Source organism: Sphingomonas sp. GV3 (genome assembly GCF_031082075.1).
In the GTDB taxonomy this organism is placed as follows: Bacteria; Pseudomonadota; Alphaproteobacteria; order Sphingomonadales; family Sphingomonadaceae; genus Sphingomonas; species Sphingomonas beigongshangi.
On sequence record NZ_JARWLE010000001.1, the window covers coordinates 2,535,722 to 2,765,505 of the forward strand.

191 protein-coding genes, 2 tRNA genes, 2 pseudogenes and 1 riboswitch (2 of these 196 running past the window's edge) are annotated in these 229,784 nt (G+C 68.4%); of the genes and pseudogenes, 98 read left to right on the forward strand and 97 right to left on the reverse strand.

The annotated features are described in order from the left end of the window. Both RF701_RS12215 and RF701_RS12220 read left to right on the forward strand, forming a co-directional pair. Positions 1 to 196 carry the end of a CPBP family intramembrane glutamic endopeptidase gene (locus RF701_RS12215; RefSeq protein ID WP_308815100.1) on the forward strand. The gene continues 617 nt to the left of window position 1, outside the view, so the window shows 196 of its 813 coding nt (coding positions 618-813); the start codon falls outside the window, past its left edge; it ends in the stop codon at positions 194 to 196. Next, on the forward strand, positions 193 to 1,278 hold the full coding sequence (locus RF701_RS12220) for a DUF1176 domain-containing protein (RefSeq protein ID WP_308815101.1): 1,086 nt from the start codon (positions 193 to 195) through the stop codon (positions 1,276 to 1,278). Before RF701_RS12215 ends, RF701_RS12220 begins: the two co-directional genes overlap by 4 nt. Before the next feature lie 30 nt (positions 1,279 to 1,308). Here the strand turns inward: RF701_RS12220 and egtD are convergent, their stop codons facing one another. From egtD to gluQRS, 5 genes are all read right to left on the reverse strand, one after another. Then, the gene (egtD, locus tag RF701_RS12225) at positions 1,309 to 2,286 is read right to left on the reverse strand and encodes an L-histidine N(alpha)-methyltransferase (RefSeq protein WP_210357362.1); all 978 of its coding nucleotides are present in this window, start codon (positions 2,284 to 2,286) and stop codon (positions 1,309 to 1,311) included. Further along, complete coding sequence (egtB, locus tag RF701_RS12230; protein WP_308815102.1) at positions 2,286 to 3,536, reverse strand: ergothioneine biosynthesis protein EgtB; 1,251 nt, start codon at positions 3,534 to 3,536, stop codon at positions 2,286 to 2,288. The genes egtD and egtB overlap by 1 nt, the downstream gene beginning before the upstream one ends. Positions 3,537 to 3,670: 134 nt before the next feature. Continuing rightward, positions 3,671 to 4,216, reverse strand: coding sequence for a cob(I)yrinic acid a,c-diamide adenosyltransferase (locus RF701_RS12235; RefSeq protein WP_308815103.1), 546 nt, complete (start codon positions 4,214 to 4,216; stop codon positions 3,671 to 3,673). Positions 4,217 to 4,233: 17 nt separating this feature from the next. Continuing rightward, the gene (locus RF701_RS12240; RefSeq protein WP_210357359.1) at positions 4,234 to 4,464 is read right to left on the reverse strand and encodes a twin transmembrane helix small protein; all 231 of its coding nucleotides are present in this window, start codon (positions 4,462 to 4,464) and stop codon (positions 4,234 to 4,236) included. A gap of 10 nt (positions 4,465 to 4,474) precedes the next feature. Then, positions 4,475 to 5,350: a tRNA glutamyl-Q(34) synthetase GluQRS gene (gluQRS, locus tag RF701_RS12245; RefSeq protein ID WP_308815104.1), complete on the reverse strand. Its 876-nt coding sequence runs from the start codon at positions 5,348 to 5,350 to the stop codon at positions 4,475 to 4,477. A gap of 119 nt (positions 5,351 to 5,469) precedes the next feature. On the opposite strand from gluQRS, the gene RF701_RS12250 reads away from it, so the two are divergent. From RF701_RS12250 to ppc, 3 genes are all read left to right on the forward strand, one after another. Next, complete coding sequence (locus RF701_RS12250) at positions 5,470 to 6,036, forward strand: HNH endonuclease (protein WP_203308941.1); 567 nt, start codon at positions 5,470 to 5,472, stop codon at positions 6,034 to 6,036. Positions 6,037 to 6,047: 11 nt separating this feature from the next. Continuing rightward, positions 6,048 to 6,521 carry a hypothetical protein gene (locus tag RF701_RS12255; protein ID WP_238940786.1) on the forward strand — a complete coding sequence of 158 codons (474 nt, stop codon included), beginning with the start codon at positions 6,048 to 6,050 and terminating at the stop codon, positions 6,519 to 6,521. 100 nt (positions 6,522 to 6,621) lie between these two features. Next, positions 6,622 to 9,312 (forward strand): phosphoenolpyruvate carboxylase, encoded by a 2,691-nt coding sequence (gene ppc / locus RF701_RS12260; protein ID WP_308815105.1) that lies wholly within the window; start codon positions 6,622 to 6,624, stop codon positions 9,310 to 9,312. Positions 9,313 to 9,343: 31 nt separating this feature from the next. Here the strand turns inward: ppc and RF701_RS12265 are convergent, their stop codons facing one another. The 5 genes from RF701_RS12265 to RF701_RS12285 are packed head-to-tail and all read right to left on the reverse strand — an operon-like array spanning position 9,344 to position 13,758. After that, positions 9,344 to 10,192 carry an aspartyl protease family protein gene (locus tag RF701_RS12265; RefSeq protein ID WP_308815106.1) on the reverse strand — a complete coding sequence of 283 codons (849 nt, stop codon included), beginning with the start codon at positions 10,190 to 10,192 and terminating at the stop codon, positions 9,344 to 9,346. A gap of 48 nt (positions 10,193 to 10,240) precedes the next feature. Further along, positions 10,241 to 10,720 (reverse strand): hypothetical protein, encoded by a 480-nt coding sequence (locus tag RF701_RS12270; RefSeq protein ID WP_308815107.1) that lies wholly within the window; start codon positions 10,718 to 10,720, stop codon positions 10,241 to 10,243. Continuing rightward, positions 10,717 to 11,121 carry a thioesterase family protein gene (locus tag RF701_RS12275; protein ID WP_210357353.1) on the reverse strand — a complete coding sequence of 135 codons (405 nt, stop codon included), beginning with the start codon at positions 11,119 to 11,121 and terminating at the stop codon, positions 10,717 to 10,719. The genes RF701_RS12270 and RF701_RS12275 overlap by 4 nt, the downstream gene beginning before the upstream one ends. After that, complete coding sequence (locus RF701_RS12280) at positions 11,118 to 11,681, reverse strand: DedA family protein (RefSeq protein WP_210357352.1); 564 nt, start codon at positions 11,679 to 11,681, stop codon at positions 11,118 to 11,120. Before RF701_RS12280 ends, RF701_RS12275 begins: the two co-directional genes overlap by 4 nt. Positions 11,682 to 11,688: 7 nt before the next feature. Beyond that, complete coding sequence (locus RF701_RS12285) at positions 11,689 to 13,758, reverse strand: S9 family peptidase (RefSeq protein WP_210357351.1); 2,070 nt, start codon at positions 13,756 to 13,758, stop codon at positions 11,689 to 11,691. 233 nt (positions 13,759 to 13,991) lie between these two features. Between RF701_RS12285 and RF701_RS12290 the strand changes: the two are divergent. From RF701_RS12290 to RF701_RS12300, 3 genes and pseudogenes are all read left to right on the forward strand, one after another. Beyond that, positions 13,992 to 14,057, forward strand: a pseudogene (locus tag RF701_RS12290) (hypothetical protein); the annotation flags it as partial. Positions 14,058 to 14,079: 22 nt separating this feature from the next. Then, a complete protein-coding gene (locus RF701_RS12295) occupies positions 14,080 to 14,466 on the forward strand; it encodes a DUF2238 domain-containing protein (RefSeq protein ID WP_308815108.1) in 387 nt (128 codons plus the stop codon). A 122-nt stretch (positions 14,467 to 14,588) separates the two neighbouring features. Further along, positions 14,589 to 15,530, forward strand: a complete 942-nt coding sequence (locus RF701_RS12300) for a DUF808 domain-containing protein (RefSeq protein ID WP_308815109.1) — start codon at positions 14,589 to 14,591, stop codon at positions 15,528 to 15,530. A gap of 139 nt (positions 15,531 to 15,669) precedes the next feature. Here RF701_RS12300 and RF701_RS12305 read toward each other — a convergent pair whose 3' ends face one another. Beyond that, the gene (locus tag RF701_RS12305) at positions 15,670 to 17,604 is read right to left on the reverse strand and encodes a methyl-accepting chemotaxis protein (protein WP_308815110.1); all 1,935 of its coding nucleotides are present in this window, start codon (positions 17,602 to 17,604) and stop codon (positions 15,670 to 15,672) included. Between the two features lie 259 nt (positions 17,605 to 17,863). On the opposite strand from RF701_RS12305, the gene RF701_RS12310 reads away from it, so the two are divergent. From RF701_RS12310 to RF701_RS12325, 4 genes are all read left to right on the forward strand, one after another. Further along, positions 17,864 to 19,687, forward strand: coding sequence for an aminopeptidase P family protein (locus RF701_RS12310; protein WP_308815664.1), 1,824 nt, complete (start codon positions 17,864 to 17,866; stop codon positions 19,685 to 19,687). Then, positions 19,654 to 19,791, forward strand: a complete 138-nt coding sequence (locus tag RF701_RS12315; protein ID WP_203308930.1) for a hypothetical protein — start codon at positions 19,654 to 19,656, stop codon at positions 19,789 to 19,791. The genes RF701_RS12310 and RF701_RS12315 overlap by 34 nt, the downstream gene beginning before the upstream one ends. 196 nt (positions 19,792 to 19,987) lie before the next feature. Beyond that, positions 19,988 to 20,062, forward strand: a tRNA-Thr gene (locus tag RF701_RS12320). Positions 20,063 to 20,509: 447 nt separating this feature from the next. Beyond that, positions 20,510 to 20,884, forward strand: a complete 375-nt coding sequence (locus tag RF701_RS12325; protein WP_308815111.1) for a DUF5818 domain-containing protein — start codon at positions 20,510 to 20,512, stop codon at positions 20,882 to 20,884. On the opposite strand, the gene RF701_RS12330 is transcribed toward RF701_RS12325, so the two are convergent. Further along, entirely contained in the window at positions 20,832 to 21,191 is a 360-nt protein-coding gene (locus RF701_RS12330) for a hypothetical protein (protein ID WP_308815112.1), read from the reverse strand. The two genes, RF701_RS12325 and RF701_RS12330, sit on opposite strands and share 53 nt — an antisense overlap. Before the next feature lie 108 nt (positions 21,192 to 21,299). On the opposite strand from RF701_RS12330, the gene RF701_RS12335 reads away from it, so the two are divergent. Next, positions 21,300 to 21,635, forward strand: coding sequence for a hypothetical protein (locus tag RF701_RS12335; RefSeq protein WP_210357251.1), 336 nt, complete (start codon positions 21,300 to 21,302; stop codon positions 21,633 to 21,635). Positions 21,636 to 21,707: 72 nt separating this feature from the next. Here RF701_RS12335 and RF701_RS12340 read toward each other — a convergent pair whose 3' ends face one another. Further along, complete coding sequence (locus RF701_RS12340) at positions 21,708 to 22,625, reverse strand: LysR family transcriptional regulator (protein ID WP_308815113.1); 918 nt, start codon at positions 22,623 to 22,625, stop codon at positions 21,708 to 21,710. Positions 22,626 to 22,789: 164 nt separating this feature from the next. Here RF701_RS12340 and RF701_RS12345 point away from each other — a divergent pair, with 164 nt between their 5' ends. The 4 genes from RF701_RS12345 to RF701_RS12360 all read left to right on the forward strand — a co-directional run bounded on the left by RF701_RS12345 (position 22,790) and on the right by RF701_RS12360 (position 29,444). Next, positions 22,790 to 23,962: an MFS transporter gene (locus RF701_RS12345; protein WP_308815114.1), complete on the forward strand. Its 1,173-nt coding sequence runs from the start codon at positions 22,790 to 22,792 to the stop codon at positions 23,960 to 23,962. A gap of 159 nt (positions 23,963 to 24,121) precedes the next feature. Beyond that, positions 24,122 to 25,015 (forward strand): Gfo/Idh/MocA family oxidoreductase, encoded by an 894-nt coding sequence (locus RF701_RS12350; RefSeq protein WP_308815115.1) that lies wholly within the window; start codon positions 24,122 to 24,124, stop codon positions 25,013 to 25,015. A 297-nt stretch (positions 25,016 to 25,312) separates the two neighbouring features. Beyond that, positions 25,313 to 27,799 (forward strand): PAS domain-containing protein, encoded by a 2,487-nt coding sequence (locus RF701_RS12355; RefSeq protein WP_308815116.1) that lies wholly within the window; start codon positions 25,313 to 25,315, stop codon positions 27,797 to 27,799. A 214-nt stretch (positions 27,800 to 28,013) separates the two neighbouring features. Next, on the forward strand, positions 28,014 to 29,444 hold the full coding sequence (locus RF701_RS12360; RefSeq protein ID WP_203308921.1) for a GH1 family beta-glucosidase: 1,431 nt from the start codon (positions 28,014 to 28,016) through the stop codon (positions 29,442 to 29,444). A gap of 51 nt (positions 29,445 to 29,495) precedes the next feature. On the opposite strand, the gene RF701_RS12365 is transcribed toward RF701_RS12360, so the two are convergent. Then, positions 29,496 to 31,574: a GDSL-type esterase/lipase family protein gene (locus RF701_RS12365; protein WP_308815117.1), complete on the reverse strand. Its 2,079-nt coding sequence runs from the start codon at positions 31,572 to 31,574 to the stop codon at positions 29,496 to 29,498. A 101-nt stretch (positions 31,575 to 31,675) separates the two neighbouring features. Between RF701_RS12365 and RF701_RS12370 the strand changes: the two genes are divergently transcribed. Beyond that, positions 31,676 to 34,135: a glycosyl hydrolase 115 family protein gene (locus RF701_RS12370; protein WP_308815118.1), complete on the forward strand. Its 2,460-nt coding sequence runs from the start codon at positions 31,676 to 31,678 to the stop codon at positions 34,133 to 34,135. Between the two features lies 1 nt (position 34,136). On the opposite strand, the gene RF701_RS12375 is transcribed toward RF701_RS12370, so the two are convergent. Genes RF701_RS12375 through RF701_RS12390 form a run of 4 tightly spaced genes read right to left on the reverse strand, consistent with a single transcriptional unit; the run spans position 34,137 to position 40,472 of the window. Continuing rightward, positions 34,137 to 35,918 (reverse strand): glycoside hydrolase family 9 protein, encoded by a 1,782-nt coding sequence (locus RF701_RS12375; protein ID WP_308815119.1) that lies wholly within the window; start codon positions 35,916 to 35,918, stop codon positions 34,137 to 34,139. After that, positions 35,915 to 37,510, reverse strand: a complete 1,596-nt coding sequence (locus RF701_RS12380; protein WP_308815120.1) for a tryptophan 7-halogenase — start codon at positions 37,508 to 37,510, stop codon at positions 35,915 to 35,917. The genes RF701_RS12375 and RF701_RS12380 overlap by 4 nt, the downstream gene beginning before the upstream one ends. After that, on the reverse strand, positions 37,507 to 38,958 hold the full coding sequence (locus tag RF701_RS12385; protein WP_308815121.1) for a tryptophan 7-halogenase: 1,452 nt from the start codon (positions 38,956 to 38,958) through the stop codon (positions 37,507 to 37,509). The genes RF701_RS12380 and RF701_RS12385 overlap by 4 nt, the downstream gene beginning before the upstream one ends. Continuing rightward, complete coding sequence (locus tag RF701_RS12390; RefSeq protein ID WP_308815122.1) at positions 38,955 to 40,472, reverse strand: tryptophan 7-halogenase; 1,518 nt, start codon at positions 40,470 to 40,472, stop codon at positions 38,955 to 38,957. Before RF701_RS12390 ends, RF701_RS12385 begins: the two co-directional genes overlap by 4 nt. Before the next feature lie 260 nt (positions 40,473 to 40,732). Here RF701_RS12390 and RF701_RS12395 point away from each other — a divergent pair, with 260 nt between their 5' ends. Further along, positions 40,733 to 44,161 carry a TonB-dependent receptor gene (locus RF701_RS12395; RefSeq protein ID WP_210357239.1) on the forward strand — a complete coding sequence of 1,143 codons (3,429 nt, stop codon included), beginning with the start codon at positions 40,733 to 40,735 and terminating at the stop codon, positions 44,159 to 44,161. Between the two features lie 107 nt (positions 44,162 to 44,268). On the opposite strand, the gene RF701_RS12400 is transcribed toward RF701_RS12395, so the two are convergent. From RF701_RS12400 to RF701_RS12480, 17 genes are all read right to left on the reverse strand, one after another. Then, positions 44,269 to 44,850 (reverse strand): hypothetical protein, encoded by a 582-nt coding sequence (locus RF701_RS12400; RefSeq protein ID WP_308815123.1) that lies wholly within the window; start codon positions 44,848 to 44,850, stop codon positions 44,269 to 44,271. A gap of 30 nt (positions 44,851 to 44,880) precedes the next feature. Then, the gene (locus RF701_RS12405; protein ID WP_374758623.1) at positions 44,881 to 46,038 is read right to left on the reverse strand and encodes an endo-1,4-beta-xylanase; all 1,158 of its coding nucleotides are present in this window, start codon (positions 46,036 to 46,038) and stop codon (positions 44,881 to 44,883) included. 2 nt (positions 46,039 to 46,040) lie between these two features. Then, entirely contained in the window at positions 46,041 to 47,666 is a 1,626-nt protein-coding gene (locus RF701_RS12410) for a DUF5597 domain-containing protein (protein WP_308815124.1), read from the reverse strand. Further along, positions 47,663 to 49,963, reverse strand: a complete 2,301-nt coding sequence (locus RF701_RS12415) for a TIM-barrel domain-containing protein (protein WP_374758653.1) — start codon at positions 49,961 to 49,963, stop codon at positions 47,663 to 47,665. The genes RF701_RS12410 and RF701_RS12415 overlap by 4 nt, the downstream gene beginning before the upstream one ends. Positions 49,964 to 49,974: 11 nt before the next feature. After that, positions 49,975 to 50,760, reverse strand: a complete 786-nt coding sequence (locus RF701_RS12420; RefSeq protein ID WP_246847997.1) for an SGNH/GDSL hydrolase family protein — start codon at positions 50,758 to 50,760, stop codon at positions 49,975 to 49,977. A 10-nt stretch (positions 50,761 to 50,770) separates the two neighbouring features. After that, on the reverse strand, positions 50,771 to 52,039 hold the full coding sequence (locus RF701_RS12425; protein WP_246847996.1) for a glycoside hydrolase family 27 protein: 1,269 nt from the start codon (positions 52,037 to 52,039) through the stop codon (positions 50,771 to 50,773). A gap of 109 nt (positions 52,040 to 52,148) precedes the next feature. Further along, the gene (locus tag RF701_RS12430) at positions 52,149 to 54,089 is read right to left on the reverse strand and encodes a sialate O-acetylesterase (RefSeq protein ID WP_308815126.1); all 1,941 of its coding nucleotides are present in this window, start codon (positions 54,087 to 54,089) and stop codon (positions 52,149 to 52,151) included. Between the two features lie 100 nt (positions 54,090 to 54,189). Continuing rightward, the gene (locus tag RF701_RS12435; protein ID WP_308815127.1) at positions 54,190 to 56,367 is read right to left on the reverse strand and encodes a sodium-translocating pyrophosphatase; all 2,178 of its coding nucleotides are present in this window, start codon (positions 56,365 to 56,367) and stop codon (positions 54,190 to 54,192) included. Between the two features lie 97 nt (positions 56,368 to 56,464). Beyond that, complete coding sequence (gene thiL / locus RF701_RS12440) at positions 56,465 to 57,373, reverse strand: thiamine-phosphate kinase (protein WP_203309333.1); 909 nt, start codon at positions 57,371 to 57,373, stop codon at positions 56,465 to 56,467. Further along, positions 57,370 to 57,837 (reverse strand): transcription antitermination factor NusB, encoded by a 468-nt coding sequence (gene nusB, locus RF701_RS12445; RefSeq protein ID WP_203308911.1) that lies wholly within the window; start codon positions 57,835 to 57,837, stop codon positions 57,370 to 57,372. Before nusB ends, thiL begins: the two co-directional genes overlap by 4 nt. A 34-nt stretch (positions 57,838 to 57,871) precedes the next feature. Further along, on the reverse strand, positions 57,872 to 59,170 hold the full coding sequence (gene hisD / locus RF701_RS12450; RefSeq protein ID WP_210357232.1) for a histidinol dehydrogenase: 1,299 nt from the start codon (positions 59,168 to 59,170) through the stop codon (positions 57,872 to 57,874). After that, a complete protein-coding gene (hisG, locus tag RF701_RS12455) occupies positions 59,167 to 59,835 on the reverse strand; it encodes an ATP phosphoribosyltransferase (RefSeq protein ID WP_308815128.1) in 669 nt (222 codons plus the stop codon). The genes hisD and hisG overlap by 4 nt, the downstream gene beginning before the upstream one ends. Before the next feature lie 70 nt (positions 59,836 to 59,905). Further along, positions 59,906 to 60,784, reverse strand: coding sequence for an alpha/beta hydrolase (locus RF701_RS12460; RefSeq protein WP_308815129.1), 879 nt, complete (start codon positions 60,782 to 60,784; stop codon positions 59,906 to 59,908). A gap of 31 nt (positions 60,785 to 60,815) precedes the next feature. Next, positions 60,816 to 61,715: a pirin family protein gene (locus tag RF701_RS12465; protein WP_210357229.1), complete on the reverse strand. Its 900-nt coding sequence runs from the start codon at positions 61,713 to 61,715 to the stop codon at positions 60,816 to 60,818. After that, positions 61,685 to 62,167, reverse strand: coding sequence for an NUDIX domain-containing protein (locus tag RF701_RS12470; RefSeq protein ID WP_308815130.1), 483 nt, complete (start codon positions 62,165 to 62,167; stop codon positions 61,685 to 61,687). Before RF701_RS12470 ends, RF701_RS12465 begins: the two co-directional genes overlap by 31 nt. Beyond that, positions 62,157 to 62,864 carry a glutathione S-transferase gene (locus RF701_RS12475; RefSeq protein ID WP_210357227.1) on the reverse strand — a complete coding sequence of 236 codons (708 nt, stop codon included), beginning with the start codon at positions 62,862 to 62,864 and terminating at the stop codon, positions 62,157 to 62,159. Before RF701_RS12475 ends, RF701_RS12470 begins: the two co-directional genes overlap by 11 nt. 3 nt (positions 62,865 to 62,867) lie before the next feature. After that, positions 62,868 to 63,155 (reverse strand): BolA family transcriptional regulator, encoded by a 288-nt coding sequence (locus RF701_RS12480; RefSeq protein ID WP_210357226.1) that lies wholly within the window; start codon positions 63,153 to 63,155, stop codon positions 62,868 to 62,870. 113 nt (positions 63,156 to 63,268) lie between these two features. Here RF701_RS12480 and RF701_RS12485 point away from each other — a divergent pair, with 113 nt between their 5' ends. After that, complete coding sequence (locus RF701_RS12485) at positions 63,269 to 63,805, forward strand: J domain-containing protein (RefSeq protein WP_374758654.1); 537 nt, start codon at positions 63,269 to 63,271, stop codon at positions 63,803 to 63,805. A 31-nt stretch (positions 63,806 to 63,836) separates the two neighbouring features. Here RF701_RS12485 and RF701_RS12490 read toward each other — a convergent pair whose 3' ends face one another. Genes RF701_RS12490 through RF701_RS12505 form a run of 4 tightly spaced genes read right to left on the reverse strand, consistent with a single transcriptional unit; the run spans position 63,837 to position 66,061 of the window. Then, complete coding sequence (locus RF701_RS12490) at positions 63,837 to 64,289, reverse strand: SRPBCC family protein (RefSeq protein ID WP_308815131.1); 453 nt, start codon at positions 64,287 to 64,289, stop codon at positions 63,837 to 63,839. Continuing rightward, positions 64,286 to 64,777 carry a VOC family protein gene (locus RF701_RS12495; protein WP_210357224.1) on the reverse strand — a complete coding sequence of 164 codons (492 nt, stop codon included), beginning with the start codon at positions 64,775 to 64,777 and terminating at the stop codon, positions 64,286 to 64,288. Before RF701_RS12495 ends, RF701_RS12490 begins: the two co-directional genes overlap by 4 nt. After that, on the reverse strand, positions 64,774 to 65,571 hold the full coding sequence (locus RF701_RS12500) for a VOC family protein (RefSeq protein WP_308815132.1): 798 nt from the start codon (positions 65,569 to 65,571) through the stop codon (positions 64,774 to 64,776). The genes RF701_RS12495 and RF701_RS12500 overlap by 4 nt, the downstream gene beginning before the upstream one ends. A 49-nt stretch (positions 65,572 to 65,620) precedes the next feature. Further along, positions 65,621 to 66,061 carry a VOC family protein gene (locus RF701_RS12505; RefSeq protein WP_308815133.1) on the reverse strand — a complete coding sequence of 147 codons (441 nt, stop codon included), beginning with the start codon at positions 66,059 to 66,061 and terminating at the stop codon, positions 65,621 to 65,623. Positions 66,062 to 66,126: 65 nt separating this feature from the next. Between RF701_RS12505 and RF701_RS12510 the strand changes: the two genes are divergently transcribed. From RF701_RS12510 to cobT, 5 genes are all read left to right on the forward strand, one after another. Continuing rightward, complete coding sequence (locus RF701_RS12510; RefSeq protein ID WP_308815134.1) at positions 66,127 to 66,825, forward strand: winged helix-turn-helix transcriptional regulator; 699 nt, start codon at positions 66,127 to 66,129, stop codon at positions 66,823 to 66,825. Positions 66,826 to 66,945: 120 nt separating this feature from the next. Beyond that, a complete protein-coding gene (gene cobS / locus RF701_RS12515) occupies positions 66,946 to 67,950 on the forward strand; it encodes a cobaltochelatase subunit CobS (protein ID WP_203308898.1) in 1,005 nt (334 codons plus the stop codon). A gap of 47 nt (positions 67,951 to 67,997) precedes the next feature. Then, a complete protein-coding gene (locus RF701_RS12520) occupies positions 67,998 to 68,279 on the forward strand; it encodes a type II toxin-antitoxin system Phd/YefM family antitoxin (protein WP_210357220.1) in 282 nt (93 codons plus the stop codon). Next, positions 68,276 to 68,665 carry a type II toxin-antitoxin system VapC family toxin gene (locus RF701_RS12525; protein ID WP_308815135.1) on the forward strand — a complete coding sequence of 130 codons (390 nt, stop codon included), beginning with the start codon at positions 68,276 to 68,278 and terminating at the stop codon, positions 68,663 to 68,665. Before RF701_RS12520 ends, RF701_RS12525 begins: the two co-directional genes overlap by 4 nt. Further along, positions 68,665 to 70,491 (forward strand): cobaltochelatase subunit CobT, encoded by a 1,827-nt coding sequence (gene cobT / locus RF701_RS12530; protein WP_308815136.1) that lies wholly within the window; start codon positions 68,665 to 68,667, stop codon positions 70,489 to 70,491. The genes RF701_RS12525 and cobT overlap by 1 nt, the downstream gene beginning before the upstream one ends. Positions 70,492 to 70,534: 43 nt before the next feature. Here the strand turns inward: cobT and RF701_RS12535 are convergent, their stop codons facing one another. Then, on the reverse strand, positions 70,535 to 71,341 hold the full coding sequence (locus RF701_RS12535) for a transporter (protein ID WP_210357217.1): 807 nt from the start codon (positions 71,339 to 71,341) through the stop codon (positions 70,535 to 70,537). 102 nt (positions 71,342 to 71,443) lie between these two features. Next, entirely contained in the window at positions 71,444 to 72,475 is a 1,032-nt protein-coding gene (locus RF701_RS12540; protein WP_210357840.1) for an AI-2E family transporter, read from the reverse strand. Positions 72,476 to 72,674: 199 nt separating this feature from the next. On the opposite strand from RF701_RS12540, the gene RF701_RS12545 reads away from it, so the two are divergent. The 4 genes from RF701_RS12545 (at position 72,675) to RF701_RS12560 (ending at position 77,346) form a co-directional block, all read left to right on the forward strand. Beyond that, complete coding sequence (locus RF701_RS12545) at positions 72,675 to 72,932, forward strand: ribbon-helix-helix domain-containing protein (RefSeq protein ID WP_308815666.1); 258 nt, start codon at positions 72,675 to 72,677, stop codon at positions 72,930 to 72,932. 77 nt (positions 72,933 to 73,009) lie between these two features. Then, positions 73,010 to 75,427, forward strand: a complete 2,418-nt coding sequence (locus RF701_RS12550; RefSeq protein WP_308815137.1) for a TonB-dependent receptor domain-containing protein — start codon at positions 73,010 to 73,012, stop codon at positions 75,425 to 75,427. A 67-nt stretch (positions 75,428 to 75,494) separates the two neighbouring features. Next, positions 75,495 to 76,178, forward strand: a complete 684-nt coding sequence (locus RF701_RS12555; RefSeq protein ID WP_210357215.1) for a Fe2+-dependent dioxygenase — start codon at positions 75,495 to 75,497, stop codon at positions 76,176 to 76,178. Between the two features lie 55 nt (positions 76,179 to 76,233). Beyond that, positions 76,234 to 77,346, forward strand: a complete 1,113-nt coding sequence (locus RF701_RS12560) for a PepSY-associated TM helix domain-containing protein (RefSeq protein ID WP_308815138.1) — start codon at positions 76,234 to 76,236, stop codon at positions 77,344 to 77,346. 150 nt (positions 77,347 to 77,496) lie between these two features. On the opposite strand, the gene RF701_RS12565 is transcribed toward RF701_RS12560, so the two are convergent. After that, the gene (locus tag RF701_RS12565; protein ID WP_308815139.1) at positions 77,497 to 82,089 is read right to left on the reverse strand and encodes an NAD-glutamate dehydrogenase domain-containing protein; all 4,593 of its coding nucleotides are present in this window, start codon (positions 82,087 to 82,089) and stop codon (positions 77,497 to 77,499) included. Between the two features lie 115 nt (positions 82,090 to 82,204). Continuing rightward, entirely contained in the window at positions 82,205 to 83,587 is a 1,383-nt protein-coding gene (locus tag RF701_RS12570; RefSeq protein ID WP_308815140.1) for a hypothetical protein, read from the reverse strand. 202 nt (positions 83,588 to 83,789) lie between these two features. Between RF701_RS12570 and RF701_RS12575 the strand changes: the two genes are divergently transcribed. After that, positions 83,790 to 83,865: transfer RNA gene (locus tag RF701_RS12575), tRNA-Thr, on the forward strand. Positions 83,866 to 84,178: 313 nt separating this feature from the next. On the opposite strand, the gene RF701_RS12580 is transcribed toward RF701_RS12575, so the two are convergent. The 3 genes and pseudogenes from RF701_RS12580 to RF701_RS17665 all read right to left on the reverse strand — a co-directional run. Beyond that, positions 84,179 to 84,895: a Crp/Fnr family transcriptional regulator gene (locus RF701_RS12580; RefSeq protein WP_308815141.1), complete on the reverse strand. Its 717-nt coding sequence runs from the start codon at positions 84,893 to 84,895 to the stop codon at positions 84,179 to 84,181. Between the two features lie 112 nt (positions 84,896 to 85,007). Then, positions 85,008 to 86,075: a LuxR C-terminal-related transcriptional regulator gene (locus tag RF701_RS12585; protein ID WP_308815142.1), complete on the reverse strand. Its 1,068-nt coding sequence runs from the start codon at positions 86,073 to 86,075 to the stop codon at positions 85,008 to 85,010. Positions 86,076 to 86,200: 125 nt separating this feature from the next. Then, a pseudogene (locus RF701_RS17665) lies at positions 86,201 to 87,190 on the reverse strand (PAS domain-containing protein); the annotation flags it as partial. A gap of 219 nt (positions 87,191 to 87,409) precedes the next feature. Here RF701_RS17665 and RF701_RS12595 point away from each other — a divergent pair. From RF701_RS12595 to RF701_RS12620, 6 genes are all read left to right on the forward strand, one after another. Next, positions 87,410 to 88,585, forward strand: coding sequence for a zinc-dependent alcohol dehydrogenase (locus tag RF701_RS12595; RefSeq protein ID WP_308815144.1), 1,176 nt, complete (start codon positions 87,410 to 87,412; stop codon positions 88,583 to 88,585). A gap of 88 nt (positions 88,586 to 88,673) precedes the next feature. Then, positions 88,674 to 89,186 (forward strand): hypothetical protein, encoded by a 513-nt coding sequence (locus RF701_RS12600; RefSeq protein WP_308815145.1) that lies wholly within the window; start codon positions 88,674 to 88,676, stop codon positions 89,184 to 89,186. A 416-nt stretch (positions 89,187 to 89,602) separates the two neighbouring features. Continuing rightward, on the forward strand, positions 89,603 to 90,700 hold the full coding sequence (locus RF701_RS12605; protein WP_308815146.1) for a potassium channel family protein: 1,098 nt from the start codon (positions 89,603 to 89,605) through the stop codon (positions 90,698 to 90,700). A 154-nt stretch (positions 90,701 to 90,854) separates the two neighbouring features. Next, the gene (locus RF701_RS12610) at positions 90,855 to 91,421 is read left to right on the forward strand and encodes a hypothetical protein (RefSeq protein WP_308815147.1); all 567 of its coding nucleotides are present in this window, start codon (positions 90,855 to 90,857) and stop codon (positions 91,419 to 91,421) included. 135 nt (positions 91,422 to 91,556) lie between these two features. Next, complete coding sequence (locus tag RF701_RS12615) at positions 91,557 to 91,763, forward strand: hypothetical protein (RefSeq protein WP_308815148.1); 207 nt, start codon at positions 91,557 to 91,559, stop codon at positions 91,761 to 91,763. A 1-nt stretch (position 91,764) separates the two neighbouring features. Continuing rightward, positions 91,765 to 92,094: a hypothetical protein gene (locus RF701_RS12620; RefSeq protein ID WP_210357204.1), complete on the forward strand. Its 330-nt coding sequence runs from the start codon at positions 91,765 to 91,767 to the stop codon at positions 92,092 to 92,094. A gap of 4 nt (positions 92,095 to 92,098) precedes the next feature. Here RF701_RS12620 and RF701_RS12625 read toward each other — a convergent pair whose 3' ends face one another. Further along, positions 92,099 to 92,365 (reverse strand): hypothetical protein, encoded by a 267-nt coding sequence (locus tag RF701_RS12625; protein WP_308815149.1) that lies wholly within the window; start codon positions 92,363 to 92,365, stop codon positions 92,099 to 92,101. A 102-nt stretch (positions 92,366 to 92,467) separates the two neighbouring features. Then, on the reverse strand, positions 92,468 to 92,806 hold the full coding sequence (locus tag RF701_RS12630) for a GFA family protein (RefSeq protein ID WP_308815150.1): 339 nt from the start codon (positions 92,804 to 92,806) through the stop codon (positions 92,468 to 92,470). 305 nt (positions 92,807 to 93,111) lie between these two features. Here RF701_RS12630 and RF701_RS12635 point away from each other — a divergent pair, with 305 nt between their 5' ends. The 3 genes from RF701_RS12635 to RF701_RS12645 all read left to right on the forward strand — a co-directional run bounded on the left by RF701_RS12635 (position 93,112) and on the right by RF701_RS12645 (position 95,761). Continuing rightward, complete coding sequence (locus RF701_RS12635) at positions 93,112 to 94,110, forward strand: glycoside hydrolase family 43 protein (RefSeq protein ID WP_308815151.1); 999 nt, start codon at positions 93,112 to 93,114, stop codon at positions 94,108 to 94,110. Between the two features lie 2 nt (positions 94,111 to 94,112). After that, positions 94,113 to 95,039: an alpha/beta hydrolase gene (locus RF701_RS12640; RefSeq protein ID WP_308815152.1), complete on the forward strand. Its 927-nt coding sequence runs from the start codon at positions 94,113 to 94,115 to the stop codon at positions 95,037 to 95,039. Positions 95,040 to 95,119: 80 nt separating this feature from the next. Beyond that, positions 95,120 to 95,761 (forward strand): SOS response-associated peptidase family protein, encoded by a 642-nt coding sequence (locus RF701_RS12645; protein WP_308815153.1) that lies wholly within the window; start codon positions 95,120 to 95,122, stop codon positions 95,759 to 95,761. An 83-nt stretch (positions 95,762 to 95,844) separates the two neighbouring features. Here RF701_RS12645 and RF701_RS12650 read toward each other — a convergent pair whose 3' ends face one another. Continuing rightward, positions 95,845 to 96,744 carry a DMT family transporter gene (locus RF701_RS12650; RefSeq protein WP_308815154.1) on the reverse strand — a complete coding sequence of 300 codons (900 nt, stop codon included), beginning with the start codon at positions 96,742 to 96,744 and terminating at the stop codon, positions 95,845 to 95,847. Between the two features lie 309 nt (positions 96,745 to 97,053). Here RF701_RS12650 and RF701_RS12655 point away from each other — a divergent pair, with 309 nt between their 5' ends. Then, a complete protein-coding gene (locus tag RF701_RS12655) occupies positions 97,054 to 98,319 on the forward strand; it encodes a dicarboxylate/amino acid:cation symporter (protein ID WP_308815155.1) in 1,266 nt (421 codons plus the stop codon). 27 nt (positions 98,320 to 98,346) lie between these two features. On the opposite strand, the gene RF701_RS12660 is transcribed toward RF701_RS12655, so the two are convergent. After that, a complete protein-coding gene (locus tag RF701_RS12660; protein WP_203308806.1) occupies positions 98,347 to 98,925 on the reverse strand; it encodes an NADPH-dependent FMN reductase in 579 nt (192 codons plus the stop codon). Positions 98,926 to 99,061: 136 nt separating this feature from the next. On the opposite strand from RF701_RS12660, the gene RF701_RS12665 reads away from it, so the two are divergent. The 6 genes from RF701_RS12665 to RF701_RS12690 all read left to right on the forward strand — a co-directional run bounded on the left by RF701_RS12665 (position 99,062) and on the right by RF701_RS12690 (position 105,823). Continuing rightward, positions 99,062 to 101,224, forward strand: coding sequence for a PBP1A family penicillin-binding protein (locus RF701_RS12665; protein WP_308815156.1), 2,163 nt, complete (start codon positions 99,062 to 99,064; stop codon positions 101,222 to 101,224). A 59-nt stretch (positions 101,225 to 101,283) separates the two neighbouring features. Next, positions 101,284 to 101,667 carry a hypothetical protein gene (locus RF701_RS12670; RefSeq protein WP_308815157.1) on the forward strand — a complete coding sequence of 128 codons (384 nt, stop codon included), beginning with the start codon at positions 101,284 to 101,286 and terminating at the stop codon, positions 101,665 to 101,667. Beyond that, on the forward strand, positions 101,664 to 102,812 hold the full coding sequence (locus RF701_RS12675) for a glutathionylspermidine synthase family protein (RefSeq protein WP_308815158.1): 1,149 nt from the start codon (positions 101,664 to 101,666) through the stop codon (positions 102,810 to 102,812). The genes RF701_RS12670 and RF701_RS12675 overlap by 4 nt, the downstream gene beginning before the upstream one ends. Before the next feature lie 216 nt (positions 102,813 to 103,028). After that, the gene (locus RF701_RS12680; protein ID WP_308815159.1) at positions 103,029 to 103,775 is read left to right on the forward strand and encodes a TorF family putative porin; all 747 of its coding nucleotides are present in this window, start codon (positions 103,029 to 103,031) and stop codon (positions 103,773 to 103,775) included. A gap of 132 nt (positions 103,776 to 103,907) precedes the next feature. Beyond that, on the forward strand, positions 103,908 to 104,909 hold the full coding sequence (locus RF701_RS12685; protein WP_308815160.1) for a beta-eliminating lyase-related protein: 1,002 nt from the start codon (positions 103,908 to 103,910) through the stop codon (positions 104,907 to 104,909). After that, entirely contained in the window at positions 104,906 to 105,823 is a 918-nt protein-coding gene (locus tag RF701_RS12690; protein WP_308815161.1) for an EamA family transporter, read from the forward strand. The genes RF701_RS12685 and RF701_RS12690 overlap by 4 nt, the downstream gene beginning before the upstream one ends. Here RF701_RS12690 and RF701_RS12695 read toward each other — a convergent pair. Together RF701_RS12695 and RF701_RS12700 are read right to left on the reverse strand one after the other, a co-directional pair. After that, positions 105,733 to 106,566, reverse strand: coding sequence for an NAD(P)-dependent oxidoreductase (locus tag RF701_RS12695; RefSeq protein WP_308815162.1), 834 nt, complete (start codon positions 106,564 to 106,566; stop codon positions 105,733 to 105,735). The two genes, RF701_RS12690 and RF701_RS12695, sit on opposite strands and share 91 nt — an antisense overlap. A 1-nt stretch (position 106,567) precedes the next feature. Beyond that, a complete protein-coding gene (locus RF701_RS12700) occupies positions 106,568 to 108,274 on the reverse strand; it encodes a M28 family metallopeptidase (RefSeq protein ID WP_308815163.1) in 1,707 nt (568 codons plus the stop codon). A 154-nt stretch (positions 108,275 to 108,428) separates the two neighbouring features. Here RF701_RS12700 and pepN point away from each other — a divergent pair, with 154 nt between their 5' ends. Next, a complete protein-coding gene (gene pepN / locus RF701_RS12705; RefSeq protein WP_308815164.1) occupies positions 108,429 to 111,026 on the forward strand; it encodes an aminopeptidase N in 2,598 nt (865 codons plus the stop codon). Between the two features lie 120 nt (positions 111,027 to 111,146). On the opposite strand, the gene RF701_RS12710 is transcribed toward pepN, so the two are convergent. After that, on the reverse strand, positions 111,147 to 112,997 hold the full coding sequence (locus RF701_RS12710; protein ID WP_308815165.1) for an AcrB/AcrD/AcrF family protein: 1,851 nt from the start codon (positions 112,995 to 112,997) through the stop codon (positions 111,147 to 111,149). Between the two features lie 60 nt (positions 112,998 to 113,057). On the opposite strand from RF701_RS12710, the gene RF701_RS12715 reads away from it, so the two are divergent. Then, on the forward strand, positions 113,058 to 113,489 hold the full coding sequence (locus RF701_RS12715) for a GtrA family protein (protein ID WP_203308796.1): 432 nt from the start codon (positions 113,058 to 113,060) through the stop codon (positions 113,487 to 113,489). Further along, positions 113,489 to 114,217, forward strand: coding sequence for a class I SAM-dependent methyltransferase (locus RF701_RS12720; protein ID WP_308815166.1), 729 nt, complete (start codon positions 113,489 to 113,491; stop codon positions 114,215 to 114,217). Before RF701_RS12715 ends, RF701_RS12720 begins: the two co-directional genes overlap by 1 nt. A gap of 19 nt (positions 114,218 to 114,236) precedes the next feature. Here the strand turns inward: RF701_RS12720 and RF701_RS12725 are convergent, their stop codons facing one another. After that, entirely contained in the window at positions 114,237 to 115,256 is a 1,020-nt protein-coding gene (locus RF701_RS12725; protein ID WP_203308794.1) for a glycosyltransferase family 2 protein, read from the reverse strand. Between the two features lie 237 nt (positions 115,257 to 115,493). Here RF701_RS12725 and RF701_RS12730 point away from each other — a divergent pair, with 237 nt between their 5' ends. After that, entirely contained in the window at positions 115,494 to 116,471 is a 978-nt protein-coding gene (locus RF701_RS12730; protein WP_308815667.1) for a phosphatase PAP2 family protein, read from the forward strand. Between the two features lie 22 nt (positions 116,472 to 116,493). On the opposite strand, the gene RF701_RS12735 is transcribed toward RF701_RS12730, so the two are convergent. Continuing rightward, entirely contained in the window at positions 116,494 to 118,596 is a 2,103-nt protein-coding gene (locus RF701_RS12735; RefSeq protein ID WP_308815167.1) for a bifunctional (p)ppGpp synthetase/guanosine-3',5'-bis(diphosphate) 3'-pyrophosphohydrolase, read from the reverse strand. Positions 118,597 to 118,719: 123 nt separating this feature from the next. Between RF701_RS12735 and RF701_RS12740 the strand changes: the two genes are divergently transcribed. Next, positions 118,720 to 119,172 (forward strand): helix-turn-helix domain-containing protein, encoded by a 453-nt coding sequence (locus RF701_RS12740; protein ID WP_203308792.1) that lies wholly within the window; start codon positions 118,720 to 118,722, stop codon positions 119,170 to 119,172. Between the two features lie 4 nt (positions 119,173 to 119,176). Here the strand turns inward: RF701_RS12740 and RF701_RS12745 are convergent, their stop codons facing one another. From RF701_RS12745 to RF701_RS12755, 3 genes are all read right to left on the reverse strand, one after another. Next, positions 119,177 to 119,953 (reverse strand): sulfite exporter TauE/SafE family protein, encoded by a 777-nt coding sequence (locus RF701_RS12745; protein ID WP_308815168.1) that lies wholly within the window; start codon positions 119,951 to 119,953, stop codon positions 119,177 to 119,179. Positions 119,954 to 120,056: 103 nt separating this feature from the next. Next, positions 120,057 to 121,265, reverse strand: coding sequence for an LL-diaminopimelate aminotransferase (locus RF701_RS12750; RefSeq protein WP_308815169.1), 1,209 nt, complete (start codon positions 121,263 to 121,265; stop codon positions 120,057 to 120,059). 183 nt (positions 121,266 to 121,448) lie between these two features. After that, the gene (locus RF701_RS12755) at positions 121,449 to 123,260 is read right to left on the reverse strand and encodes a DUF885 family protein (RefSeq protein WP_374758624.1); all 1,812 of its coding nucleotides are present in this window, start codon (positions 123,258 to 123,260) and stop codon (positions 121,449 to 121,451) included. Positions 123,261 to 123,399: 139 nt separating this feature from the next. Here RF701_RS12755 and RF701_RS12760 point away from each other — a divergent pair, with 139 nt between their 5' ends. The 3 genes from RF701_RS12760 to clpS all read left to right on the forward strand — a co-directional run bounded on the left by RF701_RS12760 (position 123,400) and on the right by clpS (position 126,416). Next, positions 123,400 to 125,139: an alpha/beta fold hydrolase gene (locus tag RF701_RS12760; protein ID WP_308815170.1), complete on the forward strand. Its 1,740-nt coding sequence runs from the start codon at positions 123,400 to 123,402 to the stop codon at positions 125,137 to 125,139. Positions 125,140 to 125,244: 105 nt separating this feature from the next. After that, positions 125,245 to 125,913 carry a phasin family protein gene (locus RF701_RS12765; protein ID WP_308815171.1) on the forward strand — a complete coding sequence of 223 codons (669 nt, stop codon included), beginning with the start codon at positions 125,245 to 125,247 and terminating at the stop codon, positions 125,911 to 125,913. A 173-nt stretch (positions 125,914 to 126,086) separates the two neighbouring features. Further along, on the forward strand, positions 126,087 to 126,416 hold the full coding sequence (gene clpS, locus RF701_RS12770) for an ATP-dependent Clp protease adapter ClpS (protein ID WP_203308881.1): 330 nt from the start codon (positions 126,087 to 126,089) through the stop codon (positions 126,414 to 126,416). Between the two features lie 120 nt (positions 126,417 to 126,536). On the opposite strand, the gene RF701_RS12775 is transcribed toward clpS, so the two are convergent. Then, entirely contained in the window at positions 126,537 to 127,268 is a 732-nt protein-coding gene (locus tag RF701_RS12775; RefSeq protein ID WP_203308787.1) for a Crp/Fnr family transcriptional regulator, read from the reverse strand. A gap of 132 nt (positions 127,269 to 127,400) precedes the next feature. On the opposite strand from RF701_RS12775, the gene murA reads away from it, so the two are divergent. After that, complete coding sequence (murA, locus tag RF701_RS12780; RefSeq protein ID WP_210357186.1) at positions 127,401 to 128,684, forward strand: UDP-N-acetylglucosamine 1-carboxyvinyltransferase; 1,284 nt, start codon at positions 127,401 to 127,403, stop codon at positions 128,682 to 128,684. Between the two features lie 33 nt (positions 128,685 to 128,717). Here the strand turns inward: murA and RF701_RS12785 are convergent, their stop codons facing one another. From RF701_RS12785 to lgt, 6 genes are all read right to left on the reverse strand, one after another. Next, complete coding sequence (locus tag RF701_RS12785; protein ID WP_308815172.1) at positions 128,718 to 129,236, reverse strand: phosphoribosyltransferase family protein; 519 nt, start codon at positions 129,234 to 129,236, stop codon at positions 128,718 to 128,720. 7 nt (positions 129,237 to 129,243) lie between these two features. Then, positions 129,244 to 130,557: a cystathionine gamma-synthase family protein gene (locus RF701_RS12790; protein WP_203308785.1), complete on the reverse strand. Its 1,314-nt coding sequence runs from the start codon at positions 130,555 to 130,557 to the stop codon at positions 129,244 to 129,246. A 105-nt stretch (positions 130,558 to 130,662) separates the two neighbouring features. Next, entirely contained in the window at positions 130,663 to 131,439 is a 777-nt protein-coding gene (pgeF, locus tag RF701_RS12795) for a peptidoglycan editing factor PgeF (protein ID WP_308815173.1), read from the reverse strand. Continuing rightward, the gene (locus tag RF701_RS12800; protein ID WP_308815174.1) at positions 131,436 to 131,945 is read right to left on the reverse strand and encodes a GNAT family N-acetyltransferase; all 510 of its coding nucleotides are present in this window, start codon (positions 131,943 to 131,945) and stop codon (positions 131,436 to 131,438) included. The genes pgeF and RF701_RS12800 overlap by 4 nt, the downstream gene beginning before the upstream one ends. Then, positions 131,942 to 132,928, reverse strand: a complete 987-nt coding sequence (locus RF701_RS12805; protein ID WP_246848108.1) for a class I SAM-dependent methyltransferase — start codon at positions 132,926 to 132,928, stop codon at positions 131,942 to 131,944. The genes RF701_RS12800 and RF701_RS12805 overlap by 4 nt, the downstream gene beginning before the upstream one ends. A gap of 206 nt (positions 132,929 to 133,134) precedes the next feature. Beyond that, on the reverse strand, positions 133,135 to 134,028 hold the full coding sequence (lgt, locus tag RF701_RS12810; RefSeq protein ID WP_308815175.1) for a prolipoprotein diacylglyceryl transferase: 894 nt from the start codon (positions 134,026 to 134,028) through the stop codon (positions 133,135 to 133,137). Positions 134,029 to 134,094: 66 nt separating this feature from the next. Between lgt and RF701_RS12815 the strand changes: the two genes are divergently transcribed. Beyond that, the gene (locus tag RF701_RS12815; RefSeq protein ID WP_308815176.1) at positions 134,095 to 135,792 is read left to right on the forward strand and encodes a class I adenylate-forming enzyme family protein; all 1,698 of its coding nucleotides are present in this window, start codon (positions 134,095 to 134,097) and stop codon (positions 135,790 to 135,792) included. A gap of 17 nt (positions 135,793 to 135,809) precedes the next feature. On the opposite strand, the gene RF701_RS12820 is transcribed toward RF701_RS12815, so the two are convergent. Further along, the gene (locus RF701_RS12820) at positions 135,810 to 136,001 is read right to left on the reverse strand and encodes a hypothetical protein (RefSeq protein ID WP_210357179.1); all 192 of its coding nucleotides are present in this window, start codon (positions 135,999 to 136,001) and stop codon (positions 135,810 to 135,812) included. Between the two features lie 260 nt (positions 136,002 to 136,261). On the opposite strand from RF701_RS12820, the gene RF701_RS12825 reads away from it, so the two are divergent. The 3 genes from RF701_RS12825 to phbB all read left to right on the forward strand — a co-directional run bounded on the left by RF701_RS12825 (position 136,262) and on the right by phbB (position 140,342). Next, positions 136,262 to 138,466 carry a molybdopterin cofactor-binding domain-containing protein gene (locus tag RF701_RS12825; protein WP_308815177.1) on the forward strand — a complete coding sequence of 735 codons (2,205 nt, stop codon included), beginning with the start codon at positions 136,262 to 136,264 and terminating at the stop codon, positions 138,464 to 138,466. A gap of 42 nt (positions 138,467 to 138,508) precedes the next feature. Continuing rightward, positions 138,509 to 139,507 (forward strand): ferrochelatase, encoded by a 999-nt coding sequence (hemH, locus tag RF701_RS12830; RefSeq protein WP_308815178.1) that lies wholly within the window; start codon positions 138,509 to 138,511, stop codon positions 139,505 to 139,507. A gap of 112 nt (positions 139,508 to 139,619) precedes the next feature. Beyond that, positions 139,620 to 140,342 (forward strand): acetoacetyl-CoA reductase, encoded by a 723-nt coding sequence (gene phbB, locus RF701_RS12835; protein ID WP_308815669.1) that lies wholly within the window; start codon positions 139,620 to 139,622, stop codon positions 140,340 to 140,342. A gap of 150 nt (positions 140,343 to 140,492) precedes the next feature. Here the strand turns inward: phbB and RF701_RS12840 are convergent, their stop codons facing one another. Beyond that, positions 140,493 to 140,855, reverse strand: coding sequence for a glycine zipper 2TM domain-containing protein (locus RF701_RS12840; protein WP_203308776.1), 363 nt, complete (start codon positions 140,853 to 140,855; stop codon positions 140,493 to 140,495). Between the two features lie 167 nt (positions 140,856 to 141,022). Here RF701_RS12840 and RF701_RS12845 point away from each other — a divergent pair, with 167 nt between their 5' ends. Then, the gene (locus RF701_RS12845; RefSeq protein ID WP_308815179.1) at positions 141,023 to 142,048 is read left to right on the forward strand and encodes an esterase-like activity of phytase family protein; all 1,026 of its coding nucleotides are present in this window, start codon (positions 141,023 to 141,025) and stop codon (positions 142,046 to 142,048) included. 127 nt (positions 142,049 to 142,175) lie between these two features. Here the strand turns inward: RF701_RS12845 and rpmB are convergent, their stop codons facing one another. Continuing rightward, positions 142,176 to 142,475 (reverse strand): 50S ribosomal protein L28, encoded by a 300-nt coding sequence (gene rpmB, locus RF701_RS12850; protein ID WP_203308775.1) that lies wholly within the window; start codon positions 142,473 to 142,475, stop codon positions 142,176 to 142,178. A gap of 170 nt (positions 142,476 to 142,645) precedes the next feature. On the opposite strand from rpmB, the gene RF701_RS12855 reads away from it, so the two are divergent. Both RF701_RS12855 and RF701_RS12860 read left to right on the forward strand, forming a co-directional pair. Then, positions 142,646 to 142,855 carry a hypothetical protein gene (locus RF701_RS12855; RefSeq protein WP_203308774.1) on the forward strand — a complete coding sequence of 70 codons (210 nt, stop codon included), beginning with the start codon at positions 142,646 to 142,648 and terminating at the stop codon, positions 142,853 to 142,855. A gap of 76 nt (positions 142,856 to 142,931) precedes the next feature. Next, positions 142,932 to 143,360, forward strand: coding sequence for a nucleoside deaminase (locus RF701_RS12860; RefSeq protein ID WP_308815670.1), 429 nt, complete (start codon positions 142,932 to 142,934; stop codon positions 143,358 to 143,360). Positions 143,361 to 143,395: 35 nt separating this feature from the next. Here the strand turns inward: RF701_RS12860 and RF701_RS12865 are convergent, their stop codons facing one another. Then, complete coding sequence (locus RF701_RS12865) at positions 143,396 to 144,070, reverse strand: OmpA family protein (RefSeq protein ID WP_308815180.1); 675 nt, start codon at positions 144,068 to 144,070, stop codon at positions 143,396 to 143,398. A 156-nt stretch (positions 144,071 to 144,226) separates the two neighbouring features. Here RF701_RS12865 and RF701_RS12870 point away from each other — a divergent pair, with 156 nt between their 5' ends. Continuing rightward, positions 144,227 to 145,528: a hemolysin family protein gene (locus RF701_RS12870; RefSeq protein WP_308815181.1), complete on the forward strand. Its 1,302-nt coding sequence runs from the start codon at positions 144,227 to 144,229 to the stop codon at positions 145,526 to 145,528. Positions 145,529 to 145,552: 24 nt separating this feature from the next. Here RF701_RS12870 and map read toward each other — a convergent pair whose 3' ends face one another. From map to purD, 3 genes are read right to left on the reverse strand one after another with little or no spacing between them, the layout of a single operon-like run. Then, entirely contained in the window at positions 145,553 to 146,323 is a 771-nt protein-coding gene (gene map, locus RF701_RS12875) for a type I methionyl aminopeptidase (protein WP_308815182.1), read from the reverse strand. A gap of 20 nt (positions 146,324 to 146,343) precedes the next feature. Continuing rightward, a complete protein-coding gene (locus RF701_RS12880) occupies positions 146,344 to 147,063 on the reverse strand; it encodes a hypothetical protein (protein WP_308815183.1) in 720 nt (239 codons plus the stop codon). 59 nt (positions 147,064 to 147,122) lie between these two features. Next, on the reverse strand, positions 147,123 to 148,382 hold the full coding sequence (purD, locus tag RF701_RS12885; RefSeq protein ID WP_308815184.1) for a phosphoribosylamine--glycine ligase: 1,260 nt from the start codon (positions 148,380 to 148,382) through the stop codon (positions 147,123 to 147,125). Here purD and xseA point away from each other — a divergent pair. From xseA to RF701_RS12905, 4 genes are all read left to right on the forward strand, one after another. Next, positions 148,381 to 149,802: an exodeoxyribonuclease VII large subunit gene (gene xseA, locus RF701_RS12890; protein ID WP_210357171.1), complete on the forward strand. Its 1,422-nt coding sequence runs from the start codon at positions 148,381 to 148,383 to the stop codon at positions 149,800 to 149,802. The genes purD and xseA overlap by 2 nt on opposite strands. 13 nt (positions 149,803 to 149,815) lie before the next feature. Then, positions 149,816 to 150,016, forward strand: a complete 201-nt coding sequence (locus RF701_RS12895; RefSeq protein WP_210357170.1) for a DUF2093 domain-containing protein — start codon at positions 149,816 to 149,818, stop codon at positions 150,014 to 150,016. A 20-nt stretch (positions 150,017 to 150,036) separates the two neighbouring features. Further along, positions 150,037 to 150,879, forward strand: coding sequence for a M23 family metallopeptidase (locus RF701_RS12900; protein ID WP_308815185.1), 843 nt, complete (start codon positions 150,037 to 150,039; stop codon positions 150,877 to 150,879). Between the two features lie 281 nt (positions 150,880 to 151,160). After that, the gene (locus RF701_RS12905) at positions 151,161 to 154,334 is read left to right on the forward strand and encodes a carboxypeptidase regulatory-like domain-containing protein (RefSeq protein WP_308815186.1); all 3,174 of its coding nucleotides are present in this window, start codon (positions 151,161 to 151,163) and stop codon (positions 154,332 to 154,334) included. 78 nt (positions 154,335 to 154,412) lie between these two features. Here RF701_RS12905 and clpB read toward each other — a convergent pair whose 3' ends face one another. Next, positions 154,413 to 156,992, reverse strand: a complete 2,580-nt coding sequence (gene clpB / locus RF701_RS12910) for an ATP-dependent chaperone ClpB (protein ID WP_308815187.1) — start codon at positions 156,990 to 156,992, stop codon at positions 154,413 to 154,415. Positions 156,993 to 157,157: 165 nt separating this feature from the next. Between clpB and RF701_RS12915 the strand changes: the two genes are divergently transcribed. From RF701_RS12915 to RF701_RS12930, 4 genes are all read left to right on the forward strand, one after another. After that, positions 157,158 to 160,004 (forward strand): insulinase family protein, encoded by a 2,847-nt coding sequence (locus tag RF701_RS12915; protein ID WP_308815188.1) that lies wholly within the window; start codon positions 157,158 to 157,160, stop codon positions 160,002 to 160,004. 11 nt (positions 160,005 to 160,015) lie between these two features. Continuing rightward, positions 160,016 to 160,315 (forward strand): hypothetical protein, encoded by a 300-nt coding sequence (locus tag RF701_RS12920; protein WP_203308762.1) that lies wholly within the window; start codon positions 160,016 to 160,018, stop codon positions 160,313 to 160,315. A gap of 103 nt (positions 160,316 to 160,418) precedes the next feature. Beyond that, on the forward strand, positions 160,419 to 162,356 hold the full coding sequence (locus tag RF701_RS12925; RefSeq protein ID WP_308815189.1) for a CocE/NonD family hydrolase: 1,938 nt from the start codon (positions 160,419 to 160,421) through the stop codon (positions 162,354 to 162,356). 67 nt (positions 162,357 to 162,423) lie between these two features. Then, positions 162,424 to 163,146 (forward strand): hypothetical protein, encoded by a 723-nt coding sequence (locus RF701_RS12930; RefSeq protein ID WP_308815190.1) that lies wholly within the window; start codon positions 162,424 to 162,426, stop codon positions 163,144 to 163,146. Between the two features lie 117 nt (positions 163,147 to 163,263). Here RF701_RS12930 and RF701_RS12935 read toward each other — a convergent pair whose 3' ends face one another. From RF701_RS12935 to RF701_RS12960, 6 genes are all read right to left on the reverse strand, one after another. Next, on the reverse strand, positions 163,264 to 164,319 hold the full coding sequence (locus RF701_RS12935; protein ID WP_308815191.1) for a 5-(carboxyamino)imidazole ribonucleotide synthase: 1,056 nt from the start codon (positions 164,317 to 164,319) through the stop codon (positions 163,264 to 163,266). Further along, positions 164,316 to 164,771 carry a 5-(carboxyamino)imidazole ribonucleotide mutase gene (gene purE / locus RF701_RS12940; RefSeq protein ID WP_210357829.1) on the reverse strand — a complete coding sequence of 152 codons (456 nt, stop codon included), beginning with the start codon at positions 164,769 to 164,771 and terminating at the stop codon, positions 164,316 to 164,318. The genes RF701_RS12935 and purE overlap by 4 nt, the downstream gene beginning before the upstream one ends. 310 nt (positions 164,772 to 165,081) lie before the next feature. Beyond that, positions 165,082 to 165,768, reverse strand: coding sequence for a 2,3-diphosphoglycerate-dependent phosphoglycerate mutase (gene gpmA / locus RF701_RS12945; protein ID WP_287979466.1), 687 nt, complete (start codon positions 165,766 to 165,768; stop codon positions 165,082 to 165,084). Then, the gene (locus tag RF701_RS12950; RefSeq protein ID WP_308815671.1) at positions 165,750 to 166,232 is read right to left on the reverse strand and encodes a GNAT family N-acetyltransferase; all 483 of its coding nucleotides are present in this window, start codon (positions 166,230 to 166,232) and stop codon (positions 165,750 to 165,752) included. Before RF701_RS12950 ends, gpmA begins: the two co-directional genes overlap by 19 nt. Then, positions 166,232 to 167,341, reverse strand: a complete 1,110-nt coding sequence (locus RF701_RS12955) for a M14-type cytosolic carboxypeptidase (protein ID WP_308815192.1) — start codon at positions 167,339 to 167,341, stop codon at positions 166,232 to 166,234. The genes RF701_RS12950 and RF701_RS12955 overlap by 1 nt, the downstream gene beginning before the upstream one ends. After that, entirely contained in the window at positions 167,338 to 167,940 is a 603-nt protein-coding gene (locus RF701_RS12960; RefSeq protein ID WP_308815193.1) for a DUF4136 domain-containing protein, read from the reverse strand. The genes RF701_RS12955 and RF701_RS12960 overlap by 4 nt, the downstream gene beginning before the upstream one ends. A 133-nt stretch (positions 167,941 to 168,073) precedes the next feature. Between RF701_RS12960 and ykgO the strand changes: the two genes are divergently transcribed. Beyond that, positions 168,074 to 168,199 (forward strand): type B 50S ribosomal protein L36, encoded by a 126-nt coding sequence (gene ykgO, locus RF701_RS12965; protein ID WP_003046794.1) that lies wholly within the window; start codon positions 168,074 to 168,076, stop codon positions 168,197 to 168,199. A 6-nt stretch (positions 168,200 to 168,205) separates the two neighbouring features. Then, the gene (locus tag RF701_RS12970; RefSeq protein WP_287979462.1) at positions 168,206 to 168,817 is read left to right on the forward strand and encodes an HAD family phosphatase; all 612 of its coding nucleotides are present in this window, start codon (positions 168,206 to 168,208) and stop codon (positions 168,815 to 168,817) included. Between the two features lie 12 nt (positions 168,818 to 168,829). On the opposite strand, the gene RF701_RS12975 is transcribed toward RF701_RS12970, so the two are convergent. Together RF701_RS12975 and pyk are read right to left on the reverse strand one after the other, a co-directional pair. Next, entirely contained in the window at positions 168,830 to 169,369 is a 540-nt protein-coding gene (locus tag RF701_RS12975; RefSeq protein WP_287979461.1) for a DUF4337 domain-containing protein, read from the reverse strand. A gap of 92 nt (positions 169,370 to 169,461) precedes the next feature. After that, positions 169,462 to 170,916 carry a pyruvate kinase gene (pyk, locus tag RF701_RS12980; RefSeq protein WP_210357158.1) on the reverse strand — a complete coding sequence of 485 codons (1,455 nt, stop codon included), beginning with the start codon at positions 170,914 to 170,916 and terminating at the stop codon, positions 169,462 to 169,464. 81 nt (positions 170,917 to 170,997) lie between these two features. On the opposite strand from pyk, the gene RF701_RS12985 reads away from it, so the two are divergent. The 3 genes from RF701_RS12985 (at position 170,998) to RF701_RS12995 (ending at position 172,274) form a co-directional block, all read left to right on the forward strand. Continuing rightward, positions 170,998 to 171,297 (forward strand): DUF1244 domain-containing protein, encoded by a 300-nt coding sequence (locus RF701_RS12985; RefSeq protein ID WP_210357157.1) that lies wholly within the window; start codon positions 170,998 to 171,000, stop codon positions 171,295 to 171,297. 132 nt (positions 171,298 to 171,429) lie between these two features. Then, entirely contained in the window at positions 171,430 to 171,696 is a 267-nt protein-coding gene (locus RF701_RS12990; protein WP_374758625.1) for a DUF2312 domain-containing protein, read from the forward strand. Positions 171,697 to 171,845: 149 nt separating this feature from the next. Continuing rightward, a complete protein-coding gene (locus RF701_RS12995; protein WP_210357156.1) occupies positions 171,846 to 172,274 on the forward strand; it encodes a DUF4440 domain-containing protein in 429 nt (142 codons plus the stop codon). Positions 172,275 to 172,287: 13 nt separating this feature from the next. Here the strand turns inward: RF701_RS12995 and RF701_RS13000 are convergent, their stop codons facing one another. Beyond that, on the reverse strand, positions 172,288 to 173,754 hold the full coding sequence (locus RF701_RS13000; protein WP_210357155.1) for an ATP-binding protein: 1,467 nt from the start codon (positions 173,752 to 173,754) through the stop codon (positions 172,288 to 172,290). Positions 173,755 to 173,866: 112 nt separating this feature from the next. Here RF701_RS13000 and RF701_RS13005 point away from each other — a divergent pair, with 112 nt between their 5' ends. The 4 genes from RF701_RS13005 to ruvA all read left to right on the forward strand — a co-directional run bounded on the left by RF701_RS13005 (position 173,867) and on the right by ruvA (position 176,397). Further along, positions 173,867 to 174,409 (forward strand): DUF1003 domain-containing protein, encoded by a 543-nt coding sequence (locus tag RF701_RS13005; protein WP_308815194.1) that lies wholly within the window; start codon positions 173,867 to 173,869, stop codon positions 174,407 to 174,409. 29 nt (positions 174,410 to 174,438) lie between these two features. Beyond that, the gene (locus RF701_RS13010) at positions 174,439 to 175,182 is read left to right on the forward strand and encodes a YebC/PmpR family DNA-binding transcriptional regulator (protein ID WP_203308748.1); all 744 of its coding nucleotides are present in this window, start codon (positions 174,439 to 174,441) and stop codon (positions 175,180 to 175,182) included. A 109-nt stretch (positions 175,183 to 175,291) separates the two neighbouring features. After that, a complete protein-coding gene (ruvC, locus tag RF701_RS13015; protein ID WP_308815672.1) occupies positions 175,292 to 175,798 on the forward strand; it encodes a crossover junction endodeoxyribonuclease RuvC in 507 nt (168 codons plus the stop codon). Next, a complete protein-coding gene (gene ruvA, locus RF701_RS13020) occupies positions 175,795 to 176,397 on the forward strand; it encodes a Holliday junction branch migration protein RuvA (RefSeq protein ID WP_308815195.1) in 603 nt (200 codons plus the stop codon). Before ruvC ends, ruvA begins: the two co-directional genes overlap by 4 nt. A 222-nt stretch (positions 176,398 to 176,619) precedes the next feature. Here ruvA and metE read toward each other — a convergent pair whose 3' ends face one another. Further along, positions 176,620 to 178,911 carry a 5-methyltetrahydropteroyltriglutamate--homocysteine S-methyltransferase gene (gene metE, locus RF701_RS13025; protein ID WP_308815196.1) on the reverse strand — a complete coding sequence of 764 codons (2,292 nt, stop codon included), beginning with the start codon at positions 178,909 to 178,911 and terminating at the stop codon, positions 176,620 to 176,622. Between the two features lie 136 nt (positions 178,912 to 179,047). Next, a riboswitch (cobalamin riboswitch) is annotated at positions 179,048 to 179,264 on the reverse strand. A gap of 181 nt (positions 179,265 to 179,445) precedes the next feature. Then, positions 179,446 to 180,747, reverse strand: a complete 1,302-nt coding sequence (locus RF701_RS13030) for a sugar MFS transporter (protein WP_210357151.1) — start codon at positions 180,745 to 180,747, stop codon at positions 179,446 to 179,448. A gap of 148 nt (positions 180,748 to 180,895) precedes the next feature. Here RF701_RS13030 and RF701_RS13035 point away from each other — a divergent pair, with 148 nt between their 5' ends. The 3 genes from RF701_RS13035 to RF701_RS13045 all read left to right on the forward strand — a co-directional run bounded on the left by RF701_RS13035 (position 180,896) and on the right by RF701_RS13045 (position 187,246). Next, positions 180,896 to 182,038: an aldose epimerase family protein gene (locus RF701_RS13035; protein ID WP_203308744.1), complete on the forward strand. Its 1,143-nt coding sequence runs from the start codon at positions 180,896 to 180,898 to the stop codon at positions 182,036 to 182,038. 31 nt (positions 182,039 to 182,069) lie between these two features. After that, positions 182,070 to 183,863: an IlvD/Edd family dehydratase gene (locus RF701_RS13040; RefSeq protein ID WP_203308873.1), complete on the forward strand. Its 1,794-nt coding sequence runs from the start codon at positions 182,070 to 182,072 to the stop codon at positions 183,861 to 183,863. 155 nt (positions 183,864 to 184,018) lie between these two features. Next, positions 184,019 to 187,246 carry a glycoside hydrolase family 2 TIM barrel-domain containing protein gene (locus RF701_RS13045; RefSeq protein ID WP_308815197.1) on the forward strand — a complete coding sequence of 1,076 codons (3,228 nt, stop codon included), beginning with the start codon at positions 184,019 to 184,021 and terminating at the stop codon, positions 187,244 to 187,246. A 103-nt stretch (positions 187,247 to 187,349) separates the two neighbouring features. Here the strand turns inward: RF701_RS13045 and RF701_RS13050 are convergent, their stop codons facing one another. The 5 genes from RF701_RS13050 to RF701_RS13070 form a co-directional block, all read right to left on the reverse strand. Next, positions 187,350 to 188,291 (reverse strand): Gfo/Idh/MocA family oxidoreductase, encoded by a 942-nt coding sequence (locus RF701_RS13050; RefSeq protein ID WP_308815198.1) that lies wholly within the window; start codon positions 188,289 to 188,291, stop codon positions 187,350 to 187,352. Beyond that, complete coding sequence (gene araD1, locus RF701_RS13055) at positions 188,288 to 189,283, reverse strand: AraD1 family protein (RefSeq protein ID WP_308815199.1); 996 nt, start codon at positions 189,281 to 189,283, stop codon at positions 188,288 to 188,290. The genes RF701_RS13050 and araD1 overlap by 4 nt, the downstream gene beginning before the upstream one ends. Next, complete coding sequence (locus RF701_RS13060; RefSeq protein ID WP_210357827.1) at positions 189,280 to 189,918, reverse strand: 2-dehydro-3-deoxy-6-phosphogalactonate aldolase; 639 nt, start codon at positions 189,916 to 189,918, stop codon at positions 189,280 to 189,282. Before RF701_RS13060 ends, araD1 begins: the two co-directional genes overlap by 4 nt. Beyond that, entirely contained in the window at positions 189,918 to 190,787 is an 870-nt protein-coding gene (locus tag RF701_RS13065) for a 2-dehydro-3-deoxygalactonokinase (RefSeq protein WP_308815200.1), read from the reverse strand. Before RF701_RS13065 ends, RF701_RS13060 begins: the two co-directional genes overlap by 1 nt. A 102-nt stretch (positions 190,788 to 190,889) precedes the next feature. Then, on the reverse strand, positions 190,890 to 192,425 hold the full coding sequence (locus RF701_RS13070) for an aldehyde dehydrogenase (NADP(+)) (protein ID WP_308815201.1): 1,536 nt from the start codon (positions 192,423 to 192,425) through the stop codon (positions 190,890 to 190,892). Between the two features lie 104 nt (positions 192,426 to 192,529). Here RF701_RS13070 and RF701_RS13075 point away from each other — a divergent pair, with 104 nt between their 5' ends. Next, positions 192,530 to 193,399: an SMP-30/gluconolactonase/LRE family protein gene (locus RF701_RS13075; RefSeq protein WP_308815202.1), complete on the forward strand. Its 870-nt coding sequence runs from the start codon at positions 192,530 to 192,532 to the stop codon at positions 193,397 to 193,399. A 41-nt stretch (positions 193,400 to 193,440) separates the two neighbouring features. On the opposite strand, the gene RF701_RS13080 is transcribed toward RF701_RS13075, so the two are convergent. From RF701_RS13080 to RF701_RS13105, 6 genes are all read right to left on the reverse strand, one after another. After that, positions 193,441 to 194,691: an arsenic transporter gene (locus tag RF701_RS13080; RefSeq protein WP_210357143.1), complete on the reverse strand. Its 1,251-nt coding sequence runs from the start codon at positions 194,689 to 194,691 to the stop codon at positions 193,441 to 193,443. Further along, complete coding sequence (locus RF701_RS13085; RefSeq protein ID WP_308815203.1) at positions 194,688 to 195,809, reverse strand: metallophosphoesterase; 1,122 nt, start codon at positions 195,807 to 195,809, stop codon at positions 194,688 to 194,690. Before RF701_RS13085 ends, RF701_RS13080 begins: the two co-directional genes overlap by 4 nt. Further along, positions 195,806 to 197,101, reverse strand: coding sequence for an MFS transporter (locus tag RF701_RS13090; RefSeq protein WP_246847987.1), 1,296 nt, complete (start codon positions 197,099 to 197,101; stop codon positions 195,806 to 195,808). The genes RF701_RS13085 and RF701_RS13090 overlap by 4 nt, the downstream gene beginning before the upstream one ends. A gap of 121 nt (positions 197,102 to 197,222) precedes the next feature. Beyond that, complete coding sequence (locus RF701_RS13095; RefSeq protein ID WP_308815204.1) at positions 197,223 to 198,434, reverse strand: histidine-type phosphatase; 1,212 nt, start codon at positions 198,432 to 198,434, stop codon at positions 197,223 to 197,225. A 90-nt stretch (positions 198,435 to 198,524) separates the two neighbouring features. Continuing rightward, entirely contained in the window at positions 198,525 to 201,347 is a 2,823-nt protein-coding gene (locus RF701_RS13100) for a TonB-dependent receptor (protein WP_308815205.1), read from the reverse strand. Positions 201,348 to 201,511: 164 nt separating this feature from the next. Then, on the reverse strand, positions 201,512 to 202,030 hold the full coding sequence (locus RF701_RS13105; RefSeq protein ID WP_308815206.1) for a septal ring lytic transglycosylase RlpA family protein: 519 nt from the start codon (positions 202,028 to 202,030) through the stop codon (positions 201,512 to 201,514). Between the two features lie 189 nt (positions 202,031 to 202,219). On the opposite strand from RF701_RS13105, the gene RF701_RS13110 reads away from it, so the two are divergent. Continuing rightward, positions 202,220 to 203,554: an MFS transporter gene (locus RF701_RS13110; RefSeq protein ID WP_308815207.1), complete on the forward strand. Its 1,335-nt coding sequence runs from the start codon at positions 202,220 to 202,222 to the stop codon at positions 203,552 to 203,554. A gap of 117 nt (positions 203,555 to 203,671) precedes the next feature. Here the strand turns inward: RF701_RS13110 and RF701_RS13115 are convergent, their stop codons facing one another. After that, positions 203,672 to 205,948 (reverse strand): glycoside hydrolase family 3 N-terminal domain-containing protein, encoded by a 2,277-nt coding sequence (locus RF701_RS13115; RefSeq protein WP_308815208.1) that lies wholly within the window; start codon positions 205,946 to 205,948, stop codon positions 203,672 to 203,674. 174 nt (positions 205,949 to 206,122) lie between these two features. Here RF701_RS13115 and RF701_RS13120 point away from each other — a divergent pair, with 174 nt between their 5' ends. The 9 genes from RF701_RS13120 to RF701_RS13160 all read left to right on the forward strand — a co-directional run bounded on the left by RF701_RS13120 (position 206,123) and on the right by RF701_RS13160 (position 221,451). Continuing rightward, positions 206,123 to 207,130: a LacI family DNA-binding transcriptional regulator gene (locus RF701_RS13120; RefSeq protein ID WP_210357136.1), complete on the forward strand. Its 1,008-nt coding sequence runs from the start codon at positions 206,123 to 206,125 to the stop codon at positions 207,128 to 207,130. Beyond that, on the forward strand, positions 207,127 to 208,554 hold the full coding sequence (locus RF701_RS13125; protein WP_308815209.1) for a glucoamylase family protein: 1,428 nt from the start codon (positions 207,127 to 207,129) through the stop codon (positions 208,552 to 208,554). Before RF701_RS13120 ends, RF701_RS13125 begins: the two co-directional genes overlap by 4 nt. A gap of 46 nt (positions 208,555 to 208,600) precedes the next feature. Next, positions 208,601 to 210,133 carry a tryptophan 7-halogenase gene (locus tag RF701_RS13130; protein ID WP_308815210.1) on the forward strand — a complete coding sequence of 511 codons (1,533 nt, stop codon included), beginning with the start codon at positions 208,601 to 208,603 and terminating at the stop codon, positions 210,131 to 210,133. Positions 210,134 to 210,323: 190 nt separating this feature from the next. Next, positions 210,324 to 213,350 (forward strand): TonB-dependent receptor domain-containing protein, encoded by a 3,027-nt coding sequence (locus RF701_RS13135; RefSeq protein WP_308815211.1) that lies wholly within the window; start codon positions 210,324 to 210,326, stop codon positions 213,348 to 213,350. A gap of 109 nt (positions 213,351 to 213,459) precedes the next feature. Next, positions 213,460 to 214,140 carry a DUF6445 family protein gene (locus tag RF701_RS13140; RefSeq protein ID WP_210357133.1) on the forward strand — a complete coding sequence of 227 codons (681 nt, stop codon included), beginning with the start codon at positions 213,460 to 213,462 and terminating at the stop codon, positions 214,138 to 214,140. After that, on the forward strand, positions 214,137 to 215,933 hold the full coding sequence (locus RF701_RS13145; RefSeq protein WP_308815212.1) for a family 43 glycosylhydrolase: 1,797 nt from the start codon (positions 214,137 to 214,139) through the stop codon (positions 215,931 to 215,933). The genes RF701_RS13140 and RF701_RS13145 overlap by 4 nt, the downstream gene beginning before the upstream one ends. Before the next feature lie 70 nt (positions 215,934 to 216,003). Continuing rightward, a complete protein-coding gene (locus tag RF701_RS13150) occupies positions 216,004 to 216,681 on the forward strand; it encodes a DUF6445 family protein (protein WP_210357131.1) in 678 nt (225 codons plus the stop codon). A 169-nt stretch (positions 216,682 to 216,850) separates the two neighbouring features. Then, positions 216,851 to 219,769 carry a TonB-dependent receptor gene (locus tag RF701_RS13155; RefSeq protein WP_308815213.1) on the forward strand — a complete coding sequence of 973 codons (2,919 nt, stop codon included), beginning with the start codon at positions 216,851 to 216,853 and terminating at the stop codon, positions 219,767 to 219,769. 188 nt (positions 219,770 to 219,957) lie between these two features. Further along, complete coding sequence (locus tag RF701_RS13160; protein WP_308815214.1) at positions 219,958 to 221,451, forward strand: tryptophan 7-halogenase; 1,494 nt, start codon at positions 219,958 to 219,960, stop codon at positions 221,449 to 221,451. A 152-nt stretch (positions 221,452 to 221,603) separates the two neighbouring features. On the opposite strand, the gene RF701_RS13165 is transcribed toward RF701_RS13160, so the two are convergent. Then, positions 221,604 to 222,647 (reverse strand): LacI family DNA-binding transcriptional regulator, encoded by a 1,044-nt coding sequence (locus RF701_RS13165; protein ID WP_203308723.1) that lies wholly within the window; start codon positions 222,645 to 222,647, stop codon positions 221,604 to 221,606. Between the two features lie 159 nt (positions 222,648 to 222,806). Between RF701_RS13165 and RF701_RS13170 the strand changes: the two genes are divergently transcribed. The 4 genes from RF701_RS13170 to RF701_RS13185 all read left to right on the forward strand — a co-directional run. Beyond that, complete coding sequence (locus tag RF701_RS13170; protein WP_308815215.1) at positions 222,807 to 224,654, forward strand: alpha-amylase family glycosyl hydrolase; 1,848 nt, start codon at positions 222,807 to 222,809, stop codon at positions 224,652 to 224,654. 5 nt (positions 224,655 to 224,659) lie between these two features. After that, complete coding sequence (locus RF701_RS13175; protein ID WP_308815673.1) at positions 224,660 to 226,270, forward strand: alpha glucosidase; 1,611 nt, start codon at positions 224,660 to 224,662, stop codon at positions 226,268 to 226,270. After that, positions 226,267 to 228,357, forward strand: coding sequence for a glycoside hydrolase family 97 protein (locus RF701_RS13180; RefSeq protein ID WP_308815216.1), 2,091 nt, complete (start codon positions 226,267 to 226,269; stop codon positions 228,355 to 228,357). The genes RF701_RS13175 and RF701_RS13180 overlap by 4 nt, the downstream gene beginning before the upstream one ends. A gap of 575 nt (positions 228,358 to 228,932) precedes the next feature. Further along, a protein-coding gene (locus RF701_RS13185) for a tryptophan halogenase family protein (RefSeq protein WP_288936380.1) crosses the window boundary here: on the forward strand, positions 228,933 to 229,784 show its 5' portion. 621 nt of this gene lie beyond the right edge of the window; the window shows 852 of its 1,473 coding nt (coding positions 1-852); it begins with the start codon at positions 228,933 to 228,935; its stop codon lies beyond the right edge, outside the window.

Genomic DNA, 229,784 nt, shown 5'->3' on the forward strand with positions numbered 1-229,784 from the left:
CGCGGACACGGGCAGCCTCTTCGTCAGTGCCCCCGTCGCGGGCAGTCCGGACTGGCTGAGCGGCGGCGCCTTCGGACCGGAGGCGTCGCTGCCGGCGATGATCGTCGGCTTTTGCGTCTTCCTGCTGGTCATGGCAGTCGCGTTGCGACGAGCGCGGGGCGCGCATGCCCGAGGGACTGGAGGCCATCGATCATGACCCGTGCCGCATTGCTCGCCGCGCCTGCGCTGCTGCTCGTCGCCTGCTCGGGCCAGCGACCTGGCGACCGTAACTCGGCACCCGCGCCGATGCCAACGTCGGTCGCGACGCCCGGCGGTGTCGCGGCGGCGGCTGCGCCGGTGCCGGTCGACCGCACCGCCGCACCCAGGCCGGGCACGCTGAAGACGTTCGGCGACTGGAGCGTCGGGTGCGACAACGGACTGTCCTGCACCATGGCGTCACTGCTCCCCGCGGATGGCGTGGGTGAGGGCGTCACGCTCAACCTGACGCGCGATCCGGGGCCGGCGGGTCGCTTCCACGCCGATCTCGGCGAGGGGGCGACCGATGCGAAGGGGCGCACCCTCCCGACGCGATTCACGGTGGACGGCCTGGGCGTGGGAAGCGATGCGGACAGGCTCGCGAGCGCCATGGCGAACGGACAGGTCCTGCAGGTCCCGGGCGGCACCGTGTCGCTGAAGGGCGCGTCCGCCGCATTGCGCTATATCGATGCGATGCAGCACCGTGTGGGCACCGCAACCGCGACGGTGGTGCGCGGCACCGCCCCGGCGACCAGCGTGCCGCCGCCCCCCGCGCTGCCGGCGGTCGGCGCGCAACGCCTGTCGCCCCACGGTGCGGCATTGCCCGCGACGGTCGTCGCGGCGATGAACAGGATCGCCCGATGCGATCTGATGGAGGGGATGGACGGTACGCCTGCCGTCGCGGAACTGCCCGACAAGCGGCTGCTCGCCGTGCTGCCCTGCTCCGCCGGCGCCTACAACGTCATCGGGGCGCTGTTCGTCGTCGACGGCAGCAAGGTCACCCCCGCGGATGTCGACGCACCGTCCGGCTTCGAGGAAACGGGCGCCGATCCGCAGACGCCGGTGCACAGCGTCGTCAACGGCGATTTCGACGGCGACGCGCTGACCAGCTACGCCAAGGGACGCGGGATAGGCGATTGCGGATCCTCGCAGCGCTTCGCCTGGGACGGCCGGCGGTATCGCCTGATCGAACAGAGCGACATGGGCGAATGCCGCAGCAATCCCAATTTCATCACGACTTGGCGCGCGTCCGTGCGGCGGTGACCGGCCCTTTCGGCGGTCACGCACACCCGTTCACGGAGCCGGCCGTTCAGCCTGCGCTTCGGCCAGGTACAGGCCGAACTTGCCCTCCGGATCGGTCCATTCGCCGATCGGCGTCCAGCCACCGCTCCGCAGCAGGATGCGGGCATCGCGCGGCCCGTATTTGTGACTGTTCTCGGTGTGGATCGTCTCCCCCGCCTGGATCGCGAAGGCGCGACCGTCGACGGTGAAGGCCGTGTCGCGGGTCGCCTCCAGATGCATCTCGATCCGGGCGCGATCGTCGTTCCACCGCGCGACGTGGCGGAACGCGCCGAGAGGGATCGTCCCGGCAAGCTCGCGGTTGATCCGGTCGAGCAGGTTCATGTTGAAGGCCGCCGTGACGCCGGCGGCATCGTCATAGGCGCTGACCAGCGTCGCCTCGTCCTTGATCCGGTCCATGCCGATCAGCAGCATCGCGCCCAGGCCCAGCGACATGCGCATCGCGCGCAACAGGTCGACCGCCATCAACGGGATCATGTTGCCGATCGTCGAACCCGGAAAAAAGCCCAGCTTCGGCATGTCCGCGACCGCGGCGGGCAAGGTCAGCGGGCGCATGAAATCCGCCTCGAACGGCAGGACGGTCAGGTCGGGAAAGCCCTGCGACAGCGCGCGCGCCGAGTCGCGCAGGAAGTCGCCGGAGATGTCGATCGGCACATAGGCGGCCGGCTCCACGCAGCGCAGCAGCAACGGCGTCTTGGTCGACGATCCCGATCCGAACTCGACGACCGCGCGTCCCGCGCCGACGATCCTCGCGACGTCCGGACAATGGTTGCGCAGGATCTGCGTTTCCGTGCGGGTCGGGTAATATTCGGGAAGGTCGGTGATCGCCTCGAACAGCTCCGAACCGCGGCGGTCGTAGAACCAGCGCGCCGGGATCGCGCGCGGCCGCCGCTCCAGCCCGGCGAGGACATCGGCACGGAATTGCGGATCGGCGAGACTTGCCTGACCGTCCTCGATCTCTGGCTTCAGCATCACATGTCCTTTGCGAGACGGACGCCGGTGAACTGCCAGCGCTGATGGGGATAGAAGAAGTTGCGGTAGCTGGCGCGCGCATGGCCGCGCGGGGTGGCGCAGCTGCCGCCCCGCAGCACGAACTGGCCGCTCATGAACTTGCCGTTGTATTCGCCGACCGCCCCTTCGCAGGCGGCGAATCCCGGGTAGGGGCGGTATGCGCTTCCCGTCCATTCCCAGACGTCGCCGAAGAACGCGGGGCCCTTTGCGGCGGGGCGTGGCTCGACGGGGCCGGCCTCGTCCATCTGGTTGCCGCCCGTCGGATCGTGCGACGCGGCGGCGGCTTCCCATTCGAATTCTGTCGGCAGCCGTGCGCCGGCCCAACTCGCATAGGCATCCGCTTCATAGAAGCTGACATGCGTTACGGGGGCGGCGGGATCGATGGCGCGGCGACCATCCAGCCCGAAGCGCGTCCAGGTGCCGTCGCGCTCCTCCCAGTAGAGCGGCGCGGTCACACCCTCCGCCTTCACCCAGGCCCAACCGTCCGACAACCAGTGGCGCGCATCGCGATAGCCGCCGTCCGCGATGAATGCGGCCCATTCGCCGTTGGTCACGGTGCGGTCGGCGATCGCATGCGGTTGCAGCAGCGCGCGGTGGCGCGGCCCTTCGCAGTCGAACGCGAAGCCGGCGCCGGCGTGACCCACCTCGACGATGCCACCGTCATGCGCGATCCATTCGATCGCACCGGGCATTCCCACCGGTACCTTCGCTGCCGCCGGCCATAGCGCCGGTTCGAGCGGATTCTCGCCGAAGAGATGGAGAATGTCGGTAACGAGCAACTCCTGGTGCTGCTCTTCGTGGTGGCAGCCGAGCGCGACGAGGTCCAGCACATCGGATGCAAGCATGGGCAGCGCCGCGAGCAGCGCGTCGTCGACATGCGCGCGATAGGCGCGAACGTCGTCCAGCGTCGGGCGCGTGACCATGCCGCGGCGGTGGCGGGCGTGACGGCGGCCCTCCGCCTCGTAGTAACTGTTGAACAGGAACGGCCAGCGTTCGTCGTGCAGCCGATAGCCGGGGACGTGATCGCGCAGCACGAAGGTTTCGAAGAACCAGGTGGTGTGCGCCAGATGCCACTTCGTCGGCGAGGCGTCGGGCATCGACTGAACCGTCGCATCCGCATCGGACAGCGGCGCCGCGAGCGCGAGGCTGAGCGCACGGACGGACGCGTAACGCCGTGCCAGCGGGCTCGGCGAACGGGCGGCGTTCAACATGGCGGTGCCCCTCCTCAACCGGCCGGCGGATCGATCCATATCATAAACCGCCCGAACCACAGGTTGGTTGCAATGTGATCGGCGGCGGGCCGGTATCGTACCGTTCGCCACCTTGTCCTATCGGCAGGGCGCGATCAGCGGCTCGCGCCGGGACGCCACAATATGTCGTCCGCGCCACGGCCGTTCACCCAGCGGGCGGCGACGAAGAGGAAATCCGACAGCCGGTTCAGATAGGCGAGCACCTGGCTGCCGGCCTCAGCGGCGACGGCGCTGCGTTCGGCACGGCGCGTCACCGCACGCGCCAGATGCAGCGCGGCTGCCGCCGGATGGCCGCCGGGCAGGACGAAGCTGGTCAGCGGCGCCAGGTCCGCGTTGAGCGCATCGATCGCCGCTTCCAGCCGCGCGACCTGCCCGGGTATGACACGCAGCGCGCCGTCGATGCCCTCCGGCGTCGCGAGGTCGGCGCCGAGATCGAACAGGTCGTTCTGGATCGCCAGCAGCGTATCGGCCGGACTTACGCCGGCCAGGGCCGCGACGGCGATGCCGATCGCGCTGTTCGCCTCGTCGACGTCGCCGATCGCGGCCATCCGCGGGTCGGCTTTCGACACGCGCGATCCGTCGACCAGCCCGGTCGTGCCGGCGTCCCCGGTGCGCGTGTAGATGCGGTTCAGGCGGACCACGAAGGCGGCAGGACCGATCAGGTGCGGCCGGCGAGGAACAGGATCAGCACGACGATGGTGATCGCCAGCGCCTGGAAGAAGATACGCATCTGCATCATCTTGTTCGACTTCAGCGACGCGGCGCTCGGCCCTTCGCCGTTCTTCACCTGATCGGTCGATTCCTGCAGGAACGCGATGATCCCCCGCACCAGCGCGACGACGGTGGCGATCATCGCCGCAACCAGCAGGATGGCGAGAAAGGTGTTCATGCCTGCCAATCTACGCCTTTGCGGCGGCAAATCCAGTAGGAAGCGCACCCCGGCGCAGCAGGTTCGCGAGCGCGCGTCCGTCCTCGCCCGCGTCGCGCAGGGCCGCCAGCGTCGGCGCGCGATCGCGCTTGGCGAGGCGTTTGCCGTCCGGACCCGTCAGCAGCCGATGGTGGCGGTAGTCGGGGGTGGAAAGCGCGAGCAATGCCTGCAGCAGGCGGTGGATGTCGGTAGCGCGCAGCAGGTCTGCTCCCCGCACGACCTCCGTCACGCCCTGCGCGGCATCGTCGATCGTCACCGCGAGATGGTAGCTCGCCGGGGCGTCCTTGCGCGCGAGAACGATATCGCCGAACGCCGCGGGATCCGCCTCCTGCGGACCCGCAAAGGCGTCCGTCCAGCGCAACGGGCCGGCCACGGCCACCGCCGCGTCCATCGTCAGGCGCCAGGCATGCGGCATGCCGGCCGCGATCCGCGCGGCGCCTTCCGCGACCGAGAGGCGCCGGCAGGTGCCGGGGTAGCAGGTGCCGTCGGGTCCGTGATGCGGTGCGCTGACGCTCTGGGCGATCTCGCGCGCGATGTCGGCGCGCGTGCAGAAGCACGGATAGAGAAGGTTTCGCGCACGCAGCCGCGCAAGCGCGTCTTCATAGAGCGCGAGCCGGTCGGACTGGCGCACCACCGCGCCGTCCCAGCTCAGCCCGAGCCAGCCAAGGTCGTCGATGATGCCTTGGACATGCTCCTCGCGGCTGCGCGTGCCATCGATATCCTCGATCCGCAGCAGGAAGCGTCCACCCGCGTCGCGTGCGCGATCGTGCGCCTGGATCGCGGAAAACGCATGGCCGAGATGGAGCACACCCGTCGGCGACGGTGCGAAGCGCGTGACGAGGGTCATGGCGTGGCACCATACGGGGCGAAGCGAAACGCTTGACCACGAATCGCCCGTCGTGCTGTCATACCGGCGTCATCCTCGTGGACGACACGGTCCGCGGGCAAGACCCCGAGGGAGGAGCCGTGTTTCATCCCGATCTTATCCGCCACCCGGACAGTTGCCCGGCGCTGGTGCTGAATGCGGATTATACGCCGCTGTCCTATTATCCGTTGAGCGTCTGGCCGTGGCAGACGGCGATCAAGGCCGTGTTCCTCGATCGGGTGGATATCGTCGCGCATTACGAGCGAGAGGTGCGTTCCCCGAACGCGGCGATCAAGCTGCCATCGGTCATCGCGCTCAAACAATATGTCCGTCCGTCGCAATTTCCTGCCTTTACAAGGTTCAACCTGTTCCTGCGCGACCGCTTTGCCTGCCAATATTGCGGCATTGGTCGGGACCTGACGTTCGACCATGTCGTGCCGCGCGCGCAGGGCGGTCGGACGACATGGGAGAATGTCGTCACCGCCTGTGCGCCGTGCAACCTCAAGAAAGGAGGGCGCACACCCAAGCAGGCGGCCATGCCGTTGTATGTCGAGCCGATCCGCCCGACCAATTGGCAGCTACAGGAACATGGCCGCGCATTTCCGCCCAACTATCTCCACGACACGTGGCACGACTGGCTCTATTGGGACGTTGAGCTGGAAGCCTGACGGGAGGAACGATGCGCGCGGCTTTGGTGACGATGGCGGCAGTGGCCGCGCTGCTGGCCGGCTGCGGCAAGCGTGAGGAGCGGCTCGCGGAGGCGGACGCCAATGCCAGCGCGGCGGGGTTCGTGCCGCCCGCGGTGACCAGCCGCATCGATTTCGCCAGCGCGATGGAGCGCCGCTTCCGCACGCTCGACCGCAACGCGGACGACCGGGTGACGCCCGACGAGCTGCCGCGCAAGGGAAGCCGGATCATGGATCTCGACCGCAACAAGGATGGCGCGGTCAGCCAGATCGAATGGAGCGAGGGGACGCTCAAGCGGTTCGACCAGATGGATCTCAACCACGACGGGACGGTGACGTCGGAGGAGGAGGCCGAATGGCGCGCCGCACGGGACAAGGAACGCGGCGCGAGAACCACGCCAGCGGACTCCGTGATCGGCGATACCGTGGCGAACGTGTCGGGCAACGCCGCCGCGCCCGGGCGCTAGGACGGACACGCGAACCTGCCGCGGTGGACAAGCTGCGCTTGCCCCCGCCCCATCGTCTCGACGGTTGACCTCGCTTCCGCCGCAGCGCAGCATCTTCGGCATGGCCAGTTCCTCCCCAAACCTGCCGCCCATCGCCAACAACCCCGACGTCCGGTTTCTGGGCGCCAAGCTGGGTGAGGTGATCCGCGGGTACGGAGGCGAGGCGCTGTTCCAGGCGACGGAGGCGATACGCCGCGCCTCGGTGGAACGGCATCGCGACGGCGGCGACGGCGATGCGATCCAGGCGCTGCTGACCGGCCTGTCGCTCGACGAGACGCTCGATTTCGTCCGCGGGTTCATGCTCTTCTCGATGCTCGCCAACCTCGCCGAGGATCGGCAGGGGATCGCCGCGGACAAGGACGCCGACGTCGCCGCCGCGCTCGCGCGGCTGGACGGGGAGGGGATCGACCGCGCGGCGGTGCTGCGCCTGCTCGGCCATGCGCTCGTCGCCCCCGTGCTCACCGCGCACCCGACCGAGGTGCGCCGCAAGAGCATGATCGACCATCGCAACCGCATAGCCGAGCTGATGCGGCTGAAGGACGGCGGCGCGAAGGAAACGCCCGACGGCGACCGCGTCGACGACGCGATCGCACGGCAGATCGCCCTGCTGTGGCAGACACGCGTGCTGCGGCGCGAGCGATTGTACGTCACCGACGAGGTAGAGACCGCGCTCAGCTATCTGCGCGACGTGTTCCTCCCCGCGATTCCCGCCCTCTACCAACGCTGGGACCGTGCGTTCGGCGAGCGCGTGCCGAGTTTCCTGCGCCCCGGCAGCTGGATCGGCGGCGACCGCGACGGCAATCCCTTCGTCACCGCCGACAGCCTGCGCACGGCGCTGCGTCGTGCGTGCGAGACCGTGCTCGTCTTTTACATGGATGCCGTCCACGCTTTGGGGGCGGAACTGTCGATCTCGACCGAACATGCCGAGGTCGAGCCTGCGGTCGCCGCACTGGCCGACGCGAGCGGCGACGCGGCGGCCAGCCGCAGCGACGAGCCCTATCGGCGGGCGTTGTCGGGCATCTACGCGCGCCTGGCGGCAACGCATCAGGCGCTGGTCGGCAAGCCGGCGCCGCGGCCAGGGCGCCTGACCGGAGAGGCCTATGCCGATCCGCAGGCGTTCCGTGCCGATCTTGCTGCGCTCGCGCACGGCCTGTCGCAGGGCAGCACGCTCAAGTCGAGCGGCGCGCTCGGCCGGCTGATCCGCGCGGTCGAGACCTTCGGATTCCACCTGGCGACGCTCGACCTGCGCCAGAATTCCGCGGTGCACGAACGCGTCGTCGCAGAGCTGCTCAAGGTCGCCGGCGTCGAGGAGGATTACGGCGCGCTCGATGAGGCGGCGCGCGTGGCGCTGCTGCGTCGCGAGCTGGCGAACGCGAGACCGCTGTCGAGCCGCTATGCCGATTATTCGGAGGAGACGCGGTCCGAGCTCGCCATCGTCGCGGCGGCGGCGGAGGCGCACGATCGCTACGGCGCGGCGTGCATCACCAATTACATCGTCTCGATGGCACAGTCGGTGTCCGACCTGCTCGAGATCAACCTGCTGCTGAAGGAGGTCGGGCTCTATCGCCCGGCCGCGGACGGCGCCGCGCCGACGGCCGCGATCATGGCGGTGCCGCTGTTCGAGACGGTCGGCGATCTCGAAGCCGCACCCGGCATCATGACGGACTGGTTCGCGCTGCCCGAGGTCGCGGCGATCGCCGGGGCCAGGGGTCATCAGGAGGTGATGATCGGCTATTCGGATTCGAACAAGGACGGCGGCTATCTGACCTCGACCTGGCAATTGTCGAAGGCGTCGACGGCGTTGCGGCCGGTCTTCGAGGCGGCGGGAGTCGGCATGCAATTGTTCCACGGCCGCGGCGGCGCGGTCGGGCGGGGCGGCGGCTCGTCCTTCGCGGCGATCCGGGCGCAGCCGCCCGGGACGGTACAGGGACGCATCCGCATCACCGAACAGGGCGAAGTGATCGCGGCCAAGTACGGCACGCGCGAAAGCGCGATGACCAATCTGGAGGCGATGGCTTCCGCGACGCTGCTCGCCAGCCTGGAGCCGGCGCGCCTGTCCAACGCGGAGAATGCGGAGTTCGGCGCGGCGATGGATCGCCTGTCCGACAAAGCGTTCCACGCCTATCGCGACCTCGTCTACGGTACCGAAGGATTCCGCACCTTCTTCCGCCAGATGACGCCGATCGGCGAGATCGCGGGCCTGAAGATCGGCAGCCGTCCGGCAAGCCGCAAGAAATCCGACGCGATCGAGGATCTGCGCGCCATTCCCTGGGTATTCAGCTGGGCCCAGGCGCGGGTCATGCTGCCGGGCTGGTACGGCGTCGGCCAGGCGCTGGATGCGTTCGCCGACAAGGGCCTCTTGCGTGAAATGGCGCAGGGCTGGCCGCTATTCGCCTCCACCCTCGCCAACATGGAGATGGTCCTGGCGAAGTCGGACATCGACATCGCCGCGCATTATGCGGACCTGGTCGAGGATGCGGACCTGCGCAATCATGTCTTCGGCCGCATCCGCGACGGCTGGCATCGCACGGTCGACGGCCTGCTGGACGCGACCGGACAGACCCGCCTGCTGGAGAAGCATCCGGCGCTCGACGCGTCGATCCGCCTGCGCCTGCCCTATATCGAACCGCTCAACCTGTTGCAGATCGAGCTGATGAAGCGGCATCGCGCAGGGGAAGACGATCCGCGGATCGGCGAGGGTATCCTGCTATCGATCAACGCGGTGGCGACCGCGCTGCGCAACAGCGGGTGAGGGCCGGCGCCGCCTCGATCCAGCCTCGCAGCTAGGACCGGACGGCCGGCTGAACCCAGCCGCGCCCGCTCTTCAGGTCAAGGGTCAGGTCCCATTCGCCCAGGAACTGCATGCCGATGTTGCCATCGATGATCATGCCCGGAAAGACCCGCGCCTTGCCGGCATGGACGACTCCGGGTGCGATCTCGGCGCGGGTCGGCTGCGCGTCCTTGGTATCCGCCCGGAGTCCGAAGTCGGCGGCATAAGCGGGCGCGACGAAGATGGTCGGGCCGGCGTTGGCGGAATCGAGCTCCATCCAGGCCATGCCTCGCGCCGTCCTTACCCCGATGTTGACGTCGATGCCGCCCTCGTTGAAGCGCGCGAGCCGGATCGGCACCTCGCGGCCGTCCCGGATCCGCGCGGCGCGGCCGGCGGCATCCTCCACGACGATGCGGCGGCTGGCGAAGTGCAAGGTGACCGTTTTCCCGTCGAACAGGTCGAGACCGACCGCGCCCGCCAGATGCCCTCCGTCCTGCGCGATCTCTTCGAGGTCGTAGACGATGGTCGAGGAGGCGCGGTACGCCCGGCCTGCCATGGAGAAGGCGACATCGTCGCAGCGCGGCGTGTCCAGCCGCTCGCCGAGCATGCGAAACGCGACCACATTGCCCCAGGGACGACAGCCGATGTCGCGGGCGACGTCGGGACCGATCATCGTCGTGCCCTCGCCCGTGTCGAACAGGAAGGTCCGGCGTTTCCCGCCGACCTCCGCCTCCACGGTGAACTGCTTGCCGCCGAGCAGCGCCATCGGGATCACCGATCGTGCGGCCGGCGCATCGGCAGCGAGCATCGCGGGTGCGGACGCCATGGCGAATAGCGACGAAATCAGGCGAGCGATGGTCATGCGGCGGATATCCTCCCGCCACCAGGTGTAGATCGTTTACAGTTGTAGTCAATGCGCGGTTGCGCTGCTTCGGCCTTTCAGCATCCGATCGCGAAGCGCGACCATATGCGCGAACTGACGGTCGCCGCCTGCAAAATGTTCGGCCTGTTCGCGACGGCGTTCCTCCGCCTCGATCGCGGCATCGGATTGCGTCCGGACCTGCCCGGGCGGGGGTGGCGGCGGGGGCGGGCGCATGCATTCGTAGCGCATATGCTGGTCGCGCCGCGCATTGTCCGCGATCGCATGCCTGTAGTCGGCGGCAAGCGGCGTGTGGAGAAGCGAGCGGACGAACGCGTCGTCGCGCACCCGACGCGCGGTGACATAGGCCTCGACCGTGCCGGGATCGCAATGCGGTACGACGAAGACCTGATAGCGGTCGACCGCCTCGCGAAACTCGGTCCTGGCCCGCGAGTCGATATGCCGCGCCACGATCGCGCACGGCGTCAGCGCCAGGACGACGAGGGTGCAAAGTCGCCATGCCCGGTTCATCGCGGCGCATCCTCCAAAAAGGGTGCGGCCATCTCCGGTCGTACGCGCAGCAGCCGCCCCGTCGCGCGGTCGATGAGCGCCCAGGTCGTCACCGCCTCCACCTTCACGCGGCCGTCGGCGCCAGTGAAGCGGACGTGTCGATCGAAGCGCGCGCCCTTGGGCGGTTCGGGTACCCAGGTTTCCCCGCGCACCGTCTCGCCGGCCGCGACATTGCCGCGATAGTCGATCTCGTGCCGCGTCACGACCCAGACATAGGCGTCCTGCTGGTCCGGCGGGGCCACCGCGGCCCAATGCGCGACGGCGATATCCTGTATCCAGCGCACCCAGACGGCATTGTTGACATGGCCGAGTTCGTCGATGTCCTCGGGCCGTGCGGTGATGGTGAGCGTGAAGCGGCTCATGCCGGCTGCGCGCGATTGCGCCACCAATGGATGGCGGCACCGACGACGGCGATCAGCACCAGCCCGCCGATCAGCCAGGGGAGATGGGCCGACACCTTGCCGATCATCCGTTCGAACGCCTTGCCGAACAGATAGCCGATGCCGGTGAACAGGATGCCCCAGACGATTGCCGACAGGCCATTGACCAGGACGAAGGTCTTTGCCGGCACCTTGGTCGTGCCGATGGCGATCGGGCTGACGGTGCGGAAACCGTAGATGAAGCGGAAGGCGAAGATGAAGCCGATCGGCCAGCGCTCCAGCCACTCGGTCGCCTTGGCGAAGGCGGGCTTCTCCCTCGCACGCTTGACGAGCCGATGGTCGCGGAAGCGGCGCCCGAGCGCAAACCAGGCCTGATCGGCGGCGAACGAGCCGGTCGCGGTGGCGATCATCGCGCCGACCAGCGGCAGCAGCCCCTGGTGCGCGGCGACACCGCCGGCGACGACCACCGTCTCGCCCTCCACCGCCGCGCCGACGAACAGCGCCGGCAGGCCGTAATGCGCGATAAGCTGGGCGAGCGTCACGCTGCGGTCATTCCTCTATGCCCAGCTGCCAAAGGACGAAGGCATGTTCCTCCGCCGCCTCGCGCAGCGATTCGAACCGACCGGACTTGCCGCCATGGCCCGCGCCCATGTTGGTCTTGAGCAGCAGGATGTTGTCGTCGGTCTTGGTGGCGCGCAGCTTCGCCGCCCATTTCGCCGGTTCCCAATAAGTGACGCGCGGGTCGTTGAGTCCGCCGGAGATGAACAGCGGCGGGTAATCCTGCGCGACCACATTGTCATACGGACTGTAGCTGCGGATCAGGTCGAATGCCGCCTTGTCCTCGATCGGATTGCCCCATTCCGGCCACTCGCCGGGGGTCAGCGGCAGGTCGGCATCCATCATCGTGTTGAGCACGTCGACGAAGGGCACGTCGGCGATCACCGCGCCCCACAAGCCCGGGTCGGAATTGACGATCGCGCCCATCAGTTCGCCGCCGGCGGAGCGACCGGCGGTGGCGATGCGACCGGCGCTGGTCCAGCCCCGTTCGATCAATCCCTTCGCCACGTCGACGAAGTCGTTGAACGTGTTGGTCCGCTTGTCCAGCTTGCCGTCGTGATACCATTGCTGGCCCAGGTCGTCGCCGCCGCGGATATGCGCGATGGCATAGGCAAAGCCGCGGTCGAGCAGGCTCAGGCGCCCGGTCGAGAAGCCCGGCGGGATGGCATAGCCGTAGGCGCCATAGGCGTAGAGGAAGAGCGGCCGCGACCCGTCGCGGGCGAAGTCCTTCGGATAGACGATCGACACGGGCACCTCGGTGCCGTCGCGGACGGTGATCTTGAGCCGCTCGGTGCGATATCCCTCGCCGTCATAGCCGGAAGGGATCTCCTGCACCTTCAACGTCGTCAGCCTACCGGCCGCTGTGTCATAGTCGTAGACGGTGCCCGGCGTGACCATGGACTCATAGCCCAGCCGGATCACCGTCATGTCATATTCGGGATTGTCGCCGAGCCCCGCGGTATAGCTCGCCTCCGGAAAGGCGATCCGCTCCGCGACGGTCGGCGCGTCATAGCGGTGTATGGCGATCCGATCGAGGCCGTCCTCGCGCCCCTCGACCACGAAGAAGTCGCGGAAGCATTCGACGCCGGTCATGTAGAAATGCGGGTCGGGGGCGATCAGCTCGGTCCAGTCGCCGGGGCTCACGATCGGTGCGGTGACCAGGCGCCACATCGGATCGATGTCGTTGGTATGGATGAACAGCGTGTCGCCGTGCGTATCCACGTCATATTCGCGCCCCTCCTGCCGGGGAGCGACCAGGATCGGCGGCGCGAACGGGTCGTGCGCGGGGAGCAGCCGCACCTCGCTGGTGACATGATCGCCGGTGCCGATGATGATCCACTTGCGGTCGCTCGTCTCCGCGACCGCGACGCGATAACCCTCGTCCGCCTCGTGGAACAGTTCGACGTCGTCCTCGACCGGCGTGCCGAGCCGGTGGAAGCGCGCATTGTCGGTGCGCCATTGGGCATTGGCGAGGCCGTACAGGAATCCGGAATCGTCCGCGGTCCAGACGATGTCGGACAGCATGCCCTCGATCACCTCGGGAAGGTGCTCGCCCGTCGCCAGGTCCTTGATCCGGACGGTGAACCGCTCCGATCCGTTGTCGTCGATCGCATAGGCGAGCTTGCCGCCGTCGTTCGACACAGCGAAGGCGCCGAGCCGGAAATAGCCCTTGCCCTCCGCCAGGGCGGGTTCGTCGAGCAGCAGCTCGTCGTCGCCGCCCGCGACGGGCCGCCGCCACCATTTGCGATACTGGCCGCCCGTCTCGAACGCGGTCCAGTACAGCCAGTCGCCGTCCTTCTGCGGCACGGAGGATTCATCCTCCTTCATCCGCCCCTTCATCTCCTCGTACAGGCGGTCGACCAGCAACTGGTGCGGCGCCATCGCCGCCTCGAAATAAGCGTTCTCCGCGGCGAGATAGGCGAGCACGTCGGGGTCGCCGACATCCGGATAGTCGGGATCCTTCAGCCATGCATAGGGATCCTCGATCGTCACGCCATGCGCGGTGAAGCTGTGCGGACGACGGTCGGCGACGGGGGGCTTGGGCAGGGTCGGATCGGTCATGCGGCCTTCATAACGCGGTGTCCCGCCAAGTCGACGCACGCCGGGAATCGACATTCCGCATGCCGACGGCAAGATCATCCGTGATGGATGTCTCCGCTTACACCCGCCGCCTCGTCTGGCTCGGCCTCGTTTGGCTGGTCGGCCTCGGCGTGTCCTTCGCCATCGCGGCTGACCGCGCGACCTGGGCGCTGGAGGTCATGCCGGCGCCGATCGTCTTCGCCGCCCTCGTCGCGATGCGACATCGCTGGCAGGCAAGCGACCTCGCGCTGGCCCTGATCGGCGTACACGGCCTCGTTCTGATGACGGGCGGCGCCTATACCTATGCGAAGGTGCCGATCGGCGTCGTCCTGTGCGACTGGCTGGCATCTGGCTCGCAATCCGTTCGATCGGATCGGGCATTTCTGCCAGGGCTTCGTCCCGGCGATCGTGCTGCGCGAACTGGTGATCGGCCTTGGCCTGATCCGTCGCGGCACGTTTCTCGCCCTTGCCGTCCTCGCATTCTGCCTGGCGATCAGCGCCGCCTATGAACTGATCGAGTTCGCGGCCGCCCAGGCGCTGGGGCAGGGGGCCGATGCGTTCCTAGGTGCCCAGGGCGATCCCTGGGACACGCAGTGGGACATGCTGACCTGCCTCGTCGGTGCGGCGATCGCGCTGGCCACGCTGTCGCGGATCGACGACCGGCTGATCGCTCAGGACCGCGATGGATAAACTTTGATCCACGTGCGTGGAAGCGGTACCGCGCCGATCCAGCCTTGCCGGATCGCACCGCAGTTGTCCTCCACGCCGCCGGCGGGCATGAGCGAGCCAAAGACAAAGGGAAGGCCAAGCACATGCCGGGCGGATTGGTGGCGCTGCTAGACGATATCGCGGCGATGGCGAAGCTGTCGGCGGCGAGCCTGGACGATGTCGCGGGTGCGGCCGGTCGCGCGGGTGCAAAGGCGGCGGGCGTGGTGATCGACGATACCGCGGTCACCCCGACCTATGTCACCGGCCTGTCGCCTGCCCGGGAATTGCCGATCATCTGGAAGATCGCCAAGGGCTCGCTGCGCAACAAATTGCTGTTCCTGTTGCCCGCCGCGCTGGTGCTCAGCGCGCTCGCGCCCTGGGCGATCACGCCGATCCTGATGTGCGGCGGCGCCTTCCTGTGCTTCGAGGGGGCGGAGAAGATCCTGGCCGCGCTGACCGGCGGCCACCATGGCGAGGAGAGCGCGGCGATCACCGATGCCAAGGCGCTCGAGGACCGGCAAGTCGCCGGCGCGGTCCGCACCGACCTGATCCTGTCGGGAGAGATCATGGCGATCGCGCTCGGCGAATTGACGGGGGAGACGCTGCTCAACCAGGCGATCGCCCTCGCGCTGGTCGCGGTGGCGATCACGGCGGGCGTTTATGGCCTGGTCGCGTTGATCGTGAAGATGGACGACATCGGCCTGCACCTTGCGCGTAAGCCCGCGACGCGGACGATCGGGCGCGGTCTGGTGGCGGCGATGCCGCGGGTCCTGTCGGCGCTGTCCGTGATCGGCACCGCGGCGATGCTTTGGGTGGGCGGCGGCATCATCGTGCACGGCCTGGAAAGTTTCGGGGTCGCGGCGATCCCGCACGCCATCCATGCCGTGGCGGAAGGCGCGGCGGCGCCGCTCGGCGCGATGGCGGGTGTCGCGCGGTGGCTGATCGGCGCGATCGGCTCCGCGTTGATGGGGATCGTGGTCGGCGGCGTGATCGCGGGCCTGCTGCATCTGCTGCCCCGCCCGTCCGAGGGCCATCCGGCCGGCTAGGGCCTGATCCACGTGCGGGGAAGCGGTGCCTGCCCTCACCCCCGCCCCGATCAAGCCTTGCAGAATCGAAAAAGAGCGCCGGAAACGTCTGCGCCGGCCATGTACCTTCGGCACCCGGCCTTGCCGCGCGTCCGCGTCGTCAGGCTGCGTTGCTTCGCAGCATCGCGACGATGCGGTCGCATTCCAGCTGCAATGCCTCCGTCCGCTCGCGCATGGTGCTGCTGATGGTGCGGGTGCGCAGCGCGACCGAGGATGTCTGCACGAACGTCTCGCGAAGCGATTGAAACGTGTCCCGCGCCGTTACGGTACTCCGTTCGATCGCCGCGATCATGCCCCGGATCTCCGCATTCATCCGGTTTTGCGTCGATGTCGTCTCCACCGTCTGCACCGCGGACGCCGCCAGTCGATCGAGCGCGACACGCAACGCGTCGCTGACGCCGACGGCGGACGTGGTCGCCTGGCTGATCTCCTCGATGCGCGTGGCGATCTCCTGCGTCGTGCCGGCGGTCGCCTGGGAGAAGTTTCGCACCTCCTGCGCGACCACCGCGAAGCCGCGGCCCATGTCTCCCGCGCGTGCCGCCTCCATCGCGGCGTTGAGCGCGAGCAGGTTCGTCGCCTGGCTCAGCGCGGCGATGCGCTGGGACGAGCGTTCGATCGACGCCACCGATCGGATCAGCGTCGCGTTCGCGGCCTGCGCGGTTTCCGAATGGCTCGCCGCCTCGATCGTCGTCTCCGCGGACCGGCGCGCCTCGCCGGCGATCACATCGAGGTTCCCCGCCAAGGCGCGCAGGTTTTCGAGCAATGTCGATGTCGTCTCGCTCGCCTGGGACGAAAGGCTATGCGCGACTTCCGCCTGACCCTGCTGGTCGACGATGGTCGCGAGCGTCGAGTCCGCACTGGCATCGAGGTCGTTGGCGGCGCTGCGCAAATTGGCGATCAGCGCGCCGACTGTCTGCTGCAGCCGATCGGCGATCCCTGCCGCTGCGGCGGTCATCTCCCTGCGATGGCGCGCGGCATCGGCAATCCGGCGTTGCGCCTGATCCTCGCCGTCGCGACGGGCTTGTTCCGCCTCGCGCAACGCGGCCTCCGCCGCGCGACGCGCCTCGTCCGCGGCGACGCGGGCCTCCTCCGCCGCGACGCGGACCAGTTGCTCCTGCGCGGCGGCGGCGGCGGCGAGGCGCGATTTGGTCGCCAGATTTCTGCTCAGTCGGCGCACGCGCTGGATGAGCGCGCCGGCGACGAACAGGAACGCGGTCAGGAACGCCAGCGTCAGCGGCGCGATTTCCAGCAGCGTCTGCCACGCGGGCGTCAGCCGTCGCCACGCGATCCTGCCGAGCGGGCGACCGCGCCAGTCGCGGATCATCGTTGCGGCATCCCCGCCCGGGCCGGCGTTCGCGGGCATCCAGCGCAGGTTCGCGAAGCCGAAGCCGCGTTCCCATTCCGCGAGTATCGACGCGTCGATCACGCGAATGTCGACGAAGATGCGGTACGTGTCCCGGCGCCACCGGACGGGTCCCTTTTCCGCCACGATCGGCGAGAAGGCGATCAGCGCCGGCTTGCCGCCGAAACGTCCGATGAGCACCGTCGCGTCGTGGCGCGATCGGACCGCGGCATCGTCCGACGGCAGGCGGTCGAGCAGCGCACGGAGCAGCGAGGGCGCGATCATCCGGTCGAGCGGCGGCGCGGCGCGGTCGGGGATATGCCCGTATAGCGTGCGCCCCGCGGCGTCGATCACATAGCTCCGCCCGATCGGCGTTCCCCATTGCGAGCGCACCCAGCGCATATCCATGGTGCCATAGGCATGGGCGACCGCATCGTCCCAGGCGGCGTTGATATACGTCTCGTTACTGATCCGCGACCGCTCGCGATCGAGCGCACCGGCGATCGTCCCGGCCGCCGTCTGATTGGCCTCGCGATCGGCGCAGAAGACGAGCACGGCGATGATGACCGCAGAGGCAAGCAGCGCGAGCGCCACGAGGCTCAGCAGCAGGCGCGTTATCGCGCTGCTTTCTTCATCGTGTTTCTTGCGCAGCCGGCTGCGGAACAACCGATGCTGACGTGCCGCCCCCTTCATCCGGCAAGTCATAATCAATTTCTTCTAAAAGCCGGTTAACCCTGGGAAAAGAGCTGCGCCACACATCAGGTGACCTAGCCTTTTCATTGCTCAAAATGGCGACATCTCCATGTCGATCGCTCCGATATTCCAGAAAAAGGCGCGCAAAGGGGTAAATTCATGATGCTATCGGACATGAAGACTGTCCTTTAGCCGCGTCTACAGCGCCCCCTACGCGCTGTTGCCATTGCCGGGTGGCCGGTCGATAGACGCAGCCGTGATGACCCAGCCTAATTCGCGCGCCGCGCTTCATGCCGCCCGCCTTGCCGCGCTGCGCGGCCGCCTGTCCGCCGCCGCGCTCGACGGCTTCGTCCTGCCGCTGACTGACGAGCATATGAGCGAATATGTCGGTGACTATGCGCAGCGGCTGGCGTGGCTGACCGGCTTCGAGGGGTCGGCCGGCAGCGCCGCGGTCCTGGCCGACCGCGCGGCGATCTTCACCGATGGACGCTATACGCTGCAGGTCCGCGAGCAGGTTTCGCCGTCGGACTGGGACTATGTCGACGTGCCGCAGGACAGCCTGGCCGCCTGGCTGGGGCGCGCGGCGGAGGCGGGGCAGCGGATCGGCTATGATCCCTGGCTGCACACGCGCGATCAGGTCGAGGCAATGCGCGCCGCGCTCGCCGAACGCGGCGCGGCGCTGGTTGCCGTTGCGGACAATCCGATCGACGCGATCTGGACCGATCGGCCCGCGCCTTCGCCCGCGAAGATGGTCCGCTATGACGAGGACCTGGCCGGCCGGTCGTCCGCCGCCAAGCGGGCCGACATCGCGGACTGGCTCGGCGAACGTCGCGCGGATGCGGTGGTGCTGACCGCGCTCGATTCGATCGCCTGGGCGCTCAACGTGCGCGGCGCGGACGTCGCGCATACGCCGGTTGCGCTCTCCTATGCCATCGTCGACGCGGACGGCACGACCGACCTGTTCGTCGCGCCCGAGAAGGTCGACGACGCGTTGCGCCAGCATCTGGGCAATGCGGTGCGCATCCACGATCGTACCGCGTTCGCCGCCGCGCTCGGCGGCTATGCCGGGCGCCGCATCGCCGCCGATCCCGAACGCGCGGTCGCGGCGATCTTCGACGCGCTCGAGGCGGGCGGCGCGACCGTGCTGGCGCTGCGCGATCCGGTCGTGCTGGCCAAGGCGCTGAAGAACCCGGTGGAGGTGGCGGGGCATCGCGCCGCGTCCGTCCGCGACGGCGCGGCGCTGACGCGCTTCCTGCGCTGGGTCGAGACCGAATGCCCCAAAGGCGGCGAAACCGAATTGTCCGCCGCCGCCCGGCTGCTCGCCTTTCGCGAAGAGACGGGACTGCTGCGCGACACCAGCTTCGACACGATCTCCGCCACGGGGGCCCATGGTGCGAGCCCGCACTATCGCGTCGACGACGAATCGAACGCGCGCATCGTGCCGGGTCAGCTGTACCTCGTCGATTCGGGCGGGCAATATGCGGATGGCACGACTGACGTGACGCGGGTCGTGCCGATCGGTGCGCCCAGCGCGGAGATGCGCGACCGGTTCACCCGTGTGCTCAAGGCGCATATCGCGGTCGCCACCGCGATCTTCCCGGACGGCACGACCGGCGCGCAGATCGACGCCTTCGCACGGCGGCCGCTGTGGGAGGCGGGGCTGGATTTCGCCCATGGCACCGGTCACGGCATCGGCAGCTACCTGTCGGTTCACGAGGGACCGCAGCGGATCGCGATGCCGACCTATGCCGGTGGCGGAACGCTGGAGCCGTTGCGGGCGGGCATGATGCTGTCGAACGAGCCGGGCTATTACAAGGCGGGCGAATACGGCATCCGCATCGAGAATCTGCTGCTCGTCGTGCCGCGCGCGATCGAGGGGGGCGATCCCGACCGGCGGATGCTGGCGTTCGAGACGCTGACCTTCGCCCCCATCGAACGCGACCTGATCGACCCGGCCCTATTGACGGCGCCCGAGCTTTCGTGGCTCAATGCCTATCACGCCGAGGTCGTCGCAAGGATCGGTCCGGTGCTCGATGGAGAGGACAGGGCATGGCTCGCGTCAAAATGCTCACCGGTCACCTGATCGTCGCCGGGACGATGATCGGCCTATTCACCGCCGGGTCCGGCGTCGCCTATGTCGCGGCGAGCGGGCTCGTTTCCGTCGGGTCGCTCGTCACGCACCGCTGACGCGGATCCGCGCAGGTCGCGCGCCTGCGCCTTGCGCCGATGCAGGTTGGCGCGCAGGTTCGCCGCCAGACGGGCAGCACGGGTATCGGCTTCGCTCATCCACCGCCTTATCCCGAAAACGCGGCGGCCTCGCAACCAATCGCTTGACAAGCCGCCCGCCCTCCGCTCTAGGCGCGCTTCCGTCCGACGGACGAGTGCTGCCGTAGCTCAGTGGTAGAGCGCATCCTTGGTAAGGCTGAGGTCGTGAGTTCAATCCTCACCGGCAGCACCATTTTCTCATTGACTTAACCGCCCCTCCGGGGATCGCGATTGGCCCGAAGCCCAAAAAAGGGGTCTTTTTCGCATGGCTGTGCGGCCCTTCCGCATGATCTGAGACTGATCGCAGTTGCGCGAACGACGCTGCGCGAATCGAGCAATTTTGTTGCCTCGCCATCGTCGCTGGCCGATAGTCCCCGGCGAGGCCACCACGCACGGCCTCCGGGGCGTAGTAACCCTGAGCAAGCGGTTGGGCTGCCCGACGTGGCCCAAACATCCTTGACCCTTATGGTCGGGGAGCCTGCGACGTATGTCCAGGGCTTCCCAGCCTAAAGGTCGTAGGGACCGGCTTGCTCGGTTTACTAACTCCCCGATCACCAAGGCTCTTGGGTGAAGTCGAGCGCGGGGGCGTACCGCCATCGACTTTGTTGGGAGAAGCGGAATGCCACGCGGCACCCGCCACATGCTGACCGGCACGCTCCACTGGGACGAGAGCAACCGCAGCTACGTCCTGCACGCGAAGGACGGCGGCTGTTGGTTCGTCGATATGCCCTGGCGATCGCGCCGCCTGCTCGGCCGCGAGGTCACGGTCGAGGGCGTGCGGTCAGGCTTCAACCTGCTCGATGCGGTCCGCATCCGCGACGGGGCGGCGAAGCGGCCGCGGTCGAGGCACCGATCCGCCCTTGCGGCCTCATGGCCCGACAGCGGCGCCTGGCTCGCATCATCGGTCGCCTTCGCCACCTCGGCCGCTCGTGCCGGTTACCGCGGGGGCGAGGCCGCCGACTTCACTGATGACGCAGCGTCTTCTCGAACCCTTCGTTGGCCTTCGTCATCTTGACGAGCCCGCGCAGATAGGTGCGGACGTGCCGCTCGAAGCGGATATCGTCATGGAGCCCGGTCGCGGGATATTCCTCCTGCGCGACCAGTTGCTTCAGCCAAGCGGCGAACGCGGCCTGGTCGTTCACGCAGTCGGCCGTCGCGAGCGCGCGGCAGACCCATTCCTCGGCGGCAGCCTTGTCGAAGTCGTCGCGCGCCTCGTAGCCGCGTCTGTCTGCGGCCGCTTGATCCAGCCGTGATGCCGCGTGGCGGCGTTCCAGCCACCTGCGGACCAAGGCCGCGTCCCAGGGCTTCGACCCATCCGTCATCGCTGATCCCCTTCGGTCCGCTGCGACGGAGCCCTGTTGCGGCCCGCTATAGGATGCGAGGGATCGCTCGGCTACAGGACAGGACCACCAAGGCGGCCGGATCGGACAATGGCAAGACGTTCAAAACAGGATCCCTATGATCATCTTCCGCAGGAAGACGATTCACCCGCGGCGCCGGTCGCCTGCTGGCTCTGCGGCAGGCCGACGGGCAAGACCATCGTCTGGCACCATCCCGTGCCCAAGAGCCGCGGCGGTCGCGACGTCGTCCCGATGCATCCGATCTGCCAGCAGACCCTGACTGCGAATTTCACCAATTCGGAGCTGCAGCGGCACGGCATGAACGTCTCGGGCCTGCTGGATCACCCCAATGTGCGCAAGTTCGTGGATTGGGTCGCCAAGAAGGATCCAGACTTCACGGCCACAATCACCAAGAAGCAGCGCTGACGGCCGCGATCCGGCCGAAGAGGAAGCACGCTTCGAGGCGGACCGGGAGGCGCGTACCGTCCGCCTGCCGGGTCACTGCAGGTTCGAGGCGAGGAAGTCGACGAACACCCGCACGCGCGCCGGCGTGTTCATGCCGCCGACGAAGACGGCGTGAATCTGCTCGACGTCGCCGGGATTGAATGCCTCGAGGATGGGGATCAACCGGCCGGCGGCGATCGCCTGCGCGACGCTGAAGGCCCCCACCCGGGCGATGCCGATGCCTTCCTCGGCGAGCTGGCCCAGCGTCTCCCCGTTATTGGCCTCGATGCTGCCGCGTACCGACAAGGTGAAATCCCGGCCGTGCGCGCGAAACGGCCAGACGGGTTCCGCCCGGCGGAAGTTGAAGTTCAGGCAGGTGTGGCGATGAAGGTCGTCGGGCACCTGCGGCGTGCCGTTTCGCTGCAGATAAGCGGGAGAGGCGACGATCACGCGCCGCGTCTCGCCCAGCTTACGTGCGGTCAGCGTGCTGTCCGGCAGGGGGCCGAAGCGCACCGCTACGTCCGCCTGACCCGCGGCGACGTCGACCAGCGTGTCGGTCAGCGCGATATCGACGAGGATATCCGGGTAGAGCGCGACGAACCTGCCTAGCAGCGGCACCACGCACAGCCGCCCATGGGATAGCGCGGCGCTCACGCGCAGCCTTCCGCGCGGGTTGCCCTGATCGGCGATCTGCTGTTCGGCGTCGTTCAGATCGGCAAGGATGCGGCGCGCGGCCTGGAGGTAGCTCCGGCCCTCCGCGGTCAGCGACAGCGCGCGGGTGGAGCGCAGCAGCAGCCGGACGCCGAGACGTGCCTCGATCCGGTCGATCGATCGCGCCACCGCTGACGGGCTCATGTCGAGCATGCGGCCGGCGGCCGAGAAACTGCCTTGCTCTACGACGGCCGCGAACAGCGCCAGAGCGCGAGCGCGATCCAGCCCCCGGTCAAGTCCCTGCTCCAGCTTTGCATCCATTGCAAAGATCCTCCGCGTTCACGGCGTCTACCAGCCGATGCGGCGGGGGTCCATCTGTGCATCAAGTGATGAATGAGGAGTGTTATGGACTTTCGGCATCTTGAACGGTCCGCCTTGGGCGAACCGGCGCGCCGCTCGGGCGCGGGCAGCACAGGGGACGGACGATGAAGCTCAACCCCGGCCTGCTGGCCCTATCGGTCGGCGCATTCGGCATCGGCGTTACCGAGTTCGCGCCCATGGGACTGCTGCCCGTGATCGCGGGCGACCTTCACGTCTCGATCGCCGCCGCCGGGCTGCTGATCAGCGCTTATGCGCTGGGCGTCGTGATCGGGGCCCCCCTTATGACGCTGTCGACGGGGCGCGTGCCGCGCAGGACGCTGCTGATCGGACTCGCCGGTATCTTCACGGCCGGCAATCTGCTGGCGGCGGTGTCGGATAGCTATGCCATGCTGCTTGCCGCACGCATCCTCACCGCCTTCAATCATGGTGCCTTCTTCGGCGTGGGCTCCGTCGTCGCTGCCGGTCTGGTCGCGCCGGAGCGGCGCGCGAGCGCGGTGGCGGCGATGTTCATGGGGTTAACGATCGCCAATGTCGTCGGCGTTCCGCTGGCGACCTGGGCGGGCGAGCATCTCGGTTGGCGCGCCTCGTTCTGGGGCATTGCCGGACTGGGTGTCGCGACCATGGCGGCATTGCGGCTGACGCTGCCGCCGCTCCCCGCGCCCGATGGTGGTGACGCGATCGCCGAACTGCGCGTGCTGAAGCGCCCGGTGGTGCTGGCCGCGCTCGCGTTGACCGTGGTGGGCTCGAGCGCGATGTTTACCGTCTTCACCTACATCGCACCGATCCTGCGCGAGGCGACACACGCCTCGCTCGGCTTCGTCACCGCGATGCTGGTCGTCTATGGCCTGGGGCTGACGGTCGGCAACTGGCTGGGCGGCCGCTTCGCCGATCGGTCGGTCGACCGCACGCTGATCGTCACGCTGGCCGCGCTGTCGGCCATCCTCGTCGCGTTCGCCGCGCTGATGACGCATGCCGGCCCGAGCGCCATACTCATCTTCCTGTGGGGCGTGGCGAGCTTCGCGCTGGTGCCGCCGCTACAGGTGCGCGTGATGACTGCGGCCGCCGACGCGCCGAACCTCGCCGCTGCGGTCAACATCGGGGCATTCAACCTCGGCAACGCCGCTGGCGCGGCCCTGGGTGGCGGCGTGATCGCCGCCGGGCTCGGCTTTCCCGCGGTCGCGCTCGCCGGGGCGGCGACCTCGTCGATCGGGCTGGCGGCGCTTGTGCTGGCCGGACGTCGATCCGCTGTCCCGGCGCAAACGCCGTGCTACGACTGAGCCGACCCGACGGCGGATGGCCCGGTCTCCGGCCGCATCGCGCGATCCGCGCGGGCAGTCGGAGACCGGCCACGCGCTACATTCTGTTGCGGGAAGAACGCTCGCCGACGTATCGCCCCTGGCGGGCACGGCAAGCGTGCCGCACGGGATTTCCAGACCATGCGCGTGCTCCTGATCGGATTGGGTGACATCGCCCGCAAGGCGTATCTTCCCCTGCTGTTCAGGCGAGCCGACCTCGAAATCCACCTGGCCACGCGCGATCCGGTCGCGCTCGACGACGTCGGCGGGTCCTTCCGCCTCCCGCACCGCTACGCCAGCGCTGGCGAGGCGCTTCGCCGCGCGACGTTCGACGCTGCGTTCGTCCATGCCGCCACCGACGCGCATGCGGAGATCGTCAGGCTCCTGGTCGAGCATGGCATACCCACCTTCGTCGACAAGCCGCTGGCGGACAATCTCGGGGAAGTCGAGGCGCTCGTCGCCCTCGCCCGGCGGCGCGCCACGCCGCTCGTGATCGGCTTCAACCGGCGGTTCGCTCCGGATTATGTCGCCCTCCGCGGTACCGGGGCGAACCTCCTGATGATGGAGAAGCATCGTCACGGGCAACCCGACCTGCCGCGTCGCGTCGTGTTCGACGACTTCATCCATGTCGTCGATACGCTGCTGTTCCTCGCGCCGTCACTGGTCCGCCGCCGCACTATCGAAACCCAGGTGATCGACGGCATGCTGCATGCGGTCGTTCTGACGTTGGCGGGCGACGGGTTCACGGCCGTCGGATCTATGCATCGGGCTAGCGGGATCGATGAGGAACGACTGGATGTCATCGGCGGTAATGTACGCCGATCCGTGCTGAACCTTGCGGATCGCCTCGACGCGAGCGGGACGCAGAGCCTGCACAGGCGGCCGGATTGGGTCCCGGTCGGACGCCAGCGCGGTTTCGAGGCGATGTGCGACGACTTCCTCCGCGCCGCCCGCGAGCGGCGGCCCGTGGACGAGGCTGCAATCCTGGCGACGCACGAACTCTGCGAAGCCATCGTCCGCCACGCGAGAGGGTGAAGCCTGGAGTGGATTGCGACACCTCCCAATCCGTGTCGGGCATCGCAAATAGCCGCTGCGCGGGGTAAATGCCGGATAGTCTCGGGCAGGTCGGGCGCGACGGGCCGGCAAGGCACGGCCGCGGCGTGGGCCCGCGGGACCGGCACCGCAACGGCTCGCCTCCCGCGCCGCGGGGGATGCCTTCCATTCAACGAAAAAACCTGCAACGCATTCGAACTGAAGGCATTTTACCGAACCGTCGCGCGGTGCGATGGCGGCAGGGGCTGATAAAATCACGTTTTCCCTGTGCGGGAGGACATGGTGCGGGAGGATGAGGGAAGGGTTGTGACAGGGGCCGAGGAACAGGCAAGGCAGCTTGCGGCAATGTACGACGCATCGCCGATCGGTCTGGCGGTGATCGATACGGAGCTGCGCTACGTCCGCATCAACGAGCATCTCGCACGCCTGAACGGCATTCCGGTGGCCGACCATATCGGCCGTACGGTGATGGAGATCATACCCGACCTTTCCGCTCAGGCGCGCGCGGCGTTCGATCGCGTTCTCGCGGGCGAGGAAATCAAGGGGGTCGAAATCGTCGGCCCCACGCCGGCGCGGCCGGACCGGACCAGTGTATGGCGGCAGAATTGGGTCCCGATGCGCGATGAGACCGGCGCGGTGATCGGTGTCGCCGTCTCCTGCGAGGACATCAGCGAGGAAAGCCGCGCGCGCAAGGCGGTCAAGGCGCTGAACGCGATCAACACCGCGCTTGCCGCCGAGCATGATCTCGAGCGTCTCGTGCAGATGGTCACCGATGCCGGCGTCGAGCTGACTGGCGCGACGGTAGGCGCCTTCTTCCACAACGTGCTCGACGAAAGTGGCGAGCGGCTACACCTGTTCACCCTGACCGGCGCCGATCGCGAGCAATTCACCAAGCTTGGACGGCCGCGCGGGACCAAGGTGCTGGAGCCCCTGTTCCGCAACGAGCTGATCCGCGCCGACGACATCACGCGCGATCCCCGCTATGGCGCGAACGCGCCCTATGAGGGCATGCCGCCCGGGCATCCCGTGGTCACCAGCTATCTTGCCGTGCCGGTCGTGTCGGGCGGAGGCAAGGTGCTGGGCGGGCTGCTGTTCGGTCATCCGGAGCCGGGATGCTTCTCGCAGCGGCACGAGGAACTGATCGCCGGCCTGGCCGCGCAGGCGGCGGTCGCCATCGAGAACGCCCGCCTGCTGTCTGCGGTACAGGCGACCAACGAGGCTCTCGAGCAGAGGGTCGCGGAGCGGACCGCGGAACGCGACCGCGCGTGGCGCCTGTCGCGCGACCTACTGATCACGGTGGACCCGGCCGGTATCTTCCGCTCGGTCAGCCCCGCATGGACGACAATCCTCGGCCACCATCCCTCGGAAGTGGTCGGCCGCAGCTATCGCGATTTCATCCATCCGGACGATATCCCGCGGACCGAGGCAGCGCTGAGCGCGGCATCCGCCGGCGAGGACGTGCCGGTGTTCGAAAACCGCTATCGTACGCGTGACGGTGCGATCCGGCACATCTCGTGGCTGACTTCGGTCGCGGGCGGCCGGATCTATGGATCGGGGCGCGACGTGACGGACGCGCGTGCGAAGGACGAGGCGCTGCGCGCGACCGAGGCGGCCCTGCGGCAAAGTCAGAAGATGGAGGCGATGGGCCAGCTGACCGGCGGCGTCGCGCACGACTTCAACAATCTGCTGACGCCGATCCTCGGCAGCCTCGATCTCATCCGCCGCAAGGTGCCCGACGACGCGCGCAGCATGCGCCTGCTCGATGGCGCCATCCAATCCGCGGAGCGTGCCCGGACGCTGGTCCAGCGACTGCTCGCCTTCGCCCGGCGCCAGCCGTTGCAGGCGGATGCCATCGACGTGGCCACGATGGTGCGCGACATTGCCGCCCTGCTGTCGACGACGGTGGGTCCGCAGGTCCAGCTGATCATCGAGACTAAGGAATGTCTTCCCCCCGCACTCGCGGACCGCAATCAGCTGGAAATGGCATTGCTGAACCTCGCGGTGAACGCGCGCGATGCGATGCCCGGCGGGGGGACGCTGCGCATCGACGTCGGCGACCGGCAGATCGAGGACGGCGATCCACGTCTGCCGCCCGGCGCCTATATCCACCTCAGCGTGATCGATTCGGGTTTGGGCATGGACGCGGAAACGCTGGACCGTGCGATCGAACCCTTCTTCTCGACCAAGGGACTAGGGCGGGGAAGCGGGCTCGGCCTGTCGATGGTACATGGCCTTGCAAGCCAGCTGGGCGGCGCGTTCCAGCTGACGAGCAGCCCGGGGGCCGGCACCGTCGCGGAGCTGTGGCTACCGGTCAGCACGGTGGAGATCGTTCCGACCGTCACCGCATCGCTCGACCCGGCGCCAGCCTGCAGCGTCGGACTCATCCTTCTGGTCGACGACGAGGATGCGGTGCGCGCGGCGGCCGCGCAGATGCTGGGCGATCTGGGCTATGCGGTCGTCGAGGCGGATGGCGCCGACGCCGCCCTGCGGCTGGTAGCCGAGGGGCTGCGGCCGGACCTGCTCGTTTCCGATCACCTGATGCCGGGGATGACGGGGACCGAGCTGGCGCGGCACCTGCGCGCGCGGCGTCCGGATCTCGGCGTGCTGATCGTGTCGGGCTATGCGGATGTCGAGACGCTGTCGCCCGAGCTTGCCCATCTGTCCAAGCCGTTCCGCCAGGCGGACCTGCAACGGGCGCTGTCCATGCCCAAAGTCTATCCACCGTCGAAAGCACCCACGTCGCACGCGCCCATGCCGTCCGGCTGACCGAGCGATGCGATCTGGCCTTCGGTAGGCGATCCAGTGAGGCTGGATCAGCGCGGCAGCGGCCCTCACCGCCTATCCAGAATATGCTCCGTGGGCGGCCGGGTGGGGGTGAGGGCCGGGACCGCTCCCCCGCACGTGGATCGCCCAGCTAAGCGCTTCCCTTGCCTCGCAACTTCTGGCACGCTGATAGCGATAACGGAACGAGGGGATGGCAATGGATCGGCGCAGCTTCATTGGGGCGGGCATCGTCGCCGGCGGCATGGCGGCAGGAGGTATGCCGCGCGTCGCGGGAGCGGCGGCCGCCCCGGATCTGGGCTTCCCGAAGGATTTCGTCTGGGGCTGCGCGACCGCCTCCTACCAGATCGAGGGCGCGGTCAAGGCGGACGGGCGGGGACCGACGATATGGGATACGTTCTCGCACACGCCCGGCAAGACCGCGAACGGCGACACCGGCGACGTCGCCTGCGACAGCTACCATCGCTACGCCGAGGACATCGGGCTGCTCAAGAACCTCGGCGTCAAGGCGTATCGCATGTCGATCGCATGGTCGCGCATCTTCCCGGAAGGCCGCGGCCAGCCGAATCAGAAGGGCATCGATTACTATAATCGCGTGATCGACGGCCTGCTCGCGGCGGGCATCGCGCCCTATGTCACGATGTTCCACTGGGACCTGCCGCAGGCGCTGCCGGGCGAGTGGCGCAATCGCGACACGGCCAAGGCGTTCGCCGACTATGCCGGCTTCATGGCGGGAAAATTGTCCGATCGTGTCCATCGCTTCATGACGGTGAACGAACTGCGCTGCTTCACCGACCTTGGGCATATGCAGGGCATCCACGCACCGGGCTTGCAACTCCCCGCGGCGGAGGTGAACCAGGTTCGCCACCATGGCGTGCTGGCGCACGGGCTGGGCGTGCAGGCGATCCGCGCGCATGCCAGGGCCGGGACCGAGGTGGGCATCGCGGACAATACGTCGATCTTCGTCCCCGCGATCGAGACGCCGGGGCATATCGCCGCCGCCAAGAAGGCGATGCGCGATGAGAACGCCATGTTCCTGACCGCGATCATGGAAGGCGCCTATCCGCCGGAATATCTCGCCGCCGCCGGCGCGGCCGCGCCCAAGGTGCAGGCGGGCGACATGGCGGCGATCGGAAGCCCGCTCGATTTCGTCGCGCTCAACATCTATACCCCGACCTTCGTCAAGGCCGACCCGTCGGCGCCCCGCGGCTACACGCCGCTGCCGCATCTGCCGCAATCGCCACGCATGGCCTCGCCATGGCTCTATGTCGGGCCGGAGGCTGCCTATTGGGGCGTGCGCGCGGTCAGCGAATTGTGGAAGCCCAAGTCGCTGTTCATTTCGGAGAACGGCACGTCGGCGGACGACGTGCTCAACGCGGCCGGCCTGGACGACGACGCGGATCGCATCATGTACCTGCGCAACTATCTGGGCCAGTTCCGGCGGGCGACCGCGGAAGGCTTCCCGCTGCACGGCTATTTCCTGTGGAGCCTGATGGACAATTTCGAATGGGCGGACGGCTATACCAAGCGGTTCGGCATTCACTACGTCGACTTCGCGACGCAGAAGCGAACGCCGAAGCTGAGCGCCCAATGGTATAAGGAACTGATCCGCCGAAACGCCCTGGTCTGAGGGCCGCCGCAGCGACGATCCACCTCTCGTCAGGAGGTGGATCGCGCCGCGTCACGCACAGATGTGGGCATCGGGCAGCGGCGCGTTCGCCGGCACGGCGACGCCCTTTGCCGCGGCGGCCGCTTCCAGTGTCGGGCTGGGACCCGGACGCGAAAGGTCGGTCGCGGCGGCGTAGAAGGGATCCGCCTCCGCCCGCGCCAGCGTCGTGAAGGTGAAGCCAAGGCTGCGGTAGAGATCGAGCAGGCGCGGCAGCATATGCGCATCGAACGCGCCCAGATGCATCAGCAGGACATAGGGGATGTCGCGGCCCAGAGCGGCCTGCGACAGCATGCGCGACCGCAGCGCCTGGACGCGCGCGGCCGCGAGAAAGCTGCTTTCGAGCCCGGCGATCGCGCCCTGATCCCGCTTCGCGACGCAACGGGCATAGGCGTCGTTCCAGCCATAGTCGCCAAAGCTCATCGTCACGGCGGCGATGCGGTAGCCGCGTGCGCGAAGGCCGGCACGGACCGCATCGCGATCCGCCGCATTCCTTCCCTCGCTGAGGAACGGATAGCGGAACCAGTGCCAGTCGCTGCCGCGCGACGCGGCGACGAGGGGTGGCTCGTCGCGCGAGACGTCGGCAAGGAAGGCGTCGGGACCCATCGTGGCAAGATCGCCATGCGTCCAACTGTGATTGCCGATCGGGAAACCGGCCGCTCGCCAGGCGCCGACGACCTGCGGCGCGGTGGCGTCGGTTGCGAAGCCCCCATTGTAGAAGCCGAAGGCGGGCGCGTGCGCCGCCTTGAGCGCGGCGATGATCCGTCGGGCGATCGCCAGACGATCGTCGCCCACCGGCAGGGGCCCGTGCGCGGGCATGTCATCGAAGGTCAGCGCGATCTGCGGCGGCTGCGCGGGGGGCGCAGCCGCCGTCGCCGTATCGAACAGCGCCAGCGGTACGGCATCCGCCATCGCGCGATAGCCGCCGGGCCCCGGATGCAGATGGTCGCCCGAATCATAGGCCGGCAGCAGGCGGTCCGGGTGCGCCGGGTCACGCAATGCGGCATCGAAATCGATGACCCCGTCGAACGCGCCGGATGTGCGGATGAAAGCGTTGATCGCCTGCCGATCCGCCTCCGTCGCGGCATCGGGGTGGTAATAGTCGTTGCCGGCGAAGGGCGTGATCGTCCCGCCGATCAGGCGGATGCCATGCGCATGTGCGCGCCCGGCAAGCTGACCGTAGGCGCCGGTGATCGCCCGGACGAGCGCCGCATGTTCCGCATCACCGATCCGATGATCGCGGGTCGCGGTGCCGAGGTCATTGACCCCTTCCAGCAGGATCACGTCGGCAACGCCGGGGTTTCCGAGAACGTCGCGGTCGAAGCGAGCGACCAGACTTGGCCCGATGCCGTCGAGCAGCACGCGGTTGCCGCCGATGCCCATGTTGACCACGGCATGGGGGGGCGTCGTGCGTCCGACGGCCAGGCGCGCGGCGAGCAGGTCCGGCCAGCGCTGGTTGCTGTCGTCGACGATACCTTTGCCGTCGGTGATCGAATCGCCGATTGCGAGGATCGCCGACGTGGGGCCGTTCGTCACTTCGACGTCAGACAGGGACCACCAGCCCCCGATCCTCGCGGCATCCTTCAGCGACGCGGCCGCACTCTGGTCGCCAGGCGCGAGGAACGTCGTGGCGCGCGCGCCCGGATGGCCGGTGCGCGAAGCGATCGTATCGGGAAGGAACAGGCTGATCGCCAGGTCCTGGCCGGGATGCGTCGCGAGCGGCAGCGGATCGGTGTAGGCCTGCCCTCCCGCGGGAATGGTGACGCCCATCCTGCCCCCGAACGTCAGCGGGACGATGCCGCCGACGGTCGGCTGCCCGGGCTTCGCCTCGGCTGCGATCCGCGCCGCACCGACGACGAGCGGTCGGTCGCCTGCGACGTTCGACAGCCGGACGCGCACGCGCGTACCGCCGGCGGAAAGATGCACGATCTGGCGGATCGTCGCGGGGCCTGCCGCGGCGACGCGATCGGCATCGGCCCCCGTCATCCGCATCTGCGCCGACGCCCAGACCGGCACCCATTGGCGCGCCGAAACCCCGCCCGCAACCGTGCCGAGCAGCATCGCCACCATCCCGTATCGCGCGACCGCCGCCATGCCCTGTATCCTCACCTGCCGCCACGGCTTGTCCGTGCGCGTGATAGCGATATCATCGGGGAGGACGCGCCGCCAGCCGTGTCAGGGAGAGAGGGATGCGCGTGAATCGCCTGCTTTTGACGCTGTTGCTGATGCTGTCGGTGTTCGTCGCGCCGGCCGGGGCACGGGCGCAAGCGTGCGACGGCCCGGTCGCTGCCTGCACGCATCCGACGCGGGGCGGCCTGGCTCTGATCCTGCCGGGGCGTGCGACGGTGGTCGTGGTCGACGCGGCGGACGATCCCGGCGTCAGACGCGCAGCCTCGGATGTCGTCGCGGATCTTCGAGCCGTCGGCGGCGGCACGGTGCGCGGCGCCGACCGGGTGGACGGCGCCACGGTGATCGCGGGCACCCTGGGGCGAAGTCCGATCGTCGATGCCCTGGTGCGCACTGGAAAGGTCGATGTCGGGGGGCTGGCGGGACGATGGGAGGGCTATGTCGCGCAGGTGGTCGATCGACCGGCACCAGGTGTCGCACGCGCGCTCGTCATCGTCGGCGCGGACCGGCGCGGTACGATCTTTGGCCTGTACGACCTCAGCGCCAAGGCGGGCGTGAGTCCGTGGTCCTGGTGGGCCGACGTGCCGCCCCTGCGCCATCCGACCCTCTTTCTGACCGCCGGACGCGTCGCCGACCATCCGGTCGTCAAATATCGCGGCATATTCATCAACGACGAGGAGCCCGCGTTCGGCGGCTGGGCACGCGCCCGCTTCGGCGGGGTCAATCACCTCGCCTATGAACGCGTCTTCGCGCTGCTGCTCCGGTCCAAGGCGAATTTCCTGTGGCCGGCGATGTGGGGCAAGTCGCTGTGGCAGGACGATCCCGCCACCGCGCCGCTGGCCGACCGGATGGGCATCATCCTCGGAACCTCGCATCACGAGCCGATGGGACGGTCGCAGGTCGAATGGCAGCGGCAGGGCGGCGGGCCCTGGGATTATACGCGTAACGCGGCCGCGCTGCGCGCGTTCTGGCGGGCCGGAATCGAACGACGTGGCCATGCGGAAGACCTCGTCACGATCGGCATGCGGGGCGATGGCGACGAACCGATGACGCAGGGGACCGCGATCGACCTGCTCCAGCGCATCGTCGCGGACCAGCGCGGGATCATCGCCGACGTGACGGGCAAGCCCGCCGACCGGACGCCGCAGGTCTGGGCGCTCTACAAGGAGGTCCAGGATTATTACGACCGGGGGATGCGCGTTCCCGATGACGTGACGTTGCTGTTCTCGGACGACAATTGGGGCAACATCCGCCGCCTGCCGCCGCCCGGCATGGCGCGGCGGGGGGGCGCGGGCGTCTATTATCATTTCGATTATGTGGGCGATCCGCGCAACTACAAATGGCTCGACACCAACGCGATCCCGCGTGTCTGGCAGCAGATGCGGATGGCACGCCAGTTCGGCGCGGATCGGTTATGGATCGTCAACGTCGGCGACCTGAAGCCGATGGAATATGCGACGAGTTTCTTCCTCGCGATGGCGTGGAACCCCGATGCGATGACGTTGGCGGCGATGCAGGCCTTTCCCGCACGATGGGCGACGCACCAGTTCGGCGATGCGCAGGGGCGGGCGATCGGCGCGCTGCTCGGCCGCTACGGCCAGCTCGCCAGCCGGCGTAAGCCCGAACTTATCGACGCCGATACCTATACGTCCACGCCGGGTGGCTGGGCACGGGTGCTCGCCGAATGGGAGGCGCTTGCAAGGGTTGCGCATCGTGTCGGCGCTTCCGTGCCGATGGACCGGCGCGACGCCTATGACGAGCTGGTGCTGCACCGGATCGACGCGATGACCAACCTCCACCGCCTTTATGCCGCCGTGGCGTCCAATCATCGGGCGGCGTCGGCGGGCGTTGGCGGGGAAGCGGAACGGCAGGCCGCGGCCGCTCGCGGTTTCTTTGCACAGGATGCCGCGTTGCGTCGACGCTATGAGGCGCTCGCGGGCGGCAAATGGCCCGTAATGATGGCACAGACGCATATCGGCTATACCGGCTGGCAGCAGCCGGAGGTGGACAGGATACCGCCGCTCTGGACCGTCGCATCGGCCGGGCCAAGGCCCGCGCCCGTACCGGCACCGCCGATCGCGATCATCGCCGCCGATGCGGGACGCCCGATCGACGGCGGGACCATCCGTTGGCAACGGATCGCCGGCTTTACCGCGGACGGCGCGGCAATGGTCGCGACTCCGGCGACTGTGTCCCCTATCGAGAAGCCCGGGGGGGCAGGGCCGCAGATCGCCTATCGCGTCAACCTTCCGGCGGCGGGCGCTTTCCGCTTCGACGTGGTCGCGGCGCCGGGGCTGGACGTCCGCGGCAGCGGCCACCATCGCGTGGCGCTGTCGATCGACGGCGGCGCGCCGATGATCGTCGACCTGCTCGCGCACGAGGACGAGGCGCGCTGGCGTCGGGCGGTCGCGGACAATGCGCGTGTCGTTGGCGCTTCGCTATCGGTCACCCGCGCCGGCCGCCACACATTGCACCTGTGGCTGGTCGATCCCGAAGTCGTGGTCGAGCGTATCGAGCTGCGGCGCTGAATCAGCGTGCCGCCAGGTCGCTCGCCACCCAGACCAGCGGCGCGTTCCAGTTGATCGCGACTTCGTTCAGCGCGAAAGCCCGCGCATCGTCCCGCCAGCATCGCTGCGGCGCGCAGCCCTTCAGCGTCGCGGCGACCGGGTCCGCGAGGGCTGTGTTGTTGGCGCCGCCGCCCAGAACGCCCGGCGGCGGACCCGGCTGTCGCTTGTCCAGCTGGTGCGTCCAGAACCGGTGGTGCGGGTTCTGCATCGGATTCCATCCGAAGCCCGACACGTAGCTGCGATCGAGAGGATTGCGCCCCAGCACGTAATCCGCGGTGTCGACCTCCGCATCCCGATAAGCCGCCTTGCCGGTGAAGCGCGCGGCCAGGCCGAGCACGATCCCGCGATTGAGGATCGTGCCGTTCGATCCCCAGGGATACCGCAGTGTGTCGAAGGGGATGTGATAGCCGGTACGCGCATCTTCCCCCAGGAAGCGGTCGGCAAGCGCGACGATCTTGGCACGGGCTGCGTCCCGTTCCGCATCAGGCAGCCCCGCTGCGGTGGCGAGCGTGATCGTGCCCAGCGCTGCGGTAGCGCCCCAGCTCGCCTCGTTGCCGAGCGGTGCGGCATGGAGCGGATTGCGGTGCAAGGCGTCTGCCAGCTCCGGCATCCGCGTTGCGGCGTAGAGTTCGGCCGTCGCCCAGTAGAATTCGTCGGCGAGGTCGCCGTCGCCATAGCCGCCGCTGCCGGTAAAGGCCTGGGCGGCGTAGATGTCGGGATTGCGCAACGCCGCCCGATAGGCGCTGGCGGCGGCGGTGAGGCAGCGGTGCGCGAAGGCTGGATCCGCCGTCTTCCACACGCGCGCGCATTGCGCAGCGGTCGCCGCGAGGTTGAGCGTCGCCGCGGTACTGGGCGGGTAGAGTAGCCGATCCTCGCGGTCGTTCGCCGGCGCGGTGGGCAGGGGCGTCCAGTTGCGGTCCGCGACCTTGTGATGTGCCATGCCACCCGCATCCACGTCCGTCAGGCGCAGCGGTCCGCGTCCCTGTCGCCCGACGGGAAGGGCGAGGTGCGTGCCGTCCGGCACCTGCATCGCGAGCAGGAAGCGCATTTCCACCCGCGCTTCGTCGAGGAGGTCGTCGGTGCCGTTGCCGGCCTCCGGCAGGGCGGCGCTGCCGTCCGGAAAGGGTGGGGATCCGGCATTTACCTCGTAGAGGTTCTGGAGCGTCCAAAGCGCGATGCCGCCGTTGACGACATATTTGCCCTGGTCGCCCGCATCGTACCAGCCGCCGGTCACGTCGAGGGTATAGGGACAGCCGGGCCAGACCGTGCCGCCGAGGTCTGGACCCTTGAAACAGGCCGCGACCTCATGCGCATGGCCGGCCGGACGTGCCCATGCCTTGCCGGCAAAAGCCGCGTCGATCGGCACGCCCGCGCGTGTCTGATAGAAATAGTTCAACGCGGCGCGGGCGAGCGGCCGGTAGAGGTCCGTCGCGATGACGAAGGGATGCGACGAGGTATTGGCGACCTCGAGCCGATAGGTGCCCGGCGTGCGCACGGCACCCAGGTCGAGCTGATGCACCCGATCGCCCGACGCTGGATCCTCGCCGAACGGCTGCGTCATCCCGTTGGCGACCGGCCTGCCCTGCGCATCGACGACGCGCCATGCGAGCGGAGCCGTTGTGGCATCCGCCACGATCGCGCGCTTCGCGGTGTCCGGGCGGAAGCCAAGCTGATTGAGATGCACCGTGTCCGGCGCGTTGCCGAGCGCGGTCAGCGCCAGCAGGACGCGAAGGTGCCGCCTCATGCCACGCCGCTCCAGTCGTCGCTTGGTCGCGACGGCGTCGGCACCGCCGTCGGGGCGAGCGGCGACGGTGCCGCGGCGCGAAGGAAGTCGCCATGGGTCGGCAGCCGCATCGCGGTATCGAGATAGCCGCGCCGGATCTGCTCCAGCGCGCCTGCGACCTTGTCTTCGTCCAGCGCGTCGACGGCGGGTTCCCACCCCTCCGGCGCCAGTCCCTGTCCCAGGCACACCGCGACCCAGCTGGGATTGGTGAAAAGCTCATAGCCTTCCCGGAACAAGCGCCCCTTGCCGCGCCACAGGTCGAGCTTGCGCGCGAGACTGTCGGGCACGCTCATCTCGCGCACACGATCCCAGAAAGGCGTGTCGTCGCGGCGGGTCACCTTGTAATGGAGGATGATGAAATCGCGGATGTCCTCGTAGAGATCCCGCATCTGGCGGTTGAACTCGGTGCGTTCGGCGGGGTCGAAGCGACGGTCGGGAAACAGGGCGACGAGGCGCTGGATCGCAGACTGGACGAGGTGGATGCTGGTTGATTCCAGCGGCTCGATGAAACCGCTCGCGAGGCCCAAAGCGACGACGTTGCGGTTCCAGCACTGCCGGCGGCGTCCCGCCTCGAAGCGGATGCGCCGCGGTGCGGCGAGCGCTTCACCCTCGAGGCTGGCGAGCAACTGCGCCTCCGCATCCTCGTCGGACAGATAGTCGCTGCAATAGACGAGGCCGTTGCCCATCCGGTGCTGGAGCGGGATGCGCCATTGCCAGCCCGCGTCACGCGCGGTGGCGCGGGTGAAGGGCGACGGCTCGCGCGCGTCGGGCAACGCGCAGGGCACCGCGACGGCGCGATCGCACGGCAGCCACTGGGCATAGCTGTCATAGCCGGTTTCCAGCGCGTCCTCGATCAGCAGGCCGCGAAAGCCGGAGCAGTCGATGAACAAATCGCCCTCGATCCGTCGGCCGTCGGCCATCGTGACGGACTCGACGAAACCGTCCCCGCTCCGCAGGTCGACAGTGGCGATCCGCCCCTCGATGCGGGTCACGCCGCGCGGTTCGGCATAGTCGCGCAGATAGCGGGCGTAGAGCGACGCGTCGAAGTGGAAGGCGTAGAACAACTCCCGCACCGGCGACTGGGCGTCGTCGCGCGCGCGCCCGAACTTGCCGTTGGCCGCGGCGACCGCGCTCATCGACCAGGCCTCGACCGACGGGATCGGCCGCCGACTGCGTTCGCGCAGCCACAATTGGTGGAAATGCACGCCCTGCAGGTCGTGGCCATGATTGCCGAACGGATGGAAATAGGTCTCGCCCAGCGCGCCCCAGTCGCGGAACTCGATACCGAGCTTGAACGTGCCCGACGTCGCGGCGACGAAGCCGTTCTCGTCCAGACCGAGCATGCGGTTGAAGTTGAGCAGCGGCGGGATCGTCGCCTCGCCGACGCCGACGGTGCCGATCTCCTCCGACTCGACCAACGTGATCTGCGTATAGCCGTTGTTGAGCAGGCGCGCGAAGGCGGCGGCGGCCATCCAGCCGGCGGTACCCCCGCCGACGATGACGACGCGGCGGATCGCATGGGGGTTAGCCGGGGGATTTGCGGAATCGATCATCGGGACAGGCGGCTCGCTTGCGCCGCCAGCCAGGCGGCATGGGTTGGGGTGCGCGGCACGGCGGCGGCGATATCGGCTTTGTGGCGGGCCATCGCCGCGGCGGCGGCGTCGGCGGGAACGGCCTCGACCAGCGGGTCGACACGGCGCGGCAGGACGCCCTGGCCGATCAGCACCGCCGCCCATTCGTCCCGGCTGAAGGTTTCTTCCTCGTAAAAGGGCAGGCGGCCTCGCTCGGCGAACTGGGTGAGCGTATGGGCGAGGCTGTCCGGCGGCGGCGTCGCGGCGCAGGCGCGCCACATCGGCTCCGGCCGGCGCGCGGCGACGTAGTGGAGCGCCACGAAATCGCGGACGCGCTCGGCTTCCGCGACGCACTGACGGTTGAAGTCCGCCGCTTCCACCGGTGCCATGGCCGCATCGGGCAGCATAGTCACCAGCCGGTCGATCGCGCTGAGGGCGAGGTGCAGGTTGCACCATTCGAGTGGCTCGACCTGAGTCGCCGAGTCGCCGATCGCGACGCAATTGCCCCGCCACGGCGCGCGGCGCATGCCGGGCCGGATCGCAATGCGATCGCCGTCGGGCATCAGTGCCGCCAGTGCCGCCTCGTCGGCATGCGCCGTGGCATAGGCGATGCCGGTCTGTGCGCCGCTGGTCCAGCGCCAGCCGGCGGCATGCGCGATGACCGGCGTAAGTACTGGCGGCTCGATCGGCGCGCCGACGTGGATCAGCAGGCGGTCGCAGGGCAGCCAGTCGGACCAGTCGTCGACCGCCTGGTCGATCGCGCCGCGCAAGCGTGCCGCAGGCCCTGTCGCGTCGACGACGAGATCGGCGGCCAGCGATCCACCGCCGACCAGCGTCAGTCGTGCGACAAAGCCGCGGTCGTCGATCGCCACGTCGGCGATCTCGCCCGCGAGGATGCGAACCCCGACGTGATCGGCAAAGGCGCGCACCATGCGTTCCTGGCGCGGCAGGTCGAGCATCAGGCCGTAATCATGGTCCGCGAAGGGCGTGCCTGGCGTCGGCGGTACGAACCGCCCGGCGCGTGCCAACACGGCGGCTGGCGCGTAGGCGTCGAATGCGTCGGCCCTGCCTGCGCGACGCGCACGCAGCCAGTGCAGGTGAAAGCTCGTCGGTCCGAAGCGCTGACCATAGCGATCGTAGACGTGCGCATAATCGGGAAGGTCGTCGGCCCAGCCGCTGAACAGCGTGCCGAGGCGGCAGGCTGCACCGGTTCGCAGCACGGCGTCCTCCTCGCCGATGCCCAGATCGGCATGGAAGCCGCGGATCGAGGGCAGCGTACAGGCGATGCGGTCGGCCAGCGCGTCCGGTGCCGCCCGGGTCGCCAGCATCGTCACGTCGAGGAAGGGCGCGCGCCGCTTGATCGCCGCGGCGGCATACCATCCGGTTATCCCGCCCCCAGCGACGAGGACGGTGCGCAGCGGTTCGGTCATGCCGCGTCCGTCATCGGGCAATAGCGATCCAGGAAGCCGCGATGATCGGGTCGGGCTGCGACGTCGGCGGCGATCTCCTGCCGCAACGCGGCGATGCCGCGATGCACGGCGACGGGATCGGATGCGTCCGCGCGCGGATCCCAGCCCTCCGGCACGATGCCCTGACCCAGATAGACCGCCACCCAGCTCGCATCGAGGAAGACCCCCTCGCGATATTTGACGACGCGACCGCGGCGGCGCCACAGGTCCAGTTTCTCCGCCAGGCTGTCCGGGATCGTCATCGTGCGCACATAATCCCAGAACGGCGAGTCGGACCGCGTCGTCGCGTGATAGTGCAGGATAAGGAAATCGCGGATGCGGTCATATTCCAGGTCGATGACGCGATTGAACTCGTCCCGGTCCGGCGGGCTCGGCGCGCCGTCGGGGAAGAGCTCGACCAATGCGGTGATCGCCTGCTGCACGAGATAGATGCTGGTCGACTCAAGCGGTTCGAGAAAACCGCTCGCGAGGCCGATCGCGACGCAATTGCCCACCCAGCTGCGCCGCCGACGCCCGGCGCGGAAGCGCAGCAGGCGCGGTTCGGCGAGGGGTTTCCCCTCCACCGCCGCGACCAGTGCGTCACGTGCCTCGGCATCGCCGACGAAGGCGCTCGCGTAGACATAGCCATTGCCGGTGCGGTGCTGCAGCGGGATGCGCCAGCGCCAGCCGGCGGGCATGGCGATCGCGCTGGTATAGGGCGTCACCGCCGTCTCCGTCCTGCACGGCATGGCGACGGCGCGGTCGGCGGGCAGCCAATGCGCCCAATCCTCAAACGGCTCCTCCATCGCGCCGCCGACGAGCAGGGAACGGAAGCCTGAACAGTCGACGAACAGATCGCCCTCGATCCGGGTCCCATCGGCGAGCGTGATCGCGCGGATGTCGCCGGTGTCGCCGTTGCGCTCGACCGCAGTCACGATCCCGTCCGTCCGCACCACGCCCGCCCGCTCGGCCAGGCCGCGCAGATATGGCGCGAACAGCTGCGCGTCGAATTGATAGGCATAGCCGAACGTCCCCGCCAGCTGACCCGGGTCGGCCTGCGGATGCGCGAAGCGGCCCTGCCGCGCGAGCGTGCAGGCATAGGACAGGTCGTCGAGCGGCGGCAGCGGCGCGCCGGCGCGGGACAGCCGGCTCCAATAATGATGGAAGTCGATCGCACCCTTGCCGCTACCGAAGGTGCCGAAGGGATGGATATAGCTGTCGCCGATCCGACCCCAGTCGCGAAATTCGATCCCCAGCTTGAAGGTGGCGCGGGTGAGCGCCATGAACTCCGCCTCCGGGATGCCGAGCCGCTCGTTGAAGAAGCGGATGTGGGGCAGCGTCGCCTCGCCGACGCCGACGATGCCGATCGCTTCCGATTCGACGAGATGCACGCTCGCACGATGCGGCAACAGCCGTGCGATCGCCGCCGCCGTCATCCAGCCGGCGGTGCCCCCGCCGACGATCACCACCCGCACTGCCTTGCCCGGCGTGGTCAAGAGTCCGCTCCCCAGTTAAGGCGCCTTTGTTCGCGCTCCCATCTCCTTCTGGGTCGTTCATCGTCGCGCGTTCGTCAACACCGCTTCCACAACTGGCGCCGTACGTTGCAGGAACGTCACACCCCGGCGTCAAAAAACGGCCCCCAACAGAAAAATGTTACCGCGACCATTGCTCGATTGTGAATGGTCTGCCTACAAAGAGGCCGTATCGGACGGGCGCCGCGAGCAGTGCCGCGATCGTATTTAGGGGAGGACCAAAGATGCGCCCTGTCGCGCCGTCCACTGTCACTGCACGTTCCATCGTCCGCCTGTTGCGCGGTGCTTCCGTCACGGCGCTGTGCATCGCCACCCCATTTGGCGTCGCGCAGGCGCGCCCGCTGTCGGGCCAGGACACCAGCCAGTCGCCGACCGGCGCGAAAGCGGGCGAGGGCACCGTCGGTGTCGCCACCGCCACCGGCGCGGCAACCAGCCCCGCCGACGTCCAGGCTGAAACGCAATCGACCGGCGGCGCGAGTCCCGACGATATCGTCGTTACCGGCATCCGTCAGAGCCTGGCCAACGCGCAGAACATCAAGCGTAACGCGGACACCATCGTCGACGCGATCACCGCGTCCGATATCGGCGCGCTGCCCGACCGCTCCGTCACCGAGGCGCTGCAGCGTGTGCCGGGTGTCGCGATCAGCCGCTTCGCCGGGTCGAACGACCCCGACCACTTCTCGGTCGAGGGTTCGGGCGTTAACGTGCGCGGCCTGAATTTCGTCCGCTCCGAATTCAACGGCCGCGACACCTTCTCGGCCGGTATCGGCGGTCAGGCGATCAACTTTTCCGACGTGCCCGCCGAGTTGCTCGGCTCGGTAGAGGTCTACAAGAACGCGACTGCCGAGACGATCGAGGGCGGTCTGGCCGGTACCGTCAACCTCAACACGCGCAAGCCGTTCGACAACAAGGGGCTGCACATCGGCGTCGACGCCGAGGCGAATTACGGCGATTTCGAGAAGAAGTGGTCGCCGACCGGCTCGATCCTGGTGAGCGATACCTGGCAGACCAACATTGGTACCTTCGGCCTGCTCGGCGACGTATCCTATTCGCGTATCCGCAGCCGCGCGGACGGCATCCAGGTCACCAATTTCCAGACCCGTGACAACCAGAACGCGATCGCGGCGAACTCCACCACGACGCTCGTCTGCCGCAACGCGCTGCCTGGCACCACCGACACCACGACGCTGCCCGCCGCGGGTTCGGCCTGCGGCGCGGCGAACACGCCCGGGGCGGATGGCTTCCTCGACCCGGCGGGTGTGCGCTATGCCCCGATCGGCGGCCAATTCCGCAGTCAGGACTATGACCGCAAGCGCGATGGCGTCGCGCTAGCGGCGCAGTGGCAGAGCAACGACGAGAAGACGGTACTGACCGCGCAGTTCCTGCGTACGCACACGACCAACGAATGGGGTGAGCATACGTTCGAAACGGCGCCGGATCTGTCGGAATACAGCACCTATCCGTTCGGGTGTCTCGGCAATACCGACGGTGCGCCGTCGAACGGCAACAACACGACCCGCGCCGAATGCCCGGTCGGCTCGACCAAGAACTACGTCTACGACGCGAACGGCTTGTTCCAGAGCGGCTATATCACCTACCCGGGCAACGTCGCCTATCGCGGCAATGGCCCCAACACCTCCACCAGCTTCGTACCGGCCGGCGGCACGCAACAATCGCTGTCACGTCGACAGGTTTTCGATGAAAATACGGTCAAGGACTTCGGCCTCAACCTGAAGACGCAGCTCAGCGACCGCCTGTCGGTCAATCTGGACGGCGACTATACCAAGGCCGAGCACTACAATCTCGACTTCAGCACTTTCGGTTCGACGTTCGCCGATTCCGAACTTAACATCACCGGCAATCTGCCCGTGGTCGTGCCGCACAAGCCCAACCAGCTGAACTATACCTGGTCGGGCGCGGCCCCCAATCCGGTGGTCGTTGGCGAGACCGACAAGCAGTATTTCTCCGACCCGCGCGTACAGTTCTGGCGCGCGGCCATGGACCATATCGAACAGTCCGAAGGCCGCGAATATGCGTTCAAGGGTGACTTCGACTATAAGTTCGGCGAGGGCGGATTCGTCAAGGACATCAAATTCGGTGCCCGTTACGCCGACCGCTCGATGGACGTGCGATACAGCACGTACAATTGGGGCGTGCTGAGCGAGACGTGGTCGGGCAATTCGCCTGTGTCTATCGCGCAGTCCCCGGCCAACACGGCGTTCTACAGCTTCCCCGATTTCTTTCGTGGCGCGACGCCGGGGCCGGTCGGCGGGTTCTATTACACCGGCGATCTGATCAACAACTATAACGGCTCGGCGACACGCCTGCAGCAGGTCGAGGCGGCTTGGGCAGCGAACGGTGCGACCGCGACCGGCTGGTCACCGCTGGCCCAGCGCGCCGGCGTCGTTGCCGGCACGCCGTTCCTGCCGTCCGAAATCCAGAAGGTGACGCAGCAGGACAAGAACGTCTATGCGCAGCTGAACTTCGCATCGCCGGGGCCGGTGTTCGGCGACGTGCGGCTCAGCGGCAACGTCGGCGTGCGCTACGTCGTTACCGACGTGACCTCGGCAGGCTCGATCGGTGCACCGACGCGCACGCAAACCGGTACCGTCGACCCGTATCTGACGCGGTGCCAGCCAACCGTACAGAACGGGGTGCAGGTTACGCCCGGCGGTGTCTGCCAGCTCGGGGCGCAGGGTTATGCCGCTCTCCAGCAGTTCTCCACCGGTATCACAACGGCGGAAGTCGCGCGGAACAACTATGCCTATTGGCTGCCCAGCGCGAACCTCAAGTTCGGGCTGAGCCGGGACCTGATCCTGCGTCTGGCGGCATCGAAGGTGCTGACGCGCCCCGATCTCGCCAACATCCGCAACTTCCTGACCGTCGGATTCGACACCGGCAGCGGGACACTGACCGCGACCGCAGGCAATCCCTATCTGAAGCCGGCCACCGCCTGGCAGTTCGACGCGACGCTCGAATGGTATTTCGGCCGTGTCGGGCAGTTGTCGGTCGATGCCTTCTACAAGTCGGTGCACAACTTCTTCTATCAGGCGGTCACGAACCGTACGATTCAAAGTGCGGGTATCTCGCAGAATGTGCTCGTTCGCGGGCCGGCGAACTTCGACGGCTATGGCAAGATCAAGGGCGTCGAGGTTTCCTACCAGCAGACGTTCGATTTTCTGCCCTCTTTCCTGAGCGGTCTAGGGACAAGCCTGAACTATTCCTATATTGAGAGCTCGGGTCTGCCCAATTCCTTCCTGAATGGTGGCTCGCCTTCCGGTGCGTCGAACATCACGCCCGGCAATTTGCCGCTGGAAGGTCTGTCGAAGCACAATGCCAATGCGACCGTCTTCTACGAGAAGGGGCCGATCTCGCTGCGCGCGGCGTACAACTGGCGTTCCAAATATCTGCTCACCGCGGCGGACGTCATCTTCCCGTACACGTCGATCTATCAGTCGGCGGGCGGCCAGCTCGATGCGTCGGCCTTCATCAACATCAACAAGTACATCAAGATCGGCGTCCAGGGCGTGAACCTCGCCAATCAGGTCGTGAAGACGGAGCAGGCATATATCAGCGGCTCGAACGCGACGGCGCCGCGATCCTATTTCGTCAACGATCGCCGCTATTCGTTCATCCTGCGCGGCAATTTCTGACCTTGCGGGCGGTCGGCCTCGGCCGGCCGCCCGGTTTTCCCCAACTGGAAAGGGCGCGCTCCGATCGGAACGCGCCCTTCTTTTTTGCCGGCTTCGGCGACGACGGCTCAGTTGTGGGGTAGTTTGGCCGGATCGACGCCCGGCCCGAGATCGAGCAGGAAGGCCGGACCGACCTCGACGACCTGCTTGGCGCCGGCCAGTTGCAGCGAGATGTTGGCCTTGCCCGCGGCAAAGGCCTGTGACGCGACGCCACTGGCGAAATATCGCTTCCAGCCTGGGCCGACCGATGCGGTCGCCGTCGCGATCTGCGGATAGGGGGCCTCCGAACCGGTGGCACCCAGCGGAATGGTCAGCGGCGCGTCCTCCTTCGCATCCGGCGCGCGCAGATAGACCATGACCAGCACCGTATCGCCCGCCGCGATCGGCTTCACCGTGGGATAGGACGCGCCCGTATCCCATGGATGCGCGCCGGCGCGCGTGACCTGTACGCGCACCGCGGCGCCACCCGGCACGTCGGTGGCCGGTACCTGTTTGGCGCTTTGGTTCGGACCGTAGAGCGCCCAGCCGATCCCCGGCTGGTTGACCGCCTTGTCGAAGATGCTTGGCTGCGCGGACGGCGCGGGGGCCGTCTGCGCGATCGCGACGGTCGCAGTTAGTGTCGCCAGCGATAGGGCAACAAATGTCTTCATCATCCTTCTCCCTGTTATGCGGCCGGCGGGTCAGCCGGTCCGGATCGGCGCCGTGGCAAGCGCGGCGGCGACGGCGGCGCGCATCGGCTTGGGCTGAAGCGCGGTGTCGTAGAGGGCCGGGCGCCGCGGCGCGCGATCGCGCCGAGGTTCGAAGCCCTCGATCCAGCTATGGCGATCCGCAAGTCCCCAGCACAGCACGTCGGTCAGCTGCGGATAGGCGAGCGTCACGTCGAGATAGGCCTGCGTGAAATCCGCGACGCCTCGGTCGCGAACCGCGATGTCGGCGGGCAGCATGTTGTCGCGCACGTCGAGCTCGGTGACGACGAGCCGATAGCCCATGCCCGTCACCGCATCGAGGAATGCGCGCCACGGCCCCTCGAGGGCCGCGACATGGCTGGCGGTCGGCAGCCCCTGCGTGATCAGATGGGACTGCACGCCCAGCGCGTCGACGGGCGTGTTTCGGCGACGGAACCCCTCCAGCAGTCGCAGCACGCCCGCGCGATGCGCGTCGTTGCCGGGCTCCCAGCTCATATAGTCGTTGTAGACCAATTGCGCATGCGGCGCCGCGGCACGGGCGGTGTGGAAGGCGAGGTCCAGCGTCGGCTCGGCGCCGCCGAACGCCTTGGACAGGCTCGTCTCGTACAGCGTGCCGTCCTTGGGATTCACCGCCTCGTTGACGACGTCGTAGCTCTTGATGCGCGTACCGTAGCGGCGCGTCACCGTATCGATATGCGTCGTCAGCAGGCGCTCCGCCTCGCGATGCGGCGCGCTGCCGAAATCATACGCGTTGAGCCAGGCGGGAAGCCACTTCGGCTGATGCCACAGCAGATTGTGGCCGCGCACCGCCATGCCGTGCGCCTCGCCCCAGCCGAGGATGGCATCGAACCGATCGAACGCGAACGCGGTCGGTGTCGGACGCAGCCATTGCCACTTCATCTCGTTTTCGGCGACGAGCAGGTCGCATTGCCGGGCGACCAGCGCGGCATAGGCAGGATCGCGGGTCAGCGCGCCATAGCTGAGCGCGGTACCGAAACGGAACCGTCTGCGCGCTGCAACGTCCTTGAGCGCGGCAGCTTTGGATCCCGCCGCATCGGGCATCACGGCGGCAAGGGCCGGTGCGAGCGGTGCGCTGGCGATCAGACCGGCGGCGCCAACGATCAGGTCGCGGCGATCGAGCACTGTAGGCATGACTAGTTCTTTCCGGTCCAGAGCGTGACGCGCAGCAGTGTAGGATGGGTGAGATTGAGGCCGTAATCGATCTGATCGCCGTTCCAGATGCGGCTCGTGCGCCAGGTTCCGTCCGGCGCCAACGTGCCCTCCTCGACGCGCAGCAGCTCGCTTTCCCGACCGTCCACGCGGCCGAAACGAACGCGGACGTCGGATCCCGCGATCATGAAGCGGTTCGGGTCCAGCTGGATCGCGGCCACGCCGCCGACCGGGCGGCCGACGCCGGGGGCGGGATCGGCGGAAAGGTGCGTCCATTCGGGTTCGCCGAACGACCACAACCCATAATGCGCGGTGATCTTCCAGGCACCCAGCGTGCCGCTCTGCGCCGTATCGTCATGCCCCTTCGCCGTGCCCCAGGTGGGATGCATGCCGGCGAGACGCGCCCAGGCGCCCGCGATCGGCGCCATCAGCCTATAGGGCTCGGCGAAGGCGGCGAGCGTCGCCTCGTCCAGCACCTTGGCGCCGAGCGGATAATTGACATAGCCCGTCTCATCCATGCCGAACGGCGCGAAGCCGATCGCCCCCTTGCCAAGCGCCGCCCACAGGAAGCGCGCATAGTCGGCGGCATTGCCGATCTCCGGCACGAGCAAGGCATTGTCGGGCCGGGCGTAGCGATCGAGTACCGCGAGCACGGTGGTGCCGTTGCGATTGTAGATGTCGGGTGCGAGCAGCGCGATGTGCGGGGCCGCCGTCTTCCATATGTCGATCACCTGCATGTCGGGACCGCCGCTCGCGCCGCCGCCGGTACCGGGCGCGGCGAAGGGATCGCCGATCGCGGCGTTGACATACATCGGCAGCGCGAGCTCCGCCTGGCCGGCCGCCGCGACGCGATCGACGTAGCACGCCGTCGCCCAGGCGTTGAAGGCCGTGTCGGCGAGCGGGCCGAAGACCTGCGCCCAGCTTCCGCTCCTGCCGACGCGCCGGGCGAGCGGCGCCGGCACCGCGCCCTGGAACGCCTTGTCGGCGGCAGCCGAAAGGTCGCGCTTCTGGTTGTAGACGCCGGTTTCGTTCTCGACCTGCACCATGATGACGCGATGGTCGGGATCGGCGGTCTTGAGGTGGCGCATCAGCGCGGCGAAGGCGCGCGAGTCGGCCGCCAGTGTCGTTTCGGCGTGCGGCGACAGCGTGACGCTGGTCTTGCCATCGGGCCGTGCCATGCGCGGAAAGCGGGCGTGATCGGTGCGCACCCAAGCGGGCGCATAGCTGGCGCCCGTGTTCTTCCAGGTCCCGAACCAGAGCAGGACCAGCCGTTTGCCGTGCGTGCGCGCACCGTCCAGCAACGTATCGACCCAGCCGAAGTCGAACCGGCCTTCCTCGGGTTCGATCTGCTCCCACGCCACGGGCATTTCCAGCGTATTCGCGTGAAGCCGGTCGAGCGTCGGCCACACCTGCGGCAATACGGCCGGATAGTTGCTGGAATTGTTGGCTTGCGCGCCGAGTATCAGGAACGGAGCACCGTCGACGAAGAGCGTGTGCCGCCCGTCATGCGTCTCGATCCGGGGGAGCGGGGTCTGGGCGCCGGCGGGGACGATCGAGGCGAACGCGAGAAGGGGGGCAAGCAGCGCGGCGACGGGGCGGCGCACGGTCATCGCGCCACGACGCTGACCAGGGGCGCAAGCGCCTGACCCGTGGGCAGCGCGCCGCTTGCGGTCAGGCGACCGGCGGCGTCGTCCCAGCGCAATATCGCGCTGCGGCCACCACCCTTGCGCCAGGCGTTGGTCGTGCCGTCGTCGTCGTAGAGCGTGAAGCTGGCGTCGTGACCGGGATAGACGCGGATGCGCTCCAAGGCCTGTGCGGCCGCGGTACTCGGCACCTGCACGCCCATGGGCACGATCGACCCGGCGCGGACGAACAGGGGAATGCGGTCGATCGGCGCGGCCGCGTCGATCCACTGGCCCCCCGCAAGCCGCTTGTCGGTCCACCAATCGTACCATTCGGTCCCGGCGGGCAGCCAGACGCGCCGCGATGTCGCGCCCTGCTCCGTCACCGGCGCGACGAGGAACGCCGGGCCGAACATATATTCGTCGCCCAGCGACTTCGCGGTGGCATCGTCCGGAAAGTCCATGAACAGCGCCCGCATGAAGGGCGCGCCGGTCTGGCTCGTCCGTCGTCCAAGCGCATAGACATAGGGCATGAGGGCGTAACGCAGCCGCAGGCTGGCGGCGAGCAGCGGCTCGGCCGCCGTGCCATATTGCCAGAGCGCGGTGCCAGGCCGCTGGCCATGGATACGCAGGGTCGGCGTGAAGGCGTTATACTGGAACCAGCGGACGAAGAGCTCGGGATAATCGCGGTACGACGGCGCCATGGCGGTCGCGCCGGCGGGATCGACGAGCACCGGATGCTGCGCGGACGGGCCGTTCGGCCATTGCCAGCCGCCCGTGTCGCTGGACCAATAGGCGATGCCGCTCGCCGTCATGCCGAGGCCGGCGGGCACCTGGCGGCGCAGCGCCTCCCAGGTCGACTGGACGTCGGACGACCAGAACAGACATCCGTTCGCCTGCGCGCCGAGATAGGCGGCACGGCACAGGATCAGGTTGCGCAGCTCGGGGCGGTCTCTCGCCGATCCTTCCGCGACCGCGCCCGTGTGCAGCAGCGGGAAGACGTTGTGATAGCGGTCGCCCGACCCGATGCTGTAGAAATAGCCGTCGGGCACCAGGTCCGGCTCCGTCTCGTCGAGCCAGGCGAAATCGAAACCCTGGCTGAAGATGTCGTCGCGGATCTTGTCCCAATACCAGGCGCGCGCATCCGGATTGGTCGAGTCGATCAGCGCGCCGGCGCGATCGGACCGGATGGGCAGGCCGTCGACCGGCTTGCCCTCCTTGTCGTGCAGCAGCCAGCCCTTCGCGGCGAGCGTGTCGAACCAGCGGCTCTCGCGTTCGAACCGCGGCCAGATGCTGACGATGCTGCGCATGCCCATCGACTTGAGGTGCGCGTTCATGGCGGCTGGATCGGGGAAGGCGTAGCGGTCGATCTCGAGCTGCCCCATCCGCGTCCAGTAGAACCAGTCGAGCACCATGATGTCGAGCGGCAGGCCGCGCCGGCGATAGCCGTCGGCGATCTCGGTCAGTTCCGCCTGCGTCTCGTAGCGCGCCTTGCTCTGGATGAGGCCGAAGGCGGCCTTGGGCGGCAGCGGCGTCGCGCCGGTCAGGCGGGCATAGCCGGCATAGAGATCATCCGTCGTCTTCCCGGCGATGACGAAGAAGGACACGCGTTCGCCGACGTTCGACTGGAAATGCGTCGCGTTGAGCAATCCGGGCGAGACCGTGGTCGCAGAGGGATTGTCCCACAGGATGCCATAGCCCTGGTCGGTAACCATGAAGGGCACGCACACCGCCTCGCCGGAGGGACGGTCATAGTCGTGGCGGCAGTCGATCGTGCGGCCGCGCAGGTCGAGGACGCCATCCTGATACTGGCCGAGGCCGTAATAATGCGTCGCCGGCGTATCGGCGAAGGTCGCACCGACCCGGAACGTATGCTCGCCCGCGACGTCATGCGGCGCCTTTTCCCAGCCATTCATGGCGGTCAGCGCGCTGCCGTCGGCGCGCGCGAAGCTGATCGACACGGCGGGCAGCGAGGGCGCGAAATAGCGCTCCATCTGGCTGGGCGGCTTGGGCCAGGGTTGCGAGGCGACGGTGACGCGCAGGTCCGCGGAGGCGAAGGTGTCGCCGCTCGCGTCGCTGCTGTGGCGCCAGCCCGCCGCGTCGCTCTTGCCGGTGATGCCGTAGCCCGGCGCACCCTCCGCCTCGTCCCGGCTGGTCGCGATCGTCACGCGCACGATGCCGTGCGCATAGGGTTCGATCGACACCCGCGCGCCGTTGCGATCGAGCGTCGCCATCCGCTGCGCCGCGGCCGGCGCGGTGCCGGCGAGCAGCAGGGCGAGCATCATGACGAAGCGGTTCATCGACCGAGCGCCTTTTCGATTGCCGCCTCGGCTAGGGGGCGCATCGCCGCATAGCCTGCCGCGGTCGGATGGACGCCATCGCTGGCCAGCCCGGGTTTCATCGCGCCGTCCGGTGTAGCGAGCACGGGATGATAGTCGACATAGGTGAAGCCGTTGCTTTTCGCATAGGCGGCGATCCAGCGGTTGAGCGCGGCGATCTGCGGTACGGGCTGCTTCTCCTTGGCCCAGGGAAAGGCTCCGGCGGGCGGAACGGAGGCCAGGATCACCCGGATGCCATGCGCACGGGCGAGGTCCGCCATGCTCGCGATATTGCCTTCCACCGTCTCCATCGCCGCGGCACCGGTGTTCCCGGCGACGTCGTTGGTGCCGATCATGATGTGGACCGCGCGCGGGTGCAGGTCGATCACGTCCTGACGGAAGCGGACGAGCAGCTGCGGTGTCGTCTGTCCGCTGATGCCGCGATCGACGAGTCCATGGGTGAAGAACGAAGGGTCGAGGTTGATCCAGTTGTCGGTGATCGAATCGCCCGCGAAGACGACGCGCGGCCGCTCGGTCAGCGCGGCATTGGCGGCGCGGTACCGGCACAGCTGGCCGAAATCGCGTGCCTGATCATGGGCGTGCTGCACCGCCCAATCGACCTTGCCATGCGAAGGACAGGGATCGGCGACGATGCCGGTCGGATCACCGGCAAAGGGATCCGCCGGGGCCGCGACCTGCGCCGCGGCTGGCACGGCGCACAGCGCGGCAGAGAAGAGCGCAAGCGCGGGCAGGAACCGGGTCAATGGATGTCCTTCACGGAGAGACGGTAAGCATGACGACGCCGTGCGCGGGCACGTCGGCCGCGATCGTGCCGGCGGCGGTGGGCAGGTCGCGATGCGCCCACAGGTCGCGGACCCGGGCCCGCAGCGACGGGGGATAGCCGAGCTGATCCCAGGTCGCCGAGACGCGCGCCGGCGCCTCGCCACGGTTGAACAGCAGCACCGCGCGTCGGCCGCCGGACAGAGGACGTACCCATGTCTCGCGCGTCCCGTCGCGTGCGACGCGGCGGCCCGGCTGGCCGAGCGGATCCTGGTCGATCGCGATCACCTCGCGGTTGGTGAGGATCGCGCGGGTCGGCGCGTCCATCGCCGCGATGTCGTTGCCCGCGATCAGCGGCGCGGCCATCATCGCCCAAAGCGAGAAGTGGCTGCGATATTCGGTGTCGCTCATCCCGCCGTTGCCGACCTCGAGCATGTCGGGGTCGTTCCAATGGCCCGGGCCGGCGAATGGCCAGAGGGGCTCGTTCAGATCAGCGATGGCGACGACGCCGAGCGAATAGCCGTGCTTGCCGTCCCATTTGTCGGTGATGTCACCGGTCGTGCGCCACATCTGACCGACCTGGGGCGACCAGAGCCATGGCTTGGCCGTGCCCCATTCGCACAGGGAAAACAGGATGGTGCGGCCGCTCGCCGCGAGCGCCGCCGCCATGGTGCGATAGGCTTCCTCCGCGTTGCGCGTGCCCGTCTCGCACCAGTCGTACTTGAGATAGTCGACGCCCCAGCGCGCATAGGTCAGCGCATCCTGATATTCATGGCCCTGGCTGCCCGGGCGACCGCCGCAGGTCTTCGCGCCCGCGTCGGAATAGATGCCGAACTTGAGCCCGCGCGCATGGACGTAGTCGGCGAGTGCCTTGATCCCGTCCGGGAAGCGTGCGGTGTCCGCGGTGATGAAGCCGTTGGGGTCGCGCGGTCCGTGCCAGCAATCGTCGATGACGACATACACATAGCCTGCGTCGCGCATGCCGGATGCGACCATCGCATCGGCGACGCGGCGGACCTTGGCGGCATCGACGGTGCAGGCGAACTTGTTCCAGCTGTTCCACCCCATCGGCGGCGTCGCGGCGAGGACCGGTGACGTCGCCGATGATGGCGGCGGAGGCGCTGCGGGCGTGGCCGCGGGTATCTGCGCCAGCGCGGGCATCGCGATTGCGGTCGTTAGCGCCACCACCGCTCGCACCACGGCATGCGCGGCCCGCCACAAGTGCCCCGGCATCATCGCCTCCCCCTCCTTGCCTTCTGGCATGTGACCGCTACCGTATCCTGTAGCCTGACAATACGGAAGGGGCAAAGCGGTCGCGCGGCCGGGGCCTATTTCCGCTGCTGCCACGCTCGCACGCGCCGTCAGCGTCGGATCACGGGGTCACGGGCCATTCGAACGGCACCGCAGGCAGATCGTCGGTATTGTACAGATTGACATAGGGTGCGTCCGCCCAGGCATAGCGGACGCGCGTCACGTCCGGCCCGTTGGCACCCGCCAGCACGATCCGGTCGCCCGCAACCGTGCCGAGCACATATCGGCAGGCCGTGGCGGTGCAGGTCTCGAAGCCGATCGCCTGAGCGGCGCCGTAGGTTCGCAGCCCGGCCGAGACGTTGCGGAACGTCACGGCGAGGTCCGCCCCATTGCGCGCCACCGACGTAACCTCCGGCCCGCCGGGGATAGCCGATCGCCCGTACGCCACCGCGCGCGCGGCGCGGGCGAGCCGTTCACCGACGATCATCTTCTGCGTCGGATGGATGTCGTAGCGATCGCCGAGGTCGAACGTCACCGCCAGGCCCGCATGCGGATCGGCGCGTACGGCCTTCGCCTGTACGTCCCGCATGTCCGCCCAGCCGGATTCACCCGGCGCCGTCGCTGGCGTGCCGAGCGTCGCGAGCTGGGCGACGAGGAACGGCAGTGCCGGATCGTTCGTCTGCCGGCGCCAGTCGTGCATCAGCAGCGGCAGGAGCGCCGCATAGCCCTTCGCGTCGCCGACGTTCGATTCGCCCTGGTACCAGGCGGCAAGGCGGAAGCCGTAGCGCGCGATCGGGGCGATCATCCCGTTGTTCAGCGTCGCAAGGCTGGCGGGAACTTCCCAGGGGGCGCTGGGCGGCTTGCCTTTCAGCGCGGCGCCGAGCTGGTACGACCAGGGTCCGGCGAGCGATATGGCGGTGCCGTCGTTCAGCTTGATCTGGCGGTTGTCGGGCTGGCCCGTCGGTCCGCCGCCGCCGAGCACGCGGATGGCGATGACGTTGCGTCCCGCGTGGAAGGCGCCCTGCGGTACCGCATAGTCGCGCCAGAACCAGTTGACGCCGTTACTCCCTGTCCAGCGGCCGTTGATCCAAACGGTGTCGTGCGCATCGATCGGGCCGAGCAGCAGCCGGTCCGCCGCCGCAGCCTGCTCCGCGCTGAGGTCCACCGTCTTGCGCAGCCAGACGACGCCGTCGAACGCCGCCAGCGCCGGAATGCCGGCATCGCGCCACGAGCCGGCGAGGGCCAGGGTCGGCCAGGCGGCATCGTCGAACGCCGGGTCCGACCAGCGCCGCGTCGCTGCCCAGCGCGGGTCGTTGCGTCGCCACCAGGCTTCGCCACGCCGCGCTTCGGCCGCGCGGGCCGCGGCGGGATCCTTTGCGAGCAAGGCGAGACTGGCCGCGCCATCGGCATAGTCCGGCAGGGTCGCCAGCGACGGCGCGGTGATCCAGCTCTGGATCGTCGTACCGCCCCAGTCGGAATCGACGAAGCCGACGGGTATCTTCAGATCGTGCTGGAGCGAGCGCGCCATGTAGAAGCAGACGGCCGAGGCATCCCCGACGCTCGACGAATCGACGATACGCCAGGGCGCCGGCTTGGAGAGATCGTCGCGGGGAGCGGCGGCGCTGTCATGTTCGACATGGGCGAAGCGCAGCATCGGCTCGGGCTTGGGGGCAAGACCGCCCCAGGCGCCGGTCGACTGACGGGCCGGAAACTCCATGTTGGACTGGCCGCCGCACAGATAGACGTCGCCGACCAGCACGTCCGACACCTGCTGCGTCACGGCGCCGGCCTGTGCGGACAGGACATAGGGGCCACCGGCGGGGAGCGGCGGAAGCTGCGCCTGCCATGCGCCGCGCGTGTCGGCGCGGGCGCTGACCCGTGCGCCGTTCAACGCGACCGAGACGGTTTCCCCGGGATTTGCATGGCCCCAGACGGTGATCGGGCGGTCGCGCTGCAGGACCGCGTGGTCATTGAACAGACGCGCGAGCAGCGGCGAGTCCTGCGCCGCGGCGGCGGCCGGCAAGCTCACCGTGGCGACGGCCACCAGCCAACGTGCGATCACCCGACCCTCTCCTCTTGTCTGACGATTGCCAGACTAGGAAGGGTCGGGTGGCTCGGTCAATCCATCACGTCATCCGCAAAGTGCGGAAAAGCCGCGGCTGTCAGCCACCGCCAGCGGCCAGTGCCGCGAGCAGCAACAGGGCGACGATATTGGTGATCTTGATCATCGGATTGATCGCCGGGCCGGCGGTATCCTTGTACGGATCGCCGACCGTGTCGCCGGTGACCGCGGCCTTGTGGGCCTCCGATCCCTTGCCACCGTAATTGCCGTCCTCGATGTACTTCTTGGCATTGTCCCAGGCGCCGCCGCCCGAGGTCATCGACAGCGCGACGAAGAGGCCGGAGACGATGACGCCAAGCAGCATCGCGCCGAGCGCGGCGAAGCCGTTCGCCTGGCCCGCGACCGCGCGGACGATGAAGTAGACCGCGATCGGCGACAGCACCGGAAGCAGGCTGGGCACGATCATCTCGCGGATCGCGGCCCGGGTGACGAGGTCGACGGTCCGGCCGTAATTGGGACGGCTGGTTCCTTCCATGATCCCGGGATTGTCGCGGAACTGGCCGCGCACTTCATCGACCACGGCGCCGGCCGCCCGGCCGACCGCGGTCATGCCGAACGCGGCGAAGAGATAGGGCAGCAATGCGCCGAGCAGCAAGCCGACGATGACATAGGGGTTCGACAGGCTGAAATCGACGGTGATGTCGGGAAAGTAGGTGTCGAGATCGGTGGTATAGGCACCGAACAGCACCAGCGCGGCGAGGCCGGCGGAACCGATCGCATAGCCCTTGGTCACCGCCTTGGTCGTGTTGCCGACCGCGTCCAGCGCGTCGGTCTTGTGCCGTACTTCATCGGGCAGGCCCGCCATTTCGGCGATGCCGCCGGCATTGTCGGTGACCGGGCCATAGGCATCGAGCGCCACCACCATGCCGGCGAGCGCGAGCATGCTGGTCGCGGCGAAGGCGATGCCGATGATGCCGGCGAGCTGGTAGGTGGCGACCACGGCAACGACGATGACCAGCGTCGGCAGCGCCGTCGCTTCCAGGCTGATCGCCAGGCCCTGGATCACGTTGGTGCCGTGGCCGGTCTGGCTTGCCTTGGCGATCGACTTGACGGGCCGATACGCGGTGCCGGTGTAATATTCGGTGATCCAGACGATCAGTCCGGTCACCGCCAGGCCGATCACCATGCACCAGAACAGGTCCATGCCCGTGAAGCTGGCGCCGACCTGGGTTGCCGTCGCCGCCGCGGGGCCGTCGGCGCCGTTGCTCAGATCGTCGGTCACCGCGTCGAGGAAGCCCGCGCCGCCGAGCGTGCGGTTGAGATCGCTGAGCACGTAGCGGCAGGCGAGATAGATCGCCGGGATCGACAGCAATGCGCTGGTCCAGAACCCCTTGTAGAGCGCACCCATGATCGATCCGCCCTTGCCGAGCCGGACCATGTAGGTGCCGATGATCGAGGTGATGATGCATACGCCGCCGACGAGCAGCGGCAGGCTCATCAATCGCATCAGCTCCACCGTATCGGCTTTGACGAGCAGGGCGATCGACACCATCGTCACGCCCAGCGTCACGACATAGGTTTCGAACAGGTCGGCGGCCATGCCGGCGCAGTCGCCCACATTGTCGCCGACATTGTCGGCGATGACGGCCGGATTGCGGGGATCGTCCTCTGGAATGCCCGCCTCGACCTTGCCGACCAGGTCGGCGCCGACGTCGGCGGCCTTGGTGAAGATGCCGCCGCCCAGTCGCGCGAAGATGGAGATGAGCGAGGCGCCGAAGGCGAGCGCGGTCAGTGCCTCGACGATGACGCGGTCACCCGGCGCATGGCCTCCCGGGCCGGTGAGATACCAGAAAAAGGTCGCGATCGCGAGCAGCCCCAGTCCCGCGACGAGCATGCCCGTCACCGCGCCCGAGCGGAACGCCATCGTCAGGCCGCCCTGCAGGCTGCCCCGCGCCGCCTCCGCGGTCCGCACGTTGGCCCGGACGGAGATGGTCATGCCGACGAAGCCGGCCACGCCGGACAGCACAGCGCCGACGACGAAACCGACGGTCGACAGCGCTCCCAGCGTCGCGAACAGGATCACGGCGACGACGACGCCCACGATGGCGATGGTGGTGTACTGGCGGCCGAGATAGGCCTTGGCGCCTTCCTGAATGGCGGCGGCGATGTCCTGCATTCGGGCGTCGCCCGGCGAGGCGCGCAGCACCTGTTGGCTGGTGACGAAGCCATAGACCACGGCGACGAGGCCGCAGAGGATGGCGAGGGTGACCGTGGTCATTCGCAGCGATCCTTCTCCTGTTGGCGCGCGGCCGATGTGATCCCGGTCTCGCGCGGAACGGGGAGGCTATGGCGCGGTGGCGCGGAGCGCAAGCACCTCAGGCAAAGCCGTGCTCGAAGCCGAGCGACGACGGCAGGGGGACCGGGACGCCCGCCTCGTGCAGGTACAGGCCCGGCGCGCGGCGAAACCGGCCAAGCAGCGTCGCGGCGACGGCGGGCACAGTGTTGGCGGGCATCGCGAACAGCAGTTCGTAATCGTCCCCCGCCGTGGCGGCGGCGAGGCGGGCGGACCGGTCCGCGCCGCGACAGGCGCGATAGTCGGCGGACAGCGGCACCGCGGCGAGGTCGATCTCGACCCCCAGGCGGCTGGCGGCGCCCATGCGCGCGGCATCGATCAGCAGTCCGTCCGACACGTCCATCATCGCATGCGCGACGCGCGACAGCACGCGCCCCTCGCCAAGGCGCGGCTGCGGACGGCGATAGCGTGTCGCGAGCGCGGCGGGGCCGGGCTCGCCGCGCGCGATGGCGAGGCCCGCGCCAGCGTCGCCGATCGTACCCGTTACCCAAAGGGCATCGTTCTCTCCCGCACCCCCGCGCGGCGGCGCGGGCGTGTCCCCGCCAAAGGCGGTGGCGGTGAGGATGCGGGGTGCGCCGCGCGGCAGGGTCACCGTGTCGCCGCCAAGCAGGCCGGTGCCGCAGGCCGCCAGCACCTCCGCCAGGCCGGCGAGGAATGCGCGGTCCCAGGCGTCGTCGGACAGCGGATAGTTGAGCAATATGCCTTCTGGCCGCGCGCCCTTGCCGGCGATGTCGGACAGGTTGGTCGCGACCAGCTTCCACGCCACGTCCGCCGGCGTGTCGCCGGGTAGGAAATGCACGCCCTCGACCAACGTGTCGGTCGTCACGACGAGCGGTGCCTGGGTCAGCCGCGCCGCATCGTCGCGCAGGTCGCGTGCCGACGGGTGGATCGGCAGCATGCGCAGCGCTTCGAGGAATTCGGCCTCGGTCAGCCGCGCGCCTCCCCGCGGACGTCCTTGGCGATGCCGTCGAGCAGGCCGTTGACGAAGCCGGTCTCGCGCCGCTCGTAAAAGGCGTGCGCGACATCGATATATTCGCTGATCGTCGCGCCGACGGGCACGTCCTTGCGCGCCATCAGCTCATAGGTGCCGGCGCGCAGCAGCGCCTTCATCGGCTTGTCGAGCCGCGCCAGCGACCATCCAGAGGCCAGCTTCCTCTCGATCGCCAGGTCGATCTCGCCCGCGCGGGCGTGCGCGCCGGTGACAATATCGTCGAAGAAATCGACGTCGGCATCGGCATATTCGACGTCCTCGATCGTCGCGCCGATGCGATGCTGATGAAATTCGTGGAGCAGCGCGGGGATCGGCGTGCCCTCCATCTCATGCTGGTACAGCGCCTGGACGGCGGCGAGACGCGCGGCGGCGCGCGCGCGGGAACGATCGGTGGTACGGGACATAGGTTGGGGCATGTAGGCGCGCCGATCTCCGCTGTCAGCCCCGGTTCGTCCGCAGCCGCAGTGCCACCGATCGCGCATGCGCTGGCAGCCCCTCCGCTTCCGCCAGCGCGATCGTCGCCGGACCCAGTTCCGCCAGCGCGGTCTCGTCGAGGCCGAGGAAACTGGTGCGCTTCATGAAATCGAGCACCGACAGGCCCGAGGAGAAGCGCGCGCGGCGACCGGTCGGCAGCACATGGTTCGGCCCGGCGACATAGTCGCCGATCGCTTCGGGCGTGTGGCGTCCCAGGAACACGCTGCCCGCGTGACGGATGCGATCGAACAGGCTCTGCGGATCGTCGACGGAAAGCTGGAGATGCTCGGGGGCGAGGCGATCGACCAGCGGGCAGGCGGCCTCCAGCGTGTCGACGACGACGATCGCGCCATTGGCGTCCCAGGCGGCGCGGGCGACGGCGCGGGTCGCGAGCTGGCCCAGTTCGTCGTCCACCATCGCCGCCACCGCGTCGGCGAAGCCGGCATCGTCGGTGAACAGGATCGACTGCGTCACCGTGTCGTGCTCGGCCTGGCTGAGCAGGTCGGCGGCGGTGACGCGGGGATCGTTGCGGCTGTCGGCGACGACGACGATCTCGCTGGGGCCGGCGACCATGTCGATGCCGACGACGCCATAGACCTGCCGCTTCGCTTCCGCGACCCAGGCGTTGCCGGGGCCGGTGACGACATCGACGGGCGCGATCCGGCCCGCGCCATAGGCGAGCGCGGCGATCGCCTGCGCGCCGCCGACACGCCACACTTCGTCGACCCCGGAAAGGTGCGCGGCGGCGAGGACGAGCGGATTGACCTGCCCGTCGGGCGTCGGCGTCACCATCACGATGCGCCCGACGCCCGCGACCTTGGCGGGGATCGCGTTCATCAGCAGCGACGACGGATAGGCCGCACGGCCGCCGGGGACGTAGAGGCCGGCGGCATCGACCGGGCGCCAGCGCGCGCCAAGCCGCACGCCGGCGTCGTCGCGCCAGTCGCTGTCCGCCGGCCGCTGCTTCTCGTGATAGGTGCGGATACGGTGCGCCGCGAGATCGAGCGCGGCGCGCAGCTCCGGCTCGAGCGCCTCATAGGCAGCGGCGCAGGCGGCGGGTTCGATCCGCCAGCCGGTTTCCGCAAGATCGTGGCGGTCCAGTTTGCGCGTGAAGGCGGCGACGGCGGCCTCGCCCTCGTCGCGGACGGCGCGGATGATCGTCGCGACGTCGCGGGCAACATCGGTCGCCGTCTCGCGACGCGCGTCGACCAGCTCGGCGAAGGATGCGGCGAAGCCGGCGTCGCGTGTGTCGAGTCGGATCATGCGGCGATCCTCGCCTTGGCGGCCACGGCACGGCGGAACGCCTCGACCAGCGGCACGACTTCCGCGCGGGTCTTCATCGCGGCGCGGTTGACGACGAGCCGGCTGGTCACCTGTGCGATCACCTCCACCTCGACCAGGCCGTTCTCCTTGAGCGTGCGCCCCGAGCTGACGAGGTCGACGATACGCGGCGCAAGGCCGAGCATCGGCGCGAGCTCCATCGCGCCATTCAGCTTGACGCATTCCGCCTGTACGCCGCGGCGGGCGAAATGCGCGGCGGTGATGTGCGGATATTTGGTCGCGACGCGGACATGGCTCCAGCCGCGCGGATCGTCGCCGGCCGCCATGTCGGCGGGTTCGGCGACCGAGATGCGGCAATGGCCAATGCCGAGGTCGACGGGCGCATACAATTCCGAATAGCCGAATTCGGCGATGACGTCGGACCCGACGATGCCAAGCTGCGCGGCGCCATGCGCGACGAAGGTGGCGACGTCGAAGGCACGGACGCGGATCAGCTCGATGCCCGGCGTGTCGGTCGCGAAGCGGAGCGCGCGGCTGTCCTCGTCGGAAAAGGCGGCTTCGGGCACGATCCCGGCGGCGGCGAGGAGCGGCACCGCTTCGGTGAGAATGCGCCCCTTGGGAACGGCGATGATGATCGGGTTTGTCACGGGCTGCGCTTTACGGCGGCGCGCGGGGCGGAGCAACGGGGGTGCTGGGCCCGCCCACTAGCCGAATGCCTTAGATTCCCCAGCGACGCATCGCCGCGACGACGGCGTCGGGCTTTTCCCACGTCACGAAGTGGCCCGCGTCGATCTTCTCGACGGAGAGCTTCGGGACATAGGGGCCTAGGTCGTCGACCAATACCGGCAGCAGCGCGGTGTCGCGCGTGCCCCAGATCACCAGCGTATCCTGCGTCACCGGCGGGAAGGGCCGGTCGAGGAAGGCGGGGCGGGGCGCGTCCTCGTCCGGCGCGGGCACGACGACGGTGGATGCGCGATACCAGTTGAGCATCGCGGTCATCGCGCCGGGCTGCGCCCATTCGTCGAGATAGGCCGCCTTGTCCGCGCCCGCGATCGCGCTGGCGGCATGCTGGACGAAGGTGGAGCCGAAGAAGCGCTCCAGCCCTTCCCCGACCAGGCCGCGATCGATGCTGGTGTCGCGGAAGCGGGTGATATACTGGCTGGCGCGGCGCTGTGCCGGATCGTCGAACAGCGCGCGCTGGAAGAGATAGGGGTGCGGCGCGTTGACGATGACGAGCCTCGCGACGCGATCGGTCCGGGTCAGCGCCGCCATCCACGCGACCGCGCCGCCCCAGTCGTGGCCGACGAGCGTGAAACGGTCGATGTCCAGCGCGTCGGCGAGCGCGACGAGGTCGGCGACGATCTTGTCCGCGCTGTAGCTGTCGACGCCCTCCGGCTTGGACGATCGGGCATAGCCGCGCTGGTCGGGGGCGATCACATAATGGTCGCGGGCGAGGTCGGGGACGATGCCGCGCCAGGTGCGGTGCGATTCGGGAAAGCCGTGGAGGAGGATCACCGGCGGCGCGGCCGGATCGCCCGCGATCTGGACGTCGAGCTCGACGCCGGTGGACAGCGACAGGCGGCGGGTGTCGGTCATGGCTCCATCCTCTCTCGTCCGAATGTCTCGATCATGGATAGCTCACCGTCTTCGGCACTTCCGGGATCGGGATCCATTCCTTGTCATCGCCTGGCACCTTGGGGAAGTCGCCCGCCTTCCACGCGCGTTTCGCCTCGTTTATCCGGTCGCGGCGGGAAGAGACGAAATTCCACCAGACGTGGCGGGGCGTCGCGAAGGCGTCGCCGCCGCACAGCATCGCACGGCCGCCGCCGTCGGAACGCAGCGTCGCGGGCATGCCCGGCTTCAGGATGTACAGCTGCATCGGTTCGAGCGGCACGCCCTCAAGGCTCGCTTCGCCGAAGGCGAGGTACAGGGCGCGCTCCTCCGCCGCGGCGTCGATCGGCACGCTGGCGCCGGGATCGAGCGCGATATCGGCGTAGATCGTGCCGGCATAGGTCGTCGTCGGCGCGCGCTGCCCCCACAGTTCGCCCATGATGATCCGCGCGCGGGCGCCGTGTGCGTCGAGCGTCGGCAATTGCGCGCGGGCGACATGTTCGAACGCCGGGTCCATCTCCTCGTCCGCCTCGGGCAAGGCGAGCCAGGTCTGGATGCCCGACAGGGCGGGGCCGTGCGCGCGCTCGTCGCCCGGCGACCGTTCCGAATGGACGATCCCGTGGCCGGCGGTCATCAGATTGACCGCGCCGGGCTCGATCCGGGCGCAGGTGCCGAGCGAATCGCGATGGTCGATCGCGCCTTCGAACAGATAGGTGACGGTGGCGAGGTTGATGTGCGGATGCGGGCGCACGTCGATGCCGCCGCCCGTCGGCAGGTGCGCCGGCCCCATCTGGTCAAAGAACAGGAAGGGGCCGACCATCGTCCGCTCCTTCGCCGGCAGGGTGCGATGAACCTTGAACCCGCCCAGGTCGTGCGTGACCGGGGTCAGCGTGCGTTCGACGAAGTCATCGAGCATGAGGCGCCTTTCGTCTGGCGGAGCAGATCGGCCAGATCCTCCGGGTAGATGGTTTCCGGCCAGTCGGCCAGTTCGTGCGGCTCGAACCAGCGCCAACCGGCGAGCACGCGCTGTTCGAGCGGCGTGAGCGCGCCGGCGTTCACCTCGCAGGTGTCGACCTCGACGCGGAAATAGCGCTCGTCGGCATCGACGGCGACGCCTTCGAACGTGACGAAGTCGACGACGCGGCGCGCGACCTCCGGCCCGCAATCGCGATCGAGCCCCACCTCTTCCCACAATTCGCGCCGTGCGGCGGCGGCATAGCTTTCGCCCGGATCGACCGCGCCCCCCGGCGTGCACCACAGCGGCGGGCGATCGCCCGGCGTGAACCGCATCAGCAGCACCCGGTCCTGCGCGTCGACGAGCAGGATGCGCGCCGCCGGGCGCGGCACGCGCGGCGCCTTATTCGGCATCGAGTTCGGGATAATGGCGGAAGATGCCGTCGGTGTTGAACGCGATGCGGCGGTCGCTGGCGAGATAGGCGGCGATCCCCGGCAGCGCGGCGACGGCGTCGTGCAGCCGGACGAGGCCGGGATATTCGCCTTCCAGCGTCGCCATCCGTCGGGGGAACATGTAGCGCAGGCCGGCGACGACCTGGAACAGCGACGTATCTGCATAGGTCCAGTCGGCGCCGGCCACGAACGGCCCGCCCGCGCTGGTCGCCGCATCCTCGAAATGGTCGAGGAACTTGGGCATGCGCTCGTCGCGGAACTGGCGTGCGGCGCGCGCGGCCTCCGGCTTCTGATCCTCGTAATAGTCGCCGGTGCCGACCGGATGATGGACGTCGTGCACCTCGGCGACGCAATCGGCAATCGTGAGTTGGAGCTGATGCAGCCACAGGCGGTCGGCGGCGGGGGCGAGGTCGTGGCGCTCGCCGAGGTAGAGCAGGATGTTGGCGACCTGTGCGATCGTTCCGTCCGGCGTGTCGAGATAGGGCGGGGCGAACGGGCCGCGTCCGCTTTCGCTGCGCCGGTCGAGATCGTCGAGCAGCGCCTCTGCCCCCCGCAGCCGCGCGCAGTCGCGATAGTCGAGGCCGGCGCCTTCCAGCGCGAGGCGGACGAACTCGCCGCGCCCCTGGATCGAGGGCCAGTACCAGAGATGGTAGGTCATGCGTCAGGCGTTCCCCGGCGCGCTCGCCCGGATGGCGAGCGCATGAATGCGGCTGCTCAACAGATCGGCGAGCGCCTGGTTCACCAGCCGCTGCTGCTGGACGCGGTTGAGGCCGACGAAGCGTGCGCTCTCCACGACCACCGTAAAATGCGTCTCGCCTGTGCCGTCGTCGCCCATGTGGCCGGCGTGAAGATGGCTGTCGTTGGTCACTTCCAGCCGGGTAGGGGCGAGCGCGTCGCGAAGGCGGGCGGCGATGATGTCGGCGAGCGGAGCGGTGGCGAGGTCGGTCATCGCGCCTATATAGCGGTATTGCGCTGACTAAGGGAGCATTCGTGGCGCAGACGAAGGACAGGAAGGACCGGCCGAACACGCGTTTCCACGGCCGGATGGAAGCCAATGGCAGGATGTGCGCGGAACTCGGCTGCGATGAGCCGGGCGAGTTCCGCGCGCCGCCGCTGGAGGGCGCACGCGACGGCGACGGGCCGGGCCCGTTCCGCTGGCTGTGCCTGGAGCATGTGCGCGCGTTCAACAGCCGCTACAATTACTTCGACGGGATGACCGCCGACGAGATCCATCATGCGCAGCGCCCGCTGGCGGGATGGGAGCGCGAGACCCGCGCCTTTGCGCGCGCGGGCAGCGGCGACCAGGGTCCGCGCTGGGCGGATTTCAGCGACCCGCTCGACGCGATCGCCGCGCGCTTCCGACGCGAGGTCGCGCCCGAGCGCAGCGACGGCAAGCCGCTGAGCGGCCAGGATCGCGCCAGCCTGAAGGTGCTGGGCCTCGCGGCCGACGCGGACCGCATGGCGCTGCGCAGGCGCTATTCGGAGCTCGTGCGGCGCTATCACCCCGATCGCAACGGCGGCGACCGCAGTCAGGAGGTGATGCTGCAAAAGGTGATCGCGGCCTATCAGCAATTGCGTCAGGCACCGGCGTTCGCGTGATCCTGCCCGCCCGCCCCGCGCGAGCGGGGCGTCAGGCCAGCCGCTTCGCGATCGCCTCCAACTGGTCGGTCGCGGCGTTCCAGCCCGCCTCGAAGCCCATCGCCGCGTGGCTGACGCGCGCCTCCTGCGTCCAGTGGCGCGCGGTCGCGGTATAGCGGGTGCCGTCGCCCTCCGGCACGAAGTCGTCGATGCGGACCATGAAGGGGCCGGCGGGCATCCATCCGGCGGTGAAGGCGTCGGTGGATACGATACGGCGTTCGGGCACCACCTCGAGGTAGACGCCCTCCAGCCGGTTCTCCTCGCCGTTCGGCCCCCGCATGACGATGGTCGACCGGCCGCCGGCGACGAGGTCCTGGTCCAGGAACTCCGCCTTCCAGGGCGCGGGACAGAACCAGGCGCCGGTATCCTCGGTCCACGCCCGCCACACCGCCGCTGGCGGCGCGTCGATCAGCCGCGTGATCGACAGGTCGTAGGGTGCGCTCATGCCGTCTCTCCCTTCATCGCCGCCTCGATCCGCGCGATGTCGATTTTGCGCATCGTCATCATCGCGGCGAACGCGCGCTGGCCCGCCGCGCCGCCCGCGGACAGCGCGGCCATCAGCACGCGCGGCGTGATCTGCCACGCATAGCCCCAGCGGTCGGTGCACCAGCCGCATGCCTTCTCGCTGCCGCCATTGCCGACGATGGCGTCCCAATAACGGTCCGTCGTCGCTTGGTCGTCGGTATAGACCTGGAAGCTGACCGCCTGGCTGGGCGTCACGTCCGGGCCGCCGTTCAGCCCGAAGAACGGCTGGCCGAGCAGGGTGAAGGTGACCGTCAGCTCCGCACCAGCCGCCGTGCCGGGCAGGTCGATCGGGGCGCCCGTCACATCCTCGACGAACGTGTCGGGAAAGACGCCGGCGTAGAAGTCCGCCGCCTTGCGCGCCTCGCCATGGTCGAACCACAGGCAGGTTCGCATCCGCACGCCGGTCATGCCGCCACCCCGCTCCGGCGCGCGCCGACCAGTCCCAGCTGGATGCCATGCGGATCGAGGATATTGGCGGAATAGTCGCCGCCCGGGATCGGATCGGGACCCTGGATCAGGGTGCCGCCCCTGGCCGTGGCGGTCGCGACCGCCGCATCGATGTCCGCGACATGCACATACCAGTTCCATCGTGGCGGCGCGCCGGTTGCCGTGCTCGACATCACCGCGCCCGGCCGGAAATCGCCGGCACCGCCGATGAAGGCGTAATCGCCCATCTCGCCCATCGGCATCGCGCCCGCTTTCTCCCAGCCGAACAGCGCGCCGTAAAAGGCGAAGGCGCCGTCGGGATCGGGCGTCGCCAGCTCGATCCACACGCCGCGCCCGATCGTGTCGCCGCGCGCCTGCGCGAAGGCGCGCGAATTGGCGGCGCCTGGCCCGGACAGCAGATTGAAGGCGATGCCCTGCGGATCGGCGACGAGGGCAAAGCGACCGACATGCGGGATATCCATCGGGCCGAACCGGCAGCTGCCGCCGAGCGATACCACGCGGTCCACCGCGTGATCGACATCGGCGGTGGCGAGGTTCAGCATCCAGCGATGGGCCGGCGGCGCCCCCGGCGGCGGTGCCATGAGTCCCGCGACACCGTTCGCGAGATCGGGGCCGGCGAGCAGATAGCCGCCATGTTCCGTGACCGGCGAGGGCGCGACCTGCCAGCCCGCCACGGCGGCAAGGAAATTGGCCGCCCCCTGCGGATCGGGCGTCGTCAGTTCGAACCAGACGGGTGTTCCTTCGACCTGGGTCATATTCTGTCCTCCCTTTCGCGCCGCGGCGGGCGCGCTGCCGATCGTCCGCTCAGCCTTCTGCGTGCTGGGCGTCCCCCTGCGCCATCGCCTCGGCATGCGCGGCGACGTCCATCGAGAAGGGGCCCCAGCCATGGCCGTCGAGGTCCTCGAAGGCGCGGCTGTACATGAAGCCGTGATCCTCTGGCTCGTGCAGCTCGCGTCCACCGGCCGCCACCGCCGCCTGGGTGATCGCGTCCACCGCCGCGCGGTCGTCGAGCCCGAGTGCGAGCAGCGACGTGGTCTGCGTGAAGGGATCGGCGATCGCCTTCTGCGTGAAGCTGGAGAACAGCGGCCGGGCGAGCAGCATGACGTTGATCGTGTCGGTCCATTGCATCGCCGAGCCCTGCGAATTGGAGAATTGCTCGTTCTTCTCGAAACCCAGCGCCTGATAGAAAGCGGTGGCGCGCGCGACGTCCGCGACGGGCAGGTTGACGAAGATCATCTTGGCCATGGCTCTTTCTCCTCTCCCGACTCGGGACTGGCCATGGATGCCGCAGATAGTTATATAAAGCAACGATGAAGTCAGAAAAAGTAACTGGCACGCGGCCGCGCTGGTACGAGGATGCCTGCGGTACCGCGCTGGCGCTGGAATTCCTGGGCGAGCGCTGGTCGCTGCTGATCCTGCGCGAACTGATGTTCGGCCCGCGGCGGTTCGGCGAGCTCCGCGCGCATCTGGCCGGACTGAGCGCCAACGTGCTGACGCAGCGGCTCGGCGGGCTCGAGGCGGCGGGCCTGGTGGTGCGCCGCAAGCTGCCGCCGCCCGCCTCGGTGCAGGTCTACGACCTGACACCCTGGGGCAGGGAGGTCGAGCCGGTCATGCAGGCGATGGGCCGCTGGGCGACGCGGTCGCCGGATCATGATCCGACCCTGCCCTTTTCGCCAGCCTCCGCGATGCTGTCGCTGCGCACGATGCTCGACGCGGACAAGGCGGGGGACCTCGCGATGACGCTGGGCTTTCGCCTGGGCGACGACGCCTTCCGCGCGACGCTGGCGCAGGGCCGGCTGGATATCGTGCGGGCGGAACCGGGCGAGGTCGACGTGCTGGTCGAGACCGATCCGACCACGCTCGCCCTATGGATCTACGTCAAGCGGCCGATCGCCGTGGCGGAGGCGGAAGGGACGATGCGCCTGTCCGGCGACCGCGCCCTGGCGGAACGGTTCGCCGACCTGTTCGCGCTGCCGCCGAAGGTCGTCCCCGTCCAAGCCGCGGATTGATGCCTCGGGTTGACGCCTCGTGTTGACGGGACGACGATAGCTTCCCACTGCAAGGCGATGTGCCTTTCCCCCGTATCGTGCGTTGGGAAGGGCCTTGCCCGAGACGATGCGCCCAGGATCATGACCGACATACCTAATACCCAGCCAGACAGCCGAGAGACGACGATCCTCGACGCCCCCGACAAGATGGCGTCGGTGCGCGACGTGTTCGGCATCGACAGCGACATGCAGGTCCCCGCCTTTTCCGAGGCGGACGAGCGCGTCCCGGACCTCGATCCGGCCTATGTCTTCGACCCCGATACGACGATGGCGGTGCTGGCGGGCTTCGCGCATAACCGGCGCGTGATGGTGCAGGGCTATCACGGCACCGGCAAGTCCAGCCATATCGAGCAGGTCGCGGCGCGGCTCAACTGGCCGTGCATCCGCATCAACCTCGACGCGCACATCAGCCGCATCGACCTGATCGGCCGCGACGCGATCGTGCTGAAGGACGGCCAGCAGGTGACGGAGTTCCGCGAGGGCCTGCTGCCCTGGGCGCTGCAGACGCCGACCGCGCTCGTCTTCGACGAATATGACGCCGGTCGCCCCGACGTGATGTTCGTGATCCAGCGCGTGCTGGAGACGGAGGGCAAGCTGACGCTGCTCGACCAGAACCGCGTGATCCGGCCGAACCCCTGGTTCCGCCTGTTCGCGACCGCCAACACGGTGGGCCTGGGTGATACGAGCGGGCTGTACCACGGCACGCAGCAGATCAACCAGGGCCAGATGGACCGGTGGAACATCGTCGTCACGCTCAACTACCTGCCGGCGGCGACCGAGGCGCAGATCGTGCTCGCCAAGTCGGGCGAATATGACAAGCCGGAGGGCAAGAAGCAGGTGGAGGCGATGGTCCGCGTCGCCGACCTGACGCGCAAGGGCTTCGTCAACGGCGACATTTCGACCGTGATGAGCCCGCGCACCGTTATCACCTGGGCGCAGAACACGCTGATCTTCGGCGACGTCGGCTTCGCCTTCCGCCTATCGTTCCTCAACAAGTGCGACGAGAACGAGCGGCCGCTCGTGGCGGAATATTACCAGCGCGTGTTCGGCAAGGACCTGCCCGAAAGCGTGGTGGGGCGGGCTTGAAGGCGGGAGTGGACTAAGGTAGTTAGTCCATTCGTTCGGAGATGATGATGGCCGAGGCCGATCCGCAGAAGACCTTCAACGTCCACGAGGCGAAGACGCAGTTTTCCAAGCTGGTCGATCGCGCGCATGCGGGCGAGGAGATCATCGTTGCCAAGGCCGGCGTGCCCTATGCCAAGCTGGTCCCGATTGAGCCGGTGGCTAAGCGCAAGCGCGTGCCGGGGGGATGGCCGGAACTGGCGTCGATTTCCTCGTCCGTGTGGTTCGATCCGCTGCCGGATGACGAGTTGGCGCTGTGGGAAGGCAAGCGACTCGAGAAATACGGATTGTGACCCGGCTATTGCTCGACACCCATGCGGCGTTATTCTGGTGGGCCAACTCCTCCGAACTTGGCTTGGCGGCGCGGGACGCGATCGCTGACGACGCAAGCACCATCTTTCTGAGCGCCGCAACGGCTTGGGAGATCGCCACCAAGGTCAGAATCGGCAAGCTGGCATTTACCGGCAATGCCGAACTGCGGATGCCGTCGCTGATGATGCGCGATGGTTTCGAGCCGCTGCCGATCACGCCGCACCATGCGCTTCGTGCCGGTTCGCTGGACGGAAGCCATCGCGATCCGTTCGATCGTCTGATCGCCGCGCAGGCCATGATCGAAGACTTGATTGTCGTGACGCGCGATCCTGAAATCGGCGCCTTTGGTTGCGAGACGCTCTGGTAATGGCTAACGAAACCCCCCTCGACCGGTTCAAGGCGGTGCTCACCGGCACGGCGCGCGCGATCGCGGAGGAGCCGGAGGTCGACCTCGCCTTCACCGCCGACGCGCCGGCGCAGTCGGGCAAGCATATCAAGGTGCCGATGCCGGCGCGCGCGCTGCCGCCCGAGCAGGTGGCGGAGGCGCGCGGCTTCGCCGACGGCTTCGCGCTGCGCCTCAGGCATCATGACCTGGCCCTTCATCAGCGCGGCGCGCCGAGCGAGGCGGTCGCGCGCGCGGTGTTCGACGCGGTCGAGACCGCGCGGATCGAGGCGCTGGGCAGCCGCGGCTATGCCGGCATCGCCGACAATCTGGGCCACGCACTCGACGTGCGCTTGCGCAGCGATCCGATCGCGCGCGCACGGAATCGCGACGAGGTTCCGCTGTCGACCGCGCTCGGGCTGCTGGTGCGCGAGGCGCTGACCGGGCGGGCGGCGCCCGATGCCGCGGAGCCTGGGCTCGCTCTGGTCCGTGACTGGATCGCCGAGCGCACCGATCTCAGCGCGATGGCGCTCGCGCTCGACGACCAGCGCGCCTTTCAGGGCCTGGCGATGAAGATGCTCGAGGATCTCGAGCTGGTCGAGGGCGAGGTGACGCCCGACGAGGCCGACGAGGGCGGCAACGAGGACGAAGGGACCGAGAACGACCAAGACGAGCAGGGGGACGAGGGCGAGGACGAACAGTCCGGCCAGGGCGAGGGCGAGGTCGAGGCGCGGGGCGAACAGCGCGAGGCGGACAGCGACGAGGGCGACGGCGAGGAGTTTGGCGAGGACAGCCCCGCCGACCTCGACGGCGAACCCGGCGACGAGGGCGACGACGGTGCGCAGCCGTCGCGGCCCAATCGTCCGTCCAACGACTTCGCGCCGCAATTCGACTACAAGGCCTGGACGACGCAGTTCGACGAGGTGATCGCTGCCGGCGACCTGTGCGACGCGGAGGAGCTGGCTCGTTTACGCGGCTATCTCGACCAACAGCTGGCGCATCTGCAGTCGGCGGTGTCGAAGCTCGCCAACCGTCTGCAGCGTCGGCTGATGGCGCAGCAGTCGCGCTCCTGGGATTTCGACCAGGAGGAAGGGTTGCTCGACGCGGCGCGGCTGGCGCGCGTCGTCGTCAATCCCATGCAGTCGTTGAGCTACAAGATCGAGCGCGACACCGATTTCCGCGACACGGTGGTGACGCTGCTGATCGACAATTCGGGGTCGATGCGCGGCCGGCCGATCGGCATCGCGGCGATCAGCGCCGACATCTTCGCGCGCACGCTGGAGCGGTGCGGCGTGAAGACCGAGATCCTTGGCTTCACGACGCGCGCATGGAAGGGCGGCCAGGCACGTGAGACGTGGCTCGCCGCGGGGCGGCCGCCGCAGCCGGGGCGGCTCAACGACCTGCGGCACATCGTCTACAAGCAGGCGGACGAGCCGTGGCGCCGGGCGCGCGCCAACCTCGGCCTGATGATGCGCGAGGGGCTGCTCAAGGAGAATATCGACGGCGAGGCGCTGCTCTGGGCGCATGCGCGGCTGATCGCACGGCCGGAGGAACGCCGCATCCTGATGGTGATCAGCGACGGCGCGCCGGTCGACGATTCGACGCTGTCGGTCAATTCGGGCAGCTATCTGGAACGCCACCTGCGCCAGGTCATCGGCTGGATCGAGACGAAGAGCCCGGTCGAACTGATCGCGATCGGCATCGGCCACGACGTGACGCGCTATTATGCGCGCGCGGTGACGATCATGGACGCGGAGCAGCTGGGCGGCACGATCATCGAACAGCTTGCCGCGCTGTTCGATACGGATTGAGGGGGAGGGCGGGCTCCGCTTCCACGCACGCGGGCCCAAAACTCTAGAACAGGATCGCGCCGCCGGTGACGAGGCGCACGTCCGGCGCGGCGCGGTTGAGGCCGGCGACGGCGAGGATGTCGAGCTGCAGCACCTTCGTCGGGCGCCACGCCGCCGATAGCGCGGCCGAGGCCATCGTTTCGTGCCCTGCGGGGTCGTCGTCGCGTTCGAGGGCGAGTTCCGCCGTGGCGGTGACGCTTTCCGTGAACTTGTAGCGCAGGCCGGTGATCTCGCTGTACGCGAGGTGGCGGCCGTCGCCCGACTGGTTGGCGGCGGCGTCCGCCTCGCCGGTCACCGCAACCGCGACCTTTTCCGTCAGGTCGTACTGGAGCGGGATGATCACGCCCGTCGACCAGGTCCCCGCGCCGATCGGATAACGGCCGGTGGGCGCGGTGACGTACAGCTGGACGCCGGCGGAAAAGGGCTTTCCCTTCTCCCCCGCCAGATGCTCGCGGACCGCGAAGGTCAGGTCGCCCGTGCCGGTGACGGTGTCGACCGTCCCCGCGGCCTTGTCGCGCGTCCGGTCGCGGCCATAGCCGACCCATTCGAGCTGAAGCTCGGTATCCTTGCCGACGCCGAGCCGCGCCAGCAGGTCGGCCGTCACGATACGGTCCTCGCGCTGGTCGGGCTGGTCGTCGCGCTGCCAGTCCAGCGTCGAGACCTCGATATGGAGGCGGCCCGGCTCGGTGGTGCAGCTCGAACCGCCGAGGCTCGGCCGCGTCGGGCAGAAACGCGGATCGTCCTGCGCGAAGGCGGGCGTCGCGGCCGCCAGCATTGCCGCCGCCAAGGTCAGACCGAACGCCTTCGTCATCTGCTACCCCCGTTCCGCCAGCCCTGAGCGGCCATGCTTGCGCCGACAGCGTGCGGCTTGGCAAATGCTTTGATCAGAACGCCTTGGCGGGATCGTGCCATGCTATTGCGCCTCCGCCGCGCCCGCGGGTTCGCCGAGCCGCTGTTCGGTGAGCACCGCCCAGCCGGTAAGGAACAACGCGCCGACCAGCGGGCCGATGACGATGCCGCTCAGCCCCAGCGCGTCGATCCCGCCCAGCGTCGTCACGAGCACCAGCCAGTCCGGCAGCCCGGTATCGCGCCCGACCAGGATCGGCCTGAGGATATTGTCGGCGAGTCCGATGACCAGCACGCCCGACAGCACCACGACCACCGCCTGCCAGATCGCGCCGGTGGCGAGCAGGTAGATCGCCACGGGTCCCCAGATGATCGCCGGCCCGACGGCGGGCAGCAGCGCTGCGATCGCCATCAGCACGCCCCAGAGCAATGCTGCGGGCAGGCCGACGATCCAGAAGGTGATCGCGCCCAGCGCGCCCTGCACCAGCGCGACGACGCCCGACCCCTTGATCGTGGCGCGGGTCACCGCGACGAACTTGTCGGCGACGCGCCGGGCGACGGATGGCTCCAGCGGCAGCGCGCGCACCACCGCGGGGCCGATATGCTCGCCGTCGCGGAGCAGGAAGAAGGTGACGTAGAGGCCGACGCCGAAGGCGAGAAGGAACGCCGCCGCATTGGCGCCGAGCGAGAAGGCGCGACGCGCGAGCTGGCTCGCGCTGCTGCCGATCGCCTGCGACAGGCGAGCCTGCGCGCGTTCGAGGCTGCCATAACCCGCGTGATCGAGGGCATCACGCAGCCGTATCGGCAAGGCGTCGTGGACCTGCTGGAAATAGGCGGCGAAATTGATCTGGCCGCTGCGCATCTGCGTATAGACCCCCGCCGCCTGTTCGACGACGAGGCTGGCGAGAACCAGTGCGGGGATGACGACCGCGACGGTGATGATCAGCAGCGTTACCGTCGCGGCGATGTTGCGGCGTGTCGGCCAGCGCCGCAGCAGCCGCTGGAACAAGGGCTGGAACAGCAGGGCCGCGAGCGCCGCCCATAGCAATGCGCCCGCAAATCCCGACACGATCAGGATCAGGCCGGCGGTGATCAGCATCAGGAACAGGATGAGGCCGCCGTTTTCGACGTGCCGGCGTTCGATCGTCACTTGGGGTCCCTTTCGCGCGTCGACCGCGCCCGTATTCGTTGCGGCAGTGTAACGCATGGCTGCGGTGATCGCTCCCGTCGAGGGCCGTCGCGGACGGTTCGTTCGCCGGGGCATGGGCGATGCCGGCCATAGTCGCTACACGGTGCCCATGTCTCTTTCCCCCCCGCCCGGCGGCTTCCAGGGCCCGGTCAAACGGTCGATCACGATCGCAGGCCACCAGACCTCGATCAGCCTGGAGCCCATCTTCTGGCGCGCGCTCGAGCGGGCGGCGGCCAGCCGCACGCTGCCACTGAGCGCGCTCGTCGCGGAGATCGACGTCCTGCGCATCGCCGATCGCGCGCCCGCGAACCTGGCGAGCGCGCTGCGCAGCTGGCTGTTCGCGAACGAAAGCAACCCGAAAATGTGAGAATAAATCGCAATAGCATTGACTCTGCGAATTCGTCGCAATAGCAGCGCGCTCGATCACTGCGATTGGGGGATTTCATGTCGCGCTTCACTGCTTCGTTCCTTGCCCTGTCCTGCGTCGGCTTCATCGCCTCGGCGCCGGCCAGCGCGGCGGACAAGGATCAGGACGGGCGACGCCGCATCGACCGCGACGACATCGTGGTCACCGGCACGGCGGAAAAGGCACCCAACAGCGTCGAAAGTCCGAAGGCGACGGCGTCGATCCTGGATACGCCGCAGACGATCACCGTCATCTCGGACCAGGTGCTGCGCAAGCAGAACCTGCAGACACTTCGCGACGCGCTGCAGACGATCCCCGGCATCACCTTCGGCGCGGGCGAGGGCGGCGGCGGCTATGGCGACAGCATCAATCTGCGCGGCTATTCGGCCAACACCGACATCACGGTCGACGGCATCCGCGACAGCGCGCAATACAGCCGTACCGATCCGTTCAACCTGCAGCAGATCGAAGTCTACAATGGCGCCAATTCCGTGTTCAACGGGTCGGGCAGCGTCGGCGGCACGATCAACCTGGTCAGCAAGGAGCCGCGTCCGGAGGATCTGACGATCGCACAGGCCGCGGTCGGCACCGACAATTACTATCGCGCCGCGCTCGATTCGAACCTGCGCATCCGCGACGGGATCGCGGCGCGACTCGACGCGGTCTACCACCACAACGACGTGCCCGGCCGCGATGTCGAGAAGTACGAGCGCTGGGGCGTCGCGCCCGCGGTTACGATCGGCATCGGCGGCCCGACCAGCCTGACGTTGGCCTATGTCCACCAGGAGGACCGCAACACGCCCCTGTATGGCGTGCCCTATGTCCACAATGCGATCGTCGACGGCCTCGTGCCGGGGACGACCCGCAGTGGCTATTACGGCTACAGCAACCTCGACACGCAGCGGATCACCGTCGACCGGTTCACCGCGACGCTGCGCCACCAGGTCGACGACCATGTGTCGGTGCGCAACCTGACGCGGTGGCAGCGCGTCGGCCAGTATAGCGTTACCAGCGCGCCGCAGGGCACATTCTGCCTCGCGGGCACCGGGTTGCAGCCGATCACGACCAGCCCGACGAGCACGACCGGCCTCGCCTGCACGACGACCGTGGCCGGAAGGCCGCTGACCATCCCCGCCGGCCAGTGGCTGCCCTCCGGCCCGCGCGGTCTGGTCCGCGACCAGGAGAACCAGCTGTTCGCCGACCAGGTCGACATCCGGCTGGACCATGGCATGCGCGGCGGCATCCGCAACGTCGCCGACATCGGCGCGATCGCGATGGTCGAAGATTATCGCATCACCACTGGGTCGCTGCTGCGCAACCCAGACGGGTCGGCGCTCGCGTCGCTGCCATTGCTGTCGATCGCGGCCCCCGACAGCATGTGGCGTGGCGGCACCAACTACGTCACCACGGCGCAGTCGCGATCGACTATGCAGAATGTCGCCGTCTACGCCTTCGACACGCTGGAGCTCGGCCGCTATTTCGAGATCAACGGCGGCGTGCGCTGGGAATATCAGAAGGCGGAATTCCGCAGCCTGCCGATCCCCAATGCCGCCCCCGGCGTGACGCAGCCGCTGCCCGCGCAGCTGGCGCCGCAGGTCAATCGCGAACGGCTGTTCTCGTGGCGTGCGGGCGCGGTGTTCCACCCGGTGAAGGACGTCAGCCTGTATGCGGGCTATGGGATCGCGAAGACGCCGTCCTCGGCGACGGTGCGGCTGGGCTGCGTCAGCGTGTCGAACGCCATCGTCACCGACAGCTGTGCCGTCGCCCCGGAGACGGCGCGCAATTACGAGGTCGGCGTGAAGGCGGGCCTGTTGCACCGTCGGCTGGAGCTGACCGCGGCGCTGTTCCGCAACGAGCGGACCAATTATCGCGTGCCGTCCAATGACCCGGCCCTGCCCACGTTGCAGGTGCTCGACGGACGCAGCCGCGTCGACGGCGTAGCGCTCGGCGTGTCGGGCAACGTCACGCGGGACTGGACGATCTTCGCTAATTACACCTATCTCGACGGCAAGGTGCTGCAGTCGGTGTCCGACCTGTGCCTGGCACGGCCCGGCACGGCGGGGTGCGGCAACAGCGCGGCGGTGCCCGATCCGCAGGCGGGCGCGCCGCTGATCCAGACACCGAAACATGCGGGCAGCCTGTTCACCACCTACAAACTGCCGTTCGGGCTCGAGGTCGGTTATGGGCTGACCTATCAGGGCTCTTTCACCACCTATGCGCCGGTCCTGGCAAACGGCAGCGTGCTGCGCGCGCCCGACTATCTGATCCACCGCGCCTATCTGGCCTATACGTTCGGTGGCGGCCTCACCGCGCAGCTTAACATCCAGAATCTCACCGACGAAAAGTATTTAACCAATGTGCGCAACAATTTGAACGCAAATGGTGTGGTAACGGGCGGCTGGGCGATGCCGGGCGACCGGCGGCAGGCGGTGCTCAGCCTGTTCTACAGTTTCTGATCTCAAGCGAACTCTTGCCCGCGCCTTCGATTTCTCGGAAGGGCGCGGGCAGGAGACCGAGGGACCCATGCTGATCGCCATCCCCGACGTGCTGACCCGTGACGAGATCGTTGCCCTGCGCGCCGTGATCGACGCCGCCGACTGGATTGACGGCAACGCGACCTCGGGCCCGCAGGCGGCGCTCGCCAAGCGCAACGCGCAATTGCCGGAAGACGGTGCCGCCGCGCGCCAGGCCGGTGCCATGGTCCTCGACGCGCTCGGCCGGTCGCCGCTGTTCGTCGCCGCGGCGCTGCCGCGCAAGGTCTTTCCGCCGCTGTTCAACCGCTATGCGGGCGGTCAGGACTTCGGCCTCCACGTCGACAATGCGATCCGGATGAAGCGCGGCACCGATTTCCGCATCCGATCCGATCTCTCGGCGACGCTCTTCCTTGAGGATCCGGACGCCTATGACGGCGGCGAACTGGTGATCGAGGACCAGTTCGGGCCACAGTCGGTCAAGCTGCCCTCTGGCCATATGGTGCTTTATCCTGCGTCGAGCCTGCACCGCGTCACGCCGGTGACGCGGGGCGCACGCGTTGCCTCCTTCTTCTGGATCGAATCCATGGTCCGCGACGATGGCGCACGGCGATTGCTGTTCGAGCTGGACCAGGGCGTGCAGGCCGCTGCGACGACCATGGGGCAGGACGCGCCGGCGGTGCTGCGACTAACCGGTGTCTACCACAATCTGCTCCGCCGCTGGGCGGACAGCTGATGCGATTGACGGGCAATACCGCCCATGCGACCCGGAAGGTGTCCGGGCGGAGACGATGATGAACAGACTGGCGTGGCGCCGTACCTGGTTCCAGGTCCACAAATGGATCGGCCTCGTCCTGGCGATCCTGATCGTGCCTTTGTCCCTGTCCGGCGCCGCGCTGGTGTGGGACGAGCCGCTCGACCGGATCGCCAATCCGGCGCGCTATGCGGTGACCGGCGACACGTTGCTGACCCCATCGGCCTATGTCACGGCGGCGGCGCGCGTGCTCAAGGCGGGCGACCGCATCGCGCAGCTGAGTCTGCCCGACGGCCGAGGCCCCGTGGTCGTCGCGGCGGCGCCTGCCGCGGCGGGGGCGTCGCGTGGGGGACCGCCGGCCCGGACCATGGTCTATCTCGATCCCCCGACGGCGCGCGTGCTGGAGGTGTTGCCGCGCAACGCGGGACTCGTCCGCTTCCTGCACGTGCTGCACGGCAGCCTGCAATTGCCCGGGGTCGGGCGCCAGGTGGTCGGCTGGATCGGCGTCGCCATGATGGTGTCGAGCTTCACCGGCCTGTGGCTGTGGTGGCCGACGGTGGGCAAGTGGGTGCGGGGGCTGCGCTGGCGCCGGCATCGCAACACCGACACCAACCTGCACTATCTGTTCGGGTTCTGGGTGGCGCTGCCGCTGTTCGTGCTGTCGCTGACCGGCGCGTGGATCAGCTTTCCCGCCTTTTTCGGCGCGCTGAGCGGCGAAGCCCGGCCGCGCGGCCCCGATCCGCGCGCCGCGATGCGGGCGCCACCCGTCGCGCGCGCCGCGCTGACGCCGGAGGCGGCGGTCGCCGATGCGGCGGGGGCGGCGCGCGGCGACCTGGCGTCGATCACCTGGCCCACGGAGAAGAGCGCCGACTGGACGCTCGGCTATGCCGGCGGCGTCAGCGTCAAGGTGGCGGACGACAGCGGCGTCGCCGTCGCCACGCCGGCGCGGGCACAGGCCGGCCTCGCGCGGACGATGCGCCGCATCCACGACGGTACCGGCATGGGGCCGGTGTGGCAGACGATCATTTTCCTTGGCGGCCTGCTGCCGGCGGCGCTGGCGGTGACCGGCGTCATCATGTGGTGGCGCGCGCGGGGCTGGAAGGCCGAGCTCGCGGCGAAACAGCGGGGCACGCGCGTGGCGCGCGGCTGAGCGGCATCTCCCTTCCCGTTCTTCAGAGGGTGGGTCGTCGCGTCGTGGGAAGCGCGCTGCTAGCGGAAATGCCCCACCCCCGGCCCCTCCCCTGAGGGGGAGGGGAGCAGCGGTGGCGACGGCCCGCGGTGGGCCCGGTGCTACGCGCTTCTACCGCCCCAGCAGCACCCGCGCCTGGCCCGCGATCTGCGCCAGCATGGCCGCGCTGGGTTGCGCGGCATGGCGGGCGCGATCGATCACCGCCTTGAACTGGCCGACGCGCGCCGCATTGGCGGCAAGCCAGTCGTCGGCGGCCTGCCGCGGCGCCTTGCCGCCCCGCGCGAGGAACTCCAGCCGCAACTGCTGGAAATCCCGCGCAAGACCGGCGAGCAGCAGCCGCTCCCACGGATCGCTCGACACGATTCGCGCGGCCACGCCCTGCGCCCAGTCGAGGCCGAGCGCCTGACCCAGATGCGTGAAGGCGCGGGTCAGCTCGACCTCGTCGATCCCCTGCCGTTCGCCCAGCGAGGCGAGGCCGATGACGCCGTCCATCTCGAACAGTCGCACGACGCGCCGCGCCAGATCGGCCGGCGCGCCCGCCGCTTCCAGCTCCGCCGCGATGCGCGCGCTCTGCGCGCTCGCCTCCTCGAGCAGCAGCGAGGCGGTCTGCGCCTCAAGCTGCGCGACGCGCTTGCCGACCCGGTCGAGCACCGCCTGCGGCGGCGTGCCCGGTGCGACCGCGCGCAGCAGGTCGGCGATGTGCGATCGCGTCGCCACCGCGACCTCGTTGAACAGCGCGATGCGGGCGCCCTCGGCGACCGGGGCGGCCTCGATCTCCGCCCAGAGCGCATCGAGCCCGAACAGCCGCTCCGCGACGACGAACATCGCCGCGATATCGGCGATGCTGGCGCCTTCCTCCTCGGCCAGCTCGAACGGATAGAGCACGCCCAGCCGGTTGACGATGCGGTTGGCGAGCTTGGTCGCGACGATCTGGCCGCGCAGGCGATGCTCGTCGATCGCCTTGGCGAAGCGGGTGCGCATCGCGGGCGGGAAAGCGGCGTGCAGATCAGGCGCAAGCTCGGGCGCCATCGCCAGCGGCGCATGCTCGATCCCGTCCTGCAGCGCGAGCTTGGCCGTGGCGAGCAGCACGGCGAGTTCGGGCCGGGTCAGGCCATGGCCTTCGAGGCCGCGGCGCAGCAGATCGTCGTTTCCGGCCAGCCCCTCGACGGCGCGGTCGAGACGGCCCGCACCCTCGAAGATCTCGATGAGCCTGACATAGCTGGGGATCGCCGCGGCGCCGTCCGCCTCCGCGATCGACAGCGCCAGCGTCTGCAGGCGATTGTCCTCCAGCACGATATGCGCGACGTCGTCGGTCATGCTCGCGAGCAGCGCGTTGCGATCCTCGAAGCCCAGCCGGCCCTCGATCATCTCGCGGTTCAACGCGATCTTGATGTTGACCTCGTTGTCTGAGCAGTCGACGCCTGCCGAATTGTCGATGAAGTCGGTGTTGATCCGGCCGCCACGCTGGCTGAACGCGATCCGCGCCGCCTGCGTCACGCCCAGGTTCGCACCCTCGCCGACGGCGATGACGCGCAGGTCCTCGGCATTGACGCGCAATCGATCGTTGGCGGGATCGCCGACCGCGGCGTTGTTCTCCGCCGCCGCCTTCACATAGGTGCCGATGCCGCCGAACCAGAGCAGGTCGGCGGGCGCCTTCAGGATCGCGGAGATCAGGCTGGCCGGGTCCATCTCGCTTTGCGTCAGGCCGAGCGCGGCGCGCGCCTCGTCGGACAGCTTGATGCTCTTCTCGCTGCGCGCCCAGACGCCGCCGCCCTTGCTGATCAGCGTGGCGTCATAGTCCGCCCAGCTCGACCGCGGCAGCGCGAACATGCGTGCCCGCTCGTTCCAGCTCGTCGCCGGATCGGGATCGGGATCGATGAAGATGTGACGGTGGTCGAAGGCGGCGACCAGCTTGATCGCTTTCGACAGCAGCATGCCGTTGCCGAACACGTCGCCCGACATGTCGCCGCAGCCGACGACGCGGATGCTCTCCGACTGCACATCCAGCCCGCGTTCCGTGAAATGGCGCTGGACGGAAACCCAGGCGCCCTTCGCGGTGATGCCCATCGCCTTGTGGTCGTAGCCGACGCTGCCGCCGCTGGCGAAGGCGTCGCCCAGCCAGAAGTCGCGCTCCAGCGCCAGTGCGTTGGCGACGTCGCTGAACGTCGCGGTGCCCTTGTCCGCCGCGACGACGAAATAGGGATCCTCGCCGTCGAGGATGCGCACGTCCTCGGGATGCACGACCTTGCCCTCGACGATGTTGTCGGTGATCGACAGCAGCGAGCGGATGAAGATGCGGTAGCTTTCGGTCCCTTCCGCCAGCCAGGCATCGCGGTCGACGGCGGGGGAGGGGAGCTGCTTGGGATAGAAGCCGCCCTTCGCGCCGGTCGGCACGATCACCGCGTTCTTGACCCTCTGCGCCTTCATCAGGCCGAGGATCTCGGTGCGGAAGTCGTCGCGCCGGTCCGACCAGCGCAGGCCGCCGCGCGCGACCGGTCCGGCGCGCAAGTGGATGCCCTCTACGCGGGGGCTGTATACCCAGATCTCGCGCCACGGCACGGGCGCGGGCAGGCCGGGGATCAGGTGGCTGTCCAGCTTGAACGCCAGCGCCTCGGCCGCCGCCGGGGCAAAGGCGTTGGTGCGCAGCGTCGCGGCGATCAGATGCCGATAGGCGCGCAGGATGCGGTCGTCGTCGATCGCGGAGACGGCATCCAGCCCGCGCTCGATCGCCTCATCGGCGGCATGCGGATCGCCCGTACCCGCGGGATCATGGGTGGCGGCGAAGCGCGCGATCAGCGCATTGGCGACCTTCGGCGCGCGGCGCAGGGCGTCGACTACCGTGGTGAGGCCGTAGGTCAGGCCCGCCTGGCGCAGGTAGCGAAACCAGGCGCGCAGCAGCACGACCGCCTGCGGGCTGAGGCCGACGTCGACGATCAGGCGGTTGAACGCGTCATTTTCCGCGCGCCCCTCCAGCACCGCGGCGATCGCGCCCTCCAGCATCGTGGCGTCGCACGACAGCGGACCGCTCGCCTCGACAAGGAATTCGTGGATCGACGAATGCGCATCGTCACCGAGCGCGGTCGGCACCTCCTCGATCACGCGGAAGCCGAAATTCTCCAGCACCGGCACCGCGTCCGACAGCGCGAGAGCGCCGCCCTGGCGATAGATGTTGAGCCTCGTCGCGCTATCGCGGGTGGCGAGGCGCACCGCGCGGCTGCCCGCCGCCTCCAGCCCGGCAAGCCGCTCGATATCGGCGGCAGCCTCCTCGGCGGAATGGCTGTTGCGATAGCCCTGGGGAAAGGCGTTGGCATGACGCAGCGCGAGGCGTGCGGCGCGCGCCGGTCCGACGTCGGCGACCAGCGCGGCCTCGACCGCGGGTACCCAGCCGCGCACCATCCGCTCCAGCCGGTCGGCGAGCGGCGCGGTGTCGGGCATGCGGCCGGCGCCGCGCAGGTCGATCGTGTAGCGCAGCAGCGCGACGACGCCATCGTCCAGGCTGATCGACCAGTTGAGGATCGAACCGTTCGCCGCCTCCGCCAGCATCTGGCCGATCGCGACGCGGCGCGCCGTGGTGAGGTCGTCGCGCGGCAGCCAGGCGAAGGCGAACAGATGCCGGCCGAGCGCGGAGCGGACCAGCACCAGCGCCGGCCGCGGCCGATCCGCCAGGCTCATCGCGGTCAACACCACGTCCTCCAGCGCGGCGGCGTCGAAGGCGATGACCAGATCGTGCGGCAGCGCGGTGAGCGCGTGCGTCAGCGCCTTGCCCGCATGCCCCTTCGGATCGAAGCCGAACTTGGCCTTGAGCGCGGACAGGCGCGCGCGCAGCATCGGTACGTCGCGCGGCGCCGCCTGCAGCGCGGCGCTGGTCCACAGACCGGCGTGGATCGACAGGCCGGTGATCGCGCCATTCTCGACGATCGGCACCACGACCAGGTCGAGCGGTACGGCGCGATGCACCGTGCTGATCAGGCTGGACTTGAGGAGCAGCGGCGCATCGTTGCCCTGTTCGAACCAGTCGAAGGCGAGCGCGCGGCTCGCCTCGGCAAGGACGGGCACGTCGTGCGGATGGCGGGCGATGCCCAGCGCTTCGCCCGCGCTGCCGTCCCGATTCCAGTTCTGGTGGCCAAGCAGCGTGAAATGCCCGTCGAGGAACCATTGCAGCAGCTGCGCGCCCTCGCCCTGCGGCAAAGCGGCCTCGTCGCGTGCCATCGCGCGCTGCAGCGCGGGCCAGTCCGCCACCGCGGCGCGGACGTCGGCCAGGACCGCGGTCAGATCGTCGACCAGCCCGCGCCGGTCGCGCGCGTCGGCCCGTTCCATCTCGATGTAGATCATCGATTCGGGAATGCCGGCGCCGCCGATGTCGATCAGCGATCCGTCGGTGTCGCGGCTGACGCGGACGACCGGATGGATGACGCGGTCGATGTCGAGATCCTGCGCGCCAATCGCCGCCGCGATCGAATCGACCAGGAACGGCATGTCGTCGTTGACGATCGCCAGCCGCATCCGGCGGCGCGTGTCGTCGGACGCGATCGGCTCCAGCGCGATGGCGGCGGTGCCCGCGGGGCGGGTGGCGGCGGTCTGCGCGACGAAGGTGGCCGCGGCGGCGCGCTCGGCGTCTCCGAAGCCCTTCAACTCTCCCGGCAGCGCGCCCTTGGTCAGCCTGGCGGCAAGCGCCGCGGCCATGCTCTTGTCTTGGTCGGCCATGGGCGCGCCTATGCGCCCGTCGGCGGTCAACCTCAAGACTTGCCGCAGTGCAATAATTTCGCGGATCGGAAAGGAACTATCCGCGGGATGTGGCTTTATTGCTTGTTGGCTCGCATCACGCGGCCGCCTTCTTGAGTGCGGACGCGACGAGCGCCTTGTTGTCGACCCGCTTGATCACCTCGACCGAATCGCCGCCGGCCGCCCGGGCGAGCAGCAGCACGAACTCCTCGGTACCCGCGCCGATCGCGAGCTTGCCCAGCACCGGCAGCGCGCGCAGTTCCGCGGCAGCCCGATCGAACACATCGGGCGACTTGGCGGGGCGGCGTGCCGCCCGCTCGGCGGCGACGATGGCCTTGATGCCGCCCTCTGTCGCGTCGAGCATGGCGGAGAGGCCCCCGGCCGGCACGGCAAGGCGGCGGGCATGGCCGAGCACGGCGGCATATTCGGCGATGCGCGTCTTGTCGTAATCGGTGCCGAAGACGAGCTTGACGATCGGCGTCATCGGTGCGCGCGGCTGCGCCTTCAGCCCGGCGGCGGCGAGCAGCGCGGCCAGGCCCTCGGCGTCCGAATCGGCGGCGAGCGCGAAGTCATGGGCACGGCCGAGCGCGCGATACAGCGCGGCGCGGCCGCGCGTGTCGGCGGCGCGTACCGCTGCGGCGCTTTCGCGTGCCATCATCAGGCGGTCGCCGAGCGTGCCGGTGAGCGGCGGCTCCTCGATGGGGAAGGCCGGAAGCGCGCCGACCTCGAGCTCGGCGGCGTGGCTCGGTCCGTCCGCCCAGATCGCGGCATCGGCGGCAGGCTTGGGCGCGGCGCGGATCGCGGCGACCAGCTCCGCGTCGAGCGTCGCCTGGGTCGCGTCGTCGACCATCTCCTTCCAGTTGATCACGCCATAGATGAAGTCGATCGCCTCGCCGTCGGACGAGAAGGGCATCAGGATGCCGCGGTAGAGGGTCGTGCGGCCGCGCGTGCCGACGAACTCCGCCTCGAACCCGATCGGCGCGCGGTTCGCGATGATCTGCAGATAATGGTCGGTCAGCCGCGACAGCAGCGAGCGGCCGGGCACGTCGGCGATCCGCGTGATGCTGCTTTCCAGCCCGCATTCCTCGCGCAGCGTGCGGCCGAGATAGGCGATCGACGGATCCTCGAGCCCGGCCGTGAAGTCGAGCAGCACGCTGTGCGGGCCAAAGTCGACGATATTCGCCGGATCGAGTTCGTCGATCGGCGGATAGGGGCGCCCTTTCAGCAGGGACACCCAGTGATTGTAGGCGCGTACATGCATACGCCGTTCGTCGCCGCCGATGTCGAAGCCGGAATCGGTCACGCCGCCTTCGTCGACATCCGTGCCGCCGTCGTCGAGGCCGTCGTCGATACCGTCCGGGTCGGTGTCCTCACCCGGATCGGTACCGGTGGCTCCCGCCGCCGACGGCAAAGACGCGGCGAAACGCGCGCCTTCTTCCTCGCCATCGGTACGCTGCTGGTCGAATCCGCCCGTATCCATTCCCCAAGACCCTCTTGACGCCGGGGCAATAAAAAACCCCTCGTGACACAGGCTTGTGCACCCCGTTTGGTAAACGGGGCGTAAAGGCGCGGGCGTAATGCGCGCTCGTCCTTCCGCGTCGGCCGATGCGAGCGGCCGCTTGTCAGGCCGCCACGACCCTGCTAATCGCCCGCCTCACCCGAGCGGCCCACGCGCCGCCCGTGCCGCTTTAGCTCAGTTGGTAGAGCATCGCATTCGTAATGCGGGGGTCACAGGTTCGAGTCCTGTAAGCGGCACCACTCCCGATCAAGCGAGGGCACCGCCACGGGCTGGTGGGTCGGCCACCTCCGGTTATGGTACGGCACTCGATCGCCGAGCCTAAATCCGTCACGCCGTGGCGGTGGACGCTGATAGATTCGCTGGAGATCTGCAGATGGCGGTCGCGCTGAAAACCGGCTGTCTTGATCGTGGCAACCCGCTGTCCGCTATCCGCGGTCGGAACGGCTAAGACTCGACATCGTGTGCCGGCGTCGCGCGTTCGCTGAACGCCGCCGGGGCGCGTCGCTGCGCCATCGGACGCGCGTCCTGGCGGTCCCGAACCGGCTGGCGTCTTCAGGCGTATTCCAGTTGCGCCAGATCGAAGATCTCGATGCGCCGCCTGCTCATCGCCATCACACCCTCTTCGTACAATCGCCGCAGGGTGCGATTGACGTGAACGGGCGTGAGGCCGAGGGAATCCCCCAGCTGTTCCTGGGTCAACGGGCATTCGAAACATCCATCCTCGGCAAGGCCGACGGCGGCCAGTCGGGCGTAGGTCTCCGCCATGAATTGCGCGAGGCGCGCGCGGGCGTCGCGGCGGCCGATGGTCACGAGCCGCGTGTGCAGACGGCGAACCTCTTCGCGCCGCGCCATATGAAGGCCCTGTTCCATCACGGTCCGCGCCGGTGGCGACAGCGCGTCGAGATCCAGCATCGCGATCCTGGCGGCGCCGCACGCGACGAGAACCGAGGCGGGATCGCCACCAGACGTGAAGCGGGTCGAGAGATCGCCGGGGACGAGGATTTCGGTGATCTGGCAGGCGCCGTCGTGTAGATAGGCTGCCCGCAAGAGCCAGCCGTCGACGAGGACCCGCAGGTGCGAGCGCCCCGCGGGCTCGATGACGGCCTGGCGATGTGGCGTCGAATGGACGTCGGTTATGGCGTGCGGAAGCTCATCCGCCAGCGATTCGTCGGCGGGGACGAGGGCGCCAAGCCGTCGCAGCAGGAGATCGCGCGCGGCGCCCGCGTCGGGATAGGACGCCGCGCCATAGCGGCGATATGGCCGACGCATGTCCCGCACGCAATCGCCAGCTTCCCTCGTCTGAGCGTCGAACATAAGGCTCTGCCATGCTGTGTGCGGCATCTATGGTCGCCGGCCGGCCGGTCCGTCACCCGGTGGTGTCCTAGGTAGTCCTACGCAATCTGGGACTATGGCCGGCTGGCGCAATTCCGGCCGCGAGGGCGACCTGCACGAGTTCGGTCAGGGTGCCGGACCCCAATTTGGCCATCACCTGCGCACGATGCAGTTCGACCGTTCGCGGACTGATGCCGAGCACCTGCGCGATGGTCTTGTTGGTACCACCTTCCACCAGTCCGACGAGCACCTCGCGCTCGCGCGGCGTCAGTCGCGCCACCTGCGCGCCGGCGCTGTCTTCGCGCGCGGTGGGCCGCAGGGTCGCGCGGCAGTCGGGCAGGGCGGCGGCAAGCCGCTCGATGAGCTCGCGCTCGTTGCCGACCGCGAGATAGTCGATCGCTCCGGCCTTCATCGCGCCGACGACATGGGTCACCGCGGCATCGCCGCGATCGAGCGCGATGGCGGGAAGCGCGATCGATCGCGCCTTGAGCTCGCGCAACACCGACAGGCCGTCATCGCGCCGCTTGCGCAGGTCGACCAGCACGCAACCCGATGCCAGGACCGGTGCGATGTCGAGGAACGCCAGCGCGCTGTCGAAGATGCGGACGTGATAGTCCATGCCCCGGACCAGTTCGGCGAGCCGCCGCGCGGTCGTCGCGGTGCTGCTGACGACATAGACGTGCCGGCCATCGTCCTGGGTCAGATCTTCGGCGATGCCGCCGATCCGCGTGATGGATCCGTGGTCGTCGCGGATCGGAAAGCTGATATCCCGCAACCAGCGGATGCCGCCATCCTTCGGGCGGACGACGCGATACTCATATTGCGCCACCTCGCCCGCCTTGACGGTAGCAAGCGCCCGCGCGACGCTCGCGCGATCCTCGGGATGGACGTCCTCCATCCAGCGGTCGATCGCGACGGGCGCGGCTTCACATGGCTCGCCCCAGATGCGCTCGAAAGCGGCACTGCGATAGATGATCGTGTCCTTCTCTGGATCGGCGATCCAGAGCAGATTGCTGCTATGCTCCGCGAAACTGCGGAACTGCGCCTCGCTGGCGCGGACGGCGGCCTCGTTGCGGCGCTGTTCGGACACGTCGATCGCGGCACCGATGAAGGCCACTGCCCGCCCGTTTTCGAACGACGTCCGGCCGGATGTGGCGATATGCCGGACGATGCGGTCCTCTCACGTCCGATCACCCTGTATTCGATGGCATAGCGACCGTCGCCGGCCGGATCGGCGCAGGCGGCGATCGCCTCGCGGACGCGCGCGCGGTCGTCGGGATGGATACCCGCTTCGAAGACGGTCTGGTCGACCGGCGCGTCCGGCGGCAGTCCCCACATCGCCCGCACCCGCTCGTCCCAGTCCAGGGTGTTCGCAGCCGGATCCCAGGCATAGATGCCCAGGCCGACCAGGTCGGTTGCGGCGCGCAGCCTTGCGGCCGTACGCCGGATCTCCTCCTCGATCGCGCGGCGCTCGCTGGTGTCTCGCGATACGCCGACCACCAGTTCGACGGTCCCGTCGCCAGCGAGCACCGGGCCCCAGAGATATGCGAAATAGGCAGCGTGCCCCGTCGGACTTTCGTAGAAAACCTCGTCCTCGATCGTCGCCCCTTTGGCGAAGATGCGATCGATGTGATCGTTCAGGTGCCGGGCAAGCGCCGCCGGATAATCCAATGCGGCGAAGGTCTTGCCGCGCATCTCGCCTGCAGACAGGCCGAACAGGGCCAGCATGGCGGGATTGGCGTAGACGAAGCGCCGCTGCCGATCGAACGCATAGACGTAATCGGGAATCGACGACAGCGTCGCCTCGAGGAACCGTGTCTGGCTGGCGAGCTCGGCGCCGGCCGCCGCGATCCGCTCGGTGGCGCGCTTCAGGTCGTCGACCTCCTGCATCACGACGATCGCTCCGCGCGTCTGCGATTCCTCTCGCCTTAGCGGGACGGCGCTCACCCGCATCCAACGCGCGTGCGCATCCTCGGCGGTGTACAGGAAGTCCGTGCCCGGCATCGCCTGCTCGCCACGCAGCGCCTTCGCCCCGGGATAATCCTCCGGCGCGATCGGGCTGCCATCGGCGGCATAGGCGCGCCAGCGTCTCGCGCTTTGGGGATCCCCAGAGGGCAGGTGAGCGACCCCCATATAGTCGCGCAGGCACTGGTTCGACTGGACGAGATTTCCCGCGGGGTCATAGACGCCGACGCCGAGGGGCAGGTTCTCCAGCACCGATGCGAGGAGCATCCGCTCACCGCCAGACCCGGCTTCGGCCTCAGGACCGGGAGGAGACGCTGCGGCGCCGGCGGTGCGACGATCGTCCTGCTTCACGGCTGACGGGACGCGGTCGGTTTGCCGCCACGACGGCAAAGCCTTGCGGGTTCGGGAAGTTCCCTAGGTATCGCCCGCATGTCGGACGGACGGGGGAAGCGCATAGCACGGCGCCACCCAACCGAGGAGACCGGTATGAAGGCCCTAGTCTGGCACGGCAAGGAGGACATCCGATACGACACGGTGTCCGACCCTGCGATCGAGCACCCCCGCGACGCCATAATAAAGGTTACCAGTTGCGCGATATGTGGCTCGGATCTCCATCTTTTTCATAATCTTGTACCCGCGATGCTGCCCGGCGACATCATGGGTCACGAGACCATGGGAGAGGTCGTCGAGGTCGGCAGCGACGCCAAGGGCAGCCTGAAGAAAGGCGATCGCGTCGTCATTCCCTTCACCATCCAGTGCGGCGAATGCGACCAGTGCCGCCGCGGCAACTTTTCCGTCTGCGAGCGGACAAACCGCAAGAAGGCGCTGGGCGACAAGGCGTTCGGCCATGCCACCGCCGGCCTGTTCGGCTATACCCACCTGACCGGTGGCTATCCCGGCGGCCAGGCGGAATATCTGCGGGTGCCCTTCGCCGACACCACGCACATCAAGGTGCCCGGCGGGATCGACGACGAGAAGTTGCTCTTCCTATCCGACATCCTGCCCACGGGGTGGCAGGCCGCCGTACAGGCGGACATCCAGCCCAGCGACACGGTCGCGGTCTGGGGCTGCGGACCGGTCGGGCAAATGACTATTCGCTCGGCGATCCTGCTCGGCGCCGAACAGGTGATCGCGATCGATCATCTGCCCGAGCGGCTGTCGATGGCCGCCGCCGCGGGCGCGATCACGATCGACTTCATGCAGGAGAGTGTCGTCGATCGCCTCAACGCGCTCACGGACGGCAAGGGGCCGCACAAGTGCATCGACGCCGTCGGCACCGAGAGCCACGTCGATTTCGGCCAGCCCGACACCGTGCTCGACCGCGCCAAGCAGATGCTGATGGCGGAGAACGACCGTCCGCATGTGCTGCGCGAGATGATCTACGTCTGCCGGCCGGGGGGCGTGATCTCGATCATCGGCGTCTATCTGGGCCTCGTCGACAAGATCCCGATGGGACAGGCGATGAACAAGGGGCTGACCTTCCGCATGGCGCAGGCGCATGTGCCCCGGTGGACCGGCGACCTGCTGCGCAGGATCGAGGACGGCCAGATCGACCCTTCGTTCGTGATCACGCACAAGGTCGATCTTTCCAAGGGGCCCGAGATGTACGCCACCTTCCGCGACAAGGCGGACGGGTGCGTCAAGGTCATGCTGCAACCGTGACAAGGAGGCGATGATGCCACTCACCAACGTTACCGGGGTCGCTCGATCTGAAGGCGACCCGCGCGTCCAGCGCAAGGGACCAAGCTCGTTGACCGGCCCCGACCGATTAGCACGCGCGCTCGGCTGGTTCTCGGTCGGCCTGGGCCTTGCCGAACTGGCGGCGCCCGGACGTCTCGCGCGCGCCCTGGGGCTCGACGACAAGGAAGGGCTGATCCGCGCCTATGGCGCGCGCGAACTGGCGAGCGCGGTACCGACGCTGTCGATCGACAAGCCGATCGGCCTCGCCGCCCGCATCGGCGGCGATGCGCTCGATCTCGCCACGCTGGCGCCGGCCCTCCATCGCGACAATCCGAAACGGCACAATGCCGCCATCGCGGCGGCGCTGGTCGCCGGCATCACCCTGCTCGACATCGCGGCGTTCAAGGGGGTGAAGGCGGCGCACCGGCGCGACGGCGGGGCAGCCCGGGATTATTCGGATCGCTCGGGCCTGCCGCGCGGTGCGGCGGCCTCGCGCGGGCTTGCGCGCAAGGATTTCGACATACCGCCCGACTATCGCGCGGAGGGCACCGTCGCGGACGCGATACCCGCGCTGCCGTCCTAAGGTCTGATCCACGCGCGTGGGAGTGGTGCCGGCCCTCATCCCATCCGGGATACGCCCTGTGCGCGGTCGGGTGGGGGTGAGGGCCGGCACCGCCCCCATCCACTCTCACTCAATCGCCCACCAGCGCATGGCGCAGCGTCTCGCCCGATCGGCTGTCGTTTCCCCTGCGCGGCGGCCGTGACGGTGGGACCACCGACATCGTTTTCGCGCGCGCAGCAGAAGGGACGGTCATGCCCCCGACGAAACCGCGGTCCATGTGCCCCGCCCGCGCTGGCCGGAAGGGGGCGACGAACCGATGGCTGCCGCACCGGCGGCGCGCCGCGCGTCGCGGTACGAGGGCGCGACCGTCCATTCGACGCGCCGGCGCGAGGACGGCGGCGGCGCGCGCAATCTTCCTATCCTGAGGGTGCCGAACCATGCGCTGGACCATCGTCGAACAACTGAGCGGGGCGGCCCTGATGCTTCTTTTCCTCGCCGACATCTTTCTGACCATCCTCTACGCGCGCGCCGGCACGGGGGTGTTGGCGCCACGCTGGAACCGGTGCGTCTGGGCCTTGGTCAAGGCCGTGGCGGATCGGGCCGTCGGGCGCCGCGGCGCGATCCTGTCGCTCGCGGGGCCGTTGATCGTCGTCACGCTGATCGGTTTCTGGGCCTTGGGGCTGACGCTCGGCGCCGCGCTGATCATCCAGCCCGAACTGGGGCGCGCCATCCGGCCCTCGAGCGGAGGCGCGTCCACCGATTTCGTCACCGCATTGCTGGTTGCGGGCAACAGCCTGTCGATCGTCGGCGGGGGCGATTACGTACCGCATGGTGCCGGCGCGCGGCTCCTCTTCCTCTTCGACTCCTTGGTCGGCGCGTCGGTATTGTCGCTGGTGCTGAGCTATCTCGTCCAGGTCTATTCGGCGCTTCGGGAGCGCAACGCGCTCGCGCTGACGGTCGACCTCATGACCGGTGGCACGGGCGATGCCAGCTGGATGCTCGCGCGGCTGATGCCCGGCGGCGACACGGGCAATGTGGTCGGCGAGCTCGGCAACCTGGCCCGCACGCTCGCCCAGGTGAAGGAAGCCCATCACTTCTACCCGCTGCTCTATTATTTTCGCTTCCACGAGCCTTTGTATGCGGTGTCCCGCACCAGTTTCGTCCTGCTCGATCTTGCGGCGCTGATCGAACATGCGCTCGATCCCCGTCGATATGAACCTGTCGTCCAGTCCGCCGCGGTCGCGGCGCTGCACCGGGGCGCACGGCTCCTGCTCGACACCCTCCACAGCCGGTTTCCGACGGTGTCCAGCCCCCAGCCAGATGACGCGGAGATGTGGCGGGATCGCCAAAGCTACGCGGCGGCGGTCGAAGTCCTGGCGGCGCACGGCATCGCGACGGCACGCGACGGCGCAAATGGCTATGGTGCCGCCCGCCAGGAATGGCGGCCGATGATCCGCCGCGTCGCGCCGGTGCTCGGCTACGCCATAGACGAGATCGACACGCGGGAGGCGACCGTAGGGGTGCCGGGCCGCTGACGCCCGGGATGGCGCCCCAGATCCGGCCGTCCCCGCCCTCGCGGCTGACAGGATTGGACGTGCGGGCATCTCGTAAAGCAAGGTGCGGCGAAGCGATTTTGCCGGGTGCATCCGGCGGGGGTCGACCAATCGACGTTCCGTGCGTTGGAGGCGGATGGCACGTTCACTGAAGGTGTTCCGTACGGCCATCGGCTTCCATGATGCCTATGTCGCCGCGCCGAGCCGCAAGGCGGCATTGCAGGCGTGGGGCGCCGACGTGGACCTGTTCGCGCGCGGCGTCGCGGAACAGGTCACCGATCCGGCATTGATCGCGGAACCGCTCGCGCATCCCGGCGCGATCATCCGCAAGCTGCGCGGGACCAAGGACGAAAATCTCGCGGCGCTGCCCGAGGCGCCGCCGCGCGCGCGGCGATCGTCGGCCCACGCGGGCGGGCGGTCCGACACCAGGGCGCGCAACAGCGGCGGAACGCCGTCCCCGCCGCCGCGGCCGCGGCCGGACCGTGACGCGCTCGACGCCGCGCAGCAGGCGATCGACGACGCGGATCGGCGTTACCAGGACGCGCGCCGCGCGATTGCCGAGCAGGAGGTCGCGCTGGCGAACAGGCGCAGGGCGCTGGAGGCCGAACACGACGACGCGCGCCGCGAGCTGGAGGCGAGTCGGGATGACGAGGAGGCGCGATATCGACGCGCCATGGCGATGTGGCGCAAGGATTCTGACTGACATCGGCGGCCGGGCCGTCGCGGGGTCGAACCACCGGCCAAGCATTTGTTCTTCATATGTTCTTGCGAATCATCGCCGGATCGACGTACCGTGCCTGCAGCCAGCGAGACGAGCCGACGGGAAGGAGCCTTTGGCATGCAGCACGATCTGCAACTGCGTGCGGCAGCGCGCGCGATCTACGACGCCTGCTATCCATCGGAGGAATGGGCGCCCTGCGGTTTCGACGAGGCGGAGCGCTATGGCACCGTCCATTACCGGCAGGCCGTCGGCGCCGCGCAGGAGGCGCGGCGGGCGCTGGCCTCGCCGATGCACGACCAGCTCACGCTGCCGGCCTTGGCGTGACGTGTCCGGCGACGACCGCACGCATGTCGGTCAGCGTCTGCGGTGCCTCGAACATTGCGCGCTGCACCGTCGTACCATCACGCTGACCTGCCCGGCGTGCGGAAGGGCGCGCCGTCTCGACGCGGTGGCCTTGTGGTGGCTGTTTCGCCGCAAGCGCTGGGACGACCGCCTGCCGGCGGCCTATCGGCGGTTCCGTTGTGCCGCCTGCGCCGGCACGGGCCGGATCGTGCGTCCCCGTGGCGCAATCACCCGCGATCCGCCCGACGACGACCAGCCGCCCTATCCGGATCGGCCGACCTGGCGCCGGCTGGTCTCGCGCTACCGATCCTGAAGCGTCATCCCTTCTTGCGTTCGCCGGTCTTGCGACGCGTGTGCGAGGTCTTCTTGCCATGGCGGGCGGCTGCCTTGGCCCTGCCCCGGCGCAGCAAGGGGACGGCGATCGCGGCGGCGGAGGCCAGCACCGTACCGCCGATCGCGATCCAGGTGCCGGTGCCCAGACCCGCGGCATGCGGCCTGGTCCGCTTCGCCGGCTGCGACGGACCCGCATCGGCATGATGGGTCGGGCCGGCGTGCTTCATGGCGGAACTTGGGATGTAAGACATGCGTGATCCTTCCGACAGGACCCAACCCCAGGGGTAGCAGGGTGTTCCGTTCCGGTGAGGCTTTGCGGGCACCGCCCCGATCAGAACTCGCCGGATCGCCCGTCAATATCGCGCGCCGTCGATCATCCGCCGCGGAAGATCGCACCAGATCGCGGGATCGAACATCCGCAGGTTGATGCCCATCGTGGGATAGGCAGGGTCCACCGGCGTCCAATGGGTCGTGCAGCCGCAGGTCCCGCAATGCCACAGGTCCAGCGTGCGGTCCCCCTGCCGATAGGCCACGCCGACACCGTCGACCACGACGTCGCCGGGTGGGCAATAATGCCAGAGCCCGGCCGTGCGCCGGCAGATCGAGCAATTGCATTCGCTGGCTTCGGCGATCGAAGCGCGCAGCACCAGGCGGATGCGACCGCAATGGCAGCGTCCACGATGCACGCTCATCGCGCGCCCCGGCCCGGATTGTCGCGGCCGGCGCCAGCGCTCCGTCTCCCCGGCACGCACCCCGCCGGTGCGCATATGACGACCGAAATAATGTCCACGCCCACGCCCACGCGCCAAGCCCATTTTCCGCGCCGCGACAAGCGACTGCGCCTCGTCATCAGACGCGGACCTTATCAAAGGGATAGCCTATGCCACAACGCTGCGGGCGCAGCGGCAGGTCGCTTCAGTTTGCCCTTGTTAGCGCTAGCATCGCGCGCTAGCGTCCAGCTTCCGATTGAGCAAATCAACGGCCGGAAGGGATGGGGATGAAGGGCTGCGCGACGATCGCGACCGTGTTGCTGCTCGCCTCCGCCGCAGTGGGCGCGGTACCGGCCGAGGACGGTCGACCTGGTCCCAACCCGATCGTGCGCGACAAGTTCACCGCCGATCCGGCGCCGCTGGTCGTCGGCGACACCCTGTACCTCTACACCGGCCACGACGAAGCGCAGCGCGACGAGATGTTCACGATGCGCGAATGGCTGGTCTATTCGACGAAGGACATGAAGCACTGGGTCGACCACGGCCCGATCATTCGCGTCACCGACTTCAAATGGGCCAAGCAGGACGCCTGGGCGTCGCAGGCGATCCGCGCGAACGGCCGTTACTATTTCTACGCGGCGGTCGAGCACGACGCGACGCATCCCGGCAAGGCGATCGGCGTCGCCGTCGCGGACACGCCGACGGGACCCTTCCGGGATGCGAAGGGAGCCGCGCTGATCACCAACGAGATGACGCCCAAGGGCACCCATAGTTGGGAAGACATCGACCCGACGGTGTTCACCGACGACGACGGCACCAGCTGGATCGCCTGGGGCAACCGCGAATGCTACATCGCGCGTCTTAAACCGAACATGATCGAGCTCGACGGGCCGATCACGGAGATCACGCCGCCCTTTTTCGAGGAAGGACCCTGGCTGCACAAGCGGGGCAGGCTCTATTATCTCACCTACGCTTCGCTCGATCGGCGCACGCAGCGCGACGAGCACATCTCCTATGCCACGGCACCGGCGATCACGGGGCCCTGGACGCCGCGCGGCTTGCTGACCGGACCGGGCCGGTACAGTTTCACCATCCATCCGGGCATCGCGCATTTCCACGGCCGCTGGTATCTGTTCGCGCACAATGCCGCGCTGACGATCGGTGATCAGGCCGGCGCGATCGGGCGGCGCGCGGTCACGGTCTACCCGCTCCATTACAACGCAGACGGCACGATGCGCCCCGTGGTGCAGGACGACGGCCGCGTACGCACCACGCAGGGAGGATGAGGATGAAGACGGGCGGATGGCGCGCGGGCGCGCTTTTACCGATCCTGGCGACGCTGGCGGCGCCCGCTTTGGCGCAGAACGATCGCATGACGCCGATCGCCACGCCGTCGCAACAGGATGCGATCGCGCTCGGCACGGGTGCGCTGCCGAATGCGCCGGTCGGGGAAAGCTGGCACAGGCAATATGGCAGCCGCTTCGCGCGCAACGTGACGCAGGCGACGCTGACGCCCTTCCTGCCCGACCCCGCGCGGGCGACCGGGGCGGCGGTGATCGTCGCACCCGGCGGCGGCTTCCGCACGCTGTCGATGGACAACGAGGGCTATGATGTCGCTCGCGCGCTGGCAGCGCGCGGCGTCGCGGCCTTCGTGCTGAAATACCGGTTGAACCAGACGCCGGCGGACATGCCGGCATTCGCGGCCTCGATGGCGGCGATGTTCTCCGGCACGGCGCGGCCGCCGCGGCAGACGCCGCAGGAGCAGCTCGCCGGCTTGCGTCCGCAGATCGCCGACGCCCGCGCAGCGTTCGCGCTGGTGCGGGCGCGGGCGACGTCGTGGCGGGTCGATCCGGCGCGGGTGGGCATGATCGGCTTTTCGGCGGGGGCGATGTTGACCCTGGCGACAGAACTCGCCGGCGAGGATGCCCGACCGGCCTTCATCGCTGCCATCTATGGCCCGCTGGCCCCGGTCAGCGTGCCCGCCGATGCGCCGCCGCTGTTCGTCGCGCTGGCGGCGGACGATCCATTCTTCGGCAACGGCGGCTTCGGCCTGATCGAATCGTGGCGCGCGGCGAAGCGGCCGGTCGAGTTCCACCTGTTCGAGCAGGGCGGCCACGGCTTCGGCATGTATCCCAAACCGACCACCAGCACCGGCTGGTTCGAGGCGTTCGCGCGCTGGCTGCAGATGCACGGTTGGGCGAAGGACATACGCTGAAAAGGCGGCTGCCGCCCTTCACCCGGCTCGCCTTCCACAGCACATGCCCTGCGCATCGCCATGATTTACATGGTTTTACATTGCCGCCACGACGCGGCCATGACAGCCTTGCGGGCATGTGCAACCTCTACCGCCTGCCGACCGACCGCTGGGAACTGGCCGCGCTCTATGGCGCGGTCGACACCGTCGGTGCGGACTTGGAAAAGGATTACGTGTCGCCCGGACGTACCGGCCTCACCATCACCGCCGCCGATGGGGGACGCCGGCTACAGTCGATGCGCTGGGGGTTCCCGCCGCCACCCAATGTGCGCAGCGCGGTGGTCAACGTACGCAATTACGCGAGCCCCTTCTGGCGGTCGGCGCTGAACAATCCGGAGCGCCGGTGCCTCGTGCCGGTCACCCGTTTCCAGGAATGGAGCGTGGAGGCCGATCCTGCGACGGGCAGGAAGACGCCGCACTGGTTCTCGCTGCCGTCGCGGCCGATCTTTGCGTTCGCGGGCGTGTGGCGACCCACCGCGACCGGGCCGGCCTATGCCTTCCTCACCACCGGCTATGACGGCGATCCGGCCGGGCACCTTGTCGGGGCGGTGCATCCCAAGGCGATGCCGGTGATCCTGCACGACGAGGATCATGACCAATGGCTCCACGCGCCGGTCGAGGTGGCGCTGACGCTCGCGACGTCCTATCCCTCGCAGCTGATGGCGATCGACGCGGCGACCTGATCGAACCCGCGGTCCGCAGGCTCGCATCGCGATGTGCGGGTGCGACGGTCGGTCCGCGCCGTCCGGGGCTCGATGCAGCGCGGTCACGCCACCGTCGGCGGCGCGTCGTGATGATGGTCTTCGCCTAGGACGACGGCAAGGCTCCCCGCGACGATCAGCAGGCCACCCGTCGCCAATGCCCAGGTCAACCGGTCGCCGAACACCGCCACGCCGAGCAACGCGCCTATCAGCGGTTCGATGTTGATGAACACGCCCGCGCTCGCGCTGCCGACGCGGGACGCGCCATATTGCCACGCAGCGGTGGCGAGCGTCGTCGACAGCAGGCCTTGGCCGATGATCCCCGCCCAGGCGACGGCGCCGATGTCGAGGCGCGGCATGCCGTGCATCGCCACGGCAATCGGCAGGATCGTGATGGCGGCCACGACGATCGTGGCGGACGGCATCGCCATCGGCGCCGCGATGGTCGGCGCCCGTTTCAACGCGTAGAACCAGCCGAGAAAGAGCAGCAGCGACGCGAGCGAGAGCAGCACGCCGGCGAGCGTGCCAGCGCCGCCCGGATCGCCTGCGATCAGCGCCGCGCCGGCGGTCGCGGCCGCGACGCCGGCCCAGCTTGCGGCGGTCGTACGCTCGCCGAGCAGGCGCGCCGACACGGCGATCAGCGCCGGCATCGCGCCGACGAGCAGCGCCGCGAGGGTCACGCTGACGCGCGCCAGCCCTTCGAACTGCACGAGGAAGCCGAGCGCATAGAGTAGCCCGGCCAGCAGCACCGCGGGCGACCGGAACAGCGCGCGCGCCGCGCGCCCGAGCACGAAGGGGAGGGCGGCGATGGCGGCCACCGCGAAGCGCAGCAGCACCATATGCGCAGGGTCGGTCGCGCGCAGCGCGAGCTTGCCGAGCGGAAAGCCGATGCCCCAGCACAGGCCCGCGAGGATCAGCGCCAGAAACGCATTGCGCCGGATTGTCCGGCGCGCGGAAACCGTCATGTCACGAAATCCCCACTCGAAGAATTTTTCTGGAACCATGGGGCGGCCCCGCCACTAGGTTTCGCTTGGTCATGCCCGAACAGCGAATGGCGACGATCGGTCAAGTCAAACCGTTGTATCGGGACATTTTCTTCACAGGGGATTGGGCGGTAATGGTCCGACCTGCGACCGGGCCCGGCCGTTGAGGGCGGATCGTCAGGCCGGTCGACAGGGCCGGAACGCCGCTTTAGACGCCCCGAGCAATTCTTGTGCGCAGGCGCGAAGTGCGGCACCTACATCGCCGCGATGACACAATCGGCTCGCTTCCGCATGCCCCCGTTCGGGGTCCAGGTCTTCGTCGGCATGGGCGTCGGCCTCGTGCTCGGCTTCGTCGCGCGAAGCAGCGGATCGCCCGCGCTTGCCGAGGCGCTCCGCATCGTCGGCGACCTGTTCGTGCAATTGCTCAAGGCGCTCGTGATTCCCCTGGTCTTCACGGCCATTGTCGCCTCGATCGCGGCGCTGCGTGATCTCAACAATGCCGCGCGGCTGGTCGCAGGGACGTTCGTGTGGTTCGCGATCAGCGCGTTGATCGCGGTCAGCATCGGCCTGGTGCTCGGCACGGTCCTGCAACCCGGCGTCCATGCGGGGGTCAGCGCGGCGGCGGCGGCACGGCCCGACACCGCCGGGTCGTGGCTCGATTTCCTGCGCGGGCTGGTGCCCGTCAACATCCTGGGGTTGGAGGCATCGACCAGCCTGAAGGACGGCGCGGCGACCACCAAATTGTCGTTCAACGTGCTGCAGCTGATCGTCGCCGCGGTTGCCATCGGCGTGGCGGCGGTGCGGGTCGGCGCGGCGGGGGAGCCCTTCCTCGCCTTCAACGCGTCCGCACTCGCGATCTTCCGCCGCATCCTGCGCTGGGTCGTGCGGCTGACGCCGATCGGCACCGGCGCGCTGCTGGGCAGCGCGGTGGTGCGCTACGGCTGGCAGTCGCTGTCGGCGCTCGGCACGTTCGCGATCGCGGTCTATATCGGCCTCGCGCTCGTCCTGTTCGTCGTCTATCCGCTGCTGCTGGTGGCGAACGGGATCAGTCCGCGCCGTTTCTTCGCCGCCGCCTGGCCCGCGATCCAGCTCGGCTTCGTCTCCCGCTCATCGATCGCGACGCTGCCGGTGACGGAGGAGGTGGTCGAGCAGCGGCTGGGCGTGCCGCGCAGCTATGCCGCCTTCGCCGTGCCGTTCGCCGCGACGACGAAGATGGACGGCTGCGCCGCCATCTATCCCGCCATCGCCGCGCTGTTCGTCGCGCAATATTACGGCATACCGCTGCACGCGACGGACTATCTGCTGATCGTGATGGTGTCGGTACTCGGTTCGGCGGCGACCGCCGGGCTGACGGGCGCGCTCGTCATGCTGACGCTGACGCTGTCGACGCTCGGCCTGCCGCTGGAGGGCGCGGGGCTCCTGCTGGCGATCGATCCCATCCTCGACATGGGGCGCACCGCAATCAATGTCGCGGGCCAGGCGCTGATGCCGACGATCGTCGCCAAGCGGCAGGGGTTGCTGGGCGAACTGCGCGAGGACGTGGCGGTGGCGGCCTGATCAGGCCGTGGGCCGGCGGCGGCCTGGTCAGGCCGTGGCGAGCGGCGCGAACCGCGCGACCTGCCGCCCGATCAGCCGCAATTGCTCCAGCACCGCCGGGTCGCTCGCGCCGCCCTGGTCGTCGAACTTCGTCACCTGCGTGTTGATCGCCGCGGCGAACGGCGTCGGCCAGCCGCGCAGCGCATGGACGATCGACCGCAGCGCGGCGATCGTCGAGCCCGTCGCCTGCCAGCCATAAGCGGTCGCGATCAGCCCGACGGGCATGTCCGCCAGATAGGGCCGCGCGTCCTTCGCCGTCTCCTCGAGCAGATCGAGCGCGTTCTTGACGACGCCGCTGATCGAGCCGTGATAGCCGGGACTGGCGATGATCACCGCCGACGCGCGCCGCACCGCCGCGACGAACGCCTGTTCGTCCTCGGTCCGCGTATGCGCGCGCGGATCGTACAGCGGCAGCCGCGCCATGTCGGCGCCGCCGAACATCTGCGTCGCGAACCCCTGCTCGGCTGCCGCGTCGAGCGCGATGCGCAGCGCGCGCTCGGTCGACGAGACGCCGCCGATGGTACCGCCGATGCCGACGACGAGCGGGGGAGAGGGGGCCGGGGTCATGGCGCGAGCGATAGCGCGCGCCGCGCCGCCGCGCCAGCGCCGCCCCGATACTGGCAATCGGCCATGCGAGTTGGTAAATGGCCCTGACCGGCGTGAAAGACTTGCCTCCAGCCGCTTTAGGATAGTAATACACCTCATGGCTGACCGCTGGGACGAGCCGATGCGTCACGAGTCCATCGACACTCACCGACTGAGCCCGATCGGGCGCCGCTACGCGCTGGACGACGATACGACGCCGCCGCCCGCGACGGATCCTTATGCTAACCGGTTCGCCGATTTCCATGATTCGCCTGCCGACGACGCGCCGGAGCGGCGCCGCTTCCCGCTCGGCCGCTGGATCGTACGCGGGCTCGGCGCACTCATCGTGCTGTTCGTCATCGCGGTGGGATGGCTTGCCTTCACCGCGCCTTTGTCCAAGTCGCTGCAGCCGCCGACGCCCCCGTCGATCACGCTGACCGCCGACGACGGTACGCCGATCGCGCGGCGCGGCGCGATCATCGGCGCACCGGTCGACGCCGCCAAGCTGCCCAAGCACGTCACGCAGGCCTTCCTCGCGATCGAGGACCGGCGCTTCTACAGCCACTGGGGCATCGACCCGCGCGGTATCCTGCGCGCCTTCGTCCACAATGTCGGGTCGGGCGGGGTGCGCGAGGGCGGCAGCACGATCACGCAGCAGTTGGCGAAGAACGCCTTTCTCGATTCGGATCGCACCGCGGCGCGCAAGATCCGCGAGGTGATGATCGCCTTCTGGCTCGAGGCTTGGCTGTCGAAGGACCAGATCCTGTCGCGCTATCTGTCGAACGTCTATTTCGGCGACAACGTCTATGGCTTGACCGCGGCCGCGAAACACTATTTCGGGCGGACGCCGGACACTCTCAACGTCGGTCAGGCGGCGATGCTGGCGGGTCTGGTCAAGGCGCCCTCGCGGCTTGCGCCGACCAGCAACCTCGCCGGCGCGCGCAAGCGCGAGATGGTCGTCGTCGCGGCGATGGCCGATGCCGGCTTTCTGACCAAGGCGGAGGCTGCCGACGTCCAGCCGCAGCGCGTGCTCGCCAGCCGGCCGACGCAATTGCCCAGCGGCACCTATTTCGCCGACTGGGTGCTGCCCGAGGCGCGCGACCAGGCGGGCGAGGTGAAGAGCGAGGCGACGGTCAAGACGACGCTCGACCGTCGGCTGCAGGCGACGGCGGAGCGGGTGATCCGCCAGGCGGGCCTGCGCCAGGCGCAGGCGGCGATCGTCGCGATGCGCACCGACGGCCGCGTCGTCGCGATGGTCGGCGGCAAGGACTATACGAAAAGCCCGTTCAACCGCGCGACGCAGGCGATGCGCCAGCCGGGATCGACCTTCAAGCTGTTCGTCTATCTCGCCGCGATGCGCGCGGGCATGACGCCGGATTCGACGATGGACGACAGCCGCGTCGAGATCGCCGGTTGGAAGCCGAAGAACGACGACAACCGCTATCTCGGGCCGATCACGCTGCGCCGTGCCTTCGCGCGCTCCTCCAACGTCGTCGCGGCGCGGCTGACGCAACAGGTCGGCGTGCGTAACGTCATCAAGGCGGCGCGCGATTTCGGCATCTCGACGCCGATCGCCAACGAGGCGACGATCGGCCTCGGCACGTCGGAGGTGACCTTGCTCGAACTCACCGCCGCCTATGCGGGGATCGCCAACGGTCATTATCCCGTCCAGCCGCGCGGGCTGCAGGAGGTCGCCAACAAGGGCTGGTACCAGTCGCTGACCGGCGGGCAGAAGGCGCTGGACGACGAGACGCGCGCCAAGATGCTCGAACTGCTCGGCTCGTCGCTGCGCGGGACGGGCCGCGAGGCGGCGCTGACCGTGCCCGCTTACGGCAAGACGGGGACCAGCCAGAACAGCCGCGACGCCTGGTTCATCGGCTTCGCGGGCGATCTCGTGGTCGGCGTCTGGGTCGGCAACGACGACAGTTCGCCCAATCCAGGCCTCCACGGCGGTGGCATACCGGCACAGATCTGGCGCAATTTCATGGTGTCAGCGCTCAATATCGCGCCCGTCGAAAAGCCCGTGATCGTCGAGGAGAATGCGATGGACCCGGCGGTGCTCGACAATGGCGAGGATCCGGTCGGCGATTTGATCGGTGATACGATCGATCGGACGCTGCCGGAGGTGCAGGGCGCGCTGCGCGGTGCCGGCATCGACCTCAACACCAATCGCGACGGGAGCATCTCGATCACGCCGCGTCGCGGGCCGGACGGTCCGCCACCGCCGCCCCGCGACGCGCGCCGCGGCGAGGACGGGCCGCCGCAGGGCGAGGGGGAATAGGCACATCCTCCCCGATGCGGGGAGGGCCACCCGCAGGGTGGAAGAGGGGGGGGAAGCACATGAAGATCGAACTCAGGATCACCACCGCCGTCGCCGCCGCGCTGCTCGCGGGTGGCTGCGACCGCCAGCCGCGCGACAATGGCTGGACGACGGCGCAGGACACCGCCGTCTGCACCGACCGACAGGGCAATCGCGTCCCCGACGCCAATTGCCGCCAAACCCGCTATGCGCATGGCGGCGGCAGCGCCTTCGCCTGGTATTTCCTGGCCCGCAACGCGCATCTGCCCTTCCTGGGCGAGCGGGTCGGCGGCGGCTCCTATGCGCGCAACCCGGCCGCGCGTTATGCCTTTGCCCCGGCCGCCACCGCCGTGACGCGCAGCGGCGCGATCAGCCGCGGCGGCTTCGGCAGCGCCGCACGCTTCTTCGGTGGTGGCCGGTCGTGATCCGCGTCGAGACGACGCCGCGCCCCGACTGGCAGGCGGCGGTCGAGGCGCAGGGCCTGGTCTGGCACACCGCCGACGGCCGCCCCTATTGGCACGAGGGCGCCTGCTACCGTTTCACCGCCGCGCAGATCGCGGAGATCGAGGCGGCGACCGCGGAACTCTATCGGCTCTTCCTCGCCGCGGGCGACGCGATCCTTGCCGATCCCGCCCTGCTCGCCCGGTTCGACATACCGCCCGCCTTCCACCAGCCAATCCGCGACGCCTGGGCCGCCGAGCCGCCCGCGCTCAACATCGGCCGTTTCGACCTCGGCTATGACGGCGCGGGGCCGCCCAAATTGTTCGAGTTCAATTGCGACACGCCGACTTCGCTGCTGGAAGCGGCCGTGGTGCAATGGGACTGGAAGGAGGCGGTGATGCCGCGCGCCGGCCAGTTCAACGGACTGCACGAGGCGCTGGTCGCCAAGTGGCGCGATATCGCGCCCTATCTGCCGCCGCGCGTCCATTTCGCCCATGCTGACGAGGACAGCGGCGAGGACGCGGTGACGGTCGCCTATCTGCGCGACACGGCGGAGGCGGCGGGGATCGACACGGCGGCGCTGCTGATGGACGATATCGGCTGGGACGAGGAGGCGCAGCGCTTCGTCGACGGCGACGACGCGGCGATCGCGGCGCTGTACAAGCTTTATCCCTGGGAATGGCTGACCCGCGAGGCGTTCGCGCCGCAGCTCGCCGAAAGCCTCTCCTCGGGTACCACGCTGTGGATCGAGCCGGTGTGGAAGATGATCTGGTCGAACAAGGCGATCCTGCCGATCCTGTGGCAGCTCAATCCCGGCCATCCCAATCTGCTGCCCGCCAGCTTCGACATCCCGCAGGGCGATGCGGTCGCCAAGCCGCTGCTCGCGCGCGAAGGCGCCAACGTCTCGATCCGGCGCGGCGGCCGCGTCGTCGCCGAGGCGGAGGGCGCCTATGGCGATGCGGGCTATGTCTATCAGGCCTTCTACCAGTTGCCCGAAGCCGCGCCGGGATGTTTTCCCGTGATCGGCAGCTGGATCGTCGATGGCGCTCCGGCGGGCATGGGCATCCGCGAGGACGGGCTGATCACCGGCAACACCGCGCGCTTCGTACCGCACGTGATCGTTGATTGACGGGGCGCGACCAGGCCGGGATGCTGGCGAGGATTCGCCGCGACGGCTGCATCCTGCGCACGCAGGAGCCCAGAGCCGCGCGCGCCGTCCTTCGTAGCTCTGGGTTCCTGCGTGCGCTGGAACACGGCAAATGGATTGCCACGGGTGTTGCGCGGAAAAATCGTGCCCTCGTCCATGCTTGACCCTCAGGCTGCGGTGCGACAGGGCGGCGGGCCCATGCGTCATCCCCTTGCCATCGCGCTGCTTTCGCTGCTCGCCGCCCTTCCTGCCGCAGCGCCCGCCGTCGCGCAGACGAGCACCAGCAGCGTCGGCATCGACCTCGGCATCGCCAGCGACGATCGCCGCCGCGGGCTCAGCTGGAGCGACGGCGCGGTGGCGCCGTCCGTCGCGGTGCGCGGCGCCGTTGGTAGCCTCGACGCCGGGGCGCGCATCACCGCGGCGCGAAACAGCGCGCGCTTCGGCGGCGCGGATGCGGTCGCCGACCTCGATCTCGGTTATACCCTGTCGCTGGGCGGCGGCTTCGATCTCATCGGCGTCGGCGCCGCGCATCTGTTCGCGGGCGCGCGCGGGCGGCAGGATTTCGTCGAGGGCGGGGCCGACCTGACCTATCTGATCGGCCCGCTGACGCTGACTGGCGGCGGCCGTTATGCGCCCAGCCAGTCGGCGATCGGCGGCGACAATCTCTATCTCTTCGCCCGCGCGGAGGGCGGCGTGCCGACCACGCCCGTCACCGTCCACGCCCAGCTCGGGCGGACCAGCGGATCGACCGACGACCCCTTCGCCGCGGCGCGGCTGCGGCCCGGCGGCGGCTATACCGACTGGTCGGTCGGCGGCAGCTACGTGCGCGGACGCCTGTCGATCGGCCTCGACTACGTCGGCACCGACGTGTCGCGCGACGCCGCGCGCGTGTCCGGTGGCCATGCCGGCGACGCGCTGGTCGGGCGTGTCGGGCTGCGCTTCTAGGGGCCGATCCACGTCCTCGGACGCGGTGCCGCGCCGGCGCACGCCTCTCCGCGAGGCAAAGCGGGCGGACGGTCGCCGCCGTGTGCGTTTCCGTCGTTGACCGGGGCCTCGGCGGGTCGCAAGGCGCTGGCCATGCGCTTCTTTTCCGACAATGCCGCGCCCGTCCATCCAAAGGTGATGGCCGCGCTCGCCGCCGCCGATACGCTCGACACCGCCTATGACGGCGACGCGCGGTCGCACGCGCTGGATGCCCGCTTCTCTGCCCTCTTCGAAACGGAGGTGGCCGCACTCTGGGTGCCGACCGGCACCGCCGCGAACTGCCTCGCGCTCGCGGCGCTGTGTCCGCCGCACGGTGGCATCGTCTGCCACCGCGATGCGCACATCCAGAACGACGAGGGTGGCGCGCCCGAATTCTATACGCACGGCGCCAAGCTGTTCCTGGCGGACGGGCCGGGCGCGAAACTGACGCCGGACGCGATCCTGTCGGTGATCGACGCCATCCCGAACGACGTCCATCGCGTCCAGCCGCATGCGATCTCGATCACCAACGCGACCGAATATGGCCGCGTCTACACGCCGGACGATGTGGCGGCGATCGGCGATCTGGCCCGGGCGCGCGGCCTCGGCCTGCACATGGACGGCGCGCGCTTCGCCAATGCGATGGCGACGCTCGGATGCGCGCCCGCGGACGTGACGTGGCGCGCAGGCGTCGATGCGCTGTCGTTCGGCTTCGTCAAGAACGGCGCGATGAGCGCGGAAGTGCTCGTTTTCTTCCGCCCGGATCTCGCCACGGTGACCCGCTATCGCCGCAAGCGCGCCGGCCTCCTGTTCTCGAAGGGGCGCTACCTCGCCGCGCAGGTGCTGGCGATGCTCGAGGACGATCTGTGGACCGCCAACGGCCGCGCCGCCAACGGCCATGCCTCCGCCCTCGCCGCGGCGGCGGGCGACCGGCTGGTGTATCCGGTCGAGGCCAACGAGGTGTTCCTGCGCGTCACGCCAACCGAGGCGGCGGCGCTGCGCGCGCGGGGTTTCGACTTCTACGACTGGGCGCCGGGCGAAATCCGCCTGGTCACCGCCTGGGACAGCGATGCCGGCCAGGTGGCGCAACTCGCCGAGGCGATCGCCGCGCTATGACGGCGGGACCGCCCCCGCAGTCGACGCGCGCCGCGATCCTGATCCCGTTCGCGATCGTCACGCTGATCTGGGGATCGACCTGGCTGGTGATCCGCGACCAGCTTGCGGTCGTGCCGCCGAGCTGGTCGGTCACCTACCGCTTCCTCGTCGCGGGTACGGCAATGACGCTCTATGCCATGGTCCGGGGCGAGCGTTTCGCGCTCGACGCGCGCGGCTGGCTGTTCGCGGCGGCGATCGGCCTGTGCCAGTTCTGCCTCAACTTCAACTTCGTCTACCGGGCGGAGCACCACATCACGTCCGGCCTCGTCGCAGTCGCCTTCGCACTGCTGCTGGTGCCCAACGCCCTGCTCGCGCGCCTCGTGCTGGGGCAGCGAATGGGGCGGCAGCTGATCGCGGGATCGGCGGTGGCGGTCGCCGGCATCGCCCTGCTCTTCGTGCACGAGGCGCGGGCGGGGGCGGCGGGGCGCGCGGATACGCTGATCGGCCTCGCACTCACCGCCTGCGCGATCCTGGCCGCGTCGAGCGCCAACGTGCTGCAGGCGACGCCGACCGCGCGCCGCTACCCGATGCTCGTCGCGCTCGCCTATGCGATGCTGATCGGCGCCGCCATCGACGGCCTGCTCGCCTGGTGGCTGACGGGGCCGCCGGTGGTGGAGATGCGGCCGACCTATTGGGCGGGTATCCTCTACCTTGGCCTATTTGGCTCGACGCTGTCCTTCCCGCTCTATTACACCGTGCTGCGCGTCATCGGCCCGGCGAAGGCCGCCTATTCCAGCGTCATCGTGCCCGTCATCGCGATGCTGCTGTCGACAGTCTTCGAGGGTTATCGATGGTCCGCGCTCGCGGCGGGTGGCGCCGCGCTGACCGCGGCGGGACTGGTCATCGCCTTGAGGGCGCGCAGGCCGAACCGGTAGTCGGGATAGGCCGGCGCCCAGCCGAGCACGCGCCGGGCCTTGCCGTTCGCGACGCGCCGATTCTCGGCGTAGAAGCCCCGCGCCATCGGCGAGAGGCTGTCCAGCGACACCAGTGGCGGCGGCGGCAGGCCGAGCAGCGCGGCGGCGTAGCCGACGACATCGTCCTGCGCGCAGGGCAGGTCGTCGGCGAGGTTGTACGCCCCTGCCGGCGCGCTTCGCGCCGCGAGAACGCCGGCGACGATGTCGTCGACATGCACCCGGCTGAACACCTGATCGGGCAAACCGACGCGGTGCGCGCGGCCGTCACGCACTCGGTCGAGCGGCGAGCGACCCGGGCCGTAGATGCCGGGCAGCCGGAAGACGCGCGCGCCCAGCGCCAGCCATGCCGCGTCGGCCACCGCACGGGCGCCGCGGCGACCGCCGCCGGTCGGCGCGCCCTCGTCCACCCAGGCGCCGCGCGCATCGCCATAGACGCCGGTCGAAGAAAGATAGCCGAGCCATCGCGCGCCCAGCGCATCGCCGTAGCGCGCCAGCACCGGATCGACCCCGCCGTCCGGCGGGACGGAGGAAAGGACGTGGCTTGCCCGCGCGAGCGCCGCCCGCACGGCCGCCTCGTCGTCGAAGCGCAGGCTGCCCTCGCGCCCGTCCCGCGTCGTACCGACGACGGACCCCGGCCCCCGCTCCGCCTGCCACGCCGCCGCGAGGCGCGCGGCGGTATAGCCGAAGCCGAAGATCAGCAGCACGTCACTTGACCATCACGCCCTTGTAGGTGGTGCCGAAATAGTCGCCCTTGTTCCACATCGGCCGCGCCGGCGCGTCCGTGATCTGGCGCGCGATCGCGTAATTGGTCGCGACGAAGCGCACGCCCTGGTCCCACAGGATCGGCTGCGTCAGGTCGTCGCCCGGCCGGTGATAGCGGTGCGACAGGAAATCCTCGAACTTCGCGCGTCCCTCGCCCTTCATGCCGGGCCACAGGAAGACGCTCGGGATGCCCTTCTTGACGAAGTTGAAGTGGTCGGAGCGGACGAAGAATCCCTGTTCGGGCATTGGGTCGGGCGACAGGTCGACCCCCTGCGCGTTGACCGCCGCCTTCACGATCGGCCCAAGCGTCGAGCGGTCGGCACCGAACACGATCATGTCCTCGAACTTGTAGAGCAGGACCGGCATGTCGAGGTTCACGTCCGCGACGATGTCCTTCAGCGGCACGGTCGGATGGTTGGCGAAGAAGTCGGAGCCGACCAGGCCCTTCTCCTCGCCGGTCACCGCGAGGAACATCACGGTGCGCTTCGGCGGCGTGCCGCTTGCGGTGAATTTTTTCGCTTCCTCGATCAGGCTGGCGATGCCGATCGCATTGTCGAGGGCGCCGTTGTTGATCCGGTCCGCCCCCGCCGGCTGTCCGGGCCGCTCCGGACTGACGCCGATATGGTCGAGGTGCGCGGACAGGATCACCACCTCCTTGCCCAGAACCGGATCGGCGCCGGGGATCACGCCGATGACGTTGCTGCTCGCGCCGGGGGTGAAGGCGGTGCGCGTGCTCGCCGTCAGCGTGCCGTCGAGCGCGACCGGGCGGTAGGTCGGATTGTCGCCGGCGGCCTGCGCCGCGATCGTCGCCCAGGGCGTTTTCGCGCCGGCGAACAGCTTTTCCGCCCCCGCCTGGCTGATCGTGCCGAGATACGGCGCGGTCGGCGCGGGGCTGGTGCCGGTGCCGTCCGGGTTGGCCCAGGTCATACGGGGCGAATCATAATATTGCGCCAGCGCGGAGAAGGGCCGCGCCCGTGGGCCGGCACGCGGCGCGTCGAGCGTGACGATGCCGATCGCCCCATGCTGCGCCGCGATCCAGGCCTTGGTCGCGGGGCTGCCGAAATAGGCGCGCTCCTCTCCGCCGAACGTTTCGGGCGCGCCGGCGAAGATCGCGACGATCTTGCCGCGTACGTCCACGCCCTTGTAATCGTCGATCGCATATTGCGGCGCGACGATACCGCGGCCGACGAAGACGACGGGCGCGGAGACGTTGGTCGTTGCCGCCGCCGGATTGGCGCTCGGCACGAAATCCTCGCCGAAGACGAGCGGCTGCGGGCTGCCGCGCCGGGCGGTCCACACCATGTCGCCCTTGGCGGCGGCCTTGTAGGTGACGAGCGGCACGGTCTGGAGATAGCCGCCCTTGTCCCCCGCGGGGCGCAGGCCCGCGGCGTAGAATTGCGCGGCGACATATTGGGCGGCGATGTCGAATTCGGGGCTGCCCGCCTCGCGTCCCTTCATCGCGTCTGAAGCGAGGAACAGCACATGCGCCTTCATTGCGGCCTGGTCCGCGGGCAGGGGCGCGTTGATCGCCGCCGTGTCGAGCATCGGGGTCGGTGCGGACGGGGCGGCGGCGGCCGGCGGCGCATTGGTCTGGGCCAATGCGGACGTGGAAAGCGCGAGCAGCGCGAGCGCGCTCAAGGTACGGACCATCGGCAGAGTCTCCCCGGAAGCCCTATCACGGGCCTTAAGTGTGCCGTTCGGGTAGCACAGCATGGCGGGCGCGCAAGCCCGGCCGATTGCCGCGTCGGTGCGAAGCGACGGGGAACATGATGGAACTCCCGCGCCCGCCGCGTATACGTACCGCATGCTCGACGTCCAGACCGCGCCCGCCCAGCCCGCCGTGATCCGCCGCGGCGACTATCGTCGTCCCGACTGGCTGGTGCCGGAGACGCACCTGGATTTCGCGCTCGATCCCGCCGCGACCCGCGTGCGGGCGCGACTGTCGGTGACGCGCAACGGCGCGCACGACCGGCCGCTGCGGCTCGACGGGGCGGGCCAGAGCCTCGTCTCCGTCGCCGTCGACGGCCGCGCGGTCAACGACTGGCGGATCGAGGGCGAGGAGCTCGTCGTCCCGCTCGCCGGCGATGCGCATGTCGTCGAGACGGAGGTGGAGATCGCCCCCGAAAGCAACACGCAGCTGATGGGGCTATATGCCTCCGGCGGCATTTTGTGCACGCAATGCGAGGCGGAGGGCTTTCGCCGCATCACCTATTTCCCCGATCGCCCCGACGTGCTCAGCCGCTACAGCGTGCGCATGACCGCCGACAAGGCGCGCTATCCCGTGCTGCTCGCCAACGGCGATCCCGTCGCGGAAGGGGATTGCGGCGACGGCCGGCACTGGGCGGAATGGAACGACCCCTTCCCCAAGCCGTCCTATCTGTTCGCCCTGGTGGCGGGCGACCTGGCCGTGAACGCCGGCACCTTCACCACGCGATCGGGGCGGGAGGTGCGGCTGGGCATCTGGGTTCGCGCCGCCGATATCGCGAAGACGGAGCATGCGCTCCACGCGCTCAAGACGTCGATGGCGTGGGACGAGCGCGTCTATGGCCGCGAATACGATCTCGACGTGTTCAACATCGTCGCGGTCGACGACTTCAACTTCGGCGCGATGGAGAACAAGGGGCTGAACATCTTCAACAGCCGCTATATCCTCGCCGATCCCGACACCGCGACCGACTATGATTACGACGCGATCGCGGCAGTGGTCGCGCACGAATATTTCCACAACTGGTCGGGCAACCGGATCACCTGCCGCGACTGGTTCCAGCTCAGCCTGAAGGAAGGCTTCACCGTCTATCGCGACCAGGGGTTCTCGGCGGACCAAGGATCGGCGGCGGTCAAGCGTATCGAGGACGTGCGCGGCCTGCGCGCGGCGCAATTTCCGGAAGATTCGGGGCCACTCGCGCATCCGGTACGGCCCGAAAGCTATCTGGAAATCAGCAACTTCTACACGGCCACCATCTACAACAAGGGCGCCGAGCTGATCCGGATGATGGCGACCATCCTCGGCCCGGTGAAGTTCCGCGCCGCGACCGACCTCTATTTCCAGCGCTTCGACGGCACCGCCGCGACGTGCGAGGATTTCGTCCTGTGCATGGAGGAGGCGGGGGACATCGACCTGTCGCAATTCCGCCTCTGGTACAGCCAGGCCGGTACGCCGCGCGTGTCCGCCAGCCTGTCGCATGCGCCCGGCAGCGGCCGCGCCACGCTGCGCCTCGCGCAACAGGTTCCCGCGACGCCCGGCCAGCCCGACAAGGCGCCGATGCTGCTGCCGCTCCGCCTGCGCCTGTTCGGCGGCGAGACCGGCCGCCCGCTCGGCGACGAGCAGCTCGTGCTCCTCAGGGATCCGGCGGAGACGATCGTGTTCGAGGGAATCGGCGAGCGGCCCGTGCTGTCGATCAACCGCGGCTTCTCCGCCCCCGTCGTGATCGAGAGCGACCGCAGCCCGGCCGAGCTCGCCTTCCTTTCCGCGCACGACGACGACCCCTTCGCCCGCTACGAGGCGATGCAGCAGCTGATGCTCGACACGCTGGTCGCGGGCGCGGTCGAAGGTGCGCGCGCGGATCACGAGGCGGTGGTGCGGGCGGTGGCGAACACGCTCGACAATCCCGACCTCGATCCCGCCTTCGTCGCCGAGGCTGTACTGCTTCCGTCGGAAAGCTTCATCGGCGACCAGCTGGCCATCGTCGACCCGGAGGCGGTCTTCCGCGCCCGCGAGGCGCTGCGCCGCGACCTCGGCCGACGCCTCGCCGAGCGGTGGCGCCTCGCCTATGCGCAGGCGCCGGACGGGCCCTATGTCTATACGCCCGACGCGAAGGGGCGCCGCCGCCTCGCCAACGTCGCGCTCGGCTATATCGCGGCGGGCGGCGCCGCGGACGCGGACACGCTCGCCTTCCGCCAGTTCGAATCGGCCGACAACATGACCGACCGGCAGGGCGCGCTGACCGTGCTCGCCGCCAGCCGCTCCGATGCGCGCGAGGCGGCGCTCGACATCTTCTACAACCGTTATGCCGACAACCCGCTGGTCATCGACAAGTGGTTCCAGACGCAGGCGCTGTCGCCACGCGACGATACGGGCGAACAGGTCGCGGCACTGGCGCGCCATCCTGATTTCACGCTCGCAAACCCCAATCGCGCGCGTGCGCTGCTCGGGGCTTTCGGCGTCAACCAGCGGGCATTCAACACGCCCGACGGTGCGGGCTATCGCTTCCTCGCCGACCAGCTGATCGCGCTCGACAAGCTCAATCCGCAGACCGCGGCGAAGCTGCTGCCACCGCTCGGCCGCTGGCGGCGCTTCGACGCCGAGCGCGCGGGCCGGATGCGTGCGGAGCTGGAGCGTATCGTCGCGACGCCGGGCCTGTCGAAGGACCTGTTCGAACAGGCGTCGAAGAGCCTGGGATAAGCCAGCCCCGTCAAGCCGCTCCCCTCGGCCGTGGGGCCAGGGGAGGGGCGTCGCCACGAAGGCCTCGCCCGCGGGGCGGCATCCGCACGTGCGCCATCATGCCGCGTCGGGACGCCGCCGTCAGGCCCCGCGCGCCGGCACCGCCTGCCTGGGCGCATCGATCGCGAACAGGCGCAGTGGCGAACCCTTGGGCAGCGGCAGCGGCGTCAGCCAGTCCGGCACCCATCCTTGCGCCATATGGTCGTAGAAGCCGCCCGGGTTGCGAACGCGGTAATTGGTCGATTCCGCCATGTTCGGGCAGAGCAGCAGCAGCGTCGCGCCGTGCCGCCGCATGATCGCATGCGCCTGGGCCTCGGTGCCGCCGAACGCATGCTGCACGTCGAGGATCGCATCGCCGTTGCGATGATAGGGGCCTGCGATGGCGCTATGGTGCGTCAGCGTGATCAGTCGCGGCCCGAGGTCGACGAAGGTGAAGATCGTCTGCGCGGGATAATGGTCGAGCGGCCTGAGTACGGTATAGCGGATGCAATTGCCCGTCGCGCCGTTGACCCGCCGCTGATAGGCGTTCGGCCGGTCGGGTGGCGTATAGGCGACCTTCTTGCCGAACAGCTTCATGTCGAACGGCTTGAAGATCAGCGGCGCCGCGACGCCGGAGATGACGAGGAAGGCGAGCGCGCTGCCGGCGACGCGCACCGCCATGCTGCGGTGGTTGAGCAGCCGCGGCAGCACGATCCAGCCGAGCAGCGTCGCCCCCGGTACCGCCATCAGCTGCGCCGCCGGGCCCGCGCGGACCTGCCAGAGCAGCATCAGCCCCGCGAAGGTGACGAACAGCGCGACCGCGACCCAGCCGACCAGCATCGGGCTGCGCCGCGCGCGCCACGCGCCGACGATCACGCCGATGACGCCGATCACCGGCAGCGCGGCGATCGGCACGCCCAGCCGCAGCGGATGCTTGTAGATCGGCTTGGCCTCGCGGACGTTGTCGAGCCAGTTCTTCTGCAGTTCTGGTGATACGCCCTCGGGCCGGCCGAGGCATTGCGGGAAGAAATGGACGAAGCCCGCGGCGATCACCCCGCCGGCCAGTATCGCCAGGCCGAGGCGGATGTTGCGGCTTTCCGGGTTCAGGCGGGCCATCGCGAACAGCAGCGCGCCCGCGACGACCATCACCGACAGCCATACCGGGGTCAGCGCGTCGCAGCGCATCGCGGCATTGGCGTAGGAGGCGAAGGCCGCATAGCCGATCGCGCTGCCGCCGCCGAGGCTGAGCGCATAAGGTATCAGCCGCGCCGCCTCGCGCCGGTCCCATACCCAGGCGAGCGCCAGGATCGCGCCCGCCATCGCGCAATAGGGCAGCATCTCCAGACCGATCGACAGGCTGACCGCGCTGGCGAGCCCGACCATGATGCCGCCGCGCGCGGGCCGCCGGTCGCAGAGCCCCGCGACCGTCAGGCTCAGCATCGCCAGCTGCCAGCCATGATGGTCGATGCGTTCCGGCAGGAACATCAGCATCGTCGCCGATGTCATCAGCAGGAAGACGATGGCGAGCGGCCAGCTGAGCGGATGGACCAGGCGGCGTACCGTCGCGCCCAGGCCCAGCATAGTGATCGACAGCGGGATCAGCGGCGCGATCCCGCACGCCAGCCGTTCCGCCCAGGCGTTGCTGGTGAACAGGCGGAAGAAAAGGATCAGCCCCGCGATCGGCAGGTCGACGATGCGGCTCCAGTGGATGTCGAAGCCCTGCGGCGGGTTCAGCCGATACTGGCGCAGGTCGTACCAGCCCTGGCCGTTCAGCCAGGCGCGGACCTGCATCAGGCGCATGTTGTCGTCGGTGTCGCCCAGCGACAGCCAGCGCACCATGTTCCAGTCGTGCCAGACGTACCAGGCGGTCACGGCGAGCCACGCGACCAGCGTCAACGCGATCCAGTTGCGGTCCAGCTCGGCGTCCAGCCGGCCGCGCGGGGGAGTGTTCAAGCGATGAGGCCCTTCGAATTGCCGTTCCGTTCCCGGTCCATGTCCTTTAGGGCGCGTCCCATGGCGAGGGAAGCGTTCGCGAGACTGGAAGAGATGCGGCGCAGCGGGCTGCTGGCGCAGATCGTGCGCTTCGGCATCGCGGGCGGCATCTCGACGATCATCTATTCGGCGGTCTACCTGCCGCTGACCGCATGGGTGCTGCCGCGCGAGCATGCGGTCTACGCGGTCCCGCCCAGTTTCCTCGTCGCGGTGACCTGCGGCTTCTTCCTGCACAGCCGCTGGAGCTTCAAGGGCCACGGCACGCGCTCGCCGGGCATGACGCAGCAGCTCAAGTTCGTCGGCGTGCAGGCAAGCGGCATGGCGCTTAACGCGGCCGTCACCTGGATCGGCACCGCCGGCTTCGGCCTCGCGCCCTGGGTGCCGCTGGTCCCCGCCATTCTCCTCGCGACGATGGTCACCTTCGTCCTCAACCGATATCTGGTTTTCGCATAATGGATCGCATCGTCTACGACCGCATGGCCGCGCATGATTCCACCCATTGGTGGTATCGCGCCCGCCGCGACATCCTCAGCGATTATCTGTCGCGCTATGGCGGTCTGCCTAAGGATGCCCGCATCCTGGAGATTGGCTGCGGCACCGGGCACAATCTGCCGATGCTCGCGCGCTTCGGCGCGGTCGACGCGATCGAGATCGACCCCGCCGCGCGCGCGATCGCCAGCGAGCGGCTCGGCAAGCCAGTCGGCGACGCGCCGTTGCCCGCGCTGCCCGGCGTGGACCGCGGCGCCTACGACCTGGTCGCGGTGCTCGACGTCGTCGAGCATATCGAGGACGATGTCGCCGCGCTCGCCGCGATGAAGTCGCTCCTCAGGCCGGGCGGCAAGATCCTCGTCGCCGTGCCTGCGCACCAGTGGATGTGGAGCGCGCACGACGTGGTGAACCATCACCATCGCCGCTATTCCAAGGCAACCCTGGTCAGGGCGATCGATGCGGCCGGCCTTGCGCCGCGCAAGCTCACCTATTTCAATTCGCTGCTCTTCCCGCTCGCCGCGGCGGCACGCATCGCAGGCCGGCTGACGGGGCGCGACGACAGCGACGATTCACCGCCCGCCAAGCCGCTCAACACCGTGTTCGAGGCGATCTTCCGCCTGGAGCGCCATGCGGTCGGCCGTGTGCCGCTGACCCCGGGCGTGTCGATCGTGACGCTGGCGGAGCCCCGCTGATCTCTTGCGCGCGCGGCGGCTATTCCGCCGCGCGCTGCGTCTCCGGCATATCGAATTCCGGGGAGGGTTCGGCAGCGTTGAAGCCGAGGCTCGAATGGCCCTTCACCGGCCCGGCGATGTCGGCGACGAGGTAGAGCGGCCGCCGCTTGGACTCGATGTAGAGCCGGCCGAGATATTCGCCGATCATGCCGAGCACGAACATCTGCACCGCGGAGAGGACGGTGACGACGAGCATGGTCGAGGTCCAGCCCTGTACCGGCGAGCCTTCGAAGAAGCCCCACAGGATGTAGAAGAGCAGCAGCAGCGACGCGCCCGCCAGGATCACCGACGCATGGCTGGCGAAGCGCAGCGGCGCGGTCGAGAAGCCGGTGACCGCGTCGAACGCGAGCCGCACCATCTTGCCGAGGGGATAGTTGGTCTCGCCGGCATGCCGCTCCGCCCGATCATAGGGAAAGGGCACTTGGCGGAAACCGACCCACGCCACCATGCCGCGGATGAAGCGCGCCTGTTCGGGCAGCGACAGCAGGGCGTCGAGGGCACGCCGGCTCATCAGGCGGAAATCGCCGGTGTCCAGCGGGATGGGCGTATCGGTGACGCGGTCGAGAACGCGATAGAAGGCGGCGGCGGTGGCCTTCTTGAAGATCGTCTCGCCTTCGCGCTTGCGGCGCACGGCATAGACGACGTCGGCCTGCTCCTCGGCCATCGTCCGGCGCATGTCGGCGAGCAGTTCCGGCGGGTCCTGCAGATCGGCGTCGATGATCAGGATCTGCGCGCCGCTGCACAGGTCGAGCCCGGCGGTCAGCGCCAGCTGGTGCCCGTGGTTGCGCGACAGATTGATCGCCACCAGCCGCGGATCGGCCGCGGACAGGCGCTGCATGACGGGCCAGCTATCGTCGCGGGACCCGTCGTTGATCAGGACGATCTCGTAATTGTCGCCCACTGCCGTGCGCGCCGCGGCCGAGACGCGCGCGTGCAGCAGCTCCAGGCATGCCGCTTCGTTGAAGCAGGGGATGACGACGGAAAGGGCGGGGCGGTGCATGATGCCGCGCCTTGTAGCGGGTCGAAACGTCGGCGTCATGCCCCGGTTCGACCGGTATGGTCCCGGGGAGGCTTGCGCGTCCCCACCGGCCCTCCGCCAGCGACGCGTCATGCTCGCGCCATCGCGCTCCGTCGCCGGCGAGGCCGTCCACCGCATCCGTCCACCGCCCGGCAGGTTCGTTCATCCCGCCGCAAGGTCCCATCGCGAAGTCAGGCGTTTTGTGACATTCCCGTGACCATGCTCCCGTCCCATTCCTCCTTTCTCGCCGCCGACCCCGGACTGATCACCCCGGATGCCAGCGCGCACGGCGATGCGCGCGCGCGGGCGCACGCGGCCGATGGCTCGACCCGACCGCTCTGGCTGGGGGTCGCGCTGGGGCTGTTCGCGACCGGCCTGCTCATGCGGATGGCGGGATTGGCGATCGAACCCGCGAGTGGCGGCAACCTGCCGTATCTGGTCTGCGGCGCGGCGGCCTTGCTCACGAGGGTCTACGCCGGCCGCATGCCCGGTCGGCTGGGACGAGCCCTCGCCGACGGCGCGGAATATTATGCGTTGTTCACGCTGATCGCGCTCGCCGGCGCGGTGACGAGCTACCCGATCGCCGGATTGACCCGCGGTTTCCACGATTCGGGCCTGCAGCGGATCGATCATGCGCTCGGGTTCGACTGGCTCGCCTGGTACCGGACCGTCGCGGCGCATCCCTGGCTACAGACATGGGGACTGGCGGCCTATCGGAGCATCTATCTGTCGCCGGCGATCCTGCTCGGTCATGCCGCCTGGACGGGGGACCGAACGGCCGCGCGGCGCTTTCTCGCCGTCTTCGGCATGACCGCGGCCGCGACGCTCGCGCTCTATGCCTTCATGCCCGCGGTGGGGCCGTTTTCCTATCTGTGGCACGGGCCGATCCCCTATATGCCCGAAAGCGAGCAATGGCAGCAGGGCCTGATCCCCGCGCTGCGCGACCACGAGGTGCGGGTGATCGACCTCGCGCACCTGCGCGGCCTGGTGTCCGCTCCCAGCTTCCATACCGCGGCCGCGCTGCTCTACATCCGTGCCGCCTGGCCGATCCCGCGCCTGCGCTGGCCGCTGCTCGCGCTCAATGTCGCCATGCTGCTGTCGACGCCCGTCGAGGGCACGCACTATCTTGCCGACATGCTGATCGGCGCGGCGGTGACGGGTATCGTCGTCGGGATCATGGGCCGGCGGCGCACCTGAGCCGGCGGCCCCGGATCGCCCGCTAGACCCGCTCGACCGCGTTCACCGCCTCCGCCGCGCGCAGCGCGGCGATCACGCGCATCAACTGGTGGAGGTCGTGCACCTCGACGTCGATGACGTTGGTGTGGAACACGGTATCGCGCGTATCGAGGCGCAGCGCGATGATGTTCGCCTTGTGCGCCCCGATGATCGTCGAGACGATGCCGAGCGCGCCCGGCTCGTTCTTCACCTGCACGCTGATCCGCGCGACCGCGCCGTCGGACTTGTCGCCCCAGTCGACGTCGACCCAGTCCGTCTCGTCCGCGCCGCGTTCGGCGAGCTCGGCGAGCACCGGGCAGTCGATCGCATGCACCTCGATCCCCGCGTCCGGCCGGCGCAAGCCGACGATCCGGTCGCCGGGCACAGGGTGGCAGCATTCGGCCAGGTCGAAGGCGACGCCCGGCGTCAGTCCCTTGATGGAGATGGCGGTGGACTGCGGCGCCAGCCGCGCGGCGTCGGTGCCCGCGGAACCTGGCATCAGCGCCTCCATCACCTGCACGTCGGAGACGTGGCGGCGCGCGATCGCCATCATCAGCGCTGGCTCGTCCTGCAGTTTCAGCCGCTGCACCGCATGGTCGAGCGCACCAGGAGCGAGTGTCGCGGGCAGGCGGCGGACGATGTCGTCGTAGAGCGTGCGTCCCAGCGCGATCTGCTCGGCCCGTTCGGTATGGCGCAGGTGGCGGCGGATCGCGGCGGAGGCCTTGCCGGTGATGGCGAAATTGAGCCAGCCGGGCTGCGGCACCTGTCCCTTGGACCGGAGCACCTGCACCTGGTCGCCGTTCTCGATGACGGTCGACAGTGGCACGACGCGGCCGTTGATCTTCGCGCCGACCGCCTGGTCGCCCAGGTCGGTGTGGACGGCATAGGCGAAGTCGATCGGCGTCGCGCCCTTCGGCAGCTGGATCAGCTCGCCTTTGGGCGTGAAGGCGAAGATGCGATCCTGGTACATCGCCATGCGGGTATGTTCGAGCAGCTCCTCGGGACTGCCCGCGGTATCGAGGATCTCGACCAGATCCGCGATCCAGCTGTGCTGGCTATCGGCGCGGACCTGCTTTTCCTTATAGGCCCAGTGCGCCGCCAGGCCGAACTCGGCCTCGGCGTGCATCTCGGGCGTGCGGATCTGGATCTCGATGCGCGCATTGTCGGCATGGATGACGCTGGTATGGAGCGAACGGTACCCGTTGCGCTTGGGCGTCGAGATATAATCCTTGAACCGCCCCGGCACCATCGGCCAGCGCCGGTGGATGATGCCCAATGCGCGGTAGCAATCCTCGACCGTCGGGACGATCGCGCGGAACGCCATGATGTCGGAAAGCTGCTCGAAGCTGATGTGGCGCTCGCTCATCTTGCGCCAGATCGAATAGGGGTGCTTTTCCCGGCCCGTCACCTCCGCCTCGACGCCGGCGCGGGCAAGCAGCAGCTTGAGGCCCGAACCGATCTTCGCGATCCGGTCGCCGCCGCCGGCCTTGAGCTGGTCCAGCCGCTTGCTGATCGACTGATAGGCCTCCGGCTCGAGCTGTTCGAAGGCGAGCGTCTGCATCTCCTTCATGAACTCGTACATGCCCACCCGCTCGGCGAGGGGGGCATAGATGTCCATCGTCTCCTTCGCGATCCGCCGCCGCTTCTCGGGCTTCGGAATGTGATGGAGCGTGCGCATGTTGTGGAGGCGGTCGGCAAGCTTGACCAGCAGCACGCGGATGTCGTCGGACATGGCGAGCAGGAACTTGCGCAGATTCTCCGCCGCCCGCTCGTTCTCGGTCTGCGCCTCGATCTTCGACAGCTTGGTGACGCCGTCCACCAGACGCGCGACGTTGGTGCCGAAGACGCGCTCGATCTCCTCCGACGTCGCTACCGTATCCTCGACGGTGTCGTGCAGGATGGCGGTCGCGATCGTCTCGTCGTCGAGTCTCAGGTCGGTGAGGATGCCCGCCACCTCGATCGGATGGCTGAAATACGGGTCGCCGCTCGCCCGCTTCTGGCTGCCATGGGCATGCATCGAGAAGACGTAGGCGCGGTTGAGCAGCGCCTCATCCGCATCGGGGTCATATTCGAGCACCCGGTCGACCAGTTCATATTGCCGCAGCACAGCATCAACATGGGGCGGGGCGCCACGCTTTGGCAATGGCTTGTTGCCGATGAGCGTGATCGTTTTTGCCGCTTCGGCGTATTTGCGCTAGCTTGGCCGGCTAGCCGCGGCCACGAGGTGACGATGGAACAACTGCGCGAGACCCTGAAGGAATGCAGCCTGCCCGCTGCCTTGGAGGCGATGGGGGAGCGATGGGCGTTCCTCATCCTGCGCGCGGCATTCAACGGCCTCCATCATTTCGAGGAGTTCCAGTCCGAGCTGGGGATCGCGCGCAACATCCTCGCGAACCGCCTGGGGCGACTGGTCGAGCACGGCATCCTGAAGCGCGAGGCGATGGCCGATGACCGGCGCAAGGTGCGCTATTCGCTGACCGAAAAGGGCTTCGCGTTGATGCCGACCATGGTCGCGCTGCGGCAGTGGGGCGAGCGGTGGGAAACCTGCCAGCCCGCCTTTCCCGTGCTGGTCGACGCGCGCGATCGACGGCCGATCGCGCCCATGGCGGTGCGGGCGCATGACGGGCGCGTGTTGGGGAAGGGCGAGATGATCTGGGCCCGACCCGAGGAACTGGGCAAGTAAGCCGCTACATCAAGAGCTTGACGCCGACGATCGCCAGCACTGCGGCGAGGATCGGCCGCAGCGCGCCCTCGCGCATCATGCCGGCGAGCAGGCTGCCGACGACGATCCCGGGAACGGAGCCGACCAGCAACGAGCCGAGCAGCGCGAGGTCGACCGAGCCGAGCAGCCAGTGGCCGGCGCCGGCGAGCAGGGTCAGCGGCACCGCATGCGCGATGTCGGCGCCCACGAGGCTCTTCAGCGGCCGCCGGGGGTAGAGGACGAGCAATGCCGTCATGCCGAGCGCACCTGCGCCCACGGAGGTCAGCGAGACGAGCGTGCCAAGGATGGCGCCCAGCCCGACGGTCAGGAACACCGGCTCGCGCCCAGGGGCTTCGCCCAGCCGCGGCGTCAGCGCCGCGACGATGCGGTGCCGCAGCAGGGTCGCCACCGCGGACGCGACGAGCACGACGCCGAGCAGGCTGGCGAGCAGATGCTCCGTCGCCGGCGAATGCTCGCTCGCCTGGCCGAGCAGCAGCAACGTGACGATGGTCGCGGGAACGCTGCCCGTCGCGAGGCGCCCCACGATCCCCCAGTCGAGCGTACCGCGCCAGCCGTGGACGGTGGTGCCGACGGTCTTGGTCGCGGCGGCGTAGAGCAGGTCGGTGCCGACCGCCGTCGCCGGGTGGAAGCCGAAGGCGAGGACCAGGATCGGCGTCATCAGCGATCCTCCGCCGACGCCGGTCAGGCCGACGAGCAGACCGACCAGCACGCCGGCGAGCGAATAGAGCGGCTCGATCGTCATCGCGGCCGCGCTCCGCGATCGCGCAACGGTGCTGGCGCGTGAGCGGGAACACGACTCAAGGCTCCGGCCTCGCCGAACCCCCCCGTCACGCTGATACGATCGCTCAACCCGCGTTCCGGCTCGGCGTGTTGACGCCCATGCTGGAAAGGTAGCGCTTCACGTTGCGCGCGGCCTGACGCAGCCGTTGTTCGTTTTCCACCATCGCGATGCGCACGTAGCCTTCCCCGTTCTCGCCGTAGCCGACTCCTGGCGCAACCGCGACATGGGCGTGAGTCAGCAATTGTTTGCTGAACTCAAGGCTGCCTAGGTGGCGCAAGGCCGGCGGCAGCGGTGCCCAGGCGAACATCGAGGCAGGCGGCGCGGGGATGTCCCAGCCGGCGCGGCCGAAGCTTTCGACCAGCACGTCGCGGCGCTTGTGATAGAGTTGGCGGTTCGCCTCGACGATGTCCTGCGGGCCGTTGAGCGCGGCGCAGGCCGCCGCCTGGATCGGCGTGAAGGCGCCATAGTCGAGATAGCTCTTCACCCGCGTCATCGCCGCGACCAGCTTGCGATTGCCGACCGCGAAGCCGATCCGCCACCCCGCCATCGAATAGGTTTTCGACAGGCTGGTGAACTCGATCGCGATGTCCTTGGCGCCCGGCACCTGCAGGATCGAGACGGTCGGCTTGCCGTCGTAATAGAGTTCCGAATAGGCGAGGTCGGAAATGATCCAGACCTGGTTCTCCTTCGCCCAGGCGACCAGCCGCTCGTAGAAGGCGAGGTCGACCGTCTCCGCCGTGGGATTGGACGGATAGTTGACGACGAGCACGCTGGGGCGCGGGATGGTGAATTCCATCGCGCGCTGCAGGCTGGCGAAATAGGCTTCGTCGGGCGTTGTCGGCACGGCGCGGATCGTCGCGCCGGCGATGATGAAGCCAAAGGTGTGGATCGGATAGGACGGGTTGGGCGCGAGGATGACGTCGCCCGGTGCGGTGATCGCGGTGGCGAGACTGGCCAGCCCCTCCTTCGACCCCATGGTCACGACGACCTCCGTCTCGGGATCGACATCGACGCCGAAGCGGCGGCCGTAATAATTGGCCTGGGCGCGGCGCAGGCCGGGGATCCCCTTCGACTGCGAATAGCCGTGTGCCGACGGCTTCTGCGCGACCTCGACCAGCTTTTCGATGACGTGCGGTGGCGGCGGCAGATCGGGGTTGCCCATGCCCAGATCGATGATGTCCTCGCCTCCGCTGCGCGCCGCCGCCCGCATCGCGTTGACTTCGGCGATGATATAGGGCGGCAGGCGTTTGATGCGGTAGAAGTCGTCGGACATGGGGCACCATATGGTTGCAGGTGCCGTCTACCTACGCCGCGCGAGGGGGAGTGGCCACCCCGCGGCGATGGAATGTGTTCGTGCGGAGGTGCAGGGACGCAAAGATGTTGCGGCGCATGTCGCCCTCACCCGTCCAACCGCGTGCGACAGCGCCGGCCGGGTGAGAGGAGAGCGCGTCGGCTCCTACCGCACTCCCGCCACCCAGGCGTCGACCTGCTCCTCCAGCACGCCCAGCGGCAAGGCGCCGTTGGCGAGCACCACCTCGTGGAAGTCGGGTAGCTGGAATTTTGCGCCGAGCGCGCCTTCCGCCTTCCGGCGCAGGCCCGCGATGCGGAGCTGGCCGACCATGTAGCTCGTCGCCTGGCCCGGATTGTTGATGTAGCGGTCGACTTCCTTGACCACGTCGCGTTGCGACAGCGGCGCGTTGTCGGTGAAATAGGCGATGGCCTTGTCGCGGCTCCAACGCTTGGCATGCATGCCGGTATCGAGGACCAGGCGGCAGGCACGCCACACCTGCAGCGACAGCATGCCGAGTTCGGCATAGGGGTCGGTATAGGCCCCCATCTCCTTGGCGAGCCGTTCGGAATAGAGGCCCCAGCCCTCCGTATAGGCGCCGTAATAGCCGAAGCGGCGGAACTTGGGCAGCGTCCCGAGTTCCTGCGCGCGCGCAATCTGGAAATGATGGCCCGGTGCGCCCTCGTGATGGGCAATGCCCTCCACCTGCGGCTTCTGGACCTGGTTCATATCCGCGAGATTGACGTAGAAGATGCCCGGCCGCGATCCGTCCGGCGCGGGCGGGTTGTAGAAGGCCACCGATGCGGTTTCCTGCCGCCACGGTTCGACCGCCCGCACTTCGAGCGCCGCCTTGGGCAGGCGGCGGAAGAAGCGTGGCGCGGCCGCCATCGTCTGGGCGATCGCGGCGCGGGCATCCGCCAGATACTGCTGCCGGCCGGCCTGCGTGTTGGGATATTTGAACTTCGGATCGGTGCGCAGCGCGGCGAACAGCTGCTGCAGCGTGCCGGCATAGCCGATCCGCGTCATCACCCCCTGCATCTCCGCATGGATCGCGGCGACCTGGTCGAGCCCGAGCTGGTGGATCTGGTCCGCGGTCAGGTCGGTCGTCGTGTAATAGGCCAGGCGCGCCTGGTAATAGGCGTCGCCGGCCGGCAGGCTCCACGCGCCGTCATTGCCCTTCGACAGGGGCTCGATCGTGTCGAGCGCGGCGAACAGGATGTCGAACCCTTGGCGGAACGGACCTTTCAGCGCCGCGGTCGCGTCGGCGATCAGCTGCGCCTTGGTCGCGGCTGGGGCAGAAAGCTTGCCGACCTTCGTCTTGAAGTCGGCGAGCAGGGTGCTGTCCGCGCCGGTGTCGAACGGCGCACCCGTGATCACCTGCTTCGCATCGCCGCGCGCGGGGGCGAAGACCATCTTGGGCGGGACGATGCCCTTGGCCGCGGCGGCGCGCATGCGGTCGGCGACCTCCTGCATCACGCGGCGGCTGTCGACGATCCGGGCGATATAGGCGCGTGCGTCGGCGACGGTGTCGACGCGGTGCTGGTTGATCAGGAAGACGGGAATGTCGCCCGCGGGGCTGCCGTTGGTCGACACCGGGAAGGCATAGTCGCGATATTGCGCCTGGCGCGCGTCGGTCGCCACCTGTTCCTCGAACAGACGATAGCTCAGCCGTGCCTGCGGCCCCAGCCGGTCGGGGCTGAACCGGCGCTTCATCTCGGCAAGCTGGCTTTGGGACAGCGCGAGGCTGCGGCGCGTGGCGGCGTCCGTATAATCGTCGAGCCGGTCGTAGTTCGTCTTGAGGCCAAGCCCGGTCTGCGTCTCCGGGCTCAGCGCCACCTGCGCATCGAACGCCGCGTCGAGGAATGCAAGCAGCGCGGCATCGTCGCGTCCGGCCTGCGCGTGCAGCGCGGCCGGCATCATCGCCGACGCGGCGGCGCCCGCCATCATCGCCACGTACGTGCGCCTGTCGATCCGCATCATTCCTGCTCTCCCCGAGATTTCGCGTGAGCTATGACGGTTCGCGGCGCGCGGGCAAAGCCATTTCCGATCCCGCGTTGGGGGCGTTAAGCGGTTCCCCCGTCTGTGCTTACCCGCTATGCCGGTTCGCGGAGAGGAAGCCATGGCCGACCCGAACCCGACATCCCCCAAGACGCCCGATCTCAGCGAACTCCAGCACTGGACCTGGGTGATGGGACGTGCCCAGCAGATGATGATGGAGCAGGGGCTCGACTGGTTCGACGCCGCTCGGCTTCCGGGCATCACCGACACGCCGGCGGCCGCGCAGGCCCGCGATTTCTGGGCGGACAGCCTCAGCCTGTGGCAGCGGTTCCTCGATCCCGCCGCCGCGCCGCCGCCGCCGCCCGCGTCGGAGGGCGATGCGCGCGACAAGCGGTTCAAGGATCCGGCCTGGCGCGACGATCCCTATTTCGACTGGGTCCGGCGCAGCTACAATCTGATCGCCGACCATATGTTGCGCGGCGTCGACCAGCTGGACGGACTGGACGAGAAGCAGAAGCAGCAGATGCGCTTTGCCGCCAAGGGCTTCGTCGATGCGATGAGCCCGTCGAACTTTCCGGCCACCAATCCCGAGGTGGTGCAGCGAACGATCGAGACCAAGGGGCAGAACCTGCTCGACGGGCTGCAGCACATGCTCGCCGACATCGGCAAGGGGCAGATGACGCACAGCCCGGCCGACGCCTTCGAGATCGGGCGCGATCTGGCGACGACGCCGGGCAAAGTGGTGAAGCGCACGCCGCTCTACGAGCTGATCCAGTACGCGCCGACGACGGAGTCGGTGCTGGCGACGCCGCTGGTGATTTTTCCGCCCTGGATCAACCGCTTTTACATCCTCGACCTGACGCCGGAAAAGAGCTTCATCCGCTGGGCGGTGGAGCGCGGCATCACGGTGTTCATGGTGTCGTGGAAGTCGGCGGACGCGTCGATGAAGGACGTGATCTGGGACGATTACGTCGGCGCGCAGATCGATGCGATCGACACAGTGCGCGACCTGCTCGACGTGCCGTCGGTCCACACGATCGGCTATTGCGTCGCGGGGACGACGCTGGCGGCGACGCTGGCGTTGCTCGCGGCGTGCGGCGCGGCGGACAAGGTCGCGTCCGCCACCTTCCTGACCGCGCAGGTCGATTTTGCCGCGGCGGGCGACCTGACCCATTTCGTCGACGACGAGCAACTGGCGCTGATCGGCGCCCTGTCGCCGCAGGGGTTCCTGGACGGGCGCTACCTGGCGGCGACCTTCAATCTGCTGCGCGGGCGCGACCTGATCTGGAATTACGTCACCAGCAACTATCTGCTGGGCAGGGATCACATGCCGTTCGACCTGCTCCACTGGAACGGCGACGTCACCAACCTGCCAGCCAAATGGCATCTTTCGTACCTGACGGACCTGTATCGCGACAATCTGCTGGTACGGCCGGGCGCCCTGTCCGTCGCGGGCGTGCCGCTCGACCTGACCCGGGTCGCGACGCCGGCCTATGTCCAGGCGGGGCGGGAGGATCATATCGCCCCGCCCGAAAGCGTGTGGAAGATCACGCGTGTGTTCACCGGGCCCCTACGCTTCGTGCTTGCCGGTTCGGGCCATATCGCCGGCGTCGTCAATCCGCCGGCGGCGGGCAAGTATCAATATTGGACCAACGACGCCCCGCCCGGTTCGTCACCCGAATCGCTCGCCGACTTCCTCGCCGGCGCGACCGAAACGCGGGGCAGCTGGTGGCCCGATTGGGAAACATGGCTGCGCGACCGGGGCGGCGACATGGTGGCCGCGATTGGCGCGCGCGTCCCGGGCGAGGGACCGCTGCCCGCGCTGTGCGACGCGCCAGGAAACTATGTCCGGGCGCGGTGACGCTACGGAAAAGGTGCCTTGAGCGTTGGTGCAGTGCACAAAACCTCTTGATAATACCCGGATCATCCATTATTGTGCGCTGCAGCAAAACACTGGAGCAGGATGATGGTGGACAAGACCTCCAAGCCCGTCCGCAAGGCCGCGAAACCGTCGGTCGCGACGACCGCCGTTCCGTTCGCCGACGCCGTACCCGTGTCTGCGTCAGCCAAACCGACCGGCGTGAAGCCGGCTCCGCGCGTGCCGGAAGCGCCCGCGCTCCCGCAACCCGATGCCGCAGCGCCCGTCGCGACTCCGGCTCCCGCAGTGAAGGAAGTGACCATGGACACGATCGATACCGCGAAGACCGCCGCAGAGACCGCCACCGCCAAGGCGCAGGGTTTCATGAACGAGGCGGGCGACCGCGCCAAGGGCGCGATGGAAAAGGGACAGAAGATCATGGAAGAGGCCGCGGACTTCGGTCGCGGCAACGTCGAGGCGCTGGTCGAATCGTCGCGCATCGCGGCGCGCGGCTTCGAGTCGCTCAGCCATGACGGCCTCGCTTATGCCAAGAAGGCGTTCGAGGAAGCGACCGCCGCCGCCAAGCAGATGGCCGGCGTCAAGTCGCCGACCGAGCTGATGAAGCTGCAGGCCGATTACGCCCGCAACGCGTTCGACGCGCTGGTCGCGGAGAGCTCGGCGCGTGCCGAGACGATGCTGAAGCTCGCCGGCGAGGTCGCCCAGCCGATCTCGAACCGCGTCGCGCTTGCCGCCGAAAAGATGAAGGTCAGCGCGTAAGCATCCCGGTGAAAGCACGCTTCCCGCGTGTTTTGCCAACAGACATGCCCGGGAACGGGACGAACGGGGCGGGCGCAGCGATGCGGCCGCCCTTTTTGCTGCCGCAAGCCCTTGCCCCCACGCCCTCCGATGCCATATTTCGGCGCTTCACCATGACAATCGCACCGATCCACATGGCCGAGCGCCGCGACGATGGGCAGGATGACGGGACCGGAACCGGCCTCGCCACCAAGACCCGCGCGCGCACGAAGCAGCCGACGCCCTATCGCGTATTGATGCTCAACGACGACTATACGCCGATGGAGTTCGTCGTCCTGTGCCTGCAGCGCTTCTTCCGGATGAACATGGAGGAGGCGACGCGGGTCATGCTGCACGTCCATCAAAAGGGGGTCGGCGTCTGCGGCGTCTTCTCCTACGAGGTGGCGGAAACGAAGGTCGGGCAGGTCATCGACTTCGCCCGCCAGAACCAGCATCCGCTGCAGTGTACGCTGGAAAAGGCGTAAGCGGCCCGGCCTGACGGGGGCGATCGCCACCCTCGTCGCTGCCCCCTAGGCGTACTTGCCGAGATCGGAGCGGTGAGCGCTTCCCGGCGCCGCCACGATCGAGCCTCGCTGAACCGCGAACTAGCGCCCTTGCGGCAGCCAGGCGAGGTCGATGCCGCCGCCGCGCTCGACATGGTTGGCGGCGCGCATCAGCCCCTGCTCGTCCAGGAAGGTAAAGCGCCCGCCTTCGCGCGCGATCAGCCCCTCGTCCTCGAGCTGGCGCAGCATGCGGTTGACGTGCACGGCGGTCAGCCCGGTCGCGTCGCCAATCTCTTCCTGGGTCAGGCCGAGCACGAAGGAGCGTTCGGTGGGTGCGCGCCGCTCGCGCAGCCGGTCCCGGATCTCGATCAGCAGCGCCGCGACGCGCGCCTTCGCCGACGTGCGGCCCAGCCCCGCCAGGCGGTCGGTCAGCGCGACGCGCTCCATCTGATCGAGCGCGAGCAGCATCGCGGCCAGCCGGGGATGAGCGACGATCGTCGCGGCGAACAGGCTGCGCTCGACGGGCGCGACCGCGCATTCGGTCAGCGCCATCACCGTTTCGGTGGCCCCCCGATAGATCAACCCGGACATCGCGGCCATGTCGCCGGGAAAGAGAAATCGAAGGATCTGGCGGCTGCCGTCGGGCAGGATGACGTAGCTCATCATCGTCCCGCGTTTGATCACGAACAGCTCGCCCAGCCGGTCGTTCTCGCGCAGCAGCACCGCGCCCCGCCGCAGCTGCCGCTCGCGCTGCTCCAGCGCGTCCAGCGCCGCCGTCTCGCTTTGCGACAAGTCGATGAGTTCGCCGACGCGCGCGGCGAGACAGCTGGCCACCCTGTAAAGACCCCCGGAAAGCTTGAAGCGGGCACAAAGCAAAGCATCAGGATTGCTGCATTAAAATCGATCAAGGGTCGTTACGGATGCAGCCATTGCCGATCACCGGATATGATCCTAGACGCTCGCGTCATGGACCGTATCCTGATCCGCGGCGGCCACCGCCTGTCCGGCCGCCTGCCCATTTCCGGCGCCAAGAACGCCGCGCTGACCCTCATGCCCTGCGCGTTGCTGACCGACGAGCCGGTGACGTTGCGCAACCTGCCGCGATTGGCGGACGTCGACGGCTTCGGCCATCTGCTCAACCAGCTCGGCGCGTCCACCGCGATCCAGGGGACGCGGCCCGAGGATTTCGGCCGCGTCATGACGATTCGTGCCGGCATGCTGACCAGCACGGAGGCGCCCTACGACATCGTGCGCAAGATGCGCGCGTCGATCCTCGTGCTCGGACCGGTGCTGGCGCGGGCGGGCCAGGCGCGCGTGTCGCTGCCCGGCGGCTGTGCGATCGGCAACCGTCCGATCGATCTGCACCTGAAGGCGCTGGAAGCGATCGGCGCAGAGCTGGAGATGGCGGCGGGCTATGTCACCGCGACCGCTCCCGGCGGCCGGCTGTCGGGTGGCCGTTATCGATTCCCCGTCGTCTCGGTCGGCGCGACCGAGAACGTGCTGATGGCGGCGGCCACGGCGCGCGGCACCAGCGTGATCGAGAATGCGGCGCGCGAGCCCGAGATCGTCGACCTGTGCAACCTGCTCGTTGCCATGGGGGCGCGGATCGACGGTATCGGGACGGAGACGCTGGAGATCGAGGGCGTCGATCGCCTGCACGGCGCCACCTACGCGGTCATGCCCGACCGGATCGAGGCGGGCAGCTACGCCTGCGCAGCGGCGATCACCGGCGGCGAACTGGAGCTGGTCGGCGCGCGCGCGGCGGACATGCAGGCGACGATCGACGCGCTGCGCGAGGCGGGCGTGACGGTGACGGAGACCCGCGACGGGCTCAAGGTCGCCGCCGACGCGCCGCTTGGCCCCGTGACGCTGTCCACCGCGCCCTTCCCGGGCTTCGCGACGGACATGCAGGCGCAGTTCATGGCGATGCTGACGCAGGCGGAGGGCGCCAGCGTGCTGACCGAGACGATCTTCGAGAATCGCTACATGCACGTGCCCGAGCTCGCGCGGATGGGGGCCGACATCCAGGTCCATGGCCGTACCGCGGTGGTGAAGGGCAAGACGCGCCTGGCCGGCGCGCCGGTGATGGCGACCGACCTGCGCGCGTCGATGAGCCTGATCCTGGCCGGCCTCGTCGCGGAAGGGGAGACGGCCGTCGCCCGCGTCTATCACCTCGATCGCGGATACGAGCGGCTGGAAGAGAAATTGTCGGCGGTGGGTGCCGACATCGAGCGCGTCAGCGACGGCTGAGGGAGCGACTGCCGCCTGCCGCGGCGACCCCGATCAGGCGATCCGGTCGGGCACCTCGGCGGCATCCTCCTCGATCGCGGCCTGCGGTGCGACGGCTTCCCACGGGAAGACGAACCAGTCCTTCGTCACCCGCCGGTCGATCGTCCGCGCGCGATAGTCGACGCGCTCCGCCGATCTCTCATTGTCGATCAGCGTGGCGAAGCGGCACCGGTCGTCCGGCGCGCCCGCGCCCGACAGCGCGCCGCGCAGCTGTGCGATCGTCCGTCCGGAATCGTTGATGTCGTCGACGAACAGCAGGCGCCTGCCTGCCGCCGCCCATTGCGCGAGCCGGCCGAGCGTCGCGTCGACCAGATCGATCGCGCCGCTCGACTGGTCGCACGATACCATCGGGACGCCGGTGGCGTGGCTCAGATAGACTGCCGGCACCAGGCCGCCGCGGCCGATGCCGACCAGATAGTCGGGCCGCCACCCCGCATCCGCCGCGATCGCGCCGGCCAGCGCGTGGACATCGGCAACGAAGGCGTCGTGCGGGATGGCGGTGAAGATCGGCATCGGCGGATCAGATCGCCGCGAGCGCCTGGTCGAAATCGGCGATCAGATCGTCCGCGTCCTCGACGCCGATCGAGATGCGCACCAGATTGTCGGTGATGCCGAGCGCCTTCTTGCGTGCCTCGGGCACCGACAGGTGCGTCATCGCCGCCGGATGGCTCGCCAGCGTCTCCGTACCGCCCAGGCTGACCGCCAGCTTGGCGATCTTCAGCGCGTCGAGGAAGCGGAACGCTTCCGCCTCGCCGCCCTTGACCAGCAGCGAGAAGGTCGACCCCGCGCCCGTGCAATGGCGATCATAGATGTCCTTCTGCCGCGCATCGTCGATGAAGCCCAGATAGCCCATGCTCTCCACCTTGGGATGCTCGCGCAGGAAGGCGCAGACCTTGGCGGCATTCTCGCCCGCCCGGCTCATCCGCAGTTCCAGCGTCTCGAGGCTGCGCAGCAGCATCCAGGCGGTGTTGGGGTCGCAGATCGTGCCGATCGTGTTGCGCATCGCGCGGATCGTGTTGATGTGCTCCTTCGTGCCCAGCACCCCGCCGGCGACGAGGTCGGAATGGCCGCCGGCATATTTGGTCAGGCTGTAGACGACGATGTCCGCGCCATGCTGCAGCGGCTTCGACCAGAGCGGGCCGAGGAAGGTGTTGTCGATCGCGATCGGCGGCTTGGACGGGCTGTTCGCGAAGATAGCGTCGCGGCTCGCGCGCACCGCCTCGACGTCGACCAGGGCGTTCGTCGGGTTGGCCGGGCTTTCCAGATAGATGAGCGCGACGTTGCCGCTCGCCGCCTTGGACAGCACCGCGTCGATCTCCGCGCGGGTCGCACCGGCGGGGAAATCGAGCCAGTGGACGCCGAAGCGGCCGAGGATGCGCGCGATCAGCGTCTCGGTCGCCGCGTAGAGCGGACCCGAATGGACGATCGTATCGCCGGGCTTGACCATCGACAGGAACAGCGTCGCGATCGCCGACATGCCGCTGGAAAAGGCGAGCGCGTCCTCCGCCTCCTCCCACACCGACAGGCGATCCTCGAGGATTTCCTGGTTGGGGCCGTTGAAGCGCGAATAGACGAGGCCCTCAGCGCCGCCCGGCCGCTTGCCCGTCACGCCCTCGAAATGGCGCTTGCCCGCGGCGGCGTTGGGGAAGACGAAGGTCGAGGTGAGGAAGATCGGCGGCTTCAGCGATCCCTCCGACAGGGCCGGGTCGAAGCCATGACCCATCATCAGCGTCGACGGCTTCAGCTTGCGGCCGGCGATCGTCTTGGGCGTGCTCGTGCCGGTGTCGGGTGCGGGAACGCCGGTCAGTTCGGCTTCGGTCTCGCGGTCGGGCATCGTGGTCTCCTGGTTATGCGCTGGGCATAGCGCCGGATCGTAACCGGGGATACCAGTTTGCGGCTGACGCGCAGATGGGCACGACGGCCGGCATCCTGCGGCGTCTCAGTGCGCCAAGCCTATCAGGCTGATCTGCCGCCCGTAATCCGCCTCGCGCCGATGGGTCGCCCGGCGATAGCTGAAGAATCGGTCCGCGTCGGCATAGGTGTCGAGTCCCAGCGCCGTGACCCGCGCGATGCCCGCGGCAGCGAGCCGATGCGCGACATAGGCTTCGAGATCAAACTGGAAATGGCCCGCGCGGCCGTCGGCGAAGAAGCGCTCGTTCGCGGGATCGGCGGCCGCGAACCGTCCCACGAAGCCGCCGTCGACCTCGTAGCTCGCACGCGCAATGCACGGTCCGATCGCCGCGACGATGCGCGACCGGGCCGCGCCCAGCGCCTCCATCGCCGCCAGCGTCGCGTCGGTGACCCCCGCCAGCGCGCCCTTCCATCCGGCATGCGCCGCGCCGACGACGCCGGCCTCTGCATCCGCGAACAGCACGGGCGCGCAATCGGCGGTAAGGATGCCGAGCAGCAGGCCGGGCCGGTCGGTGACGAGCGCGTCGGCGTGCGGCCGCGCGTCATCGGTCCAGGGCGTCGCGACCGTCACGACATCGGCCGAGTGGATCTGATACGGGGTGACGAGCGCGGCATCGGGCAGAATAGCCGTGGCCGCGCGCCGCCGGTTCTCCGCGACCGCCGCGGGATCGTCCGCCGAACCGAGGCCGACGTTCAGCCCCGCCACGAGCCCGTGCGACACGCCACCGCGCCGGCCGAGGAAGCCGTGTGGCAGACTGCCGAACGCGCCCGCGCGGATTACCTCCGGACGTGCGTCGAGGGTCATAGGGCAAGTCGCATCAGATCGTCCTCGTCGCGGTGATTGCCGACCATGAAGTCGTAGCGCCCGATCCGCTCGAAGCCGTAGCGTTCATAGAAGCGACGCGCGCGATGGTTGTCGACATAGACGGACAGGAACAGTTCGCCCGCGCCCCGCTGCCGCGCGGTGGCGATCACCCAGTCCATCATCGCCTGCGCCAAACCGCTGCCATGCTGGTCGGCGGCGAGATACAGCTGCCGCAGCTCGATCATCGGCCCGGCCGGCTCGACCGGCAGCGATCGGGGACCGAGCTTGGCGAAGCCGACCAGCCTGTCGCCTTCGCGGGCGAGCAGGAACGCGAAATCGGGGTCGGCGATCTCGGCGCGCCAGCGATCCAGCGTCAGCCCGTCGAGGAAGGTCGCCAGATCCTCCGGCGCATAGAGATGACCGAACGTCGCCGTGAAGCTCTCGCGCATCAGCGTCGCGATCGCCGGCGCGTCGCGCTCGGTCGCGGGGCGCAGCGTCGCGGTCATGCGCCGAACCCCGCGGGGGCCGGCCAGTCGCGATGCGTCAGCGCCAGCGCGCGGAACAGTTCGCCCATATCCGCCATCAATCGGTTGCGATCGGCCAGCAGCTGCGTCTCGCGATCCGGCGCGGCGCGGATCAGCGCCGTGGTCCGCGCGTCGATCCCGAGCTGGCCGAGCAGGTCGCGCTGGCTGATCGGTCCCCAGGCGACCGCACCCGCGCCCTGCGCCGCCGCGGCGAGCGTGGCGAAGTCGACATGTGCGGACAGGTCCACCTCGCCAGGCGTCTCGAACGGGTTGGCGAAGCCATGGCCGCGCACCGCCTGCAGCGTGTTGCCGAGCGCGGGGCCCTCATAGCCATAGTCGACCGCGAGCAGCCCTCCGCCCTGGCTCGCGATCCGCGACGCGAGCGCGCGCATCACCGCGACGCCGGCCGGCGACGTTTCCAGGATCGATCCCGCCGGCGCGTCGCGCAGCGGGTCCGGCAGGACGTCTGCGGGCACCGGCTTGCCTGCGATGGGCAGGAACAATGTGTCCTGGCATGCGACCAGCCGCTCGTGCCAGCCGTCGGACCGGCGGATCAGCTGGCGGATCGGCAGCGCGTCGAAGAATTCGTTGGCGACCATGATCAGCGCGACGTCCGCCGGCAGCGTGTCGACGCCGTCGTGCCATGTCGCATCGGGCACCCGCTCCGCCTGGGCGGCGCGCAGTGTCGGGCTGGTCTCGATGAAATGCACGGGCAGGGAAAGGCCCGCCTTCGCCATCGCCCGGCGCGCATCGGCAGCCAGCGTACCGCGCCCGGGCCCGAGCTCGACCCAGGCGACGTCGGGGCGTCCCGCGCGGTCCCACAGGTCGGCGCACCACAGGCCGATCAGCTCGCCGAACATCTGGCTGATCTCGGGTGCGGTGACGAAATCGCCGCCCGCGCCGAGCGGATCGCGCGTCGCATAATAATGCGCATTGGCGGCGGCCATGAACTGCGACACCGGCATCGGGCCGGCAAGGGTGATCGCACGGGCGAGTCGGTCGGGCAGGGGCCCGTCGCCGGGGGCAGGGTCGGGGGATTGCGTCACGACGGCGGAGATGCAGGCGCGGGCAGGCGTGTGCAAGCCCGATGTGGCATTGCGGATGCCGTCCATTCGATTGCCGTCCTCCCCGCAAGGCGGGGAAGACGGGCGTCAGGTGCGGGGGCGCGCCGTTACGCCACGCTCTCCGTGCCCCAGGTCGGCTCCACGCGCACGCGGCGCTTGGGCGCGGTGAGGATGAGGTAAAGGCCGCCCGCGATCATCGGCACGCACAGCCATTGGCCCATGTGGATGCCCGTCGCCTCGATGAACGTGCCGCGGAATTGCGCATCGGGTTCGCGGAAGAATTCGACGATGAATCGCGCGATGCCGTAGCCCAGCACGAACAGGCCGACGAGCCGGCCCGGCTGGTAGCGCGCCTTCGTCTTCCAGAAGGCGAACCAGAGGATGGCGAAGAGCAATATGCCCTCCAGCCCCGCCTCGTAGAGCTGGCTGGGGTGGCGCGCCGGCTCGGGTACGCCATAGGGAACGGTGCGGTCGAAGACGATCGCCCAGGGCACGTTGGCGGGCTTGCCCCACAATTCCCCGTTCACGAAATTGGCGAGCCGGCCGAAGAAGAGGCCGAAGGGCACGCAGCAGGCGATATAGTCGTGGACGCGCAGCCAGTTCAGCCCGTGCTTGCGGGCGAACAGGATCAGCCCGATCGACGTGCCGATCACCCCGCCGTGGAAGCTCATGCCGCCGTCCCACAGCCTGAGGATGCGGATCGGGTGCAGGATCATCTCCGGCGCGTAGAACAGCACATAGCCGATACGTCCGCCCAGGATGATGCCCAGCGTCGCGTAGAAGACCAGATCGTCGGCGTGGCGCCGCGCCATCGGCGCGCCCGGCGCGGCGATCAGTCGCAGCAGATACCACCAGCCGACGAGGATGCCGGTGATATAGGCCAGGCTGTACCAGCGCAGCGTGAAGAAGCCGATCGAGAAGATGTCGGGGTGCAACCCCAGGTCGTCGAAGCGGATATGACCGGTCGCGGGTGCGACGGCGGCGAGGATAGGCAGGATCACGGGCTTCCCCCAGGGATGAGCCGCCTGCATAGTGGGGCAAAGGCACAAGACCAAGCGGAGAGGTGTATGCGTACCGAACTCGACCAGCGCATGGACGCGACGATGGCGGCGTTGACGGCACCGGGCGGGATGCTCGCCCTCGACCATGTCCGCAAATTCGGGCGCGAGCTACCCGTCATCGCCGCCGCCCCGCCGACGCTGCCGCTCTATTTCGCGCATTATTGCGCCGAGCACGCCGACAAGCCCCTGATCGTCGCGGGCACGGAGCGGCTGAGCTTCGCCGAGACCCATGCCGCCGCGACCCGCGTCGCCCGTGCGCTCGTCGCCGGCTATGGCATCGCCAAGGGCGACCGGGTCGGAATCGCGATGCGCAACTCGCCGTCGTGGATCGTGCTCTACATGGGCATCCTCATGGCGGGCGGCGTGGCGACGCTGCTCAACGGCTGGTGGCAGACGGAGGAGCTCGCGGCGGCGATCGCCGACGTCGATTGCGCCCTCGTCTTTGCCGACGGGCCGCGCGCGCAGCGACTGCTCGCCGCCAGGGGCGTCAGGCCGCCCGTCGTGACGATCGAGGACACGCTGCCGCTTGCCGACGCGCTCGCCCCGGTGATCGCGCGCGACGCGGCCGAGGCGACGCTTCCCGCGATCGGCGCGGAGGACGATGCGACGATCCTGTTCACGTCCGGGTCGACCGGCAAGTCGAAGGGCGCGGTGTCGGATCACCGCGCGGTGGTACAGGGCACCTTCAGTTTCCTCGCACAGGCGCTGATGATGCTGAGCCTCGCCACGGCCGACGGCAATCCGCCCACGCTGCCGCACGCGACGCTGCTGACGTTGCCGCTGTTCCACGTCACCGCGCAGGTCGCGGTGCTGCTGCAGAGCTTCGCGATCGGGCGCAAGCTGGTGCTGATGCCCAAATGGGACGCACGCGAGGCGATGCGGCTGATCGAGGCGGAACGGGTGACCTATTTCGTCGGCGTGCCGTTGATGAGCTTCGAGATGCTGACGCATCCCGATCGCGCGCAGTTCGACCTCAGCAGCGTCACCGATTTCGCCGCCGGCGGCGCACCGCGTCCCGAAGAGCATGTCCGGCGGATCCAGGCGGAAATGGGCGGCGGCGCGCCACTGATCGGCTATGGCCTGACGGAGACGAACGCGGTCGGCGCGGGCAATTGGCGCAGTAACTATCTCGCGAAGCCCGCGAGCACCGGTCGCGCGTCGGCGCCGCTGGTCGAGATCGCGATCCTCGACGAGGCCGGCGCGCCGATGGAGCAGGGCGCGCGCGGCGAGATCGCGATCCGCTCGATCTGCAACTTCCGCGGCTATTGGAACAATGCGGAGGCGACCGCCGCCTGCATCACCGCCGACGGTTTCTTCCGCACCGGAGACATCGGCTACCTCGACGCCGACGGCTATCTGTTCATCGTCGACCGCGCCAAGGACATCGTCATCCGCGGTGGCGAGAACATATCGTGCCAGGAGGTGGAGGCCGCGCTCTACGCACATCCGGCGGTCGCGGAGGCCGCGGTCTTCGGCCTCGCGGACGAACGCTATGGCGAAGTGCCCGGCGCGGTCGTTCATCTGCGTGACGGCGAAGGGGTGGACGAAGCGGTGCTGAAGGCCTTCCTCGCGGAGCATATCGCCGCATTCAAGATCCCCGCGCGGCTCTGGTTCAGCGCCGTCGCCCTGCCGCGGCTGGGGACGGAAAAGATCGACAAGGTCAGCCTGCGCAACACATATCGCGCGCTTGCGGCGGCGGGGTGAGCAAGGGCGCTTGGGCTTCAGGATCTCGCGGCAGGCAGGTCGATCTTCACCGCGTGAGTCTGGACTGGCGTGGTAAGGAAGACGATTGCGCTGAGCAGGCCGACGATGCCCCAGCCGTATCGTTGCGCGCGCAGGTCCGCGATCGCTTTGACGATACAATAGACGCCAGCGATCAGCGCGGCGATGCTCCACAGGGCGTATGTCGGCATGCCATAATAATATCTTCCGGTGTTTATTGAGCAATCGAGCTCTGCGACCCTCTGGAGCCCGAGGAGATGTGATCCTGGCAGGCTGAGGCTGGGATAAAACATTCCGGAAATGTCGGCGCCCTTCGTCCGGTGCAATGGAAGCATCGTGCTACGTCTGGGTGTTGCCGGAGACAGCGGTTTGCCATTGTGCGGAGACGCAACTGAAAGACGTGCGGCAGGGCGCCTTCCCCTGCCCCGATCGTGCCGATAAAGCCGCCGTCATGGCACGGATCAGCAGGCGCGGGGTGATCGTCGGGGGCGGGGCCGGGGTCGGCCTCGTCGTCGCCTGGGCCCTGTGGCCGCGCCGCTATCGGCCGAACCTCGCCGCCGCGCCGGGCGAGACCGGGTTCGGCGCGTGGCTGAAGATCGGCGAGGACGGCCACGTTACCGTCGCGGTGCCGCAGCTGGAGCACGGCCAGGGCAGCTGGACCGCCCTGGCGCAGGTGGTCGCCGACGAATTAGGGGCGGATTGGCGCACGGTCGGCATCGAGCCGGCCCCGCTCAATCCTCTCTATGCCAATCCGGTCGCGCTCGATTCGCTCTTCGAGGGCCAGTTCGATCGCGTGCCCGAGGTCATGCGCCGGGCACTCGCCGCGCGGGCGACGCTGATGCTGACCGCGGCGTCTTCCTCGGTCCGGATGTTCGAGGACGGATGCCGCCAGGCCGGGGCGGCAGCCCGCGCGCTTCTCTGCATGGCGGCGGCAAGGAAGTGGGACGTGCCGTGGAGCGCCTGCACCGTCGCCGGCGGCTTCGTCGTCCATGGCGACAAGAGGCTGCGGTTCGCGGAACTGGCGGCGACGGCGGCTGGGTTCACCCCACCCGATCCGCTGCCGCTCGGCATGCAGGGTGCCGGCAAACTCACCGGACGGGCGGTGCCGCGGCTCGATGCTCCGGCGAAGGTCGACGGCTCCGCGACCTTCGCAGGCGATATCCGCCTCCCGGACATGGTGCATGCCGCGATCCGCCAGGGGCCGATCGGCGACAGCCGCCTGACGACGGTCGATCGCGCCGCGGCGGACCGAATCCGCGGGGTGCTGTCGATCGTCGAGACCCCGCGCTGGGTCGCGGCGGTCGCGACGACCTGGTGGGCCGCGGAACGCGCGCTCGATGCGATGCGACCGCGTTTCGCGACCCAGGAGCCGGTCGTCGACGATGCCGCCATCGCCGCAGCGCTCGACGGCGCGCTTGCCGACAGGGGACACCGGTTGGGTGCGATCGGCACCATCGGGCAGCTGCTCGACGGCGGCGGTGTCATCGAGGCCGACTATGCGGTCGATCTGGGGCTTCACGCCGCGCTCGAGACGCCGAGCGCCACCGCCGCCTATCGTGACGGTCGGCTCGAGATATGGATGCCGACGGGCGCGCCCGCGGTGACGCGCGCCGCCGCGGCGAAGGCGGCTGGCCTCGCGGAGGGGGAGGTCGTCGTCCATCCGGTTTTGGGCGGTGGCCCGTCGGCCATGACGCTGGGGGCGCTCGTGGCGGAGCAGGCGGCCATTCTCGCCGTGCGGCTGAAGCGCCCCGTATGCCTCGCCTGGTCGCGGGGCGAAGACATCGCGCACGATCGCTATCGCCCGCCGGCCCGGGGACATATGCGGGCGCGGCTCGCCGGCAACGGTGGCATCGCGGCTTGGCAGGCGAAGGTCGCTGCGCCCGCCACCGGCCGCGCGCTTGCCGCGCGCCTGCTGCCCGCGGGGTTCGTCGCGACCGCCGGCGGCCTCGGCACGGCGGACCGCTATGCGGTGGCGGGGGCGCTGCCGCCGTATCGCATCGCCGCCGTGGCGATCGACCATCATCCGGCGGATGTCGCCGTGCCGACCGGCCATGTCCGCGGCGGCGCGCATGGCGCGAACTGCTTCTTCACCGAAAGCTTCGTCGACGAACTCGCGCGCGCGGCCAACAGTGAACCGCTGTCCTACCGGATCGGCATGCTGGGCGGTGATGCCCGCCTCGCGCGCTGCCTTTCGACCGTCGCCTCGCTGGGCGGCTGGGACGGCGGCGGGCCAGGCAGCGGGCAGGGCATCGCCGCCCACGCCTTTCGCGGCAGCTTCGTCGCGGTCCTGGCCGAGGCCGAGCTGGAGAACGGGAGCGTCAGGGTCGGCCGGCTGGTCGCGGCGGTCGATTGCGGGCGGATGGTCAACCCCGATCTGGTGCTGCAGGCGATCGAAGGCGGCCTGATCTATGGCCTGGCGCAGGCACTCGGCGCATCGACGGGAATCGTCGCGGGGCGCGCGACCGCGCGGCGGATCGCTGACCTGTCGCTGCCCCGCCTCGCGGACGCGCCCGACATCAACGTCGAGCTGATCCGTTCCGACGAGGATCCCGGCGGCGTCGCGGAACTTGCGGTGCCGCCCGTCGCGCCCGCGGTCGCCAATGCGCTCTTCTCCGCGACCGGCAGGCGTTGGCGCCGCCTGCCGCTGCGGCCATGACGCTGGATCAACGCCGCGCGCGGTGCGTATAACCGGCGCATCATGACTCCGCCCGTCGACCATCCCGCCATTCCGCCGCGCAAGGTCGGCGTATTGCTCGTCAATCTCGGTACGCCGGATGCGCCGGATCCCGCGTCGGTAAGACGGTATCTGGCGGAGTTCCTGTCGGACCGGCGCGTCGTCGAGATCCCGCAACTCGTCTGGCAGCCGATCCTGCGCGGCGCGGTGCTGACGACGCGGCCGAAGAAGAGCGCGCATGCCTATGGCCTCGTCTGGCGCGAGGACGGCTCGCCGCTCGCCGCGATCACGCGCGCACAGGCGGCGAGGCTCGCCGACGCGTTCGGGCCGAACGTGATCGTCGATTGGGCCATGCGCTATGGCAATCCCGCAATCGCGGACCGTCTCGCCGCGCTGAAGGCCCAGGGCTGCGAGCGTATCCTGATCGCGCCGCTCTATCCCCAATATTGTGCCGCGACGACCGCGACCGCGAACGACAAGGCGTTCGCCGCGCTCGCCGCCATGCGGTGGCAACCCGCGATACGGACCCTGCCGCCCTATTTCGACGATCCCGCCTATATCGACGCGCTCAAGGCGTCGGTGGAAACGCAGCTGGAGGGTCTCGACTTCGCGCCCGACGCCCTGCTCGTCAGTTTCCACGGCATGCCGCAGCGGACGCTGGAGCTGGGCGACCCCTATCACTGTCACTGCCAGAAGACCGCGCGGTTACTCGGCGAGGCTTTGGGGCGCGAGGTGATCGTCGCCTTCCAGTCGCGGTTCGGGCGTGCCAAGTGGCTGGGGCCCGCGACCGACACGGTGCTCGAAGGGCTGCCGGCCAAGGGGGTCCGCAAGGTCGCGATCGTCGCGCCGGGCTTTTCCGCGGATTGCATCGAAACGCTGGAGGAGCTGGCGATCCGCGGCCGCGAAAGCTTCGAGGGCGGCGGCGGCACGCATTTCGCCTATCTGTCCTGTCTCAACGACAGTGCGGTCGGGCTCGCGATGCTGCAGGCGCTGATCGCGCGCGAGTTGCTGGGTTGGGCCTGAGGCAGGACGTCAAGTATCTTCTCGCGCGCGCAAAGTGGTGCGTGCGCCATTGCCAGTTTTCCGCGGGAGCCGTAGCGTCCGATCCGGAATTTCCATCAGGAGAGGCATGCATATGGCACGGGTGGCGATCGTCACGGGCGGAACGCGCGGGATCGGCGAGGCGATCAGCCTTGCCCTGAAGGAGGCCGGCGTCACGGTCATCGCCAATTATGCCGGCAACGACGAACGGGCGAACGCGTTCAGCGAACGCACCGGAATCAGGGCGTACAAGTGGGATGTCGCCGATTACGATGCCTGCCAGGACGGCTGTGCCCGCGTGGCGGTCGAGGTCGGGCCGGTCGACATCGTGGTCAACAATGCCGGCATCACCCGCGACGGCACGATCCTGAAGATGGACCATCAGGCGTGGAAAGCGGTGATCGACACCAATTTGGGCGGTTGCTTCAACATGGCCAAGGCGGTGTTCCCCGGCATGCGCGACCGTAAATGGGGCCGGATCGTCAATATCGGTTCGATCAACGGCCAGGCCGGCCAATATGGCCAGGTCAATTACGCCGCCGCCAAGTCCGGCATCCACGGTTTCACCAAGGCGCTGGCACAGGAGGGCGCGCGCTTCGGCGTCACGGTCAACGCGATCGCGCCGGGCTATATCGATACGGACATGGTCGCGGCGGTGCCGGGCGACGTGCTGGAAAAGATCGTCGCGCGCATTCCCGTCGGTCGCTTGGGCCAGGCCAGCGAGATCGCGCGCGGCGTCTCCTTCCTGTGCTCCGACGAGGCGGGGTTCGTGACCGGATCGACGCTCAGCATCAACGGCGGACAACACATGTACTGACGATCGGCGGGGCCGCCCTTGCCGGCTTCGTGCCGGGAGTGCGTCTCACGACCGCCCTGCGGATTGCCGTAAGCCGGAACGCGAAAGGGCCGGCTTCCCGTCGGAAGCCGGCCCATCCCGATACGCTACGCGGGACCTTTTGACGGCGCCTCAGCGGCAGTAGCCGGGCCGGTCCGAACGCTCGACCGCGCGACCGGCGAGGGCGCCCGCACCGGCACCGAGCACCGTGCCGAGCGTGCGGTCGCCGCGCGTGTCGATCGTGCGGCCGAGCAGGCCACCCGCGATCGCGCCGACGATCGTGCCCGTCGTGCCGCTGTTGCAGCGGCGATAGGCGCGGTCGCGATAATAGCCGCGGTCGCCGCGATAGACGCGGTCGCCGCGGCCATAGTCGTAGCCGCCGCGATCGTAATAACCGTTGCCATAATAGCGCTGCGCGGCGGCAGGCGCGGTGGGGACTACGGCACCAGCGGTCATGGTCAGCGCGGCGGCGGCGAGGCTCAGGGTCTTCAGCATGGGTCTTCTCCCGTTGTTCCGTGGCGACGGTGGGAAGCCGGTTCGGCAGCCACGATCCGTCGTCGATGGTGCGCTTTTGCCCGAGTCGCATTGAGCCGAGCCTGAATGCGGCTGTTATTGCGCGTTCAGGCTTCCGCCTCGCCGCCCGGCCCCTATGAGGACAGGTCATGAGGCTGGTTCTGCGTGTTGTGTTCGTCGTCGTCGCGGTGCTGGCGGTGGTTCCCGGATGGACTGGCGAGGCGCGGCTGGCGCTCCTTGGCGATCATCCCCAGCTCGTGGCGACGCGCGTCGCACTCGATCCGCGCGATCCGAACCGGGTCCGCCTGGGCAGCCTGACCTATTTGGGTGGCGTGGAATTGCGCAGCCTCGATCCGGCGTTCGGCGGCTATTCCTCACTTGCCGTCGTCGGTGATCGGTTCACCTTGCTCAGTGACGGCGGCAACGTCGTCACGTTCCGCATGGGCGCGGACTGGCGCCCGCACGCCATCGCGTTTCGCAATCTACCGGCGGGGCCGGGGACCGGCTGGGACAAGCGGGATCGCGATACCGAATCGATGGTGCTCGATCCCGCAACGGGGCGCAGCTGGGTCGGGTATGAGAATTACAATGCGATCTGGCGCTACGCCCCCGGATTCTCTCGCGCTGAGGCGCATGTCGAACCTCTGCGCATGGCCAATTGGCCGGTCAACGGCGGGCCCGAATCACTCGTCCGCCTGCCCGACGGGCGTTTCCTGACGATCAGCGAGACCGGGCACGTGCCCTTCCGGCGTTGGTGGGGCACGCCCAGGGAGCGGCTGGCGACGCGCGATACGCAGCTGTTCGCCGGTGATCCGACGGCGCACGCGCCGGCTTCGACGCTCGCCTATGTGCCGGAAGGACGGTTCGACCCATCGGATGCGACGGCGCTGCCCAATGGCGATCTGATCGTGCTGGAGCGGGATTTCCGCCTGCCCTATCATTTCTACAACCGGATCGCACGGGTCCCGGCGGCGGACATCCGCAAGCGCGCGGTCGCGCGGGGGCGGACGCTCGCCCATCTCGACGCGCCGTTGATCCATGACAATTTCGAAGGCGTGGCGGCGACGCGGGAAGGCGACGCGACGATCCTGTGGCTCGTGTCGGACGACAATCAGTCCGTGCTGCAGCGAACGTTGCTGCTCAAGTTCCGGCTCGATTCGCCCCCGCACGGCTAAGCATATCGCTCATGCGGCTGCCGGTGCTTCGGAATGGGCCGGCATGGCTGTGGTGGACGCACACGCCAACGGCCCGCCGCCCGTGGATAGGGCGGCGGGCCGGAGATCCCATCATCGATGGACCGGCTTAGGCCGCCTGCGCGGCGGTCGACAGCTTCTTGACGATGTCGCGCTTCAGGCGGCGGCAACGCAGCGACAGCTTGTCGTCGCTGGTCTTCACCAGCCAGTTGTCCAGACCGCCGTTGTGCTCGACCGAGCGCAGGCCGTGCGTCGACACGCGCAGGCGCACGCTCTTCTCGAGCGCGTCCGAGATCAGCGTGACGTTCTGCAGGTTGGGCAGGAAAGTCCGCTTGGTCTTGTTGTTGGCGTGGGAAACGTTGTGACCCACCTGCCGGCCCTTGCCGGTCAGCTCGCAAATGCGCGACATCGCTTTGATCCTGAATTTCGCCTTGGGTTCCGGTTGCCCGGAAAGTCGGCGCTGGTAACCGGTGACGGACGATCCGTCAACCTCGGACCGGCAACTTGGAGCGCGATGCAACCGCGTCCCGACGGACTCGTTGTTACGCCGGTGAATCATTTCAGGGAAGGGGTGCCATCATGCGAACGTTGCTCGTCCTCATCGGAATCGTCGCGCTGATTGCGATCGCGCTGATGTATTTCGGCTTCATCAACATCGACCAGACGCGCCCCGGCGTCGTGCAGGCGCCCGCCTTCAAGGCGGACGTCGCGCGGGTCAGCGTCGGTACCGAGAACAAGACGGTCGCCGTCCCGACGGTCAACGTGGAAAAGCCCGCCAACACCCAGTGAGGGCACGCGCAGGCCGGGGCTTTACCCCGGCCGCGCGGGGCGGCAGACAATGGCAATGTTCCCGCTGCCGCCCCCGATGCGTCGCGCGCTCGATGTCGCGCGGGAGGCCGCCCTGGCGGATGAGGTGCCGGTCGGCGCGACGCTCGTGTGGCGCGGCGAGATCATCGCTGTCGCTGCCAATGCGCCGCGCGCGCTGCACGACCCCACGGCGCATGCGGAGATACGGGTGATCCGGGCGGCCGCCGCGTTGCTCGAGCGGGAGCGGCTGGAGGATGCCGAGCTCTGGGTGACGCTGGAGCCTTGCGCGATGTGTGCCGGCGCGATCGCGCATGCGCGGATCGGACGCGTCTATTATGCGGCCGCGGACCCCAAGGGCGGCGCCGTGGAACATGGCCCCCGCCTGTTCACGCAGTCGACCTGCCACCATCGGCCCGACATCTATGCGGGCATCGGCGAGGGTGAGGCCGCGGCGATGCTGCGGGATTTCTTCGCGGCACGGCGCTGATCCCCCTCCCCGCGGGGAGGGGGGCGACGCCCGCGTCAGCGACGCAGGTCGTTCTCGTTGATCGGCACGATCTTGATTTCGACGCGACGGTTGGCCGCACGGCCGGCTTCGGTCTCGTTCGACGCGACCGGGTTGCTCTCGCCGAACCCGCGCGTACCGATGCGCGCCGGCTGGACGCCGCGGCTGGCGAGATAGTCGGCGACGGCGGTCGCGCGCCGCTCGGACAGCTGCTGGTTGTAGGCGTCGGAGCCGGTCGAATCGGTGAAGCCGTACACGTCGATATAGGTCTGATTGTATTGCGCCAGCGTCTGCGCGACCTGGTCGAGCGTGCGCTGGAACTGCGGCTGTACCGTCGCGCTGTTATAGGCGAAGGTGATTCCCGACGGGATGTTGAGCAGCAGGTTGTCGCCCTCGCGCACCACCTGTACGTCGGTGCCTTGCGTGCGGGCGCGCAGCTCGCGCTCCTGCCGATCCATGTACGCGCCGATGCCCGCGCCGGCGAGACCACCGATGCCCGCGCCGAGGATCTTGGCGGTGCGATCGTTGCGCCCGCCGACAAGGTCACCGAGTACATAGCCGCCCAGCGCGCCGCCGATGCCGCCGATCGCGGTCGGCGACAGGCGTCGCTGGCCCGTTTCCGGATCGGTGGTGCAGGCCGTGGTGGCGACCATTGCGCTCAGCGCGGCGGCGGCAAAAAACTTGTTCTTCATCGTTTCCCTTTCCGAATGCGATGGGGTGGAAACCAAGGTCCGAAGCGGCTTGTTCCGCAGGCGATCTGAACAGGTGCTGATCGACGACCCACCTATGTCGTGTTCATCGAACCGGTTGTCGCGCCCGCGATTGTCGGGCAAAGAGGCACAACGCCGATGGCTCCTCTCCCGCCCTTTCCCTGGATCGACGTCCTCATCATCCTCGCGCTTGTCGCGTTGAACGGGGTGTTCGCGATGAGCGAACTCGCGATCGTCTCGTCGCGCCGCGCGCGGCTGGAGGCGATGGCCCGCACGGGCCGCAAGGGGGCAGGCACCGCGATGGCGCTGGCCGCCGATCCCGGCAAGTTCCTCTCGACCGTGCAGATCGGCATCACGCTGATCGGCATCCTCGCAGGCGCCTATTCCGGGTCCAGCCTGGGCGGCCCCACCGCGGCGCGGCTGCAGGCGATGGGCCTGTCGCAGCACAGCGCGGAGACGCTGGGCTTCGCGCTCGTCATCGGCCTGACCACCTATGCCTCGCTGATCATCGGCGAACTGGTCCCCAAGCAATTCGCGCTGCGCAAGCCGGAAGTCGTCGCGGCGCTGGTCGCGGTGCCGATGCGCTGGATCGCGGTAATCTGCGCGCCGCTCGTCTGGCTGCTCGATTCGTCGAGCGCGCTCGTCTTCCGCGTGATCGGGCTCAATCGCGAATCGGAAGACCAGGTGACGGCGGAGGAGCTGCACCTGATCGTCGCGGAGGCGTCGAAGTCGGGTGTCATCGAGGAGCATGAGCGGACCATCATCTCCGGCGTCGTCCGCCTCGCCGACCGGCCAGTGCGCGAGGTGATGACGCCCCGCACCGAAGTCGACTGGCTCGATGTCCGCGCCAGCGCGGACGAGGTTCGCGACGCGCTGCTCGTCTCGCCGCACAGCCGCATTCCCGTCGCAGAAGGATCGATCGACGCGGTCGTCGGCGTGGTCCAGGCGCGCGACATCGCCGGCGCGCTGCTCCGCGGCGCGCCGCTCGACCTGACGCAGCTGATGCGCAAGGCGCCGGTGGTCATCGACCGTATCGACGCGATGGACGCGCTGATCGAGCTGCGCCGCGCGGAGGTGCCGATGGCGCTGATCCACGACGAATATGGCCATTTCGAAGGGATCGTCACGCCGTCCGATCTGCTAGCCGCGATTGCGGGCGAGTTCGCGTCGGATGCCGATCCGGACGAGGCGCCGTCCGTCGTCGTCCGCGACGACGGTTCGCTGCTGGTCGCGGGCACGATGGCGGCGGATGCATTGGCAGAGCGGCTCGGTATCGATCTGCCAGAGGATCGCGATTATGCCACCGTCGCGGGCCTCGCGCTCGCCGCCTTCCGTCACCTGCCGGGCGAGGGCGAGAGCTTCGAGGAGCAGGGCTGGCGGTTCGAGGTGGTCGACCTCGACGGCCGCCGTATCGACAAGCTGCTGGTCAGCGAGGCGTAGCGCGGGCGCGCTTGCCACGCGTCGTCAGCGCGGCGCCAGCACCTCGTCGCGCCTCAGGGTGAGCACCTCGACCCCCGTCGCGGTCACCGCCACGGTATGCTCGAACTGCGCGGAGAGCTTGCCGTCGCCCGTCACCACGGTCCATCCGTCGTCCTCGGTGGATACGCGGCGCGTGCCCTGGTTGAGCATCGGCTCGATCGTGAAGGTCATGCCCTCGCGCAGCGTCGCGCCGGACCCCGCACGCCCAAAGTGCAATACCGTCGGTTCCTCGTGCATCTCGCGGCCGATCCCGTGGCCGCAATAGTCGCGCACGACCGAATAGCCGTTGGCCTTGGCATGCTTCTCGATCGCAAAGCCGATGTCACCCAGCCGGGCGCCGGGACGTACCGCGCGGATGCCTTTCCACATCGCCGCCTGCGTCACGCTCAACAGCCGACGCGCCGCCGGCGGGACCGTGCCGATCGCATAGGTCTTGCTCGAATCGGCGATATAGCCGTTCTTCTCGAGCGTAATGTCCAGATTGATGATATCGCCGTCGCGCAGCACGTCGGTGGCCGCAGGCACGCCGTGGCAGACTACGTTGTTGATCGAGCTGTTGAGCACATAGGCGAAGCCATATTGCCCCTTGCTCGCCGGCCGAGCGGCGAGGTCGACGGTGATGAACCGTTCGACCATGTCGTTGATCGCCAGCGTCGAAAGGCCGGCGAGCGGCTGTGCGTCGAGCATCTCGAACACCGACGCCAGCAGGCGGCCGGAGATGCGCATCAGCGCCAGTTCGTCGGCGGTCTTGATCATCGGCGTGTCCGTTCGGCCGCTCACAGGCGGCCAAACATCGCCTCGAACCCCTTGACGTCGCCCGCCGCCAGGAAGCGGGCCTGCTCGACCCAGCGATCACGCGCCATCCGGCCGCTGAACGCGCCCAGATCGGCGTCGAGCCGCGCCGCTGCCGCATCGTCGAGGACGGCAAGCTGGCCGACGCGGGTGATGCCGAGTTCGCTCAGCCGCGCGGCGACCTTAGGTCCCAGCCCTTTCAGCAGCGTAACCGGCCGGTCCGCCGGATCGTCGGACGCGGGGCCGGCGTCGGGCGCCGAGGCGGCCTCGGCCTGAGGCGCGGCGTCGAGCGGCGCGGCGGCCGCGATCGGTTCGTCCGCGATCGGGGCCACGGCAACTGGCGCAGCGTCGGTGGCAGGCTGGTCGAGCGGCGGCGGGGGAGGCGCGGTGGGGACGGGCGCGGTGGGGACCGGCGCTGGGGATGGCGCAGGCTCGGCGCTCGCCCTGGGGGCGGCGCGCCTCTCCCGGCCCTCCCCCGGCACTGACGCCGGCGGGGACTGGGGCATCTGCGCCGATTCCGCGTTGCTGGCTTCGATCGTCCTCTCGGCTTGCTTGCGGCGGTGCTTCAGCCGCGCGCCCCAGATCAGGCCGAGAATGACGAGGATCGCGAAGATCGCGATCACCGCCAGGTGCGCGGTGGTGAAGAGCGTGGTCGTGTCGGGCAACAGGCTTTCGCCCGGGGCCGAGGAGGCGCTGTCGTTCATCCTGTCATCCTAGTCGCGGTCGCGCCGCCTGCCTATGGGCTCGCGAGCAAGACGTGCCGTCAGCGCGCCAGTTCCCGCCAGCCGATGTCGCGGCGGCAGAAGCCGTCGGGGAAACGGATGGCGTCGACGCCGCGATAGGCGGCATCGCGCGCCGCGCGTATGTCCCTGCCGGCCGCGGTCACCGCGAGCACGCGGCCGCCGGCGGCGACCAACTGCCCGTCAGCGAGGCGCGTGCCCGCCTGGAAGACGACCGCGCCGGTCGCTTCCGCGGAATCGATCCCGGCTATCGCTCCGCCCGTTGCCGGCGTGCCGGGATAGCCCCTGGCAGCCAGCACCACCGTCATCGCGCTGTGCTCGACGAAAGCCGGCGGCGGTGCCTGGTCGAGGCGCCGCTCTGCGACCGCGAGCAACAACTGCGCCAGGTCGCCGCGAAAGCGCAGCATCAGCACCTGGCATTCGGGGTCGCCGAACCGCGCGTTATACTCGATGAGCTTCGGCCCGGTCGGCGTCAGCATCAGCCCGGCGTAGAGAACGCCGCTGAACGGCGTGCCGTCCGCCGCCATCGCCTTGACCGTCGGCGCGACGATCTCGTCGATCGCTCGCCGTTCGAGTTCGGGGGTCAAGACGGGGGCGGGACTATAGGCCCCCATGCCGCCGGTGTTGGGGCCGGTATCGCCCTCGCCGACGCGCTTGTGGTCCTGCGCGCTGCCGAACGGCATCAGCGTCGTGCCGTCGGTCAGAACGAACAGGCTCGCTTCCTCGCCGTCGAGGAACTCCTCCAGCACCACGGGTGCGTCGCCGTGCGCGAACATCGCGTCGAACGCCTCCGTCGCGTCCGCCTCGCTGAGGGCGATCACCACGCCCTTGCCCGCCGCAAGGCCGTCCGCCTTGATGACCACGGGATAGCCGAAAGTCGTCGCCAGCGCGGCCTCCGCCTCGGCGCGGCTGTTGACGCGGACATAGCCGGCGGTTGGGATGTTCGCGCGGCGGCACAGGTCCTTGGTGAAGCCCTTCGATCCTTCCAGCTGGGCGGCGGCCTTGTCCGGCCCGAACACCGCGACGCCCGCGCCGCGCAGGGAATCGCCCAGGCCGTCGACCAAAGGCGCCTCGGGCCCGATCACGACTAGGTCGACGGCATGGTCGCGGGCAAAGGCGATCACGGCCGCGTGATCCGTCGTATCGAGCGCGACGCAGGTCGCATGCTCGGCGATGCCGGGGTTGCCAGGCGTCGCATAGAGCGTATCGAGGGTCGGCGACTGCGCCAGCCTCCACGCCAATGCGTGTTCGCGTCCGCCGGAGCCGACCAACAGGACGTTCATGCCCGATCCCTTTCTCGATGATGATCCGCGGCTGCTAGCCGAGCAGCGCCCCGGCGACAACGCGCTGGCTTTGTCCGTCGGAGAGCTGAGCTTCAAGCTCAAGCGCATGGTGGAGGGCGAGTTCGGCCATGTCCGCCTCCGCGGCGAGATTTCCGGTTACAAGCGCGCCGCTTCCGGCCACGCCTATCTGTGCCTGAAGGACGAATCCGCCGTGATCGACGGCGTGATGTGGAAAGGGCAGATGGCCGGCCTCGCCTTCGCGCCGCAGGACGGCGTCGAGGTCATCGCGACGGGGAAGCTCACCACCTATCCCGGCCGATCCAAATATCAGATCGTCATCGAGCGAATGGAGCTTGCCGGCGCCGGCGCGCTGATGGCGCTGTTCGAAAAGCTGAAGGCGCAGCTCGCGGCGGACGGGCTGTTCGACCCGGCACGCAAGCAGCGGCTGCCCTATCTGCCCCGCACGATCGGCGTCGTCACCTCGCCGACCGGCGCGGTCATCCGCGACATCCTGCATCGGCTCGAGGACCGCTGCCCCAGCCATGTCGTCGTCTGGCCGGTGAAGGTGCAGGGGCAGGGGGCGGCGGAGGAGGTCGCGGCGGCGATCCGCGGCTTCGACGCGCTGCCGGCGTCGCCGGCGGGCTCCGGGCTGCCGCCCCGCCCCGACCTCGTCATCGTCGCGCGCGGCGGCGGCTCGATCGAGGATTTGTGGGCCTTCAACGAAGAAGTCGTCGTCCGCGCCGTTGCCGCCTGCTCGATCCCGATCATCTCCGCCGTCGGGCACGAGACGGATACGACGCTGTGCGACTATGCCGCCGATCTGCGCGCCCCGACCCCGACCGCGGCGGCCGAACTCGCCGTGCCGGTGCTCGCCGACCTGCGTCTCACGGTGCAGAGCCACGCCGCGCGCACCTTGCGTTGCGCAAGCCGCTACGTGGAGCGCGGGCGCGAGCGGCTCGGCGCGACGGCGCGGCTGCTGCCGAAGCGCGATGCCCTGCTCGGTCCGCAGCGGCAGCGCGCCGACGACGCCGGGCAGCGGCTCGATCGCGCGCTGGAGCGGCGGATCGCGGCGGCGCGCGGCCAGCTCGACCGTAACGGTGGGGCGCTGCGTCCCGCGGTCCTGCAGCGGCAGTGGGAGGGCGCGCGCCACCGGCTGGAGGCGACGTGGCGGCTCGCACAGTCGCTCAATCCGGACGCCGTGCTCGATCGGGGCTATGCGCGCGTCACCACGCGGGAGGGCGCGACGCTGGTGAGCGCCGACGCGGCGCGTGCCGCAGGCGCGTTGACCGTGCGCTTCCGCGATGGAACCGTGGACACGGTCGTCGCGCCGGACGAGTCGCCCGTCGATCGGCCCAAGGCCGAACGCGCCCGCTCCAGATCCATGGCCCCTTCCAGGGGCGACCAGCCGACCTTACTCTGACAGGATATCCGCGATGCTCGTATCCAATTCCGATCGCCCGGCCCGATTGCACTATATGGCCAACGGTTTCCGCGTGCTCAGTCCCGGCGACCATGTCACCTGCGCAGTGACGGGCGCGCGCATCCCGCTCGACATGCTGCGCTATTGGAGCGTCTCCCGTCAGGAGGCCTATGCCAATGCGGAGCAGGCCGCCGAGGCGCTGCGCCCGCAATGAAACGGGCGGCGGCGATCGGAATGGCGACACTCCTCGCGGTGGCGGGGGCCGCCATCTCCATCGCCGCGCCGCCGCGCAACGGAGGCAGCAACGCGCGTGAGCCCAGCTCCTTCGGCTGGACGGGCAGCCTCAGCCAGGGCGGACTGATCCGCGGTACCGCGCCCGCCGGCACGGTGTCGCTGACGCTGGACGGCCATCCGGTTTCGCTTGCCGGCGATGCCTTCGTCATCGGATTCGATCGCGATGCCGGGCCGGTCGCCACCCTGGTGGCGACGCGCGCGGACGGCAGCGTCGGGATGCAGCGGCTGGACGTCGCGCCGCGTGCGTGGCGGATCGAGCGGCTTGATACGTTGCCGCGCTTCCCCGCGCCGGACCCCGTGTTCGCGAAGCTGCGGCCGCCCGAGCTGGCACAGATCGCCGCGGCGCGTGCGATGGTCACCGACGCGCAAGGCTGGCGCCAGACGTTCGCCTGGCCGGCGGAAGGACGTATCTCGGGTCTCTTCGGCGCGCAGCGCATCTACCGGGGCGAGCCCGGCGCCTATCACGGCGGCGTCGACGTCGCGCTGCCCGCCGGCACCCCCGTGCGCGCGCCGGCCGACGGTGTCGTCATTCTCGCCGCCGATCACCCCTTCACGCTGGAGGGCAATCTGCTGATGATCGACCACGGCCTCGGTCTCAACAGCGCGTTCCTGCACCTTTCCCGCATCGACGTCCGGCCGGGCGACCATGTTCGCCAGGGGCAGGTGATCGGCGCCGTCGGCATGACCGGCCGCGCGACTGGCCCGCACCTCCACTGGGGGCTGCGCTGGGGTGACGCGCGCCTCGACCCCCTGCTGATCGCGGGCCCGATGCCGCTGCGGTGACGCTGTTCGCATTTGCAGCATCTTTGCTGCGCGTGCTCGGGCAATAGGCACATTTTGCATTACGATTGAGGGTTGTCGCGCATGATGTGTGGCTTTTGTGGCACAACATTCATCAAAGCTTCATGATAACAGATGTGACACCTTTACAGTCGTACCCTCCATTGCTTTGATCCGAGCACGTCTCGTGGAGGTCGTTCAGGCGGCTTTTGGGGGCTTGGTTCAGCCCCATTATCGGCACCGCAGAAAGCGGGTCGAACGGTGGGGCCAAGCGAGGGAAACACATGATCAACACTTTGAACTTCGCGCGCCGCGCGTTGCGCGGCGGTACTGCGTTGCAAGCGCTTGCGCTCGTCGGCGCGGGCGTCGGCATGGCTGGCCTCACCGCGCCGGCGGCGGCGCAGGATTACACGTCGGGCGCGATCGGCGGTACGGTTCGCGATGAAGCCGGCAACCCCGTGGATGGCGCGACCGTGACCATCACGTCGCGGTCGCAGGGCTTCACGCGGACAGTCACGACCAACTCGGGCGGCGTCTTCCTGGTCAACGGCCTTGCACCGGGCGGCTACGACGTCTCGGTGCAATCGTCGGCGGGCGCGGGCTACAAGGCCGACAACGTGCCCCTGTCCTCGTCGCAGACGGCGCAGCTCAACGTGCAGCTGGCGGCGGCGGGTGGCGACGACATCGTCGTGACCGGCACGCGCGCGGTCGCGTCGTTCAGCGGTGCCACCACCGGTTTGAACGTCAACGTCGCCGACTTCATCAAGGACAAGCCGCTCGGGCGCGACCTTACTTCGGTCATCCTCCTCGCACCCGGCACGGCGGCGGGCGATGCGGCGTTCGGTAACCTGCCTTCGATCGGCGGTTCGTCGGTCGCCGAAAACGCCTATTTCGTGAACGGCCTGAACACCACCAATTTCGACACCGGCCTCGGCAGCACGGCCGTACCGTTCTACTTCTACCAGAGCGTCGAAACCAAGACCGGCGGCTATCCGGCCGAATATGGTCGCGCAACCGGCGGCATCATCAATGCCACGACCAAGTCGGGCACCAACGACTTCATGGCGGCCATACACGTCGATTGGGCGCCGAACTTCCTGGTGTCGCGCGGCAAGGATCGCCAGAGCTACACCGGCGTCAACGTCAATGGCAGTCTGTTCCAGAACAACACCGACGAGGCGAACCGGCGTTCCGATTCGCTGCTGGTGAACATCGAAGCGGGCGGCCCGATCATCAAGGACCGCCTGTTCTTCTATGGCCTTGCCCAGATGCGCAAGGTGACCAGCCGTTCGAACAGCCCGCTGGCGACCGGCATCACCGGCCAGGGCACGTCGTTCAACTATCGCGACACCGACCCCTTCTGGGGAATCAAGGTCGACGCCTTCCCGATTTCGAGCCAGCACCTCGAATTCACGATGTACGACACGCGCGCTACCCAGGAACGGTCGGATCAGCCGTACAGCTACGGCAATGGTGCGAACATCTACAACACCGCGACGGCCGTCACCGGCTTCAAGAGCGGTGGCCTGAACTTCGTCGGCAAGTACACCGGCCGCATGACCGACTTCCTGACGGTGTCGGCGGCTTACGGCCGCGTGCGCGATCGGTTCGATCAGGTCAGCCTCGCCGGTGCGGGCAACCTGCCGTACATCCTGAACAGTTCCGGCGGCGTCGTGAACGGCATCGCCAATGGCGGTTTGCTGAACGCGCAGCAGAATCTGGGTACCGACGCGCCGTATAACACGGAGCGCAAGTTCTTCCGTGCGGACGCCGACATCCTGGTAACCTTCCTCGGCACGCACCACTTCCGCGGTGGCTACGACCAGGAAACGAACACGCTGAACCACGTGAACGTCCGTAACGGCGGCGCTTACGAGCTTAGCAAGGGTGCAATCACTCAGGCGGCCTACAATGCAGTGCTGGGCAACGGGGGCCTAGCCTACATTCTTCGTCCGAACGGTCAGGTTGAAGTCAACTACTTCAATACCGGTGGTACCTTTGGCGCGAAGAACAAAGCGTATTACATTCAGGATGAGTGGAAACCCTTCGACCGGCTGACCTTGACCCTAGGTGCGCGTCGGGACGATTTCCGCGTCGACAAGCCGAGTGGTGCGCCGATCGCAATCCTGAACAAGAACTACGCGCCCCGTCTCAGCGCCGAATATCAACTGTTCGGTGACAAGTCTGGCAAGATCTACGGCTCTTACGGGTGGTATTTCCTGCCGATCGCTAGCAACACCGGCTTCCGTCAAGGCGCACCTTCGTACTATCTGCGCCAGCGCTACCAGTATCTTGGGCTGGATTCATCGGGTATCCCCATTCTGGGGAACATCAATACGGCCTACGCTTCGGGCACCTGTCCGATTCAGCTGGTTCCGGGTAAGCCGACAACCAACTGTAACGTGACCGGTGATGGATCGGACATCAACACGACGCAGGCGATCTCGTCCAACCTGAAGGCTACAAAGGAAACCGAGATCATCGTCGGTTACCAGCAGAAGGTCGGGCTGTGGACGTTTGGTCTGAGCTACACCAATCGTAAGCTGAACCGCACGTCAGAAGATTCGGCGATCGACGCGGCCGTCAACGCCTATTGCGCGGCGAACAACATCCGTGCGACGCCGGTGGGCGGCGGGGCCTCGGTACCGTGCTCGGCGATCTGGGATGGCTTCCACCAGTATGTCATCAACAATCCGGGCAGCCCGATCACGGTCAACCTTCTGGCGAACGGTTACGACATCAACAACCGGACGGTCAGCTTCACGGCGGCCCAGCTGGGCTACGGCAAGGCGAAGCGTACCTATGACGCAGTGACCTTCAGCTTCGACCGTGCGTCGAACGGTCGTTATTCGCTGGGCGGCAGCTACACGTGGTCGAAGAGCAAGGGTAATATCGAAGGCGGCGTGCAGTCCGACTTCGGTCAGAGCGACACGGGCATCACGCAGGACTTCGACCAGCCGGGCTTCGTGACAGGAGCGTACGGCTACCTGCCGAACGATCGCCGTCACGAGTTCAAACTGTATGGAAGCGTCAATCTGAATGACGACTTCACCATCGGTATGAACACGCAGGTGTTCTCGCAGCGCCCGCTGAGCTGCTTCGGTTACAATCCCACCGACGCGTTCGCCAATGGCTACGACGCCGCATCGCATTACTGCAACCTGGTGCTCAGCCCGCGTGGAACAGCGCAAAAGAGTGATTGGTACGAGACGATTAATACGTCGTTCCGGTACAACGTTCACTTCGCCGACCGGGTAGTCACCTTGCGGGCTGATGTATTTAATCTGCTCAACTCGCAGGCGGTTCTGAAGCGGAACGAAATTGGCGATCTGACTGGCAGCAACGTCAATAATGCAGCCGGTCTGCCGATCTCGGTTGACCGTAACCCAAATTATGGCTTGGTCACCAGCTACCAGGCTCCGCGTTTTGTGCGTCTTGGGGTGGATATCGCTTTCTGAATTACGCCAAATATTGGGTGAACATGGGAGGCGGACCGATCAGTCCGCCTCCTTTTTCGTGCGCAAAAGTGTAGTCGCTCACCCGACGCTGAGTACCAACCGCCCGTCGCCTTCGTCGACGTGCACCGTCGAGCCGTCCTTCACCTCGCCGCGCAGGATCGCCTCCGCCAGCGGGTCCTGGAGGTAGCGCTGCACCGCCCGCTTGAGCGGCCGTGCGCCATAGACGGGATCGTAGCCGACCCGGCCCAGCCACGCCCGCGCCGCGTCGGTCAGGTCCAGCGTCACCTTCCGGTCCGCCAGCAGCTTGCCGACGCGCGCGACCTGGATGTCGACGATCGGCCCCATGTGCGCCTGGCCCAGTCGATGGAACAGGATCACCTCATCCAGCCGGTTGAGGAATTCCGGCCGGAAATGCGCGCGGACGATCTCCATGACCTGCGGTTCGACCGTCTCGACCGCCTGCCCCTCCTCGAGGTTCGCCAGATACTGGCTGCCGAGATTGCTGGTCAGGATGATCAGCGTGTTCGAGAAGTCGACCGTACGCCCCTGGCCGTCAGTCAGGCGGCCGTCGTCGAGCACCTGGAGCAGCACGTTGAACACGTCGCCATGGGCCTTCTCCACTTCGTCGAACAGCACGACCTGATAGGGCCGGCGCCGCACCGCCTCGGTCAGCACGCCGCCTTCCTCATAGCCGACATAGCCGGGAGGGGCGCCGATCAGCCTGGCAACGGCATGCTTCTCCATGAACTCGCTCATGTCGATGCGCACCATCGCGCTCGCATCGTCGAACAGGAATTCGGCGAGCGCCTTGGTCAGCTCCGTCTTGCCGACGCCGGTCGGCCCGAGGAACAGGAAGCTGCCGAGCGGCCGGTTCGGATCCTGCAGCCCCGCGCGCGCGCGCCGTACCGCGGTGGAAACGGCGCGGACGGCTTCGCTCTGTCCGATGACGCGCGCGCCGAGCACCTCCTCCATCCGGAGCAGCTTCTCGCGCTCGCCCTCCAGCATCCGGTCGACGGGCACCCCGGTCCAGCGGCTGACCACGCCCGCGATGTCGTCGGCGGTCACCTCCTCGCGCAGCATGGCACCCTGGGTGGCGCCCTGCGCCTCCGCCAGCAGCTTCTCCAGCGCGGGAATCCGGCCGTAGGAAAGCTCGCCCGCCTTGGCGAGGTCGCCGGACCGCTGCGCCTGCTCCAGCTCGAGCCGCGCGGCGTCGAGCTGTTCCTTGAGCTTGGCCTCGCCGGCGATCTTGTCCTTTTCCGCCTGCCAGCGCGTCGTCAATTCCGCCGACTGCTGCTCCAGGTTGGCGAGTTCGCCCTCGATCTTCTCCAGCCGATCCTGCGACGCCTCGTCGGTCTCGCGGCGCAGCCCCTCGCGCTCGATCTTAAGGCGCAGGATGCGACGGTCGAGGCTCTCGATCTCCTCGGGCTTCGATTCGACCTCCATGCGAATGCGGCTGGCGGCCTCATCCATCAGGTCTATCGCCTTGTCGGGCAGGAAGCGGTCGGTGATGTACCGGTTCGACAGCGTCGCGGCGGAGACCAGCGCGCCGTCGGTGATCCGCACGCCATGGTGCATCTCGTACTTGTCCTTGAGCCCGCGCAGGATGCTGATCGTATCCTCGACGGTCGGCTCGCCGACGAACACGGGCTGGAATCGCCGCTGAAGCGCCGGATCCTTCTCGACATGCTTGCGATATTCGTCGAGCGTGGTCGCGCCGACGCAATGCAGCTCGCCGCGCGCCAGCGCCGGCTTCAGCAGATTGCCCGCATCCATCGCGCCTTCGGATTTCCCCGCGCCGATGAGCGTGTGCATCTCGTCGATGAACAGCACGATCTCGCCCTCGGCGGCCTTCACCTCGTCGATGACGCCCTTCAGCCGCTCCTCGAACTCGCCGCGATATTTCGCGCCGGCGATCAGCGCGCCCATGTCGAGCGCCATCAGCGTCTTGTCCTTCAGCCCGTCGGGCACGTCGCCGTTGGCGATGCGCAGCGCCAGCCCCTCGACGATCGCGGTCTTGCCGACTCCGGGTTCGCCGATCAGCACGGGATTGTTCTTGGTGCGGCGCGCGAGCACCTGGATCGTGCGGCGGATTTCCTCGTCGCGTCCGATCACGGGGTCGAGCTTGCCGTCCCGCGCCGCCTCGGTCAGGTCGCGTGCGAACTTCTTGAGCGCGTCGTAGCGGTCCTCCGCACCCGCGGTATCGGCGGTGCGGCCCTGACGCAGCTGGTTGATCGCGGCGTTGAGGCCCTCCGGCGTCGCGCCGGACGCCTGCAGCGCCTTGCCCGCCGCGGTGTTGAGCGACAGTGCGATCGCAACGAGCAGCCGCTCGACCGTGACGAAGCTGTCGCCGGCCCGCTGGGCGATCTGTTCGGCCTGGTCGAGGACGCGCACGGCGTCGTTCGACAGACCCGGCGCGGTCTGCGCGCCCGATCCGGACACGGCGGGGATCTTCGCCAGCGCGGCGTCTATGTCGTTGGTCGCGCGACGCGGATCGCCGCCCGCAGCGCGGATCAGCCCCGCGGCCATGCCCTGCTCGTCTTCCAGCAATGCCTTCAGCAGATGCTCGGGAGCGATCTGCTGGTGGCTCATGCGGATGGCGACGGTCTGCGCGGCTTGCAGAAAACCCTTCGCGCGGTCGGTAAATTTCTCGAGGTTCATCGGGATCCTATCCTGTTGAGCAACGATATGGTGTTGCCGATGTGCAACACAAGTGTGACATCGGACCGTTGTCGACTTTATCGCCGACGCCGCTTGTCAGTCCTCCGGCGACCGTTATGCTTGAGCGACACAGTCGTTCCAAGTCTTCGGGGGAAGGTTCGCTTCATGAACAAATGTATCGCGCTGACCGGCGTCGCCACGATGGCGCTCGCCTCGCCTGTTCTCGCCCGGGCGGAGACCACGGCATCGATCAAGGCAGCGCCCGTCTCGGCGCTCGTGAAGGATGTCAGCATCCCCTATCAGGAGTTCAGGCTGGCGAACGGCCTTCGCGTCATTGTCCATACCGACCGCAAGGCGCCGGTCGTCGCCGTCAGCGTGTGGTATGACGTGGGTTCCAAGCAGGAGCCAAAGGGTTCGACCGGTTTCGCGCATCTGTTCGAACATCTGATGTTCAACGGATCGGAGAATGCACCGGGCGACTTCTTCACGCCGCTGAAGGAAGTCGGGGCGACGGATTATAATGGAACGACCTATTACGATCGTACCAATTATTTCGAGACGGTGCCGACCGCGGCGTTGCCGCGCGCACTGTTCCTCGAGTCGGACCGGATGGGCCACCTGCTCGGCGCGATCACGCAAGGCGTGCTCGACGAACAGCGCGGCGTTGTCCAGAACGAGAAGCGGCAGGGCGACAACCGCCCCTACGGCCTGCTCGACTATGCGGTGACCGAGGGGCTGTACCCGGCGACGCACCCCTATGGCCACGACACGATCGGATCCATGGCCGATCTCGACGCGGCGTCACTCGATACCGTCAAGAACTGGTTCCGCAGCCACTATGGCCCCAACAACGCGGTGCTGGTGCTGGCGGGCGACGTCGACGTCGCGACGGCGCGGACCTTGGCCGAAAAGTACTTCGGCGACATTCCGGCGGGACCGAAGAGCGAGCTTCCCGTCGCTCCCGTCGTCACGCTGCCCGCGGCGAGGACCGTGACGCTGAAGGACCGCGTGGCGGCGACGATGATCACCCGCAACTGGTCGGTGCCGGGCCTGAACGACAGGGCCACGCCCGGCCTGGAGGTCGCCGCCGGCGTGTTGGGTGGCATGGCCTCGTCGCGCTTCACGAACCAGCTGGTGCGACAGGAGAAGCTGTTCACGTCGCTGGCCGCAGAGGACAATGCGTTCGCGCAGGTCGGTACGTTCACCATCCAGGGCCTCGTGCGCCCCGGCGTCGACCCGGCCCTTGCCTCGAAGCGGCTGGACGAAGTGCTGGCCGACTTCCTGCGCACCGGCCCGACGCAGGATGAGGTCTCGCGCTTCGTGACGAGCACTGTTGCGCGCACCGTGCGTGGCCTCGAGGCGGTCGGCGGCTTCGGCGGCAAGGCTGTGGCGCTCGCGGAAGGTGCGCTTTATTCGAACGACCCGGGCTTCTACAAGAAACGGCTGGCCGCGCTCGCGGCGGCGACGCCCGCGAGCGTCAAGGCGGCGGCGAACACGTGGCTGTCGCGTCCGGCGCTGACGGTGAACGTCGTCCCCGGCGCGCGGGACGCCTATGCGGAGGCGCAGGTGCCCCCCAAGAAGGACGTGATCGCCGCGCCGGACCAGCCGGCCAAGGGCAGCCGGGGGGCGATGCCGGCCGTCGGCCAGCTGACGGCGCTGACCTTCCCGAAGGTCGAGCGCACGCGGCTCGCGAATGGCATCGAGGTCGTCTACGCCCAGCGCACCGCCGTGCCGGTGACGCAGGCGGTGCTCAGCTTCGATGCGGGCTTTGCCGCCGACGTGCCGGAGAAGCTCGGCACGCAGCAGCTCGCGGTGGGGATGCTCGACGAAGGTACCGAGCATTACGACGTCAACACTCTTGCCGAGTTGCGCGAACGGCTCGGCATGGGTCTGGGCACCGGCAGCAGCAACGATCGCAGCACGGTGGTGATGAGCGTGCCGAGCGTGAACCTTGCGCCGGCGCTCGACCTGTTCGCGGAGGTCGCGCGGCGACCGGCTTATGCCCCGGCCGAGGTGGCGCGCGTCAAGGCGCAGCAGATCGCGGGGATCCAGCAGGAGCTGACCAACCCCGGCGCGCTGGCGCAGCGGATGACGACGCGCATCCTCGCGGCGGGCACGCCCTATGCCAAGGCGCAGGGCAGCGGCGATCCGGCCGCAGTCGCCACGCTGACCCCGGCCGACCTGCGCGCCTTCCAGCAGGCATGGCTGCGGCCCGACAAGGCCAAATTGTTCGTCGTGTCCGACCGGCCGCTGGCCGAGGTGAAGGCGGCATTGGATGCGCGCTTCGGCGACTGGAAGGCGACGGGCACCCCGGGCACCAAGACCTTCGGCGGAGCGCAGCCACCGGTCACGCCCAAGATCGTCCTGATCGACCGGCCCGACAGCCCGCAGTCGGTGATCGTCGGCGGGCAGCGCACCGGACTGAAGGGCACGGACGACATGCTCGTCCTCAACACCGTAAACGACGCGCTCGGCGGCAGCTTCCTGAGCCGCATCAACATGGACCTGCGCGAAAGCAAGCATTGGTCCTATGGCGCAAGCGGCCGGTTCCAGACCGTCGAATATGCGGCGCCCTATGTCGTTTCCGCCGGCGTCCAGGCGGACAAGACCGGTCCGTCGATCGCCTCTGCGGCGGACGACATCAAGCAATTCGTGACGACCAAGCCGATGACGGATGACGAATTCCGTCTGGCGATCACCGGTGCGATCCTGCAATTGCCCGGCCAGTTCGAAACCTCGCCAGCGGTGTTGGGCGCGATGCAGGCCAACGACCTGTTCAAGCGTCCCGACGATTATTACGCGACGCTCGCCACGCGCTATCGCGCCATGACGCTTCCCGAGCTGCGTACGGCGGCGCAGCGCACGATCGATCCCGCGAAGATCACATGGATCGTGGTGGGCGATGCCACGAAGGTGAAGCCACAGCTTGACAGCCTGGGCCTGCCGGTCGAGGTCGTCCCGGCAAGCGCGGTGGCCGGCGCGTCCGCCGGTGCCATCTCCGCGGCGCATTGAGGAGAGTGACGATGGCCGACATCGACGGCACCTGGGATTGCACCGTCAAGTCGCCGCTGGGCGACCAGAACATGACGCTGACCATCACCACCGACGGCGGCAGCTTCAGCGGCTCCGCCTCGGGCGCGATGGGATCGAGCGACATTTCCGGTGACGCGGCGGGCAACACGATTACGTGGAAGCAGCAGATGACGTCGCCGATGCCGATGACGCTCGACATCGAAGCGACCGCCGATGGCGACACGCTGACTGGTTCGGTCGGCGCAGGCGCGTTCGGCAGCTTCCCGCTGTCGGGGACGCGCACCGCGTGATCGCATCGTTCCGATGACCTTCCGGCCCGCCCCTCGCCATCACTCAGATGGCCGGGGGGCGGGCCTTTTTTTCGTTCTACCCGTCGTCTTGAGGAGGATGCCGATGACCCGCCAGCTGCTGCTCGCCAGCGCCACTGCCCTGATACTGTCTGCCGGCACGATACCTGCCACCGTCGCGGCGCAGCAGCGGATCAAGCCGACGACGTGGACCGAACGGCCCGCCACGCCGCCGTCGAAGGAAGACGCCTATGGCTATAACCGCCGCGTTGTGGACATACCGATGCGCGACGGCATCAAGCTGCATACGGTCATCGCGATCCCGAAGGGCGGCCACGACCTCGGCATCCTGATGACGCGCACGCCCTATGACGCCGAGGCTGCTCTGGGCACCAACCCCAGCGGCTATGCCGCGCCGACGGCTGACGGTACGACCGGCGACGATCCGATCACCGAGGGCGGCTATATCCGCGTCTTCCAGGACGTACGCGGCATGCACGGATCGCAGGGCGGCTATGTCATGAACCCGGCCCCCGTCGGCACGCCCTTCAACCCGAGCAAGGTCGACGACTCCACCGATACGTACGACACGATCGACTGGCTGGTGAAGAACGTGAAGGAGTCGAACGGACGCGTCGGCATCACCGGCATCAGCTACGACGGCTTCCTGTCGCTGATGCCGCTGATCAACCCGCATCCCGCGCTCAAGGTCGCGGTGCCGATGAACCCGATGGTCGACGGTTGGCGCGGCGACGACTGGTTCCACAATGGCGCGTTCCGAGAGACGATGCTGCCCTATATCCTGGGGCAGGAGGCGACCGCCGCGGCGGACACGCCGTTCCGCACCGGCTATGCCGACGACTACGAATATTACCTGAAGATGGGCTCCGCGGGCGCCGTGGCGAAGGCGAAGGGCGTCGACCGGATGGGCTTCTACCAGAAGCTGGTCGAGCATCCCTCTTACGACAGCTATTGGCAGAGCCAGGCGATGGACCAGGTGCTGGCGAAACAGCCGCTCAAGGTGCCCGTGATGCTGGTCGACGGATTGTGGGACCAGGAGGATATCTACGGCGCCCCGGCCGTCTATCGCGCGCTGAAGCCGAAGGACACGAACAACGACATGGTCTTCCTGTCGGCAGGCCCATGGTATCATGGCCAAGAGGCGGGCGACGGCAATGCGCTGGGCGCGATCAAGTGGGACAGCGACACCGCCAAATGGTGGCGTCGCCACGTGCTGGCGCCGTTCCTGGCGCATTACCTGAAGAGCGACCAGCCGGCGATGGACGTGGCCCCGGTCACCATCTTCCAGACCGGCGTCAACGAATGGCAGCGTTTGCAGTCCTGGCCGACCGTGGCGGACGCCAAGGCCAGGCCGCTCTACCTGAAGCCGGGCGGTGCGCTCGACTTCACGCCGGCCGATGGAGCCGGCCCACAGACCGTCGACTATGTGTCCGACCCTTCCGCGCCGGTCAGCTTCCGCGTCCGTCCGCTCAAGCCGACCTACGCCCCCGGCTCGACCTGGCGCCAATGGCTGGTCGACGACCAGCGCGCCGTGTCCGGCCGGCCGGACGTCGTCACCTTCGAGACCGAACCGCTGACCCAGGCAGTGACCGTCGCGGGCGTTCCCGAGGTGCATCTGACCGCCTCCACGAGCGGAACGGACAGCGACTGGGTGGTGAAGCTGATCGACGTCTACCCCGAGGGGCTAAAGGCCGACCAGACGATGGGCGGCTATCAGCTGGCGGTGTCGATGGACATCTTCCGCGGTCGGTACCGTGAAGGCCTGTCGCAGGCGAAGCCGATCGCGGCCAACACGCCGCTGCCCTATCGCTTCGCGCTGCCAATGGTGAATCATGTGTTCCAGCCCGGCCACCGCATCATGGTGCAGGTCCAGTCGAGCTGGTTCCCGCTCTATGATCGCAACCCGCAGACGTTCGTGCCCAACATCTTCAACGCCAAGCCCTCGGACTTCATCAAGGCGACGCAGAGGATCACCGTGGCGGGGCCGGATGCGAGCTACATCGCATTGCCGGTGGCGAAGTGATCCGGCAGTTGCCATCGAGGAGCCGGCGCGGATGAGGCCACGGCATGCCCCCGATCGACGCGCGCTGGTGCTGACGATCGGGGTGCATGCCGCGTTGTTCGCCATGCTGCTCGCCACGCGTGAGACGGCGCCGGTCCATCCCGACGTCGCGGCACTGGCGGTGTTCGATGTGCCGCCGCCGCCGCCGCCGCCACCTCCGACCCCCAGGGTGGTGCGCAAGCCACCGCCGCCACGGCCGCCGATGAAGACGCCTGCGGGCGGATCGCCCCCGCCATCGCCCGCGCCGCCGCCCGAGCGCGTCGAAGCGACGCCCCGACCCGAGGCGCCGCCACCGCCGTCCCTGATGTCCGATACCTCGCCATTCGCCACGGATGGCACGGGAACGCAGCTTTCCGGGACAGTGACGGGGACCGGCGGTACCGGCCGGGGATCCGGCACCGGAAAAGGTGACGGGGTTGGCGCCGGCGAGGGCGGCGTGCGCTATGCCAGGGCGGAATGGATCCGCATACCGCCCGCTGATGCGATGGCGGCCGCCTGGCCGCGCGCGGCCATAAAAAACCGGGTGGGCGGACACGTCGAACTGGGGTGTTACGTCCCCCGGCCTGGGACGCCGAGGCGTTGCTGGCTGCTGAGCGAGACGCCGAAGGGGATGGGCTTCGGGACATCAGCGCTGACGCTTTGGAGGTTGTTTCGTATTCGACCGGTGCGACGGAACGACGCGCCGTTGGACATGCCGGTGATAGTCCCCGTCGAATTTACCGTGCCTGTCACGCCACCGCTGCGGCATTGAGCAAGGCCCATTGCCGTCCGATCGATAAGGCGATGCGGCCAGATGGCACGACGGCGTCGGCTCGGCCTGTCGTCGCCGCGATAGAGCGATGGACCAGGCAGGTCTTGGCCGAGGCGATCACCGTGTGACGCGGGTCACGTGCCCCATCTTGCGCCCCGGCCGTGCCTCTCCCTTGCCGTAGAGATGCAGGTGCGCGCCGGGCTCGGTCAGTGCATCCGCCCAGGGATCGTCGCCGATCAGGTTGCGCATCTCGACCCGACCCGTTGGTGTCGTCGCCCCCAGAGGCAGGCCGCAGATCGCGCGGATATGGTTCTCGAACTGAGAGGTTTCGGCCCCCTCGATCGTCCAATGGCCCGAATTGTGGACCCGCGGCGCCATCTCGTTGAATACCGGGCCGTTCGCGGTGGCGAAGAACTCGCAGGCGAGCACGCCGACATAACCGAGCGCATCGGCGATCCGGCAGGCGAGCGCCGTCGCTTCCTCGGCCTGTTCTACGATTTCCGCGGGCGCTGGGACGGTGGAGGTGCGTAGGATCGCGTCGCGATGGACGTTGTGCGGCGGGTCGTACCGCACGCTTGCACCGTCGTGCCCGCGCGCGATCAGGATTGAGAACTCATGGTCGAAGCGGATGAAACCTTCGAGCACCGCCGGGCCGCCGATCGTCTCCCACGCCTGGGCTGCCTCCCCGGGCGTGGCGATCACCGCCTGCCCCTTGCCGTCATAGCCGAACCGCGTGGTCTTCAGGATCGCGGGGCAGCCGATCCGCGCGATCGCCGCGTCCAGGTCCGCGGCGCTGTCCACCGCTGCCCAGGGCGCCGGGCGACCTCCGACCGTTTCGACGAACTTCTTTTCCGCGATCCGGTCCTGCGCGACGCGCAGCGCGGCGGGGGAGGGATGGACAGGCACGCGCTGCGCCAGCCACTCGACGGGCGCGACGTCGATGTTCTCGAACTCGTAGGTCACGACATCGCAGGCCGCAGCGAAATCGGCCAGGACGATGCGATTGTGGTAATCGGCGCGGGTCAGGCTGGACGCCGTCTGCGCCGCGACGCTTTCGCGATCGGGCGCGAGAACATGCGTGCGATAGCCGAGCTGGGCCGCGGCCACGGCGAGCATGCGGCCGAGCTGGCCGCCGCCCAGGATACCGATCGTCGCGCCGGGATCGAGCCTCATGCGGGGTCGACCGCCACGCTTTCGGTCTGGCGGCGGCGCCAGTCCTGCAGCCGCTGCGAGAGCGAATCGTCGCCTGTGGCGAGGATCGCGGCGGCGAGCAGGCCGGCGTTGATCGCGCCGGCCTTGCCGATCGCCAGCGTCCCCACCGGAATGCCGCCCGGCATCTGGACGATCGACAAAAGGCTGTCCTGTCCCTTCAGCGCCTTGCTTTCGACCGGAACACCGAGCACCGGCAGGTGGGTCATCGCGGCGGCCATGCCAGGCAGGTGCGCCGCGCCGCCGGCACCCGCGATCACCACCTTCAGCCCGCGATCCGCGGCGCCCTTGGCATAATCATAGAGCCGGTCCGGAGTACGATGCGCGGAAACGACCTTGGTCTCGTGCGCGACTTCGAGCTCGGCGAGCACGGCGGCGGCATGACGCATCGTCTCCCAGTCGGACGTTGATCCCATGATGATGCCGACCAGAGGCTCTGTCACGCGTTGCTCCTCGCGAGGGAGACGCTGCCTAGCCAAAGGTGCGGGGCAGGGCAACGGTCAGGGGCGAGCAGGCGAGGGGGCCGTCTCACGTGATGCCGACGGTAACGGGCGCGCAGCTGCGTCATGCGTCGTCCCGATGGAAGCCGAGCGCTAGGGACGCGCGTCATCGACGTCGCGCAATCGAGGCCGATCGCCCCCGTGGACTTCGACTTTCGGGGGGATGACCAGTTGGGCGAGGATCAGCGCGCAGCCATGGCTATGGCCGCGCGCTCGATCGGGCCACTCAGCGCTCGCTGAGATAGTAGCGGTCGGTCGCGTTGAGCGTCGCGTCCAGTTCGTAGACGATCGGCTGGCCGGTCGGGATCTCCAGACCGGTGATCTCTTCGTCCGAGATGCCCGACAGATGCTTGACCAGCGCCCGCAGCGAATTGCCGTGTGCGGAGATCAGGACGCGCTGGCCGTCCTTCAGCGCGGGGGCGATCCGCTCCTCCCAATAGGGCAGGACGCGGGCGATCGTGTCCTTCAGGCTCTCCGTCTGCGGAACGGCGATGCCGGCATAACGGCGATCCTGCGACAGATCGTAGGCGCTGCCCGGCTCCATCGGCGGGGGGGGCACGTCGAAGCTGCGGCGCCAGATGTGCACCTGCTCGTCGCCGTGCCTGGCGGCGGTCTCCGCCTTGTCGAGCCCGGTCAGGCCGCCGTAATGCCGCTCATTCAGGCGCCAGTCCTTCTCCGTCGGCAGCCACAGTCGGCCCATCGCCTCCAGCGCGAGGTTCAGCGTCTTGATCGCGCGCGTCTGCAGCGAGGTGAAGGTCATGTCGAAGTCGAGGCCCTTCGCCGCCATCAGTTCGCCAGCCGCGCGCGCCTCCGCGGCGCCCTTTTCGGTCACGTCGACGTCCCACCAGCCGGTGAAACGGTTCTCGAGGTTCCAGGCGGACTGGCCGTGGCGGATCAGGACGAGGGTGGGCATACGGGCTCCGACAGGTCGAGGGTCATGAACTGGTTGAACGGGGTCGCCTCATAGTCGGCGAACGGGCCGGCGCCAACAAAGCCGTGCGCCGCGTACAGCGCGATCGCCGGCGCGAAGGCGGCGCCGGTTCCCGTTTCCAGGCTGAGCCGCGTCATGCCATCGGCGCGCGCCACCGCGACGAGATGGCGGAGCAGCGCGCGCGCCACGCCGCGACGTAGCGCGGTCGGGGCGGTGCGCATCGATTTGATCTCGCCATGGCTGGGCGCCAGTGTTCTGATCGCGCCGCAGCCGAGCAGCATGTCGTGCTCCCAGATCGTCCAGAGACGCACGTCGGGTCGCTGCAACCCCGACAGGTCGAGGTAATGGCAATGGCCGGGCGGCGAATGGGCCTCCATGCCCGCCGCATGGAGGCGGAGCAGCGCCAGGAGCTGCGGATCGCCGAAGTCGCCCGCCCGGACCTGCATCACAGGTCGTCGATCATCCCGGCCAGCACCTCCAGGCAGGAGACTCCAAGCGCTTTCGACCGTTCGGGCGACCAGCCGAATTCGGGATCCGGATTGGGGTCATGGTCCTTGAACGGCATCTCCAGCGTCACCGAGACCGCGCCGAAGCGCTGGGCGAGCTGATTGGTCGACATGGAGAGGTTGGCATTCCCCGCGCTCGCTTTCTCATAGCCTTTTTCGACCTGGAAATCGGGCGTGTGTGCGGCGAGGCGGCGGCCGAATTCGTAGAATTTGGCGCCGTGATCCTCGGTCCAGTTCGGAATGCCTTCATAGCCCGCGATGAAGTTCGCCGGGATCGCCTCGTCGCCATGCACGTCGATGGCGAAGACGACGCCGGTCTCGTCCATCGCATCGCGCACGCACAGCACTTCCGGGCTACGCTCCGCGCTGGGCGCGTGCCATTCGCGATTGAGGTTCACGCCTGCGGCATTGGTGCGCAGGTGGCCGCGGCGCGTGCCGTCCGGATTCATGTTCGGCACGACATGGACGGTCGCCTTCGCCAGCAGCGGCGCGGCGGCCGCGCTGGTCAACCATTCGAGCGCGCCCTCCATCCACCATTCCGCCATCGATTCGCCGGGATGCTGGCGGGCGTAGAGCCACACGGGCTTCGACCCCGAGCCGATGCGGAAATAATCGATGGCCTGACCGTCGAGCGAGGTGCCGAGCTCGCGATGGGTAACGCCAGGCCTGCCCGCGATGCGCGCGACCAACGCCACGTGCATCTCCATCGTATAGGGCGCAAAATAGGCGAACCAGGCGAGTTCCGTCGCGACGTCATAGTCGAACGACAGGACGCCGCCCTCGTACCGTGTGTCGATCATGCGCCAGGAGCCGCGATCCGCGCTGGCGCGGGCCTTGTAGCCCGGCCAGCCGAACGGATAGGCCGACTGGCCCGCGTTGAGGATGCGAAAGGTCAACCGCCGGCCCCGCGCCCCGGCGATGCGGAAGGAGAACCACTGGAAGAAATCCGACTGGTGATCCTTCAGAATTTCCAGATCCACACGGTCGCCTTCGATGGCGACGAGCTTGATGTTGCCACCGTCGAAGGCAGCGTTGATCGCGATAGTCATTTCACCTCGATAGTGCGACCGGACTGACCGGGGAACCCCGTGAACAGCGCACGGGCGAGGCGCGGGGCCTGCTCGTCGGCGCTTCTGAGGTCGCTGATCCCCTGTGCCTGCCCTTCCCAGACGGGCGACTGGTCGCGGCCGTTCTTGATCGTGACGGACAATTGCGCCGCGAGCAGCTCAATCGGGCGTCGCTTGCCGATCGGGAAGCTGATGCCGCCGCCAAGCCCGACACCGCCGCCATGCCAGCCACCGCCGCTGAAGCCGCCGCCGCCCAGGCCGACGCTGACCGGCGGCTGGCGGGGCGGCCCTTCGCGCGTGGTTCGCGTGAAGTTGACGGTGGCGACATAATCCGGGCGCGCGCCGGCGGCGGGAAGCGTATAGCCTAGCTTGAGCAACTCGCCTTCGACGGCGGCGGCGTAGGTCTTGAATTCTATGCTCGGCGTGCCCGCGTCGAGCGGCTGGACGGAGATCGTGCCGCGCGCAATCGGCTGGTCGAGGTGGTAGCGGATGACCTGCGTCGGCGGGAGCGACGGGCCTGTCGCGCAACCGGCAAGCGTGACACCCGCGAGGCCGAGGGCGAGGAAAGGGCGAAGGGTCATGCGGCGAATCCCGGTAAAGTTACGCATCGGAAACGCTCTAACCATCCCCGCGTTGCTTGACTATTGCAGCGCTTCTGCCTAGGCGCTCGCGCTTTCTCAGACACCTCTTAGTTCGAAAAGAAGCGAATCGATCATGAAGATCCGCAACAGCCTGAAGTCGCTCAAGGACCGCCACCGGGACAACCGCGTGATCCGCCGCCGCGGCCGCACCTACGTCATCAACAAGACCAACCGCCGGTTCAAGGCGCGCCAGGGCTAAGCAGCCATGGGCCTGCCGACCGCCGTCATCTTCGACGTCGGCCGGGTCTTGTACGACTGGGACCCCCGGTTCCTGTATCGGCGCCTGATCGACGACGATCGGGCGCTCGATGCGTTTCTGCGTGACGTCGTCACGCACGACTGGCACTTCCAGCATGACGCCGGACGTGACTTCGCCGATACGTCGGCGGAGCTCGTGGCACTGTATCCGGACCATGCCGACCTGATCCATGCCTGGGGACCGCGTTTCCTGGAAAGCATCGGCGATCCGATGCCGGGCATGCACGCGCTGATCGACGAGCTGCATGACCGCGGCGTACCGCTGTTCGCGATCACCAATTTCAGCCACGAATTCTGGCCGCCGTTCCGGGCGCGTGAGGCGGCGATGTTCGACCGGTTCCGCGACGTCGTCGTGTCGGGCGACGAGAAGATGGTGAAGCCCGATCCCGCCATCTACCGCCTTGCCCTCGACCGGTTCGGGTTGGCGGCGGAGGACACGGTGTTCATCGACGACAATGTCGCCAATATTGCGGGTGCGAACGGCGTCGGGCTGATCGGCCTGCACTTCACCGGCGAGCCGAAGCTGCGGCAGGAGCTCACCCGGCTGGGGTTGCTCTGAAGATCCAGGGCATCAGCCCAGGACCGTGCTGAGCACATCGGGGTGGAAGCTCCAGCCCAGGAAGCCGCACAGCGACAGGAACAGGCCGAAGCCGCCGAACACCCAGGCGACGGCGAGCAACCATGAGCTTTCGACCAGGGCGGCGACCGCGGCGGTCGAGATGGCGGTGGCGATCAGCGCCTCGCTCGCGTCGAACTGGTCGTCATGGATGTTCAGCGCGTCGTAGAGCGCGCCGGCGGTCCGGGCGTCTCGGGCAAGAGCGGGCGCCTCGGCACGATAGCGAGCCGCATCCGCGGCGAGCTTCGCCGACGGCGCCGCATGCACCGCGGTCAGTTGAATCTGCGCGATCTCCGTCATGCGCAGCTTCGTGCGCGTCGCCTGATATTCGTTCCACAGATCGACCGAGCGCGATTCCGTGCGCTCCATCGCCTGGACGATGTTCCCGTCCTTGATGGTGCCAAGGCCCATGACGACCGAGAGGGCAAGAACGGTGATCGCGACCCGGCGGTTGAGGCGCTTGTCCTTCGCCTCGGCACTGACTTCGAATTCCATGGCGCGGCCCGATGCGCCGGCGGGCGCGGCGGGGCCAGTGAAATCGCCGTCATGAACGGCCCCTCCCGTGGCAAGCGGGAGGGGGCCGTCGGTCAGCTATAGTCCTTCAGCTCGTCGCCGATGATGCGCACGACGTGGATGACGTTGGTCGACCCCGGTGTGCGGAAGGGGACGCCGGCCATCACGATGACCCGATCGCCCGCCTTGGCGATGCCCGTGCGCAGCGCCATGCGCTTCGACTTGCCGACCATGTCCTCGAAAGATTCGACGTCGCGGGTATGGACCGCGTGCGTGCCCCACAGCAGGCCGAGGCGACGCGCCGTATCCTTGTTCGGCGTGAGCGTCAGGATCGGCACCGGCGGCCGTTCGCGCGCGATGCGGCGCGCGGTCGAGCCCGACGTGGTGAAGCAGATGATCGCGGTCGCAGACGTGGTGCGCGCGATCGACTTGGCGGCTTCCGCCAGGGCGTCGGCGGTCGTCGGGTCGGGCCGCGTCACGGTGAAGTGGATGCGGTCGCCATGGCCGGGATCGCTTTCCACCGAGATGCCGATCGCGTTCATCATCGCGACCGATTCGACCGGCCACGCACCGGCCGCGCTCTCCGCCGACAGCATGATCGCGTCGGCGCCGTCGTAGATCGCGGTGGCGACGTCGGACACTTCGGCGCGCGTCGGCGAGGGGCTGGTGATCATCGATTCGAGCATCTGCGTCGCGACGACGACGGGGCGGCCAAGGCGGCGCGCGGTTTCGACGATCCGCTTCTGCAGCGGTGGCACCGTCTGCGGCGGCAGTTCCACGCCCAGGTCGCCGCGCGCGACCATGACGCCGTCGCACATCTCGACGATCTCTTCGAGCCGGTCGATCGCCGCCGGCTTCTCGATTTTGGCAAGGAGGGCGGCCTTGCCCCCGATCAGCTTGCGCGCCTCGGCGAGGTCCTCCGGCCGCTGCACGAAGGAGAGGGCGATCCAGTCGACGCCCTGCTCGACCGCAAAGGCCAGATCGCTGCGATCCTTCTCGGTCAGGGCCGCCATCGGCAGCACCACGTCCGGGACGTTCAGCCCCTTGTTGTTCGACAGCGGGCCGCCGACCTCGACGGTGGTGACGATGCGATCGGCGTCATGCTCGCTGACGCGCAGCACGAGCTTGCCGTCGTCGAGCAACAGCCGCGCGCCCGGCTCGATCGCCTCGAAGATCTCGCGATGCGGCAGCTCGACGCGCGTCGCGTCTCCGGGCGTCGGATCGCGATCGAGCACGAACGTGCTGCCGTGTTCCAGCACGACCTTGCCGCCATCGAACTTGCCGACACGCAGCTTGGGGCCCTGAAGATCGGCCAGGATGGTGGTGGGGCGACGGAACTCGCGTTCCAGGTCGCGGATCGCCTGGATCACGGGCACCTTCGATGCCTGGTCGCCATGGCTCATGTTGATGCGGAAGGCGTCGGCGCCCGCCTGGAACAGGTTGGCGATCATCTCGGGGCTGTTGCTTGCTGGCCCGAGGGTCGCGAGCACGCGCACTTTCCGGGATCGGGGCGCGATGGCAGTGGTCATGAATGGGCTCCTGGGGATTGGCCGCCGTCCCCTCTAGTCCCTATCTGGTCGGGATCAACCATTGGAAGGCCTGGCTCGCGCATGAACGATCCTATCGATTTGCTGGACGATACCGTCGCGGCGGCCGCATTCCGCCGCCTCGTCCGTCATCTCCGGCACCGGACCGACGCACAGAATATCGACCTGATGGGCCTCGCCGGCTTCTGCCGCAACTGCCTGTCCGACTGGATCGAGGAAGCGGGCGGCCTGCCGAAGGACGTGGCGCGGGAGACGATCTACGGCATGCCGCAGGCCGAATGGAAGGCGCGCTACCAGACGGAGGCGACGCCCGAGCAACTCGAACGCATGAAGAACAGCGTCGCCAGGAACCCGTCAGCCTGATCGGGGTCGTGCGCCGACAAGGCTTGAGCCCCTCTTGGTAAACGCCTAGACGCGCACGCCTGCCGGCGAACCGGCGACATCATCGAATCGGACAAGGAAAGGGCCGCGCGGCGTGCGCGGCGGGTGGGACATATGGCGGAAGATCGTGGCGAAGGCATGGGTGGCGGGCACGTCGCGGCGGACGAGCTGCGCCTGCTGATCGAACGTGCGGAGCGGCTCGAGGAAGAGAAAAAGGGTATCGCCGACGACATCAAGGACGTAATGGCAGAGGCCAAGGGCCGCGGCTACGACCCCAAGGCCATTCGCAAGATCCTGTCGATCCGCAAGAAAAAGAAGGAAGAGTATCAAGAGGAGGAAGCGATCCTCGAGGTCTACATGCAGGCGCTCGGCATGATCTGACGGCATGGGCGGCGGCCGTTCCGGTCGTCGCCCGCGGATCGTGCGAGGGTCGCGGCCACGGTCCGCGGCCTCGGTGGACGATCGAACCGTTTGACGATTGCCATCGGTGTGTTAGGCGTGCCGTACACCCTGTGGAGGACGTCGTCTTCATGCCTACCTTGCTCGCGTTCACCCTGCTCGCGACCGCTGGCGCTACGACCGACGGTGTGACCGTCGCGCAGCTGGTCGACCGGTTCAACGCCGCCCGCGCCGCCTTCGCCGACACGGATCTGGCAGCGACGCTGGCCCCGGACTATCAGGAGATTTCCCCGGTCGGGGATGTCGACAGCCGGGCCGAAGTCCTGAGCTTCTATCGCCCCGACAAGCGCACCCCCGTGCCGGCGATGACCGGCAGCGACCGCAATGTCGCGCTGCACGGCACATGGGGCATCGTCACGGAGCGTTTGTCGTTCGCCGTGCCGAAGCCCGACGGCACCACGATCACGCGATCGATCCGCGTCCGCTATGTCGCGGCAAGGGGCCGGAGCGGCTGGCAGCTGGTATCGGCGCAATATACCGGCATGCCCGCCGCCAGATAAAGCCGCCGGCGGTTCAGGCCGCCTCGCTCGCCGCGGTGGTCCAGCCGAGCCGCGGGATCGTGATCGAGCGCTTGCCCGCCAGGTCGGTGCGCAGCACGAAGAGCTCGCGGCTCTCGATATAGCCGACGAGGCGGCGGACGCGGCCGAGCGAACTGGTGCCGTACGTTTCCGCCAACGCCGTATCGGACGGACAGGGTGCGCCCTCGCGCGCGGCGCGCGCGACGAGCAGGAAGGGGCCGATCATGTCTTCGGGCAGCGTATCGGCCAGCGTCATCGCCTCCGCCCATTCGGGATCGCCGATGTCGAAGATGCCGGCGCGCGCCGCCGACAGCCGCCGGGTGAAGCCGGCGAGGTCGAGCGCGGGCCGGGCAAGCCCTGCCATGCGACAGCGGACCTGGAAATCCTGGAACAGGACCGACGGCGGCCGCATCGCCGCGTCGCCGTCCGCGACGATCGCGCGCAGGACGTCGGCGTAGATGGCGTCGACCTCTTCGTCCGATTTGTCGGGAACGGGGGCCAGGCTGGGCTGCGCCGGCGCGGGCCGCTCGATCGTGTCGAGCAACTCGTCCGCGGGCACGCGGCGCGGGCGCGGGTCGAACGTCATCGGCAGCTGCGGCGCGGCCTCCGGCGGGGGAGCGAAGATCAGTTCCTGCAGATTCTCGACGGGCGCGCTCGGCAGCGGGGTGAGCTTCGGGCTACCCGACCGCGCCGAGGTTTCGACGGCGCCGATCTTCACGGTGATCGGCCGGCGGGAGACGGCAGGGCCGAGCGCGAGGAAGGTGCCGCGCGCGAGATCGCGGATCGATTCGGCCTGACGCCGCTCCATGCCGAGCAGGTCGGCGGCCCGCGCCATGTCGATGTCCAGAAAGGTACGGCCCATCAGGAAGTTCGACGCCTCAGCGGCGACGTTCTTCGCGAGCTTCGCAAGCCGCTGCGTCGCGATCACGCCAGCGAGGCCGCGCTTGCGGCCGCGGCACATCAGGTTGGTCATCGCCGACAGCGACGCGCGGCGCACCTCTTCCGCGACCTCGCCGCCCGTCGTCGGCGCGAACAACTGTGCCTCGTCGACGACGACGAGCGCGGGATACCAATGTTCGCGCGGGGCGTCGAACAGGGCGGAGAGGAAGGCGGCGGCGCAGCGCATCTGCCCTTCCGCTTCCAGTCCCTCCAGGCTGAGCACAACACTGGCACGATGTTCGCGGAGCCTGCCGGCGATGCGCGCGATCTCGCGCTCCGAATAATCCGCCGCCTCGACCACGACATGGCCATAGGCGTCGGACAGGGTCACGAAGTCGCCCTCCGGGTCGATCACCACCTGCTGCACCTGCCCGGCCGATCGCTCGAGCATCCTGCGCAGCAGGTGCGACTTGCCCGACCCCGAATTGCCCTGGACGAGCAACCGGGTGGCGAGCAGTTCTTCGAGGTCCATGGTCACGGGCGCGCCGCGTTCGTCGCTGCCCATGTCTACGCTGACGGTCATGATCGCGGATCGTTTGGCCGATGCGTGGGGGAGGGGCAAGCGCTTTGCGGCGGGTTGGCCGGCGCGACGCAGACGGCTAGGGCAAAGACGGATCCATCAGCCGGAAAACGTCATGTCGCAGCGTCCGCCGATCGCCGATCTCGCCCTGCGCCTGCTGCGCAAGCCAAGCCATGCGCTCGATCCCGAGGAACGGCGCGTGCTCGCCAGCATCGATGCGGGGACGCTGGTCAGCCGCGACGCGGCGGACGAGGCGGACGCGCGCGCCAGCGTCGGCGATCGTCTGGCGGACAAGGTCGCCGCGGTCGGCGGGTCGTGGGGCTTCATCATCGCCTTCACGCTCGTGCTGCTTGCCTGGATGGTCCTCAATTCCGACGTGCTCGGGCATTTCGGGCTGGTCTTCGATCCCTATCCCTACATCTTTCTCAACCTGATGCTGTCGACGCTGGCGGCGATCCAGGCGCCGGTGATCATGATGAGCCAGAACCGGCAGGCGGCGAAGGACCGGCTGGCGGCCAGCCTGGACTATGAGACGAACCTGCGCGCCGAGCTGGAGATCTTGCGCCTCCATGAGAAGCTCGACCTGCTGGTCGCCGATCGGCTGGCGGGGCTGGAGGAGAAAATCGACCGCTTGGCGAAGACGGGGTCCGCGTCCTAAAGGCACACGATTATCCGTCAGAGGCGATCATGGCAGGCCATTCCAAGTTCAAGAACATCATGCACCGCAAGGGCGCGCAGGATAAGAAGCGCTCGAGCATGTTTTCCAAGCTCAGCCGCGAAATCACCGTCGCGGCGAAGATGGGGCTGCCCGACCCCGACATGAACCCGCGCCTGCGCGCCGCGATCGCCGCGGCGAAGGCGCAGTCGATGCCCAAGGACAATATCCAGCGCTCGATCGACAAGGCGTCGAAGGGTGACGCGGAGAATTACGAGGAAATCCGCTACGAGGGGTTCGGCCCCGGCGGCGTGTCGCTCATCATCGAGGCGTTGACCGACAACCGCAACCGCACCGCGACCAACGTCCGCACCGCGGTGTCGAAGAACGGCGGCAATCTGGGCGCGAGCGGATCGGTCAGCCACGGCTTCGACCGCATGGGCCTCATCACCTATCCCGCGAGCGCGGGGGACGCCGAGACGGTGTTCGAGGCGGCGCTGGAGGCGGGTGCGGAGGATGTGACGTCGAACGAGGACGGCCACGAGATCTGGACCGCGCAGGCCGATCTGCACGAGGTCGCCAAGGCGCTGGAGCCGGTGCTCGGCGAGGCGGAAGGCGCGAAGCTCGCCTGGCGTCCGCAGACGATGGTCGCGGTGACGGAGGCCGATGCGGCGACGCTGTTCAAGCTGATCGACGCGCTGGACGACGACGACGACGTGCAGACCGTCTGGGGCAATTACGAAGTCTCCGACGAGGTGATGGAGAAGCTGGGTTGATCATGGCCCCCCCGCTTGCCGGGTCGGTCAGGGGGGGGCAGCGCCGCGGACACGCCGCCTGCCTGACCGGCTGCCTCCGGTCGGGTCCGGTCGGCGGGAAGGCATGGCCGTGATCATCCTGGGCCTCGACCCAGGGCTGGGGACGACCGGTTGGGGCGTCATCCACGCCGACGGCGACCGCCTGCGCCATATCGCGAACGGCCAGATCAAGACCGATCCGTCGATGGCGCTGCCGCGGCGGCTCGCCAATCTCAACGCGGCGCTGACCGACGTCATTCTCGCCGAGCGACCCGACAGCGCGGCGGTGGAGGAAGTGCTGGGCAACACCAACGCGCAATCGACGCTGAAGCTGGGGCAGGCGCGTGGCGTCGTGCTGCTGACGGCCGCCACGGCGGGGCTGATCGTCGGGGAATATCATCCGTCGACCGTCAAGAAGGCGGTGGTCGGTACGGGCGGCGCCGAGAAGCGGCAGATCCAGGCGATGATGGCGGTGCTGCTGCCCGGTGTCAAGCTGGCGGGGCCTGACGCGGCGGATGCGCTGGCGGTGGCGATCACGCACGCGCATCATCTGGCGAGCGCGGCCGGCATGGCGCGCCGGGCAAGGATCATGGCATGATCGCACATCTGAAGGGCCGTCTCGACTCGACGGGCATCGACCATGCCGTGATCGATGTCGGCGGCGTCGGCTATCTGGTCGGTGCGTCGTCGCGCACGCTCGCCGCGATCGGCCCTGTCGGGGAGGCGGCGACGCTGTTCACCGAGATGCTGGTCGGCGAGGATTTCCTGCGCCTGGTCGGGTTCGCGACGGCGGGGGAGCGTGACTGGTTTCGCCTGCTGACCGGGGTGCAGGGCGTGGGCGCGCGGGTCGCGCTGGCGATCCTGTCGGCGCTGGAGCCATCGGAACTGTCGCGGGCGGTGGCGGTGCAGGACAAGGCGATGGTCGCCCGCGCGAACGGCGTCGGCCCGAAGCTCGCCGAGCGGATCGTGCGCGAATTGAAGGACAAGGTCGGCGCGGTCGCGACGCTTGGGCCGGCGGCGGTGTCGCAGGTCGCGCCGGTCGGGGCGGGGGCGGATGCGGTGTCGGCGCTGCTCAACCTGGGGTTCCGCCCCGCCGAGGCGGCGAGCGCGGTCGGCGCGGCGGAAGAGGAATTGGGGACGGGAGCGACGCTCGACGCGCTGGTGCGACTGGCCTTGCGGAAGGCCGCGAAGGGTTAGTCGCCTCCGTCGGACGGGTCCGGTCCGGCATCCACCGTTCGACAGGCGCGCCGACGGCGGCGCTCCTGCGACGGTGGACCCGGGAACGGGCCCGGTAGGCCCGGTGTGCGATCCGGCAAGGCTGGATCGGCGCGGTACCGGCCCTCACCGCCACCCGGCCGCCTATCCAGGATACGCTATGTGGGGCGTGAGGGCGGGCACCGCTTCCGCGCAAGCTATCGATTACGCCGGCGGCGTCGCCCTCGCTTCTGCCCGCAGCGTTCGCGCCGCGGCGACCATTGCCTCGATCGCTGGCCGAACCTCGTCCCAGCGGCGCGTCTTCAGTCCGCAATCCGGGTTGATCCACAATTGCTCGGGCCGCAGATGCGTCTCTGCCAGGCGGATCAGCCGGACCATCTCCGCCTCGTCGGGGACGCGGGCGGAATGGATGTCGTAGACGCCGGGCCCGATCATGCTGGGGTAGCGGTAGCGCGCGAAACCTTCGAGCAGCTCCATCTGCGAACGCGCCGTCTCGATCGAGATGACGTCCGTGTCCATCGCGCCGATAGCGGGCAGGATCTCGTTGAACTCCGAATAGCACATGTGCGTGTGGATCTGCGTCGCGGGGCCGACGCCCGCAGCGGTCAGGCGGAAACAGTCTACGGCCCAGTCGAGATAGGTCTGCCAGTCGGACCTGCGCAGCGGCAGCCCTTCGCGCAATGCCGCCTCGTCGATCTGGATCGCCTTGCAACCCGCCGCCTCTAGATCACGGACCTCGTCGCGGATCGCCAGCGCGATCTGGCGGCATGACACCGCACGCGGCTGATCGTCGCGCACGAAACTCCAGTTGAGGATGGTGACCGGCCCGGTCAGCATGCCCTTGACCGGTCTGTCGGTCAGCCCCTGGGCATAGCGCCACCACGCGACCGTCATCGGTTCCGGGCGCGCGACATCGCCGTACAGGATCGGGGGCCGCACGCAGCGCGAGCCATAGCTTTGGACCCAGCCATTGGTCGTGAAGGCAAAGCCCGACAATCGCTCGCCGAAATACTGCACCATGTCGTTGCGCTCGAACTCACCGTGGACGAGCATGTCGAGGCCGACCTCCTCCTGCCAACGGATCGCGCGGGCTGTCTCGTCCCGCAGGAACGCCGCATAGGTCGCATCGTCCAATCGCGCGCGATTGTGCTCGGCCCGCGCGTGCCGGACGTCCGCCGTTTGCGGGAAAGAGCCGATCGTCGTCGTCGGGTAGCGCGGCAGCCCGAGGACGGCAGCCTGCGCCGCCTCGCGTTCGGCATGACTGGCGCCGCGCTCGCGCATCGCGGGGGACACTGCGGCGAGCCGCGCCTGTACCGCCTGGTCGTGGATGCGCGCGCTGGTCCCGCGCGCGATGACGGCGCGGGTGGCGGCGGCGAGCGGGCCCGAAACGCTGGCGCGCCCCTCGTTCAGGGCGAGCTTGAGCAGCGCAAGTTCCTCGACCTTCTGGACCGCGAAGGCGAGCCATTGGCGGACCTCGTCGTCGAGCCGGGTCTCGAGCGCCAGATCGACGGGTACGTGCAACAGCGAGCAGGAGGGCGCGAGGATCAGGTCGCGCGTCGCGGCGACCGGCTCCAGCCGGGAAAGCAGAGCGTCGAGGTCGGTCCGCCAGACGTTACGGCCGTCGACGACGCCGAGCGACAGCAGCAGGTCTGCGGGCGCGACCTTCACCAGGGCATCGATCTGATCCGGCGCGCGGACGAGGTCGACGTGCAGGCCCGCGACAGGAAGCGCGGCCGCGAAGGACAGATTGTCACCCAGGCCGCCGAAATAGGTGGTCAGCATCAGCTTCGGCCCCACGCGGCCGAGCCTCGCATAGGCACGCACCAGCGCGCGCCGCTGTACGTCGCTCAGGTCCGTGACGAGGATGGGTTCGTCGATCTGCACCCATTCCGCGCCGGCCCGCGCGAGATGGCCCAGGATGACGCCGTAGAGGCCGAGCACCTCGTCGAGCAGCGCGAAGGAATCGTCATGCCCCTTGGCGAGGCTGAGCCAAGTGACCGGGCCGAGCAGCACGGGCCGCGTCTGATAGCCCAGCGCCTTCGCCTCGCGGTAATCGTCGAGGACCTTCAGCCGGCCGAGGCTGAGCTTGCAGCCTGGTTCGATCTCCGGGACGATATAGTGATAATTGGTGTCGAACCATTTGGTCATCTCGCCCGCGGTGACGCTGGCGTGGCCGCAGCCGCCCGCCGCGCCGCGCGCCATTGCGAAATAGGTCGCGAGATCCGCCGTGCCGTCGGCCGCGCCGTACCGTGCCGGCACCGCGCCGAGCATCAGGCTGGTGTCCAGCACGTGATCGTAGAGCGAGAAGTCGCCCGAGGGCAGCCAGTCGGTGCCGAGCGCGTGCTGGCGTGCCCAATTGGCGGCGCGCAACGCCGCCGTCGACTCCTGCAGCTGTATCGCCCCTGTTTCGCCCGACCAGAAGGATTCGAGCGCGGTCTTCAATTCGCGCCGCGGGCCGATACGCGGAAAGCCGAGAGTGGCAATGGTGACGGTCATCTTCCTATACCCCGAAGAAGGGCGGGGATGGAATCGGACGCGCGCTCCCGTCGACGGATGCCGGCAGGCGGCCGCAGGCGGGCGCCGATCGGCGACCGCATGCGGACAGGCGGCCAGACCGGGCACCCCGCCGGTGGACGTTATCGCGTCGGAAGGCAGGTCTCCTGGCTCGCGGGTCCTCGCGACTGGTCCGGCCTTCCCGGGCGCGAGCGCCCAGTGACCCATGATCGACCAGCCGCTCGCCGCTTACAGTTGCGGGGGCAGCGCCGGCCTTACCCGAAGGCGCACCGGCTTCCCGTCTTAGCTCCGGCGCGAGCGGACCCGACCGAAGAACCTTCGACCGCCCAAGCATCGGTGATGCCGGCAGTCGCGTCAAGAGAGATATAAAGATATCTTTATATCTTTATGCAGAATTTGCGTCCTCAGAAGGATCGGACACATTGCAAACGCCTTCCGCCCTGCTTCCGCGCCACCCCGGGGTCGACCGGGATGACGGGGAGTGCGGCCTCGGCGCAGTCGTCGGTCCGGGGATACTTACAGCTGCTGGTCGGGCAGCGCGTTCGTCGGTCTCGAGCCCCAGAGCGCATAGGACAAGACGTAGAGCGCGCACGCCGCCGGGATCAGAAAGCCCCAGTGCAGGCCGTAGGTGTCGCCGATCTTGCCCTGGATCGACGCGAGCGCACCGCCCGCGATCGACATGATCAATAGCCCCGATCCCTCCTCGGTGAGGGGTCCCAGACCGCGGATCGCCAGTGCGAAGATCGCCGGGAACATGATCGAGATGCCGAGGCCCGACACGATAAGGCCATACATTGCCGCCGGACCCGTCACGAAGGCCGCGGTCAACGTGCCGGCCAGCGCGATCAGGGAGAATAGCGCGAGTACATGCTGCGGCGCGATCTTGCGCATCAGCGCGGCGCCGGCGAAGCGTCCGACCATCATCCCCGCCCAGAAGAACAGCAGGTACGACGCCGCATGTTCCTGGGTCAGATTGGCGACGTCGGGTTGCGACACGAAGTTGATGAAATAGCTGCTGACGCCGATCTCGCCGAGCACGCACAGTGCGATCCCGACGCAGCCGAGGATCAGGTTGCGATGGTTCCATAGCGACAGCCCCTTGCGATCCTCCGCATTGACCCGCTGCGTCGCAGCGCCAAGCGCCGGCAGCTTCGCGCGGGCGATCAGGGCCGCCAGCAACGCAAGCACGATGGCGACGATCAGATAGGGCAATTCGGTCGCCTGCGCGTCGGCCATACGCTGCGCGGCGGTGAGCTGCGTGCCGTGAGCGGCCGTGCCCGCCGTGGTGCGCGCGAGGATCAGATATTTGCCGAAGATGATCGCGAGCACGTCACCCGTCGTGTTGAAGGCCTGGACGAGCGTCAGTCGCCCCTCGGCACTTTCCGGCGGGCCGATCACTGCGACATACGGATTCGCTGCCACCTGCAGCAACGCGATGCCGCATGAAACGACGAACAGCGATGCGACGGTGATGCCATAAGACACCAGCGACGCCGCCAGGATCATGCCGAGCGAGCCCATCGTCATCACGCCCAGGCCCGCCGTCAGCGCGCGCTGATAGCCGATCCGCTCGATCAGTTTCGCGGCCGGGATCGAGGCCAGCAGATAGCCGATGAACCATACCGACTCGATCAGGCCCGTCTGGAAATAGTTCAGCTCGAACACGCTGCGCAGGTGCGGCAGCAGCGTGTTGTTGATGACGGTGATGAAGCCCCACATGAAGAACAGGGAGGCGAGCAGCGCGAGCGCGGGGCCATAGGACGCCGAAGAGCCCGTCCCCCCTCTCGCTGCGGTGTTGGCAACCATCGGTCCGGGCATGATCCTCTCCTTGGCAACGCGGCGCTGTTGCGGCCGGGCGGACATCAAGTCTGGTATCCCCCGGCACAATCGCTTGCGCTCTTATATGTCTGACTATAAGCCGTCCTGGACACGGTCAATCAGGAAACGGCCGGTCGGGAGGAGAACGATGCGAAAGGTTGCCACGCTGTTGTCGTCCGCCGTGCTAGCGAGTCTGTCGATCCCCGGAGCGGCCTCCGCCGCCACCGCGACGCGCGGCGCCTTCGGTCAATTGCCGGACGGAACGAAGATCGAGGCCGTGACGCTGGCCGGCGCCAATGGGGTCAAGGCGCGCATCATGACGCTCGGCGCGACGCTGCAGGCGTTCGAGGCGCCCGATCGCAACGGCAAGGTGGCCGACATCACGCTCGGCCACGATACGGCGTCGGAATATGTCACCCAGCCGAATTTCTGGGGGCAGACGGTCGGCCGCTACGCCAACCGCATCGCGGGCGGTCGGTTCGTGCTCGACGGCAAGACCTATCAGCTGCCGCTCAACGACAAGACCAATTCGCTGCACGGCGGCACGACCGGCTTTGACAAGGCGGTGTGGCGGATCGTCTCGGTCCGTCAGGGGCCGCAGGCGAGCGTGACGCTGGCGATGACCAGCCCTGCGGGCGATCAGGGCTATCCCGGCAAGCTGGAGGTGACGACCACCTACACGCTGGACGATACGGGGGCGCTGACGATCGACTATGAGGCGAAAACCGACGCGCCGACGATCGTCAACCTGACCAACCACGCCCTATTCAACCTGGCCGGTGAGGGATCGGCAGGGGGAATCTATGCGCAGCGGATGACGGTGCCCGCCGCGCGCTACACCCCGGTGGACGACAAACTGATCCCCACGGGCGAGATGAAGGCCGTGGCGGGGACGGTGTTCGACTTCACGCGCGGACGCGTCATCGGTCAGGACGTACGCGACGGACGCGATCCGCAGATCGTGATCGGCCGCGGCTACGATCATAATTTCGTGTTGGACAGTGGCTCTACCGCGCAGCCGAAGCTGGCGGCCCGCGTCGAGGACCCCGCGTCTGGCCGCGTGCTCGAGGTGCTGACGACGGAGCCGGGCGTGCAATTCTACTCGGGCAATTTCCTCGACGGGACGATCGTCGGCAAGCAGGGCCACGTCTATCGGATGGGCGACGGCTTCGCGCTGGAGCCGCAGAAGTTTCCGGACACCCCCAATCACCCCGCGTTCGGATCGGCCCGCGTCGACCCGGGCAAGCCCTATCACCACCGCATGATCTATCGCGTCTCCGTGGCGCGCTGACCGGAGCCTATCCATGACCACCGATGCCCAGATGGGCGACGCCCCGAAGCAACTGCGCAGTCGCGCCTGGTTCGACAATCCGGCGAACATCGACATGACGGCGCTCTATCTGGAGCGGTATCTCAATTTCGGCCTCAGCCTGGAGGAACTGCGCTCCGGCAAGCCGATCATCGGCATCGCGCAGACGGGCAGCGACCTGTCGCCATGCAACCGGCACCATCTGGTGCTGGCGGAGCGGGTGCGGGAGGGTATCCGCGAGGCCGGCGGCATCGCGATCGAATTTCCGGTCCACCCGATCCAGGAGACCGGCAAGCGCCCGACCGCGGGCCTCGATCGCAACCTCGCCTATCTGGGCATCGTCGAGGTGCTGTACGGCTATCCGCTCGACGGCGTCGTGCTGACGATCGGTTGCGACAAGACCACGCCGGCCTGTCTGATGGCGGCGGCGACGGTGAACATCCCGGCGATCGCGCTGTCGGTCGGGCCGATGCTGAACGGCTGGCACAAGGGCGAGCGGACGGGCTCCGGCACGATCGTCTGGAAGGCGCGTCAGATGCTCGCCGCCGGCGAGATCGACGACGCGGAATTCATCCGCCTCGTCGCCTCCTCGGCGCCGTCGACCGGCTATTGCAACACCATGGGTACGGCGACGACGATGAACAGCCTCGCGGAGGCGCTGGGCATGTCGTTGCCGGGGTCGGCTGCGATCCCGGCCCCCTATCGCGACCGCCAGGAAGTGGCGTGGCGCACGGGCAAGCGCATCGTCGACATGGTGCACGAGGACCTGAAGCCGTCCGACATCCTGACGAAGCAGGCCTTCCACAACGCGATCCGGGTCAACTCGGCGATCGGCGGGTCGACCAACGCGCCGATCCATCTGGCCGCGCTGGCGCGCCACGTCGGCGTCGACCTGCCGCTGACCGACTGGCAGGAGCAGGGACACGACGTGCCGCTGCTCGTCAACCTGCAGCCGGCGGGCGAATATCTGGGCGAGGATTACTATCGGGCCGGCGGGGTGCCCGCGGTGGTCAGCCAGTTGATGGCGCAGGGGCTGATCCACGAGGACGCGATCACGGCCAACGGACGCACGATGGGCGACAATTGCCGCGACGCGCGGATCGAGGACGAAGCGGTGATCCGCCCGTTCGACCGGCCGTTGAAGGAGCGGGCGGGCTTCATCGTCCTGTCGGGCAATCTGTTCGACGCCGCGATCATGAAGACCAGCGTGATCTCCGAGGAATTCCGGACGCGCTACCTGTCCAACCCGGATGATCCGGGTGCGTTCGAGGGCCCGGCGGTGGTGTTCGACGGCCCGGAGGATTACCATCACCGCATCGACGATCCCGCGCTCGGCATCACGCCGCAGACGCTGATGTTCATGCGCGGCGCCGGCCCCGTCGGCTATCCGGGTGCGGCGGAGGTCGTCAACATGCGTCCGCCCGCCTATCTGATCACCGAAGGCGTTCATGCGCTGCCGTGTGTCGGCGATGGCCGCCAGTCCGGCACCAGCGGCAGCCCGTCGATCCTCAATGCCTCGCCCGAGGCGGCGGCGATGGGCGGCCTCGCGCTGCTTCGTACAGGCGACCGCGTCAGGATCGACCTCAACAAGGGCTCGGTCGACGTGCTGATCCCGGACGAGGAACTCGCCGAACGCCGTGCGGCGCTCGAGGCGGCGGGCGGCTATCCCTATCCGGCGTCGCAAACGCCTTGGCAGGAAATCCAGCGGTCCGTCGTCGGTCAGATGAACACGGGCGCGATCCTGGAAGGCGCGGAGAAGTATCAGCGCATCGCGCAGACCATGGGGCTACCGCGCGACAATCATTGACCGCCGCTCCCGACGGCGAGGCAAAAGGGGGCGTTCCGCCAATCTGGCGGGGCGCCCCTTTCCTCTCCGGGCCGTCGGCGGGTTGATCGGGCCCCGAGATCGTCTATTGTCAGACATAGGGCCTGCTCCAGGCCTGGCAATCGGGGAGGGCGGCTATGCGGGCACTGATCCTGGCGGGGGCAGGGATGATCGGCCTGGCCACGGGCATCGCGCAGGCGCAGGACGACGTACCGCGGGTACAGCCGGTGCAGATCGACCCGAGCCGACCTGCTTGGGAAAACCCGGCGATCAATTATGTCGGGAAGCTGCCCGCCCGGGCCACCGGCTTCCCCTTCGAGAGCCGCGAAAGGGCGATCGCGGCCGACATGGCGCGATCCGACCGCTTCATATCCTTGAACGGCACATGGAAATTCGCGCTGTCGCCCGATGCGGACCGGACTCCGACCGGGTTCGAACAGCCAGCCTATGACGTCACGGGCTGGAAGACGATCAAGGTCCCGGCCGACTGGCAGGCCGAAGGGTTCGACCAGCCGCGCTACAACAATATCACCTATCCGTTTCCTGCGAACCGGCCGCTCATTCCGCACGCGGCCAATCCGGTCGGATCGTACCGACGCGACATCGACCTGCCGGCCAGCTGGTCGGGCAGTGACGTCCTGCTGCATATCGGCGCTGCCGGATCGGCCTATGACATATGGGTAAACGGCCGGAAGGTCGGCTATTCGGAGGACTCGAAGCTGCCGAGTGAGTTCGACGTCACGCGCTTCGTCCATCCGGGCCGCAACGTCATCGCCATCCAGATCCACCGCTGGTCGGACGGAAGCTATCTGGAGGATCAGGATTTCTGGCGGGTGTCGGGTATCGAGCGCGACGTCTATCTGATCGCCGCGCCCCGGACGCGGATCCGCGACGTCTTCGTGCATGCGGGCCTCGTCAATGGATATCGCGACGGGTCGCTCGCGCTCGACCTGGCGGTGACGCCGGGCGCGGCGACGTCGGCGCGCTACGTGCTGACGGATGGCGCGCGCGTGGTCGCGCAGGGGCGGCAACCGGTCGCTGCGGGCGCGGCCGAACGGACGCTGACGCTGACCGGGCTGGTTGCGAACGTGAAGCCCTGGACCGCCGAGACACCCGACCTCTACACGCTGCTGGTCGAACTATACGACAGCAAGGGCGCGCTGGTGCAGTCGACGCCGCTGCGGATCGGATTTCGCACCGTCGCGATCATCGACGGGCGCGTCACCGTCAACGGCAAGCCGATCACGATCCGAGGCGCCAATCGCCACGAGCATGATCCGCAGACGTTCCATGTGGTCAGCCGCGAACTGATGGAGCGCGACGTCCGGCTGATGAAGCGGAACAACGTCAATGCGATCCGAACGTCGCACTATCCGAACGACCCGTATCTCTACGAACTCGCCGATCGTTACGGCCTCTATGTGATGGACGAGGCGAACGTCGAGAGTCACGCCTACATGGACTATGCGAACAGGCATCCCGACGATCGCGCGCGCTATCAGATCGGCTTCGACCCCGCGTGGAAGGATGCGCACGTCAGCCGCGTCGTCAACATGGTGGAACGCGACAAGAATCACCCGTCGATCATCTTCTGGTCGCTGGGCAACGAAGCCGGCATCGGCCCCAATTTCGAAGCGGCGGCGGCGGCGGCCAGGGTACGCGATCCGTCGCGGCTGATCAGCTATCTCGGCTGGGGGACCTGGGACGGGGTGCACGACCACCGGCCCAACTGGTTCGCCGACATCTACGCGCCGATGTACGATCCTGCGGTCAAGATGGCGGATTATGCAACGAACTGGACGTTCAAGCAGCCGATGATCCAGTGCGAATATGCGCACATGATGGGCCAGTCCGGTGGCGACCTGAAGGAATATTGGGATACGATCTATGCCCATCCGGACAAGCTGCAGGGCGGCTTCGTCTGGGACTGGGTCGATCAGTCCATGTACCGCTACACCAAGGATGGACGGCGCTATTGGGGCGACGGGGGCGAATATGGGCCGAACCCGGGCGGGGACATAGAATTCGGCGATGGCCTGTTGCAGTCGGATCGCACGCCCAACCCGCAACTGTACGAATTGCGCAAGGTCTACGCACCCGTGCAGTTCGACGGCTTCGACCCGGTGCACGGCCGCGTCACCGTGCGCAACCGCCATGATTTCCGCGACCTGTCGGGCTTCACCTTCGACTGGGCATTGGAAGAGAATGGCGTGCCGGTCGCCAAGGGCGAGCTGCCGCCGCTCACCACGCCGGCACGCGCCGCCGAGTCGATCGCGCTGCCACTCGCGGGCCATGCGTTGGCCCCGGGCGCGGAATATTTCGTGACGGTCAACGTACGCGCCAGGGAGGGCGCGGTGCCGGGGGTCGCCGGGGGGACGCTGGTCGGGTTCGAGCAGTTCGCCATACCCGGCATGGCCAGCGAGCGGCTCGTCATGCCGAGCGGCATGGTTGCCGTCACGGAGCGGGACGGTGCCTTCGTGATGGCCAGCCGGGGTGCCGAACTGCAGATCGATCGTACGACCGGCCTGATCCGCCGCTACGCGCTCGACGGACGTCCGCTGGTGACCGGAGGACAACCGCATTTCTGGCGTGCGGTGACCGACAACGACATCGGCATCGGCGTCGACCGGAAGCTGGCCGTATGGAAGGCGATGAGCGAGACGCGCACCGTGCGCGCGATCCGCGCGGCGGGCGATACGGTGACCGTCACCTACGCATTGGGCGACGGAGCGGCGACCTTTACCACCAGCTACCGCATGGCCGTCGACGGCAGCGTGGCCGTCAGCGGGCAATTGCTCCCGGGCAGGTCGGATCTGCCGCCCCCGTTCCGCGTCGGTCTCGCCTTCGCCATGCCGACCGACTTCGAGACGGTGGAATGGTACGGGCGCGGACCGCACGAAAGCTATGTCGACCGCAAGGCCAGCGCACCAATCGGGTTATGGCGCGGCCGGATCGCCGATCAGAACCACGACTTCATCCGGCCGCAGGAGACCGGCAACAAGGTCGACGTCCGCTGGATGGAAGTGTCGCGTGCTGCGGGCGCCGGCGCCATGGGGCTGCGCGTCGAGGGCGATGCGCCCCTGATGATGAACGCGCTCGCCTTCCCCTATGCCGATCTCGACCGTCACGCGCCGGGTAGCTGGAAGTCGACCGATATCGTGCCGCACGGTCAGGTCACGTTGCTCGTCGACGCGACGCAATGGGGCGTCGGCGGCGACACGCAGTGGAGCGCGGTCGGCGAGCCGCTGCCCCGCTATCGCACCAGCGCCGAGCCCACCCGCATTGTCTTTCGGCTGACGCCGTTCGCGGGAATGGGCACGACGCCCGACAAGGCGCGCGCTGCCAGCGCGACGGGCGAGGAGTGATGCGTCTCTTCCTGGTACGGACGGCGTAGCGCCGCGCGTTCGCTCGATCGGGCGATCCGTGCCAGGAGGGAAGGGCGCGTCGTCGCGCCGTTCCCTCGCGGGATCATTCGAAGAAGGGGTCGACGCTGACGTGGCGCCCGCGCAGGAACGCATCGGCGACATGGCGCAGGGGCGCGACATCGACGTCGGAAACGCCCGCCGCGACGATCTCCGCGAAGCGCGCATAGAGGCCGGGATATTCGCCATGCAGCGCGTCTTCCGCTACCGGGATCTCGCCGCCCCCAATCGACAGTTCCGATCCGCCCTTGGCGAGCGTCAGCGTGCCGGACTCGGTCTCGACGACGATGTCCCAGCTCTGCGGTCCTTCCTGGCGGAAATCGAGATCCATCGCGATCGGCACATCGGCGGTGTCGCGAAAGGCGATCCTTGCCGCGATCGGTGCCGCGCAATTCGACGGTACGTCGAGTTCCGCCTCCTCGACGAAGAACGGCCGCGGCAGGATATGCGTCGCGATCGACAGCGCGTTGATGCCGGGGTCGAAGACGCCGAAGCCGCCCGGCTGCCATATCCATGCCTGTCCGGGATGCCAGACGCGCACGTCCTCGCGCCAGGTGATCGTCACCCCGCGCAGCGTCTTGCCGGCGAGCCATGCCCGCGCAGGTTCGACGCCGGGCGCATAGCGTGAATGCCAACTGGCGAAGAGGCTGATGCCCCTGGCCTCCGCAGCAAGGCGCAGCGACTCCACCTCCGCCAGCGTCGCGCCGGGCGGCTTTTCCAGGAAGACGTGCCAGCCCTGCGCGATCGCCGTCTCGGCAATGGCGCGGCGGACCTGCGGCGGCGTGCACAGCGCGACCGCATCGACCGAAACGTCGCTGGCGGCGAGCGCGTGGATGTCGGGAAAGAAGGGCAGGTCGCCTTCGGGGCCGCCATGGCGGCTGACCGTCGCGACGAGTTCGAAGTGCGGATCGGCGGCGATCGCGGGCAGATGCTGGTCGCGCGCGATCTTGCCCATGCCGACGAGTGCGAGGCGGATCGGCCCGCTCACAGCGCGCGCACCGCGACCGGCGCGTCCCCGGCGACCGCCAGCGGATTGCGCAGCGGCAGCGTGAATGGCGCGGCCTCGATTTCGAAGACGTCACCCGGCTGCGTCCGGACCTGATCGGAAAAGGACAGGGTGGCGGTGCCGAAGAAGTGCACGTGGACATCCCCCGGGCGGCGGAAGCCGGCATATTTGAAGTGGTGATGCTCCAGATTGGCGAGCGTATGGGACATGTTGTCCTCGCCCGTCAGGAACGGCTTCTCCCACACTGTCTGGCCGTCGCGGAGGATTCGGCTGGTGCCGCGGATGTCGCGGGGCACGTCGCCGATCAGCAACTCGGCGCCCAGCGCCGCCTGGCGCAGCTTCGAATGCGCGAGCCACAGATAATTGTGCCGCTCGGTAACATGGTCGCTGAATTCGTTGGCGAGCGCGACGCCGAGACGGAATGGCGTGCCGTCATCCCCGATCAGGTATATGCCTGCGAGTTCCGGTTCCTCGCCGCCGTCCTGTGCGAAGGAAGGCGACGTCAGCGGCTGGCCGGGGCCGACCAGCGCCAGACCATCGCCCTTGTAGAACCATTCCGGCTGCTGGCCGACCGTGCCGGCGGCGGGCTTGCCGCCCTCGACGCCCTCGAGGAACATGCGCATCGAATCGGTCGGCGTGTCGCTGGACGCCGCCGCCTTGTGCATCGCGTCGCGCCCCTCGGCGGAACCGAGGTGGGTGAGCCCGGTCCCGGCGAGCGTCAGCCGCGCCGTGTCGTCATGGTCGATCGCGGGAAGCAGGCGGCCGTCGGCAAGCGCCGCATCGAGGTCGATGCGATCACCGGTCGCCCTCGCACGCGCGGCCTCGAGAAGCGTAACGCCGTCCGCGATCGCGGCGCGGGCGAGGGCCCGCGTGCTGTCGACACCGTCGAGGAAGCGGCTGCCGTCGGCGTCCGACAGGATGACCCGACGACGGCCGTCGGCGCCGCGATGCTGGAGGAGGCGGGTAGAGGTCATGCCGGATCCTTGATGGCGGAAACGAAACGCGCGGCATCCGCCGCGACATCGGCGGCGGCCTTGCCGCTGCGGTAGAGGTTGGAGCCGAGCCCGAATCCGTCGGCGCCGGCGGCGCGCCAGGCCGGGATCGTCTCTGGTGAGACGCCGCCGACGGCGAGAACGGCGATGTCGCGGGGCAGCACCGCGCGCTGCGCCTTGAGCATTGCGGGGCTCGCGCCCTCTGCGGGGAAGAGTTTCAGCGCGGTTGCGCCCGCCGCCAGCGCCGCGAAGGCCTCGCTCGGCGTGAAGTAGCCGGGCAGCGAGATCAGCCCGCGCGCGGCGCTGGCACGGATCACGATCGGATCGGTATTGGGAGAGACGATCAACGCCCCACCGGCGGCCGCGACATCGGCGACCGCGCCTTCGGTCAGTACCGTCCCCGCGCCGACCAGCGCGCGCCCGGACAGCCGGTCGGCGAGCAGCCGGATGCTGTCGAGGGGGCGCGGCGAGTTGAGCGGCACCTCGATCAGCGTGATGCCCGCCTCCACCAGCGCATCGCCGATCGCGGGCGCTTCCTCGGGAGTCAGGCCGCGCAGGATCGCGACGAGGGGGCAGGCGGCGAAGGCTGCCCGGTAACGATCGGCGAGGTCGGTCATCATATCCGCTTCCAAAGAGCATGGGCACCGGCGGCGAAGGCAGCGTGGCTGTCGATCGTTACCGTCGTGCCGCCGCAGAGGCGGATCGCGGCGGCATAGAGATCGGCGAGCGCGCCGGTCGCCAGCAGTTGCACGGTAGCGCCGGACACATCGCCGCGCGCGCCGACATCCGCGCCGATCAGCACGCCGCTGGCGAAGGCGGCGGCGTCCTCCCCCGCGAGCGTTCCCAGCAAAACGCTGGCGCGGACCTCGAACAGGGCGGTCGCGAGATCGCACGCCTCTGCGCCCCGGGCGATACCGGCGCGAAAGGCTTCGCCATCGGCAACCGCACCGTCGAGCATGCCTGCGAGGACACCGTGTCCCTTCAGCAGCGCGAAGAGTTCGCCCGTCATCGCGGTCGCGAAATCGGCGATCTGGCCGCCCCGCATGCTGATCCACTTGTTGTGCGTGCCGGGCTGCGCGAGCAGGGCGTCGGCGGGAACGAGGCGGGCAGCGACCGCACCGAGCGCCTGGATCTCTTCTCCGCGCATGACATCGCTGCGCGGTCCAATCAGCGCGACACCCGGGACGATCGCCACCTCGCCGTCGAGCCGCAGGCATGCCGCGGCGAGCGCATCCAGGTCCGTCGGAGCGGGGACATAGGGGACATCGTGCCAGCCGCGCGTCGAGCCGACCATTCCGACCGCGATCACCGGCAGGGCGCCCCAGCGGCTGCGGAACGCGGCGATATCCCGCCGATAGCCGTCGGGCGCCATCGCCAGCACGCCGCGATCGTCGCGGATCGAATCGCGGATCGCACCGTCCGCGCCCAGCAGATAGGCGCGGCGGTTGGTCGTTCCCCAGTCGATCGCGATACAGGCGTCGCTCACCGGCGCAGTTGCTCCTCTCTCTATTTGTTAGACAATATCTTCTGCTTGGCTGCCGGGTCAACCCGTTGCGTCCCCCTCCGGCGTGGGGAGGGGGACAAATGCTTATTCCGCCTTGCCGTCGACGAGCCTGGGCCCCCCGGCGCCGTCGCGCAGTTCGGGCGGCAGCAGGTCTGCGGGCAGGTCCTGGTAGCAGACGGGGCGGAGATAGCGGTCGATCGCCAGCGTTCCGACCGAGGTGGTGCGGCCATCCGACGTTGCAGGGAACGGGCCGCCATGCACCATCGCATGCGCGACTTCGACACCCGTCGGCCAGCCGTTGGCGAGGATGCGGCCGGCCTTTCGCTCCAGGATCGGGATCAAGGGCGCGGCGGCGGCGCGATCCTCAGCGTCCATGTGCAAGGTCGCGGTGAGCTGCCCCTCGACCGTCGCGAGCACCTTGGCGAGCGCCGCCATGTCCGCGCAACGGACGAGCAACGATGAGGCACCGAACACTTCGTGCCCCATCGACTCGTCGGCGAGAAACGCATCCGACGTGGTCGAGAAGAAGCGCGCCGTTTCGCGCGCGACGCCGTCGCCGGTGCGGCCGGCACCGAGTTCGTCGACCTGCGGATTGGCGGCGAGCGCAGCGGTGCCATGCGCGAACGCCTGGCGGATGCCGCCGGTCAGCATCGGCTGCGGGTCGTGTGCGGCCAGCGCCTCCTGCGCCGCGGCGACGAAGGCGTCGAGACCGGGCCCCTCCACCGCGAGCAGCAGCCCCGGATTGGTGCAGAACTGCCCGGCGCCCATCGTCAGTGATCCGACGAAAGCGGTGCCGAGCGCGGCGCCGCGATCGGCGAGCGCATGCGGCATCAGCAACACCGGGTTGATGCTCGACATCTCCGCATAGACGGGAATCGGCACGTCGCGGCTCTGCGCGATGCGGACGAGCGCCAGGCCGCCGGCACGCGAACCGGTGAAACCGACCGCCGCGATGCGCGGGTCCGCCACCAGCGCCGCGCCGAGATCGTTGGCGGGTCCGCGCACGTGGCCGAACACGCCGTCGGGCATGCTGGTGCGCTTGGCCGCCGCGCGGATGGCGTCGGCGACCATCGCGTCGGTGCCGGGGTGAGCGGGATGACCCTTCACCACGACCGGGCACCCTGCCGCCAGGGCGCTCGCGGTGTCGCCGCCGGCGGTGGAGAAGGCGAGGGGGAAGTTGGATGCGCCGAACACCGCCACCGGGCCGACGGGGATCATGCGGAGACGAAGGTCCGGGCGCGGCAACGGCTGCCGATCGGGCTGCGCGGGATCGACCCGCACACCGCGCCAGCGGCCCGCGCGTACCACCTCCGCGAACAGCTTGAGCTGGCCGACGGTACGGCCACGCTCGCCGGTCAGGCGTGCGAGCGGGAGGCCGCTTTCCTTTGCGGCGCGATCGAGCAAGGCGTCGCCGAGCGCCATGATCTCCTCCGCGATCGCTTCCAGGAACGCGGCGCGCGCCTCCGCATCGGTGGCACGATAGGCATCGAAGGCCGCGTCCGCCGCGGCGCAGGCCGCATCGACGTCGGCGAGCGTGCTCACCGCATAGGCGGGTTCGAGCGGCTGGCCGGTTGCGGCCTCGACACCGCGGAAGCTCTGCTGGGGGTCGGCTTCACTCACGACGGTCTCCACTTCTGTCTGACTTATTTGATGTTATAGGAGCGTCTATAGGAAGGCACCCGGCGAACCACAACAACGTCGGGTCGGTGAGAGAGGAAGTTTCGATGAGCGAAGTGCGCACCGTGTGGCGGGGACATGCGACGCTGGGCGAGGGCCCGGTATGGGATGCGCGGCGCGGCTGTCTGTGGTTCGTCGATATCAAGCAGCAGCGTGTCTACCGCCTCATCGAGGGGCGCGACGCCGACCATTGGGACGCACCCGCCCAGGTTGGATGGGTGCTTCCCGCGGCCGACGGCCGTCTGCTCGCCGGGCTGCAGACCGGGATCGCGTGCTTCGATCCTGCGGACGGCAGCTTCTCGCCGCTTCACGATCCCGAGCCCGATCTGCCCGGCAATCGCCTGAACGATGCGACCGTCGCGTCGGACGGCATCGTCTGGTTCGGGACGATGGACGACGGCGAGGCGCAGGTGACCGGCCGCGTCCATCGGTTCGACGGCGCGCGCGTCACCACCACCGCCATTCCCGCGGTAGCGATCACCAATGGTCCTGGCGTGAGCCCGGACGGCCGTACCCTCTACCACGTCGATACGCTCGGCGGGATCATCCATGCCGTGCCGATCGAGCCGGACGGCTCAACCGGCAGTCCCCGCGAATTCGCGCGCATCGATCCGGCGCACGGCTGGCCCGACGGCGTGTCGGTCGACTCGGCAGGCAACGTCTGGCTCGGGCTTTGGGGTGGCTGGGCGGCACGCTGCTATGCGCCCGACGGCAGCCTGCGCACCGAGGTGCGCATGCCCGCGGCCAACATCACCAAGGTCGCGCTCGGCGGTCCCGACCTGATGACCGCCTATGCGACCAGCGCGAGCAAGGGGCTGAGCGAGGCCGAGCGCGCAACGCAGCCGGAGGCCGGCAACGTTTTTGCGTTCCGTGTCGACATACCGGGGCAGGCGCAGGTCCTGGCGCGGCTGGGTTGACCCTGCGGTCGGGCTGGAAGCGACCGGGACGGCCGCCCGCCTCAGCCGAGTGCCAGTCGCACCCCCAGCGCCGCGACGAGCGCGAGCGGCATCGCGACCGCGCCGACGCGGAGGAAACGCCAGAACCCGACGTCCTCGCCCTCCCGCCGGATCGCCTGCAGCCACAGGATCGTCGCCAGCGACCCCGTCACGGACAGGTTCGGCCCCAGGTCGACACCGATCAGCAGCGCGTCGACGATCAGGCGCGGCGGGTGCGCCTGCGCGACCGCGGTGCTTGCGATCAGGCCGGCCGGCAGGTTGTTCATCAGGTTCGACGCGAAGGCGAGGATCGCACCCGCCCAGGCTGCCCCCTCGACCGGATGCGCACTGGCGTCGCGCAGCATCTGCGCGACGCGACCGATGACGCCGGTACGATCGAGCGCCTCGACCAGCACGAACAACCCTGCGACGAGCGGCAGCACGCCCCATGACACGTCCCGAGCCAGCGCCAGCGGCGACCGTCGCGCGATGACGGATACGAACAATGCGGTGGCGATGCCCGCGAGCGCCGTGGGCAGGCCGAGTTCGATGTCGAGAGCGGAAACCGCCAGCAGCAGCACCGCCGTCGCGATGATTCCGGCCAGCGCGGCCTTGCCCTCGCGGCTCAGCGTCGGCGATTCGACGTCGCAGGCACACGCGCCCTGCAGCCGCGACCGCTCGACGAGCCGCAGCACCAGATAGGTCACGCCGATCGACGCGAGCGACGGCAGCGCGAACGAGGCGAGCCACTGGCCGAGCGGTGGCATCTGCCCGCCGTACAGCACGAGATTGGCGGGGTTGGAGATCGGCAGGACGAAGCTGGCCGCATTGGCGATCAGCGCGCAGGCGAGCAGCAGCGGCAACGGATTGGCCTCCGCCCGGCGCGCCACCGCGAAGACCGCGGGCGTCAGGACGACCGCGGTCGCGTCGTTCGACATGAACGTGGTGACGACGACACCGGTCAGATAGACGAGCGTGAAGAGCCGCGGCGTCGAGCCGCCCGCCCGATTGACGGCCAGCGCCGCGATCCAGTCGAAGACGCCATGCATGCGCGCGGCCTCGCTCAGCAGCATCATGCCGGTCAGGAAGAGATAGACGTCGAGCCCCTTGGCGACCGCGCCGCCCGCCGCCGCCACGGGGACGAGGCCGGTGACGACGAGCAGCGCGGCGCCGCCGACCGCCCAGATCCATTCCGGCCAGCGCATCGGCCGCACGATCACGCCGGCGGTGGCAAGGCCCGCGACCCCCCAGGTCGCACCCGTGGCCAGGATCACGGCTTTCCCCCGTTCCGGTTGGGGCCGAGCTGGAACCCGTCGATCCCCGCCACCGGCCATGCGCCGATGCTGTGGCAGCTATGGCCGGGGGAGACCAGCCCATAGCGCTTCGGCGTCTGGTCGGCGGGGCGGACGAGCAGGTCGATCCTGTCCTCGACCCCGCCCGCCCGCACGCAGATCGCGTGGCGCCCCGCGGGAAGGACGATGCGGGCGCGCCAGCACCCGTCGTCACCGCGCGCCATCACCATGGATGCGCCGTCGTCGACCGTCAGCAGCGCCGGGGTCGCGACATCCCCGAAGACGCGCGCCACGATCTCGACCGCGCCGGGGCGAGCGACCTGGGCCGGATCGTGCGGTCGCGTCACCAACCGCAGGTCGCAGGGCGACACGATCTGCACGTGCGGCCAGGGCGCGCCCAGGCGGCGGAAGCGCCAGCTGGGCACGCGATCGTGGACGGCGACGATCGTATAGCCGGGCGCCCCGCCGTCCTCTTCGATCTGGCCCGTCGAGCGCGTCGCGCCATAGATCACGGCACCATCGTTGAGCAGTTCGTTGTAGTGCGTGTGGCCGGTATCGACGAAGGCGACCCCCGCCGCGGCGAAGGTGCGTGCGATTTCATCACCGTCCGCGGCGAGGTCACAGGGGAAGGCGTGCATGAAGACCAGCGGGACCTGTCCCAGCGCCGCTGCCGTCGCCAGTTCTTCGCGCAGCCGGTTGCGATGATGCATGGTCAGGCGGAAGTCCGGGCCGCCATGTCCCGCCGACACGATGTCGAGATAGATGCAGCGGTGCGTGCCGATCGTCTCGCCCTCGGGTCGGTTCTCTTCGGGGATGGCGGCTTCGTAGGCGCGCAGGTCGCCGGGTTCATAGTCATGGTCGCCGGGGATGATGCGCCACGGCAGACCGGCGGGTAGTCCGCCCAGGGTCTCGCACATCGCGGCATAGTCCGATGCCTCGCCGTGATTGGCATTGTCGCCGGGGAGGAAGACGAGATCAACCTCCCCCGCCAGATTGTCCGCAACTTCGGCGACGATGTCCGCAAGCCGCTCAAGGTTCTCCGGCGCGGCGGACTCCAGGTGCAGGTCGCCGATATGCACCCAGGCGATCGACCCGCTCATCGCGCGGCATCCTTGCGGGTGCCGGCGCAGGCGGGACGCAACGTCGCCGCAAAACCGATCCACAGCGCCAGGCTGACCAGTGCGAAGCTGCCGAGGATGAAGAAGGCCGCCTTGTAGCCTAGCAACTGCGCGAGCCACCCGCCGATCGCGGGCGACAGGCTGGCGCCGACGCCTTGGATCGTCATCACGGCGCCCTGGCCGACGTTGACGCGCCCCGTGCCGTTCAGCAGGCAGGCGACGAGGCCCGGCACCGCAACGCTCTGTAACCCCGCACCGATGCCGTCGAGCGCCTGGACCGGCCAGACCCCCCAATGTTCGATGAAGCTGCCCGCGAGCAGGCCGCGCACGGGCAGGGCGGCAAAGGAGATCAGCATCACCAGCCAATAGCCGCGACCAGCCGCCATCTTCATGGCGATCAGGCTGGTCACGATCATCACCGCTTGCGCGACGACGACGGTGGTGGCGGTGAAGGTCGCGGCATTGCCCTTGCCCGCGCCCACCACGGCGAGGCCGTAGAGCGGCAGCATCGCGCCGTTGCCGAGGTGGAAACAGGCAAGAGCGGCGGCGAGGATCAGCATCGGCTTGTTCGAGAGCAGGGTCTTGAACCCCTCCGCCTTGCCGTCGGCGGCGTCGTCCCCGTCGCCGTCGCCGTCCTCGTCCTTCTCGAGCCCGCGCGCCGCCTTGTGGTCGATGGCGCGTTCGGGAATCAGGAGTACCGACGTGATCGCGAGCACGCCGAAGGCGGCGGCGAGGTAGAAGATCGCCGGCATGCCGAACTTCCAGCCGAGATAGCCCGACAGGCCAGCGCCCACCATGTTGCCGGCGTGGTTCCACGCCTGGTTGCGGCCGTTCTGCGCGTTGAATCCCTTTTGTCGCACGATGCCCAGCGTCATGCCCGTCACCGCCGGCCCGATCGCCGCGCCTGCGATCGCGGTGGCGACCTGGCTGACGGTGACGACGATTCCCGATTGCGACCACAGGATCAGGAATGAGGCGAGCACGGTGCAGATGCCGGTGATCACCACCACCCAGCGTTTGCGCTCGGTATGATCGATGAACGCGCCGGCGGGGACCGTCATGATCATGCCGGCGACGCCACCTGCCGTCATGACCGTGCCGATCGGTCCGGTCTGCCAGCCGCGCTGCTGGAGGAAGACGCCCAGGAACGGGCCGATACCCGCCTGCATGTCGGCCATGAAGAAGTTGAGCGCCTGCAGGAAGCCGCGCGCACGGCGTGTTTCATCGCGATCCGGCGCGGCGCCGGACCGGTCCATCGGAAGCGTCGTCGCCATCGGTCACCTTCGTGTGGAGGGGGCCGCAGCAAAACTATGTTACGATCGATTGGGTCCGCGCCGGAGCGATGTGGATCAAATAATTGTATACGCCTCCGTCATGAAAATCCACTGGCACGCCTCAGCCGGCGGCGGTGCGCATCATCAGCAAGGTCGCGAACCGATCCAGCGGACAGGTCGCGGAGCAGCCAGGTACGCGCAGCACGACGTCGTCGATGCCGGACTGGAGGTAACGCAGTGCCATTATCGGCTGGACGCGATAGCTGGTGCGCACGAACCGCGCGCCGGTGGCGGGATCGCGCAGCAGCGTCAGCACCAGGGCGCCGTCCGGCGGTACGTCGCCCGTCGCGTAATCGCGCGACGAGAGGTCGACGTGCAACGCCGCGGCCAAGGCAGTGACGTTGGTGTCGTGGCCGACGAACAGGTCGAGCCGCCGGTCCCCATGCGCCTCCAGCGCCGCCAGCATCGCACGGGTCAGCGGGCCAGCCTGTTTGGCGACCATATAGGGCGCACGCGTGAAGACATCGAAGAGCGCCGCATGCAACGCGCCAAGCCGCTTGAGTGCGGCCGCGTCGACGCGGCCCCAGCCTACCTGCGCCGCGGGCATGCCCTGCACATATTGCAGCAGCAGGACCTGCGCGATGCCCGATGCGCGGCGGATGGGGCCGGTCAGCACGATGCTTCGGCCATCCGCGCTCGCACGCACCGACGCCGCGTCGCGGGGCGTGCAGGCGACGCGCTGCGGACAGTCGAGCACGCGGTCGAGTGCGTCGAGCTCCGCCCGGTGTCGCCGCGTCAGCGCGTCCAAGCCGCCAGTGTGGAGATCGATCGATGCCATGGCGGCCGCGGCGTCGAAGCGGGCGTTACGATCGCGGAGAGGCTCGAACAGCGGGTCGACGGTACCGGCCGCCTGGTGATCCACCGTCAGGCCGCAGCCGGGGGCGAAGCCCCGCGCGAAGGCGTTTGCGCTGTCGATCGTGCGCTGGCTGACGTTGCTGTGGATGCGCACGGTCGTCGGGGCCGGGCACCGGCCCGGGGTGAACAGGCCGCTGCGGTCCAGCCAGGCCCGGTCGTCCGCTCCGCGCAGCTCCAGCGCCGCGAGACCGTGCGGCGTCATCTGCTCCGCCGCGACCGGCCAGCGTGGCCAGGGCGCGCCGGTGTGCGTGTCGGCCGGAACCTCGCCATCGATCGGCGCGCGCACGCCGTGCCGCATCACCATCACGACGCGCTCCAGCAGCAGCCGGTGCGGCGTCGTCTGCGGAGCGGCTGGAACCGTCGTCGTGGGCCGGGACGGGGCGGCTTGCGTCAGCGCGGCGAGCAGCAGGAGGAACATCGTCGACAGGGCTCCGGAAAGCAGGGAAAACGGCAAGGCGGACAGGGCGCTGGCGCACCCCGTCCGCCCCTATACCTTATTACGCCTGCGTTACATCTTCATGGTCAGGCTGAACTGGAAGACGCTGCCGGTCTTCAGGAAGCCTCCGTTGCGGTCGTTGGCGATATAGCGTTGCGATTGGCCGACGGTGCTCCACAGCGCATGCTGGTCGAGCAGGTTACGCGCGGACAGGCCGATCTCCAGCGTGTCGGTCGCCTCGAAGGCGAGGCCGGCATTCAGCTCGCCGACCGGCTGGATGTAGATGTCGGGCTGGCTGTCCTGCACCGTCGCCAGGATGCGGCTGGTCCAATTGTACCACAGGTTGGCGCGCATTGGCCCGGTCGCATAGAATAGTTCGGCGTTGTAGACGAGGTCAGGCGCTTGGGGCAGCTGTGTGGTACGTATGTCGGTCGCCGCGATCGTATAGGTCGCCCGGGTCCGCTGCCAGGTAACATTGCCGCCGACGCCGAATCCTCCGAGCATGCGCGACGCGACGAGATCGCCGATCGTGTAGCGGCCCGATACCTCGATCCCCGTGGCGTTGCCACGACCACCGTTGGCGGGGCGGATGTAGACGATGCCGTCCAACGTCTCGCCGACCGATCGCGTGCCGGTCGGCACCAGCACGTTGCGCAGATCCTTGTGATAGGCCGCGACCTGCAGGTAGCGGCCGACGCCCGCATAATAATCGAAGCCGAGGTCGTAGCTCCATGCCTCGACGGGTTTCAAATTCGGATTGGGCTGGGTGATCGACAGGATCGCGTTGGTCGCCGCGTCGCGCGAAATCTGCGTCGGGCCGGCAAGCTGGTCAAAGGCGGGCCGGGCGTAGCTGGATCGGATCGCGCCGCGCACGACGAGCGCGTCGGTCGGACGCCATGTCGCAAGCAGACTGGGATCGACGTGGTGATAGGCGCGGCCCGCGTCGACGAACCGCGCCCCGTCCGCGTCGGACAGGAAGTAGCGCGCGGCGAAGCGGTTGTCCTCATAGCGGATGCCCGCCACCAGTTCGAACGTGCCATAGCCGAGCGTCGCGGTGGCGTAGAGCGCCTTGCGCGTCTCCGTGCCGTCGAGCAGGCCCTGGCTGATCAGCGTCGGCGAGACCTTGGTCAGGTCGACATACTGGCTGACCTGCGCATCGAGCTGGCTCCTCGACAGAACCTTGATCGGGCGCTGCGGATAATAGTCCAGGAAATCGGTCAGCACCTTGCCGAAATACTGGTTGATCGTCGGCCCCTGGACCGTGCCCGCCTGCAGCGGCGTCAGGAACCGGTAGCGGGTCGAATCCGGGGCAAGGCTGCGGCCGGTGCGATGCGAATCCTCGTACAGGCCGCCGACACCGATGCCGCGCACCAGCCCCTCGCCGCTCCAGCCGATGCTTCCGCGCAGTGTCTTCTTCGTCTCGGCGAGATAGTCATAGCCCTGCTGGATGTAGAGTTGCGTCGGCCGGTCGAGCGAGCCGACATAGGCCGCGGCGGCGCTCGAGAGAACCGGTCGTGGCGAGCGGGGGTCGGACAGGTCGACGGTCAGCCCTTCCGTTGCGGCGCCGGTGTTGCCGGTGGCGCCGTTATAGGCGATGCCGCGGAACGCCGCCTCGATGCGTTTGGGCTGGTTGAAGTGACCGTCCGCATAGGCGCCCTCCAGCGCCGCGGTGAAGCCGTTCCAACGCGCCTTGCCGCCCACCTGCGCGGAGAAGAGGCCCTGATCGACATCCTCGGTGCGGAAATAGCTGGCCGGATTGATGCCGTACGGCGTGTATACGCCCGCCGCATTATACGTGGTGGTGGTGCTGCCGTTGCTCAGCGTCCGCCGCGGATTGGGGTTGGTTTGGCCCGCGGTCAGTTCGTTGCGCAGGCCGGTCTGGTTCATCGTATTGGTGTCGAGATAGGTCGCGTAGTTGACGCGCGCATAGAGGTCGACCGGTTCCGTCCGCATGTCGAACGACCCGCTCGCTCCGTAGCGGCGAATGCGGTTGTTGTAGAAATTCCACTGCACGCCATCCGCAGAAAGGGCGTTGCCGTTGGCGCGCGCGGTGCCGACGTTGAAAGCGGTCGTCTTGTAGTCGTTCTGGACCGCGGTCGATTCGGCGGCGTTGCTGCGCTCCTCGAAATAGCCGGCGAGATAGACGCCGAACTGGTTCGATGATCCGAAACGCTGCGCGCTGTCGATACCGACCATGCCGCCCCAGCCGCCCTGCTTGCGATCGATCGCCAGCTGCGCCCCTTGCGCGACGGTGCGCGCGCGTACGAAGCCGGTCGAGAAATCGAAGGCGGTCGGCGTGCGCAAGTCGATGTTGCCCGCGATCGAGTCGGCATCCTTGTCCGCACCCGGCGTCTTGTCGGCGACGATGGCACCGATCGCAAAAGGGGAGAAGAGGTTCAGCGAGATCGCGCGATTGCTGCCCGACGTCTGCGGCAGGCGGATGCCGTCCAGCGTATAGCTGTTGTAGCTGGCGTCGAACCCGCGGATCGTGGCGTATTGCGTCTCGCCGGTGGCGCTCTGGTTGCGACCCTGATCGCGGGAGACGGAAACGCCGGGCAGGCGGCGGGCGAGATCGGTGACGTTGGTCTGCGAATTGATCGCGACGTCGCCCGTGGTGACGATGTCGATCGTGGCGGTCGCGGCCTTTTCCTCTGCGACGGCGCTGCGGTCGCGCCGGCCGTTGACGACGATGTCGGCGGTGATCGCCTCGCTGACGCTTTTCTCCCGAGCCTCTTCGACGCGTTCGGCAGGCGATTGCACGGTTTCCTGCTGGGCCAGCGCGGTGGCGGGCAATCCGGCCAGCGTCAGCGCGAGAAGCGAGGCGCAGGTGCGGTGGGCCGCGGATGCGCGGCCGGAACGCCGCAGGCAGGCCCGCGACGGAAGCGTCGAGTTCATGATGTCCCCCAAGGAAGCAAGCGATGCGGTCTCTGCCGCTGGCGATGCCCGCTAGGTCCGGATTGAGACGATCACGTTACGTTCGTATAACAAATAAATTTAATGCTTGGGCCTCGGCGTGGTGCGGCTGCCGTTTTCCGTCGGGCCGGCAGACGGGGCGTGGGCTATCCGGCAGCCAGCCGCGCACGAAGGGCGCGCACCGTGGATTGCGGCAGGGGCGGGAGCGGGGCGGCTGGCTTGCCCTGCCGAAGGCGTTCCCGATCGCGTTCGGCAGGGTCGACGATGCGCACCCTGACAGGTGCATGTCCGCTTCCGATCCCGAGCAGCGCTGCCGCGCCGCGAGACAGGTCAATGATCTGCGCATCGCCACCCGCGAAGGGGCCGCGATCATTGACGCGCACGACGATCCGCGCGCCGCTGTCGAGCGCAGTCACCTCGACATAGGTGGGCAGCGGCAGCGTGCGGTGCGCCGCGGTCGGCCAGCGCGGCCGGAACTTCTCGCCCAGCGCGGTGCGGTTACCCGATTCCCCACCATAGACCGTGGCATAGCCGAGCATGTCATAGGCTGGCCGGGCGGCCGGAACGTAGGTGCGACCGCGCACCGTATAGGGCCGGCCGATCCGGACCGGCGTGTCGCTAACCGGCCGGTAGCCGCCGGCGCAGGCGGAGAGCGCCAGAGCCATCGCGACCCCACCGATTGCGCACCTCATCGGTCGTTCCTGGCGAAGCGGCGGGGCCGGTCTGCGTGCACGGGCTTTCCTTTGATCGAACGCGGCATGCGGTAGCCGGCCGTCACGTGCTGTCAAACCATCGCCCGGCATATGCCGCCTTCTCCCTCGACTTTCGGCGAGCGACCGTCGAAGGACGGCGGCATGGAGCGGGATGACGAGGGATCGGCGCGCGTCGGGCGGCTGCGGCTGGCGGGGTTCGCCGCCGGCGACTTCGCCTTCAACCTCTACTGGCAGAGCGCGATGCTCTACCTGCTGTTCTATTACACCGATGCGCTGGGGCTGAAGGTGGAGACGGCGGCGGCGATCTATCTCGCCGCGTCGATCTGGGACGGCGTGGTCAGCTTCGCGGTCGGCGTGCTCGTCGACCGGCGCGGCGCGGCGGGGGATTACCGGCGCGTGCTGATCTGGGGAGCGGTGCCGCTCGGCCTGGCGTTCTGCGCCGCCTATCTGCCGCTGCACGGCACGGGTGGCATGGCGGCGATCGGCATTTTGCTCGGACACCTCGTCTTCCGCACCGCCTATGCGCTGGTGAACATTCCCTATCTCGCCATGTCCGCGCGCGTCAGCCCCCACGCCGGCGATCGCGCCTTCGTGGCAGGGCTGCGCATGCTGGCCGGCACGGCGGCGGCGGTCGTCGTCGCGCTCGGCACGGTGCCGCTCGGCGGCATGATCATGGGCGTGAAGGGCGGTCCGAAGGCATTCCTGGGCGCGGCCCTGCTCTTCGCCGCCATAGCGAGCGTGATCCTGATCCTGGTCGGCCGAACGTTCCGCGATGCGCTGGCGCGCGATGATGCCCCGCCGCCGCCCAGAGTGCCGCTCGGCCGCGCGCTTCGTGCGGTGGTGCGCAACCGGGCCTTCACCACCCTGGTCGCGGCGATGATGGCGATGATCGTCGCGACCAGCGTGCTCAACAAGTCGGTGCTCTATTATTTCAAATATGTCTTCGGCGATCAGGCCGCGGGACAGCTCGCGCTTGGCGCGATGATGGCGGTCAGCGCGGCGGCTGTGCCGGTATGGATGGCGATCGCGCGGGCCATCGGCGTGCGGCGCGTGTGGTTTGCGGCGATCCTGGTAAGCAGCCTGGGGCTGTCCCTGTTCGCGCTCGGTGACCTGCCGCGCGCGGGCGCGATGCAGCTGTTCCTGGTCGGTATGCAGGCGGCGACCGTCGGATTGCACTTCGCCTTCTGGGCGTTGCTGCCCGAGGTGATCGACCACGGCGAGCGGACCGGCGGCGTGCGGACCGAGGGCATCGTGTTCGGTCTCGCCGCGCTGCTGCAGCGGATCGCGATCGGCCTGGCGACGCTGCTGATCGGCGTTTCGTTCGGCGAGGCAGGCTATGTCGCCAATGTCGTGCAGACGCCGGCGACCCTGGCCGCGATGCGGATGACGATCGCCCTGGTACCGCTGGCGGGATTCGTCGTGTCGGGGCTTCTGATGGCGCTCGCGCCCGCAGCATCGCGGCGGCGCGCCGCATAGCCCGATCCCGCCGGGAGCGGGGGAGGGGATCCACGCCCCCGCGCATTGATGCGCGGTCGGGCGTGATGGCAGCGCGATGCCCCCCCCTCGCCACGTCGCGGGAGGGGGGCGACGCGTTTACCGCAGCAGGTCGAACGTGCCGTGCGCGCCCGGTGCCTGCGCGGATGGGGCGATCCATACGTCGAACGTTCCCGGCTCCACCGTCGGTTGCAGGTCCTTCCCCAGGAATTCCAGCTGCTGCCGCGTCAGCGTGAAGGTCACCCGCTCGCTCTTGCCCGGCGCAAGCGCCACCTTGCGGAACGCCTTCATCTCGCGGACCGGTCGCGTGATGCTCGCGACGCGGTCGCGGATATAGAGCTGCACCAGCTCCTCGCACGCTCTCGTGCCGGTGTTGGTGACCGTCGCCGCCACCTCGATGCGTCCGTCCCACGGCAAGGTGGCCGGCACGCTGGCGGCGTCGTAGCTGACCTTGCCATAGGTCAGGCCATGGCCGAACGGATAGAGGGCCGCGTTGGGCGCGGTGCGCCACTGCGCCTTGTACGGCTCGCGCGGGCCGTCGGGCGCGGGGCGGCCGGTCGCCTTGTGCGCGTAATAATAGGGCTCCTGCCCGCTTTCATGCGGGAAGCTGAGAGGCAGGCGGCCGGACGGTCCGACCTTGCCGAACAGCACGTCGGCAATGGCATGGCCGGTCTCCGATCCCAGGAACCAAGTGACGAGGATCGCGGGCGCGTCCTTCACCGCCCCTTCCAGGGCCAGGCCACGGCCGTTCTTGAGCAGCACGACGATCGGCTTGCCGGTCTTCGCCACCGCCTCCGCCAGGGCCATCTGCGGCGCGGGCACGGTGATCGAGGTGCGCGACTGCGCCTCGCCCGACATGGTCTCGCTCTCGCCGATCGCCAGCACGACGACGTCCGCCGCCTGCGCCGCCGCGACCGCCGCCTCGATCCCGCCGGCGAGCGGCGCCTCGACGCCCGACCCCGCCGTGACGGTGATGCTGGTGGCGCCCGCCGCGCGGAGACCGGTGGCGAGGTCGATCGCCTGGTTGTTGTCGCCATAGACGACCCAGGGGCCATTGAGATCGTGCTGGCCGCTGGCGAAGGGGCCGATCAGCGCGAGCTTGCGGCCCTTGTCGAGCGGCAGCAGGTCGCCGTCGTTCTTCAGCAGCACCATCGCCTTCTGCGCCGCCTCGCGCGACAGGGCGATCGCCGCCTTGGTCCGCGAGCGCGTCGCCTCGCGCTTCTTGTCGATGCGGCGGAAGGGATCGTCGAACAGGCCGAGCATCTGCTTGACCGCGAGCACGCGCCGCACCGACCGGTCCAGCGCGTCCTGCGGTACCGCACCCTCACGCACCAGACTGGGGAGGTAGAGCGCGTAAAGGTTCGACTGCATGCTCATGTCGACGCCGGCGAGGAAGGCGATGCGTGCCGCGTCCTTGCCGTCCTTGGCGAAGCCCGCGGCGATCATCTCCTCGTCGCCGGTATAGTCGGAGACGATGATGCCGGGGAACTTCCACTCGTCGCGCAGCACCTGCTTCATCAGCCACGGATTGCCCGTGGAGGGGATGCCGTCGATCTCGTTGAACGAGGCCATGCCGCTCATCGCGCCCGCATCGAAACCGGCCTTATAGGGCGGCAGATACACCTCGCGCAGCGTCCGCTCGGACAGGTCGACGATGTTATAGTCGAGGCCGCTTTCCGCCGCGCCATAGGCGGCGAAATGCTTGACGCAGGCCATCACCGCATCGTCTGCCGCCAGGCTATTGCCCTGGAAGCCCTTCACCCGCGCGGCGGCGAACATGTTGCCGAGCAGCACGTCCTCGCCCGCGCCCTCCATCGTGCGGCCCCAGCGCTGGTCGCGCGCGATGTCGACCATCGGGAAGAAGGTCCAGTCGATACCCGCGCCGGCCGCCTCGAACGCGGCCATGCGCGCGGTGCGCATCGCCAGATCGGGCTCGAAGCTGGCGGCTTCCGCGACGGGGACCGGGAAGATGGTGCGGTGGCCGTGAATGACGTCTGCGGCGAAGATCAGCGGGATCTTGAGCCGCGAATCGCGCATCACCGCGGCCTGCATCCGCCGCGCCATCTCCGCGCCGTTGCCGTTGAAAACGCCGGTCAATTTGCCCGCGACCGCATCGGCGATCTGGCCCTCGAAGCTCGGACCGGTCGACGGCGGGTTGAGCGCGGTGGCGATGCCGCCACCCCAGGCCGCGGCATTGAGTTGCAACTGGCCGGCCTTCTCCTCCAGCGTCATCGTCGCCAGGATCGCCTCGACCCGCTTGGACAGCGCGGCGCCGTCCGCCTGCGCCAGCAGCGCACGCGCCGGGCTGGACGCCCAGGCGACCACCGCGCCCGCGCCGAGCAGCGCCGCGCGCCGCGAGATGGTGATGTCGGTCATGCCTTGCGAAACTCCCCTCACATGCGCCGAACGCTCGAACTTTCCCGCCGCGGCGGCCATTCAGCTTTTCGCGTTGACGCTTTCCTGTAACCGGTTACACAGGCTGGGAGGCTCGCACAAGATGCGATGGGTCGGGTATAGCGCCCGGGCGAACATTTGAGGAGGGGGCGAGTCTTGGGTCAGGCATCCGCCACGATACGCGACGTGGCGCGCGAGGCTTCGGTATCGGTTGCGTCGGTATCGCGCGCGCTCAACGGGCATAGCAGCGTCCATCCGGAAACCCGCGCGCGCGTCGTCGCCGCGGCGGAGGCGCTGGGGTACGTGCCGCACGCGGGCGCACGCAGCCTGTCCCTGGCGCGCAGCCATGCGATCGGGGTGATCCTGCCCGACCTTCACGGTGAGTTCTTTTCCGAAATCGTGCGCGGCATGGACCGCGAGGTGAACGCGCGCGGCTATCATCTGCTGCTGTCGAACATGCATGCCGACGCGTCGCTGGCGGCGCAGGCGATGCGGTCGATGCGCGGGCGGGTAGACGGGTTGATCGTCATGGCGCCGCAACTGGATGCGGCCGGCCTCGATGCCGCCTTGCCGAAGGGCGTGCCGGCGGTGCTGGTCAATTCGCATGACGGGATCGGCCGCGCCTCGTTCCGCATCGACAATGGCGCGGGCATCATCGCCAGTGTCGCGCACCTTGCCGCCCTGGGGCGCCGCCGGATCGTGCATGTCGCGGGACCAGCCGGCAACATCGACGCGCGCGAACGGAGCGAGGCCTATCATGCCGCCATGGCGGCGCATGCTCCCGGTATCGCCCCGATCGTCATCGAGGGCGACTTTCATGAACAGTCGGGTGCCGACGCCGTTGCGATGCTGCGCAGCATGGATGCAACATATGATGCGATCGTCGCGGCGAACGACATGATGGCGCTCGGCGTCCTGCGGGGGCTTCGCGAAGCCGGCATGGACGTGCCGGGCACGGTCGCGGTGACCGGTTTCGACGACATTCCGCTGGCCCGCTACCTGGGTCTCACCACCGTCCGCGTTCCACTGGCGGAGATCGGCGCGCGTGCCGTCGGCCGACTGGTCGATGCCCTCGACGGAGGCGACCTGTCTCCCGATACGCTCACCGTGGCGACGGAACTCGTCGTGCGCGGTACCACCGCTCTTTCCCCGGGTACTCCATGATCTTTATCTCGAAGCCGCTCGATCGTCGGACCCTGTTGGCACGGACGCCCCTGGCCGCCGTCGCGGCGAGCCAGTCGCTGCCCACGCTCGCGGCGGGCCGACCCGCGCTACCCGGATGGTTCGACGATCTGGAGCATCGCACGTTCCGCTATTTCTGGGATCTCGCCAACCGCAAGAACGGCCTGGTCCCCGATCGCTGGCCGACGCCGTCCTTCGCCAGCATCGCCGCGGTCGGTTTCGCCCTGACCGCCTATCCGATCGGCGTCGCGCGCGGCTGGATACGGCGCGAGGAAGCGCGCGATCTGACGCTGACGACGCTGCGCTTCTTCGATACCGCGCCGCAGGGCGACGCGCCGGCCGGGATGAGCGGGCACAAGGGGTTCTTCTACCATTTCCTCGACATGGAAACCGGCAAGCGCTTTCGCGATACCGAGCTTTCCAGCATCGACACGACCCTGCTCTTTCTGGGCATCCTGTTCGCCGGGGCCTGGTACGACCGTGCCGATCCGGCGGAGACGGAAATCCGCACGCTCGCGCAGCGCATCACCGATCGCGCCGACTGGCCATGGTTCACCAACGCGCGTGGCAGCGTGTCGATGGGCTGGCATCCGGGCCAGGGCTTCATCGAGCGGTCGTGGGAAGGGTATAACGAGGGGATGATGGTCTATATCGTCGGCCTCGGGAGTCGCGGCAGATCGCTCCATGACGGGGCATGGAATGCCTGGGCGAAGACCTATCCGGAATTCTGGCGTGGGCAGGGCGCGACGCGGCACCTCGCCTTCGCGCCGCTGTTCGGGCACCAGTACAGCCAGATGTGGATCGACTTTCGCGGCATCCGCGATGCCACTATGCGGCAGGCTGGCCTCGATTATTTCGAGAACAGCCGCCGCGCGACCTATGCCAACCGCGCCTATTGTATCGCCAACCCGATGGGCTGGCGCGGCTATTCCGGCAATATCTGGGGCCTGACCGCCTGCGACGGACCGGGCAATTTCGAGCTGCCGTACCGGGGCGGCAGCGCCACCTTCTATGGCTATTCGGCGCGCGGGCCGCTCGGCCAGCCCGACGGGCGCGACGATGGCACGCTGGCGCCGACCGCCGCGCTCGGCAGCCTCGCCTTCGCGCCGGAGATCGCGGTGCCGGCGGGCAATGCGCTGCGTCGCTGGCCGGGGCTGTACGGCAAATACGGATTCCTCGACAGCTTCAACCCTTCGTTCCGCTACGCTTCCGCCAAACTGGAGACGGGGTCGGTCGACCCGGCCGCCGGCTGGGTGGCGCGCGATTACCTCGGCATCGACCAGGGCGCGATCACGGGCGCTATCGCCAATGCGCGCGACGAGGGCGTGTGGCGGGTCATGCGTCGATCGCCGACGATCCGGCGCGGGCTGCAGCGCGCGGGGTTCGCCGGCGGGTGGCTGGGATGACGATGACCTTCCGGCGCGACGTGGTGGACGATCGGAGCGTCCCGGCATGACCGCCTCCCACCCGAATCCGCCGATCAAGACCATCACCATCGTCGGCGGTGGCACGGCCGGCTGGATGACGGCCGCGCTGCTCTCGCGCCTGTTCCTCGGCGCCTATCAGATACGGCTGATCGAGTCGGAGGAGATCGGCACGATCGGCGTAGGCGAGGCGACGATCCCCGCGATCCGCTCCTACAACGGCCTTGCGGGCATCGACGAGTTCGAGATGGTCCGCGCGACGCAGGCGACGTTCAAGCTCGGCATCGAATTCCGCAACTGGCGCGCACCCGGTCACAGCTACATCCACGGCTTCGGCAAGATCGGCCAGGACCTCTACTGGCTGCACTGCCATCAGTTCTGGCTCAAGGAACAGGCGGCGGGACGCGCCAAGCACCTCGACTATTATGCCCTCAACACGCTGGCGGCGCGCATGAACCGCTTCGCCATGCCCGATCCGTCGAATCCGTATTCGCCGGTGGCCGACCTCGACTATGCCTATCATTTCGATGCGTCGCTGTTCGCCCGCTTCCTGCGAGCCCGCGCGGAACAGGCGGGTGTTTTACGGATCGAGGGGCGGATCGTCGCTGCCAACCGGCGCGGGCAGGACGGCTTCCTGGATCATGTCGTGCTCGCCGACGGCCGCACGGTCGACGGCGATTTGTTCGTCGACTGTTCGGGGATGCGCGGCCTGTTGATTGGCGGCGCGATGGGCGTCGGGTACGAGGATTGGGACCGGTGGCTGCTGTGCGACCGCGCGCTGGCCGTGCCGAGTGCGCGCGGAACGGGGCCGCTGACGCCCTATACCCGCTCGACCGCGCACGACGCCGGGTGGCAGTGGCGCATTCCGCTCCAGCATCGTACCGGCAATGGCCATGTCTATGCCAGCCGGTTCGTGTCGGACGAAGCGGCGGCGCAGACGTTGCTCGCGCATCTGGATACGCCCGCGCTGGCCGATCCGCGCCCGGTCCGCTTCCGTCCCGGCAAGCGCCTGCGCGCCTGGGAGAAGAACGTCGTCGCGCTCGGCCTCGCCGGCGGCTTCCTCGAACCGCTCGAATCGACCAGCATCCACCTGATCCAGACGGGTATTCTGCGCCTGGTCGCGCTGTTCCCGGGGCAAGGCTTCAATGCCGCCGATATCGCCGAATACAATCGCCAGACCGACTTCGAATATCGGGACGTCCGCGACTTCATCATCGCCCATTACAAGGTCACCGATCGCGAGGATTCCGAATTCTGGCGCTATCTGAAGCATATGGATGTGCCAGATAGCCTGGCGGAGCGGCTGGACCTGTTCCGCGCCTCTGCCCGCTTCTTCATGCACGGCAAGGCGGAACTGTTCCGCGAGGAAAGCTGGGTGCAGGTGCTGCTGGGCCAGGGGCTGCAGGCCGCCTACGACCCGATGGTGGACATGATCCCCGACGAGCAGGCGCGCGCGTTCCTCCAGGATGTCGAGGAGGTGATCGCCGACGTCGCGCAGGGACTGCCGACGCACGAGGCGTTCATCGCCCGGCACTGCCTCGCGCCGTCGCCGTCCGCCTGACGGGAATCATCAACAAACTGTGACAGTTCGGCAACAGCCGGGACGATATTGAGCGGGGCTATAGCTAGATTGTTGTAACCGGTTACGCGGGGGAGTAACCGGTTCCATACGCCCTCCGCGATCCGCGGCCGATGCCTGTCGTCGGTCTTCCGGGAGCAAAAAGGGGCTGGTCGACCGAGAGGGGATGAAAATGGCTTCCAAGATTCAGCGCGCGTCCGTCCGTCGCGGCATTTCGGCGGCGGCGCTCGCCGCGGCACTCGTCATCGGCGCGCCGGCATTCGCCCAGGCGACCTCGACGCTGCGCGGCCATATCGAGGGCGCGGCCGCGGGGACGGCCGTCGTCATCACCGATCTGACCACGGGTCAGGTGATCAACAGTCGCACCAATGCGACGGGCGACTATACCATCCCCGGCATCCGTCCGAGCACCTATCGCGTCGACGTGGCTGGCCAGCGGCCGGAGCAGGTCGTCGTTCCCGTCGGCCAGACGATCACGCTCGACATCGGCACGCCGGCCGCCAACGCGGAAGCCGGGACGACAGAGACGACCACCTCCGCCGATGCCGGCACGGGATCGGGCAGCGACATCATCGTCACCGGCCGCCGCACGCAGGAGGTGCGCACCGCCGAAGTCGCGACCAACGTGTCGCAGCAGCAGATCGAGAGCCTGCCGCAGAGCGACCGCAACTTCCTGAACTTCGCCGCGCTCGCGCCAGGCGTCGCGGTGACGCCGGGCCGCGGCAACCGCCAGGTGCAGGCGGGCGGCATCAGCGCCGACAACATCAACGTCTTCGTCGACGGCCTCAGCCTCAAGAACCAGGTCAACCACGGCGGCGTCGCGGGGCAGAACTTCAGCCAGGGCAATCCCTTCCCGCAGCTCGCGGTGCAGGAATTCAAGGTCGATACGCAGAACTACAAGGCGGAATACGAGCAGGCCGGCTCCGCGATCATCACCGCGGTGACCAAGTCGGGCGGCACGTCCTTCCACGGCGACCTGTTCGGCGAATGGCAGCCCAGCTCGTTCTACGGCACCAAATATTTCGATCGTCCCGGCAACGCCAACAATCTTGATGGCTCGCGCGCGCAGGGCAATTACGACCGCAAGCAATATGGCGGCGACCTGGGCGGTCCGATCATCAAGAACGTGCTGCATTTCTACGGCGCGTTCGAGGCGACCGACCAGAAGGCGCCTTCGGCCGCGGTCCTGCTCGGCAACGGCACCTCCGCCGACCCGACGCAGATCGTGCCACAGGCGATCGTGCAGCAGTATAACGGCAGCTATCCGCAGGATTTCCACCAGAAGCTGTATTTCGGCAAGCTGACCGCTTTCGTCAGCAATGCTGATACGGTGAACTTCAGCGGCTTCTTCCGTCGCGAGAGCAATCTCGCCGACTTCGGCGGTACGTCGGTTCCGTCGCACGGCCATCTGCTGCAGTCGAAGATCGACCTGTACCAGCTCGAATGGAACCACCGCGGCGATAATTGGCTGAACGAGGCGACGGTCGCGTACAACACCGTCTTCAACGGCACACCGCGCACCAGCAGCGGGCCGGAGATCGTGCTGGGCAAGCCGGGCGCCGTGGTCGCGTCGCTGGGAACCAACGGCTTCGAGCAGGCCGACAATCAGAAGACATGGACCTTCAAGGACAATGTCACCTTCTACGGCGCGGCGCATGTCGTGAAGGCGGGCGTCAAGGTCACGCTGAACGATCTGTCGCGTGCCGAGGACAATCTCGGCAACGGGTCCTATTTTTTCCAGCCTTCGACGTTCACGACCTTCGACGCCTCGACGCCGCAGCAGGCGGCGGTTTCCGTCGTCCCCGTGCGCCCGGCGATGGCCAAGGATACGCAGATCGGCCTGTTCATCCAGGACGACTGGACCGTCAACGATCACCTGACGATCAACGCCGGCATCCGCTGGGATTACGAGACCAACGCGAAGAACGAGAAGTTCGTCACGCCCGCCGGCATCGTCACCGCGCTGCGCAACTACCAGCCGTGGCAGGCGGCGGGGATCAACCCGAACGACTATATCTCGACCGGCACCAATCGTAAGCCGTATTGGAAGGCGTTCCAGCCGCGTCTGGGCCTGTCGTACGACGTCAACGGCGATCGCGACATCGTGCTCTTCGCGGGTGCCGGTCGCTATTATGACCGCCCGCTGTTCATCGACTCGGGCATCGAGACGATCAAGGCGCTCTACCAGCGGACCATCACGCTCAGCTTCTGCGACGGCCCGGGCCAGCCGAGCTGCGCCTCGGTGCGCGCCGGCAACAACGGTGCCCTGCCGGCGACGACGCTGGCGTGGAATGCCAATTACAAGAACGTCGATGCCCTTCGCGCCGCGGCGACCGCGACCGGCGTGGGCGGCGAGGTATGGCTGCTCAACAACGACACCAAGCTGCCCTATTCGGACCAGTTCAACTTCGGCGTCCGCAAGCGCCTGGGCGCGGTCCAGACCTCGATCACCTTCAGCCACATCCGCAGCCACAACATCTTCAAATATGTGCGCGGCAATCGTCTGCCCAGCGGCCAGTACACCAGCCAGGGCGACCAGTGGATCGAGGATACCTTCCCCGCGCAGGGCATCCTGCCCGGCTATAGCGGCAAGCTGAACATCGGGTCGAATGACGGCAAGGCCTATTACACCGCGATCTACTTCACCGCGGAAAAGCCGTTCGTCACGGGTTCGACCTGGGGCTTCACCTCGACGCTGACGTTGCAGCGTGCCCGGTCGAACGTCGCGCAGGAACTGCAGGGCGACGAATTCTACAACGGTCCGCGCGTCGATGCCTATGGCATCAACTATGTCGCGGGCGTCGAGAAGTGGCGCTTCGTCGGCACCGGCATCGCCCGCGGCCCATGGGACACGAAGCTGTCGGTCACCGGCACGTTCAGCTCGGGCCCGTCGTTCGGCCAGGTCATCTTCCCGACCGTCAAGCCCGAGAACGCCAGTGCCTACGGCAATTTCGGCGGCGTGTTCTGGCCCGACCAGATCGTCGGCTATGCCTCGGTCGATGCGCGCATCTCGAAGACGTTCACCATGCCTTGGGGCCACGACCTCGAAGTCAACTTCGCGGCGTTCAACCTCTTCGATTCGGTCAACCGCACCTATTCGGCCTGGGGTGCCGGATCGGGCGTAAACCCGACCAAGCGCGAGAACGACACGCAGGGCGTGCCGCGCTCGTTCCAGGTCGGCGCGCGCTACAAGTTCTGATGCGTTTTCCGTGCTCCTGCGGACGCAGGAGCCCAGGACCGCAGGCGATGTCCTGTGTGGCTCTGGGTTCCCGCGTTCGCGGGAACACTGGAATTGGAGGGGCGGTAGCATGACCCCCAGCCTCATCCGTGTCGGCCGAAGCGAGAGCCCGGTGGTCGTCGTCGACGATGCCGTTCCCGACGTGGACGCCGTCGTCGATCTGGCCGCCGCGCTGGCGCCGTTCCCCAGCGTCGCGGGCAGCTATTATCCCGGCGTCCGCCGCGTCCTGACCGCCGCCGACGGCGCCGCGCACGACTATGCGACCGCCCTGTTGCGATCCCTCGCGCCGTTCATCGGCGGCGCGTTCGACGTCGATGGCTTCGACTGGATCGAGGGCAGCTTCTCGATCGTGACCGCCGATCCGGCCACGCTGTCGCCCGCGCAGCGCGCGCCGCACTTCGACTCGGCCGATCCCGGCTATCTCGCGGTGCTCCACTATCTGTCGGACACGCCCGGGACCGGCACCGCCTTCTACCGCCAGCGATCGACCGGCATCGAGTGCGTCGACGCCGCCAATCGCGAGACGTTCGTCGCCGCCGCGCGCCGCGACAGCACGGCCCTGAGCGGCTACACCAACGCCAGCAACGCCGCGTTCGAACGGATCGGGGCGGTGGAGGGGCGGCGCAATCGCGTCGTTCTCTACCAGGGGCGCCTGCTTCATTCGGGCATCATCCCCGCCGCCATGCCGCTGAGCGCCGATCCGCGCGTCGGGCGGCTGACCGCCAACCTCTTCATTCAGGCGCATCGATGATCGCAGCCCTCCTTCTCGCCACCGCCGCGCCGGCCGCGCAGCACACCTACGCCAATCCCGTCGACATCGATTACCGCTACAATTTCGAGCAGGTGAACGAGGGCATTTCCTACCGGACGGGCGCCGATCCGGTGATCGTGCCGTTCAAGGGTGCCTATTACCTCTTCCTGACGCTGGCGGACGGTTATTGGCGCTCCACCGACCTCGTGACCTGGCGCTTCGTCACGCCCAGCCGCTGGCCGGCGGAAGGGATCGTCGCCCCCGCCGTCACCTCCGACGGAACGCGGCTGCTCATCATGCCGTCGATGACGACGCAGGGCACGATATACGGCACGTCGGATCCGGAGAGTGGCCGGATCGACTATGTCGTCCGCCGCATGCCGCCGCTGCCCGGCGCGGTGAAGTCGGGTCTGGAGGACACGATCAAGCCGGGGCAGGTTCCGCCTGGTCCATGGGACCCCGACCTGTTCCAGGACGACGACAAGCGCTGGTACCTGTACTGGAATTCTTCGAACGTCTTTCCGATCTACGGCGCGCCGGTGTCGTTCGCCGATGGCCGGATGACCTATGGCAGTCCGCGCAAATCGTTCATCCTGCTCGACCCGACGCGGCACGGCTGGGAACGCTTCGGCCAGGACCATAGCGGCACCCTGCCCGATGGCACGCCGATCACGCCGTTCATGGAAGGCGCGTGGATGACGAAGGTCGGCGGGCGCTACTATCTGCAATATGGCGCGCCCGGCACCGAATATAACGCCTATGCGACCGGTACCTATGTCGGGACGTCGCCGATGGGGCCTTTCACCTACGCCGCGTACAATCCGGTCGGCTACAAGCCCGGCGGCTTCGTCCAGGGGGCAGGCCATGGCAACACGTTCCAGGATCTACACGGCAACTGGTGGAACACCGGAACGCCATGGATCGGCCACAACTGGACGTTCGAGCGGCGGATCGGCCTGTGGCCGACCATGTTCGATGCCGATGGGCAGATGCGGGTCTCCACCCGCTTCGGTGATTTCCCGCAGCGCATGCCGACGACGCGCTTCGCCGATCCCGACTCGCTGTTCACGGGCTGGATGCTGCTGTCCTACCGCAAGGCCGCGACCGCCAGCGCAAGCGTCGCCGGCCATGCGCCGGCAGACGCGACCGACGAGAACCCCCGGAGCTTCTGGCTGTCGCCGTCCAAGGCGGCCGGGACGACGCTGACGATCGACCTGGGCGCCGCGAAGACCGTGCGCGCGGTGCAGGTCAACTTCGCCGATTACAAGGCGGGCCGCTTCGGCGATGCGCCCGACATCTATACCGAATTCCGCCTCGAATCGTCGCGCGACGGACGCGCTTGGCGGCCGCTCGCCCGCACGACGGGACCGCGTCGCGATCGGCCGAACGCCTATTTCGAACTGCCCGCACCCGTCACGGCCCGCTATGTGCGCTACGTCCACGGCCATATCGGCGGCGCCAATCTCGCGATCAGCGACCTCAGGGTGTTCGGCACCGCGGGCGGCGGCGCACCGTCCGCGCCCGAGCTGGTCGGCGCGACGCGCGCCGCCGATACGCGCGACGCGACGATCCGATGGCGGCGCGTACCCGGGGCGGTCGGCTACAACGTCCGCTGGGGCATCCGGCCGGACCGGCTGGCTCTGACGTACCAGGTCTTCGCGGACCGCGTCGCGACCGGCGACGCCGCGACGCTGCCGCTGCGGGCCCTCACGGTTGGGCAGCGTTATTATGTCGCGGTCGAGGCGTTCGACGAGAACGGCGTGTCGCGCTTGAGCAGGGTTCAGGCGATGTGATGCGTCGGCCGGTTACGCCGCTGGAGAAGGGGGGCTTAAAGACTCGACCGACCCCTGCTAACCCGCCGCCATGACGCCCAGGATCACCGTCACCCGCCACGGCGCGGAAGCCCAGCCGGTCGTCGTGTTCGACGATTTCGCCGATGCGGAGGCGCTGCGCGACGACGCCGGTTTCCTGTCGTTCGCGTCGATCGGCGAACATTATCCCGGCGTCCGCGCGCACGTCGCCGCGGCGATGCTGCGCCCGATGCTGGCCACCGTCGCGCCCGTCGCTGCGGACGTATTCGGGCTGCACGACCTGGACGTGGTGGACGCCTTCTACTCGCTGGTCACCACGCCGCCCGCACGCCTCGCGCCGATCCAGCGTTTGCCGCATTTCGACGAGGTGTCGCCGACACGGCTGGCGCTGCTCCACTATCTGTCGCCGGACCAACGGAGCGGTACCGCCTTCTACCGCCAGCGCAGCACGGGCTTCGAGTCTGTCGATGCGGCGCGGCTCGCCGGCTATCGCGCCGCGCTGCAGGCCGACCTGGCGCAGCATGGCCTGCCCGATCCGGCGTACATCGCGGGCGACACGCCGCTGTTCGAGCAGGTCGCGTGCCACGAAGGCCGGTTTAATCGTGCGATTCTCTATCGGTCCAACACGCTGCATTGCGCGGTCATCCCGCCCGACATGGTGCTGTCCGACGACCCGTTCGACGGCCGGCTGACGGTGAATACCTTCCTCGACGGGCGAACCATTTCGTAACGGTATGTTGCCGGAATATCACGCGCCCCCCGTGGCGCATGAATACGTATGTGGCCATGTTGGCACGAAATCCCCCTTTGTTCACAAGCGCTCGGGTTAGACCGGCCGATCGTCCTCCCATGCCAGGGGGCGAGGGCACGGTATCACTTCAAGGGGGAGGATTCTTCTCGTGGCCCGTTCCGTTTCGTCGTTTTCGCTGCGCAGCCGCTGCGCACTCCGCTCCACCACCGTCGGCCTCGGCAGCCTGTTCCTGGTAACGGGCGGCGCGGCGTTCGCGCAGGAAACCCCGAACCCGCAGTCGCCCAACGCCAACCCGCCGGCGGCCGCGACGGTCCAGGCGCCGGCTCCGGCCGCGGAACCGACCCCGAACCAGAATGCCGAGCAGGCGCAGACCCAGTCGAACGCCGTCCAGGACGAAGGCGGCCAGGACATCGTCGTCACCGGCATCCGCGCCAGCCTCGCCAGCTCTGCCAAGATCAAGCGCGACTCCGCGCTGATCGTCGACAGCGTCTCGGCCGAGGACGTTGGCAAGCTGCCCGACGTGTCGATTGCCGACAGCCTCGCGCGTCTTCCCGGCGTCACCGCGCAGCGCCTGGAAGGGCGCGACCAGCGCCTGTCGATCCGCGGCCTCGGCCCCGACTTCTCGACCACGCTGCTGAACGGCCGCGAGCAGGTGACCGTCGGTGACAACCGCGGCGTCGAATACGATCAGTATCCGTCGGAATTCTTCCGCAACGTCAACGTCTACAAGTCCGCCAATGCGTCGCTGATCGCCGCGGGCATCTCGGGCACCGTCGACCTGCGCATGCTGCGTCCGCTGGACCAGCCCGGCCGCGTGTTCGCGATCAATGCCCGTGGCCAGATGAACGGCATCGACAACCTCAACCCCGACTCGTCGCGCTACGGCTATCGTGCGTCGGCGACCTATGTCGACAAGTTCGCCAACGACACGCTCGGCATCGCGCTCGGCGTCTCGGCGACCCAGACGCCGTCGCAGGACGAGCGCTACAACGCCTGGGGCTATTCGGGCAGCGGCACCGCGGCCGATCCTTATGTGCTCGGCGGCGCCAAGCCCTATGTCCAGTCGAACGAGCTGCGCCGCTACGGTGGCGTCGCGACGATCGAATGGCAGCCGTCGGAGAATTTCCATTCGACGTTCGATGCGCTCTACTCGAAGTTCAAGGAAGAGCAGCACCTGCGCGGCGTCGAATTCCCGCTGGGCTTCTCCGATCCGGTCAAGAGCGGCATCCAGACTACCAACGGGTTTGCGACCGCGACCACCTTCAGCAACGTGTTCGCCGTCATGCGCAACGACTATAATCGTCGCGACGCGGAGAACCTGTCGCTCGGCTGGAACAACGACCTGAAGGTCACCGACCGGATCCACTTCAACGTCGATGCGAGCTGGAGCCGCGCGACCCGCACGGACTTCCTGCTCGAGACCAACGCCGGCACCGGCTATCAGAAGAGCGGGGTTCCCGATCGCGTCACCGTGACGCAGAATGCCAACGGCACGTATCGCATCGTGCCGACGCTCGATTATACCAACACCAACATCTTCAAGCTCACCGACCCGCAGGGTTGGGGCTACAACGGCACGCAGCCCGTGGTTCAGTCGGGCTTCCTCAACCGGCCGAGCTTCAAGGACGATCTGAAGTCGCTGCGTGCGAGCTTCAACGGCGAGATCGACGGCAGCGTGGTGAAGAGCTGGGAAGTCGGCGGCAACTACAGCCGTCGCGAGAAGACCAGCGCCTATTCGTCCTATTTCCTGTGCCCGACCGGCGGCGGCACGGGCTGCACCGTGGCCAGCGGCACGCCGACCAGTGCGCCGGTGCCGACCGCGGCGCTGCTCGGCACCAACGTGCCGCTCGCCTATCTCGGCATCCCCGCGATGCTGACGTGGGACCCGCTCTACGTTTATAACAACGCGCTCAACAAGGCGTTCGACGGTCGTCCGTCCTCGCTGGTCCGCGACAATGTCGTCACCGAGGACGTGTGGACCGGCTATGCGCAGATCAACCTCGACGGCGAGGTCGGCGGCAAGGCCGTCAAGGGTGCGCTGGGCGCACAGGTCGTACGCAGCCAGCAGCGTGGCACCGGACAGATCGCCAGCGTCAACAACGGCGTCGTGACGATCGCGCCGGCGAACCAGAAGGAAACCTACACCAACTTCCTGCCGAGCGCGACCTTCTCGGTCGAGCTGATCCCGAGCGGCTATGTGAAGATGGGTGCGTCGCAGACGATGATCCGGCCGCGTCTCGACCAGGAGCGCGTGACGCAGGACGTGTCGATCAACATCGCCAACATCGGACGCACGCAGCCCGGCCTGTTGTTCCCGGTCTTCTCTTCCAACGGCGGCAACGTCGCGCTGCGGCCCTACCAGTCGACCAACATCGATCTTTCGTTCGAAAAGTACTTTTCGGGCGGCGGCTACGTCGCGGTCGCAACCTACTTCAAGCACCTGACCGACTTCGTCGACCCGAACAACAGCTACGCCTACGACTTCTCGGGCCTGTTGCCGGCGCTGACGTCGGCCCAGCAGGCGCAGGTCATTGCGGCGAACCAGACGATCGGCACCGTCTCGGCGCCCGCGAACACGGGCCGCGGCGAGATCCTGGGCGTCGAGGGCACGATCTCGCTGCCGTTCAAGGCGATCACCGGCGCGCTTGACGGGTTCGGCATCTTCGTGACCGGCGGCTACACCGACTCCACCATCAAATATGCCAACAACCCGACCCCGATCACCCTGCCGGGCCTGTCGGACGTCACGGCGAGCGGCACGCTCTATTTCGAGAAGTGGGGCTTCCAGGCGCGGGCGAACTATCGCTACCGGTCGTCGTTCCTGGCAGAGGTCGCCGGCCTCTCGGCGAGCCCGACGTACCGGACGGCGAAGGACGAGGCGATCCTCGATGCCCAGATCGGCTACGAGTTCCAGAGCGGCTTCCTGAAGGGCTTCTCGATCCTCGCGCAGGGCAAGAACCTGACCGACCGTCCGTTCGTCACCTACCAGAACAACGATCCGCGGCAGGTCATCGATTATCAGCGCTACGGCCGCGATTACTATATCGGCATCAGCTACAAGTTCTGATCAACTTCCTCCCCGCCTCAAGGGCTGTCGCCGCGATCCGGCGGCAGCCCTTTTTGTTTCCAATTTCCGCCAGCCCCGGGCTTGTTCCGGGGGCACCGTTCCGCAAGATGTACGGACGGTACGTGCATGGCACGGTGGAGGCCGGAACCGGTCCGGCCTGACGATCGGCACAGCAGAGGATGCCATTCATGACCCTGAAGACCATCGTCATCGCAGGCGGCGGCACCGCGGGCTGGATGGCGGCCGCGGCGCTCGGCCATCTGATGGGCGAGCATATCCGCATCCACCTGGTGGAGTCGGAGGCAATCGGCACCGTCGGCGTCGGCGAGGCGACGATCCCGCAGATCCGCCTCTTCAACCAGGCGCTGGGCCTGGACGAGGACGCGTTCCTGCGTGCGACGGGCGGCACCTTCAAGCTCGGGATCGCCTTCGACGGCTGGACGGCGCCGGGGCACAGTTACATGCACGCCTTTGGCGATGTCGGCCGCGACGTCGGACCCGTGCCGTTCCAACATTACTGGTTGCGCGCGCAGGGCGAGGGAGTCGCGGGCCCGCTCGGCGACTATTGCATGAACGAAGTCGCGGCGCGGGCTGGCCGCATGCATCGTGGCGCGCCCCTCACCGCAAGGACGATCCCGGCGATTCCCTATGCCTTCCACTTCGACGCGAACCTCTACGCTGCCTATCTCCGGCGGTTCGCGCAGAACCGCGGCGTGTCACGGACCGAGGGGCGGATCGCCGCGGTCGAGCGCGACGGAGAAAGTGGCGACGTCACCGCCCTGGTGCTCGACGGCGGCGAGCGCGTGGCGGGGGACCTGTTCCTCGATTGCACCGGCTTTCGCGCGCTGCTGATCGAAGGTGCCTTGCAGGCGGGATATGAAGACTGGTCGCGCTGGCTGCCCTGCGACCGTGCGGTTGCGCAGCCGAGCACGGGAACGGGCGCGCCCTTGCCCTATACGCGGGCGATCGCAAGGTCGGCGGGGTGGCAGTGGCGCATCCCCCTCCAGCATCGAACCGGTAACGGACACGTCTATTGCAGCGCCTTCACCAGCGACGACGAGGCCATGGCGGTGCTTGCCGGGAACCTGGACGGCGAGCCGACCGGCGACCCCCGGCCGCTGCGCTTCGTTACCGGACGTCGGCGCAAGGCGTGGAGCCACAATGTCGTTGCACTCGGCCTTGCCAGCGGGTTTCTCGAACCGCTTGAGTCGACCAGCATCCACCTCATCCAGGCGGCGATCGCGCGGCTCGTAAAGCTGTTGCCCGCCATGCCCGTCGCTACCGCGCTGCGCACCGAATACAACCGACAGACTGATTTCGAGATGGAGCGTATCCGCGATTTCCTGATTCTGCATTACTGGGCGAACGGTCGCGAAGAACCCTTCTGGCAGGCCTGCCGGACGATGGCGCTGCCGGACAGCCTGCAGGCGAAGATCGATCTGTGGCGCGAGACGGGCGTCATCACGCGCGAGCACGAGGAACTGTTCACCGAGGACGGCTGGCTGCAGGTGCTGGCAGGGCAGGGCGTGACGGCGCGGTCGCACCATCCTCTCGCCGATACGATCCCCGACGCCGATCTTGCGGAATATATGGAGACGCTGCCGCTGCTCTACCGTCGCGAGGCCGGCGCCCTTGCGACGCACGAGTCCTTCATCGCGCGCCACTGCGCGATGCGGCGCTAGATTGCGATCCCGCGAGGCTGGATCGGGGCGGTGCCGGGCCTCACTCCACCCGCCCACCCATCCATCCAGGATAGGCTGTGTGGGCCGCTTGGTGGGAAGAGAGGAGGGCCGGCACCGCTCCCACGTGGTGGATCGAATTACGGCCAGAGCCGTCAGCTCGATCCCCGCACGACGAGCCGGGGCAGCAGCAGGCTCGCCTGTGTCGGCTGGTCGGCGATACGGCGCAGCAGCGTATCGACGAGGACCTCGCCGGCGAGGCGATAGTCCTGCGCCACGGTGGTCAGCGACGGCTGCGTCGTCGCGGCAGCCGGTATGTCGTCGAAGCCGACCACCGACACGTCGGCCGGCACGCGCAGGCCGGCTTCCGCCAGCGCTCGCATCGCGCCGAGCGCGATGAGGTCGGACGCGGCGAACAAGGCATCGAACGGAATACCGCGTACCAGCAACCGCTGCATGGCATCATAGCCGCCCTGTTCCACCGACAGCGAATCCGCATGCAGTCCGGGGTCGACCGCCAATCCGGCCGCGCGGAGCGCTTGCGCCATGCCGTGATAGCGATCGCGGAATTCGGGATAATGGTCGTCGGCTTGGCCGATGAAGGCGACGCGGCGGCGACCCCGGGCGATCAGGTGCTCGCCGGCAGCGCGTCCGCCGGCGATATTGTCGCTTCCGATAGTCGTCGCCAGCCCGTCCGGATCCACCGCACCCCAGCGCACGAAATGCGTCCCCTGCGCCCGCAGCGCCTCGAGGCGCGCCTTGTAGACCTCGTAATCGCCGTAGCCGAGCAAGATGATCCCGTCCGCCTTGCGGCTGTCCTCATAGTCCATGTGCCAATCGGCGGAGAGATGCTGGAACGACGTCAGCAGGTCGTAGCCGCGTGCCGCGCATGTCCGCAGGATCGATCCCAACATCGAAAGGAAGAAGGGATTGATGTACGTACCGTCGGGCAGCGGGTCCTCGAAGAACAGCAGCGCCAGCGTCATCGTCTGGCCGCGCCGCAGCGACGACGCGTTCTTGTCGACCTTGTAATTCAACTGGTGCGCGATCGCCTCGATCCGCATCCGGGTCGCCGCGCTGACCGTAGGATCGCCACGCAACGCCCGGCTGACCGTCGGCTGGGAGACACCGGCGCGGGCGGCGATGTCGAACGACGTCGGCTTGTCGCTGGTTCCCCTGCTGCGCGTCTTCGCCGTCATTGCTGCGCAATAGACCAGCGGCAGAAAAGACGAAAGGGTCGCGTGAATACGTATGCCTTGCGCTTGGCTTGTGCGTGCCGCTTACCCAGAACGGCCCCGACGCGGGCGGCACAGGCATCGTTCCGCGCGAACCTGTGATACGATCGGGAGGGGCCTGCCATGCGCCGAAACGCGCCACGACATTTCACCATCGCCGCCGCGCTTTGCGCCCTTGTAGCCCTGGTTGCGCCTCCTGGCGTCGCGCGGGCACAGGCCACGTCCGACTTCCGCGCGCGGCCGCCCCAGGACGAGGTGATCTACTTCCTGCTTCCCGACCGGTTCGACAACGCCGATCCGTCCAACGACCGCGGCGGCCTGACCGGCGACCGCAGCGTGACCGGCTACGACCCGACCGCGAAGGGATGGTATCACGGCGGCGATCTGAAGGGGTTGACCCGCCGGCTCGACTATATCCAGGCGCTCGGCGCCACCGCGATCTGGGTCGGGCCGATATTCAAGAACAAGGCGGTTCAGGGCGCCCCGGGGCAGCAGTCCGCGGGCTACCACGGCTACTGGATCACCGACTTCACCCAGGTCGACCCCCATCTGGGCACCAACCAGGACTTCGCCGACCTCGTCGCCGCCGCCCACAAGCGCGGCATGAAGGTCTATATGGACATAGTCGTCAACCATACCGCTGACGTGATCCAGTATCGCGAATGCGTTGGTAACAACGAATGCCCGTATCGCAGCCGCGCCGACTATCCGTATCAGCGGCGCGGCGGCGTTACCGGCGCTGCGATCAACGCCGGCTTTACCGGCGACGAGGATGGCAGCGCGGCGAATTTCGCGAAGCTGACCAACCCCAATTATGCCTACACGCCCTTCGTTCCCGATGCGGAGAAGGCGGTGAAGGTCCCCGCGTGGCTCAACGACCCGCTTTATTACCACAATCGCGGCAACACGACGTTCCTCGACGAAAGCGCGACGATGGGCGATTTCGGCGGCCTTGACGATGTGATGACAGAAAATCCGCGCGTGGTCGCCGGGATGATCGACATCTACGGCGGCTGGATCGACCGGTTCGGCATCGACGGCTTCCGCATCGACACCGCGCGCCATGTCGAGCCGGCATTCTGGCAGAAGTTCGTGCCCGCGATGCTGGCTCGCGCCAAGGCGAAGGGAATGCCCAATTTCCACATCTTCGGCGAGGTCGCGTTCGAAACGCTCGATGTCGGACTGCTCGCCGAACATAACCGCATCGACAAGCTGCCTGGCATCCTCGACTTCGCGACCCGGCAGGCGATCCTCGAAACCGTCACCGGCAAGCAGGAAACCGGTGCCTGGGACAAGCTGACGCTGGGCGACGCTCTGTACGAGGGCGGCTATGCGACCGCGCAGACGCTGCCGACCTTCGTCAGCAACCACGATGCCGGCCGTCTCGCGACCTATGTCCGCCAGGCCCTGCCCAAGGCGGACGATGCCGAGGTTTTGAAGCGCGTCGAACTGGCGCATGCCATGCTGCTGACGCTGCGCGGCGTGCCGACGATCTATTCGGGCGACGAGCAGGGCTTCGTCGGCGATGGCAACGACCAGGATTCGCGCGAAGACATGTTCGCGAGCAAGGTCGCCTCCTACAACGACAATCGCCTTCTCGGCACCACCACCACGACCGCGACCGAACATTTCGGCCGCGATAATCCGCTGTTCCGCGAAATCGCTACGCTCGCGAAGCTGCGTACGGCGACGCCGGCGCTGATGCGGGGCTCAACCGTCCTGCGCGCACGCCAGGATACGCCGGGTCTCATCGCCGTCTCCCGCATCGATCCCGCGACCAAGGCGGAGGTGCTGCTCGCCTTCAACAGCTCGACCGCGCCGCTGACCCGGCAGGTCCAGGTTGAAGCAAGCGCCACCTCGGCGCAGACGCTGGCCGGCGGCGGATGCGGCAGGGTGGCGGCGCCCGGCAGTCTTACCGTGACGTTGCCGCCGCTCGGCTATGCGGTTTGCGCGATGAAGGCGTCGCGATGAGCGGTATGCAGCCTCGCCAGCAACGGCCGTGGTGGCGCGGTGCGACCATTTACCAGATCTATCCGCGCAGCTTCGCCGACTCGAATGGCGATGGAATCGGGGATCTCGCGGGCATCACGGCGCATCTCGATCATGTCGCCGGCCTGGGCGTCGAGGCGATCTGGCTGTCGCCCTTCTTCCGGTCGCCGATGGCCGACTTCGGCTATGACGTTTCCGACTATTGCGACGTCGACCCGATCTTCGGCACGCTCGCGGATTTCGACGCGCTCGTCGCGCGGGCGCACGCGCTCGGCCTGAAGGTGATCATCGACCAGGTCTGGGCGCATACCAGCGACCGGCATCCCTGGTTCGAGCAAAGCCGCCAGAGCCGCGACAACCCCTATGCCGACTGGTACGTCTGGCACGATCCCCAGCCGGACGGTTCGCCCCCCAACAACTGGCAGTCGGTGTTCGGCGGCCCGGCATGGACCTGGGACGCGCGCCGGCGCCAATATTACATGCACAATTTCCTGAAGGAGCAGCCGCAGGTCAACGGGCACCACCCGGCGGTGCAACAGGCGTTCCTCGATGTCGCCCGCTTCTGGCTGGAGCGCGGCATCGACGGTTTCCGGATCGACGCGATCAACTTCATGATGTTTGATCCCGCCTTCCGCGACAATCCGCCCGCGCCCGATGACGACGGCATCCCGCGCACCCGCCCGTTCGACTATCAGCTGCACCGCTACAACCAGAGCCACGACGCGATCCCCGGGTTCCTGGAACGGATCCGGGCGCTGTTCGACAGCTACGACGCGCGCTTCACCGTCGCCGAAGTCGGTGGCGCGGACAGCGACCGCGAAATGAAGCTGTTCACTGCGGAGGGGCGGCGGCTGCACAGCGCCTATGGCTTCGACTTCCTCTACGCGCCGGCGCTGACGCCGGCGGCGGTGGCGGAGGCGGTCGCGAAATGGCCCGAGGCGGAGGGCGTCGGCTGGCCGAGCTGGGCGTTCGAGAACCACGACGCGCCGCGCGCGATCTCCCGTTGGACAGAGCCGGCCCACGCCCGCGCCTTCGCGCGGATGAAGATGCTGCTGCTGGCGTCGCTGCGCGGCAACATCTTCCTCTATTACGGCGAGGAGCTCGGCCTGACGCAGGTCGAGGTGCCCTTCGACCAGCTCCGCGATCCCGAGGCGATCGCCAACTGGCCGCGCACGCTGTCGCGCGACGGTGCGCGGACCCCGATGCCGTGGTGCGCCGACGCACCCCATCTCGGCTTCTCGTCCGCCACGCCATGGCTGCCCGTCGGCGCCGATCATGCGGCGCTCGCGGTGGACCGGCAGGCGGAGGACCCGCATGCGCTGCTACAATGGACGCGCGACGTGCTTGCCCTGCGCAAGCGTCACCCTGCGCTGCTGACCGGCGACATCCGTGTCGTGGAGGCGGGGGAGGCGATGCTGGCGCTCGAGCGGCGCGGGGGCGGCGAGACGATGCTGTGCGTCTTCAACCTGTCGCCCGAACCCCGGCACTGGATGCCTGCGGAGCCGGATCGCTGGCACACCGTCGCCGAGACCGCGACGCAGGGCTGGCATTTCGATGGATATGGCGCTTTGATCGCGCAACGTACTGGAGAGGCATGATGAATCCTTGGAAGATCGGCACCGCCGTGGCGCTGGCGCTGACGGCAACCGCGGGGTTCGCGCAGACCGATCCCAATGCGGTCGCGCAAATCCCTACGGTGGCGTTCAAGCCGGTCGCCACCGCCACGTCGCCGAATGGTCAGCTAATGGTGTCGATCGCCTTCGACAACGACGGTCGCCCGACCTATGCCGTGACGCGCAAGGGCAAGCCGGTGCTCAACCCCGGTCGTCTCGGCATCATGTTCACCGACGCGCCTAAGATCGAGCGCAACGTCGAGCTGATCGGCCAGTCGACCAGCGCGTCCGACAGCAGCTGGACGCAGCCCTATGGCGAGTGGAAGACGATCCGCGACAATCACAAGGAACTCGCGCTCCGCTTTCGCGAGAAGACCGGCCTCAAGCGCGAGATGGATGTCACCTTCCGCATCTTCGACGACGGCATCGGCTTCCGCTACAGCTTTCCCGACCAGCCGAACCTGCATCAGGCGAACATCGCCGACGAACTGACGGAATTCGCCTTCGCGGAAGGCGGCACGGCATGGTGGAAGCCCGCCTATCAGTGGAACCGCGAGGAATATCTCTACAACAAGACCCCGCTCGACGCGGTCGGCACCGCGCAGACGGTGATGACGGTCAAGCTTGCCGACGGCACGCATGCCGCCGTGCACGAGGCGGCGCTGGTCGACTATGCCGCCATGAACCTCGCCCGGTCGGAGGGCAACACGTTCAAGGCCTCGCTGACCCCCGGCGCCGGCGCGCCGAAGGTGACGCGGATGGCGCCCTTCGCCTCGCCGTGGCGGACCGTCATACTCGCGGACGACGCGCCGGGCCTGTACATGAGCCACGTTGAGCTGAACCTAAACGAGCCCAACACGCTCGGCGACGTCAGCTGGATCAAGCCCGCCAAGTTCGTCGGCGTGTGGTGGAAAATGATCAAGGGCGAATGGACCTGGGCGACCGGCCCGCAGCACGGCGCCACCACCGCCAACGTCAAGACGTACATCGACTTCGCCGCCGCGAACAAGATTCCGGGCGTGCTGGTCGAGGGGTGGAACGTCGGCTGGGACGGCGACTGGTTCGGCAACGGCAACGACATGCAGTTCGACAAGCCGACGCCCGACTTCGATGCCGCCGAACTCTATCGCTACGCCAAGGCGAAGGGCGTGCATCTGGTCGGGCACAATGAGACCGGCGGCTCCGCGAGCCATTATGACGCGCAGCTCGACCGCGCCTTCTCCTATGCGCGCGATCACGGCATCCCGGTGGTCAAGACCGGCTATGTCACCGATGCCGGCCAGATCGAGCGCGTCGACGCCGACGGCACCCGCAAGCGCGAGTGGCACGAGGGCCAGTGGATGGTGAACCACTATCTGCGCGTCGTGCAGACGGCCGCCAAGTACAAGGTCGGCATCGACAGCCACGAGCCGGTCAAGGACACCGGCCTGCGCCGCACCTATCCGAACTGGATGAGCCGCGAGGGCGGACGGGGCATGGAATACAACAGCTGGCCCGGCAAGAATCCGCCCAACCACGAAGCGAACATGTTCTTCACCCAATGGCTGGGCGGACCGATGGACTTCACGCCGGGCGTGCTCAGCCTGACCGGACAGGGCGGCAGCGCGCTGATGTCGACCGAGGCGAAGCAGCTTGCGCTCTACGTCGTCATCTATTCGCCGGTGCAGATGGCGGCCGACACGCCGGAAAATTATGCGAAGCACATGGACGCGTTCCAGTTCATCCGCGACGTGCCGGTCGACTGGTCGGAAACGCGCGTGCTGAACGGCGAGGTCGGCGATTACGTTACCGTCGTGCGCAAGGACAAGGCGAGCGACGACTGGTATCTGGGGTCGATCACCAACGAGGCAGGCCGGTCGCTGACGGTGCCGCTCGATTTCCTCGACGCCGGGCGGCGCTATACCGCCGAAATCTATCGCGATGGTGACGGCGCGGATTATCGCACCGAGGCGCGTCATGCGATCGCGATCGAGAAACGGCCCGTCAAGAAGGGCGACACGCTGACGCTCGCGCTCGCCCCCGGCGGCGGTCAGGCGATCCGCTTCGTCGCCGCGGGCAAGGGGAAGCGGTGAGGCGCCATCACCGCATGCCCCTCCCGCGTGCGGGAGAATCCAGGGAAGGGTGCGGACGGCCGACGCCTTCACGGCAGGTGACCGTATGTCCAGGACGCGCCCACCCCCGGCCCCTCCCGCAAGCGGGAGGGGGGAGGGTGTGGCGATGACGGGACCGAGCGTCGCGATCGTCGGATGCGGCGGCGTCGACGTCAAAGCGGCGCCGAGCCGCCACGCCCGCGTTCCCCTCCCGCTTGCGGGAGGGGTTAGGGGTGGGCGCGTCCGTGCCGTACGGCCGACGCCTTCCCGGCGGGTGACCGTATGTCCAGGACGCGCCCACCCCCGGCCCCTCCCGCAAGCGGGAGGGGAGAGGATGTGGCGATGACGGGACCGAGCGTCGCGATCGTCGGATGCGGCGGCGTCGACGGCAGAGCGGCGCCGAGCCGCCACGACCGCGTTCCCCTCCCGCTTGCGGGAGGGGTTAGGGGTGGGCGCGTCCGGGCCGTACGGCTGACGCCTTCCCGGCGGGTGACCGTATGTCCAGCACCGGCCCACCCCCGGCCCCTCCCGCAAGCGGGAGGGGAGAAGGTGTGGCGATGACCGGACCGAGCATCGCGATCGTCGGTGGCGGTACCGCCGGTTGGATGGCCGCCTGCCTGATGGCGAAGGCGTGGCCCGAGGCGGCGATCACGCTCGTTGAATCCCCCGACGTCGGCATTGTCGGCGTCGGCGAGGGGTCGACGCCGCAGCTGAAAGCGCTGTTCGACACGCTCGGCATCGCCGAGGCCGACTGGATGCCGGCCGCCGACGCCACCTACAAGACCGGCATCGCGTTCGAGGGCTGGGGCGGTTTGGGGACGCGCTATTTCCACCCCTTCGCGGGCGCGGTCGATCTGCATACGCAGCCTGCCTTCCATGCGAGCGCGCTCGCCCGCCGCACGGGCGCGGACGTCCCCGCGCACCCAGACCGGTTCTTCCTCAACAGCCGCCTTGCCAACGCTCGCCGCGCGCCGGTGGCGTCGTCGAACTTTCCGTTCCCGGTCGGCTACGGCTATCATTTCGACGCGCACAAGGTGGGCGGAGTGCTGCGCGCCGAGGCGCTGCGCCGCGGCGTCCGCCACCTCAGCGCGCATGTCGCCGACGTCGTCGTCGCGGCAAACGGCGACATCGCCAGCCTGACGATCGCCGACCATGAACCGCTCGCCGCCGACATCTTCGTCGATGCCAGCGGGTTCCGCGGACTGCTGCTGCAACAGGTGCTCGGCGTGCCGTTCCGACCGTTCGCGCAGAATCTGTTCAACGACCGTGCCGTGGTGATGCCCACCCCGCGCGGCGCCGCGCTCGACGCCCATACCACCGCCACCGCGCTGTCGGCGGGCTGGGCCTGGTCGATCCCGCTGACCGCGCGTACCGGCAACGGCTATGTCTATGCCTCGGCCTATGTCTCG

Excerpts from the sequence above, each read along its gene's own strand:
- RF701_RS12765 (WP_308815171.1), top strand. The coding sequence starts at position 125,245 with ATGGTGGACAAGACCTCCAAGCCCGTCCGCAAGGCCGCGAAACCGTCG.
- RF701_RS13030 (WP_210357151.1), bottom strand. The coding sequence starts at position 180,747 with ATGCCCGGACCGATGGTTGCCAACACCGCAGCGAGAGGGGGGACGGGC.
- RF701_RS12925 (WP_308815189.1), top strand. The coding sequence starts at position 160,419 with ATGACCCGCCAGCTGCTGCTCGCCAGCGCCACTGCCCTGATACTGTCT.
- RF701_RS12380 (WP_308815120.1), bottom strand. The coding sequence starts at position 37,510 with ATGATCGATTCCGCAAATCCCCCGGCTAACCCCCATGCGATCCGCCGC.
- RF701_RS12315 (WP_203308930.1), top strand. The coding sequence starts at position 19,654 with ATGGCTCGCGTCAAAATGCTCACCGGTCACCTGATCGTCGCCGGGACG.
- RF701_RS12470 (WP_308815130.1), bottom strand. The coding sequence starts at position 62,167 with ATGCCGAATAAGGCGCCGCGCGTGCCGCGCCCGGCGGCGCGCATCCTG.
- RF701_RS12975 (WP_287979461.1), bottom strand. The coding sequence starts at position 169,369 with ATGGAATTCGAAGTCAGTGCCGAGGCGAAGGACAAGCGCCTCAACCGC.
- cobS (WP_203308898.1), top strand. The coding sequence starts at position 66,946 with ATGACCGACATACCTAATACCCAGCCAGACAGCCGAGAGACGACGATC.
- RF701_RS12660 (WP_203308806.1), bottom strand. The coding sequence starts at position 98,925 with ATGACCCCGGCCCCCTCTCCCCCGCTCGTCGTCGGCATCGGCGGTACC.
- RF701_RS13165 (WP_203308723.1), bottom strand. The coding sequence starts at position 222,647 with ATGACGGCGAAGACGCGCAGCAGGGGAACCAGCGACAAGCCGACGTCG.
- ruvA (WP_308815195.1), top strand. The coding sequence starts at position 175,795 with ATGATCGCACATCTGAAGGGCCGTCTCGACTCGACGGGCATCGACCAT.
- RF701_RS12950 (WP_308815671.1), bottom strand. The coding sequence starts at position 166,232 with ATGCAGGTCCGGGCGGGCGACTTCGGCGATCCGCAGCTCCTGGCGCTG.
- RF701_RS12785 (WP_308815172.1), bottom strand. The coding sequence starts at position 129,236 with ATGCCGATCTTCACCGCCATCCCGCACGACGCCTTCGTTGCCGATGTC.
- RF701_RS12345 (WP_308815114.1), top strand. The coding sequence starts at position 22,790 with ATGAAGCTCAACCCCGGCCTGCTGGCCCTATCGGTCGGCGCATTCGGC.
- clpB (WP_308815187.1), bottom strand. The coding sequence starts at position 156,992 with ATGAACCTCGAGAAATTTACCGACCGCGCGAAGGGTTTTCTGCAAGCC.
- RF701_RS12510 (WP_308815134.1), top strand. The coding sequence starts at position 66,127 with ATGAAGTCAGAAAAAGTAACTGGCACGCGGCCGCGCTGGTACGAGGAT.
- RF701_RS12400 (WP_308815123.1), bottom strand. The coding sequence starts at position 44,850 with ATGAAGACATTTGTTGCCCTATCGCTGGCGACACTAACTGCGACCGTC.
- RF701_RS12505 (WP_308815133.1), bottom strand. The coding sequence starts at position 66,061 with ATGGCCAAGATGATCTTCGTCAACCTGCCCGTCGCGGACGTCGCGCGC.
- RF701_RS12920 (WP_203308762.1), top strand. The coding sequence starts at position 160,016 with ATGGCCGACATCGACGGCACCTGGGATTGCACCGTCAAGTCGCCGCTG.
- RF701_RS12550 (WP_308815137.1), top strand. The coding sequence starts at position 73,010 with ATGTCGCGCTTCACTGCTTCGTTCCTTGCCCTGTCCTGCGTCGGCTTC.
- RF701_RS13075 (WP_308815202.1), top strand. The coding sequence starts at position 192,530 with ATGAGCGAAGTGCGCACCGTGTGGCGGGGACATGCGACGCTGGGCGAG.
- RF701_RS13175 (WP_308815673.1), top strand. The coding sequence starts at position 224,660 with ATGCAGCCTCGCCAGCAACGGCCGTGGTGGCGCGGTGCGACCATTTAC.
- RF701_RS12790 (WP_203308785.1), bottom strand. The coding sequence starts at position 130,557 with ATGCCCGACCGCGAGACCGAAGCCGAACTGACCGGCGTTCCCGCACCC.
- gluQRS (WP_308815104.1), bottom strand. The coding sequence starts at position 5,350 with ATGACCCTCGTCACGCGCTTCGCACCGTCGCCGACGGGTGTGCTCCAT.
- RF701_RS12615 (WP_308815148.1), top strand. The coding sequence starts at position 91,557 with ATGCAGCACGATCTGCAACTGCGTGCGGCAGCGCGCGCGATCTACGAC.
- pepN (WP_308815164.1), top strand. The coding sequence starts at position 108,429 with ATGCTCGACGTCCAGACCGCGCCCGCCCAGCCCGCCGTGATCCGCCGC.
- RF701_RS12275 (WP_210357353.1), bottom strand. The coding sequence starts at position 11,121 with ATGAGCCGCTTCACGCTCACCATCACCGCACGGCCCGAGGACATCGAC.
- RF701_RS13135 (WP_308815211.1), top strand. The coding sequence starts at position 210,324 with ATGGCTTCCAAGATTCAGCGCGCGTCCGTCCGTCGCGGCATTTCGGCG.
- RF701_RS12460 (WP_308815129.1), bottom strand. The coding sequence starts at position 60,784 with ATGACCGACACCCGCCGCCTGTCGCTGTCCACCGGCGTCGAGCTCGAC.
- metE (WP_308815196.1), bottom strand. The coding sequence starts at position 178,911 with ATGACCGTCACCATTGCCACTCTCGGCTTTCCGCGTATCGGCCCGCGG.
- RF701_RS12815 (WP_308815176.1), top strand. The coding sequence starts at position 134,095 with ATGCGTACCGAACTCGACCAGCGCATGGACGCGACGATGGCGGCGTTG.
- gpmA (WP_287979466.1), bottom strand. The coding sequence starts at position 165,768 with ATGCCCACCCTCGTCCTGATCCGCCACGGCCAGTCCGCCTGGAACCTC.
- RF701_RS12955 (WP_308815192.1), bottom strand. The coding sequence starts at position 167,341 with ATGACTATCGCGATCAACGCTGCCTTCGACGGTGGCAACATCAAGCTC.
- RF701_RS12265 (WP_308815106.1), bottom strand. The coding sequence starts at position 10,192 with ATGACCATCGCTCGCCTGATTTCGTCGCTATTCGCCATGGCGTCCGCA.
- RF701_RS12870 (WP_308815181.1), top strand. The coding sequence starts at position 144,227 with ATGGCTCCTCTCCCGCCCTTTCCCTGGATCGACGTCCTCATCATCCTC.
- RF701_RS12915 (WP_308815188.1), top strand. The coding sequence starts at position 157,158 with ATGAACAAATGTATCGCGCTGACCGGCGTCGCCACGATGGCGCTCGCC.
- RF701_RS12500 (WP_308815132.1), bottom strand. The coding sequence starts at position 65,571 with ATGACCCAGGTCGAAGGAACACCCGTCTGGTTCGAACTGACGACGCCC.
- rpmB (WP_203308775.1), bottom strand. The coding sequence starts at position 142,475 with ATGTCGCGCATTTGCGAGCTGACCGGCAAGGGCCGGCAGGTGGGTCAC.
- xseA (WP_210357171.1), top strand. The coding sequence starts at position 148,381 with ATGCCCGATCCCTTTCTCGATGATGATCCGCGGCTGCTAGCCGAGCAG.
- RF701_RS12335 (WP_210357251.1), top strand. The coding sequence starts at position 21,300 with ATGGCAAGACGTTCAAAACAGGATCCCTATGATCATCTTCCGCAGGAA.
- RF701_RS12960 (WP_308815193.1), bottom strand. The coding sequence starts at position 167,940 with ATGACCCTTCGCCCTTTCCTCGCCCTCGGCCTCGCGGGTGTCACGCTT.
- murA (WP_210357186.1), top strand. The coding sequence starts at position 127,401 with ATGGACCGTATCCTGATCCGCGGCGGCCACCGCCTGTCCGGCCGCCTG.
- RF701_RS12730 (WP_308815667.1), top strand. The coding sequence starts at position 115,494 with ATGCTCCCGTCCCATTCCTCCTTTCTCGCCGCCGACCCCGGACTGATC.
- RF701_RS12310 (WP_308815664.1), top strand. The coding sequence starts at position 17,864 with ATGACCCAGCCTAATTCGCGCGCCGCGCTTCATGCCGCCCGCCTTGCC.
- RF701_RS12270 (WP_308815107.1), bottom strand. The coding sequence starts at position 10,720 with ATGAACCGGGCATGGCGACTTTGCACCCTCGTCGTCCTGGCGCTGACG.
- RF701_RS12560 (WP_308815138.1), top strand. The coding sequence starts at position 76,234 with ATGATGAACAGACTGGCGTGGCGCCGTACCTGGTTCCAGGTCCACAAA.
- RF701_RS12650 (WP_308815154.1), bottom strand. The coding sequence starts at position 96,744 with ATGACGGTTTCCGCGCGCCGGACAATCCGGCGCAATGCGTTTCTGGCG.
- egtB (WP_308815102.1), bottom strand. The coding sequence starts at position 3,536 with ATGTTGAACGCCGCCCGTTCGCCGAGCCCGCTGGCACGGCGTTACGCG.
- map (WP_308815182.1), bottom strand. The coding sequence starts at position 146,323 with ATGATCAAGACCGCCGACGAACTGGCGCTGATGCGCATCTCCGGCCGC.
- RF701_RS13100 (WP_308815205.1), bottom strand. The coding sequence starts at position 201,347 with ATGAACTCGACGCTTCCGTCGCGGGCCTGCCTGCGGCGTTCCGGCCGC.
- RF701_RS12475 (WP_210357227.1), bottom strand. The coding sequence starts at position 62,864 with ATGACCTACCATCTCTGGTACTGGCCCTCGATCCAGGGGCGCGGCGAG.
- RF701_RS12605 (WP_308815146.1), top strand. The coding sequence starts at position 89,603 with ATGCGCTGGACCATCGTCGAACAACTGAGCGGGGCGGCCCTGATGCTT.
- hemH (WP_308815178.1), top strand. The coding sequence starts at position 138,509 with ATGACTCCGCCCGTCGACCATCCCGCCATTCCGCCGCGCAAGGTCGGC.
- RF701_RS13180 (WP_308815216.1), top strand. The coding sequence starts at position 226,267 with ATGATGAATCCTTGGAAGATCGGCACCGCCGTGGCGCTGGCGCTGACG.
- RF701_RS12805 (WP_246848108.1), bottom strand. The coding sequence starts at position 132,928 with ATGCCGGTGTCGCAGTTCATGGCCGCCGCCAATGCGCATTATTATGCG.
- RF701_RS12720 (WP_308815166.1), top strand. The coding sequence starts at position 113,489 with ATGGATCGCATCGTCTACGACCGCATGGCCGCGCATGATTCCACCCAT.
- RF701_RS13060 (WP_210357827.1), bottom strand. The coding sequence starts at position 189,918 with ATGACCGACCTCGCCGATCGTTACCGGGCAGCCTTCGCCGCCTGCCCC.
- RF701_RS12760 (WP_308815170.1), top strand. The coding sequence starts at position 123,400 with ATGGCCGACCCGAACCCGACATCCCCCAAGACGCCCGATCTCAGCGAA.
- RF701_RS12360 (WP_203308921.1), top strand. The coding sequence starts at position 28,014 with ATGGATCGGCGCAGCTTCATTGGGGCGGGCATCGTCGCCGGCGGCATG.
- RF701_RS12985 (WP_210357157.1), top strand. The coding sequence starts at position 170,998 with ATGAACGATCCTATCGATTTGCTGGACGATACCGTCGCGGCGGCCGCA.
- purD (WP_308815184.1), bottom strand. The coding sequence starts at position 148,382 with ATGAACGTCCTGTTGGTCGGCTCCGGCGGACGCGAACACGCATTGGCG.
- RF701_RS12995 (WP_210357156.1), top strand. The coding sequence starts at position 171,846 with ATGCCTACCTTGCTCGCGTTCACCCTGCTCGCGACCGCTGGCGCTACG.
- purE (WP_210357829.1), bottom strand. The coding sequence starts at position 164,771 with ATGGGATCAACGTCCGACTGGGAGACGATGCGTCATGCCGCCGCCGTG.
- RF701_RS12750 (WP_308815169.1), bottom strand. The coding sequence starts at position 121,265 with ATGTCCGACGACTTCTACCGCATCAAACGCCTGCCGCCCTATATCATC.
- RF701_RS12640 (WP_308815152.1), top strand. The coding sequence starts at position 94,113 with ATGAAGACGGGCGGATGGCGCGCGGGCGCGCTTTTACCGATCCTGGCG.
- RF701_RS12375 (WP_308815119.1), bottom strand. The coding sequence starts at position 35,918 with ATGAGGCGGCACCTTCGCGTCCTGCTGGCGCTGACCGCGCTCGGCAAC.
- RF701_RS13095 (WP_308815204.1), bottom strand. The coding sequence starts at position 198,434 with ATGTTCCTCCTGCTGCTCGCCGCGCTGACGCAAGCCGCCCCGTCCCGG.
- RF701_RS12665 (WP_308815156.1), top strand. The coding sequence starts at position 99,062 with ATGGCTGACCGCTGGGACGAGCCGATGCGTCACGAGTCCATCGACACT.
- clpS (WP_203308881.1), top strand. The coding sequence starts at position 126,087 with ATGGCCGAGCGCCGCGACGATGGGCAGGATGACGGGACCGGAACCGGC.
- pgeF (WP_308815173.1), bottom strand. The coding sequence starts at position 131,439 with ATGACCCTCGACGCACGTCCGGAGGTAATCCGCGCGGGCGCGTTCGGC.
- egtD (WP_210357362.1), bottom strand. The coding sequence starts at position 2,286 with ATGCTGAAGCCAGAGATCGAGGACGGTCAGGCAAGTCTCGCCGATCCG.
- RF701_RS12680 (WP_308815159.1), top strand. The coding sequence starts at position 103,029 with ATGCGTCATCCCCTTGCCATCGCGCTGCTTTCGCTGCTCGCCGCCCTT.
- RF701_RS12350 (WP_308815115.1), top strand. The coding sequence starts at position 24,122 with ATGCGCGTGCTCCTGATCGGATTGGGTGACATCGCCCGCAAGGCGTAT.
- RF701_RS13160 (WP_308815214.1), top strand. The coding sequence starts at position 219,958 with ATGACCCTGAAGACCATCGTCATCGCAGGCGGCGGCACCGCGGGCTGG.
- RF701_RS12970 (WP_287979462.1), top strand. The coding sequence starts at position 168,206 with ATGGGCCTGCCGACCGCCGTCATCTTCGACGTCGGCCGGGTCTTGTAC.
- RF701_RS12635 (WP_308815151.1), top strand. The coding sequence starts at position 93,112 with ATGAAGGGCTGCGCGACGATCGCGACCGTGTTGCTGCTCGCCTCCGCC.
- nusB (WP_203308911.1), bottom strand. The coding sequence starts at position 57,837 with ATGTCCCGTACCACCGATCGTTCCCGCGCGCGCGCCGCCGCGCGTCTC.
- RF701_RS12840 (WP_203308776.1), bottom strand. The coding sequence starts at position 140,855 with ATGCTGAAGACCCTGAGCCTCGCCGCCGCCGCGCTGACCATGACCGCT.
- RF701_RS12740 (WP_203308792.1), top strand. The coding sequence starts at position 118,720 with ATGGAACAACTGCGCGAGACCCTGAAGGAATGCAGCCTGCCCGCTGCC.
- ykgO (WP_003046794.1), top strand. The coding sequence starts at position 168,074 with ATGAAGATCCGCAACAGCCTGAAGTCGCTCAAGGACCGCCACCGGGAC.
- RF701_RS12905 (WP_308815186.1), top strand. The coding sequence starts at position 151,161 with ATGATCAACACTTTGAACTTCGCGCGCCGCGCGTTGCGCGGCGGTACT.
- RF701_RS12435 (WP_308815127.1), bottom strand. The coding sequence starts at position 56,367 with ATGACCACGGTCACCCTCGCCATCCTCTGCGGCCTCGTCGCCGTGGTC.
- RF701_RS13105 (WP_308815206.1), bottom strand. The coding sequence starts at position 202,030 with ATGGCTCTGGCGCTCTCCGCCTGCGCCGGCGGCTACCGGCCGGTTAGC.
- RF701_RS12405 (WP_374758623.1), bottom strand. The coding sequence starts at position 46,038 with ATGCCTACAGTGCTCGATCGCCGCGACCTGATCGTTGGCGCCGCCGGT.
- RF701_RS13145 (WP_308815212.1), top strand. The coding sequence starts at position 214,137 with ATGATCGCAGCCCTCCTTCTCGCCACCGCCGCGCCGGCCGCGCAGCAC.
- RF701_RS12325 (WP_308815111.1), top strand. The coding sequence starts at position 20,510 with ATGCTGACCGGCACGCTCCACTGGGACGAGAGCAACCGCAGCTACGTC.
- RF701_RS12545 (WP_308815666.1), top strand. The coding sequence starts at position 72,675 with ATGTCTCTTTCCCCCCCGCCCGGCGGCTTCCAGGGCCCGGTCAAACGG.
- RF701_RS12570 (WP_308815140.1), bottom strand. The coding sequence starts at position 83,587 with ATGGATACGGGCGGATTCGACCAGCAGCGTACCGATGGCGAGGAAGAA.
- RF701_RS12340 (WP_308815113.1), bottom strand. The coding sequence starts at position 22,625 with ATGGATGCAAAGCTGGAGCAGGGACTTGACCGGGGGCTGGATCGCGCT.
- RF701_RS12255 (WP_238940786.1), top strand. The coding sequence starts at position 6,048 with ATGCGCGCGGCTTTGGTGACGATGGCGGCAGTGGCCGCGCTGCTGGCC.
- RF701_RS12365 (WP_308815117.1), bottom strand. The coding sequence starts at position 31,574 with ATGGCGGCGGTCGCGCGATACGGGATGGTGGCGATGCTGCTCGGCACG.
- RF701_RS12240 (WP_210357359.1), bottom strand. The coding sequence starts at position 4,464 with ATGAACACCTTTCTCGCCATCCTGCTGGTTGCGGCGATGATCGCCACC.
- RF701_RS12285 (WP_210357351.1), bottom strand. The coding sequence starts at position 13,758 with ATGACCGATCCGACCCTGCCCAAGCCCCCCGTCGCCGACCGTCGTCCG.
- RF701_RS13045 (WP_308815197.1), top strand. The coding sequence starts at position 184,019 with ATGCGGGCACTGATCCTGGCGGGGGCAGGGATGATCGGCCTGGCCACG.
- RF701_RS13010 (WP_203308748.1), top strand. The coding sequence starts at position 174,439 with ATGGCAGGCCATTCCAAGTTCAAGAACATCATGCACCGCAAGGGCGCG.
- RF701_RS12880 (WP_308815183.1), bottom strand. The coding sequence starts at position 147,063 with ATGAACGACAGCGCCTCCTCGGCCCCGGGCGAAAGCCTGTTGCCCGAC.
- RF701_RS13040 (WP_203308873.1), top strand. The coding sequence starts at position 182,070 with ATGGGCGACGCCCCGAAGCAACTGCGCAGTCGCGCCTGGTTCGACAAT.
- RF701_RS12295 (WP_308815108.1), top strand. The coding sequence starts at position 14,080 with ATGCGAAGGTGCCGATCGGCGTCGTCCTGTGCGACTGGCTGGCATCTG.
- RF701_RS12565 (WP_308815139.1), bottom strand. The coding sequence starts at position 82,089 with ATGGCCGACCAAGACAAGAGCATGGCCGCGGCGCTTGCCGCCAGGCTG.
- RF701_RS12355 (WP_308815116.1), top strand. The coding sequence starts at position 25,313 with ATGGTGCGGGAGGATGAGGGAAGGGTTGTGACAGGGGCCGAGGAACAG.
- RF701_RS13150 (WP_210357131.1), top strand. The coding sequence starts at position 216,004 with ATGACGCCCAGGATCACCGTCACCCGCCACGGCGCGGAAGCCCAGCCG.
- RF701_RS12855 (WP_203308774.1), top strand. The coding sequence starts at position 142,646 with ATGCGAACGTTGCTCGTCCTCATCGGAATCGTCGCGCTGATTGCGATC.
- RF701_RS12700 (WP_308815163.1), bottom strand. The coding sequence starts at position 108,274 with ATGGTCCGTACCTTGAGCGCGCTCGCGCTGCTCGCGCTTTCCACGTCC.
- RF701_RS12820 (WP_210357179.1), bottom strand. The coding sequence starts at position 136,001 with ATGCCGACATACGCCCTGTGGAGCATCGCCGCGCTGATCGCTGGCGTC.
- RF701_RS12300 (WP_308815109.1), top strand. The coding sequence starts at position 14,589 with ATGCCGGGCGGATTGGTGGCGCTGCTAGACGATATCGCGGCGATGGCG.
- RF701_RS13115 (WP_308815208.1), bottom strand. The coding sequence starts at position 205,948 with ATGACCGACATCACCATCTCGCGGCGCGCGGCGCTGCTCGGCGCGGGC.
- RF701_RS13085 (WP_308815203.1), bottom strand. The coding sequence starts at position 195,809 with ATGAGCGGGTCGATCGCCTGGGTGCATATCGGCGACCTGCACCTGGAG.
- RF701_RS12610 (WP_308815147.1), top strand. The coding sequence starts at position 90,855 with ATGGCACGTTCACTGAAGGTGTTCCGTACGGCCATCGGCTTCCATGAT.
- RF701_RS13035 (WP_203308744.1), top strand. The coding sequence starts at position 180,896 with ATGCGAAAGGTTGCCACGCTGTTGTCGTCCGCCGTGCTAGCGAGTCTG.
- RF701_RS12330 (WP_308815112.1), bottom strand. The coding sequence starts at position 21,191 with ATGACGGATGGGTCGAAGCCCTGGGACGCGGCCTTGGTCCGCAGGTGG.
- RF701_RS12755 (WP_374758624.1), bottom strand. The coding sequence starts at position 123,260 with ATGATGCGGATCGACAGGCGCACGTACGTGGCGATGATGGCGGGCGCC.
- RF701_RS12535 (WP_210357217.1), bottom strand. The coding sequence starts at position 71,341 with ATGACGAAGGCGTTCGGTCTGACCTTGGCGGCGGCAATGCTGGCGGCC.
- RF701_RS12845 (WP_308815179.1), top strand. The coding sequence starts at position 141,023 with ATGAGGCTGGTTCTGCGTGTTGTGTTCGTCGTCGTCGCGGTGCTGGCG.
- RF701_RS12725 (WP_203308794.1), bottom strand. The coding sequence starts at position 115,256 with ATGCACCGCCCCGCCCTTTCCGTCGTCATCCCCTGCTTCAACGAAGCG.
- RF701_RS13170 (WP_308815215.1), top strand. The coding sequence starts at position 222,807 with ATGCGCCGAAACGCGCCACGACATTTCACCATCGCCGCCGCGCTTTGC.
- RF701_RS12485 (WP_374758654.1), top strand. The coding sequence starts at position 63,269 with ATGTGCGCGGAACTCGGCTGCGATGAGCCGGGCGAGTTCCGCGCGCCG.
- RF701_RS12800 (WP_308815174.1), bottom strand. The coding sequence starts at position 131,945 with ATGACCGCGACGCTGCGCCCCGCGACCGAGCGCGACGCGCCGGCGATC.
- RF701_RS12595 (WP_308815144.1), top strand. The coding sequence starts at position 87,410 with ATGAAGGCCCTAGTCTGGCACGGCAAGGAGGACATCCGATACGACACG.
- RF701_RS12480 (WP_210357226.1), bottom strand. The coding sequence starts at position 63,155 with ATGACCGACCTCGCCACCGCTCCGCTCGCCGACATCATCGCCGCCCGC.
- RF701_RS12900 (WP_308815185.1), top strand. The coding sequence starts at position 150,037 with ATGGCGACACTCCTCGCGGTGGCGGGGGCCGCCATCTCCATCGCCGCG.
- RF701_RS13110 (WP_308815207.1), top strand. The coding sequence starts at position 202,220 with ATGGAGCGGGATGACGAGGGATCGGCGCGCGTCGGGCGGCTGCGGCTG.
- cobT (WP_308815136.1), top strand. The coding sequence starts at position 68,665 with ATGGCTAACGAAACCCCCCTCGACCGGTTCAAGGCGGTGCTCACCGGC.
- RF701_RS12625 (WP_308815149.1), bottom strand. The coding sequence starts at position 92,365 with ATGTCTTACATCCCAAGTTCCGCCATGAAGCACGCCGGCCCGACCCAT.
- RF701_RS12540 (WP_210357840.1), bottom strand. The coding sequence starts at position 72,475 with ATGCTGATCACCGCCGGCCTGATCCTGATCGTGTCGGGATTTGCGGGC.
- RF701_RS12385 (WP_308815121.1), bottom strand. The coding sequence starts at position 38,958 with ATGACCGAACCGCTGCGCACCGTCCTCGTCGCTGGGGGCGGGATAACC.
- RF701_RS12395 (WP_210357239.1), top strand. The coding sequence starts at position 40,733 with ATGCGCCCTGTCGCGCCGTCCACTGTCACTGCACGTTCCATCGTCCGC.
- RF701_RS12690 (WP_308815161.1), top strand. The coding sequence starts at position 104,906 with ATGACGGCGGGACCGCCCCCGCAGTCGACGCGCGCCGCGATCCTGATC.
- RF701_RS12935 (WP_308815191.1), bottom strand. The coding sequence starts at position 164,319 with ATGAGGCTCGATCCCGGCGCGACGATCGGTATCCTGGGCGGCGGCCAG.
- RF701_RS12895 (WP_210357170.1), top strand. The coding sequence starts at position 149,816 with ATGCTCGTATCCAATTCCGATCGCCCGGCCCGATTGCACTATATGGCC.
- RF701_RS12520 (WP_210357220.1), top strand. The coding sequence starts at position 67,998 with ATGGCCGAGGCCGATCCGCAGAAGACCTTCAACGTCCACGAGGCGAAG.
- RF701_RS13140 (WP_210357133.1), top strand. The coding sequence starts at position 213,460 with ATGACCCCCAGCCTCATCCGTGTCGGCCGAAGCGAGAGCCCGGTGGTC.
- pyk (WP_210357158.1), bottom strand. The coding sequence starts at position 170,916 with ATGACCACTGCCATCGCGCCCCGATCCCGGAAAGTGCGCGTGCTCGCG.
- RF701_RS12415 (WP_374758653.1), bottom strand. The coding sequence starts at position 49,963 with ATGATGCTCGCCCTGCTGCTCGCCGGCACCGCGCCGGCCGCGGCGCAG.
- RF701_RS12865 (WP_308815180.1), bottom strand. The coding sequence starts at position 144,070 with ATGAAGAACAAGTTTTTTGCCGCCGCCGCGCTGAGCGCAATGGTCGCC.
- ppc (WP_308815105.1), top strand. The coding sequence starts at position 6,622 with ATGGCCAGTTCCTCCCCAAACCTGCCGCCCATCGCCAACAACCCCGAC.
- RF701_RS13005 (WP_308815194.1), top strand. The coding sequence starts at position 173,867 with ATGTCGCAGCGTCCGCCGATCGCCGATCTCGCCCTGCGCCTGCTGCGC.
- RF701_RS12495 (WP_210357224.1), bottom strand. The coding sequence starts at position 64,777 with ATGACCGGCGTGCGGATGCGAACCTGCCTGTGGTTCGACCATGGCGAG.
- RF701_RS12220 (WP_308815101.1), top strand. The coding sequence starts at position 193 with ATGACCCGTGCCGCATTGCTCGCCGCGCCTGCGCTGCTGCTCGTCGCC.
- RF701_RS12305 (WP_308815110.1), bottom strand. The coding sequence starts at position 17,604 with ATGAAGGGGGCGGCACGTCAGCATCGGTTGTTCCGCAGCCGGCTGCGC.
- RF701_RS12465 (WP_210357229.1), bottom strand. The coding sequence starts at position 61,715 with ATGCTCGATGACTTCGTCGAACGCACGCTGACCCCGGTCACGCACGAC.
- RF701_RS13000 (WP_210357155.1), bottom strand. The coding sequence starts at position 173,754 with ATGACCGTCAGCGTAGACATGGGCAGCGACGAACGCGGCGCGCCCGTG.
- RF701_RS12670 (WP_308815157.1), top strand. The coding sequence starts at position 101,284 with ATGAAGATCGAACTCAGGATCACCACCGCCGTCGCCGCCGCGCTGCTC.
- RF701_RS12685 (WP_308815160.1), top strand. The coding sequence starts at position 103,908 with ATGCGCTTCTTTTCCGACAATGCCGCGCCCGTCCATCCAAAGGTGATG.
- RF701_RS12580 (WP_308815141.1), bottom strand. The coding sequence starts at position 84,895 with ATGCGTCGGCCATATCGCCGCTATGGCGCGGCGTCCTATCCCGACGCG.
- RF701_RS12630 (WP_308815150.1), bottom strand. The coding sequence starts at position 92,806 with ATGAGCGTGCATCGTGGACGCTGCCATTGCGGTCGCATCCGCCTGGTG.
- RF701_RS12715 (WP_203308796.1), top strand. The coding sequence starts at position 113,058 with ATGGCGAGGGAAGCGTTCGCGAGACTGGAAGAGATGCGGCGCAGCGGG.
- RF701_RS12410 (WP_308815124.1), bottom strand. The coding sequence starts at position 47,666 with ATGACCGTGCGCCGCCCCGTCGCCGCGCTGCTTGCCCCCCTTCTCGCG.
- RF701_RS13090 (WP_246847987.1), bottom strand. The coding sequence starts at position 197,101 with ATGGCGACGACGCTTCCGATGGACCGGTCCGGCGCCGCGCCGGATCGC.
- RF701_RS12745 (WP_308815168.1), bottom strand. The coding sequence starts at position 119,953 with ATGACGATCGAGCCGCTCTATTCGCTCGCCGGCGTGCTGGTCGGTCTG.
- RF701_RS12425 (WP_246847996.1), bottom strand. The coding sequence starts at position 52,039 with ATGCCAGAAGGCAAGGAGGGGGAGGCGATGATGCCGGGGCACTTGTGG.
- RF701_RS13130 (WP_308815210.1), top strand. The coding sequence starts at position 208,601 with ATGACCGCCTCCCACCCGAATCCGCCGATCAAGACCATCACCATCGTC.
- RF701_RS12655 (WP_308815155.1), top strand. The coding sequence starts at position 97,054 with ATGCCCCCGTTCGGGGTCCAGGTCTTCGTCGGCATGGGCGTCGGCCTC.
- RF701_RS12990 (WP_374758625.1), top strand. The coding sequence starts at position 171,430 with ATGGCGGAAGATCGTGGCGAAGGCATGGGTGGCGGGCACGTCGCGGCG.
- RF701_RS12490 (WP_308815131.1), bottom strand. The coding sequence starts at position 64,289 with ATGAGCGCACCCTACGACCTGTCGATCACGCGGCTGATCGACGCGCCG.
- RF701_RS12555 (WP_210357215.1), top strand. The coding sequence starts at position 75,495 with ATGCTGATCGCCATCCCCGACGTGCTGACCCGTGACGAGATCGTTGCC.
- hisD (WP_210357232.1), bottom strand. The coding sequence starts at position 59,170 with ATGATCCGACTCGACACACGCGACGCCGGCTTCGCCGCATCCTTCGCC.
- RF701_RS12825 (WP_308815177.1), top strand. The coding sequence starts at position 136,262 with ATGGCACGGATCAGCAGGCGCGGGGTGATCGTCGGGGGCGGGGCCGGG.
- araD1 (WP_308815199.1), bottom strand. The coding sequence starts at position 189,283 with ATGACCTCTACCCGCCTCCTCCAGCATCGCGGCGCCGACGGCCGTCGT.
- RF701_RS13125 (WP_308815209.1), top strand. The coding sequence starts at position 207,127 with ATGATCTTTATCTCGAAGCCGCTCGATCGTCGGACCCTGTTGGCACGG.
- RF701_RS12860 (WP_308815670.1), top strand. The coding sequence starts at position 142,932 with ATGCGTCGCGCGCTCGATGTCGCGCGGGAGGCCGCCCTGGCGGATGAG.
- phbB (WP_308815669.1), top strand. The coding sequence starts at position 139,620 with ATGGCACGGGTGGCGATCGTCACGGGCGGAACGCGCGGGATCGGCGAG.